The 229,912-nt window shown below is 73.5% G+C and carries 199 protein-coding genes and 1 pseudogene (1 of these 200 cut by a window edge); 95 read left to right on the forward strand and 105 right to left on the reverse strand.

Annotated elements, in window-relative coordinates; genetic code table 11:
• Positions 1–428: 428 nt before the first annotated feature.
• The gene (locus ACTEI_RS16355) at positions 429–1,262 is read left to right on the forward strand and encodes a PIG-L family deacetylase (protein WP_122978453.1); all 834 of its coding nucleotides are present in this window, start codon (positions 429–431) and stop codon (positions 1,260–1,262) included.
• A gap of 64 nt (positions 1,263–1,326) precedes the next feature.
• Here the strand turns inward: ACTEI_RS16355 and ACTEI_RS16360 are convergent, their stop codons facing one another.
• From ACTEI_RS16360 to ACTEI_RS16370, 3 genes are all read right to left on the reverse strand, one after another.
• Positions 1,327–1,632 (reverse strand): hypothetical protein, encoded by a 306-nt coding sequence (locus ACTEI_RS16360; protein WP_122978454.1) that lies wholly within the window; start codon positions 1,630–1,632, stop codon positions 1,327–1,329.
• A 215-nt stretch (positions 1,633–1,847) separates the two neighbouring features.
• Positions 1,848–3,137 carry a CE1 family esterase gene (locus ACTEI_RS16365; RefSeq protein WP_122978455.1) on the reverse strand — a complete coding sequence of 430 codons (1,290 nt, stop codon included), beginning with the start codon at positions 3,135–3,137 and terminating at the stop codon, positions 1,848–1,850.
• Between the two features lie 273 nt (positions 3,138–3,410).
• Positions 3,411–4,697: an extracellular catalytic domain type 1 short-chain-length polyhydroxyalkanoate depolymerase gene (locus tag ACTEI_RS16370; RefSeq protein ID WP_164465988.1), complete on the reverse strand. Its 1,287-nt coding sequence runs from the start codon at positions 4,695–4,697 to the stop codon at positions 3,411–3,413.
• 225 nt (positions 4,698–4,922) lie between these two features.
• On the opposite strand from ACTEI_RS16370, the gene ACTEI_RS16375 reads away from it, so the two are divergent.
• Entirely contained in the window at positions 4,923–5,876 is a 954-nt protein-coding gene (locus ACTEI_RS16375; RefSeq protein WP_122978456.1) for a PaaX family transcriptional regulator, read from the forward strand.
• Between the two features lie 127 nt (positions 5,877–6,003).
• On the opposite strand, the gene ACTEI_RS39170 is transcribed toward ACTEI_RS16375, so the two are convergent.
• The 4 genes from ACTEI_RS39170 to ACTEI_RS16395 form a co-directional block, all read right to left on the reverse strand.
• Positions 6,004–6,114: a helix-turn-helix domain-containing protein gene (locus ACTEI_RS39170; RefSeq protein WP_249040744.1), complete on the reverse strand. Its 111-nt coding sequence runs from the start codon at positions 6,112–6,114 to the stop codon at positions 6,004–6,006.
• Positions 6,115–6,183: 69 nt separating this feature from the next.
• Positions 6,184–6,645 carry an SRPBCC domain-containing protein gene (locus ACTEI_RS16385; protein ID WP_122978457.1) on the reverse strand — a complete coding sequence of 154 codons (462 nt, stop codon included), beginning with the start codon at positions 6,643–6,645 and terminating at the stop codon, positions 6,184–6,186.
• Positions 6,646–6,654: 9 nt separating this feature from the next.
• Positions 6,655–7,302: a dihydrofolate reductase family protein gene (locus tag ACTEI_RS16390; protein WP_122978458.1), complete on the reverse strand. Its 648-nt coding sequence runs from the start codon at positions 7,300–7,302 to the stop codon at positions 6,655–6,657.
• A gap of 1 nt (position 7,303) precedes the next feature.
• On the reverse strand, positions 7,304–7,642 hold the full coding sequence (locus ACTEI_RS16395) for an ArsR/SmtB family transcription factor (protein WP_122978459.1): 339 nt from the start codon (positions 7,640–7,642) through the stop codon (positions 7,304–7,306).
• A 351-nt stretch (positions 7,643–7,993) separates the two neighbouring features.
• Here ACTEI_RS16395 and ACTEI_RS37015 point away from each other — a divergent pair, with 351 nt between their 5' ends.
• Positions 7,994–8,710 carry a hypothetical protein gene (locus ACTEI_RS37015; protein ID WP_164465989.1) on the forward strand — a complete coding sequence of 239 codons (717 nt, stop codon included), beginning with the start codon at positions 7,994–7,996 and terminating at the stop codon, positions 8,708–8,710.
• A 104-nt stretch (positions 8,711–8,814) separates the two neighbouring features.
• Here ACTEI_RS37015 and ACTEI_RS16405 read toward each other — a convergent pair whose 3' ends face one another.
• Entirely contained in the window at positions 8,815–9,792 is a 978-nt protein-coding gene (locus tag ACTEI_RS16405) for a C45 family autoproteolytic acyltransferase/hydrolase (RefSeq protein ID WP_122978461.1), read from the reverse strand.
• Positions 9,793–10,025: 233 nt separating this feature from the next.
• On the reverse strand, positions 10,026–10,331 hold the full coding sequence (locus tag ACTEI_RS16410) for a transposase (RefSeq protein WP_425321055.1): 306 nt from the start codon (positions 10,329–10,331) through the stop codon (positions 10,026–10,028).
• A gap of 2 nt (positions 10,332–10,333) precedes the next feature.
• Here ACTEI_RS16410 and ACTEI_RS39340 point away from each other — a divergent pair.
• Positions 10,334–10,457: pseudogene (locus ACTEI_RS39340) on the forward strand (transposase); the annotation flags it as partial.
• 71 nt (positions 10,458–10,528) lie between these two features.
• On the opposite strand, the gene ACTEI_RS16420 reads toward ACTEI_RS39340, so the two are convergent.
• From ACTEI_RS16420 to ACTEI_RS39350, 3 genes are all read right to left on the reverse strand, one after another.
• Positions 10,529–11,020, reverse strand: a complete 492-nt coding sequence (locus ACTEI_RS16420; RefSeq protein ID WP_164465990.1) for a GNAT family N-acetyltransferase — start codon at positions 11,018–11,020, stop codon at positions 10,529–10,531.
• Between the two features lie 318 nt (positions 11,021–11,338).
• Complete coding sequence (locus ACTEI_RS39345) at positions 11,339–11,716, reverse strand: Fe-Mn family superoxide dismutase (protein WP_239082697.1); 378 nt, start codon at positions 11,714–11,716, stop codon at positions 11,339–11,341.
• A gap of 19 nt (positions 11,717–11,735) precedes the next feature.
• Positions 11,736–11,885, reverse strand: a complete 150-nt coding sequence (locus ACTEI_RS39350) for a Fe-Mn family superoxide dismutase (protein ID WP_239082698.1) — start codon at positions 11,883–11,885, stop codon at positions 11,736–11,738.
• A gap of 563 nt (positions 11,886–12,448) precedes the next feature.
• On the opposite strand from ACTEI_RS39350, the gene ACTEI_RS39355 reads away from it, so the two are divergent.
• The 4 genes from ACTEI_RS39355 to ACTEI_RS37020 all read left to right on the forward strand — a co-directional run bounded on the left by ACTEI_RS39355 (position 12,449) and on the right by ACTEI_RS37020 (position 19,775).
• Complete coding sequence (locus ACTEI_RS39355; protein ID WP_203723837.1) at positions 12,449–12,565, forward strand: BBE domain-containing protein; 117 nt, start codon at positions 12,449–12,451, stop codon at positions 12,563–12,565.
• 477 nt (positions 12,566–13,042) lie between these two features.
• Positions 13,043–16,030, forward strand: coding sequence for a hypothetical protein (locus ACTEI_RS16440; protein ID WP_145831121.1), 2,988 nt, complete (start codon positions 13,043–13,045; stop codon positions 16,028–16,030).
• A gap of 393 nt (positions 16,031–16,423) precedes the next feature.
• Positions 16,424–16,807 carry a DUF2267 domain-containing protein gene (locus tag ACTEI_RS16445; RefSeq protein WP_122982193.1) on the forward strand — a complete coding sequence of 128 codons (384 nt, stop codon included), beginning with the start codon at positions 16,424–16,426 and terminating at the stop codon, positions 16,805–16,807.
• A gap of 412 nt (positions 16,808–17,219) precedes the next feature.
• On the forward strand, positions 17,220–19,775 hold the full coding sequence (locus ACTEI_RS37020) for a winged helix-turn-helix domain-containing protein (RefSeq protein ID WP_164465991.1): 2,556 nt from the start codon (positions 17,220–17,222) through the stop codon (positions 19,773–19,775).
• A gap of 358 nt (positions 19,776–20,133) precedes the next feature.
• Here the strand turns inward: ACTEI_RS37020 and ACTEI_RS16455 are convergent, their stop codons facing one another.
• Both ACTEI_RS16455 and ACTEI_RS16460 read right to left on the reverse strand, forming a co-directional pair.
• Positions 20,134–21,201: a response regulator transcription factor gene (locus ACTEI_RS16455; RefSeq protein WP_164465992.1), complete on the reverse strand. Its 1,068-nt coding sequence runs from the start codon at positions 21,199–21,201 to the stop codon at positions 20,134–20,136.
• A 381-nt stretch (positions 21,202–21,582) separates the two neighbouring features.
• Positions 21,583–22,083, reverse strand: coding sequence for a metallophosphoesterase family protein (locus tag ACTEI_RS16460; protein WP_122978466.1), 501 nt, complete (start codon positions 22,081–22,083; stop codon positions 21,583–21,585).
• A gap of 81 nt (positions 22,084–22,164) precedes the next feature.
• Here ACTEI_RS16460 and ACTEI_RS16465 point away from each other — a divergent pair, with 81 nt between their 5' ends.
• Positions 22,165–22,800 carry a TetR/AcrR family transcriptional regulator gene (locus tag ACTEI_RS16465; RefSeq protein ID WP_122978467.1) on the forward strand — a complete coding sequence of 212 codons (636 nt, stop codon included), beginning with the start codon at positions 22,165–22,167 and terminating at the stop codon, positions 22,798–22,800.
• On the forward strand, positions 22,797–23,246 hold the full coding sequence (locus tag ACTEI_RS16470) for an acyl-CoA thioesterase (protein WP_122978468.1): 450 nt from the start codon (positions 22,797–22,799) through the stop codon (positions 23,244–23,246). Before ACTEI_RS16465 ends, ACTEI_RS16470 begins: the two co-directional genes overlap by 4 nt.
• Positions 23,247–23,417: 171 nt before the next feature.
• On the opposite strand, the gene ACTEI_RS16475 is transcribed toward ACTEI_RS16470, so the two are convergent.
• Positions 23,418–24,281, reverse strand: a complete 864-nt coding sequence (locus tag ACTEI_RS16475; protein WP_122978469.1) for an alpha/beta fold hydrolase — start codon at positions 24,279–24,281, stop codon at positions 23,418–23,420.
• A 103-nt stretch (positions 24,282–24,384) separates the two neighbouring features.
• On the opposite strand from ACTEI_RS16475, the gene ACTEI_RS16480 reads away from it, so the two are divergent.
• From ACTEI_RS16480 to ACTEI_RS16490, 3 genes are all read left to right on the forward strand, one after another.
• Entirely contained in the window at positions 24,385–26,433 is a 2,049-nt protein-coding gene (locus ACTEI_RS16480) for an AfsR/SARP family transcriptional regulator (protein ID WP_239082699.1), read from the forward strand.
• A gap of 324 nt (positions 26,434–26,757) precedes the next feature.
• Positions 26,758–27,228, forward strand: a complete 471-nt coding sequence (locus tag ACTEI_RS16485; RefSeq protein WP_122982196.1) for an Hsp20/alpha crystallin family protein — start codon at positions 26,758–26,760, stop codon at positions 27,226–27,228.
• Positions 27,229–27,662: 434 nt separating this feature from the next.
• On the forward strand, positions 27,663–28,592 hold the full coding sequence (locus ACTEI_RS16490; RefSeq protein WP_122978470.1) for a TIGR03619 family F420-dependent LLM class oxidoreductase: 930 nt from the start codon (positions 27,663–27,665) through the stop codon (positions 28,590–28,592).
• Between the two features lie 25 nt (positions 28,593–28,617).
• On the opposite strand, the gene ACTEI_RS16495 is transcribed toward ACTEI_RS16490, so the two are convergent.
• Together ACTEI_RS16495 and ACTEI_RS16500 are read right to left on the reverse strand one after the other, a co-directional pair.
• On the reverse strand, positions 28,618–29,070 hold the full coding sequence (locus tag ACTEI_RS16495) for an Hsp20/alpha crystallin family protein (RefSeq protein WP_122982197.1): 453 nt from the start codon (positions 29,068–29,070) through the stop codon (positions 28,618–28,620).
• Positions 29,071–29,348: 278 nt separating this feature from the next.
• Positions 29,349–30,116, reverse strand: a complete 768-nt coding sequence (locus ACTEI_RS16500; protein WP_122978471.1) for an aquaporin — start codon at positions 30,114–30,116, stop codon at positions 29,349–29,351.
• Positions 30,117–30,400: 284 nt separating this feature from the next.
• Between ACTEI_RS16500 and ACTEI_RS16505 the strand changes: the two genes are divergently transcribed.
• Complete coding sequence (locus tag ACTEI_RS16505; RefSeq protein WP_239082701.1) at positions 30,401–31,483, forward strand: FUSC family protein; 1,083 nt, start codon at positions 30,401–30,403, stop codon at positions 31,481–31,483.
• Positions 31,484–31,711: 228 nt separating this feature from the next.
• On the opposite strand, the gene ACTEI_RS16510 is transcribed toward ACTEI_RS16505, so the two are convergent.
• Positions 31,712–31,891: an antitoxin gene (locus tag ACTEI_RS16510; protein WP_122978472.1), complete on the reverse strand. Its 180-nt coding sequence runs from the start codon at positions 31,889–31,891 to the stop codon at positions 31,712–31,714.
• A gap of 253 nt (positions 31,892–32,144) precedes the next feature.
• On the opposite strand from ACTEI_RS16510, the gene ACTEI_RS16515 reads away from it, so the two are divergent.
• From ACTEI_RS16515 to ACTEI_RS16525, 3 genes are read left to right on the forward strand one after another with little or no spacing between them, the layout of a single operon-like run.
• Complete coding sequence (locus ACTEI_RS16515) at positions 32,145–33,116, forward strand: permease (RefSeq protein ID WP_239082702.1); 972 nt, start codon at positions 32,145–32,147, stop codon at positions 33,114–33,116.
• Between the two features lie 5 nt (positions 33,117–33,121).
• Positions 33,122–33,829, forward strand: coding sequence for a TIGR03943 family putative permease subunit (locus ACTEI_RS16520; RefSeq protein ID WP_392390163.1), 708 nt, complete (start codon positions 33,122–33,124; stop codon positions 33,827–33,829).
• Positions 33,826–34,890, forward strand: coding sequence for a hypothetical protein (locus ACTEI_RS16525; RefSeq protein WP_122978475.1), 1,065 nt, complete (start codon positions 33,826–33,828; stop codon positions 34,888–34,890). The genes ACTEI_RS16520 and ACTEI_RS16525 overlap by 4 nt, the downstream gene beginning before the upstream one ends.
• A gap of 1 nt (position 34,891) precedes the next feature.
• Here ACTEI_RS16525 and ACTEI_RS16530 read toward each other — a convergent pair whose 3' ends face one another.
• The gene (locus ACTEI_RS16530; RefSeq protein WP_122978476.1) at positions 34,892–35,965 is read right to left on the reverse strand and encodes a hypothetical protein; all 1,074 of its coding nucleotides are present in this window, start codon (positions 35,963–35,965) and stop codon (positions 34,892–34,894) included.
• A gap of 572 nt (positions 35,966–36,537) precedes the next feature.
• On the opposite strand from ACTEI_RS16530, the gene secA2 reads away from it, so the two are divergent.
• Positions 36,538–38,853 (forward strand): accessory Sec system translocase SecA2, encoded by a 2,316-nt coding sequence (gene secA2 / locus ACTEI_RS16540; protein WP_122978478.1) that lies wholly within the window; start codon positions 36,538–36,540, stop codon positions 38,851–38,853.
• Between the two features lie 117 nt (positions 38,854–38,970).
• Here secA2 and ACTEI_RS16545 read toward each other — a convergent pair whose 3' ends face one another.
• From ACTEI_RS16545 to ACTEI_RS16570, 6 genes are all read right to left on the reverse strand, one after another.
• Positions 38,971–39,864: an IS5 family transposase gene (locus ACTEI_RS16545; protein WP_122975831.1), complete on the reverse strand. Its 894-nt coding sequence runs from the start codon at positions 39,862–39,864 to the stop codon at positions 38,971–38,973.
• A 119-nt stretch (positions 39,865–39,983) separates the two neighbouring features.
• Positions 39,984–41,012 (reverse strand): branched-chain amino acid ABC transporter permease, encoded by a 1,029-nt coding sequence (locus ACTEI_RS16550; RefSeq protein ID WP_122978479.1) that lies wholly within the window; start codon positions 41,010–41,012, stop codon positions 39,984–39,986.
• Entirely contained in the window at positions 41,009–41,875 is an 867-nt protein-coding gene (locus ACTEI_RS16555; protein ID WP_122978480.1) for a branched-chain amino acid ABC transporter permease, read from the reverse strand. Before ACTEI_RS16555 ends, ACTEI_RS16550 begins: the two co-directional genes overlap by 4 nt.
• A 1-nt stretch (position 41,876) precedes the next feature.
• Positions 41,877–42,590: an ABC transporter ATP-binding protein gene (locus ACTEI_RS16560; protein WP_122978481.1), complete on the reverse strand. Its 714-nt coding sequence runs from the start codon at positions 42,588–42,590 to the stop codon at positions 41,877–41,879.
• On the reverse strand, positions 42,587–43,354 hold the full coding sequence (locus ACTEI_RS16565) for an ABC transporter ATP-binding protein (RefSeq protein WP_122978482.1): 768 nt from the start codon (positions 43,352–43,354) through the stop codon (positions 42,587–42,589). Before ACTEI_RS16565 ends, ACTEI_RS16560 begins: the two co-directional genes overlap by 4 nt.
• 6 nt (positions 43,355–43,360) lie before the next feature.
• Complete coding sequence (locus ACTEI_RS16570) at positions 43,361–44,560, reverse strand: substrate-binding domain-containing protein (RefSeq protein WP_122978483.1); 1,200 nt, start codon at positions 44,558–44,560, stop codon at positions 43,361–43,363.
• A 152-nt stretch (positions 44,561–44,712) separates the two neighbouring features.
• Here ACTEI_RS16570 and ACTEI_RS16575 point away from each other — a divergent pair, with 152 nt between their 5' ends.
• From ACTEI_RS16575 to ACTEI_RS16585, 3 genes are read left to right on the forward strand one after another with little or no spacing between them, the layout of a single operon-like run.
• The gene (locus ACTEI_RS16575) at positions 44,713–45,477 is read left to right on the forward strand and encodes a 3-hydroxybutyrate dehydrogenase (RefSeq protein ID WP_122978484.1); all 765 of its coding nucleotides are present in this window, start codon (positions 44,713–44,715) and stop codon (positions 45,475–45,477) included.
• A 4-nt stretch (positions 45,478–45,481) separates the two neighbouring features.
• Entirely contained in the window at positions 45,482–46,342 is an 861-nt protein-coding gene (locus ACTEI_RS16580) for an alpha/beta fold hydrolase (protein ID WP_122978485.1), read from the forward strand.
• A 10-nt stretch (positions 46,343–46,352) separates the two neighbouring features.
• A complete protein-coding gene (locus ACTEI_RS16585) occupies positions 46,353–47,546 on the forward strand; it encodes an extracellular catalytic domain type 1 short-chain-length polyhydroxyalkanoate depolymerase (RefSeq protein WP_122978486.1) in 1,194 nt (397 codons plus the stop codon).
• A gap of 58 nt (positions 47,547–47,604) precedes the next feature.
• Here ACTEI_RS16585 and ACTEI_RS16590 read toward each other — a convergent pair whose 3' ends face one another.
• Entirely contained in the window at positions 47,605–48,240 is a 636-nt protein-coding gene (locus ACTEI_RS16590; RefSeq protein WP_275412306.1) for a CoA transferase subunit B, read from the reverse strand.
• Entirely contained in the window at positions 48,227–48,925 is a 699-nt protein-coding gene (locus ACTEI_RS16595; RefSeq protein ID WP_122978487.1) for a CoA transferase subunit A, read from the reverse strand. The genes ACTEI_RS16590 and ACTEI_RS16595 overlap by 14 nt, the downstream gene beginning before the upstream one ends.
• Positions 48,926–49,014: 89 nt before the next feature.
• Between ACTEI_RS16595 and ACTEI_RS16600 the strand changes: the two genes are divergently transcribed.
• From ACTEI_RS16600 to ACTEI_RS16630, 8 genes are all read left to right on the forward strand, one after another.
• Entirely contained in the window at positions 49,015–49,779 is a 765-nt protein-coding gene (locus ACTEI_RS16600; RefSeq protein ID WP_122978488.1) for an IclR family transcriptional regulator, read from the forward strand.
• A gap of 395 nt (positions 49,780–50,174) precedes the next feature.
• A complete protein-coding gene (locus ACTEI_RS16605; protein WP_122978489.1) occupies positions 50,175–51,530 on the forward strand; it encodes a glycoside hydrolase family 6 protein in 1,356 nt (451 codons plus the stop codon).
• Positions 51,531–51,716: 186 nt separating this feature from the next.
• Positions 51,717–51,932, forward strand: coding sequence for a hypothetical protein (locus ACTEI_RS37025; protein ID WP_145831135.1), 216 nt, complete (start codon positions 51,717–51,719; stop codon positions 51,930–51,932).
• Between the two features lie 475 nt (positions 51,933–52,407).
• On the forward strand, positions 52,408–53,760 hold the full coding sequence (locus ACTEI_RS16610; protein ID WP_203723873.1) for a serine hydrolase domain-containing protein: 1,353 nt from the start codon (positions 52,408–52,410) through the stop codon (positions 53,758–53,760).
• 91 nt (positions 53,761–53,851) lie between these two features.
• Positions 53,852–64,036 carry a non-ribosomal peptide synthetase gene (locus ACTEI_RS16615; RefSeq protein WP_164465993.1) on the forward strand — a complete coding sequence of 3,395 codons (10,185 nt, stop codon included), beginning with the start codon at positions 53,852–53,854 and terminating at the stop codon, positions 64,034–64,036.
• Positions 64,037–64,047: 11 nt separating this feature from the next.
• Positions 64,048–84,048: a non-ribosomal peptide synthase/polyketide synthase gene (locus tag ACTEI_RS16620; RefSeq protein ID WP_122982201.1), complete on the forward strand. Its 20,001-nt coding sequence runs from the start codon at positions 64,048–64,050 to the stop codon at positions 84,046–84,048.
• Entirely contained in the window at positions 84,045–85,268 is a 1,224-nt protein-coding gene (locus tag ACTEI_RS16625; RefSeq protein ID WP_122978491.1) for an MFS transporter, read from the forward strand. The genes ACTEI_RS16620 and ACTEI_RS16625 overlap by 4 nt, the downstream gene beginning before the upstream one ends.
• Before the next feature lie 34 nt (positions 85,269–85,302).
• Complete coding sequence (locus ACTEI_RS16630) at positions 85,303–85,509, forward strand: MbtH family protein (protein ID WP_122978492.1); 207 nt, start codon at positions 85,303–85,305, stop codon at positions 85,507–85,509.
• A 115-nt stretch (positions 85,510–85,624) separates the two neighbouring features.
• On the opposite strand, the gene ACTEI_RS16635 is transcribed toward ACTEI_RS16630, so the two are convergent.
• Positions 85,625–86,791: an RtcB family protein gene (locus ACTEI_RS16635; RefSeq protein ID WP_122982202.1), complete on the reverse strand. Its 1,167-nt coding sequence runs from the start codon at positions 86,789–86,791 to the stop codon at positions 85,625–85,627.
• A gap of 109 nt (positions 86,792–86,900) precedes the next feature.
• On the opposite strand from ACTEI_RS16635, the gene ACTEI_RS16640 reads away from it, so the two are divergent.
• Entirely contained in the window at positions 86,901–88,178 is a 1,278-nt protein-coding gene (locus ACTEI_RS16640) for a cytochrome P450 (RefSeq protein ID WP_122978493.1), read from the forward strand.
• A 16-nt stretch (positions 88,179–88,194) separates the two neighbouring features.
• Here the strand turns inward: ACTEI_RS16640 and ACTEI_RS16645 are convergent, their stop codons facing one another.
• A complete protein-coding gene (locus ACTEI_RS16645; RefSeq protein ID WP_122978494.1) occupies positions 88,195–89,139 on the reverse strand; it encodes a universal stress protein in 945 nt (314 codons plus the stop codon).
• A gap of 235 nt (positions 89,140–89,374) precedes the next feature.
• Between ACTEI_RS16645 and ACTEI_RS16650 the strand changes: the two genes are divergently transcribed.
• The gene (locus ACTEI_RS16650; RefSeq protein ID WP_122978495.1) at positions 89,375–89,641 is read left to right on the forward strand and encodes a hypothetical protein; all 267 of its coding nucleotides are present in this window, start codon (positions 89,375–89,377) and stop codon (positions 89,639–89,641) included.
• Between the two features lie 115 nt (positions 89,642–89,756).
• Here the strand turns inward: ACTEI_RS16650 and ACTEI_RS16655 are convergent, their stop codons facing one another.
• Entirely contained in the window at positions 89,757–90,368 is a 612-nt protein-coding gene (locus ACTEI_RS16655; RefSeq protein WP_239082749.1) for an SRPBCC family protein, read from the reverse strand.
• Between the two features lie 26 nt (positions 90,369–90,394).
• On the reverse strand, positions 90,395–91,267 hold the full coding sequence (locus ACTEI_RS16660) for a universal stress protein (RefSeq protein ID WP_122982203.1): 873 nt from the start codon (positions 91,265–91,267) through the stop codon (positions 90,395–90,397).
• Between the two features lie 174 nt (positions 91,268–91,441).
• Here ACTEI_RS16660 and ACTEI_RS16665 point away from each other — a divergent pair, with 174 nt between their 5' ends.
• Positions 91,442–92,122: a CBS domain-containing protein gene (locus ACTEI_RS16665; RefSeq protein WP_122978497.1), complete on the forward strand. Its 681-nt coding sequence runs from the start codon at positions 91,442–91,444 to the stop codon at positions 92,120–92,122.
• Positions 92,123–92,140: 18 nt separating this feature from the next.
• Here the strand turns inward: ACTEI_RS16665 and ACTEI_RS16670 are convergent, their stop codons facing one another.
• On the reverse strand, positions 92,141–92,989 hold the full coding sequence (locus ACTEI_RS16670) for a universal stress protein (RefSeq protein WP_122978498.1): 849 nt from the start codon (positions 92,987–92,989) through the stop codon (positions 92,141–92,143).
• Positions 92,990–93,182: 193 nt separating this feature from the next.
• Between ACTEI_RS16670 and ppdK the strand changes: the two genes are divergently transcribed.
• Entirely contained in the window at positions 93,183–95,822 is a 2,640-nt protein-coding gene (gene ppdK, locus ACTEI_RS16675) for a pyruvate, phosphate dikinase (RefSeq protein WP_122978499.1), read from the forward strand.
• Positions 95,823–95,994: 172 nt separating this feature from the next.
• Here the strand turns inward: ppdK and ACTEI_RS37030 are convergent, their stop codons facing one another.
• Complete coding sequence (locus ACTEI_RS37030; RefSeq protein ID WP_164465994.1) at positions 95,995–96,144, reverse strand: hypothetical protein; 150 nt, start codon at positions 96,142–96,144, stop codon at positions 95,995–95,997.
• Between the two features lie 107 nt (positions 96,145–96,251).
• Here ACTEI_RS37030 and ACTEI_RS16680 point away from each other — a divergent pair, with 107 nt between their 5' ends.
• Entirely contained in the window at positions 96,252–96,725 is a 474-nt protein-coding gene (locus ACTEI_RS16680) for a hypothetical protein (RefSeq protein WP_122978500.1), read from the forward strand.
• 3 nt (positions 96,726–96,728) lie between these two features.
• On the opposite strand, the gene ACTEI_RS16685 is transcribed toward ACTEI_RS16680, so the two are convergent.
• Both ACTEI_RS16685 and hppD read right to left on the reverse strand, forming a co-directional pair.
• Positions 96,729–97,508, reverse strand: coding sequence for an RNA polymerase sigma factor SigF (locus tag ACTEI_RS16685; RefSeq protein ID WP_122978501.1), 780 nt, complete (start codon positions 97,506–97,508; stop codon positions 96,729–96,731).
• Positions 97,509–97,727: 219 nt separating this feature from the next.
• The gene (hppD, locus tag ACTEI_RS16690; protein ID WP_122978502.1) at positions 97,728–98,933 is read right to left on the reverse strand and encodes a 4-hydroxyphenylpyruvate dioxygenase; all 1,206 of its coding nucleotides are present in this window, start codon (positions 98,931–98,933) and stop codon (positions 97,728–97,730) included.
• 346 nt (positions 98,934–99,279) lie between these two features.
• Here hppD and ACTEI_RS37035 point away from each other — a divergent pair, with 346 nt between their 5' ends.
• Positions 99,280–99,432, forward strand: coding sequence for a hypothetical protein (locus ACTEI_RS37035; RefSeq protein WP_164465995.1), 153 nt, complete (start codon positions 99,280–99,282; stop codon positions 99,430–99,432).
• A gap of 58 nt (positions 99,433–99,490) precedes the next feature.
• Here ACTEI_RS37035 and ACTEI_RS16695 read toward each other — a convergent pair whose 3' ends face one another.
• The 6 genes from ACTEI_RS16695 to ACTEI_RS16720 all read right to left on the reverse strand — a co-directional run bounded on the left by ACTEI_RS16695 (position 99,491) and on the right by ACTEI_RS16720 (position 104,094).
• Positions 99,491–100,270 carry a hypothetical protein gene (locus tag ACTEI_RS16695; protein ID WP_122978503.1) on the reverse strand — a complete coding sequence of 260 codons (780 nt, stop codon included), beginning with the start codon at positions 100,268–100,270 and terminating at the stop codon, positions 99,491–99,493.
• 294 nt (positions 100,271–100,564) lie between these two features.
• Complete coding sequence (locus tag ACTEI_RS16700) at positions 100,565–101,734, reverse strand: zinc-dependent alcohol dehydrogenase (RefSeq protein WP_122978504.1); 1,170 nt, start codon at positions 101,732–101,734, stop codon at positions 100,565–100,567.
• Complete coding sequence (locus tag ACTEI_RS16705) at positions 101,731–102,156, reverse strand: hypothetical protein (RefSeq protein ID WP_122978505.1); 426 nt, start codon at positions 102,154–102,156, stop codon at positions 101,731–101,733. The genes ACTEI_RS16700 and ACTEI_RS16705 overlap by 4 nt, the downstream gene beginning before the upstream one ends.
• 64 nt (positions 102,157–102,220) lie before the next feature.
• Positions 102,221–102,895, reverse strand: coding sequence for a DUF6766 family protein (locus ACTEI_RS16710; protein ID WP_122978506.1), 675 nt, complete (start codon positions 102,893–102,895; stop codon positions 102,221–102,223).
• 83 nt (positions 102,896–102,978) lie between these two features.
• Entirely contained in the window at positions 102,979–103,380 is a 402-nt protein-coding gene (locus ACTEI_RS16715; protein WP_122978507.1) for a hypothetical protein, read from the reverse strand.
• Between the two features lie 30 nt (positions 103,381–103,410).
• Positions 103,411–104,094, reverse strand: coding sequence for a TetR/AcrR family transcriptional regulator (locus ACTEI_RS16720; RefSeq protein WP_122978508.1), 684 nt, complete (start codon positions 104,092–104,094; stop codon positions 103,411–103,413).
• A 150-nt stretch (positions 104,095–104,244) separates the two neighbouring features.
• Between ACTEI_RS16720 and ACTEI_RS16725 the strand changes: the two genes are divergently transcribed.
• The 5 genes from ACTEI_RS16725 to ACTEI_RS16745 all read left to right on the forward strand — a co-directional run bounded on the left by ACTEI_RS16725 (position 104,245) and on the right by ACTEI_RS16745 (position 107,709).
• Entirely contained in the window at positions 104,245–104,994 is a 750-nt protein-coding gene (locus tag ACTEI_RS16725; RefSeq protein ID WP_122978509.1) for a hypothetical protein, read from the forward strand.
• Positions 104,991–105,407, forward strand: a complete 417-nt coding sequence (locus ACTEI_RS16730; protein WP_122978510.1) for a phage holin family protein — start codon at positions 104,991–104,993, stop codon at positions 105,405–105,407. The genes ACTEI_RS16725 and ACTEI_RS16730 overlap by 4 nt, the downstream gene beginning before the upstream one ends.
• Complete coding sequence (locus tag ACTEI_RS16735; RefSeq protein WP_122978382.1) at positions 105,383–106,030, forward strand: DUF3618 domain-containing protein; 648 nt, start codon at positions 105,383–105,385, stop codon at positions 106,028–106,030. Before ACTEI_RS16730 ends, ACTEI_RS16735 begins: the two co-directional genes overlap by 25 nt.
• A gap of 78 nt (positions 106,031–106,108) precedes the next feature.
• Positions 106,109–107,173 carry a YihY/virulence factor BrkB family protein gene (locus ACTEI_RS16740; protein WP_122978511.1) on the forward strand — a complete coding sequence of 355 codons (1,065 nt, stop codon included), beginning with the start codon at positions 106,109–106,111 and terminating at the stop codon, positions 107,171–107,173.
• Between the two features lie 116 nt (positions 107,174–107,289).
• Positions 107,290–107,709, forward strand: a complete 420-nt coding sequence (locus tag ACTEI_RS16745) for a CBS domain-containing protein (protein WP_122978512.1) — start codon at positions 107,290–107,292, stop codon at positions 107,707–107,709.
• Between the two features lie 125 nt (positions 107,710–107,834).
• On the opposite strand, the gene ACTEI_RS16750 is transcribed toward ACTEI_RS16745, so the two are convergent.
• Positions 107,835–108,677: a hypothetical protein gene (locus ACTEI_RS16750; protein WP_203723851.1), complete on the reverse strand. Its 843-nt coding sequence runs from the start codon at positions 108,675–108,677 to the stop codon at positions 107,835–107,837.
• 79 nt (positions 108,678–108,756) lie between these two features.
• On the opposite strand from ACTEI_RS16750, the gene ACTEI_RS16755 reads away from it, so the two are divergent.
• Positions 108,757–109,653, forward strand: coding sequence for a metallophosphoesterase family protein (locus tag ACTEI_RS16755; protein WP_122978513.1), 897 nt, complete (start codon positions 108,757–108,759; stop codon positions 109,651–109,653).
• Positions 109,607–110,041: a response regulator gene (locus ACTEI_RS16760; protein ID WP_203723850.1), complete on the forward strand. Its 435-nt coding sequence runs from the start codon at positions 109,607–109,609 to the stop codon at positions 110,039–110,041. Before ACTEI_RS16755 ends, ACTEI_RS16760 begins: the two co-directional genes overlap by 47 nt.
• 64 nt (positions 110,042–110,105) lie before the next feature.
• On the opposite strand, the gene ACTEI_RS16765 is transcribed toward ACTEI_RS16760, so the two are convergent.
• Positions 110,106–110,432, reverse strand: coding sequence for an STAS domain-containing protein (locus ACTEI_RS16765; RefSeq protein WP_122978514.1), 327 nt, complete (start codon positions 110,430–110,432; stop codon positions 110,106–110,108).
• 300 nt (positions 110,433–110,732) lie between these two features.
• Here ACTEI_RS16765 and ACTEI_RS16770 point away from each other — a divergent pair, with 300 nt between their 5' ends.
• A complete protein-coding gene (locus tag ACTEI_RS16770; protein ID WP_122978515.1) occupies positions 110,733–111,512 on the forward strand; it encodes a SigB/SigF/SigG family RNA polymerase sigma factor in 780 nt (259 codons plus the stop codon).
• A 94-nt stretch (positions 111,513–111,606) separates the two neighbouring features.
• On the forward strand, positions 111,607–112,866 hold the full coding sequence (locus ACTEI_RS16775) for a sensor domain-containing phosphodiesterase (protein ID WP_122978516.1): 1,260 nt from the start codon (positions 111,607–111,609) through the stop codon (positions 112,864–112,866).
• Here ACTEI_RS16775 and ACTEI_RS16780 read toward each other — a convergent pair.
• Positions 112,856–113,662: an SDR family NAD(P)-dependent oxidoreductase gene (locus ACTEI_RS16780; RefSeq protein ID WP_122978517.1), complete on the reverse strand. Its 807-nt coding sequence runs from the start codon at positions 113,660–113,662 to the stop codon at positions 112,856–112,858. The genes ACTEI_RS16775 and ACTEI_RS16780 overlap by 11 nt on opposite strands.
• Positions 113,663–113,760: 98 nt before the next feature.
• Between ACTEI_RS16780 and ACTEI_RS16785 the strand changes: the two genes are divergently transcribed.
• The 3 genes from ACTEI_RS16785 (at position 113,761) to ACTEI_RS16795 (ending at position 118,880) form a co-directional block, all read left to right on the forward strand.
• On the forward strand, positions 113,761–114,945 hold the full coding sequence (locus ACTEI_RS16785; protein ID WP_122978518.1) for a zinc-dependent alcohol dehydrogenase: 1,185 nt from the start codon (positions 113,761–113,763) through the stop codon (positions 114,943–114,945).
• Positions 114,946–115,311: 366 nt separating this feature from the next.
• A complete protein-coding gene (locus tag ACTEI_RS16790) occupies positions 115,312–117,579 on the forward strand; it encodes a catalase (protein WP_122978519.1) in 2,268 nt (755 codons plus the stop codon).
• 323 nt (positions 117,580–117,902) lie between these two features.
• Positions 117,903–118,880 carry a DNA topoisomerase IB gene (locus tag ACTEI_RS16795; RefSeq protein WP_122978520.1) on the forward strand — a complete coding sequence of 326 codons (978 nt, stop codon included), beginning with the start codon at positions 117,903–117,905 and terminating at the stop codon, positions 118,878–118,880.
• Positions 118,881–119,163: 283 nt separating this feature from the next.
• On the opposite strand, the gene ACTEI_RS16800 is transcribed toward ACTEI_RS16795, so the two are convergent.
• On the reverse strand, positions 119,164–120,003 hold the full coding sequence (locus ACTEI_RS16800; RefSeq protein ID WP_122978521.1) for a LysR family transcriptional regulator: 840 nt from the start codon (positions 120,001–120,003) through the stop codon (positions 119,164–119,166).
• 91 nt (positions 120,004–120,094) lie between these two features.
• Here ACTEI_RS16800 and ACTEI_RS16805 point away from each other — a divergent pair, with 91 nt between their 5' ends.
• The 4 genes from ACTEI_RS16805 (at position 120,095) to ACTEI_RS16815 (ending at position 123,673) form a co-directional block, all read left to right on the forward strand.
• Entirely contained in the window at positions 120,095–120,820 is a 726-nt protein-coding gene (locus ACTEI_RS16805) for an SDR family oxidoreductase (RefSeq protein ID WP_122978522.1), read from the forward strand.
• A gap of 921 nt (positions 120,821–121,741) precedes the next feature.
• Positions 121,742–121,873, forward strand: coding sequence for a hypothetical protein (locus ACTEI_RS38965; RefSeq protein WP_262384896.1), 132 nt, complete (start codon positions 121,742–121,744; stop codon positions 121,871–121,873).
• Positions 121,870–122,388: a DUF2243 domain-containing protein gene (locus tag ACTEI_RS16810; RefSeq protein ID WP_122978523.1), complete on the forward strand. Its 519-nt coding sequence runs from the start codon at positions 121,870–121,872 to the stop codon at positions 122,386–122,388. Before ACTEI_RS38965 ends, ACTEI_RS16810 begins: the two co-directional genes overlap by 4 nt.
• A 523-nt stretch (positions 122,389–122,911) precedes the next feature.
• Positions 122,912–123,673: a cytochrome c oxidase assembly protein gene (locus tag ACTEI_RS16815; protein WP_122978524.1), complete on the forward strand. Its 762-nt coding sequence runs from the start codon at positions 122,912–122,914 to the stop codon at positions 123,671–123,673.
• 395 nt (positions 123,674–124,068) lie between these two features.
• Here the strand turns inward: ACTEI_RS16815 and ACTEI_RS16820 are convergent, their stop codons facing one another.
• From ACTEI_RS16820 to ACTEI_RS16830, 3 genes are all read right to left on the reverse strand, one after another.
• Positions 124,069–124,998 (reverse strand): MBL fold metallo-hydrolase, encoded by a 930-nt coding sequence (locus tag ACTEI_RS16820; RefSeq protein WP_122978525.1) that lies wholly within the window; start codon positions 124,996–124,998, stop codon positions 124,069–124,071.
• A 463-nt stretch (positions 124,999–125,461) separates the two neighbouring features.
• Entirely contained in the window at positions 125,462–127,780 is a 2,319-nt protein-coding gene (locus tag ACTEI_RS16825) for an FtsX-like permease family protein (protein ID WP_239082735.1), read from the reverse strand.
• A 77-nt stretch (positions 127,781–127,857) separates the two neighbouring features.
• Positions 127,858–128,598 carry an ABC transporter ATP-binding protein gene (locus ACTEI_RS16830; RefSeq protein ID WP_122978526.1) on the reverse strand — a complete coding sequence of 247 codons (741 nt, stop codon included), beginning with the start codon at positions 128,596–128,598 and terminating at the stop codon, positions 127,858–127,860.
• 168 nt (positions 128,599–128,766) lie between these two features.
• Between ACTEI_RS16830 and ACTEI_RS16835 the strand changes: the two genes are divergently transcribed.
• Positions 128,767–130,077 (forward strand): sensor histidine kinase, encoded by a 1,311-nt coding sequence (locus tag ACTEI_RS16835; RefSeq protein WP_239082734.1) that lies wholly within the window; start codon positions 128,767–128,769, stop codon positions 130,075–130,077.
• A 141-nt stretch (positions 130,078–130,218) separates the two neighbouring features.
• Positions 130,219–130,881, forward strand: coding sequence for a response regulator (locus tag ACTEI_RS16840; RefSeq protein WP_122978528.1), 663 nt, complete (start codon positions 130,219–130,221; stop codon positions 130,879–130,881).
• A gap of 1 nt (position 130,882) precedes the next feature.
• On the opposite strand, the gene ACTEI_RS16845 is transcribed toward ACTEI_RS16840, so the two are convergent.
• A complete protein-coding gene (locus tag ACTEI_RS16845) occupies positions 130,883–131,290 on the reverse strand; it encodes a PNPOx family protein (protein WP_122978529.1) in 408 nt (135 codons plus the stop codon).
• A gap of 223 nt (positions 131,291–131,513) precedes the next feature.
• Positions 131,514–132,347, reverse strand: coding sequence for a DUF4097 family beta strand repeat-containing protein (locus ACTEI_RS16850; protein ID WP_122978530.1), 834 nt, complete (start codon positions 132,345–132,347; stop codon positions 131,514–131,516).
• Between the two features lie 767 nt (positions 132,348–133,114).
• Here ACTEI_RS16850 and ACTEI_RS16855 point away from each other — a divergent pair.
• On the forward strand, positions 133,115–133,981 hold the full coding sequence (locus ACTEI_RS16855; RefSeq protein WP_187646017.1) for a pyridoxal-phosphate dependent enzyme: 867 nt from the start codon (positions 133,115–133,117) through the stop codon (positions 133,979–133,981).
• Between the two features lie 300 nt (positions 133,982–134,281).
• On the opposite strand, the gene ACTEI_RS16860 is transcribed toward ACTEI_RS16855, so the two are convergent.
• The 6 genes from ACTEI_RS16860 to ACTEI_RS16895 all read right to left on the reverse strand — a co-directional run bounded on the left by ACTEI_RS16860 (position 134,282) and on the right by ACTEI_RS16895 (position 142,015).
• Positions 134,282–135,013, reverse strand: a complete 732-nt coding sequence (locus ACTEI_RS16860; protein WP_122978531.1) for a dienelactone hydrolase family protein — start codon at positions 135,011–135,013, stop codon at positions 134,282–134,284.
• A gap of 436 nt (positions 135,014–135,449) precedes the next feature.
• Positions 135,450–139,382: an nSTAND1 domain-containing NTPase gene (locus tag ACTEI_RS16870; RefSeq protein WP_122978532.1), complete on the reverse strand. Its 3,933-nt coding sequence runs from the start codon at positions 139,380–139,382 to the stop codon at positions 135,450–135,452.
• Entirely contained in the window at positions 139,379–139,750 is a 372-nt protein-coding gene (locus ACTEI_RS16875) for a CU044_2847 family protein (protein WP_122978533.1), read from the reverse strand. The genes ACTEI_RS16870 and ACTEI_RS16875 overlap by 4 nt, the downstream gene beginning before the upstream one ends.
• Before the next feature lie 11 nt (positions 139,751–139,761).
• Complete coding sequence (locus ACTEI_RS16880; RefSeq protein WP_145831063.1) at positions 139,762–140,337, reverse strand: hypothetical protein; 576 nt, start codon at positions 140,335–140,337, stop codon at positions 139,762–139,764.
• Positions 140,338–140,906: 569 nt separating this feature from the next.
• Positions 140,907–141,335: a hypothetical protein gene (locus tag ACTEI_RS16885; RefSeq protein ID WP_122978535.1), complete on the reverse strand. Its 429-nt coding sequence runs from the start codon at positions 141,333–141,335 to the stop codon at positions 140,907–140,909.
• Between the two features lie 281 nt (positions 141,336–141,616).
• A complete protein-coding gene (locus ACTEI_RS16895; protein ID WP_122982208.1) occupies positions 141,617–142,015 on the reverse strand; it encodes a GNAT family N-acetyltransferase in 399 nt (132 codons plus the stop codon).
• Between the two features lie 278 nt (positions 142,016–142,293).
• Here ACTEI_RS16895 and ACTEI_RS16905 point away from each other — a divergent pair, with 278 nt between their 5' ends.
• Entirely contained in the window at positions 142,294–142,812 is a 519-nt protein-coding gene (locus tag ACTEI_RS16905) for a hypothetical protein (RefSeq protein ID WP_122978538.1), read from the forward strand.
• Between the two features lie 160 nt (positions 142,813–142,972).
• Here the strand turns inward: ACTEI_RS16905 and ACTEI_RS16910 are convergent, their stop codons facing one another.
• Positions 142,973–143,395, reverse strand: coding sequence for a VOC family protein (locus tag ACTEI_RS16910; protein WP_122982209.1), 423 nt, complete (start codon positions 143,393–143,395; stop codon positions 142,973–142,975).
• A gap of 164 nt (positions 143,396–143,559) precedes the next feature.
• The gene (locus ACTEI_RS16915; protein WP_122982210.1) at positions 143,560–144,468 is read right to left on the reverse strand and encodes a LysR family transcriptional regulator; all 909 of its coding nucleotides are present in this window, start codon (positions 144,466–144,468) and stop codon (positions 143,560–143,562) included.
• Positions 144,469–144,592: 124 nt separating this feature from the next.
• Between ACTEI_RS16915 and ACTEI_RS16920 the strand changes: the two genes are divergently transcribed.
• Positions 144,593–145,165: a LysE family translocator gene (locus ACTEI_RS16920; protein ID WP_211344353.1), complete on the forward strand. Its 573-nt coding sequence runs from the start codon at positions 144,593–144,595 to the stop codon at positions 145,163–145,165.
• A gap of 105 nt (positions 145,166–145,270) precedes the next feature.
• Here the strand turns inward: ACTEI_RS16920 and ACTEI_RS37785 are convergent, their stop codons facing one another.
• Positions 145,271–145,615 carry a hypothetical protein gene (locus ACTEI_RS37785; protein WP_203723848.1) on the reverse strand — a complete coding sequence of 115 codons (345 nt, stop codon included), beginning with the start codon at positions 145,613–145,615 and terminating at the stop codon, positions 145,271–145,273.
• A 179-nt stretch (positions 145,616–145,794) separates the two neighbouring features.
• Here ACTEI_RS37785 and ACTEI_RS37790 point away from each other — a divergent pair, with 179 nt between their 5' ends.
• Entirely contained in the window at positions 145,795–146,217 is a 423-nt protein-coding gene (locus tag ACTEI_RS37790; protein WP_211344354.1) for a hypothetical protein, read from the forward strand.
• 52 nt (positions 146,218–146,269) lie between these two features.
• Here the strand turns inward: ACTEI_RS37790 and ACTEI_RS16930 are convergent, their stop codons facing one another.
• From ACTEI_RS16930 to ACTEI_RS16945, 4 genes are all read right to left on the reverse strand, one after another.
• The gene (locus tag ACTEI_RS16930; protein ID WP_122978540.1) at positions 146,270–147,013 is read right to left on the reverse strand and encodes an SDR family NAD(P)-dependent oxidoreductase; all 744 of its coding nucleotides are present in this window, start codon (positions 147,011–147,013) and stop codon (positions 146,270–146,272) included.
• 216 nt (positions 147,014–147,229) lie between these two features.
• Positions 147,230–147,691, reverse strand: a complete 462-nt coding sequence (locus tag ACTEI_RS16935; RefSeq protein WP_122978541.1) for a hypothetical protein — start codon at positions 147,689–147,691, stop codon at positions 147,230–147,232.
• Positions 147,692–147,742: 51 nt separating this feature from the next.
• Positions 147,743–148,321 (reverse strand): RNA polymerase sigma factor, encoded by a 579-nt coding sequence (locus ACTEI_RS16940; RefSeq protein WP_122978542.1) that lies wholly within the window; start codon positions 148,319–148,321, stop codon positions 147,743–147,745.
• Between the two features lie 101 nt (positions 148,322–148,422).
• Entirely contained in the window at positions 148,423–149,694 is a 1,272-nt protein-coding gene (locus ACTEI_RS16945) for a S8 family peptidase (protein WP_122978543.1), read from the reverse strand.
• 176 nt (positions 149,695–149,870) lie between these two features.
• Here ACTEI_RS16945 and ACTEI_RS16950 point away from each other — a divergent pair, with 176 nt between their 5' ends.
• On the forward strand, positions 149,871–152,507 hold the full coding sequence (locus ACTEI_RS16950; RefSeq protein ID WP_122978544.1) for a CHAT domain-containing protein: 2,637 nt from the start codon (positions 149,871–149,873) through the stop codon (positions 152,505–152,507).
• A gap of 39 nt (positions 152,508–152,546) precedes the next feature.
• Here the strand turns inward: ACTEI_RS16950 and ACTEI_RS16955 are convergent, their stop codons facing one another.
• Positions 152,547–152,831, reverse strand: a complete 285-nt coding sequence (locus tag ACTEI_RS16955) for a hypothetical protein (protein ID WP_122978545.1) — start codon at positions 152,829–152,831, stop codon at positions 152,547–152,549.
• Between the two features lie 530 nt (positions 152,832–153,361).
• Between ACTEI_RS16955 and ACTEI_RS16960 the strand changes: the two genes are divergently transcribed.
• The gene (locus ACTEI_RS16960) at positions 153,362–154,159 is read left to right on the forward strand and encodes an AfsR/SARP family transcriptional regulator (RefSeq protein ID WP_122978546.1); all 798 of its coding nucleotides are present in this window, start codon (positions 153,362–153,364) and stop codon (positions 154,157–154,159) included.
• An 841-nt stretch (positions 154,160–155,000) separates the two neighbouring features.
• Here ACTEI_RS16960 and ACTEI_RS16970 read toward each other — a convergent pair.
• A complete protein-coding gene (locus tag ACTEI_RS16970) occupies positions 155,001–155,900 on the reverse strand; it encodes a LysR family transcriptional regulator (protein WP_122978548.1) in 900 nt (299 codons plus the stop codon).
• A gap of 117 nt (positions 155,901–156,017) precedes the next feature.
• Between ACTEI_RS16970 and ACTEI_RS16975 the strand changes: the two genes are divergently transcribed.
• Positions 156,018–156,899, forward strand: coding sequence for an NAD-dependent epimerase/dehydratase family protein (locus tag ACTEI_RS16975; protein ID WP_122982211.1), 882 nt, complete (start codon positions 156,018–156,020; stop codon positions 156,897–156,899).
• Between the two features lie 77 nt (positions 156,900–156,976).
• Complete coding sequence (locus ACTEI_RS16980; protein ID WP_122978549.1) at positions 156,977–157,567, forward strand: DinB family protein; 591 nt, start codon at positions 156,977–156,979, stop codon at positions 157,565–157,567.
• A 158-nt stretch (positions 157,568–157,725) separates the two neighbouring features.
• On the opposite strand, the gene ACTEI_RS16985 is transcribed toward ACTEI_RS16980, so the two are convergent.
• Both ACTEI_RS16985 and pdxR read right to left on the reverse strand, forming a co-directional pair.
• Positions 157,726–158,856, reverse strand: coding sequence for a hypothetical protein (locus ACTEI_RS16985; protein WP_122978550.1), 1,131 nt, complete (start codon positions 158,854–158,856; stop codon positions 157,726–157,728).
• Positions 158,857–158,976: 120 nt separating this feature from the next.
• Positions 158,977–160,332, reverse strand: coding sequence for a MocR-like pyridoxine biosynthesis transcription factor PdxR (pdxR, locus tag ACTEI_RS16990; protein WP_122978551.1), 1,356 nt, complete (start codon positions 160,330–160,332; stop codon positions 158,977–158,979).
• Between the two features lie 89 nt (positions 160,333–160,421).
• On the opposite strand from pdxR, the gene ACTEI_RS16995 reads away from it, so the two are divergent.
• The 3 genes from ACTEI_RS16995 to ACTEI_RS37040 all read left to right on the forward strand — a co-directional run bounded on the left by ACTEI_RS16995 (position 160,422) and on the right by ACTEI_RS37040 (position 162,999).
• A complete protein-coding gene (locus tag ACTEI_RS16995) occupies positions 160,422–161,261 on the forward strand; it encodes an NAD-dependent epimerase/dehydratase family protein (RefSeq protein WP_122978552.1) in 840 nt (279 codons plus the stop codon).
• Positions 161,258–161,530 (forward strand): putative antibiotic biosynthesis monooxygenase, encoded by a 273-nt coding sequence (locus ACTEI_RS17000; RefSeq protein WP_122978553.1) that lies wholly within the window; start codon positions 161,258–161,260, stop codon positions 161,528–161,530. Before ACTEI_RS16995 ends, ACTEI_RS17000 begins: the two co-directional genes overlap by 4 nt.
• 140 nt (positions 161,531–161,670) lie before the next feature.
• Positions 161,671–162,999, forward strand: a complete 1,329-nt coding sequence (locus tag ACTEI_RS37040; RefSeq protein ID WP_145831061.1) for a hypothetical protein — start codon at positions 161,671–161,673, stop codon at positions 162,997–162,999.
• Between the two features lie 68 nt (positions 163,000–163,067).
• Here ACTEI_RS37040 and ctaD read toward each other — a convergent pair whose 3' ends face one another.
• The gene (gene ctaD / locus ACTEI_RS17015; RefSeq protein WP_122978556.1) at positions 163,068–164,837 is read right to left on the reverse strand and encodes an aa3-type cytochrome oxidase subunit I; all 1,770 of its coding nucleotides are present in this window, start codon (positions 164,835–164,837) and stop codon (positions 163,068–163,070) included.
• Between the two features lie 113 nt (positions 164,838–164,950).
• Between ctaD and ACTEI_RS17020 the strand changes: the two genes are divergently transcribed.
• The gene (locus ACTEI_RS17020) at positions 164,951–165,214 is read left to right on the forward strand and encodes a DUF3040 domain-containing protein (protein ID WP_122978557.1); all 264 of its coding nucleotides are present in this window, start codon (positions 164,951–164,953) and stop codon (positions 165,212–165,214) included.
• A 152-nt stretch (positions 165,215–165,366) separates the two neighbouring features.
• Here ACTEI_RS17020 and ACTEI_RS17025 read toward each other — a convergent pair whose 3' ends face one another.
• Positions 165,367–166,689: a BTAD domain-containing putative transcriptional regulator gene (locus tag ACTEI_RS17025; protein ID WP_122978558.1), complete on the reverse strand. Its 1,323-nt coding sequence runs from the start codon at positions 166,687–166,689 to the stop codon at positions 165,367–165,369.
• Positions 166,690–166,918: 229 nt separating this feature from the next.
• Between ACTEI_RS17025 and ACTEI_RS17030 the strand changes: the two genes are divergently transcribed.
• On the forward strand, positions 166,919–167,443 hold the full coding sequence (locus ACTEI_RS17030; protein ID WP_203723662.1) for a hypothetical protein: 525 nt from the start codon (positions 166,919–166,921) through the stop codon (positions 167,441–167,443).
• A 428-nt stretch (positions 167,444–167,871) separates the two neighbouring features.
• Here ACTEI_RS17030 and ACTEI_RS17035 read toward each other — a convergent pair whose 3' ends face one another.
• The 3 genes from ACTEI_RS17035 to ACTEI_RS17045 form a co-directional block, all read right to left on the reverse strand.
• Positions 167,872–168,834, reverse strand: coding sequence for a hypothetical protein (locus tag ACTEI_RS17035; protein WP_122978560.1), 963 nt, complete (start codon positions 168,832–168,834; stop codon positions 167,872–167,874).
• Positions 168,834–169,193, reverse strand: coding sequence for a PadR family transcriptional regulator (locus ACTEI_RS17040; protein WP_122978561.1), 360 nt, complete (start codon positions 169,191–169,193; stop codon positions 168,834–168,836). Before ACTEI_RS17040 ends, ACTEI_RS17035 begins: the two co-directional genes overlap by 1 nt.
• A 261-nt stretch (positions 169,194–169,454) precedes the next feature.
• Positions 169,455–170,240 carry a DUF2249 domain-containing protein gene (locus ACTEI_RS17045; RefSeq protein WP_122978562.1) on the reverse strand — a complete coding sequence of 262 codons (786 nt, stop codon included), beginning with the start codon at positions 170,238–170,240 and terminating at the stop codon, positions 169,455–169,457.
• A 50-nt stretch (positions 170,241–170,290) separates the two neighbouring features.
• Here ACTEI_RS17045 and ACTEI_RS17050 point away from each other — a divergent pair, with 50 nt between their 5' ends.
• The 6 genes from ACTEI_RS17050 to ACTEI_RS17075 all read left to right on the forward strand — a co-directional run bounded on the left by ACTEI_RS17050 (position 170,291) and on the right by ACTEI_RS17075 (position 177,010).
• Positions 170,291–170,995 (forward strand): helix-turn-helix transcriptional regulator, encoded by a 705-nt coding sequence (locus ACTEI_RS17050; RefSeq protein ID WP_122978563.1) that lies wholly within the window; start codon positions 170,291–170,293, stop codon positions 170,993–170,995.
• A gap of 341 nt (positions 170,996–171,336) precedes the next feature.
• Complete coding sequence (locus ACTEI_RS17055) at positions 171,337–172,419, forward strand: hypothetical protein (RefSeq protein ID WP_239082398.1); 1,083 nt, start codon at positions 171,337–171,339, stop codon at positions 172,417–172,419.
• Entirely contained in the window at positions 172,416–173,738 is a 1,323-nt protein-coding gene (locus ACTEI_RS17060; protein WP_239082397.1) for a hypothetical protein, read from the forward strand. Before ACTEI_RS17055 ends, ACTEI_RS17060 begins: the two co-directional genes overlap by 4 nt.
• Positions 173,739–173,743: 5 nt before the next feature.
• Positions 173,744–175,102, forward strand: a complete 1,359-nt coding sequence (locus ACTEI_RS17065; RefSeq protein ID WP_122978565.1) for a multicopper oxidase domain-containing protein — start codon at positions 173,744–173,746, stop codon at positions 175,100–175,102.
• 70 nt (positions 175,103–175,172) lie between these two features.
• Positions 175,173–175,649: a Crp/Fnr family transcriptional regulator gene (locus ACTEI_RS17070; RefSeq protein WP_187645950.1), complete on the forward strand. Its 477-nt coding sequence runs from the start codon at positions 175,173–175,175 to the stop codon at positions 175,647–175,649.
• 1,040 nt (positions 175,650–176,689) lie between these two features.
• On the forward strand, positions 176,690–177,010 hold the full coding sequence (locus ACTEI_RS17075) for a MerR family transcriptional regulator (protein WP_122978566.1): 321 nt from the start codon (positions 176,690–176,692) through the stop codon (positions 177,008–177,010).
• Positions 177,011–177,242: 232 nt separating this feature from the next.
• Here ACTEI_RS17075 and ACTEI_RS17080 read toward each other — a convergent pair whose 3' ends face one another.
• Positions 177,243–177,812 carry a riboflavin biosynthesis intermediates N-glycosidase gene (locus ACTEI_RS17080; protein ID WP_122978567.1) on the reverse strand — a complete coding sequence of 190 codons (570 nt, stop codon included), beginning with the start codon at positions 177,810–177,812 and terminating at the stop codon, positions 177,243–177,245.
• Positions 177,813–177,980: 168 nt separating this feature from the next.
• On the opposite strand from ACTEI_RS17080, the gene ACTEI_RS17085 reads away from it, so the two are divergent.
• Positions 177,981–178,493: a hypothetical protein gene (locus tag ACTEI_RS17085; protein ID WP_145831060.1), complete on the forward strand. Its 513-nt coding sequence runs from the start codon at positions 177,981–177,983 to the stop codon at positions 178,491–178,493.
• Positions 178,494–178,745: 252 nt separating this feature from the next.
• On the forward strand, positions 178,746–179,936 hold the full coding sequence (locus ACTEI_RS17090) for a HEAT repeat domain-containing protein (protein WP_145831059.1): 1,191 nt from the start codon (positions 178,746–178,748) through the stop codon (positions 179,934–179,936).
• 126 nt (positions 179,937–180,062) lie between these two features.
• Here the strand turns inward: ACTEI_RS17090 and ACTEI_RS38970 are convergent, their stop codons facing one another.
• The 6 genes from ACTEI_RS38970 to ACTEI_RS17110 all read right to left on the reverse strand — a co-directional run bounded on the left by ACTEI_RS38970 (position 180,063) and on the right by ACTEI_RS17110 (position 185,289).
• Positions 180,063–180,188, reverse strand: a complete 126-nt coding sequence (locus ACTEI_RS38970) for a hypothetical protein (RefSeq protein WP_262384752.1) — start codon at positions 180,186–180,188, stop codon at positions 180,063–180,065.
• A 359-nt stretch (positions 180,189–180,547) separates the two neighbouring features.
• Positions 180,548–181,621 (reverse strand): hypothetical protein, encoded by a 1,074-nt coding sequence (locus ACTEI_RS37045; protein WP_145831058.1) that lies wholly within the window; start codon positions 181,619–181,621, stop codon positions 180,548–180,550.
• A gap of 74 nt (positions 181,622–181,695) precedes the next feature.
• Entirely contained in the window at positions 181,696–182,289 is a 594-nt protein-coding gene (locus ACTEI_RS37050; protein ID WP_145831057.1) for a hypothetical protein, read from the reverse strand.
• A 1,114-nt stretch (positions 182,290–183,403) separates the two neighbouring features.
• Positions 183,404–183,808, reverse strand: a complete 405-nt coding sequence (sodN, locus tag ACTEI_RS17100) for a superoxide dismutase, Ni (RefSeq protein WP_122978571.1) — start codon at positions 183,806–183,808, stop codon at positions 183,404–183,406.
• A complete protein-coding gene (locus ACTEI_RS17105; protein WP_122978572.1) occupies positions 183,808–184,317 on the reverse strand; it encodes a flavin reductase family protein in 510 nt (169 codons plus the stop codon). The genes sodN and ACTEI_RS17105 overlap by 1 nt, the downstream gene beginning before the upstream one ends.
• A gap of 120 nt (positions 184,318–184,437) precedes the next feature.
• On the reverse strand, positions 184,438–185,289 hold the full coding sequence (locus ACTEI_RS17110) for a universal stress protein (RefSeq protein ID WP_122978573.1): 852 nt from the start codon (positions 185,287–185,289) through the stop codon (positions 184,438–184,440).
• Positions 185,290–185,400: 111 nt separating this feature from the next.
• Here ACTEI_RS17110 and ACTEI_RS17115 point away from each other — a divergent pair, with 111 nt between their 5' ends.
• Positions 185,401–185,964 (forward strand): DUF309 domain-containing protein, encoded by a 564-nt coding sequence (locus tag ACTEI_RS17115; RefSeq protein WP_122978574.1) that lies wholly within the window; start codon positions 185,401–185,403, stop codon positions 185,962–185,964.
• A gap of 56 nt (positions 185,965–186,020) precedes the next feature.
• Here ACTEI_RS17115 and ACTEI_RS17120 read toward each other — a convergent pair whose 3' ends face one another.
• On the reverse strand, positions 186,021–187,331 hold the full coding sequence (locus ACTEI_RS17120) for a lactate racemase domain-containing protein (RefSeq protein WP_122978575.1): 1,311 nt from the start codon (positions 187,329–187,331) through the stop codon (positions 186,021–186,023).
• 48 nt (positions 187,332–187,379) lie between these two features.
• Entirely contained in the window at positions 187,380–187,925 is a 546-nt protein-coding gene (def, locus tag ACTEI_RS17125; protein ID WP_122978576.1) for a peptide deformylase, read from the reverse strand.
• 159 nt (positions 187,926–188,084) lie between these two features.
• On the opposite strand from def, the gene ACTEI_RS17130 reads away from it, so the two are divergent.
• Both ACTEI_RS17130 and ACTEI_RS17135 read left to right on the forward strand, forming a co-directional pair.
• Positions 188,085–189,089 carry a cation diffusion facilitator family transporter gene (locus tag ACTEI_RS17130; protein ID WP_239082396.1) on the forward strand — a complete coding sequence of 335 codons (1,005 nt, stop codon included), beginning with the start codon at positions 188,085–188,087 and terminating at the stop codon, positions 189,087–189,089.
• Between the two features lie 53 nt (positions 189,090–189,142).
• Positions 189,143–189,700 carry a DinB family protein gene (locus ACTEI_RS17135; RefSeq protein ID WP_203723661.1) on the forward strand — a complete coding sequence of 186 codons (558 nt, stop codon included), beginning with the start codon at positions 189,143–189,145 and terminating at the stop codon, positions 189,698–189,700.
• Between the two features lie 43 nt (positions 189,701–189,743).
• Here ACTEI_RS17135 and ACTEI_RS17140 read toward each other — a convergent pair whose 3' ends face one another.
• From ACTEI_RS17140 to ACTEI_RS17150, 3 genes are all read right to left on the reverse strand, one after another.
• Positions 189,744–189,932 (reverse strand): hypothetical protein, encoded by a 189-nt coding sequence (locus ACTEI_RS17140; protein ID WP_187645949.1) that lies wholly within the window; start codon positions 189,930–189,932, stop codon positions 189,744–189,746.
• Between the two features lie 58 nt (positions 189,933–189,990).
• Positions 189,991–190,467 (reverse strand): NUDIX domain-containing protein, encoded by a 477-nt coding sequence (locus ACTEI_RS17145; RefSeq protein WP_307837884.1) that lies wholly within the window; start codon positions 190,465–190,467, stop codon positions 189,991–189,993.
• Between the two features lie 249 nt (positions 190,468–190,716).
• Positions 190,717–191,370, reverse strand: a complete 654-nt coding sequence (locus tag ACTEI_RS17150; RefSeq protein WP_145831056.1) for a hypothetical protein — start codon at positions 191,368–191,370, stop codon at positions 190,717–190,719.
• Between the two features lie 69 nt (positions 191,371–191,439).
• On the opposite strand from ACTEI_RS17150, the gene ACTEI_RS17155 reads away from it, so the two are divergent.
• The gene (locus ACTEI_RS17155) at positions 191,440–192,303 is read left to right on the forward strand and encodes a glucose 1-dehydrogenase (protein WP_122982216.1); all 864 of its coding nucleotides are present in this window, start codon (positions 191,440–191,442) and stop codon (positions 192,301–192,303) included.
• Between the two features lie 449 nt (positions 192,304–192,752).
• Here the strand turns inward: ACTEI_RS17155 and ACTEI_RS17160 are convergent, their stop codons facing one another.
• Together ACTEI_RS17160 and ACTEI_RS17165 are read right to left on the reverse strand one after the other, a co-directional pair.
• On the reverse strand, positions 192,753–192,968 hold the full coding sequence (locus tag ACTEI_RS17160; protein WP_122978579.1) for a hypothetical protein: 216 nt from the start codon (positions 192,966–192,968) through the stop codon (positions 192,753–192,755).
• A 341-nt stretch (positions 192,969–193,309) separates the two neighbouring features.
• Positions 193,310–194,065 (reverse strand): DeoR/GlpR family DNA-binding transcription regulator, encoded by a 756-nt coding sequence (locus ACTEI_RS17165; RefSeq protein ID WP_122978580.1) that lies wholly within the window; start codon positions 194,063–194,065, stop codon positions 193,310–193,312.
• A gap of 57 nt (positions 194,066–194,122) precedes the next feature.
• Between ACTEI_RS17165 and ACTEI_RS17170 the strand changes: the two genes are divergently transcribed.
• From ACTEI_RS17170 to ACTEI_RS17190, 4 genes are all read left to right on the forward strand, one after another.
• On the forward strand, positions 194,123–194,788 hold the full coding sequence (locus ACTEI_RS17170) for an NUDIX domain-containing protein (protein WP_122978581.1): 666 nt from the start codon (positions 194,123–194,125) through the stop codon (positions 194,786–194,788).
• Between the two features lie 408 nt (positions 194,789–195,196).
• Positions 195,197–195,529: an STAS domain-containing protein gene (locus ACTEI_RS17180; RefSeq protein ID WP_122978583.1), complete on the forward strand. Its 333-nt coding sequence runs from the start codon at positions 195,197–195,199 to the stop codon at positions 195,527–195,529.
• Positions 195,530–195,840: 311 nt separating this feature from the next.
• Complete coding sequence (locus ACTEI_RS17185) at positions 195,841–197,595, forward strand: hypothetical protein (RefSeq protein ID WP_122978584.1); 1,755 nt, start codon at positions 195,841–195,843, stop codon at positions 197,593–197,595.
• A gap of 198 nt (positions 197,596–197,793) precedes the next feature.
• Positions 197,794–199,554 carry a GGDEF domain-containing protein gene (locus ACTEI_RS17190; protein WP_203723660.1) on the forward strand — a complete coding sequence of 587 codons (1,761 nt, stop codon included), beginning with the start codon at positions 197,794–197,796 and terminating at the stop codon, positions 199,552–199,554.
• Between the two features lie 478 nt (positions 199,555–200,032).
• Here the strand turns inward: ACTEI_RS17190 and ACTEI_RS17195 are convergent, their stop codons facing one another.
• Entirely contained in the window at positions 200,033–202,258 is a 2,226-nt protein-coding gene (locus tag ACTEI_RS17195; protein WP_122978586.1) for a putative bifunctional diguanylate cyclase/phosphodiesterase, read from the reverse strand.
• Between the two features lie 80 nt (positions 202,259–202,338).
• Between ACTEI_RS17195 and ACTEI_RS17200 the strand changes: the two genes are divergently transcribed.
• From ACTEI_RS17200 to ACTEI_RS17220, 5 genes are all read left to right on the forward strand, one after another.
• Positions 202,339–203,211: an alpha/beta hydrolase gene (locus tag ACTEI_RS17200; protein WP_122978587.1), complete on the forward strand. Its 873-nt coding sequence runs from the start codon at positions 202,339–202,341 to the stop codon at positions 203,209–203,211.
• 230 nt (positions 203,212–203,441) lie between these two features.
• Positions 203,442–203,780 (forward strand): hypothetical protein, encoded by a 339-nt coding sequence (locus tag ACTEI_RS17205; protein WP_122978588.1) that lies wholly within the window; start codon positions 203,442–203,444, stop codon positions 203,778–203,780.
• Positions 203,781–204,082: 302 nt separating this feature from the next.
• Positions 204,083–205,495 (forward strand): APC family permease, encoded by a 1,413-nt coding sequence (locus tag ACTEI_RS17210; RefSeq protein WP_122978589.1) that lies wholly within the window; start codon positions 204,083–204,085, stop codon positions 205,493–205,495.
• On the forward strand, positions 205,488–206,468 hold the full coding sequence (locus tag ACTEI_RS17215) for an acetamidase/formamidase family protein (protein ID WP_122978590.1): 981 nt from the start codon (positions 205,488–205,490) through the stop codon (positions 206,466–206,468). The genes ACTEI_RS17210 and ACTEI_RS17215 overlap by 8 nt, the downstream gene beginning before the upstream one ends.
• 7 nt (positions 206,469–206,475) lie before the next feature.
• Positions 206,476–207,162 (forward strand): GOLPH3/VPS74 family protein, encoded by a 687-nt coding sequence (locus tag ACTEI_RS17220; protein WP_145831055.1) that lies wholly within the window; start codon positions 206,476–206,478, stop codon positions 207,160–207,162.
• A 41-nt stretch (positions 207,163–207,203) separates the two neighbouring features.
• On the opposite strand, the gene uppS is transcribed toward ACTEI_RS17220, so the two are convergent.
• The 3 genes from uppS to ACTEI_RS17235 form a co-directional block, all read right to left on the reverse strand.
• Complete coding sequence (gene uppS, locus ACTEI_RS17225) at positions 207,204–207,983, reverse strand: polyprenyl diphosphate synthase (RefSeq protein WP_122982217.1); 780 nt, start codon at positions 207,981–207,983, stop codon at positions 207,204–207,206.
• A 68-nt stretch (positions 207,984–208,051) separates the two neighbouring features.
• A complete protein-coding gene (locus ACTEI_RS17230; protein ID WP_122978592.1) occupies positions 208,052–208,669 on the reverse strand; it encodes a GNAT family N-acetyltransferase in 618 nt (205 codons plus the stop codon).
• A gap of 159 nt (positions 208,670–208,828) precedes the next feature.
• On the reverse strand, positions 208,829–209,695 hold the full coding sequence (locus ACTEI_RS17235; protein ID WP_122978593.1) for an ATP-grasp domain-containing protein: 867 nt from the start codon (positions 209,693–209,695) through the stop codon (positions 208,829–208,831).
• A 404-nt stretch (positions 209,696–210,099) separates the two neighbouring features.
• On the opposite strand from ACTEI_RS17235, the gene ACTEI_RS17240 reads away from it, so the two are divergent.
• On the forward strand, positions 210,100–210,915 hold the full coding sequence (locus tag ACTEI_RS17240; RefSeq protein ID WP_122978594.1) for a hypothetical protein: 816 nt from the start codon (positions 210,100–210,102) through the stop codon (positions 210,913–210,915).
• Between the two features lie 221 nt (positions 210,916–211,136).
• Here ACTEI_RS17240 and map read toward each other — a convergent pair whose 3' ends face one another.
• Positions 211,137–211,919: a type I methionyl aminopeptidase gene (map, locus tag ACTEI_RS17245; RefSeq protein ID WP_122978595.1), complete on the reverse strand. Its 783-nt coding sequence runs from the start codon at positions 211,917–211,919 to the stop codon at positions 211,137–211,139.
• 66 nt (positions 211,920–211,985) lie between these two features.
• Here map and ACTEI_RS17250 point away from each other — a divergent pair, with 66 nt between their 5' ends.
• Positions 211,986–212,288: a helix-turn-helix domain-containing protein gene (locus ACTEI_RS17250; protein WP_122978596.1), complete on the forward strand. Its 303-nt coding sequence runs from the start codon at positions 211,986–211,988 to the stop codon at positions 212,286–212,288.
• A gap of 9 nt (positions 212,289–212,297) precedes the next feature.
• Here the strand turns inward: ACTEI_RS17250 and rox are convergent, their stop codons facing one another.
• The 8 genes from rox to ACTEI_RS17290 form a co-directional block, all read right to left on the reverse strand.
• Entirely contained in the window at positions 212,298–213,728 is a 1,431-nt protein-coding gene (rox, locus tag ACTEI_RS17255; RefSeq protein ID WP_122978597.1) for a rifampin monooxygenase, read from the reverse strand.
• Positions 213,729–214,042: 314 nt separating this feature from the next.
• Positions 214,043–214,273 (reverse strand): hypothetical protein, encoded by a 231-nt coding sequence (locus tag ACTEI_RS37055; RefSeq protein ID WP_145831054.1) that lies wholly within the window; start codon positions 214,271–214,273, stop codon positions 214,043–214,045.
• 190 nt (positions 214,274–214,463) lie between these two features.
• The gene (locus tag ACTEI_RS17265) at positions 214,464–215,318 is read right to left on the reverse strand and encodes a GNAT family N-acetyltransferase (RefSeq protein WP_122982218.1); all 855 of its coding nucleotides are present in this window, start codon (positions 215,316–215,318) and stop codon (positions 214,464–214,466) included.
• Between the two features lie 140 nt (positions 215,319–215,458).
• The gene (locus tag ACTEI_RS37795) at positions 215,459–215,935 is read right to left on the reverse strand and encodes a hypothetical protein (RefSeq protein WP_203723659.1); all 477 of its coding nucleotides are present in this window, start codon (positions 215,933–215,935) and stop codon (positions 215,459–215,461) included.
• 19 nt (positions 215,936–215,954) lie between these two features.
• Positions 215,955–216,437, reverse strand: a complete 483-nt coding sequence (locus ACTEI_RS17275) for a DUF1707 SHOCT-like domain-containing protein (RefSeq protein ID WP_164465996.1) — start codon at positions 216,435–216,437, stop codon at positions 215,955–215,957.
• Positions 216,438–216,646: 209 nt separating this feature from the next.
• Positions 216,647–217,144 carry a hypothetical protein gene (locus tag ACTEI_RS17280; RefSeq protein ID WP_203723658.1) on the reverse strand — a complete coding sequence of 166 codons (498 nt, stop codon included), beginning with the start codon at positions 217,142–217,144 and terminating at the stop codon, positions 216,647–216,649.
• 233 nt (positions 217,145–217,377) lie between these two features.
• Positions 217,378–217,887 carry a hypothetical protein gene (locus ACTEI_RS17285; protein WP_122978599.1) on the reverse strand — a complete coding sequence of 170 codons (510 nt, stop codon included), beginning with the start codon at positions 217,885–217,887 and terminating at the stop codon, positions 217,378–217,380.
• 297 nt (positions 217,888–218,184) lie between these two features.
• Positions 218,185–220,455, reverse strand: coding sequence for an alpha/beta hydrolase family protein (locus tag ACTEI_RS17290; RefSeq protein ID WP_145831053.1), 2,271 nt, complete (start codon positions 220,453–220,455; stop codon positions 218,185–218,187).
• A 230-nt stretch (positions 220,456–220,685) separates the two neighbouring features.
• Here ACTEI_RS17290 and ACTEI_RS37800 point away from each other — a divergent pair, with 230 nt between their 5' ends.
• Both ACTEI_RS37800 and ACTEI_RS17300 read left to right on the forward strand, forming a co-directional pair.
• Positions 220,686–220,958 (forward strand): hypothetical protein, encoded by a 273-nt coding sequence (locus ACTEI_RS37800; protein WP_187645948.1) that lies wholly within the window; start codon positions 220,686–220,688, stop codon positions 220,956–220,958.
• A gap of 876 nt (positions 220,959–221,834) precedes the next feature.
• The gene (locus ACTEI_RS17300; RefSeq protein WP_145831052.1) at positions 221,835–222,290 is read left to right on the forward strand and encodes a BP74-related protein; all 456 of its coding nucleotides are present in this window, start codon (positions 221,835–221,837) and stop codon (positions 222,288–222,290) included.
• Between the two features lie 348 nt (positions 222,291–222,638).
• Here ACTEI_RS17300 and ACTEI_RS17305 read toward each other — a convergent pair whose 3' ends face one another.
• Complete coding sequence (locus ACTEI_RS17305; protein WP_122978602.1) at positions 222,639–223,007, reverse strand: hypothetical protein; 369 nt, start codon at positions 223,005–223,007, stop codon at positions 222,639–222,641.
• A gap of 331 nt (positions 223,008–223,338) precedes the next feature.
• On the opposite strand from ACTEI_RS17305, the gene ACTEI_RS17310 reads away from it, so the two are divergent.
• Entirely contained in the window at positions 223,339–224,403 is a 1,065-nt protein-coding gene (locus ACTEI_RS17310) for a hypothetical protein (RefSeq protein WP_145831051.1), read from the forward strand.
• A 222-nt stretch (positions 224,404–224,625) separates the two neighbouring features.
• On the opposite strand, the gene ACTEI_RS37060 is transcribed toward ACTEI_RS17310, so the two are convergent.
• From ACTEI_RS37060 to ACTEI_RS17330, 4 genes are all read right to left on the reverse strand, one after another.
• On the reverse strand, positions 224,626–224,829 hold the full coding sequence (locus ACTEI_RS37060) for a hypothetical protein (protein WP_145831050.1): 204 nt from the start codon (positions 224,827–224,829) through the stop codon (positions 224,626–224,628).
• A 147-nt stretch (positions 224,830–224,976) separates the two neighbouring features.
• Positions 224,977–225,951: a hypothetical protein gene (locus ACTEI_RS17315; protein WP_122978604.1), complete on the reverse strand. Its 975-nt coding sequence runs from the start codon at positions 225,949–225,951 to the stop codon at positions 224,977–224,979.
• Entirely contained in the window at positions 225,948–226,430 is a 483-nt protein-coding gene (locus ACTEI_RS17320) for a SigE family RNA polymerase sigma factor (protein WP_425321053.1), read from the reverse strand. Before ACTEI_RS17320 ends, ACTEI_RS17315 begins: the two co-directional genes overlap by 4 nt.
• 985 nt (positions 226,431–227,415) lie before the next feature.
• The gene (locus ACTEI_RS17330) at positions 227,416–227,967 is read right to left on the reverse strand and encodes a TetR/AcrR family transcriptional regulator (protein ID WP_122978606.1); all 552 of its coding nucleotides are present in this window, start codon (positions 227,965–227,967) and stop codon (positions 227,416–227,418) included.
• A 23-nt stretch (positions 227,968–227,990) separates the two neighbouring features.
• Between ACTEI_RS17330 and ACTEI_RS17335 the strand changes: the two genes are divergently transcribed.
• Entirely contained in the window at positions 227,991–228,446 is a 456-nt protein-coding gene (locus ACTEI_RS17335; protein WP_122978607.1) for an SRPBCC family protein, read from the forward strand.
• Positions 228,447–228,753: 307 nt separating this feature from the next.
• Positions 228,754–228,915 (forward strand): hypothetical protein, encoded by a 162-nt coding sequence (locus tag ACTEI_RS37065; RefSeq protein ID WP_164465997.1) that lies wholly within the window; start codon positions 228,754–228,756, stop codon positions 228,913–228,915.
• A 158-nt stretch (positions 228,916–229,073) separates the two neighbouring features.
• On the opposite strand, the gene ACTEI_RS17340 is transcribed toward ACTEI_RS37065, so the two are convergent.
• Positions 229,074–229,745, reverse strand: a complete 672-nt coding sequence (locus ACTEI_RS17340; RefSeq protein WP_145831049.1) for a hypothetical protein — start codon at positions 229,743–229,745, stop codon at positions 229,074–229,076.
• A 90-nt stretch (positions 229,746–229,835) separates the two neighbouring features.
• Between ACTEI_RS17340 and ACTEI_RS17345 the strand changes: the two genes are divergently transcribed.
• Positions 229,836–229,912, forward strand: partial view of a phytanoyl-CoA dioxygenase family protein gene (locus tag ACTEI_RS17345; RefSeq protein ID WP_145831048.1) — the 5' end (the start) only. It continues 1,033 nt past the right edge of the window; only the first 77 of its 1,110 coding nucleotides appear in the window; the start codon lies at positions 229,836–229,838; its stop codon lies off the right edge, out of view.

A 229,912-nucleotide genomic window follows, 5' to 3' on the forward strand; every position in this document is an offset into this window, starting at 1 on the left:
CGAGGCCGTCAGCAGCCCGTGGTGGACCTCGGGCAGGGGCGGTGACGTGCACGAGCCCGGCCGCCGCGAACGGTGCGGACGCGGCGCGCAGAACCGCACGTTGCGTCCACACCCAGGCGGGCGACGCCGACGAGGTGGCCGGCGACCTGGGCGGCGGCCGCCACCCGCACCGCACGACGGCGGCGGGATGCTCGGGGCGCGCGGGCATCAGGCCGACGATCGCGGTCCGCGATCGCATCGTAGCCGGCCCGGCGCTCACCAGGGCACGGGCTTGTTAGACCAATGCACGGATCTGCCGATGTGCGGATGCTGTCATCCGCCTGGAACGACGCGGGATCGGGCCGCCCGCGTTGTGGCCGTGACAGCTCGGGTAGCGACCGGGGCGGCGAGCGAGTCCGGCCCGGAGCCGGAAGCCGTAGGGTGTCGGCATGGTTGATCGATCCCTGACCTTGATGGCGGTGCACGCCCATCCCGACGACGAAGCTTCGAGCACCGGCGGGGTCCTCGCCCGCTGTGCCGCGGAGGGGATCACGACAGTGCTCGTGACGTGCACCGACGGGCGTTGCGGGGACGGGCCGGGCGGGGTCAAGCCGGGTGCGCCGGGGCACGATCCGGTGGCGGTGGCCGCGATGCGTCGCGAGGAGCTCGAGGTGAGCTGCGCCGCGCTCAAGGTCACGCACCTCGAACTGCTCGGCTACGCCGACTCCGGGATGATGGGGTGGCCGAGCAACGACGCGCCCGGCTCGTTCTGGAGCGTGCCGGTCGCCGCGGCGGCAGACCGGCTCGCCGTCCTCATCCGGCGGTACCAGCCCGACGTCGTCGTCACCTACGACGAGAACGGCTTCTACGGCCATCCCGACCACATCCAGGCGCACCGCGTCACCATGGCCGCGGTCGCGCTGACCGGCGTGCCGGCCAAGGTGTACTGGACGACCGCGCCGCACTCGGGGATGGCCGCGCTCGGCGAGGCGCTGCGCGAGCTGGGGGTCGACTGGGCGGAGGCCGAGATGACCGAGGACGCCCCACCCCCGCAGATCGGCTTGCCGGATGCGGAGATCACCACCTGGGTGGACACCCGGGCGTTCGGCGCCCAGAAGTACGACGCACTCGCGGCGCACGCCAGCCAGAGCGAGAACATCGAGTTCCTGCGCATGGGCAAGGAGCGCTTCACCGACCTGATGGGGGTCGAGACGTTCCTGCGCGTGCGGGACACCACCGGCGCGCCGCTACCCGAGGACGATCTGTTCGCTGGACTGCGCTGAGCGGTCCGACCGCCGGGCGGACACCAACACGCCCGCCATCCTCATCTGCCGTCAGTAGCTCCGCTTACTGCGTCACAAGGCGCCGGCGCGGGCGGAACGCGATCAACGCGACGAGCAACAGCGTCACCGGCAGACCGAGGAGCCACAGGGCGGTCCCGCGGTCGATCCACCCCGCCGTGCGAGCGATGTCCACCAGCGCCCCGGTCAACACGGCGCCGCCGAACGTGAGGCAGAACGAGATCGCCTCCCGCTGCGTACGCCAATCCGACCTGGAGCCTTTCATCACGATAGGCGTGTCGGTCACCAGCGCCCATACGCCGCCGCCGATGAGGAACGCGGCCAACGCCAGTGCCACAACATTCATGATCACGTCAGCGAGCCTAACCGTGGCCGCAATTGATGCGGACCGGGTGTTCAGGGGAAAGGCCGCAGCCCTTCGTCCGTGATGCGCCACGCCGACGAGCCGGACCTGGCCGGTCCCCGCCGGTGGCTTCCGCCTGGCGGGGACTCCGGCCGCCGTCCCGCCGCCGGACGACCCGCGCCGGCCGTGATCGGCTTCGTTCGGGCCGGCGGCGACCGGCTTCGTCAGCCGCTGGTACAGGGGGAGCCGTTCAGCCCGTACGTGCTCGGCGCTCCGGCGTTGCCCGTGTGTGTGGCCTGGAAGCCCAGGCTGACCGACCCGCCCGGCGGCAGGCTGGCGTTGTAGCCGACGTTCGTCGCCGTGACCCGTCCCGACGTGGGCGCATAGGTGGCGTTCCAGCCGTTGGTGATGGTCTGGCCGCTGGGCAGGGTGAAGGCGAGCGTCCAGCCGGTGAGGGGCGAGCTGCCGGTGTTGGTGACCGTGATGTCGGCGGTCAGGCCGTTGTTCCAGGCGTTGACCGTGCTGGTGACACGGCACGCGGCGCCACCGGGTGCCGGGCCGCTGGACGCGGACGCTGAAGGGGAGGACGGCGAGGGGGACGCCGGGTCCGAGGGCGTGGTACCGCCGCCGAACTGGCTGAAGAACTGCCACACCTCGCCGGAGACCCACGACGACGACGCGTTGCGGTCGACCGGAAGCGGCACGTGGTCGCCGTCGAAGGCGGCCCACTGGACGGGATATCCCGCCCGGCATCCCGGGTAGGCGGTGGTGATGTGGGTTCCGCTGCCCGACGCCGGCTCCGGTGGATTGTGGGCCGTGCAGCCGTTGAGGCGCACGAAGGTGTCCCGGATCGAGCGACCCATCGAGACGTTCAGGACGCTGTCACGGATCCCGTGGATGCCGAAGTAGGCCACCGGCTGGGACGCCGGGGAGCAGCCGCTGAGGTTCGCGCCGGCGATCGGTGCGACCGCCCGGAACACGGTCGGCCGGGCGCACGCCAGGGCGTAGCTCATCGCGCCGCCGTAGCTGAAGCCCAGCGCGAATCGTCGGGAGGTGTCGACGCACAAATCGTTCTCGACCACCCGGAGGATGTCGTCGATCAGGGTGACGTCGCGGCCGCCGGTGTTGGCCCAGCCCGCATCGAGGCCCTGAGGCGCGATGAAGATGGCGCTGTTGCCGGATCGTTGCTGCAGACCGTAGAAGCCGTTGCCGACCACATCGTTGGCGCTGCCGTTGAGCCAGTGCAGTCCCACGACCAGCCGATGGGCCTGGGTGTTGGTGTAGGTGCTCGGCAGCCGCAGGATGTAGGTGCGGGCCTGGCCGCCGCTCTGGATCGTGTAGGTCCCGTCGCGCAGGGTCGGGGTCTTCCCGCATCCTGCGGTCGCTGCCGCCGAGCTGTTCACCTCGGCCGACGCCGAGCCGTCGGGCAAGATCATCATGCCCGCCGCGGCCAGCAGCGCCGCGGCGAAGGTCCCGGTCAGGACCCGTAGAGTCCGCGTCTCTCGTTCTGTCATGGTCGGTCTCCTCGATGCCGGTAGGGGAGGTCGATCGTTGGCGCCGGCCCCCGGGGTCTGCCCACGCCTGCTGTCCGGCCGCCGTGACATCCTCCGGCGGTCACCTCTGGATCAGTACGCGAGGTAGCCGCGCAATGACGATGCGGGCCGGCACGTCACCGCCCAGCCGTATTTCTCGTGCGCCTGCACCCGGGGCGCTCCCGGGCGCGCACCGGGGTGTGCGCCCGGGAACCGTCGTCCGGTCCGGCCGATCGCGGGTGAGCGCCGCCGCTGCTAACCCACCGCGCAGGCCGTGCCGTTGAACGTGAACGACGTGGGCTTCGCGGTGTTGCCGACATGGGTTGCCTGGAAGCCGATGGAGATCGAGCTGTTGGGGGCGATGACCGCGGTGTAGTCGACGTTGCGTGCCGTCACCTGTCCGGACTGCGGGGAGTAGGTGGCGCCCCACCCGGACGTGATGGTCTGCCCAGCCGGCAGGGTGAAGACCAGGGACCAGCCGTTGATGCTCCCGGCGCCGCTGTTGGTGATCGTGATCGTCGAGGTGAGGCCGTTGTTCCAGGCGTTGACGGTGTCGGTGACCCGGCACGCCCCGGTGACCGGAGGCGACGACGGCGGGGTCGACGGCGCGGTGGTGAGCCCGAAGAAGGCGATGGCCGCGGCGGCCATGCCGCTGGAGGGCAGGGTGTGCCCGGCGCCCTGGACGCTGTACGCCTCGACCTGGACGGTGCCCGCGGCGTCGGCGTAGCGGCGGCGGTTCCAGCCGGCCTGCGGGGTGTCGCTGGAGGTGGGCGTCTGGCCGAGTCCGAACACGTTGGTCCACTGCTCGATGGACTCCTGGAGCAGCTGGTACGGCACCAGCGTGTCGGCGGTGCCGTGCCAGAGCTGCACCCGCGGGCGTGGGCCGGCGTGGCCGGGGTTGACCCGGCGCACCGCGTCGCCCCACTGCTGCGGCGTGCGGTTCATCGAACCGCCGGTGCACCGGCTCGTGCCGGGCGGGTAGTCGGCGGCGCCGGCGAAGCAGTCGAACGGTACGCCCATGAAGGACGCTCCGGCCTTGAACAGGTCGGGGTAGAGCGCGAGCATGTGCTGGGTCATCATGCCGCCGGACGAGCTGCCGGTGGCGTACACCCGGTTCAGGTCGCCGCCGTACTGCCGCGCGGCGTAGGAGACCATCGACGCGATGGACACCGGGTCGCTGCCGCCGTCGCGTGTCTTCGCGGCCGTCGACCAGGTGTCGAAGCACCTGCCGAAACCGGCCTCCTGCATCGCGGACGGGTAGATCACGAGGAACCCGTACCGGTCGGCGAGCGAGGCGAACTCGCTGCTGGAGTGGAAGCCGGGACCGGAGCCGCCGCAGCCGTGCATGGCCACCACGATCGGCGGACTGGCCGGGCGGACGTCCGGCACGTAGAGGTGCATCCGCATGCCGCCGGGATTGCTGCCGAACGCGGTGACCTCGGTCAACGAGGCCGCGAACGCCGGCCGTGCCGCCGGGACCGCCAACCCGGCCATGACCAGCGCGCCGGCCACGGCCAGCAGCAACTTCCGTCTGATCCTCATGCTGGTGACTCCTCGGGGAAGAGGCGCGGGCGGCGCTCGCCGGCGCACACCGCTGTGCCCTGGCCGTTTCGCGTGACCCGGCGCCACAGGCGTCGAATGGCACTTAGCTTCCTCGGCGGTCACAAAACTGTCAATCGAAGGAAATCGATTACGCGCGTGGTGCGTCCCCATCGGCGTCTACAGTCGGGAGTCAATGCCACCAAGATCCTGCCGGAGCGCCGCCCCGTGACGAGCCCGTACGACATCGAGGAGATCTTTCCGGACGACGCCGCGGGCTCGGTGCGGCTACCGCGCCGGCAGGCCGGGACCTCGTCCCAGGAACTGACGGTGACGTTGCTGGCGGACTACACCCTGCGCACCAGAGCCTGGGTGCCGTCGGCCGCGGTCGTCGCCCTGCTCTCGGAGAGCGGCGTGAGCAGCACCGCGGCCCGGGCCGCCGTCAGCCGGCTGGCCCGCCGCGGGGTGCTTGAGAACCGCCGGCACGGGAGGCAGAGCTCCTACCGGCTGACCGCGGCCGCGGCCACGTTTCTCGCCGTCGGTGGAAGCGCCATCGTCTCGCCCGTCGACGGCGACCCGCCGTGGGACGAACATTGGACGCTGGTCGCCTTCTCGCTGCCACAGGCCCGCGGCGCGCAACGGCGGGGGCTGCGCGCGCAGCTACGGTGGATGGGCTTCGCGCCGCTGTACGACGGCCTGTGGGTTTCGCCGCGTGATCTCACCGACAAGGTCCGGGCACAACTGGCGCCCTTCGCCCCCGGCGCCATGACGGTGTTCCGTGCCCGGCATGTCGACCTCCCGGCCGCGGACGGGCGATCTCCGATCGACGCCTGGGACACCGCGGCGATCGCCGCGGAATATGAAGCGTTCGTCCGGCGCTGGAGCCCGACGCTGCTGCGGATGGAGGCCGGGGAGGTCGCCGGCGCGGAGGCGGTTCGCGTCCGCACCGACGTCATGGACACGTACCGGCGTCTACCCATCCTCGACCCGCAGCTGCCCGGCCCCCTGCTCCCGCCGGACTGGCCGCGCGGACCGGCCCGGAAGCTGTTCGTCGCCATCTATGACGGACTCGCGCGAACCGCCGAAGGTCATGTACGCGCCGTCGCCGCCCGCTTCGCCGTCGCGCCCCTGCCCGACATCCGTGCGCACACCGTGGCGGAGCTGGCGGCCGGTCTGCCGTAGGGCGGGTTCAGCCACCGTACCGGCTGCCCCTCGTCCGCTCGCTACTCATCGACGCTCCCGCCTCGCCCGCCGCTCCTGGCAGCTCGGCCACCGCCTTGCCCCAGCTCGACCGGGTGCGGGGCTCCGGTCAGCCAGCGACCGCCGCAGGGCGCAGGGAGCTGTAGACCGTCTCGCGGCTGATGCCGAACTCCCGGGCAAGGGCGGACCTCTTCTCGCCGGCGCCGGTCCGCTCGCGCAAACCGTGGTGTCGGGGTTACCTCGAAGCGACCGAGCGGAAAGCCGTGAACGGGCCGCTGGTGAAGGTGCGTCACGCGAGGTAGCTGCCCAGGGCATCGAGCAGGCCCCGGCTGCCCTTCTCGCGGTTCGGCCCGTCGGCCCAGAACTGGTCGAAGAAGACGCCATGCTCGACGTGCGTGAACCGGGTGCCCTCGTCGATCGGCTCGAACTCGAGCGACGCCACCGAGGTCGACATGTGGATCCCGTCGAGCCACATGTCGTACGTCGTGACGATGCGGACGTGTTCGACGATGTCGGTGTATGTGGCCTCGTAGCGGGAGAGCGGACCGTCGTGGAACTTGCCCTCGGCGACGTCGCGTCCGCCGACGCGGAAGTCGAACGCCCATTCGCCGGGCTCGATGGCGTCACCGGCGCCCCACCAGGCCCGCTTCTGCTGCTCCTCGGCGAACGCGTCCCAGACGCGCTGGAGGGGAATGGGGTAGTCGCGGGTCAGAGTGAACCCGGCGCGGGCGAGGCGGCGTTCGATCGTCATCGGTGGGTCCTATCGCGTGAAGGTGACGTGGATCGTGCCGCTCTCGGCCACTTCCGTTGTCACCTTGTGGGTGAGGTCGAGCCCGCGCAGGTCGTCCCACAGCCGGGTGCCCCGGCCGAGCAGGATAGGGGCGATCATGACGTGCAGGTGGTCTACCAGGCCGGCGCGCAGGAAGGCTCGGGCGGTGCTGACGCCGCCGCCGACGCGTACGTCCAGGCCGCCGGCGGCCTCGGTCGCCTCGGCGAGCACGTCCTCGACCGCGGTGTTGCGGAAGTGGAACGTCGTTCCGCCTTGCATCGGGATCGGCGGACGCGGTGCGGTGTGGGTGAGGACGTAGACCGGCGTTCCGAACGGCGGCCGGTCACCCCACCAGCCCTTCCAGTCGGGGTCGTCGGGGAACGCGTGCAGGCCGAACATGGCCGCGCCCATGATCTCGGCGCCGATGCCGTCGAAGTGCGCGGCGACGTAGGAGTCGTCGATGCCGGTGGTGCCGGTGCCGCTGGTGTCGCCGAGGACACGCTCGTGGAACGTGCGAGTCGCGGCGTAGGCCGCGGTGAGGCGTCCCCAGTCTTCTCCCATCGGATTGTCGGAGGTGCCGCCGGTCGTCGAGGCGTAGCCGTCCAGCGAGGCGAACAGGTCGATGCGAACGCGGGTCATGTCAGGTGCCCTTCGGTCTGGTCCGGGCCAGGTGGATGCCGAGCCGGTCGGCTTGGCGTTCTGCGGGGGTTCGTTGCTCGTCGAGCCACAGGTGTAGGACGTCGAAGGCGCCGGGCCGCAGGCTCACGGTGCGGACGCGTCCGTGCTTCTGCGAGGTGACCAGTCCCGCGTCCTCGAGGACGCGCAGGTGCTGCATGAGCGACGGCAAGGCCATCGAGAACGGCGCGGCGAGGTCGGACACGACGGCCGGGGATTTCGCCAGCCGTTCCACGACGGCCCTGCGCGTCGGATCCGCGAGTGCGCGGAGCACGGCGTCGATCTCGTCGTGATACTTAGGCACAGGCCTAACTATTGTCGACGGGCAGCATCTGGTCAACCGGCTCACGCGATGAACCTGGTCGCGCCAACTGGGCCTCCAGCGGCAAGCTTCACGCCCGGATCCGCTACCGGAAGACCCTCGGCGCTCTGTGCAGAGGACTTCGGCCAGCCGTGCGGACGCCTTCGGACCTCGACATCAGGGGCCACCGGCCACGGGTCGGCGGCGGGCCGGAGAACGGATGCGGTCGCGCCGTTGAAGAGCACCCGGCCGCCGGGAGAACGTCGCGCCGCCGAAAAGCACTATCATGAGCAGGGCGATGAAAAAGTCGCCGACGATTGAGATCAAGTCGTGCGCGCTGATGGGGGCGTCACCGTGACCACAGCAGTGCCCGCAGACGACAGTGCTCCGGCGCAGTGGATCGCTGCGGCCGTCCGCGAGTTCCGATATGACGTCGGATCACTCGTGACATATGACTTCCCCGCGTATGCACGGGTATTTCATCCAGCCATCCGCATGGTGAAGGTCGACGGAGAGGAGGCGAAAGAGGAGGAGCTTTCGTGGAGCTATGTCTGTACGGTCACCGGCCGGACACCGCATGCCGCAATGCAGTGGGAGTCGATCGCCGGTTCCCTCGCTGGAGGGAATTCTCCGCTGTGGAGCACTGATCCCTGGCCGGGCTCACTGACCCGGAATCAGGTGACCAGGCTGGTGGCGATACTCGGGGCGCACACCGTGACCCCGCAGCGGTGCTATTTCGCCATGTGGACCGGTGCAGACCTGCGATCGAGCGACCGGGCGGCCCCGACAGTGCAGCTCGGGATCCGGGAGATGGTGTTACTGTCCGGGCCGATAGAGGCGTCCACAGCCTCGTCCGATCCGGATCACTTCCAGTCGCCGAGCCTGTGGTGGCCGGAGGACCACGCATGGTGCGTGGCCACCGACGTGGATCTCGACAGCACCTACGTCGGCGGCAGCCGGGAATGCGTCGAAGCGCTGACCACCGATGATCATATTGAGGCCATGCCGATCTCCGCGGGCGACAGCGTCACGCGGGACAGTGATCGCCTCAATGCCGCTGAGGGTCCGTGAGGCACCTCATCTCTTCACTGGTGACCATCCGTCGTGTGGCCGTGGCGGGGCGGGCCGAGGGAGGGCCTGTCGGCGGCGGGTGACATCACGTTCTTGCCGGATCTTCATGCAGGGTGAGCAGAGGTCCGGAAAGCCTCTCCGCTGGTCCGGCCCAAGGTCACGGTGCGGGATCCGGGTGTGAAGTCACCGAAGGACTGTTGCCAGGACTCACCGGGCCAGTAGTACGTCACACGGCCCTCGGCGGGCCGGTAGTGGGCTGTGTAGAGCGTTCTCGACCCCTGCTCGTCGACGGATTGGTATAGCGGCGGCTTCAGCATCGCCGCCACGTCCACGCCCGCGGCGCGGATGGCGTGCAGCCGCTCCTGCGTCCGCATGGTCCGTTCCTGCTCGTCGGTCACCGGCAGGTGCTGGTGATTGGCGGCGCAGGCATCCGGCGCCACCGTCGGTGACATATCCGGCCCCACGAACACCGTCACCGCCTTGGTGGAATCGACAAGGGTGAGGTTCTGGGGGACGGCGACCGGTAGAAATCGCAGCCTGTCGACCGCCTCATCGACGGTGTCGCACGTCTCCAGCAGGTAGCGCACCACGATGAGAATGGCGAAGCCGCGTCCGTAGACCGAACGTCCGCCCCAGGTGAGCGAGACCGCGAGACCGGCGTCGTTCATCCCGTCCAGCAAGCCCCACAGCATGTCCTGCATCCCGATCACGGGGCGCAGGAAGCGGGAGGAGACGATGGTCCCTTCGCACTGATCGGGCCGTAGGTCATAGTTGCGCAGCAGAGTGCCGTTCCTGCCGATCTGGGTGCACGCCTGGGAGAACGGCCGCAGTGCCGCGTGGGTGAGGAAGACGTCCGCCTCGGGCCGGTCGAGTCGGCCGGCCAGGCGGTCCAGAACCGGGACCAGTTCCGGCATGTGCGCACGGAACAGCGCCCGAACACGATCCGCGCCCTCCGGAGTCCGGCCCTCCTCGGTGAGCAGGCCCTCCATCTCCTGCCACAGGCCCCGGGCGTAGGCGGCCCACCGCCCGTCGCCGCCGTCGCCGACCTCGATCGCCTGAAAGGTCTTGTGCTCTTGCCGCACGGCTGCCACTCCCCTGTGAGAATCGGCCGAGGTGAGAGCAACCTAGCTAATTGCGGGGTGAATCACCAGGTGGCCATCGTCGGTGACGGCCAAGTGCTGGATCCGGTTGAAGTCGCTGAATGCGAGCGTGGCCGATACCAAGCCGGCGACAATGTCCCGATTCGGAGGAGCTGGCAGTCACGTAGGCGAGCGGCGGGAGCAATGGTAGATCCGTGTCGTTCGGTGACGTGTGATCAGGGTGCGACGGTCTTGTCGCGCTCGACCAAGAAGCCGTTCTCGAATCTGACCCCGGGGCGGACCAGGGCGACGAGGTGGGCGCCGGTGATCGCGCGCCGGCGTTCCTGGGCGGACTCAACCAATGTGAACACCAGGGCGAGGGCGGCGGCCGGGCTGCCGGCCGCGCGGGTGACCTTGGTGCGCAGCTCGACCGTGGAGGATGTGGACTCGATGGGGTTGGTGGTCCGCACATGTACCCGGTGCTCCGCCGGGAAGCCGTAGAAGGCGAGCAGCTCGTCCCGGTCCTCGGTGATCTTCGCGATGGCACCCGGCGATGGTGCGGCTCGGGGAGAGCGCCTGGGCCGAGTACGTACCGTTCCTCGCTTTTCGACGTCGAGATCCGCACCATCGTGTGCTCCACCAACGCGGTCGAGAGCGTGAACGCGCAGACACTGCACCACTACATCGATCAGGGTGGGGCGCGGCCTGGTAGAGGGTGCTGCGGGAGCGCCCGGCTTGATCAGGCGAGAGGAGTGGGGGCTTCGGGTATGTGCGCCGCGGCGATGGGGCTGCGGACGGTCCAGCCCAAGGTGCGGTACAGCTCGCGGCCGTCGTCGGTGGCGACCAGGACGCCACGGTGCATGCCGCGTCGGACGGCGTGGTGAGCGAGGGTGCGCATGACCGCGCTTGCCAGCCCGCGACGGCGGTGCGTGGGTGCGGTCTCGACCTGGTCGATGACACCGACCCGGCCTGCCGGGGCGAGCCTGCCGCGGGCTGCGGTCCGGCCGGCAGTGTCCAGGACCGATGCGACGATGACGTCGCCTTCGACTTCGAGTTGGGTGCTGTACGGCGCCGGCACCACCGGGTCGCCGCCGGTGAAGGGAACGGTCATCAGGTAGCCGGTGTCGCTCATCGCCCAGCGGGCAGGCAGTACCCGGTGCAGGTCGCTCGGGTTCGTCGCGGCCTTGATCCAGGTGCCTGGTTCGGTGTGCCGACGGCCCAGTTCGGTCACCGTCGCGTCGTCGTAGGCGGCCAGGACGTAGCGGACGCGGTGGCCCGGTAGCCCGACCTGGATGCGCCATCCGCCGGGCAGGCTCGTCGGGCTCGGCACGGCTCGGGAGACAGCCCAGCCGTGCACCCACGACGCGACAAGGCTGGCTACGTCGCTGACCGTCGGCTCCTGCGTGCTGCGGCTACCGCCAGGTTGCATGGTGTCGTGCTCATCTCTGTTCGGGGGTGGCTGACCAGCAGGCCACCCGCAGATCGGTGACCGGGGGACCGGTCGGCCATACGGGATCGCTGGCAGTCGCCGGATGAGCGACCGGCGGGATCAGGCTGCGGGAGCGCCGGGTGGCGGTTGCATGGCGGTAGCCGCCATGTGCAGGCTCAGCTCGCGTACCAGCTCGTCCATGCTCTGTCCGATCCGGGCCCGTACCAGCGACAGGGCCGGCTCGGCGAGCAGGCAGAAGCCGCGGACCCGGGCCGGGTCGTCGGGGAACCCGGCGAGCAGGGCCTCGGCGCCGGCGAGATCGCCGCGGGGCTTGGCCGCGATGACGCGGCGGCCTGCCGGGCACGGTCGAACAGCGCAGCGGCGTCCGGATGGCCAGTCATCGCACGCCGGGCCGGCCGCCCGGGCGGCGTCGGACCGTTTGATGACGTCGGCCCAGTTCACCCGGTTCCACGGCCGGTCCACGTAGTCGGCGCGCACGTTCTTGTACGGCAGATAGTCAGGCGCCCCAGCCGGACCCCCGCACGCCCTTGGTCGCCGTCGACAGCTGCGCGGCGAACGCGTCGAAGGAGCCGAAGTGCTCGGCGATCGCCGCAGCGAGCTCGCCGCCGGGACGGTCGCCGCCGTCCGGGGACAGGTTGTTCCACAAGATCGTGCAGGGACGTGCCCGGACAGGTTGAACGCCAGCGCCTTCTCCCGCCGCTCCAGGATCTCACCCGACATCGCCGGCTCCAGCGCGCCGTAGCCGTACGGCATGTCCGGCATCGGGTACGCGCCCATCTCGGTCCTCCACCTGATGCAGGTTACTAGCTATTGCCATGCTGTTGCATCAAGGCCTACCGAGATCCGCGCAGCCGTTCCACATGCTCGGAAGGGGAGCGAGACGACGAGCCAGGGTGAGCGCGTGCAAGATCTCAGAGCATCCATCCAGTTCACGATCAGGTTTGTTCCGGAATCAGGTCCACGAACCGGGCTCGTTGCCGGGTCCTTCGTCAGTGCGGGGCTGCGGGTCACCCGGCAAAGGAGTGGGCGGCGGCTCGCGGTGGTACCGGTGCGGCAGGTGACCGTCAGCGAGCGCGCCTCTCCCCACCGGATGTCGGTCACCGAGGTGGCCGCGACCCGGCCAGGCAGACGGGCCTCCGTCGGCATACGCCCCGTCGCCACCACCGATGACCAGAACGCCAGCCGAGAAAGGTTGGACCCGGGCTGATCGTGAACGTACCTTCCGAGCGACTCCGTCACAAGGACAACTGCGCGCGGCTGCAGCGGGTCAAGGCCAGCTTCGACCCGGGTGACATGTGCCGCCACGCCGTGTCCGTCCGCCCGTGACGAACGGCCGCCGGGATCATCCGCCGCTCCCGGCCGGGCCGCCGCACAGATCCGCTGCGGCGCCCATCGCGGCCTGCCACGCGCGGGCTGCCCGTCCGGCCGCCACTTCCGGCTCCTGCCAGCGGGGTAGTCACCAGAGCTTCGTCATGCTCGCCGAGGATGACCCGCCTGGTCTACCGCAGCATTCTCCCGTTCGGGAAGAAATGGCCAGACCTGGCTTCGGGCCTGTTCCCTGAAGAATGCAGGAAACCGGCATGTCAATAATTGTCCGCGAGCTGCACAGGTGAGAATTCTGCAGTGTCGCAGGGAGAGTCGGAAGGACGGAATGTCGGTTCGAGAGAGCGCTCTCGCACGAGGATCATCTTTCGTCCCGGCACGCTCCACTGTCAAGTGGAACCGGTTTGTTGCGCGGCCGTCCAGTCGCAATCGTGCAGCGTCTGAGCAGGTCAGAGGCGGTCCTTGGGCGCCTTTTGTGTCGTGCTTCACGCCCGCCGGTCGAAGCGCTATTGGAAACTGAAAATTCACTACTTCGACATCATGGGCAGAGTCGCTCAGTGGCGCCGACGTGGGCAATCCCACTCTCCTATAGCGTTTCGTCGATACCTCGCTAAGGTCTTCCCGGATGTGGACACCCGACTGCTCGGAAAACCGCGCAGATTTTTCCGAAAAGGGTGCCCTCAACGAGGGAGGGGCGCGATGAAGACGCGCAAGAAAATAGTGGTAACGACGCTCACCGTGGGTTTGCTTCTCGGCTTCGCAGGGCCGGTCCACGCGGCGCCACCGCCGGCCGGGCCGGGCGCTGCCGCAGCGCAGCCGGCCGACCGGTTGCCGCAGCATTGGACGATCACGGGAAGCCGCGAGCAGCCCACCTTGACCTGGCGGGCGCCGGCGATGGTGCCGATGGGCGACGCCACCGTCGAGTTCTACGCCGGCGACCGGCTGCTCGGTCAGCCCAGGCAGACCACGGACCTACGCACTTTCCACCTCGACATGCCCCCGCTGGAAGCCGCGGAGCTGTCCAAGCTCGAGGTCCGCGCCGCGGGACGTCGCATCGACGCCCCCGGCGTCGCGGGGCATTCGCCGGCACCTGCCTCAGCGGCTCTGCGGGCGGCCACGGCGGCCCCCGCCGCTGCGATCGACCCCGGCGTGCCCGGCCCGTATCGGACCATCACCGGTGAGTACGCACTCGACCCGGTGCCGCTGCCCGGCCTTGCCCGGCCGGTGGAAATGCAGGCTGTCGTGGTCGCACCAGCCGACACGCCGGTGGCGCGACCGCTGGCACTGTTCCTGCACGGCCGGCACTTCACCTGCTTCGCCGGGGCCGACCCGCAACGCATCAGCGGGGACTGGCCGTGCCCGCCCACGACCGATCCCGTCCCGAGTCACCGCGGCTATCTGCAAGCGCAGCAGCTGCTGGCATCGCAGGGCTACATCACCGTGTCGATCTCCGCCAACGGCATCAACGCCCAGGACCTGCTCGCCGACGGCGGCGCCCAGGCGCGTTCGTCGCTGGTACGCCTGCACCTGGCCCACTGGGCGCAGTGGGCCGGCGCGCAACGCTCTGCGGCCCCGGAGGCGGTACGGGCGGCCCCACCCGCCGACATGTCGAAGGTCCTGCTGGTGGGGCACTCACGCGGTGGCGAGGGCGTCAACCGGGCGGCCATGGACAGCCTCACCGTGCCGCCGGCAGCGCAGGACGGCTACCGCGGCGAGGTGGGCTGGACGATCCGCGGCATGGTGCTGGTGGGCCCGACGAACCGCGGGCACAACCCGGTCCCGGACGTACCGTCGGTGACGATCCTGCCGGGCTGCGACGGTGACGTAGCCGATCTGCAGGGGCAGATGTACGTCGACGGCACGCGCGGCGTCAGCCGCGGTGCCGCACTGCACGCCGCGCTGTACGTCGTGGGAGCCAACCACAACTTCTTCAACACCGAGTGGACTCCGGGTCAGGCCACCGCACCGGCCTTCGACGACTTCGTCAGCCCGGATCGCGGCGTCTGCACACCCGGCCTGGGTGCTGGCCGGCTGACCGCCACGCAGCAGCAGAACGTCGGCGCGACCTACCTCGCCGCGGCGGCCAGGCTCTTCATCGCCGGCGACGACGGCGTGCGCCCGTTGCTGGACGGCAGCGCGGTACGTGCCCCGTCGGCCGATCCGGCCCGGGTCCTCAGTCACGCCGTGGGCGCGGCTCGTGAACCGCTCCTGCTTCCGGCGTCGTCGACGAGGGTCACCGGCGCCCGGCTCTGTGCTCACGTGACCATGGACCTGACGGCGGCATGCCAGAATCGCGGACGCTACGTCAGCCTTTCGCCGCACTTCGCATCGTTCGCCCCCGGTACGGACCCCGACCGGTACTCGGTCATGATGAACTGGTCGACCGCCGGACAGGCCGTCACGGTGCAACCGGCGACCGCGACCTCGATCAAGGGCTCCACGTCCCTGGCGATGCGTCTCATCGTGCCGGAAAATTCTATCGGCACCAGCATGGACGTGGCGGTCACCGACACCGCCGGGCACCGCGCCCGCCTCGGCACGGTCAGCGTGGACGGTCTGCCCAGTTCCGCGTTCATGACTGCCCTGTGGGGCCAGGAGGTCCGGGTGCCGCTGACCGCGGCCCACGCTGCGGGCCTCGACCTGGACCACATCGCCACGCTGGAGCTCATCCCGCGTACCCCGACCGGCCAGGCCTTTCTGATCGACGCGTGGGGCTGGCGCGCCGGCACTCCCGCCGCCCCGCCGGTCAGTCTGCCCCGGGTCGACGTGGGCGACTTGAGCGTCGATGAGGGCGGCTCCGGGACCCGAACGGTCCACGTGCCGGTTCAGGTGTCCGGCCGTGGCACCGGGACGGTGCGATTGTTCCTGACCGACCCGGACTACAGGACCACCACGACGCTGGCGGACATCACACCGAACACCCGTGGCATCGAGGTACCGATCACGGTGACCGGCAACAACCGCTACGGCATGGACCGCCGGTACCTGCTGAACATCAAGACCCTCCACGGCGCGGTCATCGGCGACTACGACGGTGATCTCCTGATCCGTGACGACGACCCGATGCCCAACGTCACCGTGACACCGGCTGCGGCCCGGGTCGCCGAGGGCTCGCACCTGCGTTGGCAGATCACCCCCGACACGATCCCCGACCGCGCCATCTACGTCGGTCTGTCGGTACAGGCACCCACCACCGGTGCCGAGTTGTCCACCACCGATGTTGATCCCACCTGGCTGCGCGACCTGACCGGCCAGGACGCGTCGCCGTCTCGTGCGCTCTCCAGCCTCGATATGCGGTTCTTCCTCCACATCCCACCCGACACGGCGAGCGTCGAACTGACCCTGCCGACGATCAAGGACGAGCAGGTCGAATCGGAGGAGAAGGTTCAACTCCAGGCGACCGTGATGTCGTCTGACTTCACCACGGTGCTCACCGGCCCGGTAGCCACCGGTGCGGTGACTGACTGACGCACCATCAGCCGGGTGATCCGCGGCGCCGGCGACTGACCTCGCCGGCGCCGCGCCTGGACGGCCCCGCGGTGGGTGGCTTCAGCTCCGCGTTCTCACGCCGCAGCCGCGCAAACTCTTCGAGCTCCGCCGTCGTCGCGCTCGGGAGACGGTGTGACTCGATTCGTTGAAGGGGCGGCTCCGGCTGGCGGTGAGGCGGCCTTCGAAGGGTGGTGCCACCACGAAGTGCCTCGGTACCGAGGGTGTCGAGCGGAATCGCGCGTACCACGTGCGGCGATCCTCGGCGGCGCCTCGTGGTCGGATTTCACCTGCGTCGGGTGAGCCGACTTCATCTCGGGGCTCCATAGCGTCGACCGTGATGCACAACGTGATGCGACGAGGGAGATGACCGTGATGGCGGAACTGGCATTCATCGACAAGGTGGCCGAGCGGACCGGGGTACCCGAGGACACTGCGAGGCTGCTCACCGAGGGCACCCTGCTCACCCTCGCGGCCCGGATCAGCGGCGGCGAGGGAATGGATCTGGCCGAACACGTACCGGACGAGCTCCGGCCCTACCTGATCAAGCCGACCGAGCCGGCCGAGGCGTTTTCCTATGACGAGTTCATGCGCCGGGTCGCCGAACGCGCCGGAGTGGACCGCCCGACCGCCGAGCGGGGCGTGGCTGCAGTGCTCTCGGCTCTGCACGAGACGGTCGGGCACCAGGAGTTCACGGACGCGATCGCTCAGCTGCCGAGAGAGTTCGGACAGCTGGTGGCCGCGCCGGCGCGGCGCTGAACAGGCTCGTGCGGGGCAGTCGCCCGACGGTCGTCGCCCGACCTGCTCGCCCCGTCCCGGTGCGGCGCGCCCGTTGACCCCCTGGTTCGCCGGCAGGTAGCCAACGATTCCGGGAGTCGAGCGCCGAGCGTCGTCCGATGCGACGACCCGGCGCTTCCCGCTGTTCGCCTGCCGCCCGCGGATCGGATCCGCCTCTGACCCTGAGCACCATATCGCCGCGGACTGCGGACCGGACGATGAATGGGTAGTCCTGCCAATCGACAGGCCGGGGCCGGGTTGGTCGGATTGATGGCGTGCAGAAAGAACAACCACGGCGCGTGCGGGGACCCGCATGAGATCCACGGGATCCGTGCCGGCTCCCCGGCCTGCCGCTCCACGGCATCAGCCGCCGCACCACGTCCCACGGCCGCGGTTGCTCGCTCGTCTGGACGACCCGCGAGCACTCGTCACCGTAGTGTCGTCGCCGGCCGGCTGGGGCAAGTCCGCGCTGCTGGAGTCCTGGGCCGCCGGCCGGCCCGACCGGGCGGCGTGGGTCGCCGGCGGTGATCGGGACGGGTTCTGGCACCGGGTTCTGTCGGCGGTCGCCACCACCGGCGTGGATGCGCCGTTCGCCGACGTGACCGCAGCGACGGGTCCGCAGCGCCTGATCGAGGCATTGCAGAGGTCATCCGCCGCGCCCACGATCCTGGTCGACGACTGCAACGACACGGCCGAACCCGGCGAACTCGCCGGACTCGCCCAAGCCGCACGGAGCAGCGGCACCGCGACCCGGCTGATCCTGGCGTGCCGGGGGAGCCCGAACCTCCCGCTGCACCGATGGCGTGTGGAGGGCCGGCTCGCCGAGATCTCCCAGGCGGAGCTGGCCTTCACCGTCGACGAGACGGCCGACCTCCTCGCCGGGCATGAGCTGATTCTGCCGTGGTTGGCGATCGCCGAGCTGCACGCGCAGACCGAGGGCTGGCCGGCCGGTCTGCGGCTGACCGCTGTGGCGCTGCAACACCATGCGGACCCGGCGCAGATCCTCGCCGGATCGGCCGCGATCGATTCTGTCGCGGACTATCTCGCGGCCGAGGTGCTGGGCGGCCTGGAGCCCGGCGAGCGCTGGGCGCTGGCGGAGATTTCCGTCGCGGAGCGGCTGACGGCGGACTTCGTCAACGCGATGACCGGCCGGGTCGACGGCGCCGCCCTGCTCGCCGGCCTCGAGCATGGCGGCGCGTTCATCACCCGGTGCGCCGCAACCGAGGACACGTACCGCCTGCATCCGATGCTCGGCCGAACGCTGTATCGCGAACTCGGCCGCCACGACCGGAACCGGACGGCGCAGGCGCACCGCCGCGCCGCGGACTGGCACGCGGCTCAGGGACCGCCGGCCGACGTGCTCAGGCATCTACTGGCAGCCGGCGACGGGAAGTCGGCGATCCACGTCGCGGAGCGTCATTGGGCCGAGATAGTGGTCGGCGGCCGGTGCCTCGATCAGCCCGTCACAACGATCCCGGCCCCAGACGGCGAGCCTCCCCGGCATCTGTGGTTCGCGATGGCGGCGGAGCGCCTGGATGCGGGCGACATCATGGGAACGCGCCATCTTCTGCGACTGGCGTACGCCGACGAGAAGACCTACGCAGACGGCCAAGGCGCAGAATCGCTGCCGTTCGCGGCCCTGGAGCTGACGGCGGCGCGGCTGGAAGCGGACCTGGACGGCGGCTGCGCGCTCGCCTCCCAGGTGCTGGCGACGCCGGCATCAGGCGAGGGACCGGCCGCCGGCACCGCGGCAATGCTGCATCCGCTCGCGCTGCTCTCGCGCGGCGCCGCGGAGCTGCAACGCGGGGAGCTGCCGGCGGCGGAACGCGACCTGTGCGACGCACTGACGCTGGCGCGACGGCGCGACATGGAACGCGCCGCGATCAGCGCCGCCAGCCATCTCGCCGCCTGCCACGCCGCCCGCGGGCATCTGCGGCAGGCGGCACGGTGTGCCACGGAGACCCTCGACCGCGCCAACCGGCTCCGCCTGGTGCAGCTCGTGGACCTGGGCTGGAGCCGGCTGGCGCTGGCCGAGACGTATTTCGAATGGGACCGGCTCGACGACGCCGAGCGTTGCGCAGCCGCCGCCGTGGACGGTTCGCGCGGCGATCGATTGATCCAGCTGTGGGGCACTGTCCTGCAGGCGCGGATCCGGACCGCCACCGGCCGGCCAGGCGACGCGCACCGCATGGTGCGGGCAGTCGCGCGCGAGATGGTCACCGCTGATCTGCCGGCAGCGATCCGGTGCGCGCTGGCGCTGGTGGAGGGGGAACTCCGGCTCGCCTGTGGTGACCTCAACAGAGCGCACGAACTCGTACAGGCATGCCGGGACGTCGGCGCGTTGCCGGTTCCGGCGGCCGTACTCGAAGGGTCGGTTCTGCTCGCTGAGGGCCGGCCGGCCCGGGCAGCCACGGCCGTCGAGCCGTACGTGGCGGCGCACGACGAGCTCACCTCCCGGACTTACCGGGCCTGGGCGGGTCTGGTCAGTGCGCTGGCCGGCCAGCGCCTCGGCCATCCAGCCCAGACGACACGAGGCCTCGAAACCGCCCTGCAGATGGCGGAGGAGGAGGATCTCCGCCGGGGTTTCGCCGCCGGCGGCCACCGGCTGCGCGCACTCCTCGAGTCGGTGGCGCCGACGATGCCGGTGTTTTCGCAGGTGGCGGCGACGCTGACGGTGACGCTCGACGCGACGATGCGGGATTCCCCGCCATACGGGAGCCGGAACGGCCCGGACGCCGTCCCCGCCGGATCGGCCGTCCCCCCGCTCACCGACCGCGAGCTGACCGTGCTGCGTCATCTGCAGGGCAGCCTCTCGCACGCCGAGATCGCCGAGTTGCTCCACATCTCCGTGAACACCGTGAAGACGCACGTCAAGAACATCTACTCGAAGCTCGGCGCGACCCGGCGCAAGGACGCGATCCGGCGGGGTCACGAGCTCCGGTTTCTGTGACCGTACGCGGATCGCCGGTCTCATGAGCTCTCTCGGGGCCGCAGTGCGGTAGCGCGCCACGTCGGTCGGGTGCATCGTCATGGGACCCAGGTGTCGGCCGTCTCGTGCGATCAGCGGCACGCCGAGCCGCTCCCGGTATCCGGCCGGCCACCAGTGCCCAGCTCAGGAGGGTATCTCCGCGGCCGGGACCGGGACGTCGCGCCGGCACGGCGGACGGTTGCCCCTGAACACCCCGAACGCCTCGACCCGCTGATGGAACCCGCTGGACTCGGGTGAGGCGCGGTTCGCCGGGTCAGGCGGGTCGCCCGCTGCCTCCCCATCGTGAACCGGCCCGGCATGTCCAACCGATCACCGGGGATCACCGGCCGGCGCTGACCGTCACCGCACGCGACGTGCCAGTCCGCACATCGATGAGCCGGTACGGAATGTACAGGCCACGGCGCATCGCCAGCATCGCGGCGGCGGTACGCGTAGATGCGCCCAGCTTCGTCCTGATGTGTTCGAGGTGAGCCGCGGCGGTCCGCGCGGTGATGAACAAGCGGGCGGCGATGCCTTGGTTGGCGTGCCCTTCGATCACCAGGCCGAGAACGACCAGTTCCCGGAGCGTCAGAGCGCAGAGGTCATCAGCGGGCGAGATCACCACGAGCCCTACGAGGTCGTCCGACGTGCCCGGCGGACAGGCGAGGCCGGTGACCCGGACGTAGCGTTCCCGGCCGTCGTCCGCCCGGACCGGGCAGAGGAACGCCGTGTATCGGACCCGGTCGGTCAAACCGTCGACCGCTGTGGGCACGACGTCGGGACATCGGGTGAGCACGGGATCGGTCGCCATCCCGGGCAGCGGGGTGACGGCGCCTCGGCAGTCGACGACGACGGCGGCGGTCGCGCCGTGGATCAACCGCGCCAGCCCGGCCAACGAGTTCATCGGGTCCAGAGCGGCGGTGACCGTGTGCGCGATCGCACCCACCGCGTCCCGGGCCTCGGCGGTCGGCTGGCTGGCCGTGTCCGTGTGCAGCCCGAGTACGCCCAGGGGGCGGCCGTCCGGAGCGACGAGCGGGACGGCCAGGCCTTCGCGGAATCCAGCCGGCCACCAGTGTTCGGACCAGCACGGCAGCTCTACGGTGCGCGGCGGAGCGTCCTGCAGGCGCAAGGGCCGGCGTCGCTGCAGCAGGCCCACCTTCTTCCGCAGCTCCGTCAGCTCCTCCGATTCCATGTACGCACGGCTCACCCGATCGTGGCCGACGGATGTGACCGTGGTGTAGCGGCGCTGATCCCCGTCGAGCGTGCCGAGCCACCCGGCTGCGAACGGAACGAGCCGTTTCATCGGACCCCACATGAATGCCAGGTCCTCTGCCGGATCGGCGCTGGCCAATGTCACCCGGTTGATCTCCGCCGCGAGCTCCAACGCCACCGCCAGCAACTCGGTCACGGCGCTCGCCTCCTCACGCCGGGACGGGTGCGCCGAAAAAGGCGTACCCCTCCATGACAGCGGCCAACCGTCGCAGCCGAAGCCGATTGGTAGATCTGCCGATCGGCATCCGTCGGACTGTTGGAAGGAGGGGAACGGATGCCCGTTCTGCTCCGAGCCGACCGTCATTCCTGCGCCAGCGATAGCCGGCCCGCGCCGAGGCCATCCTCAACCCGGAAAACGCCGTCTTCCCGTCCGGGTCACCTCGCCGCGACGTGAGCGTGCGGCCGTGGGGCCACGCCGCCTCGAAGGGTCACGCCGGGCCGGCGTCCACCTGCGCGATCGCTTCGTCGACCCGAGCTGCGAGATCGACGCCGGGTGGGAAGGCTGGGCTTCCGGGTCTCAGCGGGGCGGCAGGCGATGCAGGGTGAGATCGGTCAGGCGGCCGTCCGCCGCGGTGGCGGTGAGGTACGTGCAGTGCGGCTGGCGGCGGCGGTCGGTCGGCGAGCCGGGATTGAGCAGTCGCAGACCGCCGGGCGCCGTGCTGTCCCACGGGATGTGGGAGTGGCCGAAGACCAGCACGTCGGTGTCCGGGAAGCGGTCGGCGCAGCGGCTCTCGCGGCCGGCGGACGGGCCGGTCTCGTGCACCACCGCCAGGCGCAGGCCGGCGATCTCGGCGCGTGCCACCTCGGGCAGGCGGGCGCGCAGCGCGGCGGAGTCGTTGTTGCCGTAGCAGGCGATCAGCCGGGCGGCGCGGGCCTGCAGCGCGTCCAGCAGCGACTCGTCGACCCAGTCGCCGGCGTGCACCACCACGTCCGCCTCGTCGACCGCCGTCCACAGCGGCTGCGGCAGGTCGCGGGCGCGTTTCGGCACGTGGGTGTCGGACATCAGCAGCAGGCGCACCCGTCGAGCCTAGCGACGCCGTCGGTCGGATGTGGCGGCGGTTATATTTACGACCGGTCGTTCTGTTTGTAGGGTCGGGGCATGACCCAGGACGGCCGGCTGATCCGCGGCGAGCGGACCCGCGCCGCGGTGCTCGACCAGGCACTGCGGCTGGCCACCGTGTCCGGTCTCGACGGGCTCTCGCTGAGCCAGGTCGCCGACGCGCTCGGCGTCAGCAAGTCCGGACTGTTCGCGCACTGGCGCTCCAAGGAGGCGCTGCAGCTCGCGGTCATCGACCACGCCCGGGCGCAGTGGACCGACCAGGTCGTCCGCCCCGCGCTCGCCGAGCCCGCCGGGCTACGCCGGCTGTGGGCCGTGCACGAGCGGCGGCTCGGCTTCTACGAGGCCGGGGCGCTGCCCGGCGGCTGCTTCTTCAGCAACGCGCACTTCGAGTTCAACGCCCGGCCCGGGGTGATCCGCGACCGGCTCGCCGCCGAGCAGAGCGCCTGGATGGACTTCCTGACCCGGGTCGCCACCGAGGCGGTCGAGCTCGGCGACCTGCGGGCCGGGACCGATCCGGCGCAGCTGGCCTACCTGATCGAGGCGCTCGGTGTCTGCGCCGTCATGCAGGCCGCGGTGCTCGGCGCCGCCCCCACCTTCCGGCACGCCCGCCGGGCGTTGCACGACCACCTTCGTACCGTCGCTCACCATCCTGAAGATCTCCCGGAGCTGATATGACCACCGTGACCGCAAGCCCCGCCGTCGCCTACGGCGACGTCGTGCACATGCCGGTGCACTTCGACGACCTGGACGCCATGGGCGTGCTGCACAATTCGCGGTACGCGGTGCTCGTCGAGCGGGCGACCGTGCTGTGGTGGACCGAGCGGGGCGTCTCGTTCTCCGGTGGCCGCCCCACCACGCCGGACGCCTTCAACGTGGTCCGGGAGTATGCGATCACGTTCCACCGGCCGGTCCGCGGCACCGGCGAGATCAGCGTGCACTTCTGGATCGACCACCTCGGCACCACCAGCGTGGCGTACGGATTCCGGGTCACCTCGCTGGACGGCGACACCGTCTTCGCCGAGGGGCGCCGGGTCAACGTCCGGCTGGATCCGGCCACCATGCGCCCGGTCCCGTGGACCGACCACGGCCGCGGGATCGCCGCCACCCTGCTGCGCGGCTGACGCGGGTCCGCGTCCGCGGCGCCGGCGGGTGGCATCCGCCCTCCGGCGCCGCTGAGCGGCGTCCCCACCCGCCCCCCGGCGCCGCCGCCGGCCCCGCTCGCCGGCGGTGGCCCTGACCGGCGGCCCCGCCCGCCCCCGGCGCCCCTGAGTGGCGCCCCGCCCACCGGCCGGTCAGCGGTCGAGCAGCTTCCGCAGCTCCTCGACGACCAGTCCGGGCGCCTCCTCGGCGATGAAGTGCCCGCAGTTCACCGGCACGTGCCGCAGGTCCGGCGCCCACGCCCGCCACCGGGCGGCGGCATCGAAGCCCAGCATCGCGCCCCAGTCCTGTTGCAGCACGGTGACCGGCATGGCCAGCGTCCGCCCGGCCGCCCGGTCGGCCCGGTCGTGCTCGACGTCGATGCCGGCCGAGGCGCGGTAGTCGGCGACGATCGACGGCACCGCGTTCCGGCTCGCCCGCAGGTACGCGTCCCGCACCGGCGCCGGGATCGTCGCCGGGTCGCCGGCCCACAGGTCGAGGAAGTGGCCGAAGAACTCGTCGGCGCACGCCGCGATCATCCGCTCCGGCAGGCCCGCCGGCTGCGCCATCAGGTACAGGTGGAAGCCGACCTTCGCGCTCGCGCCGTGCATCACCTCCCACATGTCCAGGGTGGGCAGCACGTCCAGGCAGGCCAGGTGGGTGACCGTGCCGGGGTGGTCGAGCCCGGCCCGGATCGCCACCAGGGCGCCACGATCGTGACCGGCCAGCGCGAACCGGTCGTGGCCGAGCTCCCGGGCCAGCGTGACGATGTCCGCGGCCATCGTCCGTTTGGCGTACGTGTCCGGGCCGTCCTCGGCGGGTTTGTCGCTGGCCCCGTACCCGCGCAGGTCCGGGCAGATCACCGTGTGGTCGGCGGCCAGGCCGGCGATCACGTGCCGCCACATCAGATGGGTCTGCGGGAAGCCGTGCAGCAGCACGACCGGGCGGCCCGACCCGGCCACCGCGGCGTGCAGCGCCACCCCGTCCGCCACCGGGACCCGTACGTACTCGACGTTCATGGTGTGCACCTCTCGGTTCGTCGTCGGGCGCAACTGTCGCGGATCCGGATGAGCAGACGATGAGCGTCGCCGGTAGCGTGGCGGGACGAAGGGCGGGGTGACGGTGCGTGACGAGACTCAGCCGGCGCCGGGCGCGGGGCTCCGGTTCCACGAGTGCGGTCCGGCGCGTGACGACGTCCCGCTGCCGGACGGACGGGTCCGGTTCGGTGTGCTCGGGCCGGTGACCGCCGAGGACGAGAACGGCGCGCCGGTCGCCCTGCGGGGCCCGATGCACCGGGCGGTGCTGGCCCGGCTGCTGCTGGCGCGGGGCCGGGTGGTGCCGGTCACCGACCTGGTCGACGACCTCTGGGTGTCGCCGCCGGCCGGCGCGGTCGCCGCGATCCGGACCTTCGTCGCGGCGTTGCGCCGCTCGCTCGAACCCGGGCGCCCGCCCCGGACCCCGGCCCGCCTGCTGGTCACCCGGGGCGCCGGCTACCTGCTGCAGGCGGGCCCGGACGACGTGGACGCCTGGCGGTTCGAGCGGGCGGTCACGGCGGCCGCCACGATGCAGCCGCCGGCCGCGCTGGCCGCGCTCGACGAGGCGTTGAGCTGGTGGCGCGGCCCGGCGTACGCGGATTTCAGGGACGCGGCCTGGACCCGCGCCGACCGGGCCCGGCTCGCCGAGCTGCGGCTGCAGGCCGCCGAACGGCGCGCACAGGCCCGCCTCGACCTGGGCCGCGCCGCCGACGCCGTGCCGGACCTGGACGAGCACGTCACCGCGCACCCGTGGCGGGAGGAGGGCTGGCGGCTGCTGGCCCTGGCGCTCTACCGCACCGGGCGGCAGGGCGACGCGCTGGCCGTCCTGCGCCGGGCCCGCGCCCTGCTCGCCGGCCGGCTCGGCCTCGACCCGGGAGCGGCCCTGCGCGCCCTGGAGTCGGACATCCTGCGCCAGGCGCCGCACCTGGACCGGCGCGACGCGGCCGAGGAGGTCTGGGCCCGCGCCACCCTGGCCTACGACCGGCTGGCGCCGGGCCGCTCGCGGGTCCGGCTGGAGTCCGCCGTCGGCCTGCTGCGCAACCTCGCGGTGACCGGGCCGGGCGGCCTGCAGGAGGCCCGGGAGCAGCGCGCGGCGGCCGTCGCCGCGGCCGAGCGGCTCGGCGATCCGGAGCTGACCGCCCGGGTGATCGGCGCCTACGACGTGCCGGCGATCTGGACCCGCGCCGACGACCCGGGGCAGGCCGCGGCCGTCGTCACCGCCGCCGAACACGCGCTGTCCGCGTTGCCCGCGGCCGGCCACGATCCGGTACGGGCCCGCCTGCTGGCCACGATCGCGCTGGAGTCACGCGGCGCCCGCCACCGCCGGCCGCGTGCGTGCGCCGAGCAGGCCGAGGCGCTGGCCCGCGCGCTCGACGACCCGGCCCTGTTGGCGTTCGCCCTCAACGGGGTGTTCATGCAGAGCTGCCGGCGCACCGGGCAGGCGCGGGCCCGCGACGCGATCGGCGCCGAACTGGTCACGCTCGCCACCCGGCACGCCATGCCGACCGTGCGGGTGCTCGGGCACCTGATCCGGCTGCAGTCCGGGGCCGCGGTCGCCGATTTCCCCGCCGCCGACCGGCACGCCGCCGCCGCCGACGAGCTCGCCCGGCGTCACGACCTGCCGCTGGCCACGGTCTTCACCGACTGGTACCGGGCGTTGCGCGCCGACGTGGCCGCTCGCGCCCCGGTGGCGCGGGCCGAACGCGCGTACCGGGCGGCGGCGGCGCGTTCGGACCGGGCCGGTATGCCCGGGCTCAGCGTCGGGCTGCTGCCGCTGGCGCTGCTCGGGCTGCGGCTGCGGCACGGCCTGCCGCCGGTCGACGAGGGCGGGTGGGGGCCGTACGAGCCGTGGGTGCGCCCGGTGCTCGAGCCCGGCCGGGCGGCCCTGGGCGACGTGCCGGAACCGCCGGCCGACCTGTTGGCCGAGGCGATGTGGACGCTGCTCGCCCGGGCCGCACTCACGGCCGGTGACCGTGCCGCCATGGCCCGGGCCCGGGACGCGCTGGCCCCGGCGGCGGGGGAGTGGGCCGGGGCGGCCAGCGGGGTGCTCACCTTCGGGCCGGTCACCGAGCACCTGCGGCAGCTCGACGCCGGGCTGTCGCCCGACGCGCCGGGTACGCGCCTCCTGACGTTCTGAGCCCGGGACCGGCGGTCTCCGGCGCCGGTGATGTGCCACGGCGCGGCCTCGCGCCCCGGCCCCGGTGGGCACCCCGCACGTCGGTGCCGTGCGCCTGGCCGGGACGTGGTCATCGCCGGTTGCCGCCGGCGGATCACCCGTCCGGAAAATCCTCCGGAAGGTGTTGGCACTCGGGGCGGAGGAGTGCTAAATAGTTACTTGTCGCTGCTGGTCCGGCGCGGTGGTGCACCGCGAGGGATCGGGCAGCAACTCGGCAGATTCGATCTTTAGCCGAGCGCCACGTGCCCGCCGGACGGTCCGGCGGACATTCTCGAGGAGGTGTTCGTGGTGCTGACTTTCGATCCTTTCCGCGAGTTCGACCGCCTCGCCGGGCAGATGTTCGGCACCGGTTCCGCTGTCAGCGGCGCCGCCGGCCTGGCGATGCCGATGGACCTGTATCGATCCGGTGACCATTTCGTGCTGCACTGCGACCTGGCCGGCGTCGACCCGGGATCGGTGCAGATCGACGTGGACCGGCGGGTTCTGACCATCCGTGCCGAGCGTTCCGCCCGCACCGACGACGACGTGCAGTGGCTGCGCCGGGAGCGCCCGACCGGCACCTTCGAGCGGCGCCTCACCCTGGGTGACGGGCTGGATCTCGACAAGATCTCCGCGACCTGGCAGGACGGCGTGCTCACCCTGACCATCCCGGTCGCCGAGGCCGCCAAGCCGCGCCGCATCGAGATCACCACCGGTAAGCAGCACGAGGTCGTCGAGGGCTCCACCACGCAGGCGCCGGCGCTCACCGAGTCCTGACACCTCGGGCCCGCGCTGGGCGGGAGGTTGCTGCCGCCCAGCCGGGAACTCCCATCCTGGTGACTGCGCGCCGACGGGCCGGGGCCGGAAGGTTTCTTCCGCCCCGGCCCGTCGGCGCCCGGCCCCGGGCGCGCCGAGCGCCGTGTCCACACCGAACACCCTGGCCGAGGAGTACCTGGACCTGCAACGCCGCGCGCACCTGCAGCGCATGCGCGAGCTCACCGCGGTCCAGCGGACCGGCGGTCTCGTCGACCTGCTGCGACGGCCGGGTCACCGCGCTGGACAGGATCCCGTCGTGATCGGACCGGGCCTGCGTCTGGCCGTGGCGGGCGGCCGGGAGGCCCGCACCCGCTTCGGCGGCCTCCGGCCGGGCGGGCCGAGGGCCGGTGGGATCGCCGGTCCGCAATGGATCACGCACCGGCTAGGCTGCGCGCATGCGGCTCGGCGTCAATCTTCCCCAGACCCAGCGGTACGACCTGGCCCGCGACGTCACCGAGTTCGCCCGGGCGGCCGAGGAGATCGGCTTCGACAGCCTGTGGGTCTACGAGCGGCTCCTGGCCCCGCAGGACACCAGCGGCGCGCACGGACTGTACGGCGTGCCCGGCCTGCCCTGGCCACAGAGTTACGCGCACACCACCGACGCGCTGGTCACGCTCACCCTGGCGGCGGCCGTGACCAGCCGCGTCGAGCTCGGCACCGGGGTGCTGGTGCCCGGCCTGCACCTGCCGCTGCGGCTGGCCCGCAGCCTGGCGGCGCTGGACGCGGCGGCCGGCGGGCGGCTCATCGCCGGTCTGGGCAGCGGCTGGTCGATCGACGAGTTCGAGGCCACCGCGCCGCGGCCGATCGCCGAGCGCGGGGCGGCGCTGGACGAGTTCCTGGACATCGCGGCCGCCGTCTGGGGGCCGGACCCGGTGTCGTACGCGAACGACCGGTACCGCCTCGCGCCGAGCCGGATCAACCCGAAGCCGGCCCGCCGCGTCCCGGTCTACCTGGCCGGCGGCAACCGGGCGGCGCTGGACCGCATCGTCCGGCGCGCCGACGGGTGGCTGCCGACCGGCATCCCGCCGCAGCGGGTCGCCCGGGTGCTGGCGCGTTTGCGCGCGCAGGCCACCGCGGCCGGGCGGGACCCGGCCGGGATCGGGTGCGTGTTCCAGCTGGGTGTGCGCAGCCTCGACGCGGTGCCCGCGGCCGGGCGTGCGCCGTACACCGGCAGCCCGGCGCAGCTCGCCGAGGACGTCGCCGCGCTGGCCGCGGCCGGCGTCGATCATGTGTACGTGACGCTGTCCTCGGCGGCGCGCGACCTCCAGGAGCTGATCGCGGCGGCCCGGGCGCTGCACGCCGCGGTCCGGGCCACCGGACTCTGAGCGGGCCCGCGGCGGGCGGCCGCGCTCACCCGGTGGTGATCTCGATGCGGCGGGGTCCGGCCGTGTCCCGCTTGGCGACACGGATGGTGAGGACGCCGTCGGCCAGCTCGGCGGTGATCCGGTCCGGGTCGGCGTCGGCCGGCAGGCTGATGCGGTACGCGAAGCGGCCGATCCGGCGGGTGCGGCCCCGCGACCAGCCTCCGCGCGGGCGTCCGGCCGTCCCGCCGCGCACGCGAAGCTCGGCGCCGCTCGACTCGATGGTGAGGTCGTCCGCCCGCAGACCGGGAACGTCCAGCTCGATCACGTACGCCTCGAAGGTCTCGGTGAGGTCGGCCGGTGACCGCCACCCGCCGCCGCCGAGTGCGCCGAACGCGCCGTCGAACAGCTCGTCGAAGCGGCTCTGCAGATCCTGCACCTGCCGCCACGGGTCCCACGGACCGGCCGGGGCGCCGTCGGCGGGAATCATCGACTCGGCCATGCCGCACCCCTCCGGGCAGGTCTCGGTGGCACCCGGTAGAAAACGTTCTGACCAGCATATCCGCTTCCGGATCGAGCGCGCGCCGGCCCGGTCGCGCCGGCCGAACCGGTTCCGGCGCCGCGCCGGTTCGACCGCCGGTTCCGGCGCCGCGCCGGTTCGACCGCCGGTTCCGGCGCCGCGCCGGTTCGACCGCCGGTTCCGGCGCCGCGCCGGTTCGACCGGCTGCACCGGCCGGCCGGATCAACCGTGCCGGTCCGGCCGCGCCGTGCCGGTCCGGGTCAGCGGTGGCGGAGCTCGGTGCACCGGGCCACCGCGGCGGCCAGGACGGCGCCGGCCACCGGGGCGAGCAGGTACACGCCCAGCAGGTGCGTCTGGCCGGACAGCAGCGCCGGGCCGAACTGCCGGGCGGGGTTCGCCGAACCCCCGGTCAGCTGGCCGAGCAGCGCGCCCTGCAGCCCGAACATCAGGCCCATCAGCCACGGCAGCGGCACCCGCGGGGCCCGCCGCAGCGCCCGGCACAGCACCGCGATGATGACGGCCAGCACGGCCGCCTCCACGACGGCGACCACCGTGCCGCCGATCCCGGCCGCCGGGCGGATCACCGTCCACCGCACCGGTGCGTCCGACAGCGCCGGCCCCCAGACCGCCCGGGCGAGCACCGTCGCGGCGACCGAGGCGGCCATCTGCGCGACGACGTAGGGCAGGACCCGGCGGGCCGGCATCCGTCCGAAAACGAGCAGTGCCAGAGTGATCGCCGGGTTCATCTGGGCGCCCGTCCAGCGGCCCGGCCGGGACAGCACGAACCCGACGATCGTCAGGCCCACCAGCGTCGACACCACGAGGCCGCGCAGCCAGGACCCGGCCGTCGGGCCGCCCGGGTGCGCCGGGCCCGCGCCCCACCGCACCAGGGTGCTGACGGTGAACATGAAAGCCGTGGTCAGGCCGCACTCGCCGAGCGCCATCCGGAGATCGGCCGGGGTGGGCCGCAGAACGCGGGTGAGGGTGCGCGCCGGGGCGCGGCGGGGACGTACGGCTGTCACCATCATGGATCAAGACTCGACCCGCGCCGGTCCTGATGATCAGTGCCGATGGGCCCGGGCGCCGGTGCGCGACGGCCCGGTGCGAGCGGGCGGGTGTCCGGCACCGGTCGATGCGGTCCACATCGGGGACCCGGGTTCGATCCGCCGGACCGCGGCCGCGCGCGACCGGGTGATGCCGGGCACAGTGCGCCGGTGGACCGCCCCGGGCGGTTACCGCGCGGCGACCCCGGGTAGATCGAGCGGCCGTGCCGATCAAACTGCGCCACCGTGTCCGATTACGACCGCGGTCCGTGGGACGCCGCCTGCGCCGCGCGGCGCTGCCGGCGGCCGAGGCGACCGCCGCCGCCGTGCTGGCCTGGGTGGTCGCGGGCCGGGTGCTGGGCCACGCCGCCCCGGTCTTCGCGCCGTCCGCCGCGCTGATCGTCCTGGGTGAGTCGCGGGGACGCCGGATGCGGCAGAGCGTCGAGATCATGCTGGGCGTCGCCGCCGGGGTGCTGGTCGCGGAACTGGCCGTCACGATCCTCGGCGGTGGCACCGGCGCCATCGTCGCCGTCCTGGTGCTGGCGACCGCTCCGATGATGGCGGCCGGCGCGAGCAGCACCCTGGTCGTGCAGGCCGCGGCGTCCGCTCTGTACCTGGTCGCGGTCGCCGCGCCGCACGGCGACCCGATGCCGTTCCGGTTCGCCGAGGCGCTGATCGGCGGTCTGGTGGCGCTGGCCACCAGCCAGTTCGTCGCCGCCCGCAACCCGCTGGCCCCGCTGGTCGCCGAGGCCCGGCGGACCTTCGCCGGCCTGGCCGGGCTGCTCGAGGACATCGGCGCCGCGCTCCAGCGGGGCGACGAGCCGGCCGCCGAGGCGGCACTGGACCGGGCGCACCGGATGCACGACTGCGCCGAACGGATGCGTGCCACGGTGCGCGCCGCCGGCGAGACCCTGCGGTTGCGCGTGCGGCGGCGCCGGCGACTCGGGCAGATCCGTGAGGTCGAGGCGACCACCCACCAGCTGGATCACGTGGTCGGCAACGTCGGGGTGCTGGCCCGCAACGCGGTGACCGTGACCCGGCTGCACGCCGCCGTGCCGGCGCAGCTCAGCCAGGCCGTGCAGGCGCTGGCGGCCGCGGTCCGCGCCGCGGGGGAGGCCCTGGCCAACGATCTGAGCGGGCACGACGACCCGGCCCGGCACGCCGGTGCGGCGGAGGACAGCGCGCTGACCGCCGTCCGGATCGCCGCGGAGCTGCTCGCGTCAGGGCCGCCCCTGCCGCTCGCCATGATCATCGGGCAGATCCGGCTGACCGCCGTCGACCTGCTCCGCGGGATCGGCCACGACCACGACGCCGTCCGGGGGCGGGTGGACGAGGCCCTCGGCCTGAGCTGAGCCGGCCGGATAGCGGACCCGGCCCGGCGGCGCGACGGTCCGTACGATCCGGTCGCCGGGCTCGGCCTGCGGGAAGCTCAAGCTCGTGAAGCGGGACATGCCTCGCTCATCGGCACCGGCGTCCCGTTTCCAAGAATCCCGGGACGAGCGCGGGTCACGCCGGCCGCGGCACAGCGAAACGGCTCCCCCGTCCGGGGGGAGCCGTTTCGTCGTGCGCCGCGGCCGGCGTCACTGCTGGGTGTCGCCGGCCCCGGTGCGCTGCTGGGCCATGTCCACACCCTTGTCCACCTGCTCGGAGTACTTGTTGCCGGTGCGGTTGTCGACCTGGTCGCCGGCCTTGTCGATGCCCTTGTCGACCTGCTCGTCGTGCTTGTCGGCGAAGTCCTTCGCCTTGTCAAGGAAGCTCATGCTCAATCTCCTTCGGCGTTGTGCCTTTCGCCATGCCCGGTCGGCGGGCGGGCAAACACCGGCCCGCCGGTGAACTGCCGGGCCGGTCGGTGACCGTGGGGACGATCACCGCCGGTCCCGCGAGCGGTCACCACACACGCGCATGCGCTCACGGGGGTCACCCGGTCGGTGCGATACGCGGGTCCGGCCGGACCGAGACGGTAGTTTCTAACGCGGCCCGAGGACGATGGGGGAGCCGCTGGTGACTGCGTCGATGACGACGAACACGGAGAAGGACAGCCGGATCGGCTCGCTGGAAGCGCTGGCCGTGCTGCTGGTGCTGCTGGTGCTGCTGCGCGGGCGGCTGGCCGGGCTGCTCTCCGGGGCCGGCTTGCAGACCTGGGCCACGGTTTTCGTGTCCGTGCTGGTGCAGGCCGCGCCGTTCCTGGTGTTCGGCGTGGTGCTGTCCGCGGTCATCGCGGTGTTCGTACCCCGGGGTTTCTGGGCCCGGGCGCTGCCCGGCCATCCCGCGCTGGCCGTGCCGGCCGCCGGTGTCGCCGGCGTCGTGCTGCCCGGCTGCGAGTGCGGCAGCGTCCCGATCGCCGGGTCCCTGATCCGGCGCGGCGTCACCCCGGCCGCCGCGCTCGCCTTCCTGCTCGCCGCCCCGGCGATCAATCCGATCGTGCTGACCGCCACCGTCGTCGCGTTCCCCGGCCAGCCGCAGGTGGCCGTCGCCCGCGGCCTGGCCAGCCTGGTGGTCGCGGTCACGATGGGGTGGTTGTGGCTGCGCCTGGGCCGCGCCGAGTGGATCAGGCTGCCGCACCGCCCGGATCTCGACGACACGTCCCGGGCGCGGGCGTTCTGGGCGGCCTGCCGGCACGACGTCATGCACGCCGGCGGGTTCCTGGTGCTCGGCGCGGCCGCCGCGGCCACCATCAACGTGCTCGTCCCGGCCCGGTGGCTGCAGAGCCTGGCCGCCGACCCGGTGATCTCGGTGCTCGCGCTGGCCACCCTGGCCGTGCTGCTGTCGATCTGCAGCGAGGCGGACGCGTTCGTCGCCGCCTCGCTGTCGCAGTTCTCGCTGACCGCACGGCTGGTCTTCCTGGTGGTCGGCCCGATGGTCGACCTCAAGCTGATCTCGATGCAGGCGGGCGTGTTCGGCCGCCGGTTCGCGATGCGCTTCGCCCCCGCGACGTTCGTCGCCGCCGTCCTGGTCGGCACCGGCTTCGGGCTGGCCCTGCGGTGAGCCGGATGACCCAGGCGGTGATCATGCTGCTGTTCGGCGGCGCGATCGTCAAGGCCACGCTCACCGACGTCTACCTGCGATACGTCAAGGAGGGCCTGCGGCCGTTCCTGCTGCTGGCCGGGATCCTGCTGGTCGCGGCCGCGGTCATGACCATCTGGTACGACCTGCGCCCGACCCGGCACGCCGAGCCCGAGGACGGGCACGGGCACGGGCACGGGCACCACGAGCCTCGCGTCGGCTGGCTGCTCCTGCTGCCGGTGCTCGGGCTGCTGCTGATCTCGCCGCCGGCGCTCGGGTCGTACGCGGCGAACCAGTCCGGCAGCGTCGGACCGGCCGCCGCCTCCGACTATCCGCCGCTGCCCGACGGCGACCCGGTCGAGGTGAGTCTGCTCGACTACGCCTCCCGGGCCGTCTTCGACAGCGGTCGTAGCCTCGCCGGGCGCACCGTGCGGCTCACCGGCTTCATCACCGCCGGTGCGGACGGCCGGCCGATGCTCGCCCGCATGGTCCTGACCTGCTGCGCGGCCGACGGGCGACCGATCAAGATCGGACTGGCGGGCGCGCCGATCGACGCGCCCGCGGACGCCTGGGTCGAGCTGGTCGGCGTCTACACCAGCCAGGTCGGCACCGACCCGGTCAACCGGGCCCCGATCGCGTACCTCGACGTCCGCTCCTGGCAGGAGGTCGACCAGCCGAAACAGCCGTACGCATGACGGCCCGGACGATCGGTGTCCTGCTGGTCGCCCTCGCCGCCGGCGGCGCGCTGCTCGCCGGCCGGGCGGACCGGCCGGCGCCCGCGCCGGCCCGGAGCACCGACCCGGTCACCGTGGCGGGCGCATGGCCCCACGCCCAGCGGGCCGACCTGCCCGCCGCTCTGCCCGACGGGTCGCTGTTCACGCCGAAGCTGTATCTCGACGCGGGCACCGCGATCGGCACCGCGCGCACGCCCGGTGAGCGCTCCACCCGCCTGCTGCTGCGCACCGCCGGCACCCTCCGCGAACTGCGCCGGGCGCACGCCGAGTTCGACAACCTCGCCGCCGCCGGGGACGACGTCGCCTGGACCGAGACGGGGGAGCGGGCCGCGACGCGGATCTGGGCGGTGAACCGTGCCGACGGCCGGGCGCCGCGCCGGCTCACCGCGGACACCGGCAACGCCGTCTTCTTCGGCAACCAGCACGACCTGGTGCTCGCCGGCGGCCGGGTGCACTGGGCCGCGGCACCGCGGCGCGCCGGCTCCACCGAGATCCGGTCGGTGGCGCTCACCGGTGGCCCGGTCGCCGTGCGGCGCTTCACCGGCGAGTGGGCGCTGACCGCCTGGCCGTGGCTGACCAGTGCCGCGGGCGGCCCGTCCGGCCGCACGCGACTGAAGGACATGACCACCGGCCGCACCGTCGAGGTGCCCGTCTCCGCCGGTGAGCAGAGCGAGTGCAACCCCGCCTGGTGCCGCGTACTCGTCTCGGACGGCACCGGCCTGGTCCGGATCGACGTGATGCGCCCGGACGGCTCGGCGCGCCGCCGCGTCGCCGGTGCGACCTCCGGCGCCGCCGTCAGCGACGTGGCGATCCTGGACCGCTTCGAGATCCTGTCCGAGACCGGCCCGCAGTCCGACCTCACCGGCACCGCGGGCCTGTCCGTCCACGACCTCGCCAGCGCCCGCACCGTGACCGTCACTCCCGCCGCGACCAGCGCCTCCGCCCGGGGCGGCATGCTGTGGTGGTCCACCGGCAGCGGCGGCGCCACCGCCTGGCACAGTCTGGACCTGCGGACCGTCTGACTCAGACGGTCCGCAGGTCCAGACTGTTGCGTACGAACGACGACTGGTCCCCGGTCGACCACCACAGCACCCCGCCGCGGTACCCGACGTTCCCCGCGTCCGGGCTGACCAGCACCGTCCGCCGGGTCCTGAGGTCGTGGACCAGCAACTCCTGGTTGCCGCTCAGCTCCGACTGCGGCCCCACCCGGCCGAACACCTCGAAACGGTCCAGCACCGCGACGTCCTCGATCGCCGTCGCCACGGCACCCTCGGCCACCTTGCGGCGGGCCGAACCGTCCGGGTGGGCGAGCTCGATCCGCGCGTAGCCGTCGGCGTTGAGCGACACCATCCGGCACCACGACGGGCTGCACGCGGTGATCGCCCGCGCGGCCGACGGGGTCGCGGCGGTCCGGCCGGTGGTGAGGTCGCGCAGCGCCGTGACACCGCGCGCGGAGGTCTGCCCGTCGACCGCCCAGGGCCACGCCGACAGCGACCAGGAGCCGGCCGCCCGTTCCACCGTGACCCGGCCACCGGTCAGCGGCACCGACCGGAACTCGGTCCGCTCGCCCGGGCCGGCCGCCACCCAGTGCACCATCGCGTCGGCGATCACCAGGTCGTACTGCGAGTCGCGCAACCGCATCGCCCCGACCTCCGCGGTGATCATCCGGGCCGGGGCGTTCCCGCGCAGGCCGGCACGCCACAACTGCTGCCGCCCGTCGACACTCTCCACCCAGACGAGCGTGTCGCCGGATCCGGTCAGGGCCGCGAACGGCGCCCGCTGCTCGGACGGCACCTTCCGCAGCTGCCGGATGCTGCCGTCGGACTGCCGCAGGATGAGGCGCAGGGTCCGGCCGTCGACGCTCTGCACCGTGCCGGCCGAGGTCCGCGCGTCCAGGAACAGGGCGGGGGAGTACTCGCTGCCGTCCGGCAGCCTCGACGGGACGCTGCCGCGCTGCGCGTCCGGCCAGGCCGTGGCGAGGGCGAGCGGTTGCGGCGCGCCGGACCGGGCGGGCGCCCCGAACAGCAGCGCCGCGCCGGCGGCCAGCGCCACACCGAGGGCGATCAGCGTACGGGGCAGACGTCCACGCTCCGGCATGGCGCGATGGTAGCCCCGGGCCGCCGGCCGGACCCGGCGCGCCGGCCTGGTGGTGACGTCCGCTCGAAGTCGGGAGGATGCCCCCATGAGCGTGACCACGAGCTACGGCCGGCCCGGGACCGGCGGACCAGGCGTAACACCGCAGCGGTATGACCAGCTGGTGGCGCAGTCCCGGGACTTGGTGCGTGAACACGGCCGCATCCGGTTCACGTCGAGGGACGACGTTTCGGATCCCTGCACCGACCGCCGGAGCCGGGGAACCGAAGCGGTGGGGACAGCCGTCGTGGTCCGGCTGGGTGGTCCTCAGGACGAGAGCGGGCGGCAGACGGGACCGATGGCCCCGCGCCTGACATTCGTCAGCTACGCGACGTGACGGTGGGCGGGTCCGCCGACATCCGGCTCTGCCGATGTGAGAATGCCGGGGAACGTCCGTTTACGGCATCATGAGCGGGGTGACCGGGCAGGATCTCCAGTTCCACCCTGATGGTCCCGACGCCATGACCTGGCCGCAGGGTGGCACGCCACCCAGTGCGCGGGGCAGCCGTCCTCCGGAGAGCGAGTGAGGGGTTTCCTTGGCACTTCCCGCGTGGTGGGAGTCCTGTCGCCGGTGGGTCCTGCGACCACCCGGCACCACCGTCCGGCTCCGCCCCCTGCAGGAGAGGGTGCAGCGGGCCGCGCAGCGCGAGGGCCAGCTGGAGCGGCTCGACGACGTCGCGCTGAGCGCACTCTGCCGGCAGAGCCGCGCCGATCGCGACGGGGTGGAGTTCGCCGCGGCCGCCCGGGAATCAGCCCGCCGGGCACTCGGTCTGCGGCCCTACGACGAGCAGCTGACCGGCGCCCTGGCGCTCGCCCAGGGGCGCATCGTGCAGATGGCCACCGGCGAGGGCAAGACGTTGACGGCCGCGATCGCCGCCGCCGCGCTCAGCGCTGACGGGCCGGTCCACGTGCTGACCGTGAACGACTACCTGGCCGGTCGGGACGCCCAGTGGATGCGCCCGCTGTACGAGCGGCTCGGCGTCTCCGTGGGATGGATCACCGAACTGTCGACACAGGAGGCCCGCCGGGAAGCGTACGCCTGCGACGTCACCTACGTGTCGGTCACCGAGGCCGGTTTCGACTTCCTCCGCGACGGGCTCTGCACCGACCTGGCGGAACGGGTCCAGCAACCGCTGGGCGCCGTGATCGTCGACGAGGCCGACTCCATCCTGGTCGACGAAGCGCGTGTCCCGCTGGTCCTCGCCGGCTCCACCCTCACCGGCCAGGACCTGGCGCAGAGCATGGCCGAGCTGGTCCGCCGGCTCCGCCGCGACGAACACTACGTGCTGGCCGACGAGGGCCGGGCAGCTCACCTGACGCCCGAGGGCACCGCCCTGATCGAGCGAGCACGCGGCGGCATCCACCTCTACGCGGCGGAGAACATCGACGTACTCACCGCGGTGAACCTGGCGCTGCACGCCAAGGCGCTACTGACGCGTGACGTGGATTACATCGTCAGAGACGGTGGTGTCCAGCTGGTCGACAGCTTCCGCGGCCGGGTGGCCCAGCGCCGCCGGTGGCCGGACGGCCTGCAAGCGGCGGTCGAGGCCAAGGAGAGCCTGAAGCGCACCGGCGGCGGCGCCATCCTCGCGACCATCACCCTGCAGGCCTTCATCAACCAGTACTCCCGAGTGGCCGGCATGACCGGGACCGCGCTGCCGGTGGGCGACCAGCTGCTCGAGTTCTACGGCCTGGAGATCGTCGTCCTGCCGCCGCACCGGCCCTGCATCCGCGAGGACGAGCCGGACCGGGTGTACGCAACCTCGGAGCAGCGCGACGCCGCAGTGGTCGCCCAGGTGGCCACCACACACGCGACCGGCCGGCCGGTGCTACTGGCCACACCCAGCGTCGCCGAGTCGGAAGCGCTGGGCACCCGGCTGCGCGACGCCGGCATCGACTGCACGGTTCTCAACGCCAAGAACGACGCGATGGAGGCAGCCGTCGTCGCCGAAGCCGGCACCCTCGGCGCGGTCATCGTCTCCACGCAGATGACCGGCCGCGGCGTGGACATCCGGCTCGGCGGCAGCGACCAGCACGACCACGCCAGGATCACCGCGACCGGCGGGCTGTACGTGATCGGCGTCGGACGCCACGACAGCGGCCGGGTCGACGATCAGATCAGGGGCCGCTCCGGCAGGCAGGGCGACCCCGGTGGCTCGGTGTTCTTCGTCAGCATGCAGGACGACCTGATCACCCGGTTCGCGCCGGAGAAACTGCCGCGCCTGCAGCCGGCGCCCGACGGCCGCCTCGCTCAGCCGGCCGCGCTGCGGGTCGTCGCGGACGCCCAGCGCATCGCCGAGCAGGTCAACCTGGAGATCCACCGCAACACCTGGCGTTACCACCACCTGCTGGAGCAGCACCGGACGACCGTGGCGCAGCTGCGCGAGGACCTGCTGACCAGCGACCGAGCCGACCGGATGACGGCGCGGCACCGCCCGGCCGACCATGCCCGGCTGGTGCAGGCGCACGGCCGGGACCGTGTCGCCCGGGCGGCGCAGGCCATCGTCCTCCACCACCTCGACATGGCCTGGGCCGACCACCTGCGCGACATGGGAGAGCTCCGCGAGAGCATCCACCTGCACGCCTTCGCGAACCTCGATCCGCTGGACGAGTACCACCGGGCGGCGATCCCGGCCTTCCGGCAGCTGATCCCCGCCGTGGAGCAGCGCTCGGCGGAGACCCTCGCCGGCCTCGACCTGTCCGACCCGGACTGGGCACCCTCGGACCTGGGCCTTGAGCGCCCCAGCGCGACATGGACCTACGTCGTCGACGACAGCCCGTTCGGGGTCGACATGGAACGCTTCTTCGCCGGCGTGATCGGATTGCTCCGAGCGGGATGGCAGGCGGTGTGAAGTCGGCTCACGCCGCGATCCGGACGTCGACCCGTTCTCCTGGTGACCGGGAGTAGGTGGAGGAGCGGAATCACGGCGGTTCCTGCCGGGGTCCTAGGCCGCGTTTCGTAAAGGTCATCAGAGCCATTGGTTGATGACGGCGATGGTGACGGTGGCTTCGAAGCGGACGGCAAGCTTGTCGTACCGGGTGGCCATCGCCCGGTTCTGTTTGAGCTGGTTGATGCCGCATTCCACGGCGTGACGCTGCCGGTACACGACCGGGTCGAACGCCGGAGGACGCCCGCCCTTGGAGCCTTTGGCCTTGCGGTAGGCGTCCTGGTCGGCCTTGCTCGGGATGCACACCCTGATCCTGCGGCGGCGGGCGTACCCGCGATTGCCCCGGCTGGTGTACGCCTTGTCCGCCAGGACCAGATCCGGCCGGGTACGGGGCCGGCCACCACCGACCCGATAGACCTTGATGCGTTCCAGGACCTTGATGAACTGCGGACTGTCACCCCGCTGACCAGCGGTGATCACCGTCGACAGCGTCTTACGACCCTGCTCACAGGCCAGATGGGTCTTGGTGGTGAACCCGCCCCGGGACCTGCCCAGAGCATGATCGCCGGGTTCGGCGAACACCCCACCCGGCGGTTCCTTCTGCAGGTCACCATCACGACGGGCACCCGCGGCATGCTGATGGGCACGGCTGATCGTGGAATCGACGCTCACCGCCCACTCGATGTCACCGGCGGCGTCGGCCCGGGTCTGGAGCCGGGCCAGGATCTTCGCCCACGTCCCGTCGCGCTGCCAGCGCCGGAACCAGCGATACAACGTCTGCCAGGGTGCGTACACCTCGGGCACGTCCCGCCACGGTGTTCCCGCCCGGACCCGCCACCGGATCCCATCGATGATCTGCCGTTTCGTCCATCGCGGCGGACGGCCTCGCCGTGGCTCCGCAGGCAGCGCAGGTTCCAGCACCGCCCACTGAACGTCGGTGAGATCGTGTCGCCTCGCTGCCGCTACCCTGGGCACGAGGTCTCCGGTGGTTCAGGTTTGCTTGGTCGCTAACCCGTTTACCGGAGACCTCACTTCGTATCGACAACCGCCACGCCGGGACACGTCACACCTCGCCCGCACTTACGAAACGCGGCCTAGCCGGAGGTCGGAGCCGGCCGTCTGCCGGTCAGGCTGCGGCGCAGCGGCTGCCGGCGGGCACCGGTCAGGCCGCCCGGCGCGAAGTAGACGACCACGATGAACAGGGTGCCGAGGACGAACAGCGGCTCGCCGAACGGGCCGGGCAGGCTGCCGCCGAGACGGGCCAGCCGCTGGTCGAGATAGGCGTAGAGGATGCCGCCGAGCACCGCGCCCCACCGGGTGCCGGCCCCACCGAGCACCGCCATCACGATCAGCGACAGGGTCAGCTCGGAGGACGCCACGTGCGGCGACACCCCGCCGACCACCAGGGCGTAGGCGACCCCGCCGAGCGCGGCCAGGGCGCCGGCGACGACGAAGGCCAGCAACTTCAGCCGGTACGGCGACAGGCCGAGCACGGCGATGCGGCGCTCGTCGTCGCGCAGGCCGATCAGGGTACGCCCCAGCGGCGCCCGGTCGATGGTGTGCACGACCAGGGCGACCACGGTGAGGAAGGCCAGCGCCAGCCAGTACAGGTTCACCGTGTTCAGCACACCGACCAGCGCGTCCGGCAGCCCCGCCGTCCGCATCGGCAGGCCCTCCTCCCCACCGGTGAGCCCACCCGGATCCCGGTTGACCGCGATGTGACCGACCTGCGCGAAGGCGAGGGTGACCATGGAGAAGGCGATGCCCGAGGTACGCAGGGCGACCGAGCCGAGCAGCGCGGCCAGCACCGCCGAGGCGAGCACGGTGATCAGCGCGGCGCTCCACAGTGCCCAGCCGTAGTGACTGACCAGGATGTCGACGCCGTACGCGCCGGCCGCGATGTGCAGCGCGTGGCCGAAGGAGAGCAGCCCGGCCCGGCCGAACAGCAGGTCGTAGCTGAGGGCCAGGCCACCGAAGACCAGGCAGACGGCCAGCATCTGCAGGGTGCCCGGCGAGTTCAGCGGGCCCTCGAACAGCCCCGGCACCGCGATCGTCGACCAGGGCAGCGCCACGGCCACGATCAGCGCCAGGACCGGCGCGAGCTGCCCCGTCCGTACCCTCATGCGGTTGCCACCTTCCCGGCGATGCCGGTGGGGCGCAGCAGCAGCACGACGGCGAGCAACGCCACCACGCTGACGTCGCCGGCCCCGGCCGCGCCGTAGTAGTTCACGAACTGCTGGAGCAGGCCGACCGCGACCGCGGCGACGGCCGACCCGGTCACCGAGCCGAGGCCGCCGATCACCACGACGATGAAGGCGAAGATCAGCAGGGAGGCGCCCTGACCGGGCGAGATCGAGCTGAAGTACATGCCGCCGAGGATTCCGGCGAGCCCGGCGAGCGCCCCGCCGATCGCGAAGACCAGCGTGAACGCGTTGCGTACGTCGATGCCGAGCGCGCTGACCATGGCCCGGTTCTCCACCCCGGCCCGGATCACCAGGCCGTACCGGGTGAAGCGCAGGAAGGCCAGCAGCGCCACCAGCACCAGGGCCGCCGCGCCGATCAGCAGGTAGCGGTCGATCGGCACCTGGGCGCCGAGCACGTCGGTGACCTCGGTGGCCCAGTCCGGCCGGGGGAACACCCGGGCGTCGGCGCCCCAGATCGACTGGAGCAGCGCGACACCGGCCAGCGACAGCCCGACGGTGACCAGCACCTGCTCGGTGTGCCGGGTGTAGAGCGGCCGGATCAGCGCCACCTCGACCAGCGCGCCGGTCGCGGCGGCCGCGGCCACCCCGAGCAGGACGGCCGTCGCCAGGCCGGTCCGCGGCGCGGCCCACCAGGTGAGGTACGCGCCGACGGCCAGGAACAGGCCGTGCGCGAAGTTGAGCACCCCGGCCAGGCCGAACACGAGTGACAGGCCGGAGGCGATGAGGAAGTACAGCGCCGCCAGGCCGAGCCCGGTCAGCGTCAGCAGGACCACGGTGGACACGTCAGCGCCTCCCGGCGGTGGTTCCGACGCCGAGCAACGACCGGGTGGCCTCGGCGTCGCCGAGCAGGTCGCCGGCGTGGCCCTGCCACGCGACCCGGCCGGCTTCGATCACCACGGCGTCGCTGGCGAGCCTGCGGACGACTGCCAGGTTCTGTTCGACCAACAGCACCGGTACGCGCTCCGCGACCCGAGCCAGCACGGCGGCGACCGCGGTCACCACGGCCGGCGCGAGTCCCTTGGTGGGTTCGTCGACCAGCAGCAGCCGGTTGGGGTTGAGCAGCACCCGGGCGACGGCGACCATCTGCTGCTGTCCGCCGGAGAGCGTGCCCGCGCGCTGGCCGGCCCGGGTCTTCAGCTCCGGGAACAGTTCGTGCACGAGCGCGTAGTCCGGGTTCGGCACGCGTTCGGCCAGGCGCAGGTTCTCCGCCACGGTCAGGCCGGCGAAGACACACCGGTCCTCCGGCACGTACGCCAGCCCGGCGCGGACCAGCCGATGGGTGGGGCGGCCGAGTACCGGCTCGCCACCGAACTCGACGGTTCCGCGGGCCGGCACCTCACCGAGGACGGCGCGCAGTGTCGTGGTCTTGCCGACCCCGTTGCGCCCGAGAAGCGCGGTGACGCCCGCGCCCGGCACGTCGAAGGTGACGCCCTGCAGGATGTGCGATCCGCCGAGGCGCACCGACAGCCCGGCGACGCGCAGGATCGGGTCGCTCACCGGTCCTCCCCCAGATAGGCCTGCTGGACGAACGGGTCGGCCATCACCGCGTCCGGGGTGTCGCAGGCCAGGAGGGCGCCGTGGTGCAGCACGGCGATCCGGTCGGCGAGGTCGAGCACCACCTCCATGTGGTGCTCGACCATCAGCACGCTGCGCCCGGTGCCGGCGGTCAGCCCGCGGATCACCTCGACCAGCGCGGGCACGTCCTCGAGGCTGACGCCGGCCATCGGCTCGTCGAGCAGCAGGACCCGCGGTTCGCCGGCGAGCAGCAGCGCGATCTCCAGCTTGCGTTTCTCGCCGTGGGCCAGCGAACCGGCGGTACGGGTGGCGTGGCGCTCCAGGCGTACCTCGGTGAGGATCTCCTCGGCGCGGGCGGCGACCTCGCGGTCGCCGCGCCGGCGCCATCCGCGCATCGCGCCGCCGCGCCGGGCCTGCAGCGCGAGCGCCACGTTCTCGGCGATGGTGAGCGAGCCGAAGACCGCGGAGGTCTGGAAGGTGCGGCCCAGCCCGCGGCGGGCCCGGCCGTGGGGGGCGAGCGTGGTGATGTCGTCGCCGCCCAGCCGGATCCGCCCGGCGGTGGGCCGGGTCAGGCCGCTGATCAGGTTGAACAGGGAGGTCTTGCCGGCGCCGTTGGGCCCGATCAGGGCGACGAACTCGTCCGCGGCCAGGTCCAGGGTGACGTCGTCGACGATCGGCACCGCGCCGATGCGCCAGGTCACGCCGTCGACCGCGAGCGCCGCGGCGGTGACGGTGCTGGTCGGCATCGCCGGTCAGCCCTTCATCGTGGTCGCGGGCGGGGCGGCGTCCTGGGCGCTGACCGTGCCGGTGACCGTCGCGGTCAGCGCGTCGCCGGAGCCGGAGATCCTGGCCTGGAACATCGGCTGCAGCAGCGCGTGGTCCTCGGCCCGCACGACGAGCGTGCCCTTCACCGACTCGAAGGTGTGACCCTCCAGCGCCTCGACCATCGCGTCGGTGTCGTCCGGCGCGGCCTCCAACGCGTGCACGATCATCTGCGCGGCGGCGAAGCCGTCGGGGTGGAACAGGTCGGTGCGCCCGCCCGGCACCGCCGCCTTCAGCGCCTGGTAGGCGGCGTTGTCGGTGGCGCCGTCGAAGTAGTGGGCGAGCAGGTGGAGCTCGGCGGCGCCGCTGCCGAAGCCGGCCCAGGACGCGCGCATGTCGAGGCCGGTGACGACCTTCGTGCTGGTGAGCACGCCCTGCTGGTCGAGGGCCTGCCACATGGCGGCCGCGGTGGTGCCGGCCCAGGCGACGAAGACCAGGTCGGGGCGGGCGGCCTTGACCTGGTTGGCGAACGGGGTGAAGTCGGTGGCGGTGGCCGGCACGGCGATGTCGCTGACGGTCGCGCCGGCGCCGCCGAGCACGCTCCGCACCGCTGCGACGTTGGACTTGCCGAACGCCGAGTCGGGGGCGAAGACCAGCACCTTCCTGCCGTCGCCGAGGAACGCCCGGGCGGTGCGTACGTCCTGGTACGACTGCCGGCCGGACCGGAAGGTGTAGCGGTTGGCGCCGGTGACCGCGTCGGTGGCGGCCGGGCCGGAGACGAACAGCACCTTGTTCTCCAGCGCCAGCGGCGCCACCTGCAGGGCCACGCCGGAGCTGGTGGAGCCGGCGAGGACCCGGTACCCCTTGCCGATCAGATCCTTGGCCGCGGAGACCGCCTTCACCGGGTCGCCGGCGTCGTCGGTCCAGGTGACGTTGACCGGCCGCCCACCGACCTGATTGGTGTTGCCGGTCGCGTACGCCAGGCCGGCCTTGAACCCCTCGGCGTACTGCTGACCGTAGCCGGCGAGCGGGCCGGACTCGGCGTAGACGACGCCCACGTTCAGCGGCGCCGTGTCGCCGGAGCCGCCGCCGGCCGACTCCTGCGGGCTGCCGCACGCGGCCGCCGTGACCGCGACGGCTGCCAGCACGGCGCCGAGCACCGTGCGCCGGGATGTCGCCGAACCACTCATCGGGCACCTTCCGTCCAGAAGCTGTTGGGTGTCGTCACACGCTAGAAACAGTGGTGTGACCCGGACCACCGCGATGGGCCACATAGGATGGCCGCTGCTTCTGTCTGCCGGCCACATGTCGGTGGTCGCCGGCGGTCCGTACGGTCTCGGCCATGACGACGGCACGAGTGGTCGATCTGAACCTGACGGGGCGTACCGCGCTGGTCACCGGCGCCGGCAGCGGCATCGGCCGGGCCTGCGCCGAGCGGCTGGCCGCGGCCGGCGCCGAGGTGGTGGTGCTGGACATCGACGAGCGGGCGGCCAAGGAGGTGGCGGCCGCGATCGGCGGCCGGGCGGTCGCCGCCGACCTGTCCGATCTGGACGGCATCGACGTGTTCACCGGCGCTGACGTGCTGGTCAACAACGCCGGGCTGCAGGTGGTGGCGCCGCTGCCGGACTTCCCGGCCGACAAGTTCGCGCTGCTCCAACGGGTCATGGTGGAGGCGCCGTTCCGGCTGATCAAGGCGGTGCTGCCACACATGTACGAGCGCGGCTGGGGCCGGATCGTGAACATCTCCTCGGTGCACGGGTTGATCGCCTCGCCGTACAAGGCGGCCTACGTGACCGCCAAGCACGCCCTGGAGGGGCTGTCCAAGGTGACCGCGCTGGAGGGCGCCAAGCACGGGGTGACCTCCAACTGCGTCAACCCGGCCTTCGTCCGTACCTCCCTGGTCGAGCGGCAGATCGACGACCAGGCCGCGGTCAACGGCATCGACCGGGCCGAGGTGGTGGACAGGATCCTGCTCGACCGGGCGGCGATCCGTCAGCTGATCGAGCCGGAGCAGGTGGCCGAGATCGTGGCGTACCTGTGCAGTCCACCGGCCTCGCTGATCACCGGATCGTCGCTCGTGATCGACGGCGGCTGGACGGCACACTGATCCGATGACCGAACCCGATGAGATCGACGTACCGGTGGCCGGCGGGACGCTGCGCGTGCTGAGCTGGCCCGCCGACGGACCGCTGGTGATCGCCGCGCACGGCATCACCGCGAACGCCCTGTCCTGGGCGGCGGTCGCCCGCGCCCTGGCCGGCCGGGCCCATCTGGTCGCGCCCGACCTGCGCGGCCGGGCCGGCAGCGCGGGACTGCCCGGGCCGTACGGGATGGCCGCGCACGCCGGCGACCTGCTCGCCGTCGCCGACCGGTTCGCCGCGCCGGCACCCGCGCTGGTCGGGCACTCGATGGGCGCGTTCGTAGCGGCGGCCACCGCGGCCCGGCATCCCGGCCGGTTCGGCCCGGTGCTGATGGTCGACGGCGGGGTCGCGCTGGGGGTGCCGGCGGACGTCGACGTGGACGCCGCGCTGGAGGCGGTGATCGGCCCGGCCATGCGCCGGCTGTCGATGACGTTCGCGTCGGCGGAGGACTACCTCGGCTATTTCCGGGCCAACCCGGCGCTGGGCCGCTACTGGGACGCGGACCTGGAGGGGTACGTGCTGCGCGACTTCACCGGGTCCGGCTCGTCCTGCCGCATCGAGGCGATCCGCGCGGACGCCGCGGACATGCTGCGCGACCCGCCGCCGGCGCCGTTCCCCCTGCTGTGGGCCCCGCGAGGGTTGATGGACGAGGACACCGGCCTGTACCGCGCCGAGCAGCTCGCCGGCCGGGACGCCGAGCCGGTGCCGGACGTCAACCACTACACGATCCTGACCGGGTCGGGCGCGCGGCGGGTGGCGGACCGGATCCACACCATGGTGACCGCCGATGTGGCTGGCGGGCACATGGGATTTCCGGAAACCTCTCCGTAACGTCCGCGACATGAATCTCCGCCGATGCCTCCCCCTGCTGGCAGCGGTCCTGCTCACCGTCGCCGGTCTCACCGTCTCCCCGCTGTCCTCGGCGAACGCGGCCGCGACCCTCACCGAGGTCACCTCGTTCGGCTCCAATCCCGGCGCGCTGCGTATGCGCGCCTACGTCCCGGACGGCCTGCCCACCGGCCGCCCGCTGGTGGTGGCGCTGCACGGCTGCACGCAGACCGCCACCGACTACTACAGCCGGTCCGGCTGGCCGAAGTACGCCGACCGGTACCGGGCGGCGCTGGTCTTCCCGGAGCAGACCTCGGCCAACAACGCGCTGTCCTGCTTCAACTGGTTCACCGCCGGCGACATCCGCCGTGGCCGGGGCGAGGCGCTCTCGATCAAGCAGATGGTCGATCACGCGATCCGGGCCTACGGTTCCGACCCGCGCCGGGTCTACGTGACCGGGCTGTCGGCGGGCGGCGCGATGACCGCGGTCATGCTGGCGGCCTATCCGGACGTGTTCGCCGCCGGTGCGGTGATCGCCGGGCTGCCGTACGACTGCGGGACCGTCTGCCAGTACCAGGCGCAGAACCGCGCCCCGGCGCATTGGGGCGCCCTGGTCCGGGCCGCCAACCCGGGCTACGGCGGGCCGTGGCCGCGGGTCGGCATCTGGCACGGCGCCGCCGACACCACCGTCGTGCCGGCGAACGCGACCGAGCTGCGCGACCAGTGGACGAACGTCTGGGGGATCTCGCAGCAGCCGTCGGCGACCGCGTCGCTGCCCGGGCCCACCATCGTCGAGCACCACCACGACGGCGCGGGCGTGCCGGCCGTCTCGCTGTACCGGGTGCAGGGGATGGGCCACGGCACCCCGGTCGCGCCCGGCAGCGCGGAGGAGCAGTGCGGGACGACCGGGCCGTACTTTCTGAACACGGTCTGCTCGTCGTACCACATTGCCGTGGCCTGGGGTCTGGCCGGCGACGCACCCGCGACGCCCCCGCCGAGCTCGCCGTCGGCTCCCCCGCCGGGTCCGCAGCCCTGCTTCACGGCGAGCAACTACGCTCACACCACCGCCGGCCGGGCGACCCAGTCCGGCGGCCAGACGTACGCCAACGGCTCCGGGCAGGTGATGGGGCTGTGGAACACCTTCACCACGCGCACGCTGCGCCAGACCGGCCCGGACCACTACGTCGTCGCCGACGGGACGTGCTGATCGCCGGATCCGGCGACAGCGATCAGAATGGCGCCGGCCTGCCGGAGCCCGACGCCGCTCATGCCGTACCCACCGTGAACGGCGCTGCGGTCAGCGCGCGCAGGCCCTCGACGCTCTGCCCGTCGGCGAGCCGGCGCAGCACCAGGCCGTCGGCGGTGACATCGAAGACCGCCCGGTCGGAGATGATGCGGTCGACGACGCCGGCGCCGGTCAGCGGCAGCGTGCACCGTTCGACGATCTTCGGGGTGCCGTCCTTGGCGACGTGCTCGGTGACCACCACCACCCGCGGGGCGCCGGCCACCAGGTCCATCGCGCCGCCCATGCCCTTGACCAGGCGCCCGGGGACGGTCCAGTTCGCCAGGTCGCCGTTCGCGGCCACCTGCAGCGCGCCGAGGATCGCGGTCTGCACATGCCCGCCGCGGATCATGCCGAACGAGGTGGCCGAGTCGAAGACGGACGCCCCGGGGAGCAGGGTGACGGTCTGCTTGCCCGCGTTGATCAGGTCGGGGTCCTCGTCGCCGTCGTACGGGAACGGGCCGGTGCCGAGGATGCCGTTCTCGCTCTGCAGGGTCACCCGCACGCCGGCGGGCAGGTGGTTGGCGACCAGGGTGGGTATGCCGATGCCGAGGTTGACGTACTGGCCGTCGGTCAGCTCGGACGCGGCGATCGCCGCCATCTCGTCACGCGTCCACACGGGGCCGCACCGTCCTCTGCTCGATGTGCTTCTCCGTCGTCTCGGTCCGGACCAGGTGCTGCACGTAGATGCCGGAGGTGTGCACGTCGTCCGGGTCGAGCGCGCCGATCGTCTCGGTCTCGGCGATCGTGATCCGGCCCGCGGTGGCGACCAGGGGGTTGAAGTTGCGGGCCGCGAGCCGGTAGCGCAGGTTGCCGTCGAGGTCGGCCCGATGGGCGCGCACCAGGGCGAGGTCGGCCACGATGCCGCGCTCCAGGATCGTACGGACGCCGTCGAAGTGCTCTTCGGGTTTGCCGGCGCCGACCGTCGTGCCGGCGCCGGTCGGGGTGAAGAAGGCGGGGATGCCGGCGCCGCCGGCGCGCAGGCGCTCGGCCAGCGTCCCCTGCGGCACGAACTCGACGTCGAGCTGGCCGGTCAGATACTGCTCGGCGAAGAGCTTGTTCTCACCGACGTAGGACGCGAGCACCTTGCTGACCTGCCGATTCTCCAGCAGCAGGCCGAGGCCCTTGCCGTCGACGCCCATGTTGTTGCTGACGATGGTGAGTCCGGTGACGCCGGTGTCACGCAGGGCCGTGATCAAAGAGGTGGGGATGCCGGACAGGCCGAAGCCACCGACCGCGATCGTCATGCCGTCGCGGGCGACGGCGGCCACGGCCCGCGCCGCGCTGTCGACGAGTTTGCTCATGGCGCGGCAGGTTAGGCGCACGGCGGACCGGCGCGTCGCCGCTGACCGCCTGATGGTTCGGGTGGGCAGTCGGTGCTCATAATGTGGTCATGCAGGGCTCACAGCTGGTCTGCCGGGTGGCCGCGGTGCTGCGCCGGGTCGGGTCGGGCGCCGCCGAGGGGGTCACCACCGCCGAGGTGGCCGCCGCGACCGGCCTGCCCCGGTCGACCGCGCAGCGTCTGCTCGCCGCGCTCGCCGAGGAGGGCTTCGTCGACCGCGACACCGGCCGGGGGCGCTGGTGCCTCGGGCCGGAGATGTTCCTGCTCGGCTCGGTGGCGGCGGAACGCTACGACGTCACCTCCACCGCCCGCGACATCCTGCGGTCGCTGGCCGAGCGGACCGGGGAGAGCGCCTTCTTCTCCGCCCGGCGCGGCACCGAGACGGTGTGCCTGGCCGGGGTGGAGGGCAGCTTCCCGCTGCGCTCGCACGTGCTGCACGAGGGCATCCGGTTCCCGCTCGGCGTCGCGTCGGCCGGGCTCGCCCTGCTCGCCTATCTGCCGGTGCCGGACGCGCAGGCCTACCTCGCCGGGCGCGGCGCCGAACTCGCCGCCGCATACGGCGCCCCGCACGAGGGCGCGCCGTTGGCGCGGCGGCTGAAGGCCACCCGCCGGCGGGGCTACGCGGTGAACCCGGGCCTGATCGTGCCGGGCAGCTGGGGCGTCGGCGCGGTCGTGTTCGACCGCACCGGCTCGCCCGCCTGGGCGCTCAGCCTGACCGGGGTGGAGTCCCGCTTCAACGGCGAGCGCACCGCCTGGCTGGGCGCGCTGCTGCTGGAGGCCGCCCACGCCCTGACCCGGCGGCTCGCCCGCCGGTGAGGGCGAGCGCCGTCGGCACGAACCCTCGGCACGAACCCTCGACGCGCCCCCGCCCGTACCCGGGGTGTACAGGGCCTTGCGGTCGTTGCTGAGTTGCAGGTTGGCCGGTCCCTCCCGCCCGTCGATCGTGCCGGCCGCGTCGGTCACGGCGTGATCGCGGCGCCGGTGGACCCGGCAGGAGCGCGGTGACGAACAGGACGAACTGCTTCACCACCGCTGTCCGGCCCGTCGGGGGCGAACGGCAGCACGCGGGCATCGGCCGAAGCGAGAGCCGCCCCCGTGGTCTGCTCCGGAAGCGTCCGATCCGGGTCGGCGGCCGTGCCGTCCGTGCTGAGGTGTGGATTCCCGGGCGCCGTACCGCCTAGGATCGAAGCGAATCGATCGAGGGAGGCGGGATGGCCTGGCGTACCCGGATTGCCTCGATGGTGGTCGCGGCCGCGCTGGTCGCCGCCGGTGGCGCCGGCACGGCGCCGGCCGGCGCCGCCACCGGCGCCCGGGTGCCGGTGACGGGCAACCCGTTCCTGGGCGCGCACGGCTACGTCGACCCGGACTGGTCGGCGGCGGCGCGGGCCGCGGCCACGGGGGGCGGCGACCTGGCGCCGGCGATGACGGCCGTGTCCCGGCGGCCCACCGCCGTGTGGCTGGACTCGATCGCCTCGATCAGTGGCACGGACGGTCGTCGCGGACTGCGCGCCCATCTCGACGGCGCGCTCGCCCAGCAGCGCAGAGAGGGCCGGCCCGTGGTGGTCACGCTGGTGCTCTACAACCTGCCGAACCGCAGTTGTTCGCGGGCGCCGTCCGGGGAGCTGACGGTCGCCGGCGGCGGCCCGGCGGCGTACCGTACGCGGTTCGTCGACCCGATCGCGGCGATCCTGGCCGAACCCGCGTACCGCCGGCTGCGCGTCGCCGTGGTGGTCGAGCCGGACGCGCTGGGCAACGAGGTCTACCCGGCGACCCGATCGTACGAGTGCGAGCAGGCCAGGCAGGCCGGGGTCTACCTCGACGCGATCCCGCACGCGCTGAGCCGCCTGCACGAGTTGCCGAACGTGTTCGCCTACCTGGACGTCACGCAGTCCAACCAGGTCGGCTGGGCGGACAGCCTCCGGGCGGCGGTCGGCGTGATCCGGGAGGCGGCGGACCGCACCCCCGCCGGGGTGGCCAGCATCGACGGCTTCGCCGTCAACGTCGCCGAGTACGATCCGGTGGACGAGCCGTTCCTCGACATCGGCATGACCCGCGCCGGCACGCCGATCACGCTCTCCCGGTGGGTGGACTGGAACGACCACCTGGAGGAGTCCACCTTCATCGACGCCATGCACGCCGCGCTGGTCGCCGCCGGCTTCCCGGAACGGGTGGGCGCGCTCGTGGACACGTCCCGCAACGGCTGGGGCGGCCCGGCCCGGCCCACCGCGCCGAGCACCTCCACCGATGTCAACACGTTCGTCGACCAGAGCCGCGTCGACCGGCGGCCGATGCGTTTCACCTGGTGCAACCAGGTCGGCGCGGGCCTGGGTGAGCCGCCGCGCGCGGCGCCGCGGGCACACGTGCACGCGTACGCCTGGGTCAAGCCGCCCGGTGTGTCGGACGGCAGCGCCGCCGATGACGTACGGTGCGACCCGACCGGGGAGATGCCGCCGATCGGGGGCGCCCGCCGGCCCACCAACGCGATGGCCGGAGCGCCGGCGCGCGGCGAGTGGTTCCCGGGCGCCTTCACCGAACTGGTGCGCAACGCGTACCCGCCGATCTCCTGACGCACGTCCCGGGCGAGATGCGGCCGCCCCGCCGGTCTCGTCCGGTACGAGCGCAAGCCTCGTTCATGGCTGCCTTCTTCCGGGACGGTGCCGGATCCCGGTTCGGGGCGGCTCCTGCGGCGTGTGATTCCCGGTAACCGACAGCGAGACGGTCCACGGCTTCGTCGCCCGCTGGGCCGAAGCGGCGTGCCCAAGCACAGCCGCGCCCAGCTGCGCTGCCGTATCCGCGCCCAGCTGCGCCGTCGCGTCCGCGCCCAGCTGCGCCGGATCCGTGCCCAGCTGCGCCGCCGCGTCCGCGCCCAGCTGCGCCGCCGGATCCGTGCCCAGCTGCGTCGCCGCATCCGTGGCGGCGCCGGCCGGTGCCCCGTCCGATCGATGCCGTCATGGACTCCCCGGGCGTGAAGGCGGCTGTTCCGCAGGCGTCGTCCAGCGTGACGCGGGTCGGTGGTTGTCGTCATGGGCAGTGCCGTGCCGAAGCTGGTGCGGCGCGAGATGCGCCGCGCGGCCGCTCGATCGGCGGCGCCGGCGCGCACCTGACGGTTCCGGCCCACGGCGTCCCGCACGCCACGCCGCCGGCTGCGCGGGGCATTAACACATGCAAATCCAGACCGGCGGACATGGTGTGCGACGTGCTTCTGTCATTTATGCGACTCTATTCAAAAGTGGTTTTCTCGTGTTCATTGGGCACGTGCCCAAGGGTGGCCGGCGCAGACGGCCATTGTTTTGTCGGGGAGTGCCCGCGAAACGTCACGCGGGAATGTGTACCTTCCCGATGCAAAACGGTTGCCGAGGAAAGGGAAGCTGACTTGTTGTGTAACGCCCTCAGGCATTTTCGGACATTTCCCCGAAAGGTGATGCGCTCCGCGGGTGAGGCGGCGTGAGCGCGGCGATGGTGGAGGCCCCCGCGGCCCTGGAGCCGCGGACGCTGGCCGGTGTGCTGGCCCGCTGCGCCCGGCGGCACGGTGTCCCCGGCGCCCAGCTGGCGGTCCACCAGGACGGCCGGACGGTGACCGCCGAGTTCGGCGAGGTGGAGCACGGAACCGGCCGGCCGGTCACCGCGGACACCGCCTTCCCGGTCGGGTCGGTCACCAAGGCGTTCACCGCCGCCGTCGTGCTGGCCCTGGCCGCGGAGGGCGATCTGGAGCTGGACGAGCCGGTGGGCGTGCACGTGCCGGGACTGCCCGCCGCGGCCGCCGCCGTCACCATCGGCCAGCTGCTCAGCCACACCGGTGGCCTGCCGTGCGGGCCGGCGCCCGAGCAGGTGGCCGGCCTCTCCGTGCGGGGATACCTGCGCCAGGCGGTACGCCCCGACGTCATGGTGCTGCCGCCGGGCGGCGGCTTCTCCTACTCCAACGTGGGCTACGTGCTGCTCGGCGAGGTGGTCTCCGGGATCACCGGGATGAGCTGGGCGGAGGCCGTGACCGCGGTGCTGCTGCGGCCGTTGGGCACCTCCACCGACCTGATCGGCGCAGGGTTCGCCGGCTCCGGCCGGCCGATCGCCAGCGGCCACTCCCGCCACCGGAGCACCGGGCGCGTCCGGCCGGTCCGGCAGTGCCTGGTCACGGCCGAGGCGGCGGCCGGCGCACTGGCCCTGAGCGCCGCCGACCTGGTGACGTTCGGGCGGTTGCACATCGGTGACGGGATCCCGGACGTGCTGCCCGCCGGGCACGCCGCCCGGATGCGCGAGGTGGTGCCCGGGGCGGTGCCGTTCGGCCTGGCCCGGGGCTGGGGGCTCGGGCTCGCCGCGTTCGGCGAGACGCCGTACCGGTGGTTCGGGCACGACGGCAACGCCGACGGCACCGACTGCCATCTGCGGATCGAACCGGCGGCCGGCCGGGTGGTGGCGCTGACCGCGGGCATCGGCGCCGGGTCCGGGATGTGGGCCGAGCTCACCGCCGAGCTGCGCGGACTCGGCATCCCCCTGGACGACGGCCTGCCGCAGGGCGACGCCTGGCCGGCCGCCGCGACCGACTGCGTGGGCACCTACCGCAACGGGGACCTCACCTACGAGGTGCTCCCGGGCGGTCCGTACGGGCTGCGCTTCCGCGTCGACGGCGAGGACGCCGAGCCGCTCGTGCTCGGCGCCGATCTCACTTTCTATCTGCGCGACGATTCATCCGACCGGTGGACCGTCGGCGGACGCTTTGTGCGAGAGAATTGCCGCGGCCCGGTGAACGCTGTGCAAGTCGGCGGTCGCATCGGGCGCCGTTGTGCCGAGGCGTTGATCTAGCCGCAGGCGCCATTCACGCAATTCACGACCGGTAGCACGGGGATGCACGCACCGGATTTTTTAGTTGCCGTGTCCGAAAGGTTTGAGCGACTTGACGAAACATCGGTTGGTGCCGGCCGCCATCCCCCAGCAGAAGCGGGTGCGACAGGAGCCGGGGCGCCCCCCGGCCGACCCGCGGGAGCAGACCGACTACTGGAGGGCGTGGAGCGCCGGGGTCGTGCCGCCCCCGCTGCCGGGCCACGTGCCCGGGCCACCCGGCCCGGGCACCTGGCAGCGCGTCCGTTGCGCCCTGCCACCCGAGGTGGTCGAGCGCCTGCGCCGGCTCGCCACCGACCGCGGCGCCGGCCCGCTGCACGTCTGCGCCGCCGCCCTGCACCTGGTGCTCACCCGCTACGCCGCCGGTCAGGACATCGCCGTGGTGACCCCGGCCGCCGCCCGCGGCGCCGATCTGGTCCCGCTGCGCCCGGAGGCGGGCGCCACCACGCTCGCCGATCTGGTCGGCGCGGTCCGTGCCGGGCACGCCGCGGCCGCGCCGCACACCGAGCGGCCGTTCGCCGTCCTGACCCAGCGGCTCGGGCTGTCCCCGGACCTGGCCCGGGTCGTGGTCGCCGACCGCGGCCGGCCGCCGCGCACCCCGCACACCGCGCTGGTCGTGCACACCGCGGCCGCCGGCTCCGCCGGCCAGCCGGTCCTGGAGTACCGCACCGACCGGCTCGGCGACGCGGCCGTCCAGCGCCTCGCCGGGCACCTGGCCCGGGTGCTCACGGTGGCCGCCACCGATCCGGGGCGGCCGGTGGCCGAGGTGGACATCCTGACCGACGCGGAGCGGCGCGACGCCCTGGCCGCGGCCCGCGGACCGGACCGGCCGGTCACCGCGGCCACCTGGCCGCAACTCGTCGAGGCGCAGGCGCGCCGCACGCCGGACCGGCCCGCGGTGGTGGCCGGCGACACCACGCTCGACTACGCCACCCTGGACGAGCGGGCGAACCGGCTGGCCCGGCTGCTGGTGGCCCGCGGCGCCGCCCCGGAGACCGTGGTCGCGCTGGCGCTGCCCCGGTCGGCCGACATCACCGTGGCGCAGCTGGCCGTGGGCAAGGCGGGCGCGGCGTTCCTGCCGGTGGACCCGGCGTACCCGGCGCGGCGCATCGCGCTGATGCTCGACGACGCGCGGCCGGTGGTCACCGTGGCCCGCGGTGACACCGCCGCCGCCGTGGCCGGGCGCGACCCGCTGATCCTGGACGACCCGGACGTGCTGGCGGCGCTCGCCGCGACGCCCGGCCGGCCGCTGACCGACGCCGACCGCCGGGGCCCGCTGTGCCCGGCCCACCCGGCGTACGTGATCTTCACGTCCGGATCGACCGGCGTACCGAAAGGGGTGGTGATCTCCCATGCCGCGTTCGCCGACTTCGCCGCGGCCGAGGCGGAGCACCTGCGGGCCGGGCCGGGGGATCGGGTGCTGCAGTTCGCCTCGCCCAGCTTCGACGCCTCCGTGCTGGAACTCGGCCTGGCCCTGCCGGGCGGCGCCACGCTGGTGGCGCCGCCGCCCGGCGCGTCGGTGGGGGAGCCGCTCGCCGAGGTCCTGGCCGCCGAGCGGATCACCCACGCGCTGATCCCGCCGGCCGCGCTGGCCACCGTGCCCGACCCGGCCGCCGTCCCGGCGCTGAGCACCCTGCTGGTCGGCGGCGAGGCCTGCGACGCCGGCCTGGTCGAGCGGTGGGCCGGCGGCCGCCGCATGATCAACGCGTACGGGCCCACCGAGACGACCGTGGTGGCCACCTGGACCGGTCCGCTGAGCCCGGGCGGGACGCCGCCGATCGGCCGGCCGCTGCCGAACACCGCCGCCTACGTGCTGGACGCCCGGCTGCGCCCGGTGCCCGACGGGGTGCCCGGCGAGCTGTACGTCGCGGGCCACGGCCTGGCCCGCGGGTACCTGCGCCGTCCGGGGCTGACCGCGCAGCGGTTCGTGGCCGACCCGTACGGCCCGCCCGGCGCCCGGATGTACCGCACCGGCGACCTGGTGCGCCGGGCCGCCGACGGGCAGCTGGAGTACCTCGGGCGCGCCGACGACCAGGTGAAGATCCGCGGCTTCCGGATCGAGCCCGGCGAGATCGCCGGCGTGCTGGCCGGCCACGACGGCGTCGCCCGGGCGGCCGTGGTGGTCCGGGAGGACCGCCCCGGCGTCAAACAGCTGATCGCGTACGTGGTGCCCACGCGCCCGGACGGCGCCGACCCGGCCGGGCTGCGCGCGTACGCGGCCGACGTCCTGCCCGCGCACATGGTGCCCGCCGGGTTCGTCGCCGTACCGGAACTGCCGGTCGGCCCGAACGGCAAGCTCGACCAGCGGGCCCTGCCCGCACCCACCTTCGCCACCGCCGACGACGAGTACGTCGCCCCGCGCCCCGGCGCCGAGCAGACCGTCGCCGGGCTCTGGGCCGAGGTCCTCGGCGTCGCGCGGGTCGGCCGCGACGACGACTTCTTCGCGCTCGGCGGCGACTCCATCCTGGCCGTGCGCGCCCTGTCCCGGCTGCAGGCGGTCACCGGTGTGCGGCTGCCCACCCGCGCCGCGTTCGACGCCCGCACCGTGGCCGCCCTCGCCGCCCGGCTCGCCGACGCGGCCGGCGACGCCCCGGCGGCCCCGATCCGGCGCGCCGACCGGACCGGGCCGCTGCCGCTGTCGTCCCACCAGCGGCGGCTGTGGCTGCACGAACAGCTGCACAGCGGGAGCACCGAGTACGTCACCGGGGTCGGCCTGCGGCTGCGCGGCCCGCTCGACCCGGCCGCCTTGCGTACCGCCCTGAGCGCCCTCGCCGCCCGGCACGAGTCGCTGCGCACCACCTTCGTCGCCGGTGACGACGGGGCCGGCCGGCAGGTGATCGCCGAGCGCGGTGACCTTCCGCTGCACGTCGCCGACCTCGGCGACGTCCCCGCCGACGAGCGCGACGCCGCCCTCGACCGGCTGCTGGCCGAGCAGCTCAGCCGCCCCTTCGACCTGTGCCGGGGCCCGCTGGGCCGGGCGACGCTGATCGCGCTGGCCGAGCACGAGCACGTGCTGCTGCTGGCCCAGCACCACATCGTCACCGACGGCTGGTCGGTGCGGGTGCTGTGCAGTGAGTTCGCGCAGCTCTACGACGCCGCGGTGCGCGGGGTCCCGGCCGGGCTCGGCGAGCCGGGCCTGGACTACGCCGACTTCGCCCAGTGGGAGCGCGAACAGCTGACCGAGCCGCTGCTCGAGAGCCGGCTGGAGTACTGGCGGACCCGCCTGGCCGGCGCGCAACAGCTGCAACTTCCCACCGACCGCCCCGCCACGGCCGGGCCGGGCACCGCGGGCGGCGTGCACCGCGTGCCGCTGCCGGACGAACTGGTGGCCCGGCTGGCGGCCGTGGCCCGGCGGCACGGCGCGACGCCGTTCATGGTCCTGGTCGCCGCGGTGCAGGCGCTGCTGGCGCGGTACAGCAACCAGCGCGACATCGTGCTCGGCACGGTCACCTCCGGGCGCGAGCGCGCCGAGCTCGACCGGGTCGTCGGCTTCTTCGTCAACACCCTGGTGCTGCGCGGCACGGTCGATCCCGAGCAGGGGTTCGACACGCTCGTCGCGGCCGCCCGCGAGACGGTGCTCGACGCCTTCACCCACGACGTGCCGTTCGACCGGCTGGTGGCCAGCCTGCCGGCCGGCCGCGACGGCGGCGCCCCGCCGGTGCGCGCCGTCGTGGTGCTGCAACAGGACCTGGCCGCCACCCGCCGCGCCGGACCGCTGCGGATCACCGAGCAGGACCTGCCGCGCCCGCACGCGCGCTTCGACCTGGTCTTCGAGTTCCTGCCGCGCGGCGCCGGACTGACCCTCGCGCTGGAGTACCACAGCGCCCGGTTCACCGCCGGCGCCGCCGCCCGGCTCGCCGGCCACCTGATCCGCCTGCTCGACGTGGTCACCGCCGACCCGGCGGCCGCCGTCGGCGCCGCCGACCTGCTGACCGCGGCCGAGCGCGCCGACCTGCTGATCACCCGCAACGACACCGCCCGGCCGGTGGTCGCCGAGACCCTGCCGCGGCTGTTCACCCGGCAGGCCGACCGCACCCCGCACCGGACCGCTCTGGTGGCCGGCGCGGCGACCCTCGACTACGCCACCCTGCGCGCACGGGTCAACCGGCTGGCCCGCCTCCTGGCCGCCCGGGGCGCCGGGCCGGAACGGCTGGTCGCGCTGCTGCTGCCGCGCTCGGTGCCGATCGTGGTCGCTCAGCTGGCCGTCGTCCAGGCCGGCGCGGCGTTCCTGCCGGTCGACCCGGCCTACCCACGGTCCCGGATCGAGCTGATGCTGCGGGACGCGGCGCCGGCGCTGGTGCTGACTCTGACCGGGCTCACCGACCGGCTGCCCGGCACGGACGCGGCGCCCACGCTGCTGCTCGACGACCCGGCGACCGCCGCCGCGCTGGACCGGCTGTCCGGCGCCGACCTGGACGACCGGGACCGGACCGCGCCGCTGCGGCCGGACCATCCGGCCTACGTCATCTACACCTCCGGCTCGACCGGCCGGCCCAAGGGCGTCGTGGTCTCCCACCGCGGGCTGGCCAATTTCTCGGCCGCCGAGATCGCCCACCTGCGGGTACGCCCCGGCGACCGGGTGCTGCAGTTCGCCTCGCCCAGCTTCGACGCGTCCGTGCTGGAGCTGTGCATGTCCCTGCCGGCCGGGGCCGCCCTGGTCGTGCCCCCGGAGGGGCCGCTGCTCGGCGACCGGCTGGCCCGGGTGCTCGCCGACAACCGGATCACCCACGCGCTGGTCCCGCCGGCCGCGCTGGCCACCGTGCCCGATGACGCGCGCCTGCCCGACTTCCGCTGCGTCGTGGTCGGCGGCGACGCCTGCGGCCCCGACCTGGTCGCCCGCTGGGCGCCGGGCCGCCGCATGATCAACGCGTACGGGCCGACCGAGTGCACCGTGGTGTCCACCTGGAGCGGGCCGCTGAGCCCGGGCGGCGTGCCGCCGATCGGCACGCCGCTGCCGAACACCCGGGTGTACGTGCTCGACCCCCGGCTGCGGCCGGTGCCGGTCGGCGTGCCGGGCGAGCTGTACGTGTCCGGCGCCGGACTGGCCCGCGGCTACCTGCGCCGCCCCGGCCTGACCGCGCAGCGCTTCGTGGCCGACCCGTTCGGCGCGCCCGGCGACCGGATGTACCGCACCGGCGACGTCGTCCGCTGGACCGGCGGGCACCTGGAGTTCCTCGGCCGCGCCGACGAGCAGGTGAAGATCCGCGGCTTCCGGATCGAGCCGGGCGAGATCGCCGCCGCGCTCACCCGGCAGGCCGGGATCCGGCGCGCCGCCGTCGTCGCCCGCGACGACCCGTCCGGCGCTCGCCGCCTGGTCGCCTACGTGGTGCCGGCCGCCGGGCAGCCCCGCGACGCCGGCCGGCTGCGCGAGCGGCTGGCCGCCGAACTGCCCGACTACATGATCCCGGCGGCGTTCGTGTTCCTCGACGCGCTGCCGGTCGGCCCGAACGGCAAACTCGACCGCGCCGCCCTGCCCGCGCCCGACCCGGGCGCCGCCGCGGCGCCGTACCTGGCCCCGCGCACCGACGCCGAGACCGTGCTCGCCAGGATCTGGGCGGACGTGCTCGGCGTGCCCCGGGTCGGCGTCGAGGACAACTTCTTCGAGCTCGGCGGCGACTCCATCCTCAGCATCCAGGTCGTCTCCCGGGCCCGGGCCGCCGGGCTCACCCTGACCGCCCGCGACCTGTTCGAGCACCAGAGCATCGCGGCGCTGGCCGGCGCGCTGGACCTGCGCCCGGCCGCCGCGGCCCGGCCGGTCGCGCCGGCCGGCGGCGACACCCCGCTCACCCCGATTCAGCGGTGGCTGTTCGACACCCGCCCGGCCGACCCCGGCCACTTCGACCAGTGCCTGGCCCTGCAGCTGGCGCCGGACGCCGACGAGCAGGCGCTGCGGGCGGCCCTGGACGCCCTGCCGCGCCACCACGAGGCGCTGCGCGCCCGGTTCAGCCGCACCGCCGCCGGGTGGCGGCAGGAGACCGGGCCGATCGAGGCGGTCCGGCTGGCGCGCTGCCCGGCGCCGCCCGCGCCGGGGATGCCGGCGCTGCTGCACGCGGCCCGGCGCGCGCACGGCGCGCTCGACCCGGCGCGCGGGCCGCTGCTGCGCGCCACCCTGTTCACCGGCGCAGCCGGCCCGCCGGTCCTGCTGCTGGCCGTCCATCACCTGGTGGTGGACGCGGTCTCCTGGCGGTTGCTGGTCGCCGACCTGCAGCAGGCGTACCGGCAGGCGGCCGCCGGCGAACCGGTCCGGTTGCCCGAGCCGACCACGCCGTTCACCCACTGGGCCCGGCTCCTGGCCGAGCACGGCCGGGCCGGCGGCTTCGACGACGAACGGGCGCACTGGGCGGCCACCGCCACGGCGGAGACCGCGCTGCCGGTCGACGCCGACGGGCCGGACACGGTCGCCGACACCGCGACGGTCACCGTACGGCTCACCCCGGCCGAGACCACGGCGCTGCTGCGGCAGGTGCCCCGGGCGTACCGGACGCAGGTCAACGACGTGCTGCTGACCGCGCTGGCGGCGACCCTGCACGAGTGGACCGGGCGCCGCCGCACCGCCGTCGACCTGGAGGGCCACGGCCGGGAGGAGATCCTCGACGGGGTGGACCTGTCGCGCACCGTCGGCTGGTTCACCACCATCTACCCGGTCGCCCTGGAATGGCCGGGCGCACCGGGCTGGGCGGCGGCGCTGAAATCGGTCAAGGAGCAGCTGCGCGCGGTACCCCGGCGCGGGATCGGGCACGGCGCCCGGCACCGCGCGACCGGCGCCGGCAACCGGCCCCGGATCAGCTTCAACTACCTGGGCCGGATGCAGCTGCCGCTCGGCGACGGCGTGTGCCGGGCCGCCCCGTACGGGCTGGAGCTGGACGACGACCCGGCCGCGCCGCGCACCCACCTGCTCCAGGTCGTCGGCCAGGTCACCGCCGGGCAGCTGGAGCTGACCTGGTCGTACGGCCGCAACCGGCACCGCCGGGAGACCGTGGCCGGCCTCGCCGAGCGGATGTGCGCGGCGCTGCGCGCGATCGTCACGCACTGCGCCGGCGCCGGTGGCCGTACCCCGTCGGACTTCCCGCTCGCCCGGCTCGACCAGGCGGCCGTCGACCGGCTCGCCGGGACCGGCGCGGAGGTGGCCGACATCTACCCGCTCACCCCGATGCAGGCGGGGATGCTCTTCCACGGCCTCGACCCGGCCGCCGACGGGGTCTACCTGCAACAGACCACGTTCGTGCTGGACGGCGTCGACGACCCCGGGTGGCTGGCCGAGGCCTGGCAGCACGTGGTGGACCGCACCCCGGTGCTGCGCAGCGCGGTCGCCTGGGACCAGCTCGCCGAACCGGTCCAGCTGGTGCACCACCGCGCCCGGCTGCCGGTCACCCATAGGGACTGGACCGGCGTGCCGGCGCCGGAGCGCCCGGACCGGCTGCGGCGGCTGCTCGACGAGGACCGCGCCGCCGGGCTGGACCTGACCCGGCCGCCGCTGCAACGGCTGACGCTGGCCCGGCTCTCGGCCACCGAGGTGCAGGTGGTGTGGACCTTCCATCACCTGCTGCTGGACGGCTGGAGCGCCTTCCAGGTGCTGTCCGACGTGTTCGCCTGCCACGCGTCGCTGCGCGCCGGGCAACCGGTCGCGCTGCCGGTCCGGCGGCCGTTCCGCGACTACGTCGCCTGGCTCGCCGGGCAGGACGACGGCCCGGCCGACGAGCACTGGCGCCGGGTGCTGGCCGGGTTCGCCGCGCCCACGCCGCTGCCGTACGACCGGGCGCCGGCGCACGCCCACCGCGGCCGGTCGGCGCGGCGCTGCGCCGTGGAGCTGGACGCCGCCGCCGCACAGCGGCTGCACCAGGTCGCCCGCACCCACCGGCTCACCATGAACACCCTGGTCCAGGGTGCCTGGGCGATCCTGCTGGCCCGCTACAGCGGCCACCGCGACGTCTGCTTCGGCGCCACCGTGTCCGGCCGGCCGGCCACGCTGCCCGGGGCCGAGACGAGCACCGGCCTGTTCATCAACACCCTGCCGGTGCGCGCCGCCGTCGACGGCGCCGCCGGCACGGCCGGATGGCTGCGGGCCCTGCAGACCGCCCAGACCGAGGCCCGGCAGCACGAGCACGTGCCGCTGGCCCGGCTGCGGTCGTTCAGCGACCTGCCCGCCGACGCCGCGCTGTTCGACAGCATCGTGGTGTTCGAGAACTACCCGATCGACGACGACATCGCCCGCGCGCACCGGCTGCGGCTGCGCGAGCTGGCCGCCGTGGAGACCACCAGCTTCCCGCTGAGCCTGATGGCGTACCCGGGCGAGCGGCTCACCCTGACGCTCTGCTACGACCCGGACTGCTTCGACCGGGCGACCGCCCACCGGCTCGCCACCCACCTGCGCCAGCTGCTGATCGCGATCGCCGACGACCCGGACCGCCCGATCGGGCGGCTGCCGATGCTCACCCCCGGCGAGCGGGACGCGGTGCTGCGCGCCGGGAACGACACCGATCGCCCGCAGTCCCCGGCCACCCTGGTCGACCTGCTGGCCGAACAGGCCCGGCGCACCCCGGCCGCCCCGGCGGTCACCTTCGGCGCGGACACCGTGTCGTACGCCGAACTCGACCGCTGGTCCAACCGCCTGGCCCGGGACCTGGTGGCGGCCGGCGCCGGACCGGAACGGTGCGTCGCGGTGTCCCTGCCGCGCTCGCTGGAGCTGGTCGTCGCGCTGGTCGCGGTGCTCAAGACCGGCGCCGCGTACCTGCCGGTGGACCCGGGGCTGCCCGCCGCGCGGATCCGGTTCATGCTGGACGACGCCCGCCCGGTGCTGGTGCTCGACCGGCCGGAGCCGGTACGCGACGCGCGCGGCGCCGAGCACGCTGTCACCGACGCCGACCGGCGTGCGGCGCTGCGCCCGGCCCATCCGGCGTACGTCATCTACACCTCCGGCTCCACCGGCCGCCCCAAGGGCGTGGCCGTGCCGCACCACGGCATCGTCAACCGGCTGCGCTGGATGCAGCACGAGTACCGGCTCGACCGGCACGACGTGGTGCTGCAGAAGACCCCGGCCACCTTCGACGTGTCGGTGTGGGAGTTCTTCTGGCCGCTGCTGACCGGCGCCCGCCTGGTCGTGGCCCGCCCGGACGGGCACCGCGATCCCGCGTACCTGGCCCGGCTGATCCGCGACGAGGGCGTCACCACCGTGCACTTCGTGCCGTCCATGCTGCGGGCGTTCCTGGCCGACGCGGCCGCGGCCGGCTGCACCGGGCTGCGCCGGGTGATCTGCAGCGGCGAGGCGCTGCCCGGCGACCTCGCCACCGCGTTCGCCGCCCTGCTCCCGGCCGAGCTGCACAACCTGTACGGCCCCACCGAGGCCGCCGTCGACGTCACCCACCACCGGTGCGACCCGGCCGGCCGGGCCGCCGGCGTGCCGATCGGGCGGCCGGTGTGGAACACCCGCGCGTACGTGCTGGACGCCGCCCTGCAGCCGGCGCCGCCCGGAGTCCCCGGCGAGCTGTACCTGGCCGGGATCCAGCTGGCCCGCGGCTACCTGCACCGCCCGGGGCTGACCGCGCAACGGTTCGTCGCCGACCCGTACGGGCCGCCGGGGCAGCGGATGTACCGCACCGGCGATCTGGCCCGGTGGACCGCGGACGGGGTGCTGGAGTTCCTCGGCCGCACCGACGACCAGGTCAAGGTCCGGGGCGTGCGGATCGAGCTGGGTGAGATCGAGGCGGTGCTGCGCCGGCACCCCGGCGTGGCGCAGGCGGCGGTGCTGGCCCGCGAGGACCGCCTGGTCGCCTACGTGGTGCCGGCCGGCGGCGCCGGGCCGCAGACCGCCGCCTGGCGCGACCATCTCGCCGCCGAACTGCCCGCCGCGCTGGTCCCGGCGATGTTCGTACCGCTCGAACAGCTCCCGCTGAGCCCGAACGGCAAGCTGGACCGCGCCGCCCTGCCGGCGCCGCGGTGGGCGGGCGCGCCCACCGTCGAGCACGTGCCTCCGCGCACCGACGCCGAGGCGGCGATCGCCGACATCTACCGCGCCGTGCTCGGCGCCGAGAGCGTCGGTGTGCTCGACGACTTCCTCGATCTGGGCGGCGACTCGATCGCCGGGATGCTCGTCGCCTCCCGCGCCGCCGCCGCCTTCGGCGTCCCGATCAGCCCGCACGACGTTCTGACCGCCCGCACCGTCGCTGCCCTCGCCGAACTCGTGGAGGACCACGTCCTGCGCGAGCTCGAGCAGCTGGCCGCCGGCGAGAGCGACCCTCGATGAAGGAGCACCGGATGTCCTCCGACCAGCGGAGTCGCGTCGCCGCCCTGCCCGAGCACCTGCAGCGTGCGCTGCGCCGGCGGCTGTCCGGCGCGGCGGGCACGACCGGGGCCGCCGACCGGATCCCCGCCGCCCCCCGGGATCAGCGCCTGCCGCTGTCCTTCGCCCAGCAGCGGCTGTGGTTCCTGGACCGGTTCGCGCCCGGCGACTCCGAGTACAACAGCGCCCTGGCGCTGCGCCTGACCGGCGAGCTCGACGTGGCCGCGCTCACCACGGCGATCCGCGAGCTGGTGGCCCGGCACGAGTCGTTGCGCACCACGTTCGACGACGTGGACGGCCGCGCCGTGCAGGTGGTGCACCCGCCGTCGCCGTTGCCGGTGCCGGTGGTCGAGGTGGCCGGCCCGCGCCCGGACGGCGCCGCGCTCGACGAGCTGCTGTTCACCGCCTACGCGGCCCCCTTCGACCTGCGGACCGGGCCGCTGGTGCGCGCGACGGTGTTCCGCCTCGCGCCGCACGAGCACGTCCTGCTGCTGGCCGCCCACCACATCGTCACCGACGGCTGGTCGATGGGCGTGCTGGTGGACGACCTGGGCACGCTCTACGGGCAGGCCCGCGACGGCGGCCCGGCCACCCTGGCGCCGCTGCCGGTGCAGTACGCCGACTTCGCGGTCTGGCAGCGCGCCCGGGCGTCCGGGGAGGTGGCGCGCCGGCATGCCGACTACTGGGCCCGGCAACTGGCCGGCCTGCCCGTGCTGGACCTGCCCACCGACCGGCCCCGGCCGGCGGTGCGCACCTCGCACGGCGCGGTGCACCCGTTCGCCGTGCCGGCCGCCGTCACCGGCCGGCTCGCCGCGCTGGCCCGCGCCCACGAGACCACCCTCTTCACCACCCTGACCGCCGCCTGCGCGCTGCTGTTCGCCCGCTACGCCGGGCAGGACGACGTGGCCCTCGGCACGGTGGTGTCCGGCCGGGACCGCCCGGAACTGGAACGGCTGGTCGGCTTCTTCGTCAACACCGTGGTGCTGCGCTCCCGGGTGGACCCGGGCTGCACGGTCGCCGAGTTCCTCGGCCGGATGCGCGCCACCACGCTGGACGCCGTCGCGCACGGCGACGTGGCCTTCGAGCGGCTGATCGAGGCGGCCGGCGCGGCCCGCGACGTCAGCCGCAACCCGCTGTTCGACGTCATGGTGCTGCTGCACGGCGACCGCCGGTCCACCCCGCGGATGGGCGACCTGCGGGTCGAGGAGGTGCCGCTCACCCGGCGCGCCGCGACCTTCGACGTGTCGGTGGAGTTCGAGGAGCGCGACGGGACCCTCACCGGCTTCGTCGAGTACAACACCGACCTGTTCGACGCGAGCACCGTGGAGCGGATGACCGGTCACCTGCTGACCCTGCTGGACGACCTCGGCGGGGATCCGGGGCGCCGGATCGGGCAGCTGCGGCTGCTCGGCGCCGACGAGCGACGGCAGGTGCTGGCGTGGGGGCGCGGCGCCCGCGCCGAGCACCCCGCGGCCACCTTCGGCGAGCTGTTCGAGGCGCAGGCGCGGCGCACGCCGGACGTCACCGCGCTGGTCTGCCGGGACGGGACGCTGACCTACCGGCAGCTGGACGCGCGGGCCAACCGGCTGGCCCGGCTGCTGCTGCGGCACGGCGCCGGCCCGGAGCGCGCGGTGGCGGTGGCGCTGCCGCGCACGGCCGACGCGGTGGTGGCGTTGCTGGCCGTCGCCAAGGCCGGCGGCGTGTACCTGCCGCTGGACGCGGACCTGCCGGCCGAGCGGATCGGGTTCGTGCTGGACGACGCGGCGCCGGTGCTGCTGCTGACCGCCGGGCCGCTGGACGTCGCGCACGGCGTGGCCCGGATCGACCTGACCGCCCCGGACACCGCCGGTGAGCTGGCCGCGCTCGACGACCGGGCGCCCACCGACGCCGACCGGCCGGCCCGGCTCACCCCGGCCCACGCGGCCTACGTCATCTACACCTCCGGCTCGACCGGCCGGCCCAAGGGCGTCACGGTCGAGCACCGCCAGCTGGCGAACCTGTTCCACCAGCACCGGCACGGCCTGAGCGCCGCGGCCGGGCGCCGGCTGCGGGTGGCGCTGACCGCGGCGTTGTCGTTCGACACCTCGTGGGAGGGGCCGCTGCTGCTGGCCGACGGGCACGAGCTGCACGTCATCGACGAGAGCACCCGCCTGGACCCGGCCGCGCTGGTCGGCTACGTCCGCGAGCAGCGCATCGACTTCCTCGACGTGACCCCGTCCTACCTGCAGCAGCTGCTGCCGGCCGGGCTGTTCGGCGACGGCGCGCATCACCCGGGCGTGCTGATGCTCGGCGGTGAGGCGCTGACCGCGGCGCTCTGGCGGCAGCTGGGCGCGGCGCCGGCGACCACGGCGTACAACTTCTACGGCCCGACCGAGTGCACGGTCGACGCGGTGTCGTGCCGGGTCGCCGGCGCCCGGCCGCTGGTCGGCCGGCCGCTGGGCAACCTGCGCGCGTACGTGCTCGACGAGCGGCTGGCGCCGGTCCCGGCCGGGGTTGCGGGGGAGTTGTACCTGGCCGGGGCTCAGGTGGCCCGCGGCTACCTGGGCCGCCCCGGGCTGACCGCGCAGCGGTTCCTGGCCGACCCGTACGGCGGGCCGGGGGAGCGGATGTACCGCACCGGCGACCGGGTGCGGTGGACCGCCGACGGGATGCTGGACTATCGCGGTCGTACCGACGAGCAGGTCAAGATCCGTGGGTTCCGGATCGAACCCGGCGAGATCGAGTCCGCGCTGCTGGGCGTGCCCGGGGTGGCCGAGGCCGCCGTGGTGGCCCGCCCGGACCGGGCCGGGCACCAGCGGCTGGTCGCCTACCTGGTGGCCGCCGGCGACCGGCCGGACCCGGGCGCGCTGCGGGACCGGCTGCGCGGCCGGCTGCCGGAGTACATGGTGCCGTCCGCGTTCGTCGTGCTCGACCGGCTGCCCACCACCCACACCGGCAAACTGGACCGCCGGGCGCTGCCTGAGCCGCCCGTGCCCACCGGTGACGAGACGGCGTACGTGGCGCCGCGTACCGACGTGGAGCGGCGGCTCGCCGAGATCTGGGCGGACGTGCTCGGCGCCGAGCGGGTCGGCGTGACCGACAACTTCTTCGCGCTCGGCGGCGACTCGATCCTGAGCATCCAGGTGGTGTCCCGGGCCCGGGCGGCCGGGCTGCGGATCACCTCCCGGGACGTCTTCCTGCACCAGCGCATCGCCGACCTGGCGCCGCTGGCCACCGCCGCCGGGACGCCCGCCGCCGCGCCGGTGGCCGCCGGCCCGGCCCCGCTCACGCCGATCCAGCGCTGGCTGCTCGACACGTACGGGCTGCCGCGCCACTTCACCATGTCGATGACCCTCGACCTGGCGCCGGACGTGGACGTGCCGGCGCTTCAGCGGGCGCTGCACGCGGTCGCCGGGCACCACGAGGCGCTGCGCCTGGCGTTCACCGCGGACCCCGGCGACCCGGTCCAGCACCCCGCCGACGCCGCCCCGGCGCCGCTGCGGATCTGTGAGCTGACCGGTGACCGGCCCGGCCCGCAACGGCTCGCGGCAGCCGCCGCGCTGCGCGCCGACCTGGACCCGGCCACCGGCCGGATGTTCGGCGCGGTCCTGTTCCGCGGCCCGGACCAGCCCCCGCGGCTGCTGCTGATCGCCCACCACCTGGTCGTCGACGGGGTGTCCTGGCGGATCCTGCTGGACGACCTGGAGACCGCCTACCGGCAGCTCGTGGCCGGGCAGCCGGTGTCGCTGCCGCCGGCCGGCACGCCGTTCACGCACTGGGCGCGCCGGCTGGCCGGGCACGTCGCGGCCGGTGGCCTCGACGACGCGCTGCCGCACTGGGCCGCCTGCCCCGAGCCGCTGCCGGTGCCGGTGGACCGGGACGGCGCGGGCGTCGCGGCGTCGGTGCGGACCGTGTCGGTCCGGCTGGGCCGCGCGGACACCGACGCGCTGCTGCGCCAGGTGCCCCCGGTGTACCGCACCCAGATCAACGACGTGCTGCTCAGCGCGCTGGGCCGGGTGCTGGCCGACTGGACCGGCCGGGACCGGGTGGCGATCGCGCTGGAGGGACACGGCCGCGAGGAGCTGTTCGACGGCGTCGACCTGGGCCGGACCGTCGGCTGGTTCACCACCCAGTTCCCGGTCACCCTGGACCTGCCGGCCGGTCGGGACTGGGGCCGGACCCTGCTCGCGGTCAAGGAGCGGCTGCGGGCGGTGCCGCACCGCGGGCTCAGCTACGAGGCGCTGCGCTACCTGGCACCGTCGGCCACCGCGCTGCACGGGCGGGCCCTGCCGCAGGTGTGCTTCAACTACCACGGGCAGTGGGAGGGATCGGACGGGGCCGGGCTGTTCCGCGACCGCCACGACGGGATCGGTCCCGACCTCGCCCCGGACCTGCGGCCGGCCTACCTGCTGGAGGTCACCGGGCTGGTACAGGCCGGCGAGCTGCACCTGACCTGGCAGTACAGCGACGAGGTGCACGACGGGCGGACCGTGCGCGGCCTGGCCGGCGCGATGGTCGAGGCGCTGCGCGCGATCGTCGCGCACTGCCGTGCGCCGCACGCCGGCGGGCGCTCGCCCGGCGACTTCCCGCTGGCCGGGCTGGACCAGGCCGGGGTGGACCGGGTGGCCGGCGACGGGCGCGCCGTCGAGGACGTGTACCCGCTGACCCCGCTGCAGGCCGGCATGGTGTTCCACAGCCTCGTCGACGCCGGCTCCACCGTGTACGCCGACCGGACGACGATCCGGCTGGCCGGCGTCACCGACCCGGACGCGCTGGCCGCCGCGTGGCAGCGGGTCGCCGACCGGACCCCGGCGCTGCGTACCCGCGTGGTGTGGGAGGGCGTCGACCGGCCGCTGCAGGTGGTGCACCGCCACGTCGACCTGCCGGTCACCCACCACGACTGGCGGGGCCTGTCCGCGCCCGGCCGGCGGGCCGCCCTCGACGACCTGCTGGCCGCCGACCGGGCCGTGCCGCTTGCGCTGACCCGCGCGCCGCTGATGCGCCTGGCCGTCGCGCGCACCGCCGACGACGAGGTGCTGCTGCTGTGGACCGCACACCACGTGCTGCTCGACGGCTGGAGCGTCGGACAGGTGTTCGCCGAGGTCGCGCAGGAGTACACGGCCGCGGTCCGGGGCCGGGCGCACGCCGGCGCCCACCGTCGCCCGTTCCGCGACTACCTGGCCTGGCTGGCCGGGCAGGACGAGGGCGAGGCGCACCGGTACTGGCGTACCGTGCTGGCCGGCGTGACCGCGCCGACCCCGCTGCCGTACGACCGCCAGCCGGTCGAGGCGCACCGCGCCGAATCCGCCGAGACGGTCCGGATCCGGCTCACCGGCGCCGAGTCCACCGCGCTGCGCGACGCCGCCCGGCAGCACGGCCTCACCGTCAACACCGTGGTGCAGGGCGCCTGGGCGCTGCTGCTGTCGCGGTACAGCGGCGAACCGGACGTGGTGTTCGGCACCACCGTGTCCGGCCGCCCCGCCGACCTGCCCGGCGTCGAGTCGATGATCGGCATGTTCATCAACACCGTGCCGACCCGGGTCGTCGTGGCCGACCGGGAGCCGGCCGCCGCCTGGCTGCGGCGGCTGCAGGAGGCGCAGAGCGAGGCCCGTCGCTACGACTGGGTGGCCCTGGCGCAGCTGCGCGGCTGCACCGGCCTGCCACCGGGCACGAACCTGTTCGACAGCGTCGTGGTCTTCGAGAACTACCCGTACGACGCCGACGCCGTGGCCGCCGGCGAACTGCGGCTGATCGAGGCGCGCAGCACCGACACCACCAACTTCCCGCTGGCGCTGAGCGCGCACCTGGCCGACGGGCTGGGGCTGGAGCTGGCGTACGACCCGCAGCTGTTCGACGCCGGCACCGCCCGGACCCTGACCGACCGGCTGCGGCGGCTGCTGCTGGCCGTCGCCGCCGACCCGTGGCGCCCGCTGGCCGACCTGGACTGGATGAGCGCCGCGGAGCGCGACCGGGTGCTCGGCGCGTGGGCCGGCGCCACCTGTCCGATGCCGGCCACCCTGTTCCCGGACGTCTTCGCCGAGCAGGCCCGGCGCACCCCGGACCGCACCGCCCTGGTGTTCCGCGACGTGCGGCTCACCTTCGCCGAGGTGGAGGCGCGCGCCAACCGGCTCGCCCACCTGCTCATCCGGGCCGGTGCCGGCCCGGAACAGGTCGTCGCGGTCACCCTGCCCCGCGGCGCCGACACCGTCGTCGCGATCCTGGCCGTGCTCAAGGCCGGCGGCGTCCACCTGCCCGTCGACCCGGCGCTGCCCGCCGACCGCATCGCGCTGCTGTGCCGCGACGCCGGCGCCGCCGTGATCCTCGGCGCCACGCCCCCGGACACCGGCGACCGGCCCGTGCTGCGGCCCGGCGACCCGGCGACCGAGGCGGCGCTGCGGGACTGCCCGGACACCGCGCCCACCGACGCCGACCGGCGGGCCCCGCTGCGGCCCGGCAACGCCGCCTACCTGATCTACACCTCCGGCTCCACCGGCCGGCCCAAGGGCGTCGTGGTCGAGCACCGGCAGCTGAGCACCCTCTACTTCGACCACCTCACCGACCTGATCGAGCCGGAGCACCGCGCCGCCGGCCGCCGCCTGACCGTGGCGCTGACCGCGGCGTTCTCGTTCGACACCTCCTGGGAGGGCCTGCTGTTCCTGGCCGCCGGGCACCGCCTGCACGTCATCGACGACGACGTGCGGCTCGACCCGGACGCCATGGTCGGCTACATCACCGAGCACCACGTCGACCTGCTCGACCTGACCCCGTCGTACGCCCGGCAGCTGGTCACCGCCGGCCTGCTCGACGCGGGTCACGGATACCCGCGCGTGGTCATGCTGGGCGGGGAGGCCGCCGAGCCGGCCCTGTGGCGCGAGCTCGCCGGCAGCCACGTCACCGGCTACAACTACTACGGCCCGACCGAGTGCGCGGTGGACGCGGTGTGGTGCCGGGTCGCCGACGCCGACCGGCCGGTCATCGGGCGGCCCGGCCGCAACCAGCGGGCGTACGTGCTGGACCGCGGCCTGCGCCCGGTGCCGCCCGGGGTGACCGGCGAGCTGTACCTCGGCGGCGACCAGGTGGCCCGCGGCTACCTGGACCGGCCCGGCCTGACCGCGCAGCGCTTCGTCGCCGACCCGTTCGGCGCGGGCGGGCAGCGCCTGTACCGCACCGGCGACCTGGTCCGCTGGACCGGCGACGGCCGGCTGGAGTACCTCGGCCGCGCGGACCAGCAGATCAAGATCCGGGGCTTCCGGATCGAGCCCGGTGAGATCGAGGCGGCCCTGCTCGCGCACCCGGACCTCAGCGCCGCCGCGGTGGTGGCGCACGAGAGCGGCCCGGCGCTGCGGCGGCTGGTCGGATACCTGGTCCCGGCCGCCGGCGCCACCCTGCCGGCCGCCGGTGAGCTGCGGGCGTGGCTCGGCCGGTCGCTGCCGGACTACCTGATCCCGGCGGCGTTCGTCGGCGTCGACCGGCTGCCCACGACCACCAGCGGCAAGCTGGACCGGCGGGCGCTGCCGGAGCCGGACTTCGGCGGCGCCGGCGGCAGCGCGTCGGTGGCGCCGCGCACCGCCGCCGAGCGGCTGACCGCCCGGATCTGGGCGGAGGTGCTGGGCGTGGCCGGGGTCGGGGTCACCGACAACTTCTTCGACCTCGGCGGCGACTCCATCCTGAGCATGCGGGTGACCTCCCGGCTGCGGGAGGAGTCCGGCGTACGGGTGTCCCCGCGCGCGGTGTTCGACGCCCCGGACCTGGCCGCCCTGGCCGCCCTGCTCGACGAGGCGGCCGGTCGGCCGCGGGTCGCGCCGGTGACCCCGGCGCCGCGTACCGGCCCGCTGCCGCTGTCCTTCGCCCAGCAGCGGCTGTGGTTCCTGGACCGGTTCGACCCCGGCGGCGCCGAGTACCTGAGCCCGCTGGCGCTGCGCCTGCGGGGGCCGCTGGACCGCGACGCCCTGGCCGCGGCGCTGACCGGGCTGGTCGCCCGGCACGAGTCGCTGCGGACCACCTTCGACACCGTCGACGGCCGGGGCGTGCAGGTCATCGGCGACCCGTACCCGGTGGCGCCGGAGCTGCACGACCTGACCGGCCGCTCGCAGGCGCTGCCCGGCCTGCTCGCCGCCGCGGCCGGGCGCCCGTTCGACCTGCGTACCGGCCCGCTGCTGCGCGCCGTGCTGGCGGTCACCGGAGCGGACGAGCACGTGCTGCTGCTGGTGCTGCACCACATCGTCACCGACGGCTGGTCCGGCGGGGTGCTCGCCGACGAGCTCGGCGAACTGTACGACGCCGCCCGGCACGCCCGCCCCGCCCAGCTGCCCGCCCTGCCGGTGCAGTACGCCGACTTCGCGGTGTGGCAGCGCGACCGGCTCACCGGTCCCGGGCTGGACGAGCAGATCGGCTACTGGCGGCGGCAGCTGGCCGGGCTGGTCCCGCTGGAGCTGCCGACCGACCGGCCCCGGCCGCCGGTGCGGACCTCGGCCGGCGCGTCGCACGAGTTCCGGCTGCCCGCCGCGCTCACCGCGGGGCTGCGGCGGCTGGGCCGCGACCACGACTGCACCCTGTTCACCACCCTGGTGGCCGCCTGCCAGGTGCTGCTGAGCCGCTGGTCCGGGCAGGACGACATCACGCTGGGCACGGTCACCTCCGGCCGGGAGCACCCCGGCCTGGAGCGGATCGTCGGTTTCTTCGTCAACACCGTGGTGCTGCGCTCGCCGGTCGCCGCCGAGGAGTCGTTCGCCGATTTCCTGGGCCGGGTCCGCGGCACCGTGCGCGACGCCTTCGCCCGTCAGGACGTGCCGTTCGAACGGCTCGTCGACGAGCTGCGGCCGCCCCGCGACACCAGCCGCAACCCGCTGTTCGACGTGCTGGTGACGCTGCAGAACCTGCCGTCCGAGGCGCCCCGCCTGACCGGCCTGGAGGTCACCGAGCTGCCCCCGCCGCTGGTCACCGCCAGTCACGACCTGACCTTCGAGTTCGAGGAGCGTGACGGCACGCTGGCCGCGGCGGTGGAGTACAACACCGACCTGTTCGACGCGGCGACCGTGGCGCGGCTGGCCGGGCACCTGGGCGTCCTGCTGGAGGCGGTGGTCGCCGACCCGGACCGGCCGGTGGGCCGGCTGCCGCTGCTGACCGCCGCCGAGCGGGCGCAGCTGCCGGCGTACCAGAACGGCCCGGCCGAGACGGCGCCGCCGGCCTGCTTCCCGGAGCTGGTGGCCGCCCAGGCGGCCCGCACGCCGGGGGCCACCGCCCTGGTCTGCGGCTCGCAGACCCTGACCTATGCGGAACTCGACGAGCGGGCCAACCGGCTGGCCCGGCTGCTGCTGCGGCACGGGTGCGGCCCGGAGCGGATCGTGGCGCTGCTGCTGCCGCGCGGCGCCGACCTGGTCGTCGCGATGCTCGCGGCCGCCCGCACCGGGGCCGCGCATCTGTGCGTCGACCCGGACCAGCCCGCCGACCGGATCGACCTGGTCCTGCGCGACGCCGCGCCGGTGCTGGTGGTCACCACGGCCGGCGCCGGGCGGGCGCGGCGCGCGCTGGCCCTGGACGACCCGGCGGTCGGCGAGCGGCTGCGGCGCGCTTCCGCGGCCCCGCTCACCGGCGCGGACCGCCGCCCGCCGCGCCCGGGGAACACCGCGTACGTCATCTACACCTCCGGCTCGACCGGCCGGCCCAAGGGCGTCGCGGTCGAGCACCGGCAGCTGGTCAATCTGCTTGCCCACCAGCGCACCGGCCCGCTCGCCGACTTCGCGGCCCGGCACGGCGACCGGCCGGTACGCGCCGCCCTGTCCGCGACGTTCGCCTTCGACTCGTCCTGGGAGGAGCTGCTGCTGCTCGCCGGCGGCCACGAGGTCCACGTGCTCGGCGACGAGGTGCGCGCGGACGCCGGCGCGTTCGTGCGCTACGTCGTCGAGCACCGGATCGATCTCGTCGACGTCACCCCGTCGCTGGCCCGGCAGCTGCTCGCCGCGGGGCTGCTCACCGACCCCCGGCACCGCCCGGACCTGCTGCTGGTCGGCGGGGAGGCGATGGACGAGTCGCTGTGGCGCGACCTGGCGACGGCCGGGGTGATCGCCTACAACATGTACGGCCCCACCGAGTGCGCGGTGGACGCGGTCGCCGGCCGGGTCGGGCCGGGCCGCCCGGCGCTGGGCCGGCCGCTGCCGAACCTGCGCGCGTACGTGCTCGACGAGCGGCTGGCGCCGGTCCCGGCCGGGGTTGCGGGGGAGTTGTACCTGGCCGGGGCTCAGGTGGCCCGCGGCTACCTGGGCCGCCCCGGGCTGACCGCGCAGCGGTTCCTGGCCGACCCGTACGGCGGGCCGGGGGAGCGGATGTACCGCACCGGCGACCGTGCCCGCTGGACCGCGGCCGGCGCGCTGGAGTTCCTCGGCCGCGCCGACGAGCAGGTGAAGATCCGCGGGTTCCGGGTGGAGCCGGGCGAGGTGGAGGCCGCGCTGACCGCCCACCCGGACGTCACCGAGGCGGTGGTGGTGGCGCACGCCACCGCCGACGGCGGGCATCAGCGGCTGGTCGCCTACCTGGTCACCACCGGCGGGCGTGATCCCGGCGCCGAGCGGCTGCGGTCCTGGCTCAAGCGGTCCCTGCCGGACTACCTGGTGCCGGCGGTGTTCGTGGTGCTCGACCGGCTGCCCACCACCCACACCGGCAAACTGGACCGCCGGGCGCTGCCTGAGCCGCCCGTGCCCACCGGTGACGAGACGGCGTACGTGGCGCCGCGTACCGCCGTGGAGCGGCGGCTCGCCGAGATCTGGGCGGACGTGCTCGGCGCCGAGCGGGTCGGCGTGACCGACAACTTCTTCGCGCTCGGCGGCGACTCGATCCTGAGCATCCAGGTGGTGTCCCGGGCCCGGGCGGCCGGGTTGCGGATCACCTCCAAGGACATCTTCGCTCACCAGAGCGTGGCCGAGCTGGCCCTGGTCGCCACCGCGGAGCTGCCGCCGGGCGCGGCCGGCGAACCGGTCACCGGCCCGGCCCCGCTCACCCCGATCCAGCGCTGGTTCGTCGGTCACCAGCCGGACCGGCTCGGCCACTTCGCCATGTCGATGCTGGTCGACCTGCCCGCCGACGTGGACCCGCAGGTGCTCGGCGCGGCCCTGGACGCGCTCGTCGCCCACCACGACGCGCTGCGGATGCGGCTGCGGCACGGCCCGGACGGCTGGACCCAGGAGCCGGCGCCGTCCGCCGCGGCGCCGCTGACCCGGGTGGACCTGTCCGGCGCCGGCGACCACGAGCGGCCCGCCGCGCTGCACCGGCACGCGCTCGACGCGCAGCGCGGCCTCGACCCGGTCACCGGTCCGATGCTGCGGGCGGTCCTGTTCGACCACGGCCGCGCGCTGCCGCCGCAGCTGTTCCTGGCCGTGCACCACCTGGTCGTCGACGGGGTGTCCTGGCGGATCCTGCTGGACGACCTGCAACGGGCGTACCACGACCTGGCGGCCGGTCGGCCGGTCGCGCTGCCGGCGGTCGGCGCCGGGTACACCGCGTGGGCGCACCGGCTGGCCGCGCACGTGGCCGCCGGCGCCCTGGACGACGCGCTGCCGTACTGGGTGGCGGCCGGCGCGGCGAGCGCGGACCTGCCGGTGGACCGGCCCGGCGGCAACACCACCGGGTCCGCACGGACCTGCACCGTACGGCTGCCCCGCGCGCAGACCGACGCGCTGCTGCGCCAGGTGCCCCCGGTGTACCGCACCCAGGCCAACGACGTGCTGCTCAGCGCGCTGGGCCGGGTGCTGGCCGACTGGACCGGCCGGGACCGGGTGGCGATCGCGCTGGAGGGACACGGGCGGCAGGAGCTGTTCGACGGCGTCGACCTGAGCCGGACCGTCGGCTGGTTCACCGCCGAGTTCCCGGTCGCGCTGACCGTGCCGTCCGGCGACTGGGGCGCGGTGCTGACCGCGGTCAAGGAGCAGCTGCGCGCGGTGCCGCACCGCGGGCTCAGCTACGGCGCCCTGCGCTACCTGAGCGCGCCCGGCTCCCCGGCCGAGGTGCTGCGCGCGCAGGCGATGCCGCGGATCTGCGTCAACTACCACGGCCAGTGGGAGCTCGGCGGGGACGATCCCACCGGCCTGTACCGCGGCTGGCATCCCGGCATCGGCGCGGACGTCGCCCCGGACACCGACCGCGGCTATCTGATCGAGGTGACCGCGGCGGTCACCGGCGGGCGGCTGCACCTGGACTGGACGTACGCCGGCGAGATGTTCGACGAGGCCACGGTGCGGCGGCTGGCCGAGGACACGCTGCGGGCGCTGACCGGGATCGTGGCGTACTGCGCCCGCCCGGAGGCCGGTGGGCGCAGCCCGTCCGACTTCCCGCTGGCCCGCCTGGACCAGGCCGCCGTGGACCGGCTGGCCGGCGACGGCCGGGGTGTCGAGGACGTGTACCCGCTGACCCCGCTGCAGGCCGGCATGCTGTTCCACAGCCTGGTCGACCGCGACTCGGGCGCCTACTCGGACCAGACCCGGGCCCGGCTGGCCGGGGTGCGCGACCCGCGGGAGCTCGCCGCGGCCTGGCAGCGGGTCGCCGACCGCACGCCGGTGCTGCGCACCGCCGTGGCCTGGGAGGGCCTGGCCCAGCCGGTGCAGATCGTGCACGCCGGAGTCCGCGTCCCGGTCACCCACCGGGACCTGCGCTCGCACGGCGCCGCCGAGCAGGACGCGGAACTGGACCGGCTGTGCGCGGCCGACCGGGCGGCCGGCCTGGACCTGACCCGCGCGCCGCTGCTGCGCCTGACGATCGCCCGGCTCACCGACGACGAGGTGCTGCTGGTGTGGACCTCGCACCACATCATCCTGGACGGCTGGAGCACCGCCGCCATCGTCGGCGAGGTCCTCGAGGAGTACGCCGCCGCGGTGACCGGCCGCGCGCCCCGGCTCACCCCGCGCCGGCCGTTCCGCGACTACCTGTCCTGGCTCGACGCGCAGGACCGGGCCGAGGCGCGCCGCTACTGGGCCGGGGTGCTCGCCGGGTTGCGCGCGGCCACCCCGCTGCCGTACGACCGGCCGCCGGCCGGCACCCACCGCACCGAGACCTCGCAGGCGGTACGGATGCGGCTGGACCCGGCCGAGTCCGCCCGGCTGCACGACACCGCCCGGCGCAACGGCCTCACGCTGAACACCGTGGTGCAGGGCGCGTGGGCGCTGCTGCTGTCGCACCACAGCGGCGAGCGCGACGTGGTCTTCGGCACCACCGTCTCCGGCCGCCCGGCCGAGCTGGCCGGGGTGGAGTCGATGATCGGCATGTTCATCAACACGCTGCCGACCCGGGTGACCGTCGACGACGGTGTGGACGCCGTCTCCTGGCTGCGCCGCCTGCAACTGCAGCAGAGCGAGGCCCGCCGCCACGACCACGCGTCGCTGGCCGAGCTGCGCGGCGCCGGTGAGCTGCCGCCGGGCGCGGAGCTGTTCACCAGCATGGTGGCGTTCGAGAACTATCCGGTCGACGGCGCCGCGACCGGGGACGGTCCCCGGGTGCTCGCGGCCGACGGCGTGGACACCACCACCTTCGCGCTCAGCCTCACCGCGTACCTCGACGACACGATGCGCTTCGAGCTGGCCTACGACCCGCGGCTGTTCGACCGGGACACGGTGACCGCGCTGGCCGGGCGGCTGCGTACCGTGCTCGGCGAGATCGCCGCCGACCCGGGCCGCGCCCCCGGGCGGCTGCCCTGGTGCACCGGCGCGGAGCTGGAGCCGGTCCTGACCGGCTTCAACGACACCGCGCGGCCGGTACCGGCCGGCACCCTGACCGATCTGCTCGCCGAGCAGGCGGCGCGCACCCCGGGCGCCCGCGCGGTGGTCTTCGAGGACCGCGAGCTGAGCTACGCCGAGCTGGACGCGTGGGCGGCGCGGCTGGCCGCCCGGCTGGTCGCCGCGGGCGCCGGTCCCGGCCGGTTCGTCGCCGTCGCGCTGCCCCGCTCGCTGGAGCTGGTGGTCGCGCTGCTGGCGGTGCTCCGCTCCGGGGCCGCCTACCTGCCGATCGAGACGGATCTGCCGCGGCAGCGGGTGGCGTTCATGCGCGACGACGTCCGGCCGGTGCTCGTGCTCGACCGGCCGGAGAGCGTAGGCGACGGCGCTGGCCTGCCCGCGCCGGCCGCGGGCGCGCTGCCGGCGGCCCGGCCGGGCGACCCGGCGTACGTCATCTACACCTCCGGGTCCACCGGCCGCCCGAAGGGCGTGGTGGTGCCGCACGAGGGCATCGTCAACCGGCTGCGGTGGATGCAGCACGAGTACCGGCTCGGCCCCGACGACGTGGTGCTGCAGAAGACGCCCGCCGGCTTCGACGTGTCGGTGTGGGAGTTCTTCTGGCCGCTGATCACCGGCGCCACCCTGGTGGTGGCCCGCCCGGACGGGCACCGGGACCCGGCCTACCTGGCCCGGCTGATCCAGGACGCGGCGGTCACCACGGTCCACTTCGTGCCGTCCATGCTGCGCGCCTTCGTCGCCGAACCGGCCGCGGCCGGCTGCACCGGCCTGCGCCGGGTGCTGTGCAGCGGCGAGGCGCTGCCCGGCGACCTGGTCACCGCCTGGCAGCGGTTGCTCGACGTGCCGCTGCACAACCTGTACGGGCCCACCGAGGCGTCGGTCGACGTCACCTCGTTCGCGTGCCCGCCGGGCTGGGCCGGCGCGCCGGTGCCGATCGGCCGGCCGGTGTGGAACACCCGGGCGTACGTGCTCGACCGGTTCCTGCGCCCGGTCCCGCCCGGCGTGCCCGGCGAGCTGTACCTGGCCGGCGTCCAGCTGGCGCGCGGCTACCTGCGCCGGCCCGGGCTGACCGCGCAGCGGTTCCTGGCCGACCCGTACGGCCCGGCCGGCACCCGGATGTACCGCACCGGTGACGTGGCCCGGTGGACCCCGGACGGCCTGCTGGAATACCTGGGCCGCGTCGACCACCAGGTGAAGATCCGTGGGCTGCGGGTGGAGCTCGGCGAGATCGAGGCCGCGCTCGCCGCCCATCCGCGGGTCCGCGCCGCCGCGGTGCTGGCCCGCACCGACCGGCCGGGCAGCCCCCGGCTGGTCGGCTACGTCGTGGCCGACGGCGACCCCGCGCCCGGCGCCGGCCGGCTGCGCGAGCATCTGCGGCGCTCGCTGCCCGAGCACATGGTCCCGGCGGTCTTCGTCACCCTCGACCGGCTGCCGCTGACCGGCAGCGGCAAGCTGGACCGCCGGGCGCTGCCGGCGCCGCAGCCCGACGACCCGGCCGGACCGGCGTACGTCGCGCCGCGCACCGACGCGCAGCGGCGGGTCGCCGCCGCCTTCGCCGAGGTGCTGGGCCGATCGCGGGTCGGCGCCGAGGACGACTTCTTCGCGCTCGGCGGCGACTCCATCGCCAGCATCGGCGTCACCTCCCGGCTGCGCGCGGCGTTCGGCGTGCAGCTGTCGCCGCGGGCGCTGTTCGACCATCCCACGGTGGCCCGGCTCGCCGCGGCGCTGCAGGAACCCGACCGCGCCCCGGCCGCCGCCATCGCCGTGCGGCGACCCGACGGGCCGGCCCCGCTCTCGTTCGCCCAGCAGCGGCTCTGGTTCCTGCACCAGCTGGACCCGGCCGGCGGCGAGTACCACACCGCGACGGCGCTGCGCCTGCGCGGCGAGCTGCACACCGGCGCGCTCGGCGACGCGCTGTCCGCGCTGGTGGCCCGGCAGGAGTCGCTGCGCACCACCTTCCACACCACCGCGGACGGCCACGCCCGGCAGGTGGTCGGGCCGCCGTACCGGGTGACGCCGGAGCCGGTCGATCTGGGGGAGCTGCCGGAGCGGGAGCGCGACGAGCGGCTGGCGCGGGTGCTGGCGCAGCAGGAGCGGCGCCCGTTCGACCTGGCCACCGGGCCGCTGCTGCGTCCGGTGCTGATCCGCCTGGCCGGCGACGACCACGTCCTGCTGCTGGTGCTGCACCACATCGTCACCGACGGGTGGTCCACCGGCGTCCTGCTGGACGAGCTGGCCGAGTGCTACGCCGCCGCGCTCGCCGGCCGCGCCCCGAACCTGCCCGACCTGCCGGTGCGGTACGCCGATTTCGCCGCCTGGCAGCGCGAACGGCTCACCGGCGAGGTCCTCGCCGAGCAGCTGGCGTACTGGCGGGAGACGCTGGACGGGGTGGCCCGCCTGGACCTGCCCACCGACCGGCCCCGCCCACCGGTGCACACCCGCAGCGGCGCGGTCCACGAGGCGCGACTGCCGGAGCCGGTCGCCACCCGGTTGCGGGCGCTCGGCCGGCGGCACGGCGGCACCCTGTTCACCACCCTGGTGGCCGCCTGCCAGGTGCTGCTCAGCCGCTGGTCCGGCCAGAGCGACGTGGCGGTCGGCACGGTGACCGCCGGCCGTGACCGCGCCGAGCTGGAGCACCTGGTCGGCTTCTTCGTCAACACCGTGGTGCTGCGCGGCACGGTGCGCCCCGACCGCCCCTTCACCGACCTGCTGGACCGGGTACGGCACACCGTGCACGACGCCTTCGCCCACCAGGACGTGCCGTTCGAGCGGCTGGTCGAGGAGCTGCAACCGGTCCGGGACCCGAGCCGGACCCCGCTGTTCGAGGTGATGGTGGTGCTGCAGAACCTGCCCGGCACCAGGGCGCAGCTGCCCGGCCTGCGCGCCGAGCCGGTCGAGCTGCCGACCACCACGGCCCCGGTGGACCTGACGATGGAGTTCCAGGAGACGGCCGACGGCCTGGAGATGGCGCTGACCTACAACACCGACCTGTTCGACGCCGCCACCGTCGAACGGATGGCGGCCCACCTGGCCGAGCTGCTCACCGGCATCGCCGCGGACCCGGACCGCCCGGTGGCGCACCTGCCGATGCTGCCCGCCGCGGAACGGCGCCGCCTGCTGGTCGAGCTCAACGACACCGGCGCGGCGGTGCCGCCGGCGACCCTGGACGAGCTGTTCGCCGCGCAGGCGCGGGACACCCCGCACGCGACGGCGATCCTGCACGACGACGACGCCGTCGACTACGCCGGCCTGGACGACCGGGTGAACCGCCTGGCCCGCCTCCTGATCGAGCGCGGCGCCGGCCCGGAGTCGATCGTGGCGCTGCTGCTGCCCCGGTCCGTGGAGATCATCGTGGCGCAGCTGGCCGCCGGCCGCGCCGGGGCGGCCTACCTGCCGGTCGACCCGGACTACCCGGCCGAGCGGATCGCGTTCATGCTCGACGACGCCCGGCCGGCGCTCATCCTCACCCGGTCCGATCTGGCCGGCCGGGTGAGCGCCACGGCCGGCCCGCTGATCCTCGACGACCCGGCCGTCACCGCCGCCCTGGCGGCGCAGCCGGGGAAGCGGGTCACCGCTGCGGACCGGCGCGCGCCGCTGCGGCCGGAGCATCCCGCGTACGTCATCTACACCTCCGGGTCCACCGGGCGCCCCAAGGCGGTGACCGTCACCCACGCCGGCATCGCCGGGTTCTGCGCCGCCGAGATCGCACATTGCGCGGTCCGGCCGGGCGACCGGGTGCTGCAGTTCGCCTCGCCCAGCTTCGACGCGTCCGTGCTGGAGCTGTGCATGGCCCTGCCGGCCGGGGCCGCCCTGGTGGTCCCGCCGCCCGGCCCGCTGGTCGGCGAACCGCTGCGGCAGGTGCTGGCCGACCGGCGGGTGACCCACGCGCTGATCCCGCCGGCGGCGCTGGCCACGCTGCCCGAGGGCGGGCTGCCCGACCTGGCCACCCTGATCGCCGGTGGCGACGCCTGCACCGCCGAGCTGGTGAGCCGCTGGGCCCCCGGCCGCCGCATGATCAACGCGTACGGCCCGACCGAGGCGACCGTGGTGGCCACCTGGACCGGCCCGCTGGAGCCCGGCCCGGTGCCGCCGCCGATCGGCCGGCCGCTGCCGGACACCCGGGTGTACGTGCTGGACGCCTGCCTGCAACCGGTGCCGACCGGGGTGGCCGGGGAGCTGTACGTCGCCGGGCCCGGTCTGGCCCGTGGCTACCTGCGCCGGCCCGGGCTGACCGCGCAGCGGTTCGTGGCCGACCCGTTCGACGGCCGCGGAACCCGGATGTACCGCACCGGCGATCTGGTCCGCTGGACCGCCGCCGGTCAGCTGGAGTTCCTCGGCCGCGCCGACGAGCAGGTCAAGATCCGCGGGTTCCGGATCGAACTGGGCGAGGTGCAGGCCGCGCTGGCCGCCCACCCCGGCCTGGCCCAGGCCGTGGTCGCCGCCCGCGAGGACCGCCCGGGGGTCAAACGCCTGGTGGGCTATGTCGTGCCGCAGCCCGGCACGACGGCGCCGGACACCGGGGCGTTGCGCGCCTTCCTCGCCCGCGCCCTGCCGGAGCACCTGATCCCGGCCGCGTTCGTGACCCTGCCGCGGCTGCCGGTCACGGCCAACGGCAAGGTGGACCGGCGCGCCCTGCCCGCCCCCGACCCGGCGGCGCTGGACAGCGCCGGACACGTCGCCCCGCGCACCGACGTCGAGCGCACCCTGGCCGGGATCTGGAGCGACGTGCTCGGCCTCGACCGCGTCGGCGTGCACGACAACTTCTTCGACTCCGGCGGCGACTCCATCCTGAGCATCCAGGTGGTCTCCCGAGCCCGGCAGGCGGGCCTGCACCTGAGCGCCAAGGACCTGTTCGCCCGGCAGAGCATCGCGGCGCTCGCCGAGGTGGCCGCCCCGGTGGCCGGCGGCGCCGCGGACCGCGGCCCGGTCGTCGGCGAGGTGCCGCTCACCCCGATCCAGCGCTGGTTCTTCGAGACCCACACCGCCAACCCGCACCACTTCAACCAGGCCGTGCTGCTGGAGCTCACCGGCGGCGTGGACGAGGACGCGCTCGACGCCGCGCTGGCGGCGCTGGTCGCCCGGCACGACGCCCTGCGCGCGGTGTTCCACCCGGAAGGCGCCGGCTGGCGTCAGGAGCTGGCGCCGGTCGAGGCCGGGCCGGTGCTGCGCCGGCACCGGCTGGCCGCCGGCGACGACGAGCAGCAGCGGGCCGAGATGGAGAAGGTCGCCGACGGCCTGCACGCCGCCTTCGACCTGCGCCGCGGCGGGCTGTTCGGGGCGACGCTGTTCGACCGGGGCGGCGCTCGGCGGCCCTACCTGTTCCTGCTGGCCCACCACCTGGTGGTCGACGGCGTCTCCTGGCGCATCCTGCTCGACGACCTGGACACCGTCTACCGGCAGCTGTCCCGCGGCGAGCCGGCCGACCTCGGCGCCCGCACCACGTCGGTGCGGGACTGGGCCCGGCGCCTGGCCGAGCACGTGGCCGGCGGCGCCCTCGACGGCGAGGTGGCGTACTGGGCCGCCGCGGCCGGGCCGGACACGTCACCGGCCGGGCCGGACACGGCTGCCGGGCCGGCGCCCGCGGAGGCGCCGGCCGCGACCCGCAGCGTCTCGGTGGCCCTCACCGCCGACGAGACCGACGTGCTGCTGCGCGCCGCGCCGGGGGTCTACCGGACCCGGGTCAACGACGTGCTGCTGGCCGCGCTCGCCTCGGCGCTGTCCGGCTGGACCGGCAGCGAGCGGGTCCGCATCCAGCTGGAGGGCCACGGGCGGGAGGAGATCCTGCCCGACGTCGACCTGTCCCGGACCGTCGGCTGGTTCACCACCATGTACCCGGTCACCCTGCACGTGCCGGCCGGCGCCGGATCGCCGTGGCGGGCCTTGGTCAAGTCGGTGCGCCGGCAGCTACGGGCGATCCCCGGCAACGGCTTCGGGTACGGCGCGCTGCGCTACCTGGGCGCGCCCGAGGTGCGGGACCGGCTCGCGGCCGGTGCGCAGGCGCCCGCGACGGTCTTCAACTATCTGGGTCAGTGGGACGCCCGGGCGCAGGAGGCCGGGGCGACGCTCTACCACGACGCCCACCCGGCGCCCGGCCAGGACCATGACCCGCGCAACCGGCGGGCGCAGGGGCTGGAGGTGGTCGGGTCGGTGCACGGCGGCGAGCTGGAGTTCACCTGGTACTACCCGGCCGGGCGGTACGAAGAGCCGGCGGTGACGGCGGTGGCCGGGTCCTTCGCCGCCGCGTTGCGCGGCATCGTCGACGACTGCCGGCGGGGGGACGGGTGACGGCGCCGCTGTCGCGTAACCGGGACTACCGGCTGCTCTGGCTGAGCCAGGCCGGCGCCGAGTTCGGGCACAACGCCACCACGATCGCGTTTCCGCTGCTGGTGCTCGCGGTCAGCGGTTCCACGGCCGCGTCCGGCCTGGTGCTGAGCGCCATCGCGGCCGCCCAGCTGGTGGCGGGGCTGCCGGCCGGCGCGGTCGCGGACCGCTGGAACCGCAAGCGGGTGATGCTGGCCTGCGAGGCGGCACAGGCGCTGGCGCTGGCCGGTCTGGTCGCCGCGGTGCTCGCCGGGGTGGCGACGGTGCCGCACATGGTCGCCGTCGCGGCGGTGCTCGGCGTCTGCACCGCGCTGTTCGAGCCGGCCGAGGACGCCACCCTGGCCGCGCTGGTGCCCGAGGAGCAGCTCGGCGCCGCGGTCGCCGCCAACGCGGCGCGTACCTCCCTGGGGCAGGTGGCCGGCACGGCGGCCGGCGGCGTGCTGTTCGCCGCCGGGCGGTTCCTGCCGTTCGCCGTGGACGTGCTGACCCACGTGGCCGCGTTCGCCGCGCTGGCCTTCCTGCGGGTGCCGCCGCGCCGGCCGGCGCCGGAGCCGGTGCGCCGGCTGGGTCCGGAGATGCTGGCCGGGCTGCGCTGGATGTGGCGGCACCCGGTGATCCGCTCCACCACCGGGTACGCGGTCGTGCTGAACCTGTTCTTCAGCGCCTTCTACCTGGTGGTGATCGTGCTGGCGCAGCGGCGGGGCGCCACCGCGGCCGAGATCGGGCTGATGGCCGCGATGCTCGGCGCGGGCGGGGTGGCCGGCGCCCTGCTGGCGCCGCCGCTGCACCGGCTGCTCGGCCCGTACGTCTCGGTCACCGCGGTGTTCTGGGTGCTGTCCGTCCTGGTCCCGCTGACCGCGCCGGCCCGCGACGGCTACCTGATCGGCGCCCTGTTCGCCCTGATGGCCCTGCTCGCGCCGACCGCGAACACCACCATCGTCACCCAGCAGATGCTGCTCACCCCGGACGGGCTGCGCGGCCGGCTCAGCGGCGCGCTGGGACTGCTGACCGGCGCCGCCGGGGCGCTCGGCCCGGTGCTCGGCGGGCTGCTCACCGAGCTGCTCCCGGGCACGGGCGCGGTGCTGGTCTGCGCCGCCGGCATGGCCGTGGTGACGGTCCTCGCCACCGCCAGCCCGGTGCTGCGCGCGCTGCCCCGGCGTCAACCGGCGCCGGTACCCGAGTGACCGACCGATCCGCCCGACACCGAAGGAGACCACGATGGACGACGACGCCCGCTACGAGGTGCTGCGCAACGACGAGGACCAGTATTCGCTGTGGCTGCTGGGGCACGACGTGCCGGCCGGATGGCACCGGGTCGGCAAGGAGGGCACCCGCGACGAGTGCTCCGCCTACGTCGACGAGGTGTGGACCGACATGCGGCCGCGCAGCCTGCGTGAGCAGATGGACGGGGCCGCGACGGCCTGACCGTCCGGCCGTGCCCGCCACCGTGGCGGGCACGGCCGCTCGCCGCCGTGGCAGGCGCCCCAGGTCGGGCCGGCCGCTGGACGCGCCCCGCGTCATCGGGACGTCGCCCGGCCGGTCAATCGCCCTTGACGTTGACGAGCTGCCGCAGGGTGTGCCGGATCTCGACCAGGTCGGCGGCGTCGCGCATGACCACGTCGATCGGCTTGTACGCCTGCGGGATCTCGTCGAGGAACGCGTCGGTGTCGCGGAACTCGATGCCCTTCATCGCCTCCCGCAGCTGCGCCCGGGTGAACGTCCGGCGCGCCCTGGACCGCGAGTACGCCCGCCCCGCCCCGTGCGGCGACGAGTGCAGCGCCATCGCGTTGCCCCGCCCGACCACCACGTACGACGCGTCGCCCATCGAGCCGGGGATCAGTCCCGGCACCCCGGCGCCGGCGTTGATCGCGCCCTTGCGTGACAGCCACACCCGCTCGCCGAAGTGGGTCTCCTGCTCGGTGTAGTTGTGGTGGCACTGCACCCGTTCGCGCTGCTCGACCGGGGCGCCGGTGAACTCGGCGAAGCAGGCCAGCACCCGGTCCATCATCTCGTCCCGGTTGGCCAGCGCGAAGTCCTGCGCCCAGCGCAGCTCCCGCAGGTACGCCGCGAACTCCTCGGTGCCCTCGGACAGGTACGCCAGGTCCCGGTCCGGCACGCTGATCCCGCGCCGGGCCATGACCTGCTGCGCGACCCGGATGTGGTGGCTGGCGATCCTGTTGCCGACCCCGCGGGAGCCGGAGTGCAGGAACAGCCACACCGCCCCGGACTCGTCACGGCACACCTCGATGAAGTGGTTGCCGCTGCCCAGCGTGCCCAGCTGCAGCTGCCAGTTCTTCGCGTACTCGCCGGGGTCGAAGCCGAGGCCGGCCGCCGCCGCGGCCAGCCGGTCCGCCCGCGCCCGCGCCGAGTCGGTCAGCCGGGTGTTGTAACCGCCGGCCGAGAGCGGGACCGCCCGCTCGATCGAGGTCCGCAACCGGCTCAGGTCCGGGGGCAGGTCGTCGCGGTGGTGCTGGGTGCGCACCGCGGCCATGCCGCAGCCGATGTCGACGCCGACCGCGGCCGGGATCAGCGCGCCGCGGGTGGGGATGACCGACCCGACGGTGGCGCCCTTGCCCAGGTGCGCGTCCGGCATCAGGGCGATGTGCGGGTGGATGAACGGTAGCCGGGACGCCTTCTCGGCCTGCCGCAGGGTCTCGTCCTCGACGAGGCTGGCCCAGTTGAGCAGACGTTCGTTGATCTTCTGCACACCCCGGTGCATCCCCCGGACCGGCGCGAGTCAATCATGGCCGGCGCCCGGCCGCCGAGTGTCACACCGGCGTACGTTTTCGGTCGCGGCGCCGGGGCATAGCAGCCCCATGGCGAAGCAACGGCGTTGGTATCCCGATGACAGCGTGGGCCTGGCGGTGCAGGGTTACGCCTGGCTGCCCGACGAGTGGCGCCGGGCCGGCGCCTGGAGCGCCGTGCACACCCGGCTGCTGGGCCGCCGCGCGGTGGCGCTGCGCGGCCCGCAGGCGGTGCGGTTCTTCTACGACGAGTCGCACGTGCGCCGGCACGGCGCCATCCCGGAGCCGGTGCGGGGCACCCTGTTCGGCCACGGGGCGGTGCACACCCTCGACGGCGAGGACCACCGGCGGCGCAAGGCGATCTTCCAGGGCCTGCTCAAGGACCCGCGCCGGGTCGGTGACCTGGCCCGGCGGGTCGGGCAGGCGTGGGACGAGGCGGTCGCCGGATGGGCCGGGCGCCCGCGGGTGGTGCTCTTCGACGAGGCCAGCCGGGTGATCACCCGGGCGGTCCACGACTGGGCCGGGGTGCCGCTGGCCGCCGGCGAGGTGGCCGCGACCGCCGCCGACCTCACCGCGATGGTGGACGGCTTCGCCACCCTGGGCCCGCGCCACTGGCGCGCCCGCCGGGCCCGCGGCCGCCAGGAACGCCGGCTCGCCGCGCTGGTCGAGCAGGTCCGATCCGGTACGGCCGAGGCCGCGCCGGACTCGGTCCTCGCGACCGTCGCCGGGCACGACGAGCTGGAGCCGGAGCTGGCCGCGGTCGAGCTGCTCAACATCCTGCGCCCGACCGTCGCGGTGGCGTGGTTCGTGGCGTTCACCGGGCACGCCCTGCACCGCTGGCCACAGCAGCGCGACCGGCTGCGCGAGGGCGACCTGGGGTATGCGGTGGCCTTCGCCCACGAGGTGCGCCGGTTCTACCCGTTCGCACCGTTCGTCGGCGGCCTGGCCGTGCGGGACCTGACCTTCCAGGAGCACCGGATCCCGAAGGGCGCGATGGTGCTGCTCGACATCTACGGGCAGAACCACGACGCGGCCCTGTGGCCGGACCCGTACCGCTTCGACCCGGACCGCTTCGTGGGCCGCGAGCCGGGCCGTGACGAGCTCATCCCGCAGGGTGGTGGCGACCCGGCCGGCAACCACCGGTGCCCGGGCGAGGACGTCACCGTCGCGCTGCTGACCACCATCGCCACCCGCCTGGCCCGGCTCGACTACACCGTGCCGGAGCAGGACCTGACCATCTCCCTGCGGCGGATCCCGACGCTGCCGGCCAGCCGTTTCGTGCTGATCCCGGGCGGCCGGGCCGGCGCGGGCGCCGCCGCCGGGCCGCGAGCCGACCTGGCGCGGCGCTGACGGGCGGCCGCGCCGGTCACCGCGGGTCGGCGGCCCGGTCGCGCGGGGCCCGCCGTTCCCGGTGCGCCGGCGCGTGGCCGCGCTGCTGGTCGCCGCTGCGCCGGACGATCTGGACCGGACACTCGGCGTGCTGCAGCAGCTGCAGGCCGGTCGACCCGAGCAGTGATCCGGCGAGCACGCCGTGACCGCGGCTGCCGACCACGACCAGCTGGGCGCCGCGGGACACGCCGACCAGCAGCCCGGCCGCGCCGCCGTGCGAGAGCAGCGTCTCGACCGGCACGTCCGGATACCGCTCCCGCCACGGCGCCAGCTGCTCGTGCAGCCGGATGCGCTCGGCGGCGTCCTGCTCCGGGGTCTCCACCAGCTCCGGCGCGGCGTCGCGCAGGTAGTACAGCGGCACGGCGGGCAGGTAGGACCGGACCACCACGAGGCGGGCGCCGCGGGACGCCGCGGCGGCGAAGGCCGCGGCCAGGACGTGCTCGGCGGCCGGTGAGTCGTCGATCCCGGCGGCGACCGGGCCCTCGGTGGCGCCGGCGTGCCCGCGCACCACGACCACCGGGCACGCCGCGTGGGTGGCGAGGCGCTGGCTGACCGAGCCGAGCAGCAGCCCGGTGAACCCGCCGCGGCCGCGGGTGCCGAGCACCAGCAGCTGCGCCCCCTCGGCGGCGTCCAGCAGCCGGGTGACCGGGTCGCCGACCGGCGTGCTCGCCACGATGTCCAGCTCCGGGACGGCGGCCCGGGCCTGCGCGACAGCTCCGGCGGTCACCTCCTCGGCGAGCCGGCGGGCGGCCTCGAACTGGGCGCCCTGGATGTCGTAGCGGGCCATGGTCCAGTCCCAGTCCAGGACGTGCACCACGGACAGCCGGCAGTGCCGGCGTCCGGCCTCGGCGGCCGCCCAGCGGATCGTCGCCTCGCCGGTGGCGGCGCCGTCGGTGGCGACCATGATGGTGGGAGTCTGCATGATTCCTCCTCATCCCTCCCCTTCAGCGTGGTTCGCGGCGATCCGCCGGGGCAGGGGGAGAGGTCCCGCACCGCCGGGCCGTCCGCCCCGGGCGGGTCGTCGGGCCGGCGCGGCGCCGCGTTCTCCGGGGTCCGGGCCGCGCGCGGCGGCCGGTGCGCCGTCGCGTTTGCCGCGGCCGGAGCCGGGGTATGGCCGTGCGACGTCATCCTCCCGCACACCACCGGACGGAGTGGCGATGACCGCCCTGCTCGTGATGGGTTCCGCCCTGCTGCTCGTGCGCCTGGCCGGCCTCGCGGTCCTGCTGCTGTCCGGCCGGTCGTCGACGCCCGGCGATCCGTGCCCGACGGCGGCGCGGACGCGGCCCGCCCCGGACCCGGCCGAGGTGGAGGGTGCGCTGCTGGACCGGCTGTGCCGCGGTGAGCTGGGCCGCGACGACTACCGGGAGGCGATGGCCGCGCTCGCCGCGCGGCACGGCCCGCGGATCCCGGCCGGCGAACGCTGACCGATGTCCGTCCCGGTTCTCCGGCGCGGCCGGGCTGACCAGCACCGCCCCGGTGCGGGCCGGACGGCCGTGACCGCGCGGGCGCTGCGGCGCGGTGAGGCCCGCGCCGCGACGGTCAGCCGGCGACCCGTTCCGCCCGGGACTTGATGCCGAGCAGCATCCGGCGTTCCATGACCAGGCTGCCCGGGGACATCACCGCGTCGTAGAGCAGCCGCCGGAGCCGGCTCGCGCCCGGCGGGTCGATCCGGTTGCGGCTGACCAGGCGGGTGCCGCCCGGGTCGGCCCGCAGATCGAAGATCCACACCCAGGCGCCGTCGTCCGAGCGGAACGCCAGGGTGCGCCCCGGCCGACAGATCTCCACCCGCATCCCCGGTCCGCCCGGCCCCAGGGGCAGCAGGTCACCGGCCTTCAGGTCCTGCAGGTGCGGCAGGATGGTGTCCGCGCTGTGCATGTCCAGGCCGAAGAGGTTCTCGATCCCGTCGTAGGTGTACGCGCCGCCACGGCCGCTGCCCATCTGCACCAGCCACGGCCAGACCGCGCCCGGCGCCGCGCCGATGGTGACGGCGCGGGTGGAGACCAGGGCCGCGTCCGGCAGCAGGTCGTCGCCCGGCACCGGGCCGGTGGCCTCGTCGGCCGTGGCGCCCCAGGTCAGGCACCAGCGGCGGGCCGGGGGCGACAGCGCCGCGGCGGCCAGTGCCGCGACACCGAGCAGCAGAGCGGTTCTCATCCCGGCCGACATGGCGTCTCCTGCCGTCAGCGGCCGGCGCCCGGGCGCACGATCAGGACCGGGCACCCGGCGTGGTGCAGCAGCTGCAGGCCGGTGGAGCCGAGCAGGGTTCCGGCGATCACCCCGTGGCCACGGCTGCCGACGATGATCAGCTGGGCGCCGTGCGAGACGCCGACCAGCACGGAGGCGGCGCCGCTGTGCGACAGGAGCAACTCCACCGGTACGTCCGGGAACTTGTCCTGCCACGGGCCCACCTGCTCGGCGAACCGGGCCCGTTCGGCGGCGTCCTGCTGCGGGGTGTGCAGCTCGGCCGGCGGGAGGCTGCCCCGGTAGCGGGGGAACGGCGGCAGGTACGAACGGATCAGCACCAGGCGGGCGCCGCGCTGCTGGGCCGCGGTGAACGCCGCCTCGAGCACCCGGTCGGCGGCGGCCGAGTCGTCGACCCCGGCCGCGACCGGCCGGTCCACCGCCGGCTCGGCGCGGATCACGGCGACCGGGCAGTGCGCGTGCGTGGCGACCCGCTGGCTGACCGAGCCGAGTCGCAGCCCGGCGAAGCCGCCGTGGCCGCGCCGCCCGAGGACCATCAGGTCCGCCGACTCCGAGTCGATGATCAGTTGTGCGGCCGGGTCGCCGATCAGCACGTCCGTCTCGACGTCGAGGTCCGGGGCGACGCCGCGCGCCTGCCGGGCCGCCGCGGCCACCAGGGCCTCCGCCTGGCCGCGCTCGGCCTCGAACAGGTCCCCGGCGAACTCGTAGCGGGCGGCCGACCAGTCCCAGTCCAGCACGTGGACGACGCGCAGCGGGTCTCCCCGGCGCTGGGCCTCGCCGGCGGCCCAGACGAGCGCGCTGCGGCTGGCATCGGTGCCGTCGGCCGCGACGACGACGGTCGGTGTCCGCATGGCGTCCTCCCTCTCCCGCATCTTCCTTCCCGCATCGTCATCCCGGTCGATGCGCTCCGGCAGAGCCACAGGTCCCGCCGGTGGTCGTGCCGAAGTGGGGCCGTTGGTCCCTGTGGGCCGGGTGCCCGCCGGCCGAACTGATGACCGGAACGCAGGGTGAGGGAGGGATCCGCGGTGCGAAGCTGCAAGGTCGGCGATGTGATGACCCGGGACGTGGTGGCGGTCGACGAGGACACCTTGTACCGCGACGTGGTGGATCTGCTGGTCGCCAGGCGGATCAGCGCGGTCCCGGTGGTCGATGACCGGGGCCGGGTCACCGGGATGGTCTCCGAGGCCGACCTGCTCCGCAAGATCGAGTATGCCGGCGCCGGACAGCCGCGGATCTTCGAGCGGCCGGCGCGCCGCGGCGGGCGGGCCAAGGCCTCGGCGCGCACCGCGTCCGGGCTGATGAGCACCCCGGCGGTGGTGGTGGGGGCGGACACGCCGATCGCGGCCGCCGCCCGGCTGATGGACACCCGCAAGGTCAAGCGGCTGCCGGTGACCGACGAGCACGGCCGGCTGGTCGGGATCGCGTCGCGCAGCGACCTGTTGCGCGCCTACCTGCGCTCGGACGAGCAGATCCGGGCCGAGGTGTGCACCGGCGTGCTGCGGCCGCTGCTGGCCGACGAGGCCCTCGGCGTCACGGTCGAGGTGGCCGGTGGGGTGGTCACCCTCTCCGGCCACCTCGAGCGCTGGTCGTCCGCCGACCTGGCGGAACGGCTCACCCACCGGGTCACCGGCGTGGTGCAGGTGAGCTCGCGGCTGTCCTACCGGTTCGACGACCGGTCGGCCCAGCGTCCGTCCGGGACGCGCTGACCCCGCCGGTACGCCGGATCAGACGCCCGCCACCAGAGGCGCCCGGCGCGCCCGCGGCACGGGACCGGACCGGCCCGCGTCGTGCACGATCGCGACCGGGCAGCCGGCGTGCCGCAGCAGGTGCCGGCTCACCGTGCCGAGCAGCAGCCCGCGCACCGCGCCGTGCCCGCGGGCGCCGACGACCAGCAGCTGGGCGGTGTCCCCGGCGGTCACCAGCGCGCCGGCCGGGTCGTCGCGGACGGTCTCCGCCTCGATGTCCAGGCCCGGGAACCCGGCCCGGACCGCGGCCACCAGCTCGCCGAACGGGGCGGCGTGCGCGCGCCGGCCGTCCGGCGTCCCGATCCGCAGCACCCGCAGCCCGACCCCGCGTCCGGCCGCCTGCCGGGCGGCGAACCGCAGCACCGCCGCCGCCGACGGGGAGTCGTCCACCCCGGCGACGACCGGCGCGGTGGCCCGCACGTCGCCGTGGACCACCACGACCGGGCAGTGCGCGTGCGCGCCGACCGCGGCGCCGACCGAGCCGACCAGCCCGGCCAGGGCGCTGTGCCCACGGGTGCCGAGCACGATCATCCCGGCCCGGTCGGAGCGGTCGGCCAGCGCGGTGCACGCGAGCGCCGGTACCGTCGTGGCGGTGACGCCGACCCCCGGATGGGTCCGCCGGGCCGCGGCGACCGCCCGCCGGAGCATGTCGCCGGCGGCCGGGTCGACGTGCTCGCCCGCCGTCGCCGGGCCCCAGGCGGACCACTCGTCGGCGTAGACCAGCTCGGCGCGCGCGCCGGTACGGTTCGCCTCGTCCAGCGCCCACGCCAGGGCGGCGTCGGCGGACGGCGACCCGTCGAACCCGATGACGATCTTCCTCTGGTACATCTGCTGGCTCCTTCCCCGGCAGCCGGCGTCCGCGCGTCCCGGCGTCTCCCCCTCATCGCACGCCCCGGCGGCACCACCCGACAGGGCGGCAGGGCCCGCCGGACCCGGGACCACGGCCCTACCCGGCCGGGCCTGGGGCAAGCTAGCAACGAGAGAGAGGCAACAACACCGAAGGAGCGAGGGTGGGATTCACGTGTCTGGATTCGTGTACGACTTCGTCGACGGCCACAAGGACCTCAAGGACCTGCTCGGCGGCAAGGGGGCCAACCTCGCCGAGATGACCCGGATGGGGCTGCCGGTGCCGCCCGGGTTCACGATCACCACCGAGGCGTGCCGGGCGTACCTGCGCACCGGGGCGATGCCGCCCGGGTTGCTGGCCGAGGTCGAGGAGCACCTGCGGGCGATGCAGGTCGCGGTCGGCAAGACGTTCGGCGATCCGGCGGACCCGCTGCTGCTGTCGGTGCGTTCCGGGGCGAAGTTCTCCATGCCCGGGATGATGGAGACGATCCTGGACATCGGCCTCAACGACATGACCGTGGCGGGGCTGGCCCGGCGCAGCGGCGACGAGCGGTTCGCCTGGGACTCCTACCGGCGGCTGGTGCAGATGTTCGGCCGTACCGTGTTCGACGTGCCGGCCGAGGCGTTCCAGGCCGAGCTGGGCGACCGGCACGAGTCCGAGCTGAGCGCGGGGCAGCTCGGTGACCTGGTGCACGCGTACCAGAAGGTCTTCGAGGGCCACACCGGCCGGCCGTTCCCGCAGGCGCCGCACGAGCAGCTGTTCCTGGCCATCGGGGCGGTGTTCCGTTCCTGGAACGCCGAGCGGGCCGTGCTCTACCGCCGGCAGGAGCGCATCCCGCAGGACCTGGGGACCGCGGTCAACGTGATGGCGATGGTCTTCGGCAACCGGGGCGAGGACTCGGGCACCGGGGTGGCCTTCACCCGGGACCCGGCGACCGGCCGGCGCGGCAGCTACGGCGACTACCTGCGCAACGCCCAGGGTGAGGACGTGGTCGCCGGGATCCGCAACACGATGCCGCTGAGCGAGCTGGCCACCGTCGACCCGGCCAGCCACGCCCAGCTGGAGTCGATCATGCAGCGGCTGGAGGAACGCTACCGCGACCTGTGCGACATCGAGTTCACCATCGAGAACGGCCGGCTGTGGATGCTGCAGACCCGGGTCGGCAAGCGCACCCCGGCGGCCGCGTTCGTGATCGCCGCGCAGCTGGTCGACGAGGGCGTCATCACCCTCGACGAGGCGTTGCAGCGGGTCAGCGGGGAGCAGCTGGCCCAGCTGATGTTCCCCAGTTTCGACGACGAGTCCGCGCCGCCGCCGCTGACCACCGGCGTGCCGGCCGCCCCGGGCGCCGCGGTCGGCGCGGTGGTCTTCGACTCGGCGGCCGCGGTGGCCGCGACCGGGCCGGTCATCCTGGTGCGCCGGGAGACCAATCCCGACGACCTGCCCGGCATGATCGCCGCGCAGGGCGTCCTGACCGCCCGCGGCGGCAAGACCTCGCACGCCGCGGTGGTCGCGCGGGGCATGGGCAAGACCTGCGTCTGCGGCGCCGAGGAGATCCGGATCGGCCCGGACTCGTTCACCGTGGGCGGCACGACCGTGCACGCCGGTGAGGTGATCTCGATCGACGGCACCAGCGGGCGGGTCTACGCCGAACCGGTGCCGGTGCACCCGTCCCGGGTGGTGCGTTTCTTCGAGGGTGAGCTCAGCGCCGGCGCCGACCCGCTGCTGTGCGCGGTGCAGCGCCTGATGGAGCACGCCGGCCGGGTCGCCCGGCTGGAGGTGCACGCCAACGCCGACACCGGCCCGGACGCGCTCCGGGCCCGCCGGTTCGGCGCCACCGGGGTGGGCCTGTGCCGTACCGAGCACATGTTCCTCGGCGAGCGCCGGGTCCTGGTGGAACGGCTGATCCTGGCCGAGACCGACGCCGAGCGCGACGAGGCGCTCGCCGCGCTGCTGCCGTTGCAGCGGGCCGACTTCCAGCAGCTGTTCGCCGCGATGGACGGGCTGCCGGTGACGGTGCGGCTGATCGACCCGCCGTTGCACGAGTTCCTGCCCCCGCTGGAGGAGCTGACCGCCCGGGTGGCCCGCGCCGACGCGCTGGGCGAGGATGCCGGGCACGCCGGGGTGCTGCTCAACGCGGTACGCCGGATGCACGAGTCCAACCCGATGCTGGGGCTGCGCGGCGTCCGGCTGGGCCTGGTCGTCCCCGGCCTGTTCGGCATGCAGGTCCGCGCGGTCGCGCAGGCCGCCGCGGCGTGCGCCGCCGCCGGCGGCGACCCCCGGCCGGAGATCATGGTGCCGCTGGTCGCCACGGCGCAGGAGTTGGAGATCGTACGGGCGGAGGCCGAGGCGGTGCTGGCGTCGGTGCCCGGCGTCCCACCGGTCCGGATCGGCACGATGATCGAGGTGCCCCGGGCGGCGCTGACCGCCGCCCAGATCGCCGAGACCGCCGAGTTCTTCTCCTTCGGCACCAACGACATGACCCAGATGACCTGGGGTTTCTCCCGTGACGACGTGGAGGGCGCGTTCTTCGGCCGCTACCTGGAGCTGGGCGTGTTCGCCACCTCGCCGTTCGAGAGCCTCGATGCGGACGGTGTCGGCGAGCTGGTGCGTCTCGCGGTCGAGCGCGGCCGGGCCACCCGTCCCGCTCTGACCGTGGGGGTGTGCGGGGAGCACGGCGGTGACCCCGCCTCGGTGCGCTTCTTCCACACCGCCGGCCTGGACTACGTGTCGTGTTCACCGTTCCGCGTGCCGATCGCCCGGCTGGAGGCGGGCCGGGCCGCGGTGGCCGGCGCGACCGGCTCCGACAGCCGCTAGCCCACGGCAGGCGCGGCCACCGGCCGGGACCGGACGTCCGGCCCCGGCCGGGACCGTGCGGCGCGTGGCGGCCCGCGGGTGCGGCCACGCCGCGCGGGAGCACCGCGGGGCGTGGCCGCGAGGCCCGCGGGCGGGGCCACACCGGCCGTACCGGGAAAGGGTCCGGCCCGGGTCAGGGCGGTCCGTCGCGGTCCAGGCCGCCGGTGAAGCGGTCCGGGCTCTCCGGCTCGCCGTCGCCGGTCTCCTCCGTGTCGGTCTCGGTCAGCTCGTGCTCCTCGGCGAAATCGCCGGTGTCGTCGTCGGGGTCACCGATGGGTTCCATGCGGGCCGGATACCCGTCCGGCGGGCATCGAACACGACCGGGCGGGTACGCGTGGATCCGCCGTGCGTGGGTAGAGGCACCACCGACGACCGAGGAGGCCGGACACGATGATCAAGACGGTGGGCGCCGCCGCGGCCGGGCCGGCCGTCACCCGCGACAACCTGGGCGCGTGGCTGCTCAAGGGCAACGCCGACCGGGCCGACCTGCTCGGCCGGTTCGCCCGGGACCCGCGGATCGACCGCTGGTGCGTGCAGCCCAGCTACCGGCTGGACCTGATGGCCGCCGGCCAGCCGGTGGTGTTCTGGGGCAGCGGCAGCCGCCGCCGCGACGTGCCCTACGGCATCTGGGGGTGGGGCCGGCTGCGCGGCCCGGCCCGCCGTGAGCCCGGAGCGGGCCCGTGGGTGCCGCTGGACGTGACCATCGCCGACCCCGGCGCGTGGATCGCCCGCGACACGTTGCGCGCCCACCCCGAGCTCTGCGACCTCGAGGTGCTGCGGCAGCCGCAGGCGGCGAACCCGTCGTTCGTGACGGACCGGCAGTGGCGGCTGCTGCGCCACGAGTTCGGTGTGGCGTCCCGGTGAAACTCAGCCGGCGTCGGCGAGCTCGCGTTTCAGGGTGGCGAGCGCCCGGGTCAGCAGCCGGGACACGTGCATCTGGGAGACGCCGACCTGCTCGGCGATCTGCGACTGGGTGAGGTTGCCGTAGAAGCGCAACGTCACGATCCGCTGCTCCCGCTCGTTGAGCGCGGCCATGGCGGGGGCCAGCGCGATCCGGGCCTCCGCGGCGTCGAAACCGCGGTCCGCGCCGCCGAGCGTGTCCCCGAGCGTGGTGCCGGCGCCCTCCTGGCCGATCGGCGTGGACAGGCTGGTGCTGTGGTAGGCGCGGGCGCCCTCCAGCCCTTCCAGCACATCCTCCTCGCTGACCCGCAGGTGGGCCGCGATGTCGGCGACCGTCGGCGCGCGGCCCAGCGTGTGGGTGAGCGTGTTGTTCGCGGCGGTGATCGCCAGGCGCATCTCCTGCAGCCGCCGCGGCACCCGCACCGACCAGGTCGTGTCGCGGAAGTGCCGCTTGAGCTCGCCGATGATGGTCGGGATGGCGAACGCGGTGAACTCGACGCCGTGGCCGGGCTCGAACCGGTCGATCGCCTTGATCAGGCCCAGGAACGCGACCTGGGACAGGTCGTCGGTGGGCTCGCCGCGCCCGGCGTACCGGTGGGCCAGGTGCCGGGCCAGCGGCAGCCACGCCTCGACGGCCCGCTCGCGCAGCGCCCGCCGCTCCGGATGCCCGGCCGGCAGCGCGGCCATCTCGCCGACCAGCTCAGCGGCCCGGTCGGTGCTGCGTGCGGTGGTGACGGTGCTTGTCATCGTCGGGCCCTCCTCCTCCGCCCGCCGCGACGCGGCGGGGCCGCGTCGTAACGGCTCGGCTCTGGAGTACGACCGAGTTGTTGCCCGTCATGTCCGACCTGCACGCTGTATACCCCGGCGCGGTGTGGCGGTAAACGTGGCGCCGGTGGGCGGTCACCCGTGCGGTCCGCCGTGTCCGCGGGCGGCCGCCCGGGGCCGCCCGCACGGGCGGCCGGTGGATCAGAAGTTGCCGCGCTTCTCCTGCTCGCGCTCGATCGCCTCGAACAGCGCCTTGAAGTTGCCCTTGCCGAACCCGAGCGAGCCGTGCCGTTCGATCAGCTCGAAGAAGACCGTCGGCCGGTCGCCGACCGGCTTGGTGAAGATCTGCAGCAGGTAGCCGTCCTCGTCCCGGTCGACCAGGATGCCGCGCTTCTGCAGCTCCTCGATCGGCACCCGCACCTCGCCGATGCGCGCGCGCAGCTGCGGGTCCTCGTAGTAGGAGTCCGGCGTGGCCAGGAACTCGACGCCCTCGTCGCGCAGCGCGTCGACCGAGGCCAGGATGTCGTTGGTGGCCAGCGCCAGGTGCTGGGCCCCCGGGCCGCGGTAGAACTCCAGGTACTCGTCGATCTGCGACTTCTTCTTGCCCAGCGCCGGCTCGTTGAGCGGGAACTTGACCCGGTGGTTGCCGGAGGCGACCACCTTCGACATCAGCGCGGAGTAGTCGGTGGCGATGTCGTCACCGATGAACTCGGCCATGTTGGTGAAGCCCATGACCCGGTTGTAGAAGGCCACCCACTCGTCCATGTTGCCCAGCTCGACGTTGCCGACGACGTGGTCCAGGGCCTGGAAGATCCGCTTCGGGGCGCCGGGACGCCGGCGCAGGGTGGAGGTCCGCGCGACGTAGCCGGGCAGGTACGGGCCGTTGTAGTGGTCGCGGTTGATCAAGGTGTGCCGGGTCTCGCCGTACGCCGCGATCGTCGCGAGCCGGACCGTGCCCTGCTCGTCGGACTCGTCGTGCGGCTCCACCAGCACGGTCGCGCCGTGCGCACGGGCGTGCTCGACGCACTTGTCGACGTCGGGCACCTCCAGGGCGATGTCGGTGATGCCGTCACCGTGCCGGGCGTGGTGGGCGATGACCGGGCTGTCCGGGTGCACCCCGCCCTGCACCACGAACCGGATCGCGCCGCTCTTGAGCACGTATGACATGTGGTCGCGGTTGCCGGTCTCCGGACCCGAGTACGCGATCAGCTCCATCCCGTACGCCGACTGGAAGTAGTGCGCGGTCTGGGTGGCGTTGCCGACCGCCCAGACGATCGCGTCCCAGCCGGTGACCGGGAACGGGTCGCTTCCGGAGTCGTACTCGACCAGACCCACGAGCTGCTTGAGGGTGTCGAGGTCGAGTTCGGCGAGCCGCTCCTCGTTGGTGAGCGTGTCGTGCACGGACATGGTTCTGCCGCTCCCTTCGTGGCTGCTGACTCTCCGAGCATTGGCGAGTCACTGCCGGTGCACAACAAAGGGCTCCGCGGCCGGGCAGATTGCGCAGTCTGTGGCCCACGTCACGGGTTGGCCTGGGCAATCTGCCCAGGCCACGGGCGCGGCGGGTGATCATGCACATCCGCGGCGTGGCGTACCGGGCCGTCCGCTCCTGACGGCCGGGCCGAGCGGCCCGGGCCGCGTGCCGCTCGCCGGGACGGCCGCCGTCGTCCGTCCCGGCGCGCCACCGCGTGTGCCGTGGGTAAGCCGGCCCGCGGGCGGGTAAGGCAGGATCGTGTCGTCGAGCGAAGGAGAGCGGATGAACACCGTCGTGAGGACCGCGCTGCCGGTGGTGTCCAGCGCGGCCACCGCGTGGATCATGAAGAAGACCCGGCTGCCGGGGATCGCCACCCCGGTGGTCAGCCTGGTCGTCGGCGGCGCCGTCGCCAAGCTGGCCCAGCGCATCCGCTAGCGTCCCGCGCGCGGACAGCGTGGATCCGGGCGGCCCGGCCGCCCGGATCCCGGTGTGGTCATGCCTCGGCGAGCTTGTCGAAGGCGTTCTCGGCGATCTCCTCGAACTCGGTGTCGTGCATCGTCTTCGGCGAACCGAGCAGCACGATCTTCTCGAACACGTCCTCGTGGGCCAGCACGACCACGGTGCCGTGCACGGTGAGGTCGACGTCGGCCTCCTCGTCCTCGACGCTGAGGGTCATCGCCATGGCGACCGACGCGTCGCCCAGCTGCGGCATCCTCGGCAGCTCGGACAGCGTGATCCGCATGTCGTCGGAGGTGACGACCGGGCAGCAGTCGAGCATCATCTCGGCGCCGTCCACCAGGTGACGGGCGAGGTCCTCACCGGTGGCGACGATCTCCTGCACCAGCACCGGCCCCTCGTCGCCGCGCATGAAGGCGGCCATCTGCAGCGGGGTCTCGCCCACGTCGGCGGTCCCCGTGCCGAGCCACCTGTCGACGGCCGCGGGGCCCCGGCCCGCCGGCTGCGCGGTTGCCGTCCCGGTCGTCCGGCCGGCCGCCCACCGCGTCCCGCTCATGCCGTTCGGGTCGAACAGCGCGGCGAGCATCGTGGCGGGGGATTCCAGCTGCCGGTATCCGACCGGCAGGTCGTCCTCGGTCAGGACGGCGTCCTCCAGCTGCCGCGGGCCGAGGTGCCGGGAGCTCGCCGAGGCCTCCGCGGCGGCAGCCGGGCCCGCGGCGCCGGCGACGTCGACCGCCGTGGCCGACAGGCCGATTCCCAGGGAAAGGGCGAGCGCGGCCGGAATACCGGCGGTGAATGCTTTCCTGTGATTTCTCATGGCCTCACCATAAGCGGATCGGCATCCCGGCCAGGACGGAATCGGCATAACCGTGAAAAGGCTCGGACGGGGCCGTTGTAATTGCCCGTTGTCAGGCATTTACGGCTGCTGGAAAGGCGTTACCCTACCGTTGTCGAGTTGCCGCGCGTCACCATTTCGCGGTTTGTTCACGGGAGCATTCGACGGTTACCGCGACGGCCGGACCGCCGCCGGATGCCGGGCCGGCGCCACCGCGGCACCGGCACCGGCGCCGCGCCCGGCGGCCACCCTCGGGCGGCCGCCGGGCGCGCCGGGCTACGGGAGGAAGACCGCGCGCACGCAGTCGTCCTCCTTCTCCTTGAACAGCCGGTAACCCTCGGGCGCCCGGTCCAGCGGCAGCACGTGCGTGGCCAGGTGCTCGGTGACCAGCTCACCCCGGGCCATCCGGTCCAGCAGCATCGGGATGTAGCGCTGGCCGTGCATCTGCGCGCCCCGCACGGTGAGGCCCTTGTTCATCAGCGCGCCCAGCGGGAACTTGTCGACCACGCCGGCGTAGACGCCGAGCACGAAGACCGAGCCGCCCTTGCGGCAGGCGTGGATGGCCTCACGGACCGCGATCGGCCGGTCGGTCTGCAGCCGCAGCTGCTGCTTGACCTGGTCGTACGCGAAATGCCCACCGGGGGAGTGGGCCTCCATGCCGACCGCCTCGATGCAGACGTCCGGTCCCCGCCCGCCGCTGCGCTCGCGCAGCTCGGCGGCCACGTCGGTGCGCTCGTAGTTCAGCGTCTCCGCGCCGATGTGCTGCTCCACCTGCCGCAGCCGGTTGTCCAGACGGTCGATGACGATGACCCGGTCGGCGCCGAGCAGCACCGCGGCGCGGGCGGCCATCTGGCCCACCGCGCCGGCGCCCCACACCGCGACGACGTCGCCGGGCTTGACGCCGCCCAGGTCGGCGCCCATCCAGCCGGTCGAGGCGGAGTCCGAGGCGAACAGCGCACGCTCGTCGCTGACCGCGTCCGGGACGGTGAACGCGCCGACGTCGGCGAACGGCACCCGGATGTACTCGGCGTGGCTGCCGGCGTTGCCGCCCATCGCGTGCGAGTACCCGAAGCAGCCGCTGGGCGCGTGTCCCCAGAGCGTCTCGGTGATCGCCGGGTTGGTGTTGCCGTTGTCGCACAGCGAGTACAGCTTCTGGTCGCAGTACCAGCAGTTGCCGCAGGAGATGAACGACGACACCACCACCCGGTCGCCGACCCGGTGGTTGCGCACGTCCGGGCCGATCTCGACGACCTCACCGAGGAACTCGTGCCCGAGCACGTCGCCCTTCTGCATGAACGGGATGTACCCGCCGAGCAGGTGCAGGTCCGAGCCGCAGGTCACGGTCCGGGTCACCTTGACGATCATGTCGCCGGGGTTGCGCAGCTGCGGGTCCGGCACGGTGCCGACGGCGAGCTTGTTGACGCCCTGCCACTGCAGTGCCTTCACAGCAGACCTCCCTCGCGCCCGTTGCGGGTGGCCGCCTGCAGCGGCCGGTTGCGCCACGTCGGCGTGGTGGTGGCCGGGCCGGACGGCAGCAGCACGTCGCCGGCCTCCAGCAGCGACCGCGTCTCGCGCAGCGCCCGGCGCACCTCGCCGTCGGTGACGGCGGAGCCCTCCGGGATGCGCACCGCGATCTCCGTTCCTCGCCCGCCCGGCGCGGCCCGCAGCGTGATCTGCACGCCGTCGGCGATCTCCCGGAGCGAACCGGGCAGCTGCGTCGCCTCCAACTCGGCCAGCGGCCGGAACACGGTCAGCACATGGCTGCGGCGTGACGCCGGCGTCGCGCCGCGGCGGCGCCGGGCCGCCGCCACCGCGGCGCCGGCTGCGAGCGGCGCCGCGAACAGAAGAGCCTTTCCGGTACGACCCATCAGTGCCTCCTCAGTCGGGTTCGCAGCACCTCATACCGCCGGTGTGCCGGACTAAACGGCCGGCTCAGCCTTCCACCCCGGTGGCGGTGTGCGCACTGCCGACCGGCTTGGACTGCGAGGACCCGCGTTGGCGCAGGTAGATGGCGAGGACGGCCATCGACGCGACGGCCAGCAGCTCGGACTGCCAGTTCTGCAGGGTGCGGTTCCAGAAGTCCGGTTCGGTCAGGTATCCGGCCCAGGAGACCGGGTCCTGCCGGTTGGCCAGCTGCTCCTCGTTGAAGGCGGCCATCCCGGCGATCGACTGGGCCAGCCAGGACAGCCCGAAGAGCAGCCCCATCACCAGGCCCAGCGAGTTGGCGAACAGCCACAGCCGCAGGCCGCGGGCGTGGGCCCAGGCCGGGGAGTCGGCCCCGGCGTACGCGCCGACGCGCTGCTCCCGGTCGGACTCGCGGCCGACCCGGTCCAGCTGCTTGGACTCCGGCGAGCCCTTCTGCACCAGCCACACCGTGCCGAAGATGTAGAGGAAGAACTGCAGGTACTCCGACTGCCAGTTCTCGGCCACGTCGGCGCCGAAGCTGGCCGACGTGACGTACCGCCAGAACGAGACCGGCACCAGGCCCTCGGTCAGCTGCCGCTGGTTGAAATCGGCCTGCCCGGCGAACGCCTCGCCCACCAGCACGAGCACGAACAGCAGCCCGAAGGTCAGACCCAGGGAGTTCTCCCGGACGAACCGCCTCACCGGTGCGTCACCCCCAGCACCGTGATGCCGATCAGCCCGGCCAGGACGACCAGCAGCAGGAACACGAACGAGAAACGCATCGCTCACGCCCCCTGCACCGTGCAGTCGTACGGCCGCCCGTCGCGCGGGACGCAGCCGGCGGCGACCACGCGCCAGCCGCCCGGGAAGGCGCCCAGGAACACCGTGTCGCCGGTGAGGCGCACCTGCGCGCGCTGGCCGTACACCTGGGTCGCGGTGACCGCGGCCGGCCGGGGCAGGTCCTCGTCGAGGATCGCCTCGGGGCACGGCTTGCCGGCCGAGCGCTCGATCGCGGCGACCGTGTCCGGGGCCAGCAGCGCACAGGCGGTGCTCCCGTCGCCGGTCTGGGCCGCCCGCAGCATCCGTACCGCGACGTCCGCCGCCGCCGCGCCCCGGTCACCGACCGAGGCGCATCCCGCGGCGGCCGCCACGGCCGCCGCCGCCACTACGATCAGAATCCGTCTCACCCGCGGCAACTTCCCCGGGCGCCGGGCGTTTCAACCCCGGCTGCCGGGGCCCTGGGGCGGCAGCATCCGGGCGATGCGGTCGAGCTGCGCCTGCAGCGCCTCCTCGAAGTCGCGCACCCCGAGCCCGGCCGACAGCTGCGGCCGCAGGCGCCGCAGCAGCGGGTAGCCGGCCAGATCCGCGGCGGGCGGCCCGGCCCGCCGGTCACCCCGCACCGAGACCTCCAGCAGCAGGTGACCGAGCAGGAAGCCGCTGAACCCGCGGTAGACCACGGCCGCGTCCGCGCCGGAGAGCCCGGCGCCGGTCATCACCTCGAGCAGCGACTCGATCCAGCGCAGGCTGCGCAGCGGCGGCCGGACCCACGGGGCGGCCGGCGGCCGGGTCGCGATCAGCGGGAAGATCTCCGGATGGGCGAGCGCCGTGCGGCGCACCCCGTGCGCGAGACGGCGCAGGTAGTCGGCCCATCCGGCGTGGGCCCGCAGGTGTACCTCCGGATCGCGGAACAGCTCGTCGACGACCGCGTCCACCACGCCGTCGAGCAGCGCCTCGCGGCCGGGCACGTACCGGTACAGGGCCATCGCCTCGACGCCGAGGTGGGCGCCGAGCCGTTGCATGGTCAGCCGATGCAGGCCGTGCTCGTCGATGAACGCGACCGCGGCGGAGATGATCCGCGCCGCGTCGAGAGTGCCTCGGGGCGAGGCGGGCCGGTCCCGCACCGCCCCAGTCTGTCATGGACGGTCGGCCGGTGAGATGAAAGGTCTTTGCGTTCCGGTGCTGCCGGTTTATGCGATAAACGGTTTCCGGGGTTGGAACCGATTCGGCCGGGGAATGGGAGTCGGCGTATGACCAGCTGATGAGGAGGCAACGTGAGCGAGCTATCGACTGGCGGCTACTCGCCGGGCGGCGTCTCCGGTGACGGTGCGTCGAAGGCCCGGCAGGTGGCGGAGCAGGGTAAGCAGGCTGCTGTTCAGGCGGCTTCGGAGGTCAAGGGGGTGGCGGCCGAGCAGGCGCACCGGGTGGGTGCGCAGGCGCGGACGCAGGCTCGTGACCTGGCCGGTGAGGTGCGCGACAAGCTGGGCGAGCAGGCTCGGTCGCAGCATGAGCGGTTGGTCGGTGGGATCCGGCAGACCGCGGATTCTCTGGATGAGATGCGGGGGGATCGGCCGGACAGTCCGGCGGCGCTGGTGGTGTCGCGGGTGGCTGACGGTGGCCGGCAGTTGGCGGATTATCTGGATCGTCATGGTCCGGAGGGTGTGCTGGCGGAGGTGCAGGATTTCGCGCGGCGGCGGCCGGGCGCGTTCCTGGCGACCGCGTTGGCGGCGGGTTTCGTGGTGGGGCGTCTCGGCAAGAGCGTCGCCAAGGCGGAGCCGTCCGCGGAGGATCGCAAGCCGTCCACGGACACCTTCGCCTCCGATTACACCCTGCCCGTCACCCCCCAGCCGGCCTACACCCCACCGGCCGGCGCGCAGGGCACCGACTACGCCACCACCACCGGTGCGGGCGCCGGTTACACGCCCACCGAGGCGGCCGGCACCGAGTACGCCTCGACCGGCACCGGCACCCCGCTCGTGGTGCAGGAGGAGTACCCGCTCGGTACGCGGGAGCCGCGGCCGTGACCAGCCCCTACTCTCCGGACCGATCCGGGCAGGTCGAGCAGACCTCGATCGGTGAGTTGATCGGCAATATCAGTGATGATCTGTCGCAGTTGTTCCGCCAGGAGGTGGAGCTGGCCAAGGCGGAGATCAAGCAGGAGGCGGCCAAGGCCGGCAAGGCCGCCGGGATGCTCGGCGGGGCCGGGTTCGCCGGCTACCTGGCCGTGGTGCTGCTCAGCTTCGCCGTGGTCTTCGGCCTGGACGCGATCATGCCGCTGGGTTGGGCCGCGTTGATCGTCGCGGTCGTGTGGGCGGTCATCGGCGCGGTGTTGTACGCCAGCGGCAGGAAGAAGTTGAAGACCGTGGACCCGATGCCGCGGCGGACCGTCGACACGCTCAAGGAGGATGCGCGATGGCTGAAGAACCCGACCAGCTGAGGCGGCGGATCGAGCAGACCCGGGCGTCGCTGACCCGGGATGTGGATCTGCTCGCTGAGAAGACGAGCCCGGGCAGGGTGGCGAAGCGGCGGTGGACGGCGGTGAAGGAGAAGGTCATGGGCAGCACCGAGCATGCGCGGTACGTCGCGGCGGACACCACCTCCTCGGCGGTGAGCGCCGTGCAGGACAGGGCCTCCTCGGCCGCGGGCACCGTGCAGGAGAAGGCGGGCCGGTTCGGCGACGCGGCGAGCGCGAAGGCCCACGACGCGGTCGGGGCGGTGCGCGGTGCGCCGCAGGCGGTGGCCACGCAGACGCAGGGCAACCCGCTCGCGGCCGGCATCATCGCGTTCGGCGTGGGGCTGCTGGCCTCCTCGCTGCTGCCGGTCACCGAGGCCGAGCGGCGGGCCGGGGCGCAGCTCAAGGAGCACAGCGGTGACCTGGTCGACGGGGTCAAGGACGTCGCCGGTGAGCTCAAGGACGAGCTGTCCGGCAGCGTCGAGCACGCCGTCACGCAGGTCAAGGAGACCGCCCGGGACGCCGCGCAGACCGCCAAGGACCAGGCGAAGACCTCCGCGCACGAGGCCACCGACCAGACCCGCAACGCCGCGCACCACGCGTCCTGACCCCGCACACCTCTCCGCCGGCGCCGGCCCGCGCCCCCAGGGCCGGCGCCGGCGGGTCCCCCCGCTAGGAGATCCGTGATGAGGTTCGGCCGCTCCCACGACGACGAGCACGCCCTCGACATCGACGCCGCGGCGACCACCCGTACCGGTGACGACACCCCCACCAGCCTGCACACCGTGTCACCCGAGGCCGGCCCGGACAGCCCGGCCGCGCTGCGCGGCCGGGGCCTGTTCGCGGCGCTGCGGCGTACGGTCACGCAGTTCTCGACCGATAACCTCACCGACTGGGCCGCCGCGCTGACCTACTACGGCGTGCTGTCGATCTTCCCGGGCCTGCTGGTCATCGTGTCCCTGCTCGGCCTGCTCAGCGACAACGCGCAGCAGACTGTCCAGGACACCGTGCACGAGCTGGCCCCGAACCAGCAGCTGCGCGAGCTGGTCGACACCGTGCTCGGCCAGGTGCAGGCCTCCGGGACGGCCGGCACGGCCGCGCTGCTCGGTCTGGCCGGCGCGTTCTGGTCGGCGTCCGGCTACGTCGCCGCGTTCATGCGCGCCTCGAACGCCGTCTACGACGTGCCGGAGGGCCGCCCGATCTGGAAGACCCTGCCGATCCGCATCGCGGTCACCGCGGTCGTCGGCGTGATGCTGATCCTGTCGGCCGCCATCGTGGTGTTCACCGGCAGCCTCGCCGAGATCGTCGGCGAGGCGGTCGGGATGGGTGGCGCCGCGGTCACCACCTGGAACATCGTCAAGTGGCCGGTGCTGCTGGTGCTGATCAGCCTGATGTTCGCGCTGCTCTACTGGGCGTCGCCGAACGCGAGAACCGGCGGCTTCCGCTGGGTCAGCCCCGGCGGCCTGTGCGCCGTGCTGCTCTGGGTCATCGCCTCGGTGGCGTTCGCGATCTACCTGGCGAACTTCGCCAACTACAACAAGACGTACGGGACTCTCGGCGGTGTGATCGCTTTCCTGGTCTGGATGTGGATCAGCAACATCGCGATCCTGCTCGGCGCCGAGCTCGACGCCGAGCTCGAACGGGGCCGCGCCATCGCCGCCGGTCACGACCCGTCCGACGAACCATTCCTGGAACTGCGCGACGACCGCAGAATCAAAAAGGGCAGCGCCCGGGGGCTCAGTTCCGATTGACATTTTCCTCATGTGCCGATCCGGGTGGCGTGAGGGCCCGCGGAACGGGTACGTGTGTCGGTAGGCGGCAATCGCCGCGAACGACATCCCGTTGCTATTACCAGGTCGAGGAGGACATGGTGACGACCGCACGAGAGATCATGACCCGTGATGTCACGTGTGTCGGTGAGCGCGAGACCCTCGCCGACGCCGCACGCAAGATGGCCGACCTCGGAGTCGGCGCCCTCCCCATCTGCGGCCAGGACAACCGGCTCAAGGGCATCGTGACCGACCGGGACATCGTCGTGAAGACGATCGCCGCCGGCCGGAGCCCGTCGGATGTCACCGCCGCGGACGTGGCGCAGGGCAAGCCGGTGACCATCGGCGCCGACGACGACGCCGGCGAGATCCTGCGGACCATGGGTCAGCACCAGGTCCGCCGGCTGCCGGTGATCGACGGTCACGACCTGGTCGGCATCGTCGCGCTCGCCGACGTGGCGCGCGCGCTGCCGGACCGCCCGGTCGGCGAGCTGCTCGACGCGATTTCCGTCCCGTAGCCCGGCCCCGCTGACACACCCGCCCTCCCGGCAGCCGCCGGGAGGGCGTTTCCGGTGTTCCGGATCGACGGCGCCGGGCGCTCGGCACGGCGGCTGCGCGCGCCCGCGGAAGCGTCGAACGGGCGTCACCAGCCGCCGGCGAGGAAGGCGGCCAGCGCCGGCGCCGGGTCGGCGGCCGTGCCGGTGTTCGCCACCACGAGCACGACGGCGGCCAGCGACGACAGCGCCGCCGCCGCGCCCAGCGACGCCCAGACGTGCCGAGCCCGCCGGTCCGAGCGGTCGGTGCGCGCGAACCGCCGCCCGAACCGCACGCCGAGCACGGCCAGCCCGGCCGCCGCCAGCGCGGCGAGCACGGCCAGCGCCACGTGGTACCGGGCGAAATCGTCGACCAGGACCTGCAGGGCGGGTGGCGTCCAGCCGCCGGCATCCGGGGCGCCGGCCAGCCGCTGAGCGATCTGCTCGCGCAGCGCGGCGGAGCGCGCGCCGGTGGGGCCGTCCACCAGGATCGGCATCAGCGAGGACAGCGGGGCCACCGCGCCCTGGACGTTGGCCATCACCAGCGCGCCGGAGAACAGCGCGAGCACCGCGACGGCGGCGCCGCCGAGCGCGAGGGCTCCGCGGCGCGCCGCGCCGGTCCCGCCGGCACGCAGGACCGCCCGCCAGACCAGCACGCCGAGCGCGACCAGGGCGGTCAGCAGCAGCGCGGCGATCACCGCCTTGGCCACGTGGTAGCGGAACCAGTAGTCGGTGACCCGGTGCAGGCCGGGGGACAGGTCCGGCCCACCGGCGCGCCAGTACTCCGCGACGGACCCGTGGACGGCGTCGGCGAGGCGGCGTTCAAAGCGCAGGTCCCCGGTCTGCCGGCCGGCCGCCAGCGGGCCCGGGGCCAGCACGAACGCGACGGCGAGCAGACCGGCCAGCACGGTGAGCAGGCGGCTGCGGGTTCCCGTGGAGAGGCTGCGGCGCAAGGCGGATCCCTTCGTGGTCGACGACCCGGCACGGTAGCCGATCCGGGCATCCGGGCAGCGGTGACCGTAGGATCACGGGGTGTCCACGGTCTACGATCGCATCGCCCTGATCTCGGACGTCCACGGCAACCTGACCGCGCTGCAGGCGGTGCTGGCCGACATCGACGCGCGCGGCATCGAACAGATCTTCAACCTGGGCGACTACGTCGGGAAGGGACCGCGCGGCCGGGAGGTGGTCGACATCTGCCGGCAGCGGTGCGCGGTCAACATCCTCGGCAACTGGGACGATTTCCTGCCCGACCCGGCCCGCACCTTCGACAGCGAGGCGATGGCCTGGTGGCTGGCGCAGCTCGGCGACGGTCACGGGCGGTGGCTGCGCGGGCTGCCGTTCTGCCACGACTTCTGGTTCAGCGGGCGGCGGGTGCGGCTGTTCCACGCCTCGGCGACCGGGGTGCACCACCGGGTCCGGTTCGATCACGGTGCACAGGAGTTTCTCGGCATGTTCGCCAACACCGCGGCGACCGGCCCGGGCCCCGAGCCGACGGTGGTCGGATACGGTGACACCCACGACCCGTTCTACGAGGTCGGTCCCCAGGGCCGCACCCTGTTCAACACCGGCAGCGTGGGCAACTCCATGGACGACGCGACCCCGGTGTACGTGATTCTCGAAGGCGTGTCCGGGTCCGAGCGGGTCGCCCCGTTCTCCGTCCAGTTCGTGCGGGTGCCCTACGACGTCGAGGCGGAGCTGGCCGTAGCCGCGCGGCTGGGCATGCCCGAGCTGGAGGGGTACGTGTCCGAGCTGCGCCACGGCGTCTACCGCGCAGTGATGCACGATCCGGCCGGCCCGGCCTATCACCGGGCCGCGCCGTTGTCCGATCGGGAGAGCGCCCCTACGCTTGCCGGACTGCAACAATCGGAAGGATCATCCTGTGCCCACCGCACCGCAGCGCCCGCTCACCATTCTGGTCGTCGATGACGACGACGCCGACGTGCTGATGATCGAGGAGGCGCTGAGCACCGGCGACCAGCCGCCGACCATCGAGCGGGCGGCCGACGGTCAGGAGGCCCTGGAGCACCTGCGGCGCAGCGTGGCCGGGCAGGCCAACCGGCCGGACCTGATCCTGCTGGACCTCAACATGCCGCGGATGGGTGGCCTGGAGACGCTGGCCGAGATCAAGAACGACGAGCACCTGCGGATGATCCCGGTGGTCGTGCTGACCACCTCGGACGCGGCCGCCGACGTGAACTCCAGCTACCGCAGCCGGGCCAGCGCCTTCGTCACCAAGCCGATCGACCTGGAGTCGTTCGAGACCGCGGTCCAGAAGATCAACACGTTCTACCGGGACGTCGCCCGGCTACCGTGACCGGCCGCGGTGGCCGGTCACGGCAGCCGGTCCACGGCCGTCGCGACCGCGGCGGGAAAGCCCGTCAGGCCTTGCTGGCGGGCTCGCCGGTCAGCGTCTCCTCCAGGTTGGTGACCTGCAGCAGCATCCGCACCATCGGGCCGAAATCGGTCAGCCGGAACGTGATGCCGCGCGCCTCGGCGGCCCGGCGGGCGGCGACGAACACGCCCAGGCCGGTCGAGTCGAGGAACGACACCCGGTGCAGGTTCACGTCCAGGTGGGTGAAGTCGGCGGTCTCGACGGCCTGGCGCAGGACCTGGCGCAGTGCGGCGGCGGTGTCCGCGTCGATGTCGCCCTCGGGCACGATGACGACCCGGTCGTCGCGCCGTTCGATCGTGCAGTCGAACTCCATGTCTCACATCTCCCTACCGCGGTGTGTCTGGCCCGCGCCGGTTCCCAGAATGCCCGGCCCCGAAACGTGCCGGGGGTGGCACCCGTGTCACTCGAAGCGGTGGAACGTAGCCGCCAACTGCGACACTTCATACTTTCGGTTGGCAAGAACCAGCCGGTACGGCTAGGGTTCGGACATCGGTCAAACAGTGTGCCGAGAAACCATCTGTGATGTTGCTGTATTACCGGGACATCGAGGTGCGCATCTCGCCGCTGTGGCTGGACGGGTGCGCCGCCCCGCTGTCCCCTCGAGGGGAGCCCCATGCTTTCGTTGGCCGACACCGACCTGGCCGAGGACCTTGCCGCCACCGCCGCGATCAACGCTCTGGCGGACCTGCCGGTGGGTGACCCGTCCCGGCCGTCGGCGCGGGAGAGGGCGATCGCCGCCTGGCTTCCGATGGCCCGGCGCCTGGCGCGCCGCTACGCCAGCCGTGGCGAGGACCTGGACGACCTGACCCAGATCGCCACCGTCGGCCTGATCAAGGCGATCGACGGTTTCGAGCCGAGCCGTGGCGAGTTCATCGGGTACGCCGTCCCGACCGTCCTGGGCGAGCTCAAGCGGCACTTCCGGGACCGGATGTGGAACATCCGGGTGCCGCGCAAGCTGCAGGAGCTGAACATGGCGATCAACCGGGCGCGCGGCGAGCTGGTCCAGTCGCTGGGCCGCCAGCCCACCGTCGCCGACGTCGCCGCCCACCTGGGGATCGGCGAGGAGCAGGTCATCGAGGGCCTGGAGGGCTCGTACGCCTACCGCGCGGCCTCGCTGTCCACCCCGATCGGCACGGAGGGTGACGCCGAGCTCGGCGACACGCTCGGCGGCCGGGATCCCGAGTTCGAGCGCGCCGAGCTGCACCTGGCGCTGGGCCCGGCGCTGGCCACGCTGTCCGAGCGGGAGCGGCACATCATCACGCTGCGTTTCTACGGCAACCTGACGCAGAGCCAGATCGGCGAGCGGGTCGGGGTGTCCCAGATGCACGTGTCCCGGCTGCTGGTGCAGGCGCTGGCCAAGCTGCGCGACAGCCTCGGGCCGGACGCGCGGTGACGATCCCGGGCATCCCGCCGCGGCGGGGTGCCCGGCGCCGGCACGGTACGGGCGCGGCCCTAACGTCCGGCTGCTCGCGGCCGATGAGCGGCTCGTGTTCGACATCCACGCAGTGCTCGACCAGCGCGCGGTCACCCCGGTCTTCCAGCCGCTGGTCGATCTCAGGTCCGGCCGGACCATCGGCTACGAGGCGCTCAGCCGGGGACCGGCCGGCACCCCGTGGGAGGCGCCGATGGCGCTGTTCGCGGCGGCCCGCTCGGTCGGCCGCGAGGGCGAACTCGACTGGATCTGCCGGGCCGGCGCGTACCGGGAGGCGCTGCGGGCCGGATTCGGGCCGGGGCTGAACCTGTTCGTCAACATGGAGCCGACCGCCTGGCGCACCGCCTGCCCGCCCGACCTGGCCCCGGTCGTCGAGCTGGCCCGGCAGCGGCTGCGGGTGGTCACCGAGATGACCGAGCGGGTCATCGCCGACGACCCGGCGGCCCTGCTCGCCGCGACCACGAACTGCCGGGCCAGTGAGTGGAGCGTCGCCCTCGACGACGTCGGCGCCGACCCGATGTCGCTGGCGCTCATGCCGTTCGTGCACCCGGACGTGGTCAAGCTCGACATGCAGCTGCTGCGGGCGCCGGACGACCCGTTCACCGCCCGCGTGGTGGCCGCCGTCGCCGCCTACGCCGAGACCAGCGGCGCCGTCGTGCTGGCCGAGGGGGTGGAGACCGCCGAACAGGTCGAGGTCGCGCGGACCATGGGCGCGACCGTCGGGCAGGGCTGGCACTTCGGCCGGCCCGGCCCGCTGCCCGCCCGGCTGCCGGCCGGCGGCGGGCTGCCGTGGGTGCCCCCGGCGCCCGGGGACACCCGCACCCCGTTCGAGATCGTCGCGTCGCGGCGACCGGTCACCCGTACGACGAAAGCGCAGCTCATGCCGATGAGCCGGCACCTGGAAGCGCTCGCCGGCACCGGGCCGGAGCCGCCGGTCCTGCTCGCCTGCTTCCAGGAGGGCCGGCATTTCACCGCGGCGACCGCCGCGCGGTTCGCCCGCATCGCGGCGCACAGCCCGCTGGTCGCCGCGGTCGGCGCCGGGTTGGGCGACGAGCCGGTGCCCGGGGTGCGCGGCGCGCATCTGGACCCGGCCGACGAGCTGCGCGGGGAGTGGGACGTGATCGTGGTCGGCCCGCACCGGACGGCCGCCCTGGTGGCCCGGGACCTCGGCGACACCGGCCCGGACCGGCAGCGGCGCTTCGACTTCGCGCTCACCCACGATCGCGAGCTGGTGGTCGCCGCGGCCCGGGCGCTGCTCGCCCGGCTGGCGCCGGTGACCGTGGCGCCGGCCCTGGTCGGCGCGGTCAGTCCGTAGCGGAGCCCGGCTCGGCCATCCGGGCGTGCATCGCGGCCTTGACCCGGTCCGGCATCACCTTGCTGGCGACCGCCTGCGCCCTGGTCCGGGCCGAGCCGGCGAGGACCTTCTCCTCGCCCGCCAGCAGCGCCTTCACACCCTGCTCGGCGACGAGCGCGGGGTCGTCCTTGGAGCCGGCGCCGACCCGGGTGTCGTCCATCTCGGCGCGGTGGAAGAAATCGGTGTCGGTCGGGCCGGGCATCAGCGCGGTCACCGTCACCCCGGTGTCCTTCAGCTCGGCCCGCAGCGCCTCGGCGAACGACTGGGTGAACGACTTGGACGCGTTGTAGACCGCCTGGTAGGTGCCCGGCATCATGGCCGCGATGGAGGACGTGACCAGCACCCGGCCGCCGCCGCGCCGGACCATCCCGGGCAGCGCCCGCTTGGCCAGGTGGACCGTCGACTTGATGTTCACGTCGATGACGTTGAGCTCGTCGGCCAGATCCGTGCCGCCGACGAAGGTGCCGCCGATGCCGCGGCCGGCGTTGAGTGCCAGGGCGTCGATGCCCCGGCCGGTCGACTCGACGGCGGCCCAGGCCCTCTCCACTCCGTCGTAGGTGGCCAGATCCGCGCGGACCGCGGTGACCTGGTTGCGGCCGTCGCGGCGCAGGTTGGCGGCGGCCTCCTCGATGGCTTCGTCCTCGGCGACCAGCAGCAGGTCGTAACCGTGCTCGGCGAGCTGGCGGGCCAGCTCGAAGCCGATGCCGCTGGAGGCGCCGGTGATCACGGCGAAGGGGTTCTCAGTCGGTGTCGTCATGCCTCTCCGGTGCCCCGCCGGACGCCGGACTAACATGATCCTCAGCGCGGTCCACAAGCGCCGTGGTTAACCGCGACCCAGTCGGGCACAAGCGGCGTATGCGAGCGTTGACATGGCAGGGCACCGGCAAGGTGTCCGTGGAAACCGTTCCCGACCCGAAGATCGAGGAGCCGACGGACGCCGTCGTGCGGATCACCTCGACCGCCATCTGCGGGTCCGACCTGCACCTGTACGACGTCCTGGGGATGTACCTGGACCGGGGCGACGTGCTCGGTCACGAGCCGATGGGCATCGTGGAGGAGGTCGGCTCCGAGGTCACCCACATCAAGCCCGGCGACCGGGTGGTGATCCCGTTCAACATCTCCTGTGGCCACTGCTGGATGTGCCGGCGCGGGTTCTTCGCCCAGTGCGAGACCACCCAGGTCACCGAGCAGGGCAAGGGCGCCGCGCTGTTCGGGTACACCAAACTGTACGGTCAGGTGCCCGGCGGCCAGGCCGAGTACCTGCGGGTGCCGCAGGCGCACTTCGGCCCGATCAAGGTGCCGGACGGGCACCCGGACGAGCGCTACCTGTTCCTGTCCGACGTGCTCACCACCTCCTGGCAGGCGGTGCGCTACGCCGACGTCACGCCGGGCGACACCGTGCTGGTCACCGGGCTGGGCCCGATCGGGCAGATGTCCGCGCGGATCGCCCGTCACCTCGGCGCGGAACGGGTGATCGCGGTCGACGACGTGCCGGAGCGGCTGGCGATGGCCCAGCGGCACGGCATCGAGGTGCTCGACCACAGCCGCGTCGACGACGTCCCGGCGGCCGTGTTGGAGCTGACCCACGGGCGCGGCGCCGACGGGGTGATCGAGTCGGTCGGCATGGAGGCGCACGGTTCACCGCTGCAGTCGGCGGCGATGAAGGCGGCCGGGATGCTGCCCGACCCGCTGGCCCGCAAGGCCACCGAGACGATGGGGGTGGACCGGATGGCCGCGCTGCGCACCGCGTTCGCCGCGGTCCGCCGGGCCGGCACGGTGTCGATCATCGGCGTGTACGGCGGCAACGCCGACCCGATCCCGATGATGGACCTCTTCGACAAGGGTGTGACGCTGCGCATGGGGCAGGCCCACGTCAAGCGCTGGGTGGACGAGATCATGCCGCTGCTGACCGGGGACGCCGACCCGCTCGGGGTGGACGACCTGGTCACCCACCGGCTGCCGCTGGAGCAGGCCCCGCACGCCTACGAGATCTTCAAGAAGAAGCAGGACGGCTGCATCAAGGTGGTGCTCAAGCCCTGAGGCCGCGCGTGCCCTGCCGGCTGTGCGCGCGTGCGCGCGTGCGCGCGGATGGCAGGGCGCCGGCGCCGCCGGGCGCCTGACCGCGAGGGCTTGCACCGCGGCTGGTCCCATCGCGGTTGGTTGGAGCGTGTCCGGTTCGCGTGCGGCCGGTTTGGCCGTGGCCGGTTCGGGCGTGCCGGGTTCGAGCGTGCCGGTTCGCGTGCGACCGGTTTGACCGCGGCCGGTTGGCCGTGCCGGGTTCGAGCGTGGCCGGTGGCGCCGGGGCCGGCCGGCAGCCAGGGCAATATCTGGGATGAATCCAGTTTGGCGCGGGGGGATGCGGGTATGGGGACTGCGCCGCACACCCGAATGAGGAGTTTTGTCCGGATGGAATCCCGTAGTCCCGCTGAAGTGATCAAGGATGCCGCCGAGGCCGCAGTCGAGGCGGTGACCGGCAGCGCCAAGCCCGACGTGCCCGGCAAGCCGGGCAGCGCGAAACCGACCGTGGAGGAGCCCACCACCCCCAAGGGCCCGCTGCCGCCGAGCCCGGAGCAGGGACAGCCGGACACCCGCACGCCGACCGGCGCCGAGACCGGCGCGCCGCCCACCGCGTTCGGCCAGCAGGGCGCCTTCCTGACCACCGCGCAGGGCGCCCGGCTGCGCGACACCGACCACTCGCTGAAGGCCGGCCCGCGCGGCCCGGTCCTGCTGCAGGACCACCACTTCCGCGAGAAGATCACTCACTTCGACCACGAGCGCATCCCGGAGCGCGTGGTGCACGCCCGCGGGGCCGGCGCGCACGGCGTGTTCACCAGTTACGGCACGGCGGCCAACCTGACCCGCGCCGGCTTCCTCAAGGAGAAGGGCAAGCAGACCGAGGTCTTCGTCCGCTTCTCCACCGTGCTCGGCTCGCGCGGCTCGGCCGACACGGTCCGCGACACCCGCGGCTTCGCCACCAAGTTCTACACCGACGAGGGCACCTTCGACCTGGTCGGCAACAACATGCCGGTGTTCTTCATCCAGGACGCGATCAAGTTCCCGGACATCGTGCACGCCGCCAAGTGGCACCCGGACCGGGAGATTCCCCAGGCGCAGAGCGCGCACGACACCTTCTGGGACTTCGTCTCGCTGCACACCGAGGCGCAGCACCACACCATGTGGAACATGTCCGACCGGGGGATCGCGCGGTCGTACCGCATGATGGAGGGCTTCGGCGTGCACACCTTCCGGCTGATCAACGACGCCGGGGAGACCGTGCTGGTCAAGTTCCACTGGAAGCCGAAGCTCGGCGTGCACTCGCTGGTCTGGGAGGAGGCCCAGCTCGCCGCGGGCGTGGACCCCGACTACCACCGCCGGGACCTGTACGACGCGATCGAGGCCGGCGCGTACCCCGAATGGGAGCTGGGCCTGCAGGTCTTCCCGGACACCCCGGAGGAGACCTTCGCCGGGATCGACCTGCTGGACGCGACGAAGATCGTGCCGGAGGAACTCGCCCCGGTGCAGCCGGTCGGCAAACTGGTGCTCAACCGTACGCCGACCAACTTCCACGCCGAGGTCGAGCAGGTCGCCTTCCACCTCGGCAACCTGGTGCCCGGCATCGACGTCACCAACGACCCGCTGCTGCAGGGCCGGCTCTTCTCGTACCTGGACACCCAGCTGACCCGGCTGGCCGGGCCGAACTTCCACCAGATCCCGATCAACCGGCCGCACGCCCCGGTCAACGACATGCTCCGCGACGGCTTCCACCAGCACGCGGTGCACGCGGGCGTGGCGCCGTACAAACCGAACTCGCTCGACGGCGGCAACCCGTTCCCGGCCGGGGACGCCGAGAACGCCTTCGTCGAGGTGCCGGTCACCGTCACCGAGGCGCCCAAGGTGCGCGCCAACCCGGTCTCCTTCGACGACCACTTCAGCCAGGTGCGGTTGTTCTGGCTGAGCATGTCGCCGATCGAGAAGGAGCACATCATCCGGGCGTACACCTTCGAGCTGGGCAAGTGCTACCACCAGGAGATCCGGGAACGGCAGCTGCGCTGCCTGGCCAACATCGACCCGGTGCTGTGCGAGCAGGTCGCCAAGGGTCTCGGCCTGCCCGCCCCGGAGCCCACCATCGAGCTGCCCCAAGCGGAGCCGAGCCCGGCGCTGTCGCAGGTCGGGCAGCAGTGGCCGGCCGACGGACGGCTCGTCGGCATCGTCGTCGACGACACCGCCACCGACCTCAAAGGCGTCGAGGAGGTCCGCGAGACGATCGCCGCCGCCGGCATGGTCCCGCTGATCATCGCCCCGCACGGCGGCAAGGTCGGCGGGCTGACCGTGCAGCGTACGTTCGCCACCGCCCGCTCGATCGAGTTCGACGCGCTGCTGCTGGCCGCCTCGCCGGTCCCGGCGCCGGACGCGGTGCCGGCCCGCGACGAGAAGGCCGGCGCCCCGCGTACGGCCGCCGTCGACCCGCGGGTCAACATGCTGGTCGACGAGTGCTGGCGGCACGCCAAGGCGATCGGTGGCTGGGGCCCGGGCGCCGAGCTGCTGCGGCAGACCGGCCTGGCCGACACGCCCGGCGTCGTCGTGCAGGACACCGCGGCCGGCACCCTGGCCGCCGTCCAGCAGCTGATGGCCTCGCACCGGGTCTGGGAACGGTTCCCGGCCACGGTCGCCTGACCTTTCGGCCGAGCAACCCGGGACGCCGCCGCCGGTGGCGTCCCGGGTTTTTCGTGTGCGGCGTCCCGGGCGTTCTGCGTGCGGTGTCCCGGGTTTTTCGTGTGCGGTGTCCCGGGCGTTCTGCGTGCGGCGATCCGGGTCTTTCGCGTGCGGCCGTCCGGGGCTTCTGTGCGGCGCGCCGAGCTTTCTGTGCGGCGTCCCGGGCTTTTTGTGCGGCCATCCGGGGCGGTGCCCGCGGCGGCGTGGCGCGATCCGCGGCGAAGTTCGTTTGCCGGGCCCGGATCGGGGCATCTGTCGGGCCGGCACCAGGGGAGGGGCAGGCCATGGCGGAGCGGTTGCGGCGCAGCAGGTTGACCAAGCCGGGATACACCCGGCGGCGGTGCGGGCGCGGCTTCCACTACCTCGACCCCGACGGCGGCACGATCCGCGACCGCGAGACCCTGGACCGCATCCGCGGCCTGGTCATCCCGCCCGCCTGGACCGACGTGTGGATCTGCCCGAACCCGCGCGGGCACATCCAGGCCACCGGGACCGACGCGGCCGGGCGCAAGCAGTACCGCTACCACCCGGACTGGCGGACCGCCCGGGACGAGGAGAAGTTCGATCGGGTACGGGAGATCGCCGGCCGCCTGCCGAGGATGCGCGACCGGCTGTGCGACGACCTGACCACCGGCCGGGGCCTGACCCGCGACCGGGTGCTCGCCGCCATCGTCCGGCTGCTCGACCTGGGCATGTTCCGCCTCGGCGGCGACCAGTACGCCAACCGGGAGGAGGACCCGTCGTTCGGCCTGTCCACGCTGCGCCCCGAGCACGTGTGCTCGCGCAACGGCGAGCTGCTGCTGGAGTTCCCCGGCAAGGCGGGCGTGGAGCACTCCCGGGTCGTCGAGGACGGCGAGGTCGCGGCGGTGCTGACCGCGCTGAAGCGGCGCCGCCGCGGGGCGGACCGGCTGTTCGCGTACTGGAACGGATTTCGACGCTGCTGGCAGGAGATCCATGCCGACACGATCAACGACTATCTGCGCGAGATCAGCGGCACCCGGATGACCGCCAAGGACTTCCGCACCTGGCACGGCACGGTCACCGCGGCGGCCGAGCTCGCCGACGCGGGCCCGCAGCCGACCCCGACCAAGCGCCGCAAGGTGGTCGCGAAGGCGATGCGCACGGTCGCCGACCGGCTCGGCAACACCCCGGCGGTGGCCCGCGCCTCGTACGTCGACCCCCGGCTGCTGCAACGCTACGAGAACGGGCAGGCGCCCCGGCGCGGCGACGAGCGCGAGGTGCGGCAGCTGCTCAAGGAGTGACCCGTGACGGCGGCGGTGCGGCTCGGCGCGGCCGGCGCCCGGGCGAGGTGCGGCAGCTGCTCAAGGAGTGACCGGTCACGGCGGCGGTGCGGCTCGGCGCGGCCGGCGCCCGGGCGAGGTGCGGCAGCTGCTCAAGGAGTGACCGGTCACGGCGGCGGTGCGGCTCGGCGCGGCCGGCGCCCGGGCGAGGTGCGCCAGCTGCTCAAGGAGTGACCGGTCACGGCGGCGGTGCGGCTCGGCGGGCCCCCGGGCGAGGTGCGCCGGCTGCTCGAGCAGCGATTCGTCACAGCCGCGTCGCGGTGCGGATCAGCGCGGCCAGCGCCCGGGACCGGCTGTGCGCCGGCCAGGCGATCAGCGTGATCACCTGCGGCGCGTCCAGCACCGGGACCGCCGCCAGGTCGCCGCGCAGGTCGGCCCGGGCCGACTCGGGCAGCACCGTGCAGGCGCGGCCCAGCGAGATCAGCTGCAGCAGTTGCGTCGCGTCGCGGACGGCCGGGCCCGGCCCGTCCGGGTAGCTGCCGTCCGGGCGGGGCCAGCGCGGCATCGGCAGCCCGGGCAGGCCGGTGAGGTCGGCCATCCGGACGTGGTCCCGGCCGGCCAGCGGGTGCCCGGCCGGCAGGACCGCCACCTGGCTCTCCCGGCCCAGCTCCTCGGTGTCGAACCCGGCCGTCGAATCGAACGGCAGGTGCAGCAGGGCCACGTCGGCGCGCCCGTCGCGCAGCAGCCGTTCCTGCTCGGCGATCCCGCACAGCATCACCTCGACGGTGGTCGCGTCCGGCTCGTTCGCGTACGCGTCGAGCAGCTTCGCCAGCAGCTCCCGGGAGGCGCCCGCCTTCGCCGCCAGCACCAGCCCGGGGCCGCCCGAGGCGACCCGGCGGGTGCGCCGCTCGGCCGCCGCCACCGCGTCCAGCACCGCCCGGGCCTCCCGGTGCAGCACCGACCCGGCCTCGGTCAGCGTCGCGCCGCGGTTGGTGCGGGTCAGCAGCTGCACCCCGAGCCGGCGTTCCAGCTGAGCGATCGCCCGCGACAGTGGCGGCTGCGCGATGCCCAGCCGCTGGGCGGCCCGGCCGAAGTTCAGCTCCTCGGCGACCGCGACGAAATACCGCAGCTCCCGCGTCTCCATGGCGGCAACCGTACCGTCGATACCCGCAGGGTATGGCGACCGACCCGATCGGTGTTGGCGGCGCGCAGCGGGCGCCGACAGGATCGGATGCATGAGCGAACGAACGATTGCGCTGGTCACCGGCGCGAACAAGGGGATCGGTCACGAGATCGCGGCCGGTCTGGGCGCGCTGGGCTGGAGCGTGGGTGTCGGCGCCCGCGACCCCGGACGCCTCGACGAGGCCGTCGCCGCACTGCGCGCGGCCGGCGTGGACGCGTTCGGTGTGCCGCTCGACGTCACCGACGACGCGAGCGTCGCGGCCGCCGCCGAGCTGGTCGAGCGGCGCGGCGGCCGTCTCGACGTCCTGGTCAACAACGCCGGCATCACCGGCGGCGTCCCGCAGGAGCCGACCCGCGTCGACCCGCAGATCATCCGTACGGTCGTGGAGACCAACGTCATCGGCGTCGTACGGGTCACCAACGCCATGCTGCCGCTGCTGCGCCGCTCGGCCGCGCCCCGGATCGTGAACATGTCCAGCAGCGTCGGCTCACTGGTCCGCCAGCAGACCCCGGGCGCCGAGACCGGCCCGATCGCCGCCGCCTACAGCCCTTCGAAGACCTTCCTGAACGCCGTCACCGTGCAGTACGCCAAGGAGCTCGCCGGCACCGGCATCCTGATCAACGCGGCCTGCCCGGGCTACTGCGCGACCGACCTGAACGGTTTCCGCGGCCATCGCACCGCGCAACAGGGCGCACAGACCGCGATCCGGCTCGCCACGCTTCCCGACGACGGCCCGACCGGCGGCTTCTTCGACGACGACGGCAGCATCCCCTGGTGAGTCGCGGGTCGCGGTACGCGCACGGCTCGGCGGTCGGGCCCGGGCGTGCGGGGGCCGCGGCAGCGACCTGTCCCGCAAGACCGTCCTCGGGTCGAGCCCCGGGTGAGGTGGGCGCCGGGTGTGGTGACCACCGCGGCAGCGGCGGCGGGTCCGGTGCCGGATGACCTCGGCTCCCGCGGGCGCGGCGGGGGGGGGGCCGTTCACCGCGGCCGCTTCGTCGGCGCGCCCGCCGGTGCCGGTCCGCTTGCGGCGCTTGCGCGTGCGGTGCCGGTCCGCTTGCGGCGCTTGCGCGTGCGGTGCCGGTCCGCTTGCGGCGGTAGCGCCTGCGGTGTGTCCGGCCTTCGTGGCGCGGGTCTTCCGCTGTGTTGCGTCATTCGGGGGGCGGTCGTCCGGCGCGTCGGTCCTTTCGGGGTGCCGGCTTGTCCGCCGGGTCGGCCCTCGCGGCTTCCGCGGGGTCGACTCGTCCGTGGCGCCGCGTTCTCCGCGGTGTTGCTTTCCGCGGCTGTCCGCCGGGTTGGTTCTTCTGCGGCGGGGTCTTCTGTGGGTTCGGGTCGTTCCGTGGTGTGGGGTTGTCGGCTGCGTTGACCTCTGCGCGGCGGAGTCTTCTGCGGGTTCGGCGGTCCGTGGTGTGGGGTTGTCGGCTGCGTTGACCTCTGCGCGGCGGGGTCCTCTGTCGGTTTGGCGGTCCGTGGCGCTGCGTTGTCGGCCGCGTCGGTCTTTGCCGGCGTCTTCTGTGGGTTGAATCGTCCGTGGTGCTGCGCTGCCGGCCATGTTCACCTTCGCGCCGCGCGGCTTTCCGCGGGGCGTGCGCTCTGCGCGCCGGCCCGCAACCGAGCGGTCGGGTGCGGCGGTCGAGGAATACGCGGACGGAAGAAGGGTAGTCGGCGCGGAAGACAGGCCCATTGACGTACGGGAGTCCGCATGACCACCACGGAGAGCCGGCCGGGCATCGCCGCCCTGCCGCTCGGCCAGCTCGAGCAGCGCCGTCCGTTGTCTGCCGAGATCCGCAGCCTGACCGCCGGGCAGCCGCGGCGGCGGGGGGCCCGCGCATGAGCACGCGGCGGACAGCCCCGGTCACCACCGCCGGCCGGGGCATCGCCCTGCCCGGCATCGTGCTGGGCATCGGCATGGGCGGTTTCGCCGACGGCATCCTGCTGCACCAACTGCTGCAGTGGCACCACATGCTGACCAGCACCAACACCGACCGGATCGGACTGAAATACTACCCGCCCGACACGGTCGACGGGCTGCGCATGAACACGGTGTGGGACGGCGCCTTCCACACCGTCACCTGGCTGTCGGTGCTGATCGGTCTCGGCCTGCTGTACTCACGGGTCACCACCGACCGTCGCCGGATGTTCCGGTCCCGGGCGCTGTGGGGTTGGATGCTGGTCGGCTGGGGCCTGTTCAACCTGGTCGAGGGCATCGTCGACCACCAGGTCCTGAGCATCCACCACGTCCACGGGGGCCCGCACCAACTGTGGTGGGACCTGGGCTTCCTCGCCTTGGGCGCGGCCCTGATCGCCGCGGGCTGGCGCCTGCAGCGCGGCGCTGAGGAACCCCGATGAGCCCTTGCCGGCTGCGGAGGCGCCCGTCCCGCGCGCAGGACGTGACTGGGGCACCGACCGTCCACCGAGCGAGTGGCGTGTCCGGCTCGCCCTCCGGGCGCCCCCACACTCTGGAGGACCGCCGTTTCCGGAAGCGTGCCAGCCCGTCCCCCTCCCGACCTGATGATCGCCTGGCTTCCGCACGTTCCGAACGCGTTGCCATCCCGGGCGGCTCCCGGTCTGCGCGGTGTGGTGTGAGCTCGGGTTCCTGCCGGGCTCCAAGGTGTGGTGCCATCCCGGGTGTCTCCCGGGCTCCAGGGCGTGGTGCCATCCCGGGTCTCTCCCGGGTTCCAGGGCGTGGTGCGAGCTCGGGTTCTCGCCGGGCTCCATGGCCTGGTGCGAGCTCGGGCGTCTGCCGATCCCCGCGGCGTGGTGCGAGCCCGCGCACCGTCGACTGTCTGCACAGTCGTGAGACCTGCTCGCGCCTCCTTCCTCGCTCCGATGACCGCTCGCGGCGTCCCCACCATGCTGCCCGGGACCTCCAGTGAACCACTCTCACCAGCCGGACGGCGGCCTGATACTGCTGGGCGTCGTCGTCGCGGTCGTCGGATACGACTATCTGACTACACGCACCCGGCACTGGCCCTGGTGGCGAACGATCCTGTTCCTCACCGGCGGCACCCTCCTGGTGGTCGGCCTGACCCTGCGATCGGCTGACGACTTCCGCACCCACATGCTGCAGCACCTGCTGATCGGCATGCTGGCGCCGCTCGGTCTGGTCCTCGGCGCACCCGTCACCCTGCTCCTGCGCACCATGCCCCGCCAGGCAGGCCGAGCCGTCGGACGGGTGCTGCGCAGCCGCTTCGTCCACGTCGTCGCCCAGCCGGCGGTCGCGTTGACTCTCAACCTCGGCGGCCTGCTCCTGCTCTATCTCACCCCGCTGTACACCTGGACCACCCGGCACCCGGCGACGCACCTGCTGGTCCACCTCCATTTCCTGTTGGCCGGCTATCTGTTCGCCTGGGTCATCGCCGGCCCCGACCCGGCGCCCCGCCGTCCCCGAGTGCCGGCACGGCTGGTCGTGCTCGGCCTGGCCGTCGCCTTCCACGCCACTTTCTCCCAACTCATGTACGCCGGCGCGTTCGTCCACCTACCGGTGCCCGAAGAGCAGCGCCGGGGCGCAGCCACCCTGATGTACTACGGCGGTGACATCGCCGAGCTGCTCCTAGCCGCCGCCCTCGTCACGAACTGGCGTCCACGCCGATCGGCTCCTGTCGCGCGGAGCGCGCTGGCGTCCGCGCCGTGAATGGTTGGGGGCGCGCTGGCGTGTGCCCCGTGGCTGGTCGGGTGTGCTCGTGTGCGCCTCCTGGGTCGTGGGGTGTGCTGGCGTGCGCCTTTTGGTTGAGCGTGCTGGCGTCCGTCTCGTGCGGGATCAGGGTGTGCTGGCGTCGGTCTCCGTGTGGGGTCCGGGTGTGCTGGCGTCCGCCCCGTGCGGGTTCAGCGTGCTGGTACCCGTTTCGTGCGGGGTCGGCGCGCTGGCGTCCACGTCGCGGGAGGTCCGCTGCGCCGACGTCAACGCCGGTGAGCCCCGCGTTCAAGCGGCTGGCCGTCGGCCAGGCCCGCACAGACAAGCCGGGGTGCCGGCCAGTCTCTGCGGGCTTGGGGCCACCAACAACCAGTCGGACCCGGAGATGCACCGTGTCAGACGCGCGTGGGCAGCGGGCCGCCGTTGTAGGCCACCGCATCCATGAAGGCGGCGATCAGATCCATGTCGCTGCCGTCATGATCGACGTAGTACCGGTGCAGGTTCAGCACGATCCGTTCGCGGTCCGCCCAGTCGGCGAATTCGCCCAGATCCACCCCACGAGCCGCGTCCAGCGGGGACAGGCCACGCTCGACACCGTCCGCTCCGGCTCGCAGGACCAGATGGTAGTACCGACGGTGTTCGTCCAGCACCCGGGTGATGTCGTCGCCGGTCAGCACCGGACCGTGTCCGGGCACCAGCACCTCCGGTTCGAAGGCGGCCAGCCAGTCGAGCACCGCGAGCGCACCGGTCACCGAGCCCATGAAGACGAGCGGAGTGAGCCCGGCGAACACCAGATCGCCGGTGAACAGCACGCGTGCGTCCGGCACCCATGCCACCAGGTCTCCGGTGGTGTGGGCCGGGCCGCCCGGATGCCGCAGCTCGACCCGCCGGTCACCGACGTGGACGGTGAGCGCGTCCGTGACGGTGATGTCGGGCAGGCGGCGCTCGACATCGCCCCAGTCCGGCACCGGGCTCCAGAACGGCGGGCACCCGTCGATGAGCGGATCGGTCCGCAGACCCTCCCGCATCTGTTCCTGCCCGATCAGCACGGTCGTGGCCGGAAGAACACTGTTTCCGTACGTGTGGTCGCCGTGCTGATGCGTGTTGACCGCAAGCTTCGGCGTCTGCCCGGTAGCCGCGCCCAAGGCGTCCAGGAAGTGTCGCGCCCGGGTCGCCGTGGCGCAGGTGTCGACCACCAGTTGGGTGGTGCCCGCGGTGACCGCGCCCGCGTTGTTCAGCCACCAGGATCCGTCCGGCTGCACCCAGACATGAATGCCCGGCCGGACTTCGACCAGCCCCGCCTGATTCTCCACCGATGCGTTCATGCCGTGAGGCTACCGGCCACCGCCGGTGGCCCCTGACATGCGCCATCGGTGGGTGAGCCGCGATGGTGAGCTGTCTGTCAGCGGTTATCGAGAGCATGATCTCCCATCCGGCCGGTGAAGTGTTCGGCGTCACCACCGATTTCAGCCAGACGATTCGTCCGAGCAGTGTGGTCTCGTCGTGTCGGCCGGGAGCAGGAAGTCGCACGCCGGAAACCGTTCCGCACACCCCGGGACGGTTGCGTCTCGTGCGGGAATCGACCCGTTGCCGACATGCCGGGGGCGGCCGTGCGCGGCCGGGCGACGCAACCGTCTTGGTCCGCCCTCTCCGCGAGGCCGGTCGGTGCGATGTCGCGAGCCGTCCCCGGTGTTGAGTACCTGATAGAGCAGTGGGTGTGGTCGCAACCTCGGTTGATCCTCACGTACCGCGGCCATATCCTGGGGCCGTCTCGCCTGCTGTCACTGCTCATTGGTCCACCTGCGGGAGGCGCAGAGCCGGGGCGTGCAGCATCCGCCGGGTGGGCAAGACCCCGGCGAGGAGCGCGAGGAGCAGGCACAGGCTGATCACTCCGCCGATGACCGGCCAGGGGACGACGAGGGGGACGGGTGCCCCTATCTGTTCGCTCAGGCCGGCTCGGATGGCCAGCAGCGCGCCGAACGCCACGAGCCCGCCGAGCACTGTGCCGACCAACACGACCAGCGCCGACTCCGCTGCGACGAAACCGGCCACCTGACGGCGCGTCGCCCCGGCCAGCCGTACGACCCGTAGATCGGGCGCCCGCCCTCGGGCCGCCATGAGCAGCGTGTTGGCCACGGCGATCGCCCCGTAGCCGGCCGACACGGCGATGAGCATCAGCGTGAAGAGCCACACCAGCCGGTCCTCCGCGCTGTCGGCCTCGTCCGCCCAGACCGCCACGTCGATCACCCGGGCCCCGACACCTGCCGAGACCCCGCTCGTTCCGGCACCGGACAGGTGCACCGCCGCGGTCAGCGCGGACGGATCGTGTTCCCGGACGGTCGTGCGGGACAGCAGAACGTCGCCGCGGATCGAACCGTCGGCGACCACGCCGACGACCCGCAACCCGACTCGCTGCCCGTCCGCAAACGTCACCGGCCACAACGAACCCACACCAGCACGCGCCGACTCGGTGACGACCACGGTGTCCGCACCGCGGAGGCCGGCGAGAGCGCCGACGTTCACCCGCACGGCCCGATCGGTCCGGGTGAAGGCATCCGGGTCAACCCCCAGCCCGCTCCACGCCCGCCGATCGGTCGTGAACACCGTGGTCGGAAGGACCGCGGACCCGGCGACGGCGGACACGGCGGCATCCGACAACCCCGGCGTCCGATCCGGAACCATGACCCGGCCGGCGGCGACGTCAGCCTGCCGCCCCACCGCGTACGCCGCTGTCGAGGTGCGGACCATGCCGGAGACGAGTACCGCGAATGCGACCGTCAGCAGCACCGGCGCCGCGGTGGACGCGGTTCGCCGTGCCGACGTCCGTGCCCCCTGGCGGACCAGCAGGCCCACCGCGCCGCTGCCACGCCGTAGCGGGAGGCGCCACAGCCGAACGATCGGTGGGATCACCGCGGGCGCAACGGCCACCATGCCGGTCACCAGGGCCATCGCGCTGTACAACGCGAAGCTCGCTCCGTCCGATGCGTCCCGCGACGTCGCCGCGCCGACGGCGAGCGCAACCCCGACCGTGATCAGCGAGCCACCGGTGATCCAGCGCAGCCGCCCCATCGGGCGTTGCTCGACGGACGCCTCGCGAAGCGCCTCCAGCGGACGTACCCGAGCCGCCCGCCGGGCCGCCGACCAGGCCCCGGCCAGTGCGACCAGCGGGCCGGACAGCAATCCGGCGAGCATCGGCAGCGCGGTGTACCGCACCTCGTACGTCGCCGGCTCGAACCCGGCATCGACCAGACTGCGACCCACCGCCGGAGCCACGGCCGCGCCCGTGACCACCCCGAGAATCGCGCCGACCCCGCCGACCAGCAGCGCCTCGCCATACACCATCCGCCGCACCTGCCGGGGCGTCGCGCCGACGGCACGCAGCAGACCGAGCTCGCGGCGGCGCTGCGCCACCGTGAACGCGAACGTCGACGCGACCACGAACACCGTGACAAACCCGGCGAGCGCCGCGACCCCGGTGAGCACCTGCATGCCGATCCAGCGGGTACGGGCGTCGTCTCGCGGTTCCAGGGCACCGCGCGCATCACCGGTCAAAACCGTCGCCCCGGCGCCGACGATGCGGCTGGCCGCCGACGCCACGGCGCGAGCGTCCGCGCCGGGCTGCAGAACCAGGCCGATCGCCTGCACCCCAGGTGCCAGCCGTGCAGCCACCGAATCCGCGACCAGGTAGCCAGGGCTGTCGGTCAGACCGGTTACCGTGTACGTCACCGGCCCCACCGCCGTCAGCAACGTCACCGCCCCGCCCGGCCGCACGTCGAGTGCCCGGTCCACCACGACCTCACCGGAACGCTGGGGCGGCTCACCGGCCACCAGGCGCACCCCGCCGAGGCGGGCCGAGGACCAGCCGTGTCCCTCAACGGAGCTCTTCGACGGCCGCCCGTCGATGACCGCCTGCGCGTAGAACGACCGATCGGCAATCGCGGCCGCCACCCCGGAAAGCCCGGCGAGGCGCCTGCTCAGGTCCTCGGCCGCGGCCCCCGGCCAGGGCACCGTCGGCGGGAACGGGTCGCCGGGACTGTGGCTCTGCGGCGCCTGGACGACGACGGCCGCGGCGGACAGCCGATCCGGAACCTCCGGCCGTCCTGCCACGAGCAGTAACAGAGAAACGGTTACCAGCGCGATTCCAGCCACCACGGCCACCAGTGCGCCGGCCGCCCGGCGCAGCCTCAGCACGTGCCCTCCACCAGATGCGCGGTGCGTGCCGCGATTTCCTCCGCGCCCAGCGGCGCCCGGACGTCGTCCGCGATCCGTCCATCGGCGAGGAAGACGATCCGGTCGGCACGAGCGGCGGCCACCGGATCGTGGGTCACCATCACCACTGTCTGCTGATGATCGTCGACCAGCGCGCGCAACAGATCGAGTATGTGCCGCGACGTCACGCTGTCGAGCGCGCCGGTCGGCTCGTCGGCGAACACCACCGCGGGCCGGCTGATCAGGGCCCGGGCCACGGCCACGCGCTGCTGCTCGCCACCGGACAGCTCGCTCGGACGATGCCGGAGACGATCGGCCAGCCCCACCGCGGACAACGCGGCGGTGACATCCGCCGCCGCCGGGCGACGGCCGGCCAGCCGGGCGGGCAGAGCCACATTCTGCTCGGCGGTCAGCGACGAGACCAGGTTGAACGCCTGGAAGACGAACCCGATCCGGTCGCGTCGCAGCCGTGTGAGCTCGTCCTCGGTCAGATCGTCGAGCACGGTCCCATCGATGGTGACCGAGCCGGCGGTCGGGCGGTCGAGCCCTGCCGCGCAGTGCAACAGCGTCGACTTGCCCGAGCCGGAGGGGCCCATCACCGCCGAGAACGTGCCACGTTCGAATGTCACCGAAATCCCGTCGAGGGCGACCGACCGCCGGTCGCCGGTGCCGTAGGCGGCCCGGACCTTGTCCAGCACAACCGCGTGAGTCGTCATGGCGGCAACGATGCCGTTGTGGGCCGGGGTCGCGCATCGGACCTGAATCGACATTTCGCGTTCCGCCCGCCGTGGTACGCCGCGCCGTGATCGGCTCTCCTGTCATCCCTGAGGATGACGACCTGTGAGCCGACGCGCCGTCGGAAGCGATCCATTACGGTTTCGCGCATGGATGCCGCCCAGCTGATCAGGCGCCTTCGCCCGACCGAGCTCTATCTGCTCGACACGGTCGCGGCGGTGGCTGTTTCTTTCGTGTGCCTGCTGGCGGCGCTGGCGGCGCCGGTCGATGGCCGGCCGGCTGAGCCGGGCTGGCTGTCGCTCATCGCCGCCCTGGTCATCGCGCTTCCGATCGCTGCCCGCCGGCGGTGGCCCTACCCGGTCGCAATCACCGTCACCGTGGCGACCGCGCTGGCGCTGGCCATCGAGGTGATCCCCTCCTTCGCGGCGCCCGGGCCCGCATGCGCGCTGGCGTTGGCCTTCTACACCTTCGGCGCTGCGGCGCGGGATCGGCGGGCGTTCGCCGTCGAGGCGGCCTGCTCCTTCCTGATCGGGCTCGGCATGGTCGTGCCGATGCTCCTGGCAGGGCACAGCGATCCTGCGCCGGACAGTCCCTCCGCCATCCTCGCGGTCCTGTTCGGTGGCCTGGTGATCGGACCATCCGCCATTCTCGGTTTCGCCATCGGTGAGCGACGCGCGCAGAACGCCCAGCGCAGCGAACAGCTGCGGCGGGAAGCCACCATCCAGGAACGACTGCGGCTGGCCCGCGAGCTGCACGACATCATCGCCCACACCATGACGCTCATCGTGGTGAAGGCGTCGGTCGGCAACCACGTCGCGGAGGCCGATCCGGCCGAGGCCCGCGACGCGCTTCGGGTCATCGAGAAAACCGGGCGGGCCGCGATGCTGGAGGTGCGCAAGATGCTGGACACGCTGCGCGAGGAGACCTCTTTCGCTCCGACGCCGGGTCTCGACGATCTGCCGGAGCTCGTCGAGCTCGCGTCGCTGGGCGATGCCCGGGTGACGCTCACCGTCGAGCGCCCGGAGGGGGCGGCCGCCGCTGAGATGCCCGACTCGGTGCAGCTGGCGGTCTACCGGATCGTCCAGGAGGCGGTCACCAATGTGGTCAAGCACGCGGCGCCGGCGCATTGCCAGGTGACAGTCATGGTCGGGTGTTCCGACGTGCGTGTCGAGGTGACCGACGACGGTAAGCGGGAACCGACCATGAACCGGACCGGCCACGGGCTGATCGGGATGCGCGAGCGCGTGGCTCTGCACGGCGGAACCTTCGACGCGGGGCCGCGCGCAGGAGGCGGCTTCTCGGTGACGGCACTGCTCCCGCTCGGCGGGCCGGCGGTAGGTAACGACTCTGCGTCCGCCCCGCGGCCGACGGCAGGTGACGCCTTTGCGTCCGCCGCGCGGTCAACGCCGGGTAAGGGCTCTGCGTCCGCTCGGCGGGCGGCGGCAGGCGACGGCGGATGATGACGGGTGATGGCAGGTGACCAGGACGGTGCGCAGAGTGGGCGCGGACAGCTCGAAACCGGATTGCGCAATGTGGCCGGGCGGAAGCTCCGGCGCCAGGGTTTTCCGGACGAGGTCGGCGCGGCGATGGGTGGGTGAGGCGTGATCCAGGTGTTGATCGCGGACGACCAGGCGCTACTGCGCGGAAGCTTCCGGGTGCTCGTCGACTCCAGCGGCGACTGCCGTACGGTGGCGGAGGCGGCGACGGGCGTCGAGGCGATCCGGCTGGCTGCCGAGTGCCGGCCGGACGTGGTGCTCATGGACGTGCGCATGCCGGAGATGGACGGGATCGAGGCGACTCGCCGCATCTGCGCGGATCCCGAGCTTGCCGGCGTCCGCGTGCTGATTCTGACCACATTCGGTCTGGACGAGTACGTCTACGGGGCGTTGCGGGCCGGCGCGAGCGGCTTCCTGCTCAAAGACACCCCGCCGGCCGACCTTCTGACCGGCATCCGGGTCGTTGCGGGCGGTGACGCCCTGCTGTCGCCCTCGGTGACGCACCGGTTGATCGCGGAGTTCGCCCGGCTGCCGCAGCCCGACCGGCCGGTGCCCCGCCGCCTGGACGGAGTGACCGAGCGCGAGAGAGAAGTGCTCACCCTGGTCGGCCGCGGGATGTCGAACACGGAGATCGCCACCCATCTCGGGGTCAGCCTGGCCACGGTGAAGACGCACGTGGGGCGAATCCTCGCCAAACTCGACGCCCGCGACCGAGCTCAGTTGGTGATCGTCGCCTATGAGACGGGGCTGGTCACCGTGGGCACATGAGTCAGCGAACCCGGTGCAGCAGGAGCCAGGCGTCCGCCGGGAACAACCTCTGGACCAAAGCCCAGGCGAGCGCAGAGTAGTACGGGTGAGCGGCCGCCGCATCCAAGATCTCCGGATGGTCCACGCGATGGTCGGCGCCCTTCCACCGGAGCGTGCATCCGCCCGCGGCGATGACATTGCGGACCCAGTTCGTGCGGGCACCCCACGGCAGGTTGATGACGAAACCGTCCGGAGTGGCAACCACCGCGACCGGTACGGACAGGCCCCGGCCGGACACCCGGCCGCGGTGGTGCACCACCGCCCAGAGCGGAAACCAGCGCCGCCCGGCCAGCACCCGGACCGCCGGCGCGGTGGCTCGGGCGAGGCGCCAGGACGTGTTCTCCGGGGCAGCAGGAGAGGAAGCCGTCATATGTCAGATATTGCCCTCGTGGCAGCCGCCGGCGCGTCCCGGCGATCCATTGATTGCCAGGATGGGGGTGATGCGGTCCGCGTCCCTACGGCTACGCGGTGCCATGGACGCCCTTGTGGCGCACCGGCCGGTGGACGGAGAGCTGCCCACAGACCGGTGGACAAGCAGGCGGACCACGGCTGGCTCGGCGTGATGCCGGGACAGGTGGTGTTCGACCGGGTGCTCAGTGGCGGTTCCCCGGCGGCGCGGTGCGGGGTCGCTGCTCCGGGGAAGTCCCGGTCACGGTCAGGTCGCCGTCGTTGGCGCTCAGCGAGATCACGTACGGTGATTGCGGGTCGTTCTCGATGCCGCTCACCCGTACGTCGTCGCCCTCGATACGGTAACGGCCGGATGGGACGGTGACGCTGATGTCGCCCTGATTGACTCCCACCGTGACCGACGCCGGCTCAGCCAGGCCGACGTTGATGTCCCCGACGGTGGCGGACGCCTCGACCGGACCCGCGACGTCGAGCACGGTGATGTTGCCGCTGGTGGCGGACGCCTCGACCGGACCCGCGACGCCGAACGCGGTGATCTCTCCGCCGGTGATCCGCAGGGTCGCCGCGCCACGGGCTCCTCGTACGAACAGTCTGCCGTCCGTGGCGTGGAGGGAGACCGGGCCGGTGGCCTCGTAGACCTCGATGTCGCCGCTGGTCATGGTGAGGTCCGTGGCGCCGACGTCAGTGAGGGTGATGTCGGCATCCGTGATACGGCCGCGGACCGCCAACCCTGCGGGTGCGGTGATGTCGTAGGTGATGGCGTCGCAGTTGCTGCCGCATTTGTCGTCGAGGGTGAGGGTGGATCCGGAAAGCCGCCCGGCGCTGGGCGCCGGGGCGGTGCCGCTGACCTCTTGCCGGATCCTGGTTCGGTCGCCGGCCGCGGTCCGGATCGTCACGTCGGCGGAGGTGCCGGTCAGGACGATCTCGGTGATCTTGGCGGGTGTGGCGGCGGTGGCCACGGCGTTGTCGGTGAGAAGGAGCGCCGCGGCCATGAGAAGGACGCCCGATCGCTGTTTCATGATCTGACGATAGCCCTTTTGGCCGTTTTCCACGGGAAAGTCGGATACGGTGCGATCGCGGTCCGGGCCACGGCCTCCCACTGCGCGTCTACCGGAGCTCCTCGTGAACGAGCGTCGCGCCGGTGGATCTGCGAGCGGCGGTGTCCGGTGGGCGGATCTCCTGTGGCCGATGCGGCTCCCTGCGGATATCGCGTGGCAGCGTCCGGTGGGCGCAATCACTCGTGCTCGATGCGGCTTCCTGCGGCCATTGTCTGGCGGCGTCCGATGGGGGCAATCTCCTGCGGACCGACCCGGTTTCCTGCACGATCGCGGTTTCTTGCGCCGGAGGCGGCTCCCCGCCGCCCGGTGGTGCGGGCGAGGACCCGTGGTGTGGGTGGGAGGCCGGTGGTGCGCGTGGTGCGGGCGGAGGGCGGGTGGTGCCGGTGGACGGCGGGTGGTGCGGACGGCGGGTGGTGCGGACGGACGGCGGGTGGTGTGGGGGAGTGCGGGTGGTGCGGGTGGACGGCCGGTGGTGCAGGTAGAAGGTCGGTGATGCGGCTGAGCGGCGGTGGAGGGCCGACGGTGTGGGCGGAGGGCGGGTGGTGCGGGTGGACGGCGGGTGGTGCGGACGGCGGGTGGTGCGGACGGACGGCGGGTGGTGCGGACGGACGGCGGGTGGTGCAGGTAGAAGGTCGGTGATGCGGCTGAGCGGCGGTGGAGGGCGGACGGCGGGTGGTGCGGGTGGACGGCGGCTGGTGCCGGTGAACGGCCGGTGGTTGACTACTCGGATGATCACCCTTGGCAGCTGGCCGACCCCGGTCGAGGAAGCGCCACGGCTGGCGGCCCGGATCGGGGCTGCCCGGCTGTGGCTCAAGAGGGACGACCTGACCGGGCTCGGTGGCGGCGGCAACAAGGTGCGCAAGCTGCAGTACACCTGCGCCGAGGCGGTGGCCGCCGGGGCGCGCGTGCTGATCACATCGGGTGCCGCGCAGAGCAACCACGCGCGGTTGACCGCCGCGGCGGCTCGGCGGCTCGGCATGGAATGCGTACTCGTACTGAAAGGGCCGGCGCCGGCGGCGGCGCGCGGCAACCTCCTGCTCGACGCCCTTGCCGCCGCCGAGATCATCTGGGCTGGTCCCGAGTCGCTGGACGAGACGGTTGCCGCCGAAGCGGCCCGGCGGGACGGCGCGTATGTCATCCCGTTCGGCGGAACGTCGCCGGCCTCCGTCCAGGGCTACGCCGACTGCGGCCGGGAACTGCTCGACCAGGTGCCCGATCTGGACGTCGTGGTGGTCGCGCTCGGCTCCGGAGGCACGATGGCCGGGCTGGTACGGGCGCTCGGCGCGGAACGGGTGCTGGGCGTCGACACCGGTGCGCTGCCCGACCCGGCCGGCGCCGTCACGGATCTGCTCGGCGGAGTCACCGGCCTGCGCGTCGAGCGTTCCCAGGTCGGCGGCGGGTATGCGGAACTGACCGGCCCGGTCCGCGAGGCGCTCCAGGTGGCCGCCCGTGACGAGGGCGTCTTCCTGGATCCGACCTACACCGGCCGGGCCATGGCGGCCCTGCTGGCCGGCGACTTCCGCGGCCGGAACGTGGTGTTCCTGCACACCGGCGGCCTCCCCGGACTCTTCGGCCACCCCCCATCGGTCTGGTGAGCGCCGCCGCGGCCGTCGACGTCTCGCCGGCGCGCCGCCGGTCGACCGGGGCATGACCGAGACGAACACCGTCCACATCGACCGCCCCGAGATCACCGATTCCCGGCACGGGCCACGGCCGGCGGCGATGGCGCGCGTCTGCGAGCCGCCGCTCATCGACAAGGGCGGGTTGCCGCTCGTCGGGAAGGGCGGGCCGCCGCTCATCGAGAAAGGTCGACACCTTCTCGATGAGCGGCATCCGGGCCGACCGCTCCTATCGCCCGGCCCGACGGCCCGGTCTCAGCTCCTGACGACCCGGTCTCACCTCAGGTGCCGGACGAAGAACCGGTTCGCGTCGTCCCCTTCGAACCACGGGACGCCGGTGTGCCCGCCCATGTTGGCGTGCAGCGTCTTCTCCTCGGAGCCGAGGGCGTCGAACAGCTCCAGGGCCGACTGCCGGTCGTTCGTCTCGTCGTCCCATTGCAGCAGCACCAGCAGCGGAACGGTGACCCGCCGGGCGTCCTCGAACAGGGCGCGGGGCACGAAAGTCCCGGCGTACAGCACGGCGGCCGCGATGCGTGGCTCGACCGCCGCCAGCCGGACGCCGATGGCGATCACCCCGCCGGAGTATCCCACCGGACCGCCGATCTCGGGCAGCGGGAGGAGCGCGTCCAGAGCGGCGCGCCATTCCGGGACCGCCCTGTCGACCAGCGGGAGGACGAGCCGGTCGACGATCTCGCCGGTGACCGGCTCACCGGCCGCCAGAGCCCGGCGCAGGTCGGCGCGGGCCGCCTCGGCGGCGGCGGAGCGGGGCCGGTCACCGCTCCCGGGCAGTTCGATGGTGGCCGCGGCGAAGCCCTCCGCCGCGCAGTGCCGCGCCCGGGCGGCCAGCCGGGGGTACATCGTGTGCAGTCCGCCGGGGTGGCCGAGCAGGATCAGCGGGGCCGGTGCGGAGACGGATCCGGGCGTCCACAGGATGCCGGGGATCTCGCCGAGCGTGAACGCGCGTTCCAGGACGCCGTCGTCGAGACGCTGTTCAGCGGTGAATCGCATGGTCGTGCCTTTCGGGAGTGCTGGTGAACGGCGCTCCCGGACGACCTATCGCCCGACCGTGACCCCGCAGGGGAGCACCCATGTCACATCGTTCACGGGTACCACCTCCTCGGTCTCTCGCACGGCCGGGTGGAAACTAGCAGCGGTCCCGGTGCCCGGCCAAACCATTTTCGACCGCCAGACTCCGTGCCGGGCCCGCTGATGCCGGGCCCGCTGATGCCGGGCCCGCTGATGCCGGGCCCGCTGATGCCGGGCCCGCTGATGCCGGGCCCGCTGATGCCGGGCCCGCTGATGCCGGGCCCGCTGATGCCGGGCCCGCTGATGCCGGGCCCGCTGATGCCGGGCCCGCTGATGCCCGGCTCGCCGATGCCCGGCTCGCCGATGCCCGGCTCGCCGATGCCCGGTCGGGGCAGGGCCCCGTGGCGCGCGGACGACCCTACCGCTGGCAGCGGGGCGGACCGGGCTCGCCCGGGGCGTACTGCTGCCATTCGGCCGGCGTCGGCGGGCCGTACCGGTCGCAGAACTCGGTGCTCGCGATGTCCGGCAGCGGCACGAACCAGTCGCGGATCTGGCCGGTGTCGTCCACCGACTCGAAGAACGCGCGGTCCGCGCTGGGGACCACACCGGTGATCGCGCCCGGATGTCCGACACGGGCGCCGAGCAGGCGGGACGCCGCGACATCCCAGAGACGTACCGTACCGTCCTCGTCGCCGACGGCCAGGATGCTGCCGTCGACGTTGAAGGTCAGCGCGGACGTGTCCGCGGCCTCGTCGGCGCGCAACCGGGTGACCAGCGCGCCGGTGGCCGTCTCGCGGATCTCGATCGGCGCGTCGCTGCTGGCGGTCGCGAACAGGTCGCCGGACGCGGTGAACGCGAGCGCGTCGATGGCGTACCGGTAATCGGTGCCGACGTCGCGGATCAGGTCCCCGGTGCCGGGATCCCAGAACCGGACCCCGGTGTCGGCGCCGACCGTGACCACGGATGCGCCGTCCGGGCTGAAGGCGACCGTGTGCACGAAGGTGTCGTCACCGGTCTCGATGACGCGGATCAGCCGCCCGGTGGCGATCTCCCAGATCCACACCCGGTTGTCGTCTCCCGAGGCGACCAGCCGGGTGCCGGCCGGGTCGATCGACAGGCTGGCGATGTAGTCGCCGCCGGTGCTCAGCGGGGCTCCGACCAGCCGGCCGGAGCGTAGGTCCCACACCCGGATCGGACCGTCCTGCGTGGTCGCGGCCGCTGTCCGCCGGTCCCGGTCGACCGCGACATCACCCGGGGTCCGGGCCGCGCCGGGCAGGCCTACTCCGTACGGCATCCCGGTCGTGGCCTCCCGCAGCTGTACGCCGTCGCGCCCGGCGGTGGCGATCAACGTGGTCCCGGGCACCGCGACCGGCCACAGGCCGTCATGTCGCCGCGCCACGCTCGCCGGCCGTCCGGTCGTGGAGTCCCACAGCCGGATCGTCCCGTCCGCGCCCCCGGTGGCCAGCACGCGGCCGTCGGCGCTGAACGCGACCGACCACACCGTCGCGTTGTGGCCCGCGATCGGCGAGCCGACCGCACGGCCCGCGCCCGGATCCCAGAGCTGGGCCGTGCGGTCGACGCCACCGGAGGCCACCCGGGTGCCACCAGGGCTGAATGCCACCGCCAGTACGGGCTCCTCGCCGGCCTTCATCCCGACACTGCGCCGGCTCCGCAGATCGCGGACCGTGACGCCGCCGCCCTCCCCGCCGATGGCCAGTCTCGCCCCGTCGCCGCTGAAGGCCAGCGCGCGCATCGACCGGTCGAGCGTGATCGGCGGCTGCGCCGGCCGGCCGGTGCCGGGATCGCGCAGCTCGACGGTGCGCTGGTCGGCGGCGACGGCGAGGAGGCGGTCGTCGGGGCTGAACGCCACCGCGTTCACCCGTACCGGGTACCGGATCGGGGCCCGCACGTCCGCGCCGGTCCTGCGGTCCCGGATCCGGACGGTCCCGTCCCAGCCCGCCGAGGCCAGGCGGCTGCCGTCATGCGCGAACGACACCGAGCTGACCCGGTCGAGGTGCCCGGTCAGCGCGGCGCCGACCGGCTGCCCGGTGCCGGTGTCCCACAGCTGCACGCTGCCGTCCGCCGACGCCGCGGCCAGCACGGCGCCGCTCGGGTCGTAGGCGATGGCGGTGACCGCCGCGCGCGGCCCGGGCGGCGGGGGCAGGGCGGGCCGTCCGGTGGCCGCGTGCCAGAAGCGCACCGAGCCGTCCTGTCCGCCGGAGGCCAGGTGGACGCCGTCTGGGGAGAACGCGACGGCGGTGACCGGGCCGTCGTGCCCGGCGAGCACCGACTGCTGCTCGGTGAGCAGGGTGGTCAGCGCGTTCGCGGCTTCGCCGGTCTGCCGGCGCTGCCAGGCCGCGGCCGCCAGCCGGCGGGCGGTCATCGGCCGGGTGCTGTCGATGGTGCTGCTCTGCGCGGCGAGCTGCCGGGACAGCGCGATGACGTGCTGCTCGTTCGCTCGGCCCGCGTAGCGCAGCGCGGCTGCCGCCGCGACGACCGCGAGAACGGTCAGGGTGGCGAGACTGGCCTGCACGGTACGGCGCAGCCAGGTCGCCCGGCTGGCGGCGCGGAGGCTGGCGGTCAGGAAGACGGCCACGTCGCCGGGCAGGCGCCGGTCGGCCGACCAGTGCCGGCCGTCGGCCAGGTCCCGGCCGCGCAGCAGTTCACCGGTCTCGTGCCGGTCGGCCCAGCGCCGTTGCCGTTCCTCGGCGTGTTGCAGCCACCGCTGGAACTCCTCCTCCTCGCGTACCCAGCGGCGCAGCTGCGGCCAGTCGCGGATCAGCACGTCGTGCGCCAGCTCGGCCACCGGCTCGCCGCCGCGGTCGGGGACGCTGGTCACCACCAGGCGGCGGTCGGTGAGCACGCCGAGCACCGCGGTCGTACCGCCGGCGACCTGGTGCAGGTCGGACACCTCGCGCTGGCGGCGGACGGCGGGGATGCCCCGGGCCGGGTCGGCGGGCCGCACCAGCATGGTCAGCAGCGTGCGGACGACCGCCGGCGGCTGACCGGTGATCGCCTGGTCGCACCAGTTCGTGATGCTGCCGCGCAGGCCGCCGATCCGTTCGTACGCCTGATGCGTCAGCACCCCGTCGGACGAGCTGGTCCAGAGCTCCTTGAGGGCCACGCCGAGCAGCGGCAGCGCCGCCGTGCCGGCCCGCGGGTCGGCGGTCAGCACGTCGTCGATGATGCGTTCCGGCAGGCCGGGCTGCCAGCACGCACCGGCCGACTCGGCCGGCTTGGTGACGATGTCGTGCAGTTCGTCGCGGGTGAGGGTGGCCGGGATGTTGACCAGTCCGCTTCCGGCGACGTCGAGCAGCGCGGGCACCTCGGCGGCCAGCCGCGGGTAGAAGTCGTCGCGCAGCACCAGCAGCACCGTCCGGCCCGGCCGGCCGATCGCCGCCGTCAGGTCGTCGAGCGCCGTGCCGGCGCCGGGTTCGGCGAGCATCTCCTCGAACTGGTCGACGATCAGCAGTCCGTACCCGGCGGCGTCCGGGATCGGATCGCCGGGGCGGATGACCAGCGTCGGCCAGCGCCCGCTCGCCGGTAGCCGCCCGGCGGCCAGCGCGGGCCGGACACCCGCGGAGACCAGCGACGACTTCCCGGCGCCGGACGGGCCGAGCAGCAACAGCAGCGGGGGCCGGTCGGCCAGCGCGGCGAGCACCTTGCCGACGGCACGGTCGCGGCCGTGGAAGGCCGCGGCGTCCTCGGTCCGGAACGGTTGCAGGCCCCGGTACGGGCACGGCGTCGAGGCGGCCGGCGCCGGCCAGGCGGCACGCAGGGCGGCGGTCGAGCTCGCGTAGCCGATCCCGGTGCCCCGGTCCAGGGCGTCCGGGCGGGTCACCGCGGAGACCATGCCGATCACCGCCTCGGCCCGGTCGTCCCAGACCGGTCCGCCGCTGAATCCCTGCGTCAGGTCGTTGGCGTCGGTGAGCTGCAGCAGCCCGGGTCGCAGCAGGTCACCGGCCCGGCCGTAGCCGAAGTGGCCGCCCGCGCCGGCCTGGGCCGGGAAGCCGAACGACCGCACCGGGTGGCCGCGGCGCCCGTCGGAGCCGGCCAGCGGCAGCGGTCGCAGGCCGGCCGGCACGGCGTCCAGCCGGACGACGGCGATGTCCTCACCCTCGGGCGGCTCCCAGCCGTCGGCCAGCACCCGCCCGGACGCCGAGGGACTGCCGGTGAGCTGCGGGAACCGCAGCCGCACCGGCTCGCCGATCCGGGCGCCCGCCGCCTCGACCACGTGCGCGCAGGTGATCAGGACGTCGTCGGCGATCAGGAAGCCGGCGCCGGCCGCCGTGTCCCTGCCGTCGAGGATCTGCGCGACGGCGCAGGTCCAGGGCGGGATGGCGGCGCTCATGGGCAATCGGGGGTGTCTTGCTCCGCCTGCTCCTCCCGCACCTGCTCGTCGAGCCCGTCGCGGCGCCACCTCATCTTGACCTTGATGTTGCTGTTCAACGCGGTCTGCGTGATTATCGCGCCGGCCTGGGCGGAGAGCGCGACGCCGAACTCCACCTCCAGTTCGGCGGGTCTGGCGCGGCTGAGCTGGTCGAGCAGGATCTGCGCGGTGTCGGTGACCGGCTGCAGCAGGTCCTGCAGGGTGGTCGACACGTCACGGACCCGGTCGCCGAGGCGGCCGGCCTTGACCGGTCCGTCGTCTTCCGGGCCGGCGCATTCGACCAGGACCGCACCGCCGCCGGCCAGCGGTATCCGAGCCAATTCGACCATGAGGGCGCCTTTCACCGTTGCGGGGAATCGAGGACATACCATGGTTTCGGGAAATACGCCCAATGGCCGTTGACATACGCCAAGCCGTTGAAGGTCGTCCCGTAGTCGTCGCCGGGAGCCACCATCTCAGCGGAGTAGATGGTGAATCCGGGCCGGAGAAAATCTTTGATCTTCCGGTACCCGCCCGGGAAGTTGTTGCGTGCCGCCGGTTTCCAGGCCCGCAACTCCTCGGTGGTGGCGCCCCAGACGCGTACCTCCGTCCGGTCGGGCTCCACCCACGGCTGTGCGGTCGCCGGCATCGAGGCCCAGAACCGGGCCTCGTAGAAGCTCTGCGCCCGCGCGGCGAAGTCCGGCTCGAACAGCGCCTGGTAGTCGGACGCCGTCGGCCGCAGGGAGGCGATCAGATCGGGGTCCCCGTGCAGGCCCAGTCGTTCCAGCAGCGCCCGGGCCCCCTGCGGGGTGGGCGGATAGGCGGCCTGCGGCGCGGGGCTCGGCTGCGGGGCGGGCGGAAGAGCGTCCGATCCCGAACAGCCGCCGATAGCCGGCAGCAGCAGCACCGCGGCGGCCAGCCACAGCATTCTCCGCATCGGCCGGCGACCGTATGGCATGGCGCCCTCCCGTATCGATGTGAGGCGCCATTGTGGCACGATGAAAAGATCGAATTGTCGCTCGATACGGTCGTTTCATGTCGGCATCCGGACAGTGTGCATAGGACAGCGGCACATTCGTGCGAATCCGGCGACACGATCCCGGCCCGGCCCGGCCCGGTTGATCGGTGTGGGCAATTCCGCGACACCGGAACGCGCGCCGGCTTCGAGCGCGGGTCACGGGTTCCGGCGCAACGTCGCCACGTGCGTCACCGGCTGGTGCACGACCTACTCGATCGAGGCGCCGGCACATCGCCCGGCATCCGGGCCGGGGGCGGCACACCGTCCAGCGCTGTGCCCGTGCCCCCACCCGGCACGAGATGATGGCCGGACAGAAACGCGTCCGAGCAGTCTCGACCTGTTCACCATGAGGGCGCCTGCGCCGCGCACGTCGGCGGCCGGGACGCCGCCCTTGCGGCAGAGCATCGGGTGTCGATGTAGGCGGTGGACACCCGGCAGGCACGGGCGGTACTGGTGGTCTGCGGCTTTCCGCACCTCGGGGAGATTCGCTATGGGCTGCGCAGGACCACCACGCGCACCGAGTACGACGGGCTGTCGGCTGGCTCGACGTCGTACCTCACCTGGGTGATCTGCCGATCGTCGAGATAGAGCGCGACCTCCTGAAGCGGCCCGAGGTGTGAGAGATCAAGATTGACGGGGTTGCTCTTGTCCTGCAGGACGTCGCCGATGCCGCCGAGATAGTTGGTCGCGTCGCCGGCAGGGCGACCGAGCGGCGCTCGAACGGTTACGTCAAGGCCGACGACGCGATCGGTCACCGTCCAGGCCACCGCCTGCGAGGCAATCGCTGCTGCCTCCAACAGCGTTCGAACTCGATCATGCTGCTGGTGGTTAGCCGATAGCAACGACAACGCCTCGTTCTTGATCGGCGGCCATCCCGGCACGTCAAATGCGATCTCCACGACATCGTTCACACTCATCAGCTCAGTGTCGATCGATGAGTGTCATGACGCGAGGACCTGCCGCAGACGACGTGCGCCTCACCGCGGGCAACGTCACCGTGCGGGAGCGGCGCACTGACCGGCGACAGGCGCATCCCGTCCGCCGGTGCGCGGTGCCCAGACTCGCGAAGATCGAGGTCGGCGAGATCCTGCCGGTGCCGAAACTCAGCGACATCCGGTGCCGTGACTCGGTTCCGCCGCGAATCTCGTGAGGGGCCTTCGTCGTCTTCCCACGGTGAGGCCGGTGGCGTGGCTTGCTTCTATGCCAGGTGGATGAGCCCGGCATGCGTCGTCCGGAAGCCGCATTTGTCGAGGTAGAAGTGCTGCAGGTGGGCTTCGAAGTCGACGTGCAGCCATTCGCATCCAGCGGCGCGGACCTCGTCGGCTGCGGCGTGGACGAGACGGGTGCCGACGCCGTGGTGCTGGTGGTCGGGGTCCACCACGGTGTCGAGGAGGAATGCGTGGCTGCCGCCGTCCCAGCAGACCTGAACGAACCCTATGAGTTCACGAGCGTCGAAGGCGCCGATCCAGGTGAGCGCGTGTCTCTCCAGCCGCTGAGCCCACGACCGGACCTCGGCGGGGTCGCCGCCGAACGCTCGGGCATGCAGCGCGCTGAGTTGCAGGTCATCGACTGGAAAGCGGGGCACAAGCCGGATCATCACTCGATCACGTTACGTTCATCCCGTGCCGACCCGTGATCAGGCGGTCCGGAGCTGAAGGGCGGGCACGGCCCAGCGGTGACCGTGGCGAGGTCGGCGTTCAGTCCGGTGGCGAAGCGGCTGATGCCGGGCCGCGGCCTGCTCGGGGTCATCCACGCGGTGAGACGTTCGCCGTGCAGATGAGTCATCTGCCGGACAACGAGTCATCGTCCGCCGTCCATCACACGCTTTGCGCCGGAGCCCGGAACCCACGAAGAAGATCAGCGTACGGTGTCGCGATGCGGACGTATCATGGTCAGGCCCTGCCGTACTACGGGCGGTTGATCGTCGCCGATCCGGCGGTGTCCGGCTCCGAGGAGGGGGACCTGGGCCGGTGCGTGGCCGACTCGGAGCAGGCGATCATCGGCGGCAGCCGCTGGCGGGTGGCCGTCAAGGCCGGTCAGGACACCGTGGCGATCGCGATCAACCTGGAGCTGTGGGACACCGCTCCGGACACCGAGGTCGACGGTGACTGGCAGAGGTGCCGGGAGCTGACCGTGCAGTTCCCGGACGGGCGGCTCGGCGTGGAGAACATCTCCGCCGGGCCGATTCCGCTCTCACCCGGCGACGTCGAGGGGGTGACACTGCCGGGCGGCGCGGGCGCGTACCACGTGACGGCATGGCATCGCGGACGCGACCGGGCTGCCGCGGCCGTCCAGCAGCTGGGGGACGCCGACGAGGCGGAGAAGGACATCGAGTCCGAGTACGCCCGGCTGGCGGGCCTGGAGGAGTATCTCCTCCGGATCTGGCCCGCCTGAGCAGGATCCCGGTCCCGGCGGCTGCGCACGGCCGTGGACCGTGCCCACCGAAAGGGCCTGCGCGAACGCTCGGTGCTCGACGGCTGTGCGCAGGGCCGACCGCCCCGCGCGGTTGCGCACCCCGCGGCGCTGCCGGCCTGGCGCCCACGAACGCCGCTGCTCAGCCCGCGGGAGCCGACAGCTCCAGCGCGATGCCGTCGGGGTCGCGGAATTCCAGGATGAACCCGTGGCCGATGTCCTTCACGTCGCCGTGGGCGACGCCGTGGGCCTGCAGTGTCCGGCAGGCCGCGTCGAGCTCGGCCCGGGTCGCCACCGCGAAACTCAGATGATCGAGACCAACCCGGTCCTCGTCGAAGCGATCGTCGTGCGGTGCCACCGGCCGCAGACCCAGCAGGGCGTTCCCGACCCGGTAGATCACACCGCCGAAGAGGAATCCCAGGGCCTGACGGGTCGCCGCGTCGGCGTCAGGCGGTAGCTGCAGCACGGGCGTGAACCCCAGCACCTGCTCGTAGAAGGCCCGTGACCGGGCGATGTCGGTGACGGTGAGCCGGACATGCGCCACGCCGAGTACCGGGATCGTCATGACCATCCATCCTAGACAGGCCGCTGAGCCCGCGTCCGGCAGCGTGCCCACCCCGCCGACGCAGATCGAGAACCGCCCGGGCGGTGAGCGTGCCCGGGCGGTCACGTTACTGCGGTGCCCGGTGAGCCGCCGTGGGCGAGGAGGCGGCGACACCACGCCCACGGCTACCTCGAGGTGGTCCTGGCCAGGGCGTCGTTGATGCAACGGAAGAGCGCCCGCACCGCGGGGGACCGGTCGGTGTGCCTGGTGGTGGCGTAGATCTGCCGGATCAGGCCGGTGGGTCTGCGGATCGCCAGGTAGGTCACGCCGCGCTGTGGGACGGCAGCGAGCCGGGGCACCAGTGCCACCCCGAAGCCGGCGCCGACCATCGACAGGACCATCGGATAGCTGTGCACCCGGATGTCGACGCTCGGGTCGAATCCGGCTGCCCGGCAGGCCATCTCGGTGGCGGCCTGGAAGCCGGTGCTGGTGAGCGCGGCGATCCACGGGCTGGTGGCGAAGTCGGCGAGGTCTGCGGGGCCGGGGTCGGCAGGCGACAGATTCCGGGGTACGGCCAGCATCATCGGTTCCCGGTAGAGCGGCCGCTGGTGGAGTCCGCGCAGGTCGGGACGGGACAGGGGAATGTATTCGTGGGTGACCGCCAGGTCGACGGTCCCCGCCCGTACCTCGGGCAGTGCCTCGGCCGACTCCAGCTCGGTGAACCGCAGCTCGATCTCCGGGTGCCGGCGCCGGAAGGCGGTCAGCGCGGGAACGACGAAGCTGGTCCCGGCGGTGGCGAACGCCGCCACCCGGATCGTCCCGCCGCGCAGGCCGGCCACGTCGCGGACGGCGCGTTCGGCCTCGTCGAGCGAGGTGAGCAGCCGCCCGGCGTGGTCGGCGAGGACCCGGCCGGCCTCGGTGAGCCGGACGCTGCGCGCGGACCGTTCGAGCAGTGCGGCGCCGAGGTCGCGTTCCAGGGCGGCGAGTTGCTGGGAGGCGGCCGCAGCCGTGCATCCGGCACGTTCGGCGGCGGCGGCGATCGTGCCGGTGGCCGCCACGTCACGCAGCAGGCTGAGTCGGCGAGGGTCGAGCATCAGCACAGCTTATGCTCGGCCCTCGCTGCCGGGTATGGATCTTATGCTCGGTGAACGGCACGCTCGGGCCATGCCGCTGGATCCGCACCTACTCGCCGCGTTCACCGTCGCCACGATCATCGCCATGATCGCGCCGGGCCCGGACATGCTGTTCGTGCTCGGTTGCGGGATGCGCGGTGGCGCGCGGGCCGGACTGCTGGCCACCGCGGGGCTGGCCACGGGTGAGGCGGTCCACGTCCTGCTGGCGGCGGGCGGTCTGACCGCCCTGTTCACCGCGGTGCCGCAGGCCTTCGTGGTGCTGCGTATCGTCGGTGCGGGGTATCTGGCATATCTCGGGATCCGGATGATCCGGCAGCGCGGTGATCTGGTTTCCGGTACGGATACCGTCGAGGTGTCGGGACGTCGCGTCTACCTCAGTGGTCTGCTGACCAACCTGTCCAATCCCAAGATGATCGCTTTCTCGATGGCTTTCCTGCCGCAGTTCGTCGATCCGGCGCTCGGCGGCGTCTGGGTACAGTTCGCGGTTCTGGGGCTGATCTTCATCGTGCTGGAGTTCATGGTGGACGGCACGGTCGGGGTGTTCGCCGGCCGGATCGGGACGTGGCTGCGGCATCGCCGCGCGCTGAGCCGCCGCATCGACACGGCCACCGGAGGCATTCTCATCATCCTCGGCCTCCGGTTGGCCGCCGAACGGTAGCGCAGGACGGGCGCAAGCACGTCCAGGGTCGTTCTCCCATGCCGCCGGCGGGCCCGACCCCGCCGGCGCCGTGATCCCCCCGGTGCCCGCCGGTCGCCGTCGCGGTCAGGGCCGCCAGGTGCCGAGCGCCCGGGCGAGCGTGTCGTTCTGTTCGCGCGTGATGCCGCGGGCCAGCCTGATTCCGCACCGGGGACTGCGGTCGGCGTCGCACACCAGGATCCCGTCGAACACCTCGTCGCCGCCCTCCACCGTCTCCGGCGCCGGCATGACCCATCGGGCCGCCCCGAACATCGGTCGATCCAGCATCTGCCCTGCCAGACGCCGCGCTTCGACGGGCGGGACGGCCGCCCACAGCAGGGCGTCGGCGACCACGTCGACGGCGTCGGCCGGGGTATCCTGATCGCCCAGAGCCGGCAGCAGGAGCAGCAGCCGGGCGTGCGGATTGCGCACCCCGGGCGCCCCCGGGTCAGGGGTGCGGGCGATGTGGACGAGCTCCCGCCACGCCAGCCCGGGGCCGGCGCCGTGGCCGTCCAGCGTGGCCAGGTACCCATGACGCCCCCACCCGGCGTGGGCCAGGAAGTAGTCGACGCTGGGATCCTCGGGATATTGGCATACACCACGATCGCGGTGTGACCGTCGGCGAACGGTACCCGGAAGACGGGCCAGGCCTCCTCGTTCCACAGCGCCTCGGCCGCCGCGTCGGCATCGCCGCCGTCCACGCCGAACCGCTCGGGCGATGGCGCGCCGTGCGCGTCGTCCGACTCGCACATCCCCGTCAGGTGAGCCGCCCAGAAACCGGGCAGGGCGATCAGTTCTTCGCCCGCCACAACCGGGTCCTCGTCGTATCCGTCGATCAGCACCCGGCAATGGAACCAGACGCCTGCGCCATCCGGATCCGCAGGTGGGGCGGCGACGAACGGCTCGGTGGCGCATCCGGGCCGCCGAGCCCGTCCGCACCCGCCCGGCCAGAGGCGGTGTCCACCCGTGTCGCGGTCGCGTGGAGCGCCGGCGGACACCGGCGTCCCAGCCCCGACGGCTGTCGTGCGGGGTGACGCGCCGGTCGCGGCCGGCGTGGCCGCGACCGTACGCATGAGGGCCCGGGCGTCAGACCGAGAAACCGCCGTCGACGTTGATCACCGCTCCGGTGACGTACCGGGCGCCGTCACCGGCGAGGAAGGCCACCGCCGTCGCGATCTCGGCCGGACTGCCGTACCGGCCCAGCGCGGTGAAGTCGCGGATCGTGGCCGCGGCCGGGCCGTCGGCCGGGTTCATGTCGGTGTCGATCGGGCCGGGGTTGACCAGGTTGACGGTGACCCCGCGCGGGCCGAGGTCCCGGCTGAGTCCCTTGGTCAGCCCTACCAGCGCGGTCTTGCTCATCGAGTACAGCGAGAACCCCGGGAACACGGTGCGTTCCACCATGTTGCTCCCGATGGTGATGATCCGTCCGCCGTCGCCCAGGTGCCGGGCCGCGGCCTTCGAGGCGAGGAACGGCGCCCGCACGTTGACCGCGATCATGCGGTCGAAGTCCTCCCGCCCGAGCTCGTCGACCGGCCCGACGAAGAACACCGCCGCGTTGTTGACCAGGATGTCCAGCCGCCCGAACTCGGCGGCCGCCCGGTCCACCACGGTGGTCACCGCCTCCGGGTCGGCGCTGTCCACCCGCACCGCCAGAGCCCGGCGGCCGAAACCCTCGATCTGCTTCACCACGGCCGCGGCCTGGTCGTCGCGGTGCTGGTAGGTCAGTACCACGTCAGCGCCGTCCTCGGCCAGCCGCGCCGCCACGCCGGCGCCGATGCCGCGGCTCCCGCCGATGACCAATGCCACCTTGCCGTCAAGATCCGTTGTCATGTCATCACCCTGGCCTGTCCGCCGGCGCCGGTCTGGCGGCAATCGGACCTGGCGTTCCACCCGGCATCGTCCCGGTCGAGCCGGACCGGAACGCCGGGATCGCAGCGTCGGGCGGGCGCCGCCCGGCGGCGGTGATGCGCGTCAGCGGCACGACAATCCTGATCAGCGGTCCGCGCCTGTCGCGCGCTCGGCCGGCGGTTCGCGGAGCCGGCGGGCTCACAGGCGGATGGCGCTGGTGACCACCCGGCGGCCGTCGGCGGTCTCACAGGTCAGGGTGAACAGGCCGGCCGGTTGCGGGGCGATGCGGAAACAGCCGTCGGCGTCGACCGGGACCACGACGGTCGTCCGGTCCTCGTAGCGCAGGGTCAGCGTGGCCGGTTCGGGCGGCACGAGCTGGCCGAGCAGGGCGGCCGGTGAGACGCCCAGCTCGATGAGGAGTCCGGGCGCCTCGAAGCTCAACGTCCGCAGCTCGGCCTCCTCCTCCCGCATACCCGCGAGGGCTGGCGCTGCGGCGGCGGAGTCGTGCACGAGAGCGGCGAGATCGGCGTCGACGGTCCGCCAGGTGTAGACGGCGCGGGCGGCGTCGAGCACGTCGGGGGGAGTCGGGTCCGGGCTCGCCCCCGCCTCGGTCAGCGCTCGCAGCAGCCGGTCATCATCCTGCATCCAGTCGTTGCTCATGACGGTGGTCGTCTCCCTTCAAGGCGCGTCGGCCTTGATCGTGGCCTGCGGTCAGTCGGCGTCGGTGAGCAGCGCCCGCAGGGCCGGACTGCGGCGTAACCGTTCCAGGCAGCGGGCCCGGTTCGGCCCGATCGCGCCGCACGGCATGCCGAGCCGTGCGCTGATGTCGGCGTACGGGATGGGCTGCGGCCGCATCAGCAGGCCGAGCAGCTGCCTGCAGTGCTCCGGGAGCTCGGCGAACGCGGCCCGCAGGGCGGCATCGCGCTCGTGCCGGAGCAGGTCGCCGTCGACCGCGTCGCCGCCGGCGCCGTCGTCCGGCGCCCGGTCCAGATGTACGGCCGGATCGTCCGGGCGTTCGCGCTGCTGCGCGCGGTACTGCCGGGTGCACTCCCGGGTCGCCGTGGTCATCAACCAGCCGGGCAGGGCCTGCGGCTCGCGGAGCCGATCGAGGTTCTCCACCAGCCGCAGCCACACCGTCTGGCTCACGTCGGCGGCGTCCGCGTCGTTCAGGCGCCAACGGCGGCAGGTCGCGTGGACCAGCGGACCGTACCGCGACACCAGGGTGTTCCACGCTTCGGTGTCGCCGGCCGCCGCGGCGGCGACGAGCGTGGCGAGATCACCTTCGGGCATCGTCAACTCCTCATCGGGGCGGTGCGGGCGGGGCAGCGGCCGTGGCCTCCCGCCGGACCGGGACAACGTCCTGGTGGCGGCGGAAGGTCCATCGGCGGTGGTCACGCGGACCACTTCGGGATCAGGGCGGAGGTGGTCCCGGCCCGGGCGTCCTGCAGCAGCTGGCGCAGCGCGGCCGGCGGGTCCACCTCGCCGCGCCGGATCCGTGCGGCGAGCAGGCCGGAGACCCACGCCGCGGCGAACGAGGTGCCGCTCCAGGACGCCGCGCCGTCGTACCGGCCGGTGCTGCCGGGCGTGGCCGGGTCGACGACCGTGACCGCGCCGTCGAAGTAGTTGCTCACCACGTTGACGCCGGGGGCCAGCACGTTCACCCAGGGCGCGTCCGGGCTGAACGACGCGGGCGTGCCCTGCGGGGTCAGCGCGCCGACCGCCACCACCTCGTCGTAGGCCGCCGGCCACAGCGGGCGGCGGCATCGCGGCCCCGGCTCGCCGTGATTGCCGGCCGCGGCCACCACGACCGTGCGTGGCCCGATCAGGCGCAGCGCGGCGGTCATCGCCAGGGCCGGCTGGTCGTCACCGGTGAAGAACCCGGCCGAGACGTTGACCACGTCGGCCCCCCGCCGGGCGAGCGCGACCAGGTCGTTGGCCAGTCGCCACGAGGTGCTGCGGGCCGCGTCGTCCAGGGTGGGATGGATGGTCACCGCGGCGCCCGGCGCGTTGCGCAGCACGATGCCGGTGACGAAGGTGGCGTGCCCGGCGGTGAACGGCAGCCCACCCGGGCCGGGGGCGGGCAGCAGGGCACCGGGCGGGGCGAGATACGCCCCGGCGAGCGGGCCGTGGTCCCAGAGCCGGGTGTCGCAGACCGCGACGGTCGCGCCGGTTCCGCGTTCCCCGGCGGGGCGCGGCAGACCGTTGCGTACGCTGCGGTGGCTGCCCGGGGCGCCCTCGACCTCCGGCAGCACGTGTGCGTCGGGAGCGAAGACCCGGCCCTCCCAGCCGCCGGCCAGGACGTCCGCCTCGGTCGCCGGAGCCGGCAGCCGGCGACCCCCGCCGCTGATCACGTGAGCGCCGCCCACGGTCTCCACCTCACGGTTCTTGCCCAGCAGGGGGGTCCAGCCGTCGTATTCGCGGCGGAAGTAGGCGCGCAGGTCGGCGAGGAGCGCGTCGGTCGGTGAGCCGGAGCCGTCGGCCGCGCTGCCGCCGTCGCGCGCCGGCCCGGTCAGGTGCAGCAGGGCGAGGCCCAGCGCCGGGCTGCGCTGCGGCTCGCCGGCCGGGTGCAGGCCGAGCGTGCCGAGACGGTCCAGGATCAGGCCCAGGTGCGGCAGAGCCACGATCAGTTCGTTGACCCGGTGCGTCGCATTCGTCGTGCCCATGGTTCTCCTCGTGCGGGTGTGAGCTTCGGGCGTTCACCCGGCTCGTCAAGAGGACCAACGAGTGGCCGATTTGATACAAATGTCGCTGACAACTGTTCCCGCCGCGGTGCTCCCGTGGGGGCCGACCCGGGAAAACCCGCGCCGGGGCAGGGAGGTGCGCCGGAGGGAGAGGACGCATGGCGCGGGACGCCGCCGCTCGCGTGCTCTGCGACGAGGCACTGCGGCTCGTCGACGCGCAGCCGCAGCGCGCCTGGAGCCTCGCCGCCCAGGCCCGTGACCTCGCCGGGCGGGCCCACGATCCGGAGTCCGCCGCGGTCGCCGAGCGCGCCCGGGGACTGGCCGCCCTGCACCTGGCCGACCTGGACACCGCGCTGCGGTGCGAGCGCGGCGCCGTCCGGCTCGCCCGCCGCGCCGGCAATCCCACCCTCGCCGCCGAGGCCCGGATGAGCCTGGCGTACGTGCTCAGCTGCCGCGGCCAACCCCGCCGGGCGCTCGGCGTGATCGACCGCGCCCGTGCCGACCTGAACGGCGTCCAGCGCCTGCGGGCCACCGCCCAGCGCGGCGCCATCCTGCAGCAGCTCGGCTGCCTCGGCGAGGCGCTGGAGACGTACCGGGAAGTGCTGCCCCGGCTGCGCGCCTGCGGTGACCCGGTCTGGACCTGGCGGGTCCTCAACAACCGGGGTGTGCTGTTCGTCTACCGCTACCGGTTCGCCGAGGCGCTCGCCGACCTGCACGAGGCCGAACGGCTCAGCGAGGCCGAGGACCGGCGCCTGCTCGCCGCGCACGTGCAGGAGAACCTGGGCTTCGCGCACAGCCGGCAGGGTGAGGTCCCGGCCGCCCTGCGGTACTTCGAGGAGGCCGAACGGCGGTACCGGGCGCTCGGCGTGAGCGTCAGCTCGCTGCTGCTGGACCGTGCCGAGCTGCTGCTCGCCGTGCGGCTGGCCCGGGAGGCCCGGGAGGCGGCCGAGCAGGCGGTCGCCGAGCTGACCCGGGCCCGCAGCGGGTTCAAGCTGCCCGAGGGCGTGCTGATGGTGGCCGCCGCCGCGCTGCTCGCCGGGGACTGCACGGCGGCGCTGCCCGCGGCGCGCCAGGCGGCCGCCGCCTTCGCCCGTCAGCACCGCGACGACTGGAGCGCCGTGGCCCGGCTGATGGCGCTGCGCTGTCGCCTGGGACTCGGGCAGCGCGTCGCCGTACCGGAGCTGGTTCGCGTCGCCGACGCGCTGCAGGCGGCCGGCTGGCGGATGCCCGCGCTGGACGCCCGGGTCACCGCGGCCCGGCTCACGCTGGAACGCGGCCGCCCCGCCGAGGCCCAGGCGCTGCTGGCCGCGGCCGGTGCGGCCCGCCGCACGGACCCGGCCGAGCTGCGCATCCGCGCCTGCCAGTGTGCCGCCCTGCGCCACCTGAGCGCGGGCCGCCGCCGGGCGGCGGCCGCCACCATCTCCGCGGGTCTGCGCATCGCCGAGGAGTACCGGGCCACCCTGGGCGCGGACGACCTGCTCGCGTACTGCTCCGGACATCGCACCGAACTCGTCCACATGGGTCTGCGGATGGCGATCGAGGCGCGGTCGGCACGTCGCGTCCTGCGCTGGGCCGAGCGTGGCCGGGCCAGCCACCTGCTCCTCGCCCGGGCCCGCCCACCCGGCGACCCGGTGCTGGCCGCGGCGCTCAGCGAGGTCCGCGGTGTCGTCGCCGAGCTGGCGGCGGCGCGGCGGGCCGGGGAGTCGGTCGCCCACCTGGAACGGCGACAGGCGGCGCTGGAGAACCGGATCCGCGACCACCTGCGGCGGCGCGACGGCGACTACGCCGGCACCGCCGCGCCCGCCTCGCCCGAACAGCTCACGGCGGTGCTCGACGGTGCGGCGGTGCTCGAGTACGTGGAGAGCGACGGCGCACTGTTCGCCGTGCTCCTCGCGGACGGCCGGACCGTGCTGCGCCCGCTCGGACCGGCCGCCGAGATCGCCGGATCGCTGGAGCACCTGCCGTTCGCGATGCGCCGCGCGGCCGCCGGCAACGACCGCAGCGCCGAGGCGGCCGACCGGCTGCTGGCCAGCCTGGGACGCCGGCTCGACGAATTCCTCGTCGGGCCGGTGCGCGACGCCCTCGGCGACCGGCCGCTGGTGGTGGTCCCGACCGGGGCGCTCCAGTCGATGCCGTGGGGGCTGCTGCCCTCGTGCGCCGGGCGTTCGGTCACGGTCTCGCCCTCGGCCACCTCCTGGTATCAGGCCGCCCGCCGGCCACGCCGGTACGGCACGACGCTCGCGGTGGCCGGGCCCGACCTGCCGGGCTCGGCGGCCGAGATCGCGGCGCTGCACCGGCTGTATCCCGCGGCACAGACGCTGACCGGCGCCTCGGCCACGGCCGGCGCGGTGCTCGCCGCCCTGCCGTACGCGAGCATCGCCCACGTCGCCGCGCACGGCAATTTCCGGCGGGACAACCCGCTGTTCTCCTCGCTGCGGCTCGCCGACGGACCGCTCACCGTCCACGACCTGCAAACCCTGCCCGACGTGCCGGAACTGGTGATCCTCGCCGCCTGCGACAGCGGCCTGTCGCTGGTCTGTCCGGGCGACGAGTTGCTCGGCTTCTCCGCCGCCCTGCTGACCATGGGCACCCGGTCGCTGGTCGCGGCCATGCTGCCGGTGCCGGACGAGGTGGCCACGGTGCTGATGACCGCGATGCACCACCGGCTCGCGGCCGGGGCCGCACCGGCGTCGGCGCTGGCCGAGGCGGGCCGCGATCTGGCCCGCAGCGGCGGCCCCGCCGAGCGGATGACCGCCGCCGGGTTCGTCTGTCTCGGCGCCGGACTCGGCGCCTGAGCCGGTCCCGGCCACCGGGACCGGCGTCAGGCGAGTGGGTCACGCGGCCAGGTCGTGCGTCACCGTGGCCGGACGGTCGGCCCGGTGCGCCGGGTACAGCATGTGGACGGTGTCGAGAGCCCACCGCATACGCGGCTGCGCGACCTCCGGGTACTCGCCGTACCGGGCCGCGACCTCGGCGGCGCAGCCGCGGGTCCCGTGGTGGGCCCGCACGGCCGTACGGATCAGTTCGGTGACCTCCGGTCTCGTCAGGTGGTCCGTGACCGAGGCGGTGCTGACGAACAGGGCTTCGGCCCGAGCGGCGGCGAGCATCTCGGCCCCCATGGCGACTCCCTCTGCTGAGTGCGTGCAGGTTTCACAGCAGGGGAGCCGCCGGTCCGGCCCGGTGATACACCACCTGTGACGGCGATCCGGATGTATCACCCGTGCCGCCGCCCGCTCCTCTCCTATGCCCGGGCGGCACGGCGCCGCCCGCGGACCACGAGCCGGGCCGGCTGCCACCGGCTCGACCGGGCGATCAGCGCGGGTACGGCCCCAGCGGGGTGCTGCCGCACCGGTTGACCGCCCACGGAGAGGAGGTGACACACCATGACGAGCACTCCGGTCTCCCGCGAGGCCGGCGCGGGCTGATCCTCGCTCGTCCCCCCGCTGCTGGTGAGCTGCCCCCGCTCACCAGCAGCACCCCGCGCCCCGCCGCCGATGCCCGCACCGGGGGAGAGCCCGCAAGGCACCGCCGGTCCGGCGATCGAGCGCATGGCCGCGGTCCACGGCGGCTCGGCTCGGTGGGACGACCGAAATCTGAGAACAGTCCGGAGATAGTCATGTCGGTGGATCGAAGTCATGGGGGTTGCGCCGTGAACATCTGGATGATGGGCCAGATGCTGATCGAGTCCGGACATCGCAGTACGCGATTCCGGGGTGGTATGCAGGGGGCCCTGCTGGCCGTGCTGATCAGCGCGCAGGGGCAGGTCATGCCGTTCGGCACGCTGTCGGAGGAGCTGTGGGGTGGTCGGCAGCCGGACGGTATGGAGAACGCGTTGCAGGCGCATGCCAGCCGGTTGCGGCGCAAGTTGCGGGCGCTGGAGCCGGAGCGGGCTGAGGCGCGGCTGGTGGCGCGGGCCGGTGGGTACCGTCTGGATCTGGACGGGGCGGCCACCGACGCGATCACGTTCGCCAGTGAGGTGGCCGCGGTGCAGGCGGATCCGGGTCTGCCGCCCGCGGTGGTCAGTCAGCGGTTGCGTGCGGTGCTGTCGCTGTGGCGTGGTCAGGTGTTCGGGGGTGCTCCGGTCGGCATGATCGCGCAGGCGTGGGCGGCCCGGTTGAGCGCGGTGCGGATCGCGGCGTTGGAGATGTTGTTCGACAACGAGTTGAAGCTGGGGTTGCACAGCGCGATCGTGCCGGAGTTGTCGGCGTTGGTGCGTTCCGAGGCGCTCAACGAGCGGTGGTGCGAGCAGTTGATGGTGGCGTTGTACCGGTCCGGGCGGCAGGCCGAGGCGCTCGGGGTGTATCAGCGGATGCGGCAGCAGATGATCGAGGAGCTCGGGGTGGACCCGTCGCCGATGCTGCGCAATCACGAGCGGGCGATCCTCGCGCACGACGATGGCCTGCTCATCCACGGTGACCACCGCCTGCTGCGCGCCGTGGCCCGCTGACCGCACGCCGGTCGGCGTGATGTCCGCGGTGATCCGCGTCCGGGCGGGCGCCGGTGAACGGCCGGCGGCGTGGGCTGCGCGGACCCGGCTGCCGTGCGGGCCCGCGCCGGCCGGCGGTGATCGGCGTCGGGTGCGCCGAGCCGGTACCCGCCGGTGCGCGACCGTGGACCGCGGCGGCCTTCGATCACGGTGTGGCCGGGTCTGCCGGCGGCTGTCGTACTAGCCGTAGTAGACGATGAGATCCCACCTGCCGCCCCCGGCGTCGACGCATCGGGCGTTGTCGGCGTCCGTTTCCAGGAGCGCGAGGGGATGGCGCCGACGCACACGTACGGGGAGGGATACCGTGCGTAGAAGAACCAGGCCGGCACCGAAGCGGCGGACGGCGAAGCGGCGACCGCTGGCGACGCCGACCCGACCGCCCCGATTCCCGCCGCGACGAATGCCAGGGCCACGGCAGACGCAGTGCGTCGGAGAATGGCGCGTGCGCTCATTTCGGACCCTCCTCAGAATATGAGTCTCATGGCCCGGGGCCGAGCTAAACATTGTCGTGCATCTATGGATAGGAAGCTTGAGAGGCGATGCGTGCCGAGCCGAACAATCGGCCGGAAAATCAAATGACCGGGGAAATGACGTGCGGGTTGTCACGCCGGGAGCGTCCAGCCGGCGAGCCGCGGCACCGGCGGCTACCAGGGCGGCCAGGTCCGCGGACCACTCGTCGAGCTGCCGTTCCCACTGCCGTTCCCAGGCCCGTCCCTGCGCGGTGAGAGCTTCTGCCCGCACGCCGGCGGGTCGCCCGGCGGCCCGGGCGGCAGCCGGTTCCCGCTGATCGACCGGCCGGGCTTCAGTAGCGGTCCCGGCGCACGACGTGCGCGTCGACCAGGTCGAGGAACGCCCGTACGGCCGGGCTCGGCGCGCAGCCGTCGAGGCTGGCCGCGGCCAGGGTCCATGACGCGGCCGGCGGGTCGAGCTCGACGGGTACGACCCGGTGGCCGTCCTCGGCGGCCAACGGCGGCACGAGGGCCACGCCGATGCCGGACTCGACGTAGCCGGGGATGGTCGTGATGTCGCTGACCTCGACGGCGATGGTGCGGGTGATGCCGGCCCGGCGGAAGTCGTTGTCGGTGCGGACGCGGTTGCAGAAGCCGGGCGGAAGGTCGATGAACGGCTCGTCGGCCAACGCGGCCGGGCTCACCGTGGCGCGCTCGGCCAGCGGATGGCCGGCCGGGACGAGCAGGCGCGGCTGGAAGTCAGCGATCGGGTTCAGGAGCAGGTCGGGCACGCTCGCGGTCTGCACGGCGACGAACGCGACGTCGAGCTCGCGGGCGCGCAGGGCGGCCAGGAGCCCGTCGGTGCCCCCGGCGGCCATGCTGAGGCTCAGCCGTACGCCGGGGTGGCGGTCACGGAAGTCGTTCACCAGCCCCGGCAGGTCGACGGCGGTGAGGCCGGAGAGCGTGCCGACGCGCAGGCTGCCGGTCAGTCCCCCGCGCAGACCGGCGACCGCGGCACGGGCCTGGTCGAGGGCGTCGAGCGCCCGGCGCGCCTCGGGTAGCAGCGCCTTGCCGGCCTCGGTGAGCGCGACCCTGCTGGTGCTGCGCTCGAACAGGGGTGCGCCGAGGTGCCGTTCCAGCGCCCGGATGCTCGCCGAGACCGTCGACTGCACGGCATGGGTGCGCCGGGCGGCGCGAGTGAAGTTGAGTTCCTCGGCGACGGCCACGAAGTACTGCAGTTGACGCTGCTCCACGCGGCGATGTTAATCGGCCCAGGCGATGACGCCGATCGCAACTATTCGTTGGTGGCGAACACCCGGGCGCGGCAGTCTGGGGCCAGACATCCGATCCTGAGCGAGGAGCTCGTCACCATGAACGTCTTCCTGACCGGCGCCACCGGCCACATCGGCTCGGCGGTCCTGTCCGCCCTGATCGGCGCGGGGCACTCCGTCACGGCGCTGGTGCGCTCGGAGCCGAAGGCGGCCGCCGCACGCGCGGCCGGCGCCGCGGCCGTCGTCGGCGACATGCGGGACCTCGACCTCGTACGGAGCCTGGCCACCGGCGCCGACGCCGTGATCGCCACAGCGTCGCCGGGCGACGCGACCAGCAGCTCGGTCGAGACCGCGTTCACCGAGGCCGCCCTCGACGGCTTGCGGCCCGGCGCCACGTTCCTGCGCACCGGCGGTGTCTGGGTGCACGGCTCGGCCCCGGACATCACCGAGGACACCCCGCGCAACGCGCCGGCGCTGGTCGCGTGGCGCGAGGAGCTGGACTCGCGCGTCCTGACCGCGGCCGGGATCCGGTCGATCATCATCGAGCCGGGCACCGTCTACGGCAACGGCATCGGCATCCCCGCCCTGGTGTTCGCGGGGGAGCGGGTCGGCGATCCGGCCGCGCTGCGCCTGGTCGGCCCCGGCACCCAGCACTGGACCACCGTGCACGTCGACGACCTGGCGCAGCTGTACGTGGCGGCGCTCGAGCAGGCGCGGAGCGGCTCGGTGTATCTCGGGGTCAGCGGCGACAACCCCACGGTCCGCGAGCTGGGTGAGGCCGCGTCCCGCCGGCTGGGCCTCGACGGCCGCGTGGTGGCCGAGGACGCCGCCGCGACGGTCGAGCGGCTCGGCGGGTTCGGCGAGGCCCTGCTGCTCGATCAGCAGGCCACCGGCGAGAAGGCGCGCCGCGAGCTGGGCTGGAAGCCGTCGCGCCGGTCACTGGTCGAGGAGTTCGCGGCCGGCGCCTACGACCCGGCCTGACGCCGATCTTGCCGGCGGCGGCTCGTACGACGCCGGGGAGTCTCGTACGACGCCCGTGGTGAGGAAGACTGGCGGGCATGGCTGATCTGGGCGACCCGAAGACGGCGCTGCACCACTACCTGAAGACGACCCGCGATGACCTGATCTGGAAGCTTGACGGGCTGAGCGAACGTGAGGTCAGGCTGCCCCGCACCGCGACCGGCAACAACCTGTTGGGAGTCCTCAAGCACTGCCTCAACGTCGAGGCCGGCTACTTCGGACCGACCTTCGGGCGCGAGTTCCCGGCCGCCGGGGAACTGGTCCCCATGTCGGCATACGACGAGGACCCGCAGGCGGACTGGTACGCGCGGGCGGACGAGACGAAGGACGGGCTGATCGACCTGTACCGCCGTGTCGGGGCGTTCGCGGACCAGACGATCGAACAGCTGCCGCTCGACGCGCCGGGGCGGGTGCCGTGGTGGCGGCCGGGCAGCGATGTGGTGACGCTGCAACGGATCATCATCCACGTGACCTGCGACCTCGCTCGGCACGCCGGTCACGCCGACATCATGCGCGAGCAGCACGACAGCGCGATCGGCCTGCGCCGGGAGAACACCAACGTTCCCGACGACTACGACTGGCCGGGGTACGTCACCAAGCTGGCGAAGCTCGCCGACCGGTTCGGATAGCCAGCCGGCCGTTGAGGCCGGTACCCGTTCATCGGCAAGGCCGCCGCCATGTTCCGGAGGCCGGCAGGGCGGCGAGGATGGGTGCATCCCGGTGCTCGCCGGCCGACCGGCGGAGATCGCGACGGGCGCCACGCCCCGCCGGACTGCTCAACGGCGGGCTAGACGCCGAAACCCCCGTAGAAGCCGCCGCCGCTGCCGGTCGGTGGCAGGCTGATCGTGCTGGAGACGCCGTACGTGCGCGGGAACGGGTTCGAGGACGGCCGGCGGGGCGGGGTGGGATCCCTGCCGGTCGCCTGCCACCGTTCGACCCGTTCGATCTGCGCGGCGGCGAACTCGTTGCCGCGGTCCCGTTCGCCGCGGGCGACGGCGAGCGCCTCCTCGTACCGGCGTCGCCGGGCCAGCCACTGCACCAGTTCGACCAGCAGCGCGGGGTCGTTGCTCCAGCCGACGTGGGTGTCGCGTTCCCACCGCTGCGGGTCGAGGGTGTGCAGGAAGCCTCCACTCACCGGTAGCCCCGTGTCGATGGCCTCCTGCCACATCCGCCCGGTCATCGCCGCCAGGGTGGTCAGGGCGGCGAGCAGATCGATGGAGCGTTCCCCCGCGGCCCACCGGGCCTGCAGGTACTCGCTCGCCTGCGGCCAGAGGGGCGCGGCGCGGGCCAGCCGCGCCGCGCCGAACTCGGCGACGAAAGCGTCCAGGTACACCGCGGGGCGTTCGGCCTGGCCGGCATCTGTCCGTGCGCCGATCGTCGCGGCGGTGGCCAGATCGTGCAGCACGGCGCGGTAGGCCTGCAGCCGGGCCCGGCCCTTCGGGTACGACAGGTCGTCCGCCTCGGGGCCCCGGGCATCGATGAGCAACCGGTGGGCAGCGCGGAGGAATTCGCGGGCCGGCTCGACGGCCGCTGCCTGGCGCACGTCACGCCGGGTCCGCGACCGGTACCCGGGCTGTGCGAGACGCTGCTGCTCCCTGTCGATGTCCTCGCTCAGCCGGCTGAGCAGCGCCGCGTAGTGCGTCCAGGCCGGCGACGCGGCGTCCCATCCGTGCCGGCGCACCGCCCGGGCCATCGCCCACCGGCGCCGCAGCAGCCCGCGCGGAAAGACCCGCGACACCGGCCAGGCCGTGGCCGCGGCGACCGCCGCCGCGAACGTCATCGCCGCCGCGGGCCGGCCGGGAACCAGCCACAGGTACGCGCCCATCCCGGCCAGCGCGCCCAGCACCAGACACAGCAGCAACCGAACGGCGGGCACGATGACGTGGGCGCCGGTTTCCCGTTCACTCGGCAGATACATCGACCCATTTTCCGGTACGGATGGGGTCGGGTCCACCGCTCGCGTCCGCCACGATGCGCCTCGCCGCCGCGGCGAGGGGCCGGCCCGGCACACCGGTGGCCGCGCCGGTCGAGCGGCCGCTCAGTCGCCGCTGGTCCGCAGGGTGCCGGCGAGGGCGTCGAGGGCCGGTCGGAACTGTGCGCGCGACGGTGTGGCGAATCCGGCGACGATCGCGGCGCGGTGCTGGTGGCTTCGGGTGTAGCGGGCCAGTTCGTGGACGGCGACGCCACGCTCGGCGAGCCGGTCGCGCAGCGCGCCCGCCCCGGTGTCGAGGCCGTCGACGGCGATCAGGGTGTGCAGCCCGGCGGGGATGCCGCAGGTCCGGAGCCCGAGGGCGCCGAGGGTGTGCTGCAGCAGGGTGCGACGGCGGGCGTATTCGCGGCGTTGTCGCCGGATGTGGCGCTCGTACTCGCCGCTGGCGATGAGGTCGGCCAGGGCGAGCTGATTGAGCAGCGGCGCTCCGCCGCAGAGCGTCTCGGACGACTCCACGACCGGGCCGATCAGCTCGTGCGGCAGGGCGAGCCAGCCCAGCCGCAGGGCCGGGTCGAGGGTCTTGCTGGTGCTCCCGGCGTAGACGACGTGTTCCGGCGCCGAGCGTTGCAGGGCCGGGACCGGGCGGCGGTCGAAGCGGAACTCGCCGTCGTAGTCGTCCTCGACGATGTAGGCGCCGGTGGCCCGCGCCCAGTCGCTGACGAGCCGGCGCCGTCGCGGGCTGAGCGCGCCGCCGAGGGGGAACTGGTGCGAGGGGGTCAGCACCACGGCATCGGTGCCGGAGGTCAGCCGGTGCACCTCGGCGCCGGCGTCGTCCACGGGCAGGTCGGTCACCGTGAAGCCGGCCGTCCACCAGGGACCACAGATGCCGAACAGCGACGGATCCTCGATCGCTACCGACCGTGCTCCGTGCCGGGCCAGTGCGGTGGCGAGCAGGGTGGACGCGGTGCGGAAGCCGGCGCAGATCACGATCGATTCCGCGGTGGCCGTGACTCCCCGGGCGCGGGAGAGGTAGGCGGCCAACTGCGCGCGCAATTCCCGGCAGCCGGCGCCACTGGTGGGCGCGTGGCCGGCACGCGCGGCCGCGCGGCGGGTCGCGGCGACCCAGCGGCTGGCCGGGAACGATCCGTGTTCGGGCTGCCCGGGCCGCAGGTCGAACGCGGGCGGCGGCTCGACCACCGCGGCACCGGTGCGCGGGACGGGGTCGACGCCGCGGGAGACGAACACGCCGGAGCGCGGGCGGGCCTCGAGGACGCCTTCGGCGATCAGGTCGTCCAGAGCCGCGATCACGGTGTTGCGGGCGATGCCGAGCTCGGCGGCCAGTTCCCTGCTCGACGGCAGCCGGGCTCCCGGCGCCAGGACGCCGCCGGTGATGGCCGTGCGGATCGCGCTCTCGATCGCCCGCCGCCGGGGCAGGGCCGGGTCGAGACGGAACACCACATCCACTGGACCACAATACTGCCCCGTGTCTGGACCTTCTTGACGGTCCAGAGCCGGCCTAGCGTCCTGGCTGTTCCCGGTGAAAGGCGGTTGTCGTGCATGTTTTCCTCGCCGGTGGTTCCGGCGTTCTCGGGGCAGCGGTCATCCCGTTGCTGACGGCGGCGGGACACCGGGTGACCGCGACCACGCGTACCCCGTCGAAGACCGCGGCGCTGGGCCGGCTCGGCGCGAAGCCGGTGCTTCTCGACGCCCTGGACGGCGAGGCCGTGTCGGCGGCGGTGGGCGCGGCCCGGCCGGACGCGGTGCTGCACCTGCTGACCGATCTGGGCGCCGGGAACTCCGCCAGCAACGCGCGGCTGCGTACCGTCGGAACGCGCCATCTGGTCGATGCCGCCGACCGCCACGGGGTACGAAGGATGGTCGCCGAGAGCATCTCCTGGGTCTACCGGCCCGGCCCCACACCGGCCGGGGAGAGCGAGCCGCTCGATGTGGACGCCGCGGAGCCACGCCGCACCACCGTCGTCGCCGTGCAGGCGCTGGAGACCGCGGTGCGGGAACTCCCGGAGGGAGTCGTGCTGCGCTTCGGGCAGCTGTACGGCCCCGGCACCTGGTACGCGCCGCAGGGCCGCTTCGCGCACGACGCCCGAGCGGGCCGGCTGCCCGCCACCGAGACCGTGGCCTCGTTCATCCATGTCGCCGACGCCGCGCGCGCCGCGGTCCTGGCGCTGGCGTGGCCGGCCGGCGTGTGGAACATCGTGGACGACGAACCGGCGCCGGGCCGGGAGTGGGCGCCGGTCTTCGCCGCCGCGGTCGGCGCCCCGCGTCCGGCGGTCACGTCCACCGGCGACCTCGGCCGCCCGGTGTCCAACTCGCGCGCCCGGCGCCACGGTCTCGACCTGGAACACCCCAGCTGGCGCAGCGGATTCGCCCGATGAGCCGCCCGTGGCGCGCCGGCACCTGGCGGCAGGCGGTCATCACCTATTCCGCCGTTCTTCCGGTCAGTCTCGTCCTGCACCTGGTTCTCGGCCCGCTCACCGCGCCGTGGCCCCGGCTGAGCGTCATCGTCGTCAACGCCGCCGTCCTGGTCGCGTCGCTGAACTGGGTGCTGCTGCCGGCGTTGCACCGGGTGACCCGCGGCTGGGCGGTCCGCTCAGCGCAGAAGGGCGCGGAAGAAGCGGTTGACCTGTCGCGGGGCTCGACGTAGCGGTGAGTCATACAGACGGCGGCACGGCCGGGCCGACCCGCCCGAGTCGCGGACCGCGTCGGCGGATCCGCCGTGTATCGTGCCGCACGGACATCGATAATCATCCACGGAACTCGGGAGCGGGTGTGGGGTCGGACGCGATGCGACGGGGTCGGGCCGCCGGGGAGGGCGCGGGGTTCGCCGACGAGCGGGCCACGGCACTGCGCCGGATGTTCCCGCACCGGCTGCCCGCGGTGCCCGCCGCTTCCCCGCAGGCGGCTTCCCCGCAGGCCGCTTCCCGGCAGGCCGCTTCCCGGCAGGCCGCTTCCCCGCAGGCCGCTTCCCCGAACGTGGCTTCCCCGCGCGGGGCGGCGCCGCCCACAGCGGCGTCGCCGACCGTGCCCGGGGCCCGGCTGCCCACAGCGGCGTCGCCGACCGTGCCCGGGGCCCGGCTGCCCACAGCGGCGTCGCCGACCGTGCCCGGGGCCCGGCCGCCCACAGCGGCGTCGCCGACCGTGCCCGGGAACCGGCTGCCCGCAACTCGCGCGGCGGCGTCACCGAGCGTGCCCGGGAACCGGCGACCCGGCGCCGAGTTGTCGCCGGGCGCGCCGGGGAGCCGGTCACCCGGCTCCCGCGCCGCGGCGTCGCCCGCCGGCTCCCGCGCCGCGGCGTCGCCCGCCGGCTCCCGCGCCGCGGCGTCGCCCGCCGGGCCCGGCAGCCGGCCGCCCGGACCGGCGGCCGATGCGGCGGCGGGCGGGCCGTGGTCCGGCAGCCGGACGGCCGGCGCGGCCGACGGCCCGGTCCGGATCCGGCGGCGCTGGGGTCTGATCGTCGCCGGGGGAGTGCTCGCGCTCATCGGGGCCGGGGCCGTCGCGATCGTCCGCCTGGTCGACGTGGACGCCGTTCCGTCATCGACAGTGACCGGTCCGCCCCCGCAGGGCTTTCCCGCGGTTCTCCCGCCCGGCCAGCCCTCCGGCGCTCCCGCCTCGGCGGTTTCCGCCGCGCCGGTGGCCGGCGCGGCGGACCGGTCGCCGTCCGGCCGGCGCGGGCGTCTCCCGGCGGGCAGCCGCCCGGCTGCCCACGGGACGGACGGCGCCGCCACGGCGGAAGACGGCCCGCCCATCACCGGGTACTCCGCCTGTACGACCCGGAGCGCGGCGACGTTCACCGCGAGGTTCACCCGGGCGTACGCGCACCGGCGCGTCCTCATCGACACGGACGCCGACGCCGGCACCGGCTACCGGCTCCCCGGCCGCGCCGGCGGCGGTCTCGGCGCGGAGTATCTGGTCGAGGACGACGTCCTCTACCGGTCCACCGGCTCGACGTGGTCGTGGCAGGAGATTCCCGGCGCGCAGCCGCTGCTCTCGCGCTCCGGCGACACCTACCGCTGGCAGGTGAAACGACCGTACGGCGGGGTGCGGGTGGTGTTCGGCGCGACCGGCGCCGGGGCCGAGGCGTCCACCCCGGTCGTGGCCGTCACGCAGTGCTGATCCGTTGCCGGTGGAGGCCGCGCCGCCCGCCCACGTGCGCGGGCGGGCGGGCGGTCCGGGCGTAGCGGTCAGCGTTTCCTCTTGGGCTCACGGTCCGAGGCGATGTCCTCCGGGTAGGTGGCGCCGCCGTCGGACTCCTTGGTCAGCGGGCGGGCGCCGCCCTCCGGCGGCCCGGCCACCGACTGCTCGCCGGCCGCCAGTTCGGGGAACTTCAGGTCGAAGGCGGGCCGCTCGGAGCGGATCCGCGGCATCTTGTTGAAGTTGCGCAGCGGCGGCGGGCTGGTGGTGGCCCACTCCAGCGAGTTCCCGTGGCCCCACGGGTCGTCGGCTGTCGCGACGGTGCCCACCTTGTACGACTTCCACACGTTGTAGAGGAACGGCAGGGTTGCCAGCCCGAGGATGAACGACCCGATCGTCGAGATCGTGTTCAGCGTGGTGAATTCGTCGGTGGGCAGATAGTCGGCGTACCGCCGGGGCATGCCTTCGTTGCCGACCCAGTGCTGCACCAGGAAGGTCGCGTGGAACCCGATGAAGGTGAGCCAGAAGTGCACCTTGCCGAGGCGGTCGTCGAGCATCCGGCCGAACATCTTCGGGAACCAGAAGTAGACGCCGGCGAAGACCGCGAAGACGATGGTGCCGAACAGCACGTAGTGGAAGTGCGCGACGACGAAGTAGCTGTCGTGCACGTGGAAGTCCACCGGCGGGGACGCCAGCAGCACCCCGGTCAGCCCGCCGAGCAGGAACGTGAGCAGGAACCCGATCGCGAACAGCATCGGTGACTCCAGGCTGACCTGCCCGCGCCACATGGTTCCGATCCAGGTGAAGAACTTCATCCCGGTCGGGACCGCGATCAGATAGGTCAGGAAGCTGAAGAAGGGCAGCAGGATCTGACCGGTGGCGAACATGTGGTGCGCCCAGACGCTCATCGACAGCCCGGCGATCAGCATGGTCGCGGCCACCAGTCCCTTGTAGCCGAACAGCGGCTTGCGGCTGAAGACCGGGATCACCTCGGTCACGATCCCGAAGAAGGGCAGGGCGATGACGTACACCTCGGGGTGGCCGAAGAACCAGAACAGGTGCTGCCACAGCATCGGCCCGCCGGTACCCGGGTCGTAGACGTGGGCGTAGAGCACACGGTCGGCGGCCAGGGCGAACAGCGCGGCGGCGAGGAACGGGAAGATCAGGACAACCAGCAGGCTGGTGACCAGGATGTTCCAGGTGAAGATCGGCATCCGGAACATGGTCAGGCCCGGTGCGCGCAGGCAGAGGATCGTGGTGATGATGTTGACCGCGCCGAGAATCGTGCCGACGCCGGAGATCGCCAGCCCGACGACCCACGCGTTGCCGCCGACACCCGGGGTGTGCAACGAGTCGCTGAGCGGGGTGTAGGCGGTCCAGCCGAAGTCGGCCCCGCCGCCGGGGGTGAGGAAGCCACCGATGACGATGAGGCCGCCGAAGAAGTACAGCCAGTAGGCGAACGCGTTGAGCCGCGGGAACGCGACGTCGGGCGCGCCGATCTGGATGGGGACGATGTAGTTCGCGAACGCGAACACGATCGGGGTCGCGAAGAACAGCAGCATGATCGTGCCGTGCATGGTGAACAGCTGGTTGTACTGCTCCGGCGAGAGCATCTGCATGCCCGGCCGGGCCAGCTCCGCCCGCATGATCAGGGCAAGGAAGCCGCCCACCACGAACCAGACGAACGACGTGACCATGTACATGATGCCGATCTGCTTGGCATCGGTCGTGCGCAGGATCCGGGCCAGCGCGGACCCTCTCACCTGTCGTCGGATCGGCTGGGGCCGGATGGGGGTGGGCCTCGCGGCGACGGTGGTCATCCAGCCTCCTCGGCTGCACATATGGGGAACGCCTGGTCACCCTCTGTTATAGGCTTCTAACGCTTCAATTCGTGCCAGATCCGCTATTCCTCTTTTGTACGAAAGGGGGTCGCATGCTGGAGGAGAAGGATCGCCGGGCGCTCGCCGACATCGAGCTGCACCTGTGCGCGGATGATCCGGAGTTCGCACGCCGGATGCGTGCCGACGACCGGCGGTTCCCGACCGTGTCGGTGCTGTGTGTGCTGGTCTTCCTCACGCTCCCGTTCGTCGGCCTGTTCAGCGGTCCGGGCGCGGTCCTGGTCACCGTCAACGTGGCGGCGGTGGTGGTGACGACCATCCTGCTCATCCGCGGCCGGCGCCGCCGCCGGGAACTGTGACCGGCAGCCCCACCAAGTCACCGGGTGATCGCCGCGCGACGGGCGCGGTTGATCACCCGGCTCCGCGCGGTACCGTCGCCGGCGCTGCGCGGCGGATCGGTGATGTCGCGGTCCACGGCCGCGAGCGGGCACCGGCGGCGGTGGCGCCGAGTTCAGTGGGCGCAGGTGGCGATGCTGCAGAAGCGGCGGCGACGGCTCGGGTCCAGGAACAGCCAGCCACACTGCGGTCCCGGGCAGGCGCAGACCGTGAAGCGGCGTGGGTCGGCCAGCAACTGCGCGGCGCTGTTGGCGGCCGCGTGCAGGGGGATCTCCAGGCCGGCCGCACCGGGTAGCACCCAGCGGCCGAGCCCGCTGCCGTCGCGGACGAAGACCGACGCGCCGGCGGCGTCCCGCGCGAACCCCGCCACCACGGCGAAGGAGCGGTCGTCGGCGGGGTCGGTCAGGCAGGCGTACAGATGCGTCCGCAATCGTCGGGCCCGGCACAGCACCGCGGCGGCCTCGGCCGGCGCGCGGCGCGCGGCTCGCAACAGCCGGGTCACCGTGGCCTGGTCGGCCAGGTCCATGTGCTCGGCCCAGGCCGCGAGCGCGGCATAGCCGCGCAGCCATTCACCGCCGGCCGGGTGTGGGTTCTGCCAGCCCGCGTACGTGTTGCAGAACTCCAGCGCCGGATGGCCGCCGACGTTCCACGGCAGCAGCTGGTCGCGCACCCGCACCGCGTACGCGGGCGCGGCCGGCCGGTCGAGCCCCGGATCCCGCCGCAGGATCCGTTCCCGCAGCTCGCGCAGCTTGTCATTCGGCTCGACGTCCAGCTCGGCGCGGAGCATCTTGACGGTCACGTCGTAGCGGTGCAGTGCCTCGCCCGGGCGCCCGTCCCGGTACAGGGCGGTCATCAGCAGGGCGGCCGGCCGCTCCCGGACCGTTGTGCGCTCGACGATCGGCGTCAGGTCGGCGACCACCCGGTCGTGACGGCCCAGGGCGAGCAGGTCCTCGGCGCGGCGGCACACGGCGGCCCACCACAACTCCCGCAACTGCGGCGCGAGCCGCTCTCGCAGGCGTTCCCCCGCGACGTCGGCGAGCACCGGCCCCCGCCACAGGGCGAGCGCCGCGTCGTGGAGGCGAACCCGCTCAGCGGCGTCCGGCGCCTCCGCCGCCTGCCGGACGAGCTCGACGAACTCGTCGGTGTCGAGGTGGTGGCCGGCCGGGTCGACCAGGTAGCCGTCGTGCCGGGTGACGATGGTCAGGCCGTGCGGGTCGAGCGCCTGCCGCAGCCGGCCCACGTAGGTGTGCACGACCCCGCGCGCCGTGGCCGGCGGGCAGTCGTCCCACAGCAACGAGACCAGCCGCTCGGTGGGCACCGCCCGCCCGGCCCGCAGCAGCAGGATGCCCAGCAGGCAGCGCTCCTGACGGCGGGTCGCGGCCGTGATCACCCGCCCGTCGTGGCGGACCTCGAAGGGGCCGAGCAGCCGGACGTCCATCGCATCGAAGGTTATCTGTTCTGGTCAGGATGTGGTGAGCGGCGCGGCGCAGGATGGCCCGGTCGGACCACTCCCGCGGAGGTATGCCATGCGTTGTTTCACCGCCGTCACCGTCGCCGTGCTCGCGTTGCTGTCCGGCACGGCGGCGCCCGCCGCAGCGTCGGGCTCGGGCGGGATGTCCGCTCCGTTGCCCGCCGCAGCGTCGGGCTCGGGCGGGACGTCCGCTCCGTTGCCCGCCGCAGCCTCCGGCTGGACGCCCGTGTTCGTCCAGCGGCCGGTCGCGGCCACCGGCTCCGGTGGGGTGTCGACCCTGTCGCCCGCCGCACCCAACGGCTGGGTGCCCGCGCCCACCCCGCCGTTCACCCAGGAGGCCGGCGTCAACTGCGACTTCCCCCTGCACGCCGAGCCCGTCGTGGACGAGGTCGTCACCAGGGTCCTGGAGCGTTTCCCGGACGGCTCGATCCGCCGGGACGCCTACCGCGGGGATCTGGTCGTCCGGGTCACCAACGACGAGACCGGCGGCCACTACGACGCGGATGTCAGCGGCAGCGCGCTGGTCGACCACGCCACCGACGGCTCGCAGACGTGGTACGTGGCCGGTCCGGTCCTGCTGCGCGTCCGCGAGGGCCAGGGCAACATCCCGCGCGGGCTGTGGATCGTCGACGGTCTCTACCGCCTGGCGATCTCCGCAACCGGGCACCGCACCCTCACGATGGTCAGAGGCAGCCTGGACAACGTCTGCGATCACCTGTGACCTGTACGGATGATGCTCCGCGCCGAGCGCGGTGCGGCCGGGACGGCTGTCCGCGCCCGTCCCGGGCCGCATCGCAAGGTGGGATCGGTGCTGCCGGGCCACGGGGCGGTCCCCGGCGCTGCCCCGCCGCAGGGCAGGGCCGGTACTGTCTGGTCCCCTCGCGGTTCTGGTGTTGCCCGGGTGCGTGGCGTCCCGGGCTCCTCGGCCGCCCAGCGGTACTTTGCTGCCCGGCCGCCCGGCGGTCCTTGTGCTGCCCGGCGGCGCTGGTGTTGCCCCGCTGCCTGGCGGTCCTGGTGCTGCCTGGCGGCGCTGGTGTGTTGCCCGGCTTCCCGGCGGTCCTGGTGCTGCCCGGCCGCCTGGTGTTGCCCGGATGCGTGGCGGTCCCGGCGCTGCCCGGGCCGCGGGGTGGACCCAGCCCGTCCGCATCTCTATCTCCGCAGTTCTAGAGCCTGCAGCAGCGCCACCGAGGCGCCGGTGACAGTGACCCACCAGTCGCCGTCCACAAGCGCCTGGGCGGCGGCGAGTATCAGGAGCGCGATCGTGACGATCCTGGCGGTCCGCACCACAGTCGGGCGACGCCACCATGCCGGCTGCCGCCCCGGCTCCTGCTCGGCGAGGTCCCGTGCGTATTCCGCGAGGGACGGGAACTCCTCCCGCGGGGTGGTGCCGGCCGCCGCCACGTGCGCCCGGGCCTGCTCGACCAGGGCGCCGGCCCGATCGGGTGGCACGTCGAAGCGGCCGGCCAGCACGCCGCGCAGCCGGGCGAACCAGTCCTCCGGGTCGGCCGGGTCCGCCGCGCCGGCCGGTCCCCGCCCCCGGGTGGGGCGGGTGAGCACCCAGCACAGTCCGAGACAGACCACGAGCAGCCCCAGGGCCGGGGTCTCGCCGATGCGCTCGCGCGGCAGCGCCGTGAAGGCCACCGCCGCCGCGACGGCCAGCACGGCGCCCGCGACGAACCCCCAGGGCGCGAGGCGGGGACGCCCGGACGCGCGGAGGGCGCCGGGCGCGGCGAGGAAGGCCAGCAGGCTCGACGAGGCCAGCACGGTGCCCAGCGAACCGGCCGCGGTGAGCGGAACGGTCAGGCCGCGGTTGGCCCAGATGGCGGACAGCGACGCCAGCACGCCGACGAACGCTACGGCGAACATGCCGTCGCTCAGATAGTCGCGTGAGGTCTTGCCCTGCGTGTCGACCCGGGCGCCGGCGGCCGGCCGTGCGGCGGCGACATCCGCGGCGAACCGCTCCGGCGGGCCGAGCGCCTGCCAGGGATCGACGCCGCTCTGCTCATGATGCGAGCGAGCGTCCTCGATCAGGGGAGTGGCCTCGTGGTAGCCGATGCCGTGGTCGCTGAGAGCGGTGCGGGCGATCAGCTCCCACCGGTCGAACGTGGTCATCATCGCTCTCCAGCCGTCTGCCGTAGGAGCTTGTCGAACGTGCTGGTGAATCTGTGCCAGGAGGCGCGCTGGCCGTGGAGCCGGCGCCGGCCGTCGTCGGTGATGGCATAGACCTTGCGGCCCGGACCGCCGTCGCCGGCCTGCCAGCTGGAGCTGACGGCCGCCTCGGTCTCCAGCCGGTTGAGCACCGGATAGAGCACGCCGCCGCGGACCGGGCCGAGGCCCCGCTCGCCGAGGCGCTGAGCCAGGGCGTAACCGTGCCGGTCGCCCTCGGTCAGCACGGCGAGGACCGCCAGCTCCAGCGTGGCCCGCACCCAGCCCGGCTCCGGATCAGGCTGCTCAGTCGTCGCCTTCGCCATGTTCCCTCCCGCGACCGGTTACCGCTCGGTGCGGCCGGTCCGTGCCCAGAGTAGACCAGAAATGCCACTAGTCGAAATCTAGACTAGTGGCGTTCGCGTCGATAGGCTGCCGGCATGAACGAACCACGCGGGCGGGTGCTTGAGCGCCGCCGGATGATCGGGCCGTGCGGCCCCGGCCGGCCGTCGGGCGTGCAGCCGGCCGGCCCTTCCGGCGAACCGCTCCGCTGCGGCCGCCGGGGAGAGGGAGGCGAGAGGCCGGGGTCAGGCGGGCACCGCGACGCGGTGCAGGCGCAGCTGCCACACATCCGGGCCGCTCTGCAGCCACTCGGTGGTGAACTGCCCGGCGTACCGTTCGTCGATCTGCGACAGCAGCGGCAGCGGGGCGTGCGGCGCGACCAGCACCAGCGCGGAGTCCGGCGCCAGATCGCCCAGCGCGGCCATCACCCGGGCGTGACGCTCGGCGTGCGGCAGATCGCGGACGTCGATCCGCGGGTCGATGCTCAGCGTCGCCGCCGGTGCGGCGGCCTGCGGCGCGTCACCGCCGCAGCCGCACCCGCCGCAGCCGCACCCGTCGGCCGGCTCGACGCCGAGCAGGTCGTGCATGCCGTCCAGCAGCGCCGCGAGATCCACGTCCGGGGCGCCCACCAGCACCGGCACCACCAGGTCGTTCTCCTTTGCCAGGTGCACCTCGAAGAGCGCCTGCAGGGCCCGGGCCGCGGCTGCCGCCTGCACCGGGGACGCGGTCTCGGTGAGCTCGGTGACCAGCGTGCCGATCGCGCGGTGCTCGGCCAGCATCCCGGTGATCAGCAGGCCCGCGCCGGGCTGCCCGCTCGCGGCCGGGTAGAGCGCGGCCTCCTCGGCGTTGGCGTGCGGCAGCAGCTCCCCGGTCAACCAGCCGACCAGCGCCTCCCTGGCCTGCCAGATCTGCCGCAGGCCGCCGATCTCGGCGGTCCGGATCAGGTCCCGGACCAGGCGGTCCAGTTCCGTGGCCATCTGCGCGTGATGGCGCACCACGGCCGCCGCGGCGACCTCGTCGGACGGTGACATGACGCCCTCCTCTAGTTTTGACGTCAACTGACGTTATAACGTCTAACACCGTGGAAACCTCAGGGAAAGGGCCGTCCGGCGAGACGATCGACACGCCGCAGCACCGCGCGCTCGGTTCGTCGAGCCGGGTGGCGATCATGCGACTGGTCCGGACGTCCGCGGCCGGGCTGACCGCCGCCGATGTGGCCGCCCAGACCGGCCAACACCTCTCCACCACCCGCGCGCACCTCGATCTGCTGGTCGAGGCCGGGTTGCTGGTGAAAGCCCGGGCCAGCGGCGGTCTACCGGGCCGTCCGGCCTGGCGATACCGCGCGGTCGCCGACGATCCGGCGCCGGCGCCCTATCGGGCGCTCGCCGCCGCGCTGCTCGAACATCTCCCGGCCAACGAATCCGGGGTACGAGACACCGCCGTCCGCGTCGGGCGCGACTGGGGTCGCCAGCTGGCCGCGAACGTACGGGACACCGCGAACCCGGTGGAAGCCGTCACGACGGTGCTGGAGACCCTGGGCTTCAGTCCCCGAGCGCACGCCCCGGAGGGCGGGACGGTCGACGTGCACCTGCGCACCTGCCCGTTCCTCGACCTGGTCAGCCAGAACCCGGACGCCATGTGCGGCCTGCACGCCGGGGTGGTCCGCGGCGTCCTGGAACAGCGTGGCGCCCAGGGCGCGGGCACCGTGCTGGAGCCGTTCGGCGCCCCGGACGCCTGTGTCGTCCACCTGCCACTGCCGTCGCTGTCCGACGAGGACCCGGCATGAACGCCGGCCCGGCGCCGGGCGCGGCTCGCCGGCGGCCGAGCGCCCCCCATCCCGATGAACAGACAGTGGTCGGCGGCCCTCACCCCGACGAGCGGACAGCGGCTGGCGACGCGCGCCCCGGTGCGCGGACGGCGGCTGGCAACCCCCGTTCCGACGAGCGGGCAGCGGCCGGCGGCCCCCACCCCGACGAGCGGACAGCGGCTGGCGACGCGCGCCCCGACGAGCGGACAGCGGCCGGCGAGTCCCGCCCCGATGAGCGGACAGCGGGCCGCGAACCCGACGCCGCGCCCGGACGTGCCCCGCACGCCGGGCCCCGGCCGGCGCTTCCGGTGGCCTGGCGCTTGCCCGTCCTCGCCGGCGCCGCGCTCGCGCTGCTCGGCGGCCTCTACGCCGCCCTGCTGCTGCTCGGCACCCCGGTCCCGGTCCCGGCCGCCCCGGTCGAGGAGGTACACGGCCCGGTCATGGTGTTCGGCTTCGTCGGCACGTTGATCGCGCTGGAACGTGCCGTCGCTCTGGGCCGCCGGTGGGCGCTGATCGGCCCGTTCTGCTCCGCGGCCGGCGCGCTTCACCTGCTCGCCGCCGGGCCGGCTCTCCCGGGAAAGCTGCTGGTCACGGCCGGGGCGGTGGTACTGCTCGGGGTCTACCGGGCGATCTGGCGACGGCAGCCGTCGGTGGCGCTGCTGGCGCAGGCCGCGGGCGCCTTCGGCTGGTACGCGGCCGCGCTGCTCTGGACCGCCGGCTTCGCGGTGGCCGAGGTGGTGCCGTGGATGACGGTCTTCGTGGTCGCCACGATCGCCGGGGAACGACTCGAACTCGCCCACGTCGCCCTGTTCTCGGCGTACGCCGAACGCCTTTTCCTCTCCGCGCTCGCCGCGCTGGTCGCCGGCGCGGCCACGGCCACGGTGTGGCCGCGGACCGGCACCTTCCTGTACGGCCTGAGCCTGCTCGCGGTCACCGCCTGGCTCGCCGTCTTCGACGTCGCCCGCCGCACCGTACGCGCCACGGCCCTGCCTCGTTACGTCGCCGCCGGCCTGCTCGCCGGCTACGCCTGGCTGGCCCTGGCCGGCCTGCTCTGGGCCGGCGCCGGGCCGGTCACCGACGGCGCCCGCTACGACGCCACCCTGCACGCCGTCTTCCTCGGCTTCGTGCTGTCCATGATCTTCGTGCACGCGCCGGTGATCCTGCCCGCGGTGCTGCGCCGGCCGCTGCCGTACCACCGGGTGCTCTACCTGCCGCTGGCCCTGCTGCACCTCACCCTGCTGGCCCGGATCGCGGCCGGGGACGCCGCCGGCCTGGAATCGGTCTGGCGCTGGTCCGGGACCGGCAACGTGGCCTCGGTACTGCTGTTCCTCGCCTGCGCCGTGACCCTGTCGGCCACCGCCGCCCGCCACCCCTCCCAGCCGAAGGCCCGATCCGCATCATGACCCCCCTCGTCACACCCCCGGAACCCGCCCCACCGGCCGCCCCCGCCCCGGCGCCCGGCACCACGCCGCAGCCTGGGCGGCCGGCGCCGGACCGGGAATCCGCCGGGATCGCGAACACCGTGCCGGACCGGCCGACCGGCCGCGCCACCTGGCATCGGCGCGCCGGCCTGCTGCCGCTGGGCTACCTGCTGGCGCTCGTCGCGCTCGCGTTCGCGCACCCGTTCCTGCCCGCCTGGCGCTGGCTGGCCATCCACCTGCTGCTGCTCGGCGCGGCCAGCAACGCGATCCTGGTGTGGAGCGCCCATTTCACCGCCGCGGTGCTGCGCGTGCCGCCGCCGGCGTCGCGGCGCGCCGAGGCGGCCCGGCTGGCGCTGCTCAACGCCGGCGTGGTGCTGGTGCTCGCCGGCGGCGGCACGGACCGGCCGTGGCTGGGCGTCGGGGGAGCGGCGGCCGTCTTCGCGGCCATCGCCGCGCACCTGGTGTGGCTGGCCGCCCGGCTGCGCTCCGCGCTGCCCGCACGGTTCGCGGTGACCGTGCACTACTACCTGGCGGCGGCCGGCGCGCTGCTGGTCGGGGTGCCGGTCGGCGCGTGGATGCTGGTGGTCGACGACGCGGCCCGGCCGCGGCTGATCCTGTTCCACGCACACGTCAACCTGCTCGGCTGGATCATGCTGACCGTCCTCGGCACGGTCGTGACGCTCTGGCCGACCGTGCTGCGGACCCGGATGGCCGACGGGGCGGTGGCGGCCGCCCGGACCGGCCTGCCCACGGCGCTCACCGGCCTGTCCGGGCTGGCGCTCGGGGCGCTCGCCTGGTGGCCGGTCGTCGCGGCGGCGGGCCTGGCCGTCTTCGCGACGGCGGTGGTCGCGACCGTCGTCCCGGCGGCTCGCGCGGCCCGCGTCAAACCGCCGGAGTCGTTCGCCGCCTGGTCGATCGCGGCCGGCGCGGGCTGGCTGCTGATCTCCCTCGCCGTGGACGGCTACCGGCTGCTGACCGCGAATGATCCGGCCGCCGCGGCCGACGGGCTGAGCGCGGTGCTGGTGCCGCTGCTCGCCGGATCGGTCGCTCAGGTGCTGCTCGGCGCGCTCGCCTACCTGCTGCCGATGGCGCTGGGCAGCGGTCCGGCCCGGGTCCGGGAGCGGACCGCGGCGCTGGACCGGCACTGGCCGCAGCGACTCGCGATGACCAATGCCGCGCTGCTGGTGTTCCAGCTGCCGGTGGGTCCGTACGTCCGGATCACCACGTCGTTGTTGCTGCTGGCCGCGCTGGTGCAGTTCCTGCTGCCGGCGGCGCGCCTTCTCCTGCTCGACCGGAGGTAACCCCCGTGTCCACCCCTCCCGCGCCGACCGTCCGACCGCTCGGCGGGATCGCCGCCGGCCTGGCCCTGGTCCTGCTCGCCGTCCTGCTCGGGGTGGCCGCCCAGCGCCTCACCGCCGGACCGGCCACCGCGAGCACCGCCGGGCCGGTCACCCCGACCGGCCACACCACGACGGTCGCCGTGACCGCGAAAGACATGCGGTTCCACCCCGACCGGATCACCGTTCCGGCGGGTGACCGGCTGATCGTCGAGCTCACCAACGGCGACCAGCGCCGCCACGACCTGGTGCTGGCCGGCGGCGCGAAGACCGGGACGGTCGCCGCCGGCCGTACCGTCACGCTGGACGCCGGGCTGATCTCCGGAACGGTCGCCGGCTGGTGCTCGCTGCCCGGGCACCGCCAGGCCGGCATGACGCTGACCGTCGTCGCCACCGGCGCGACCGACACCGCCGCGACGCATGCCGGGCACGCCCCGGCTGCGCCGGGCGACACCCCGCCGGTGGACACGATGGCCGATCCGGGTGCGGGGTTCCAGGCGTACGACGCCGCCGCGCCGGTGTCGCCGCCGGGCCGCACGCATCGGCTGGACCTGCACGTACGCGAGGTGGAGCGGGAGGTGGCTCCCGGCGTGCGCCAGAAGATGTGGACCTACAACGGCACCGTGCCCGGCCCGGTCCTGCGCGGCCGCGTCGGCGACACCTTCGAGATCACCCTCCATAACGACGGCACCGTCGACCACGGCGTCGACTTCCACGCCGGCGCCCTCGCCCCGGACCGGCCGATGCGCCCGATCGAACCCGGCGAGCAGCTCACCTACCGGTTCACCGCCACCCGCGCCGGCATCTGGATGTACCACTGCTCCACCATGCCGATGCTGCTCCACATCGGCAACGGCATGTACGGGGCCGTCATCATCGACCCGCCCGACCTGGCCGCGGTCGCCCACGAGTACGTCCTGGTCCAGTCGGAGCTCTACCTCGGCGCCCAAGGCGCGATCGGCGACCTGTCCAAGATGCAGCGCGAGCAGCCGGACGCGGTGGTGTTCAACGGCTACCCGGCGCAGTACGTCCACCGTCCGCTGACCGCGCGCGCCGGCGACCGGGTGCGCTTCTGGGTGCTCGATGCCGGCCCGAGCCGGGCCGGATCGTTCCACGTGGTCGGCGCCCAGTTCGACACCGTCTACACCGAAGGCCGCTACCAGCTGCGCCCCGGCGATCCGGGCGGCGCCCAGGTGCTGTCGCTCGGCCCGGCCGCCGGTGGCTTCGTCGAGACGGTGCTGCCCGAGGCCGGACACTACCCGTTCGTCAGCCACGCCATGGCCGACGCCGACCGCGGCGCCCGGGGCCAGGTCGAAGTGGCGCCGTGAACCGGGACTTTCGCTTCTGCCGCCCGGGCCATGCCGCTCCTAGCGTCGACAGCGACCCGAAGGAGGCGTCATGACCGCGTTGAGCGTCTTCGACCAGTTGGCCATGCATCCGTTCGCCGCTGATCTGCCGTCCGAGTGGCTGCACCGCTGGTCCGTCCACGGCCGGCCGGTGTTCCGCCCGACGCGGTACCGGCTGTTCGCGGCCGGTGACCCGGCGAACCGGTTCTGGCTGCTGAACTCCGGCTCGGTGGTGCTGGACATGGCGGTGCCCGGCCGCGGCGACATCGTGCTCGAACAGCTGCGCCCCGGCGCGGTCGTCGGCTGGTCCTGGCTGATGGCGCCGTACCGGTGGCGGTTCGGGGCGGTCGCCGCGGAGGACGTGCACGCCATCGAGTTCGACGCGGTCCGGATCCGCGACATGATCGCCGGGGAGCCGGCGCTCGGCCGCGACCTGAACGCCCGGTTCATGACCGTGCTCGCGGACCGTCTGGAGGCGTCCCGGCGGCGGCTCGCCGAGCTCTACGCCTACCCGGTCCCCGAGGACTGACGCCCCGACAACGGGGCGCCGGCCGCCCACGGTCCGGGCCTGCGGCCTCGCCCGCGGCCCCGGCTGCCAGCCGTCCGTGATCCGGGCTGTGAGGCGTCTCCGGTCCGGGCTGTGGGCTTGCGTGCGGTTTCGGCTGGGGCCGGTTCGGACCGTGGGCTTGCCTGCGGTTTCGGCTGGGGCCGGTTCGGACCGTGGGCTTGCCTGCGGTTTCGGCTGGGGCCGGTTCGGACCGTGGATTTGCCTGCGGTTTCGGCTGGGGCCGGTTCGGACCGTGGATTTGCCTGCGGTTTCCGCCGGGGCCGGTCCGGGCTGTGGACCTGCCTGCGGTCCCGGCGGGGCCGGCCCGGTGGTGCGGGAGGCGCCGGACGCCCGGTCGCCGTGCCGGGACCGCAGGCCCACCGCCGGGCCACGATGCCCACCGCTGATCAACCGGAATCCTCGGGTCAGGGGAACAAAAAATCTACGACTCTCGTACTAGACATTCTGGTAGGTGGTGGCTAGTGTTTCCGGTGTTGAGGGAAGAGGTCCGCGAACGACGCAGACGAACAGGCTGAGCGTCAAACCGGCCCCGGGTTCGAGCCCGTGGCTCGCTCGGCCCCCGCGGTGCGGCACTTGCATCACCGCGCCCAGCAGGGTGAGCAGTAGCAAGGCAAGACCCCGACGCAAGCACAGGTCGGGGCAGGCCGGGCGGGCCGGTGCAGGTTTCAGGGCCCGCCCGGCACCACCACCCGCCGCACGTGTCCGGGCCATGAAAGCCACGGGGCTCCGGGACCGCACTGCAGGCCAGCGAAGGGAAAGGGCCTCGGACACCGTTGGATCGTCCGCGCCGGGACGTGCTGTCAGCCCCGGAACGGACGCCGTAGCGTCCATCGAGTGCGGTGATCTCCGGTCACGTTCGTGCGATCCCTTCGTCCTGCGCCGTCACCCGGCGGCAGGTGCGCCCTTCGCGACCGGCGAATCCCTCGAAGAGTGGTGTTCGGACCCGTTGACCCTGGGCCCCGGCGTGAAAGCGCCGGGGCCCACATCATGGAGAGGTTTGTATGGCCCCACCCGACGACATGTTCGGTGACGACGACTACCCCGCCTACACGATGGGCCGCGCCGCGGAGATCACCGGCGCCTCGCAGGACTTCCTGCGCCGGCTCGACGAGGCGAAACTGTTCACCCCGTTCCGGTCCGCCGGCGGCCACCGCCGCTACTCCCGACACCAGTTGAGGCTGGCCGCGCGGGCTCGCGAGATGGTCGACCAGGGCACCGCCCTGGAAGCCGCCTGCCGGATCATCACCCTGGAGGACCAGCTCCAAGAGGCGCTCCGGGAGAACGACAGGCTCCAGCGCCGCCAGCAGTCCGAGACCAGCTGACAAGACCGCCTGACGGTCCCTTCCCGGGAAGGGGCCGTTTGTCGTACCCGGCTGCGGTGTCCCGGGCCGGCAGGTCGCGCGCGAACGTCCAGCCGCCGGGTGGCGCCGCGGCCGGCGGGTCCTGTTCGCACCCCGGTGATCGGGCAAGCCTGTGCACGCGCCGCGCCGCGTGACCGGCCTCTGCGGCTGCCGCGCACGCCCGGCGGCGCATCCGGTGTTCGCCGTCCTGCCGCTACTGTTCCGGCGAGTCGTGGAGGACGTCGCGTACTTGCATGAGTGCGAACCCGAGCAGGTTGAGGCCCTGCCATCGAGCTGGATCGGCGGCGGCGGGCTCGTCGCGCATCAGGCCGATGCCCCAGATGCGATCCACCGGGCTGGCCTCAACGAGAACCCGTTGTCCGGTACCGAGCAGGAACGCGCGCAGGTCGGCATGCTCTCCGAACTTGGCCAGATTGCCGGCCACGACGGTGGCGAAGCGGTGCTCGTCCCAAATCTGTTGATCGAATCCGGCAACCCGGCCGCCGAGAGCCTTGGCCGCGTGCGGGTGCGGCGCGGCCAGAATCCGCTCGGCCATCGCGTCGTCACCGAACAGGACGGCCTTGCGCCACATCATGTAATGCTCCGCGGTGGCGAACACGCGCCCGTCGGCGGTGAACGGGGCCGGCCACCACTGACTCAAGCATCCGGCGCCGACGCGGCCGTCGCGCTCCGACTGGTGTCCCCAGAAGAACAGGAACTTGATCCGTTCTCCCCGCGCCTCCGCGGCGGCCAGATCAGCGACGCTACGACAGGAACCCACCATGATCGCAAGTGTGCTGCACCAGGACCGCAGCGTGCCACCACTTTTGACCGGAGCGGAGGGTGCGACAAGCGGATCGCCTCTCACCGGTGACAACGGTTGCTCAACACCTTGGCGCACGCTCCGCGCATGAGAGTACGGCTCTCCGGCTTCGGCCGATACGCTCGCCTCATGGCCGGAAATCTGCAGGCGCTGCTCCTGAAATCGACCGCACCAAGCCTGCGTGAAGCGGTATTGCCGACCGTGCCGTTGGCCGCCGGCAGCGGATTGGTGCTTCTGCCGCTGACGGACGAGATCGTGGCGAGCATGGTGCCGACCGCGGTCGATGGAGCGCCCGTGGAGGGCTTCTACGAGTTGACGAGAGAGCTCGCGGAATGGGCTTGTCGCCACTCGATGCACGGCGATGTGGCCTACCTGCATACCGAGTTCTTCGGTGGCGGTGGATTCCATGCGGCGGTGGCATGGCGTGGTGGAACAGTCGCGTGGGGGCCGATGTTCACGGCAACCTCTGCCGGCGAAGCTGAAGACCACTACTCGGTCGTAGCGGACCACGAGGACTTGGCGGTCAACGCGATGCTGCGCTGGTGGGGCGTGCAGCGGGGTGATCAGGTCGACGAGTTCGCTGCCGCGGGTCTCAGTCGTCACCGGTGGACCGAGGAGTGGGCGGCGCTGGCAGCCCGGTGACCGCGGCCCGCTGTGGTGCGGTCGACCGGTGGCTCGCGCGGCGCCCGCTCAGCGGCAGACCGACTGCGGTCCGCCGGACACGCGGATCGCGGCTACAGAAGCCGGAACCGGCTGTCGTGCCGCGGCCGCGCGAGGTACTCGCTGATGGGACGGCCGGACATGGATGCCATGACGAGGTGGCCGGTATGGCTTTCGAGTTGTGGATCCGGTGCTTGTTCGCCGTCGAAGCCCAGCCCATGAAGGATGGCGGTAGTGAACGATCGTTTGGTGTATCCGGCTGGTGCGGCGGCAGGGGAGGGTAGTGCCCTGTTGCGGGCAGCGGCAGCCGCCGGGTACGGCTTGCGTGTCCGCGAGCTCCTCGACGACGGCTGGTCCGACTCGGCCCGCAACGACGTCGAGCTGATGTTGTGGGCGGCGGACTACGGGGCCTACCAACTGATCCGCCATCGGGTGGACGAGCACACGACGAGGTCCATGTGGCGAATCGCCCGGGCCTGGGTCGGTGTCGATCCGGTGGCCGAGTTGCGGCGCCGGCTCGGCGATGCCACCGCCGAGGTGCAACGCCACAGCGTTCCGGTCGACCACGACGACCACACCCAGTGCATCCGGGCGACCGCGGCTGACGGCCGGTGGGCCCAGGTGCAGACGGCTCACCTGGCGATCCTCACCTGCATCGAGGAGCGCCTCGGTATCGGTCCTTCGCGCGACGAGCTGATGGCGCGTGCCCTGGCAGATCGGGATCCGACGTCCATCAACTGGAGCCAGTCCCAGCTTTCGGTGAACGCCAGGACGGATGCCGAGGCGACTCTGCGCTGGGCCACCAGGGTCCTCACCGATCCGGATCCTGATGCTCGGCGGTTCGCCGCGGAGGTGGTGCACTCCCTTTCGATCGACCAGGCGCCGTGCCGGCAGGACGCGCTGGCCGCTCTGCGAGCCGGGCTGGCCGCGGAACCGGATGCCGATGTCCTCGTGAGCCTGATCGGGGCAGCCGCTGAGTACCACGGCCCCGGCTTTCTGCCCGAGGTGGTGATGCATGCCGAGCATCCCGACCCGTCGGTCCGCAGCCGGGTGGCGGGCGAGCTCTGTTTCACGCTGATGGAGCCGGGATCGAGGCGGGCAGGCGTGGACGTACTGGCGGCACTGGCCCGAGACCCCGACGGGCGAGTACGCGCGGCTGCTCTGCATGTGTTGCGTGACTACGCCTTCGACCACCCGGTGACCGGGCAGGTCATCGCCGCCAACCGCGATGACCCCGACGCCCGCGTAAGAGTGGAGGCGCTGGCTGGACTGGCCCGAGGTGGCGACACCGCGGCCTACGGAGAATTGCGGCGACTCGGAGACGAAGCCGGGAAGGACAGCCCTCTCGCCCTGCTGGCCGACGCTGCCGAGGGCTGGCTACGCAATGCCGAAAAGGTCCAGGCTTCGTCTCCCGACGCCAGGTAGGGATTCATTCCGGGTTACCACCGTCGGGACACCGCGACCGTACGCCACGCACCGCTGGCATCCCGTAGCGAACGCCCTGTCGTCGGCAGATCCGGACGCCGCTGGATCCGGGCACATGTCACGTGCTCAGTCGGCAGCGTCCGGACGCGACAGTGGTTCGTACGCGAAGCGCCACACCCAGTCGTCGATGCCGATGACCGGCCGGTGCGAGTTGGCGTACGCGGCTCTGCACAGGGCGCTCACGAATGACATGAGCAGATTCCGTTCGTGCTGCCCCCGCTCGTCGCCGCCCACGGCGCGCCTGTCGACGAGGTCCCCGGCCGGCAGCGTGGCAGACCTCCCGGTCGCCCGTCGGCGAGACATCGGGGCCAGCAGCCCGACCGCGGGACAGGTCGCACCGCACCGAGCCGGCGGCATGACACGTAAGGCCTACTACCTGACCAGCGACGCCGCCTCGGCTCTGGACCAGACGCAGACATGATCGTGCAATAGCCCGGAGGACCGTCAGCAAGCACACCGCGCTGAGTGCGATCACCGAGGTCGGCGTCGCGCCGGTGGATGCGATCGCTCAGGAACCGCGTTAGCGGATGGCCGCCGCGGGCGACCCGTGATCAAGCGTTCTCACCAGGACCGAGGGCCGACTCCGAAGCGGCTGCCCACGCAGCCCATGCCTTCCGCCAGGAGTTCTTTGCGGCCGCCAGCGCAACCGCTCCTTCGGGAGTGATCGACAACGGCTCCTCGATCTTCTGCCAAGCACGGTGAGCCCGGTGGCTGGGAACATCCGCGCGGAGCTCAGTGCCGAATATGAGCGTTTCGGAGATAGCTCTGCGACGCAAATCCGCACGGTTCCTGAACCAGGCGGCGCTGGCTCGAAGGTTCAGCATGTGATTGACGATGCTCGTAACCGCGCGCTTGGAATCCGACTCGTCGTGGCCTGTGAGCGCCATGTGCCGCCGCGCCGCGGCCTGCCACAGTGCGGTCAGGTCAGCTACCTGAGGGGGAGGAGCGCCGCCTACCTCCATCCAGGTGACGGTTGCCTCGCTCGCGCTGAGGGTCACCTCGACCAGGGCACGAATCGGGTCCTGTCCCGGACAGCCCGGCTCAGCCCATCCGGTTGGCGGTTCGGCAACTGGTACGCCTTGCCGTTCCAACGGGGGAAGATCTTGCGCCTGTCGAGTGAGAAACGATCCGCGATCCGCGAACGTGTTCACCGCTACTCGTTCCGGTCGCCACCCGTGGGAGACGATGGTGATCTCGATACCACCAGTTTCGCATCTGGCTGCCCAAAGATCGCCGCTCGCGTTTATCCGATATCCCTGGACGGGCCCGGATTCGAGGAAGAAATCAATCTCCTCGCTACCGGAGAAAGTGGTAGGGATCAGCATTCCTCGCTGGCGCGCCTGCTCTGCCAGTACCGTTTCGAGTGACGCTGATCTCGTTGCCGTTCCTGCCCACCGTGCCGTGGTCACCGCAATCCACATCTCACTGTTCGCCAGGCTGTCATAGGCAACAGTGGCGGTATTCACTGCAGCATTCACTCCGCCCCACCCCATGAGCCGCGGGAAGCAAGGTTGGAAATCCTCGGAAACGGCGAATATTGGCAGATCGGAAGCCTGTAGTGCCGAATTGTAGTTATTTCTTGCTCGCTTCACGGCTGCATCATCAAGAGGGCCCTGCGGATACATGAGCGCATCATGCCACAAATCGAGTGTCGCTGCCCCTTGGTCGCAGAGATGCAGCGACACTCGACTACTGGTTCTTAGTAGATAAGGTCAGTGGTCTTGGGCTGGTTGGAGTAGCAGATCCAGCCGGAGGTGGTGATGGCGAAGCTGGCGACCGTGACCTTGGCGGTGGCCAGGCCGGACGAGAGGCCGAGCGACCGGATGCCGCCCAACCACGACTTGCCGGCGAACTTGCCCTGGCCTTCGTTGTAGTCCTGCCGCGACGTACCGCCGTTGTCCGAGATCGTTACGCTCCAGTGGACGTCCCACGGGGTTCCGGCATCGACGTTGTCGACGTGCAGCCCGGTGTCGAGCTCCGCGCGGCGGTTGCCCTGGGCCCAGAGGCTCACGTACGAGCGACCACATTCGCCATCGACCTCCGCATAGTCGAAGGTGGTGGCTCCGCCGCTTGTTTTCTTCTTCAATACACCGGACGTGGGAACGTATTTACCGCTGGAAGCGGCGGCTGCCTGGTCCGTAGGAACCGAGGCCTGCGAACCGTTGGGAAGGGTCACCACCTCGTAGCCGTGAGCCCGTGCGACCTCGGCGTCGAATCCGACGAGGGAAAGACCTCCTTCCGCTTTCGTTGAGCCGGCGGCACTCGGCGCAGCATTCGCGGTGGATGGGGGCAAGGCGGACACGGAAAGTGCGACGACGGCGTCCGATTCCTCGGAAATGCGCGTTTCGGAAACGGCCGGTCCGGGACATCTCGAAGATCAATGATAGTTCGTATTTGTCATTCTCCGAAGTCGTCTGCGCGGCGGTCCCTGGTAGGCGATCCCATGCGCAGGCGAATTCGAACATTGAGTTGTTTCGAAGCGTGTGCGCTACCTGTCGTCTGACCCGTACCTGTGTGCCCGGCGCTGGCTCCGCTCTCGTCTCAGGCGCCCAGGGCGCATCCGATGACCGGTCGCTGCAGCATCCCGGCGACCCGAGCAACGCCGCATCCGGACCACCCTCGCCGTGATGACCGGCGTCCGTGCCGGAGCCACCCGCGTTCTGACCGGCCGGCTCCTCAACCACGTGACCGCCGGCTACTGACCGGCCCCGGCCGGGATTGCGGGTTGTACCGGCGGAGATCCTGCGCCCCTCCACCGCTACGTGCAGAGATGCTCACGCTCGTGCGCGACGGCGACACCGTCATCGTTCACTCGATGCATGGATCGGCTCGCCTGCCACCTCGGCCACCTGCGCCACCTCGTGGGCCCCGGACCGGCGAAGGTGTACGCACCGAGTTCGCCCACCGGCGCGCCGCCGCCGGCGAAAATCAGCCCGCCCTCGGCCCGGCTGGAGAGATTCGCCGAGTCCGGCGTCGCGTGCCCGAGCGACCAGCGTGGCTCGGTCGCTCACCTGACGCGTCGTGAGGACGAGGTGACGTGGTCGCGGACGTCTGCTCCACAGCCGCCGGATCAGCGTGCCCGCCGGCGAGCCGCTGTCCGGGATATCACGACAGCGGGTGCAGTTCGAGGCTCATGCCGGCCGGCGACGGTCCGATGCCGTCGTTGCAGGTCCGTCAGCGAGCCGTCCGCCTGGTCGGCTCAGCTCCGCGGAGCGCACCCCCTCGCTGATGGCCCGCTCGCCCAGGAGCCGGGATGCCGGCGGCCCTCGACCGCGAAACCACCCGGGTCAGCTGCCGCGAAACCGGCGACCCGCCGTCAGCGCGACGCGCGGGCGGGTGCGACCCGGCTCGGGCGAGAGGGCGTACCGCGCAAGGGCGGTGCCCGGCACGCGGCCGGGCACCAGGGATCAACCCTGCTTCGTCTCCCGGAAGATCTTCGAGATCTCCTCGATCCTGGCGAGGAGCTGGTCGGCGACCGCCGGGTCGGCGGAGCCCTTCGCGCCGCCGGCGCCGGCCAGCTTGGTGGCCTCGTTGAAGAGGGTGTGCAGCTGAGGGTACCTCTCGAAGTGCGGGGCCTTGAAGTAGTCGGTCCACAGCACCCACAGGTGGTGCTTGACCAGCTCGGCCCGTTGCTCCTTGATGATCAGCGAGCGGGTCCGGAACTCCGGATCCTGGTTGGCCTGGTACTTCTCGCAGATCGCCTTGATCGACTCGGCCTCGATACGGGCCTGGGCCGGATCGTAGACGCCGCAGGGCAGGTCACAGTGGGCGCTCACGACGGTACGCGGGCGCAGCAGACGCGGCAGTCGCATCAGAATCCTTCGGTCGGGGTCGAGGTGACGAACTTTCTGGCGTGATGGATCAGCGGCCGGTCGTCCGGGCCGTGGAACACCTCCAGCACGGAGGCGATCACCAGGGTCGACTCGCCCACCGGCACCCGGTGCAGGGGAGCGGCCCGCAGGGCGGCGACGGCGCCGGGCAGCACCGGCTCCCCCGAGGGCAGCGTGCTCCAGCCCTGCTCCGGGGTGAAACGGTCGCCGCCGGAATGGGCGAATTCGCGCGCCACGCCCAGGTGCCGGACGCCCAGCAGATGGACGACGAGGCTCGGCGCGTCCAGCAGGACGCGCGCCGAGCGGGTGCCCATCACCGAGAACGACACCGCCGGCGGGTCGACCGATACCGACGCGACACTGGACGCGGTCAACCCGACCGGCCCGTCCGGGCCGAGCGCGGTGATCACCGCGACGCCGGTCGGGTATCGGCGGAAGGCGCCCCTGAGGCGCTCGCCGACACCCGACTCCTGCACTGTTCCTAGATCCACGTCAAGACGCTAAAACCTCAACTCCGGTTCATGTCAAAGCGTTGTTGCTCACTTGGTCCTTGCCGGCCAGGACGTTGGTCCCGGGCGGGACGCGGTTGTGCCGGACCGCCCGGGGTGGGCTCACTGCGGGAGCGGGCGCACGATGTAGACCGGGCAGGCCGCGTGGTGCAGCAGCTGCAGGCTGGTCGAACCCACCAGCGTGCCGGTGACCAGCCCGTGCCCGTGGCTGCCGACGATGATCAGCCGGGCCTTGCCGGACGCGGCCACCAGCGCGGCCGGCGGGGTGTCGTGGGTCAGCACCACCTCGACCCGGACGTCCGGGAACTTCGACCGCCACGGCGCCAGCTGCTCGTCCAGGCGGGCGAGTTCGGCGGCCTCGACGTTCGGCGGGTCGGCGGTGACCCACGCCGGGACGACCGGCGGGCAGGCCCGGATCACGGTGACCGGGCAGTTCTGGTCGGCCGCTGCGTTGAACACCGTCTCCAGGACCAGGTCGGCGTTCGGGGAGTCGTCGATGCCGGCGGCGATCGGCGCGTCCGCGGCCGGGCTGCCGCCCACCACGACGACCGGGCAGGGGGCGTGGGTGGCGACCCGCTGGCTGGTCGAGCCGAGCAGCATCCCGGCGAAGCCACCGCGCCCGCGCCGGCCCAGCACCAGCAGCTGGGCGCCGCGGGCCGACTCCAGCAGCCGCGGAACGGCGTGCCCGATCAGGGTGAACGTCTGCGGGGTGAGCTCCGGCGCGATGTTGCGGACCCGCTCCACCGCCGCCGCGATGATGCCCTCGGCCTGCGCCCGGGCGGTGTCGACGTGCTCGTTGCCGATCTCGAAGCGCGACTCGCGCCAGTCCCAGTCGAAGGCGTGCACGATGCGCAGGGTCAGGCCGCGCTGGTGTGCTTCCCGAGCCGCCCAGTCGATGGCGGCGTCGCTCGTTTCCGTGCCGTCGGTGCCGACGACGATGCCAGTGGTCCGCATGGCAGGTTCCCTTCGTCTCTGCTGCCATCTTCGCCAACGCTCGATCTTGCCGGGCAGGGCTGGTAGAACCCGCGCCGGCGGGCCGAAGGTCCCGGCGGCAGTATGGAAGGCATGGATTCCGGTACGACGCCCGCAGACCGCCCGTACAACCAGGTTTCCGGCATCGCGCCCGGCGACCGGCCGGGCCCGGACACGCGGCCCGGCCGGGTCGCCCGGGACCGGGACCCGGCCGGTCGCGCCCGCAACGCCCGGCCCCGCGACGGCCTGGGCCGGCCCCTGCCGCACGGGATGACCGGGGTGCCCACCACGCCCGACGACCTGGCGCTGCCGCCGGAGGAGGCGCTGCGCGAGGCGGAGCGGCTGCTGGCCGCGGGCCGGCCGTTCCACGCGCACGAGGTGCTGGAGGGGGCGTGGAAGGCGTGTGACGACGACACCCGGGAGCTGTGGAAGGGTCTGGCGCAGCTCGCGGTGGGCGTCACCCACCTGCGGCGGGGAAACCAGGTCGGCGCGGTCCGGTTGCTGACCCGGGCGGCGGACCGGATCGCGCCGTACGCGGCCGGCGCCCCGCACGGGATCGCCGTCGCCGCGCTGACCGCCTGGGCCCGGACCCTGATCGCGCGGATCGGCAGCGGCCCGGTGCCGCCGGAGATGCTGGCGCCCCGCCTGGTCGACTAACCGTGCCGGGGCGGCGGTGCGGTGCCGCCGGAGATGCTGGCGCCCCGCCTGGTCGACTAACCGTGCCGGGGCGGCGGCCCGGCCGGGGTGGCGGCGGAGCCGGACGCGGCGGTCACCGGCGCCGGTGGGTCAGCGGCCGGCCGCAGCCGGTACAGGACCTCGCCGGCGTCGGGCACCACGAACGTCCCCGGGTCGACGGCCAGCGCGGCCAGGTCGAGGCGGGCCGGGTCCAGGTGGTCGAGGTTCGCGCCGCGGACCACGTGCTCCGGGATCCCGGTGGCCAGGGTGACCGTGACCCGGGGCCGCTCGCCCCCGACCGGGTCCCAGACGCCGGCGCCGCGCAGGTGGGTGGAGTGCGCCAGGACACCCCAGTGCTGGTCACGGAACCGGTCCCACTGTTTCACGAAGTAGTCGCGGCAGTGGTAGCCGATCCGCTCGATCTCCGGATGCATCGCGGAGATCCGGGTGATGTGCGGCGCGTAGACGATCACCTGGCCGCCGTCGGCGACGATCGGCTCGACCTTGTAGAAACCCTTCGCGCCGGTCCACATGTCGGCGTACTTCTCCGGGATGATCGACAGCACCCGCCGGACCGGGGCGTCGAGGTACCGCACGTGCGTCTGCGCGGAGATGTCGGCGCACGCCGCCCACGCCTGCTCGGGAGTGCCGAACGACGCCGCGTGCAGCGCGCCGGTGCCGGACTGCACCACCAGGCACAGCGCCCGCCGGCGCGCCGGGATCATCGCCGCCGCCTCGTCGATCAGCGCCCGGACCGGGGTCGTCCCGCGGGTTCCGATGATCTCGGCGCTGCTGATCAGCGCGCCCAGCCAGTGCGAGAAGTCGATGATCTCCTGGCCGGCGATGCCCGGGAAGAAGTACTTGTTGCCGCCGGAGAAGCCGACCACCTCGTGCGGGAAGACCGGGCCGATCACCAGGCACACGTCGTGCTCGACGACGGCGCGGTTGAGGGTGACGTCGATCGCCTGCCGCATCCGGCCCTCGGACAGCCGCGCCACCCGCTCGGCGCCGATGCGGCCGAGCGAGACCAGCGTGTCCGGCAGCCACCACTCGTGGTTGCGCACCTCGAAGCCCGGGTACGGCCCGCCGAGGTGCCCGCTCAGCTGCGCGTCGGACATCGGGGCGTGGGTGCCCAGCGCGATCAGCACGGTGACCGCGGCGGCCCGGCCGTGCAGCGCCTCGTGCACGGCGCCCAGCAGCAGCGGCAGCGGGCAGCTGCGGGTGCCGTCCGGGACGATCACGCAGACCCGGCGGCCGTCGAGATCCTCCGCGGCCAGCCGGGCCAGCACGAACGCTCGTACGTCGCAGTCGCTGAGCGTGCGCCCGGCGGCGCCGATGGTTTCCGCCATCCCTGCACCATGCGACGCGGCCGGACCGGCCGCAAGCAGGATGACCCGTCAGTGGGGGCTGACCCGCACCCGGGCGGCCGGCAGGCCCTCGAACCACGCGGCCTCGCGGAGGGTGTCCAGCAGCCGCTGCCGGGCCCGCGCGTCCTGCCGGTCGATGAACAGAATCCCGTCCAGGTGGTCGGTCTCGTGCTGCAGGCACCGCGCCAGCAGGCCCTCGCCGACCACCTGCACCGGGTCGCCGTGCCGGGTGTAGCCCTTGGCGACGGTGTTCAGCCGGCGCTTGGTGTCCAGGTAGATGCCGGGAATCGACAGGCAGCCCTCCGGACCGGACTGCTCCTGCTCGTCCGGGAACTCCAGGACCGGGTTGACCAGGTGGTCCAGGCGGCGGTCGTTGCCCGGCAGGTCCGGGTTGATCGCGAAGACGCGCAGGCCGACCCCGATCTGCGGGGCGGCCAGGCCGGCGCCGCGCGACTCGGCCAGGGTCTGGGTCAGATCCCGGACCAGCACGGCCAGCTCGGCATCGAAGTCGGTCACCGGCTCGGCGACGCGGCGCAGCACCGGGTCACCGACCTGCCGGATGGGGAGCACGGTCACGGCGGACCTCCAGGATCGCGGGACAGGCGCCGTCCGCACCGGCCGGCGCGGCCTCCGGCCGTACGCTACCGCGCCGCCGGGCGGCCCGGGACCGTCGCCGGTCGCCCGGCGTGCCTCGCGTGGGTGTGCGCGGTCGCGAAGGCGGGTACCGCGGGATCCGTGGACGACACCGCCATGGACAAGATCGCCGTCGCCGACCGGGCCGCCGCGCCGGCCGCCTCCGGTGACGAGGAACGCAACACCGGCCGCAACGCGGGGGAGAGCACCTGGACCGTGCTCGTCGCGGTGGCCGCCAACGGGGCGATCGCCGTCGCGAAGATCGTCGCCGGGCTGCTCACCGGGTCCGCGTCGATGTGGGCCGAGGCGGCCCACTCGATCGCCGACACCGGCAACGAGGTCCTGCTGCTGATCGGCCTGAAACGCTCCCGGCGCGAGCCCGACGAGCGGCACCCCTTCGGGTACGGACAGGAGCGTTATTTCTGGACGTTCCTCGCCGCGCTGGGCATCTTCCTGGTCGGCGGGGTGCTGTCAATCGGTGAGGGCGTACGCGGCATGCTGATGCCGGAGCCGGTGGAGTCGCTCGGGGTCGGCATCGGGGTGCTGGTGGTGGCCGCCGGATTCGAGAGTTACTCCTGGTACACCGCGCACAAGCAGCTGCGCGCCGAGTCCCGGCAGCGCAACCGTTCCCTGCGGCACCACCTGCGGCACGCCTCCGACCCGAGCGCGACCACGGTCTTCCTCGAGGACACCGCCGCGCTGGCCGGGCTGGGCATCGCGCTCGTGGCGCTGATCCTGCACGCGGTGACCGGGTGGGCCGGCTGGGACGCGGTCGGCAGCATGTCGATCGGGCTGCTGCTGATCCTGGTCGCCTGGCTGCTGGCCCGCCGCTCGAAGGGGCTGCTGCTGGACGAGTCGGCGCCGGCCGACGTGCTCGACCCGATCCGCGAGCAGGTGCGCGGCGAGGCGTGGGTGGGCCGGATCCGGGACCTGCACGCCGTCTGGGTCGGACCGTCGCAGCTGCTGGTCAACGTCTGGGTGACGCCGGCCGCGGCGGTCCGCGACGCGCCCGCCGCCCAGCTGCTCGCGCACTCCGACGACCTGCGCCGCCGGCTGATGGCCGACGACGCGATCGCCCGGGTCACCGTCACGCTGGAGCGCGACTGACCGCCGCCGGAAACCGGTTTGTCCGGTCGGCCGGACCGGTCCAGGATCGGCTCATGACGAGTCAGCGGGTGGTGGGTCATGGCGGCATGTGGGCGCGTCCGGAGCAGGACCCCCGGACGAACGGGACGCCGGTGGGCGAGCTGGAGACGATCCGGGAGTACCTGAGCAACTACCGGCGCACGCTCGCCATGAAGTGCGAGGATCTCTCGCCGGAGCAGCTGGCGGCGCGCTCGGTGCCACCGTCCACGATGAGCCTGCTGGGCCTGGTCCGGCACATGGCGAAGGTGGAACACCTCTGGTTCCAGGCGACCCTGCGCGGCAGCGACATGCCGGCGCCGTTCTGGTCCGCCGACCGGCGCGACGTGGACTTCGACGGCGCGACGCCGGACGCGGCGGTGGTGCGGGAGGCGTTCGTGACCTGGGAGGCGCAGGTGGCCGGCGCCGACCGGGTGCTGGACGGGCTGACCGACCTGGGGGCGATGGTGGCGTTGCCCAAGGGCGGCGAGTCCAGCGTCCGGGACATCCTGATCCACCTGATCGAGGAGTACGCCCGGCACTGCGGGCACGCCGACCTGTTGCGCGAGTGCATCGACGGGCGTACCGGGCAGTGACCGGGGCGCCGGCGGCGTGGCACTCCACGCCGCCGGCCGCGGGTCACGCGGCGTAGGTCTCGAATTCGGCCACCCGCGGCGTACCGGAGGCGGCGGTGATCCGGAAGGTCAGCTCGGTCAGCGCGGTCGCGGGGAAGGGGACGACCCCGGCTCCGCTGCCGGCCAGGACCGCGCCGGTGCCGCCGTCGAGGACCTGGTACGAGCGGATGACGCCGGTGGCGCCGGTGTGCAACGCGACTCACCCTCGGCGGTCGGCCCCGGGTCGCGGCGCCCGCGCGCGTCACGGCCGCTCAAGCCACGAGGAAACCGTTCTCCAGGTAGACCGCCCTGTGCTCGGCCCGGGCCCGGACCGCCGCGGCGATCCTGCGGGCCAGCAACCCGGAGAGCCGCTCGCCGGCCTCCGGCTCGGTGCACCAGGCCCAGCCGCGCAACTCCTCGGCGGGCAACCGGATCCGCGCCGTCTGCCGTGGCGTGAGGATCCCGCCGTCGAACACCAGCATCAGGCCCTCGGTCCGGCCGGGGCGCGGCGGCACCCAGTCGGTCACCAGCAGCCGGCCCGGCCGCACCGGCAGGCCCAGCTCCTCGTCGAGCTCGCGCACCGCCGCCGCGTACGGCGACTCGTCGGCCTCCACCGCGCCGCCCGGGATCTCCCAGTGGTCCTTGTACGTCGGCTCGACCAGCAGCACCCGGCCTCGATCGTCGGACAGCAGGACCGCGGATCCCATCCGCTTGCGCGGCAACGTGGCGGTGAAGTCGGCGTCGGTCACCGGGTCAGGCTAACCACCAGCCGCTCGCCGTGGGTGTCACACCGCATCACCGAGGGCCCGGGCGTCCGCCCCCGCCCGGAACCCGCACGGTCCGCAGTGGAGCCGGCGGATCCGCCTCACGGGATGACCGGCCGGCGGGTGAGCCGCCGGTAGAGGTCGGCGGGTGGGCCGACGGCCTCGACGGCGTCCGGCCGGGCCGGCGCACACCGATGGCTGGGCGGCCGGCGTGCGGAAGCGCCGCCACCGGCGCTACGTCGCGGTGAGGGCGCCGGGCGGCGGTACGGTCGGCGACGGCGCGAGGTCGAGCGCCGGTGGGTGCGGCGCCGGTGTGCGCGGGCAGTGCCGGCGGGCGAGCCGGCCCAGCGGCTCGGCGGGCTCGTCGGCCTGCGCGCAGGCCACCGTGCCGAGGCCGGTGGTCGTCCAGGACGTGAAGGTGCCGGTGACCGGCGGCGCGCAGTCCACCGTGAAGTCCGCCGTGATGGTCTCCACGCCCTGGTAGAGCAGGCTCTCCGGAATGCTGGGATCGTCCTGGGCGCCGCCGAGCATGCTGTAGCCGCCGTCCGGCAGCCGCACCGGCCCGGTCCGCACCGTGCTGCCGGTCGCGGTGCTCAGCGACGCGGCCAGCGCGGCGACCCAGCCGTCCGGTGCGGTCACGCCGGCCACGGAGGCGGTGATCGGCTCGTCCAGCACCACCGTGCCGGTGCCGCCGGCGTCCGAGGCGAACAGGTCGACCCGGGTCAGGCGGGGCTGCCGCACCGGTGTCGACCAGTGGACGGTCGCGCCGGACGGGTCGCAGCCGGCCGGCACGGCCGCAGCCCCCGCCGTGCCGGCGGCGGCGCAGCCCGCCGCGGCCACCGCCGCCAGGGTGGCCAGAGTCGCGCCCACGGCCCGATGGTCGATCATGAGCAGATCATCGCCGCCGCCCGCGCGGGCGGCGGGTTTGGGGTGGCCCTGCCGGGGAAAGCCGCGCTCATGACCACGACCAAGGAAGACCGGCAGGCGCAGGAGCGGCAGCAGCGGCCGCCCGGTCACACCACCCAGATGGACCGCAAACCCGACCACGGCGAGGACAGCTACCGCGGGTCCGGACGGCTCACCGGCAAGAAGGCGGTGATCACCGGCGGCGACAGCGGCATCGGCCGGGCCGTGGCGCTCGCCTTCGCCCGCGAGGGCGCCGACGTGCTGATCAACTACCTGCCGCAGGAACAGGACGACGCGCGGGAGACCGCGGCGCTGGTGGAGGCGGCCGGGCGCAAGGTCGCGCTGGCGCCGGGCGACCTGACCGACCCGGACCGGAGCCGCACGATCGTCGAGCAGGCGGTCCGCGAGCTCGGCGGCATCGACGTGCTGGTGAACAACGCGGCCTACCAGATGACCCACGAAACCGTCGAGGAGGTCTCCGACCAGGAATGGCAGCACACCCTCGACGTGAACATCACCGCGATGTTCCGGCTGGTCAAGGCCGCCCTGCCGCACCTGAAGGAGGGCGCGTCCATCATCAACACCAGCTCGGTCAACTATGACCAGCCGAAGCCGACACTGCTGCCGTACGCGACCACGAAGGGCGCGATCGCCAACTTCACCGCGGGGCTGGCGCAGCTGCTCGGCGACCGGGGGATCCGCGTCAACGCGGTCGCTCCCGGGCCGATCTGGACGCCGCTGATCCCGTCGACCATGCCGCCCGAGCAGGTCGCGGAGTTCGGCAAGAACACGCCGCTCGGCCGCGCCGGGGAGCCCCGGGAGGTCGCTCCGGCGTACGTCCTGCTCGCCTCCGACGAGGCCAGTTACATCTCCGGGGCGGTCATCCCGGTCACCGGAGGCAAGCCGATCCTGTGACCGCCGCGTACCGAAGAGAAGGCCGCCGTGACCACCGGCGGCCTTTCTGCCGCCCGGCGTGCCCCGCGCCGGCTGCGGGCGGGCGCGCCGGCGCAGCGGTGGGCGCGACCGGCGATCCCGGGCAGGATCTTCGGCATGGTTCGATACCTGGTGGCCGCGGTCGGCGCTCGGTTGGCCGACGAGGGCGCCCGGGTGGCGATCGTGCTGCTGGCCCTGGAACGGCCCGGCGATGCCGGGCTGGGCGGGCTGCTGGTGGCCGCGCTGATGGTGCCGCACGTGCTGGCCGCGCCGCTGGTCGGCGCGGCCGCCGGTGACCACGGCCGCGGCCGGAGGGCTGCTCGCGGCGTACCCGCCCGCGGTCGTGCTGACCGCCGTCGCCGGCTGCCAGCTGCTCGGCGTGGCCGCCGGCGGTGCGCTGCTGTCCGTGGACCGTGGTCGGCGGCCGGGCGTCAGACCCGCTGCGTCTCGGTCGTCGAGGGGTGCAGCTCGGCGGTCGTCTTCTTGACGAACCGGCCGGTGCTGGTGCTGCGGTGCACCTCGCGGTCGCCGTGGTCGCCGCCCACGTGCTCGGTGGTCGTGGTCCGCGGCTCCTTCCTGGCGGTGCTCTCCTTGACGAAACGTCCGGTGCGCGCGCTGCGGTTCACGTCGTGCTCGTTGCTGGCCATGTCGGGGGGTCCTCCTGCCGTGTCGGGTTACCGGTGGCTGTCTCTGTGCCCACTCGCCGCGATCGGAAACGCCGCGGCCCCTACGCGGGGTGACGGCCGCGGGCCGCCGCGAGGCTTCGCGGTGGTCCGGGCGGGTTCCTTTTCGGTACGACCCGAGCCGTCCCGCCCGCGGTCACGCGCCGGAGTCCGTGCCCGTGCCGCCCGGCGGTCCGATCCGGACCCGGCGCCCCGCCACGGCGCGCCTCGACCGCACGATCGCGTCCATCGTGGCCCGGGCCCCGCGGCCGGCGATCCGGTGACGTGCCGCGCCGGCGCACGGCTGGCGGCCCCGCGGCCGGCGCTCACGCCGGTACGATCGTGACGCCGGCGTCGCGCAGCGACCGTACCGTCGGGTGGTCCGGCGCGGCATCGGTCACGATGCCGCTCACCTCGCCCGGAGCGAGCACCGTGAACGGTGCGGCGGCGCCGATCTTCTCGCTGCTGGCCAGCACGTAGGTGTCGGCGGCGCGGGTGGCCAGGACGCGTTTCATCGCGGCCTCCTCGACGTCACCGGTGGTGAGCCCGGCCTCCGGGTGGACGCCGGTCACGCCGAGCAGGAACAGGTCCGCCGAGATGCCGCGGGCCGCCTCCGCGGTGGCCGCCCCGCAGGTCACCACGGAGTGCTTGAAGAGGCGGCCGCCGAGCACGTAGACGTCGACCGCCGGGTGCGCCACCAGCGCGGCGGCGACCGTCGGACTGTGCGTGACGATGGTCGCGGACAGCTCCGGCGGCAGGGCGGCGGTGACCGCCAGCGCGGTGGTGCCGCCGTCGAGCAGCACGGTGCTGCCGGGCCGGATCAGCGTGGCGGCCGCGGCGGCGACCCGCGCCTTGCTGTCGGCCGCGACGGTGGCGCGGGTGGCGTGGTCGGCGGTCGCCGCGGAGACCGGCAGCGCCCCGCCGTAGACCCGCCGGCACAGGCCGGCCGCGGCGAGCTCGCGCAGGTCCCGGCGGATCATGTCCTCGGTGACGCCCAGTCGCGCCGCGACGTCCTTGGCCACCACCTTGCCCGTGGTCTGCAGGTGGGACAGCAGGACCGCACGTCGCTCCGCGGCCAGCATCCGTGTTTCTCCCCGATGTTGTCGACTGTTGCGCGTTGTCCCGGGTAGGTTACCGGCATGACCGCACAACCCGGCATCGACATCCCGGACGCTCGTGGCCGCACCGGCCTGGACCGGGCGGGGCGCGACCTCACCGGCAACCCGGACGTGATCGTGCGCGATGTGGAGCTGCTCGCCACGGCCTGGCACGTGCTGCGCCGCACGACGTACGACTACCGCCGCCGCGACGGCAGCTGGAGCCGTGAGCGGCGGGAGACCTATGACCGCGGCGACGGCGCCACCGTGCTGCTCTACCACCCCGAGCAGGAGACCGTGCTGCTCACCCGTCAGTTCCGCTACCCGGTCTACGTCAACGGGCACCCCGACGGCATGTTCCTGGAGACCGCCGCCGGCCTGCTCGACGGCGAGGACCCGGCCGCCGCGATCCGGCGTGAGGCGAGCGAGGAACTGGGTGTGGTGATCGGCGAGCTGGAGCCGGTCTTCGCGGTGTGGACCAGCCCCGGGTCGGTCACCGAGCGGGTGCACTGCTTCGCGGCGCCGTACAGCGCGCAGTCGCGGGTCGGTCCGGGCGGCGGTCTGGCCGACGACGGCGAGGACATCGCGGCCGTGGAGATGCCGTTCACGCAGGCGCTCAAGGGCATCGAGACCGGGGAGATCGCCGACGCGAAGACCATCATGCTGCTGCAGTGGGCGGCGCTGCGCGGCCCGTTCCGGTCGCGCTGACCGGTGGCGTCGCCGGCCTCGGACCGCACCGACCGCAAGCCCGCGCGCTCGGGGTCCGCCCGTTCCCGGTCCGCGCGTTCCCGGTCCGCGCGTTCCCGGTCCGCGCGTTCCCGGTCCGCGCGCTCCCGGTCCGCGCGCTCCCGGACTGCCTGCTGCGGCCTCGCGCGCTCCCGGACCCGCGCGCTCCCGGACCCGCGCGCTCCCGGACCCGCGCGCTCCCGGACCCGCGCGCTCCCGGACCCGCGCGCTCCCGGACCCGCGGGCTCCCGCCCCGCCGGGGCGACCCGAACGGCTGAATCCCGTGCGGTCGGCACCCGGCCCGCCCGAGCCGTCCCCCGCGGCCACCGCAGGTGGGCGGCTCGCCCCGCGCGCACCGGCCGGAATTGCGGCTGATAGGCGGATATCGTGATGGACGACCATTTCAAGATCGCTACGAGCCTGAGCGTGGCCGGCGACGGGGTGACGACGTTCAGCGTCACCCTGGCCGGCTCGCTCGACCTCGGCAGCCGCGACGAGCTGCGCGCGGCACTGCTCGGCATCGTCCAGGCCGGGGGCGGCGGCCGCATCGTGGTGGACCTGAGCCGGGTCCGGTTCATCGACTCGGAGGCGATCAGCGCCCTGATCCAGAGCTACCTGGCCGCCGAACGGGCCGGGTACTCGTTCCGGCTGATCCGGGCCGTGGGGATCGTCGAGCGGGTGCTCACCGTCGTCGGCCTCGGCTACCTGCTGGAGCGGCCCTGACCGGGGACCGCGCGGCGGCCGCCGCCGTCGCGGTACGCGCGGTGCCCCGCCACCCGGTCCACCGGCTCGAACCGCTGTCCCCGCACCCGGCCGACCGCTGTCCCGGCCGGACCGGACAGGGCGGGGTCACCGGGCCGCCCTCCCGGGGCAGCACGATCGCGTCGTCGATCAGGTGCCCGCGCGGGCGGCCGGCCGTGCCGGACGCCAGGCTGCCCCGCGGGTGAGGTGCCGCGACCGAGCGTCGGCACCCCGGACCGGGGAGGATAACCTCGGCACGCGGCACGGCGGGTGAGCGGAAGGGGCGGACGGGCTTGACGACCGAGGACGACCTGCTCCTGCTGCGCGCCTACGAGCCGGTGCTCAGGTTCACCGCGGGCGAGTGGTTCCACCCGGTCTCGGTGGACCGCTACGTCAGCCGGGCCAGTCTGTGGCGTGCCGAACCCGGCGCCGGCCCGGTCCGGGTGGCCGCGGCCGGCACGCTCAGCCTGGACACCCTGGCCGCGGCCGGGGGCGCCGAGCAGGGCCTGCGCTACTCGCTGTCCGGGATCGGCGGCACCGAGAAGCACCTCGCGCACGTCCCGCTGCGGGAGCGGCCCCCGCACCTGGCCCGGGCCAGCCGCCTGGCGCAGGTCGGCCTCACCGCCCGGCTGGTCGACGCGATGAACCGCTTCTCGCTGCTGTTCCGTGGCAGCGTGCCCGGCGGCAGCGCCGCGCAATCGTTCCTGCTGCAGCGCGACCACCTGGAACCGCACCGGCCCACCTACTACGGGCGGGTGCTGCGCGACGACCCGTGGATCGTCTGCCAGTACTGGTTCTTCTACAGCTTCAACAACTGGCGGTCGGCGTTCGGCGGGGTCAACGAGCACGAGGCCGACTGGGAGCAGGTCACCGTCTACCTCGACGGGACCGGGGTATGCGACCAGGACGGGCTGCCGCCGCCGCGGTGGGTGGTGTTCTCCGCGCACGAGGAGGTCGGCGACGACCTGCGGCGGCGCTGGGACGACCCGGACCTGACCGTCGCCGGGCACCGGCATCCGGTGGTCTTCGTCGGGGCCGGCTCGCACTCCGGCGCCTACCTGCCCGGCGACTACCTGATCACGGTACGGCCGCCGAAGCTGCGCGGCCTGGTCACCGCGCTGCGCTGGTCGGCCCGGCTGCTGGCGCCCTGGTCGGCCGAGGACCGGCGGATGCTCGGCATCCCGTACGTCGACTACGCCCGCGGCGACGGCCGGGCCATCGGACCCGGGCAGCCCCAGGGCTGGCATCCGGTGCTGATCGGCGACGACACGCCGTGGGTGCGCGACTTCCGCGGGCTGTGGGGCCGCGACACCCGCGACCGGCTCGGCGGCGAGCGCGGTCCGGCCGGTCCCCGGTACTCCCGCGACGGCGTGGTGCGGCAGTCCTGGGCGGACCCGGTCGGGTGGGCCGGGCTGGCGAAGGTGGTCCCCAACCAGGTGGCCGAGCGGCGGCTCGCCGAGATCCGTACCCGCCGCAACGAGGAGCGGCTGGCCGGGTTGGACCGCGAGATCGACGCCCTGCGCCACGACCTGGCGGTGGCGGCGGCCGGCCTGCCCGCCGCCGCGCCGGAGGTCCGCGCCCTCGCCGGCGGTGAGCAGCGGCTGCTCGACCTGCGGATGGAACGCACCCGCCTGGCCGACGAGCAGCGGCGGATGGCCACGGTCTGGCCGGTCGCCCACGACCCGCACGCGCACCTGCTGCACCGGCGGCTGCCGATGGAGCCGGCGACCGGTTTCCTCGGCCGGGCCCGTTCCTGGTGGGCGGTGCTGAGCACCCCGCTGATCCTGTGGGCGGTCGGCGCGGTGGTGTCCCCGCTGCCCATCGCCGGCAAGCAGACCGCGCTGGTCCTGCTGCTGGTGCTGCTGATCGTGGAGGGCCTGGTCCGCGGGAAACTGCTGGCCGTGCTGCTGCGCCTGCTGCTGGCCGGGGCGGTGGCCGCGTCGCTGGTGGTGCTCTGGTTCGACGGCCGCTACGTGGTGAACTTCGCGTTCTTCACCGCGGCCGTGCTGGTGCTGCTGGTCAACATCCGGGAGGCCTGGCGCCGCTGAGGGCGCGGCCGACCGCCGCAACGCTGAGCGCTGTCGCGAGCAGTCCTGCACCCCTACGGCAACCCCGGGGAAACCGACCGCCAACGGTGCCGGTGCTGAGATGGCGTGGTGACACGTTCGAGCAGGCGACCCGAGCCCTCCACGGCGCGAGCGAGCGCGCGTGTGCCCCGCTCGCCGGCCTGGATGCTGTGGTGCGGGATGGCGGCAGTGCCCGCTGTCTGCCACTTCATCGTCCCGGCGTCGAACGCCGTCGCGCAGTCGGTGCTCTACTGCCTGGTGACCGCAGGCACGGCGGTCGCGTTGGTGGTGGGCATCCGGCTGCATCGGCCGGCGGCCGGAGCCGTCTGGTGGCTCTTCGCCGGTGGCCAGACGATGTACCTCGCCGGCGACGTCGCCTACTTCGCTGCCACCGCCGGGGGCGACACCGGTTACCCCCTGTTCGCCAACGTCCTTTACCTCGCGCAGTACGTGTTCGCCGCCGCGGGGCTGGTGCTGCTGGGCGCGCGGCGCTTGCCTCGGCGCAATACCAGCGCGCTGATCGACACCGCGATACTCGCGGTGGCCGCGGCGGTCATCTGGTGGGTGTTCCTCATCCACCCCGCCGTCGCCGCGCCCGGCTTCTCCGCGCTGGACCGCGTGTGGGCCACCATCTATCCGGTCATGGACCTGTGCGTGCTCACGGTGGCGATCCGGCTGCTGCTCGGCAGTGGCGCCCGTCAGAGGTCATACCTTCTGTTGCTGGCGTACCTCGGCCTGACCCTGGCCGCCGACACCGCGTACGGCCTGTTGTCGTTGCACGGGGTGTACGTGACCGGTGGCTGGTCGGATGCGGTGTATCTGGCCAGCTACCTGGCGCTCGGCTCGGCTGCCCTGCACCCGTCGATGCGGCAGGTCGCCGATCCGGTGGAGGGCCGGTCGGGCGCGACGATGTACCGCGTGGTGCTGCTGGCGATCGCCACCCTGATCGCTCCCGCGGTCCTGCTGGTGCAGGCGCTGCGCCACGTCTCGAGCTCGGACCTGGTCGTGGTGGCCGCCTCGGCGGTGCTGTTCCTGCTGGTCCTCACTCGCATGGCCGGCCTCATCTCGGCGCAGCGCCGGATCGCCACGACCGACGGACTCACCGGCGTCTACACCCGCCGCTTCCTCTCCGAGGCGCTGGACGTCCACGGCGAGCGGGCCGCCCGGCACGGCACCTCGCTCGCCATGCTGCTGCTGGACGTGGACCACTTCAAACGCATCAACGACACGTACGGCCACCCGGCGGGCGACCAGGTCCTCGTGGAGGTGGCGCGCCGGCTGCAGGACGCCTGCCGCAGCACCGACATCGTCGCCCGATTCGGCGGCGAGGAGTTCGCGGTGCTGGTGACACCGGATCCCGACGGCCTGGCCACGCTGGCGGAGCGCCTGCGGGAACGGGTCGCCGGGACGCCGGTGCTCGTCGACGGCCGCGCGGCGGTCGCGGTGACCATCTCGATCGGCGCGGCCGAACTGCCCGGTGGCGCCTCCACCGACGACCTTCTCAACGCGGCGGACGCCGCGCTGTACGCGGCGAAGCGCGGCGGCCGCAACCGAGTCGTCATGAGCGATCCGGAGCACGCCGCGATCGCCCCGGACACGGCGAAGCCGGCCGCCGGCGGGTCGGCCGACGTCGAGGAGCAGATCCGGCAGTGGACCGCGGCGGTGGCCGAGGCCGTACGCCGCCGCGCGGACGACCCGGGCGTGCCGACCAGCCTGGTGGCCGGCGTTTGCACCGCGTGGGCGGTCATGCGCGCCGCCGGGCATCCGGGCCTGTCGGCGGAGCAGGCCCGCGCCGAGCTGCGGCGCTGCCGGGGGCTGGTGTTCCACCCGCACGCGGTCGACGCGTTCCTCGCGCTGGAGGCGGCCGGGCTGGTCGGTACGCCGGAACCCCGTGGCGGCGCCACGGCTGCCGGCGACGCGCGGATAGCGGTGTCCGCCTGACCGCTCACCCGCGGCTTCGATCATCGGCCGGCGCCGGCCGCGCCCGACCCGTGTGCTGCGGTGCGGCGCCGCCGTGCGGCCGGACGCGGGAGAGTCGTCGGTCCGCACGCCGACGCCGCCCGACGCATGGATGCGGCATACATCATTCCCGCGTCCGGTCGTGGTGTCCGGATCGCTGAGACTCGATCTGTTTCCTGTTTCCTGCCCGGCCTTGCCACCTCGGCGATGCGGGCCGCCGTCGGCGCCCGATCGAGCGTCTCCACGCTTCGGCACGTGTCCACGCTCTCCGCCCGCCGGGCCTGGCGGAGCCGATGAAGCCCATCATCGTGGTCCTGTCGCGGACCGGAATGGCGACCGGGTCCCCCCAGCAATCGCAGGCTCTCCTGGGTGGCGACGCGGTGCGGGGTCGTGTGCCTGAAGCAGCTGCACGACGTTCGCGGGGTGGCTGAACCGGGGAGCCCCCGCCCCGGACCGGTGATCAGAACGTGCGGTGACCGGCGTACGACGGGTCGGCGTCGCTGCCCGGCGGCCGGGCGGCGCCGAAGTCCGGGGCGGCGCTGGGGCGGCCGTAGAGGTAGCCCTGCAGCAGGCGGTAGCCGAGGTCGTACAGCGCCTCGGCCTGCTCGGCGGTCTCCACGCCCTCGGCGACGGCGGTCAGCCCCAGCCCGTCGCTGACCTGGATGAGCGCCCGGGCGATCACGGCGTGCCGGCCGGCCTCGGTGACCCGGTCGACGAACGACTTGTCGACCTTGAGCACGTCCACCGGCACGGTCTGCAGCAGCCCGAGCGAGGAGTGCCCGGTGCCGAAGTCGTCCAGCGCGATCCGGACCCCGAGCGCGCGCAGCTGGTGCAGCGCCTGCACGGCCTGGCCGCCGCCGAAGACCGCGGTCTCGGTGACCTCCACGGTCAGGCACCGCGGCGGCAGGCCGGTGTCGCGCAGGATGTCGGCGACGGCGCCGGGGAACTGCGGCCGGGCGAGCTGGCGTGCCGACACGTTGACGCTGACCCGGTCCGGCGCGGCCGGGCCGAGCTCGGCGCGCCAGCCGGCCATCTGCTCGCAGGCGGTCCGCAGGATCCATGCGCCCAGCTCGACGATCAGGCCGCTCTGCTCGGCCACCGGGATGAACTGCGCCGGGCTGATCAGGCCGCGCTGCGGGTGCCGCCAGCGGACCAGCGCCTCGACCGCGGCGACCCGGCCGCCGGGCAGCGCCACGATCGGCTGGTAGACCACCACGAAATGGCCGGCCTGCAGCGCCGCCTGCAATTCGGCGCCCAGCCGGGCGTGCTCGCCGGCCCGCTCGTCCAGCGCCGGCGACCAGTGCCGGTACGGTTCCCCGGTCTCCTTGGCCGCGTGCATCGCGGCCTCGGCCCGGCGCAGCGCCTCCACCGGTCCGGCGGCCTGCGCCAGTCCCAGACTGGCCCGGGCCAGCAGCTCGTGCCCGCCGGCCTCGACCGGCGCGCTGAGCGCCGCGGCGACCCGCCGGGCGATCTGCTCGTCGGTCACGGCCGCGGGCAGCAGCAGCCCGAACTCGTCGCCGCCGAGCCGGGCCACCAGGACCCCGTCCGAGGCCGCCTGACCGATCCGGCGGGCCAGCACGATCAGCACCCGGTCGCCGACCGGCCGGCCCAGCTCATCGTTGATGCTCTTGAAACCGCCGAGCCCCAGGAAGGCGACCCGCAGCGGACCGGCGCCGGCCGCCTCGGCCAGTGCCTGCTCGAAGTGCCGGCGGTTGGGCAGCCCGGTCAGGTCGTCGTGCGCGGCGATCTCCTGCAGCGCCGCGGCCTGCCCCTGCACCTGCCGCATCAGCCCGACCATCCGCGCGGCGACCAGCAGGAACAGCGCGGCCGAGCTGGCGCCGATGGCGAACCGGTCGACGGCACTGTCGCCGGCGCCGGGCAGGAACAGCATCGCCGGCGACAGCAGCGCGCAGCCGGCGAGCAGGGCCAGCTGCGCCCGGCCGACCCGGGCCGCGCGGGGTGCCGCCGGCTGCGCCGGCCGCGCCATGGACGGATGCAGCGCCGCGGCGGCCCACAGCACGTAGGAGAGCAGCCACCCGAAGTTGAACTGGTGGCCGTCGGTGTCGCTGTGCAGGCTCACCACGGAGTAACCGACGTCCGCGACCAGCAGCAGCAGGGCGGCGGCGCCGAGCAGCCGGGTGCTGACGGTCGGGCCCCGGGTGGTGAACAGGCGGGCGAGCAGGGCCAGCAGCAGCGCGTCGGCGGCCGGATAGGCGGTCGCGACGATCCGCAGCAGCGGGGGACTGCCGGACTCCGCGGCGACCGGGTGCAGCACGAAGATCCAGAACACCAGGCCCAGGCCGATGCCGGCCATGGCGGCGTCCGCGAGACCCTCCTTGCGGCTGCGCACCAGCAGCCACAGACCGGTCGCCAGCAGCGGATAGCTGCCCAGGTAGAACACGTCGGCGACGGAGGCGTCCGGATCCTGGTGGGCCACGTAGCTCAGGTACTCCCAGAGCAGGTCGCCGATCGCCGAGGCCGCCTGACCCGCGCTGAAGAGGTACCACGCGGCCGGACGGCGCGGGCGGTGCAGCCGGATCCCGACGAGGATCGCCACCGCGGACAGCAGGCCGATCGCGTTGTAGTACAGGTTGGCGGCGAGGCTCCCGTTGGGCAGCGTCAGCTGGCCGGCGGTGGCGGTCACGCCCACCGCCACCCACCAGCCCCAGACCGTCGATCGCCGCATGGACTGTCCATCGTCCGGCGTCGCTCCTGCTTGAGCCTCGACTCTTGATCATTTCCGGGCGGGGTGGCACGGTGGGTGCCGTGTCCAGTTGGCAGATGCACGGCGTGGCCGCTTTCACCCGGCTGGTCTACCGGCGCCGGTTCACCGCGGAGGCCGCCGGCCGGCGCGCCCTCGACCGGCCCAAGGGGCCGTCCGCGCCGCCGCGGGCGCTGACCGGCCGCTTCGACGTCACGGTCTCGGCCACCCAGGGCTTCCCGGTGTACCGGATCAGCCACCGGGCCGGCGACGACCGCCCGGTCCTGGTCTACCTGCACGGCGGCGCCTACACCAGCGAGATCGTCCGGCAGCACTGGTCGCTCGTCGGCTACCTGGCCGACCGGACCGGGTGCGACGTCCACGTGCCGATCTATGGACTGGCGCCGGCGCATCAGGGCCTGGCCGCCCGGGAGTTCGTCACCCGGGTCGTCGCGGGTCTCGGGCGGCCCTGCTACCTGGCCGGCGACTCGGCCGGCGGCGGGCTGGCGCTGCTGGCCGCGCAGGCGTGCCCCGGACAGGTCGCCGGGGTGACGATGCTCGCGCCGTGGCTGGACCTGTCGATGTGCAATCCGGCGATCGCGGCCCTGGAGCCGTACGATCCCTGGCTGGCCCGGCCGGGCCTGCGCCCGATCGCCGACGCCTGGGCCGGCGGGCTGGATCTGAAGGATCCGCGCCTGAGCCCGATCTACGGCGAGCTGTCCGGCCTGCCGCCGCTGCAGATCCTGGTCGGCACCCGGGACATCACCCTCGCCGACTGCCGTGCCCTGCGCGACGCGCTGCCGGCCACGGTGCCGCTGACCTACCACGAGCAGCCCGGGGCCCTGCACGTCTACCCGCTGCTGCCGGTGCCGGAGGCGCGCGCCGGGCGGGAGGCGATCGTCGCGCACCTGACCGCCTCGCTGCGCGGCGCGCCCTGACCCACGCCCCGGGCGGTGCATGTCCCGGCGCGGCGGCTGCGGCGCCGCCGTGACCGAGTGCCTGCCGATACCGCGGTGGAATGCGCTTTTCCGCCGCCGCGGCACCCGGGCGCCGCGCTCGTATTCCGCGCGCGGCGGGCATTCCCCGCCCGGCCCGTTCCGCGCATTGCGCCGGGCTGCGACCCGCCGCGCCGGAACGCCATTTCCCGGGGCGCGGATATGATGCGCGGATGGCAGAAGCGGACGTCCAGAACTCGTTGGCGCAGGTCAGCAAGGCCGCCGAGAGTTATGGCGTCACCGAACAGGACGTGCAGCGGTGGCGTTCCGGCATCGCCGACCGCCCGGCCTGGGCGCAGCGCGCCCACGTCTCCGGCATGCTCGCCCAGCGGCTGGTGATGACCGCGCTGGAGCACCGCCAGGAGTGTTCCGTCCAGGACTGCCGAACCTGCGCGGGCCTGCGGGAGATGCTGACGATCGCGCTGGCCGGGGTGCGCACCGTGGTCGACGACCGGCTGGGGGAGCTGTACCGCCGGCCGGCCCGCTGGCCGTGGCGCCGGCGCAGTCTCTGACCCGTCGTCGCGCCGTTCGGCGGGTATCGGTCGGCGGGAAATCCGGCCGGTGGGGGCTCGCCCGCGAATGACGGCGCTGTGCGCGGCCGGCTGTTTCACATTCGTGAAATCAGCCGGTGACCGCCGGCTGACCTTGCGTGGCCAGCAATCACGGTATTTACTGACGTCGCTTCCACGAATGCCTTGACGTCGATTCCTGGCCGTCGCTACGCCCCGCTCCGGGCCGCCCCGGGCGGTCATTTGTCGTGCCCGCAGCCGGCGCCGCTGCGCTGCCGAATCCCTGGAAGAGGTGTAACTGCCGCATGTCCCTCAACCGTTTCGGATACCAGCAGCAACTGCGGCGTGAACTGCGTATCCGGGACCTGACCGCCTACGGCCTGGTCTTCATGGTGGTGATCGCGCCGTTCGGCATCTTCGGCAGCGTCTTCCAGGCCAGCGGCGGCATGATCGCGCTGGCCTACGTCGTCGGCGCCGCCGCGATGATCGTCACCGCGTCCTCCTACGGCGTCATGGTCGGCAAGTACCCGGTCGCCGGCTCGGTGTACGGCTACGCCGGGCGCGCCGTCTCGCCGGCCGTCGGCTTCCTCACCGGCTGGGCCGTCCTGCTCGACTACGTGTGCATCCCGCTGCTGCTGTCGCTGGTCGCCGGCGCCAGCATGACCTCGATCGTGCCGAGCGTGCCGGTCTGGGCCTGGGTGATCATCTTCGTGGTGGCCAACACCGGGATGAACGTGTTCGGCATCAAGACCACCAAGCTGCTCAACTGGATTTTCCTGGCCGCCGAGCTGGTGGTGCTGCTGATCTTCCTGGGGTACGGCCTGACGGCGCTGGCGCAGGGCAAGGGCCACGGATTCGACCTGGACCCGTTCTACAACGGCACCAGCTTCACCTGGTCGCTGGTGCTCGGCGGGGTCTCCATCGGCATGCTGTCCTACCTCGGCTTCGACGCGCTCGGCCTGCTCGCCGAGGACGCCGCCGACGGCGCCCGCACGGTGCGCCGGGCGATGTACCTGTCGCTGCTCGTGGTGGCCGCCCTCTTCGTCGCCCAGACCTGGGTCGCGGCGTTGCTCGTACCCGACCCGGACGCGCTGATCGCCGACGGCGACCCGGCCGGCTCGGCCTTCTACGACGCCGCCGAGGTCGCCGGCGGGCCCTGGCTGGCCACGCTGACCGCGCTGGCGACCGCGCTGGCCTGGGGCGTGGCCAACAACATGGTCGCCCAGGTCGCCACCAGCCGCCTGCTGATGGCGATGTCGCGCGACCGGCAGCTGCCGGCCTTCCTCTCCCGGGTCTCGCCGGCCCGCTCGGTGCCGACCAACGCGGTGCTCACCACCGCCGCGATCTCCCTCGGCGTCGGCGTGTGGATGGCCAGCCGGGAGGACGGCATCACCCTGATGAGCGCCATGGTCAACTTCGGCGCCATGATCGCGTTCATCGTGCTGCACCTCTGCGTGATCTGGGACTGGGCCCGCACCGGCCGCACCGGCGGCGTCGGCCGCAACGTCGTCGTCCCGGTCCTGGGCGTCGCCATCCTGCTCGCGGTGATCTGGCACGCCAACCTGCTGGCGCAGCGCGTCGGCCTGATCTGGCTGGGTCTCGGCGTGCTGGTGCTGATCCTGCTCACCGCCACCGGCCGCGGACCGGCCCTGCCCGAGGCGCCGGCGCCGGCCGGCGACACCACGACGAGCCGCAAGGCGGTGACCGAGAATGTCTGAGATCCTGGCCGACCCGGGCAACTACGGCTACACGTTCGGCGGCCGCGAGCCGGTCGCCGAGGTCAAACCCGGCATCCCGATCCGGCTGCGCACCCTGGACTGCTTCGGCGGCCGGGTCCGCACCGTCGACGATCTGCCCAGCCGGGTGTGCGAGTTCCCGTACCTCAATCCGGTCACCGGGCCGCTCTTCGTGTCCGGCGCGCGGCCCGGCGACACCCTGGCCGTGCACATCGTGTCGCTGACCCCGGCCGCGCCGGTCGGGATCTCGTCCACCTTCCCGCACTTCGGGGCGCTCACGTCCACCGGCCACACCCGTACCCTGCAGGCCCCGCTCGAGGAGCGGGTCTGGCTCTACGACATCGACCCGGCCGCCGGGACCGTGCGTTACCAGGCCCGGCGCAGCGACTTCGCCGTCGACCTGCCGCTCGCGCCGATGCTCGGCACGGTCGGCGTCGCGCCGGCCGCCGGCGAGGTCCGCCAGAGCATCGTCCCGGACGTGCACGGCGGCAACCTCGACACGCCGCTGCTCGGCCCCGGCGCCACCCTCTACCTCGGCGTCAACGTGCCCGGGGCGCTGCTCGCGCTCGGCGACGGGCACGCCCGCCAGGGCGACGGGGAGGTGTGCGGGGTGGCCGTCGAGGTCGCCATGGACGTCACCGTCGTCGTCGACGTCGTCCCCGGCGTGCCGACCGGCACCCCGCGGCTGGAGACCGACACGCAGCTGATCTCGCTGGGCGCCGCGCGGCCGCTGGAGGACGCGTTCCGGATCAGCCAGGAGGACCTGGTCCGGCACGTCGCCGAGCTGACCGGGCTGGACCTGCTGGACGCCTACCAGCTGGTCTCGCAGACGACGCACGCCCGCGCCGGCAACGTCGTCGACCCGCAGTACGTGATGAGCGCCGGCATCGACAAGCGCTACCTGCCCGGCACGGCCGCCTACGGTGGCGTCCACGACCGGCTGCGGGCCGGCTGAGGCGGTCATGCGACGCCCCGGATACGACCCCACCCTCGTACGGGAGCAGTTCTTCCTCCTCGCCCACGACGAGACCCGGCACATGCGGCCCCGCCTGCACCTGCCGGCCCTGGCCGCCGGCCTGGCCGGCGCGACCGTGATGGATCTGCTCATCGCCGGGCGGGTGGCGGTCGCGTCCGGGGCCGTGCATCCGGACCGGTTCCAGCGCGACCTGACCGGCGACCCGGTCACCGACGACGCCCTGGCCCTGATCCTGCAGGTGGTGCCGGCCCCACCGCTGCCGGAGCTGATCCGCACCGTCGCCCCCGGCGTGTACGAACGCACCGCCGCCGCCCTGATCCACAAAGGCGTGCTCGTGCAGGGGCCGCCGCGGCGCTGGCGGCGCGGCCGCGGCTACGAGATCGCCGACGAGGGCATCGTGGTGCGGATCCGCGCCAAGGCCGGCTACCGCATCGCCGGGCGTGACGCGCCCTCACCCGGCGCCGACTGCCTGTGCGCGCTGGTGGCCGCCCTCGGCCTGCACCGCGCGCTGATGCGCGGCGAACGCGCCGAGGTGGACCCGCTGCTGCAGCGGGTGGTCCGCGAGATGGCCGAGAGTGGCCGGCGCGCCCGCCACCCGGTCGGCGGGGCGCCGGCGGTCGCGGCGGCCGTCCTCGGCGTCGTCCAGGACCTGGCCACCTCGGCGATGACCTGACCCCGGTCACCGCCGCGGCGCCGGAGCGCGCCGCGCCGCGGCTACGCGCCGAAGCGGCGGTGCCGGGCGGCGTACGACCGCAGCGCCCGCAGGAAGTCCACCTTGCGGAAGCCGGGCCAGTACACGTCGCAGAAGTGCAGCTCCGAGTACGCCGCCTGCCACAGCAGGAAGCCCGACATGCGCTGCTCGCCGCTGGTCCGGATCACCAGGTCCGGGTCCGGCTGCCCGTGGGTGTAGAGGTGCTCGGCGATCCGGTCGGCGGTCAGCCGCTGCGCGACGTCGTCCAGGCTGTGCCCGGCCCGCGCCTCGCTCTCCAGCAGCGAGCGCACCGCCTCGACGATCTCGTCCCGGCCGTCGTAGCCGATCGCGATGGTGACGTGGAACTGCGCGCCGTTGTCCCGGGTGGCCTCCTCGGCCAGCTTCAGGGCGTGCCGGGTCGAGTCCGGCAGGACGTCCGGGCGCCCGGCCAGGTGCACCTGCCAGCGGCACGGCGGGCGGCTCAGGCGTGCCGCCACCACCTGCTCGATCATCCGCAGCAGGTTGTCCACCTCGTCGGCGTCCCGCTTGGCCAGGTTGTCCACCGACGCCACGAACACCGTCACGTGCCGGATCCCGGCCTCCAGGCACCAGCCGAGCACCTCCTCCAGGTGCTCGGCGCCGTAGCGGTGACCGATCCGCGGATCGTCGAACCCCATCTGCCGCGCCCAGCGGCGGTTGCCGTCCATCACCATCGCGACGTGCCGGGGCAGGGTGGCGCCGGCCAGACGGGCGCGCAGGCGGCGGGCGTAGAGCGCGTAGGCGGCGGCCTTGACGGACCTCATCATGGCTTCCGATCACACCACCGCCGGCGGCGTCACGTCCCGGCCATCACGAGATCTCCACGAAACCGTCACCACGTGCCGCGCCGGGCCTCCCACATCGCGCGGGTCATCTCGTACTCCACCTCGCCGGCCTGCGACCCCGGCAGCGGATAGTCCCAGAACTGGTGGAAGGTTCGTACGTACCGCATCCCGATCCGTTCCATCACGCCGCGCGACGCGATGTTCACCGCCATGGCCTGCGCGATCACCCGGCTCTGCCCGACCGTGTCGAACGCGTGCCGCAGCAGCATCCGCGACGCCTCCGCGGCCAGTCCCTGCCGCCAGTAGCGGCGGTGCAGCCGGTAGCCCAGCTCGGCGACCGTGGGATCGTCGGGCAGGTGCTCGCCGTGCGCCGGCGGCAGCATCATCAGCCCGACGAACTCGCCCTCGGCCTCGGTGTCCGGCCCCGACGACCCGGGCCGGCCGCCGTGCGAGCCGAACGCCATCCAGTACCCCAGCCCGTCCACCTTGGCGGCCAGCGCCATCCGCTCGGCGTGCGAGGACACCACCTCGTCGCGGGTCCGGGCCCGGCCCCAGATGTACTTGAGCACCTCGGCGTCGGCATCCAGCTCGACCTCGAGTTCGAAGTGCCGGTCGGCCAGCGGCACCAGCAGGAGCCGCTCGGTGCGCAGCGTCGGTTGCCCCATGTCGCCACCCAAACACAGGCCCCGTCCCGGCGCGATCACATTTCCCGGCGCCGGTCCGGCCGCCGTGATGCGGTGACCCGCCATCCGGACCGGCCCGGGCGGGCCGTACCGGCCGACGGGACGTGCTCGCGATCGGGGAGTGACCGCCCGGGCGCTGCGCTAGACCGCGGACTCCTCGCCGGGGCCGGTGCCCAACGCCGTGATCAACTGCTCCGGCCCGGTGCTCCGCGGACGGTCGCTGACCTGGCCGTCGCCGATCTCGACCAGGCGCCAGCGGCCGTCGTCGCGGCGGGCCAGGTCGGCGGTGGCGAACGGCAGGTCCAGCGCGTGCAGCACCGGCGCCAGGAAACCGGGGTCGAGGTCGGCGGGCGGCAGCTGCGCCGGGGTGTCCGGGTGCGCGGTCACCAGCCGGCAGACGCCGCCGACCCACCACGTCCGCGCCTCGGCGCCGGTGAACCGCTCGAACCGGCGCAGCACGAACCCGCCGGTGAACTCGTCGTCACGCAACTGGCGGAACCGGCTCGCCACCCGCCAGGCGTGCTCGTGGTCCGCGACGTCGGGCAGGTACGCCGCCTCGTGCCAGTGGTGCTTCATCGACTTGGTGTAGTCGCGCAGCACCGCGGCGCCGTCGCCGAGCCGGGCGCACGCCGCGAGGAAGTCGTCACGGCCGTCGCCGGTGGTCCACACCGACGCCGGGGTGTGGGCCTCGGCCGCCGCGTACCAGCCGGGCAGCTCGTGCGCCCGCCGGTATCGGGCGGCGTCGGTGCGCAGGGTCACCCCGCGGCGGGCGAGCGCCTGTGCCAGCGCCTCGTACCGCTCGGCGCGCACCATCCAGCCGCGGTAGACCGCGTCGTCGCCGGCCGGCACCCGGGCCACCGCCGCATCGCCCGGCCCGCCGCGGACCAGCGCGTCGTGGTCGATCACCGCGACGTCGATGCCGGCCGCGCGGGCCGCCTGCACCTCGCCGGCGAAGTGCTCGTCGGGCCGGCGTGGCCGTACCACGTCCCCGGGAACCAGCACCATCATGCGTCGATGATCGCCCACCGCCCGGGGCCCGCCGCGACCGGGTGGTCGCGCCGGGCGGGCCCGCGCACCCGGTGGCTGACTCTGCGTGACGTCGCCCGTCACGCGTGCGGTCGGCCCGCCGCGGTTCGACCGGCGCGGCCCGTGCTGCCGGGCGATGCCGCTGGCCGCGCCCTACCGCGGGACGCGGTGTAACGCTGTGTGACTTAGCTCGTCTTGACGCAGCGTAGTTTCTGACCCATGCTCTGAAGGTCCGATTCGCGCGTTAAGCCTGATCAGTACCATCCAGCTTCGCTGGAGTGGGTCACCGCGCGTGATGACGGCGTAGCCATTTCCGCCACTGCGTGGTGTGGCCCGTCACCAACGGCGACCCCGGCCAGGCCGGCACCAGGCGAAGGAGTGCCCCCATGACCTACGCTCTCGACGACGACACCCTGCGCGTACGCTGCGCGACCGCGCTGGGCGAGCACCCGTCGGCGAACCGGTTCGTCGCGATGGCCGTCGGCCCGGACGACCCGATGGCCGACGTGGCGCGCACCGTCGAGCGCGTGGTGTTCGAGGCGTCCTTCGGGCTGGACGAGACGGTGATGAACGCCGAGTACGGCCCGTACGAGCAGCAGAGCATCTTCTTCCTGGTGCTGGACCGCGAGACCGGCCTGCCCGCCGGCGCCGGCCGGGCGATCGACGGCGGCGGCAAGACGCTGGACGACGCGCCGGAGCTGATCGGGCGCGAGCTGTCCGAGATCGTGCGGGTGCACGGGATGCACGAGGGGCGGATCTGGGACTACGCGACGCTGGCGGTGCTGCCCGAGTACCGCGCGCACCGGTCCAGCCTGACCGTCAGCGGGATGCTCTACCGTACGTTCATCAACGCGGGTCGCCGGGCCGGCGTCCGCCACGTCGTCTGCATGCTGGACCAGGGCGCCTACCGGAACCTGACCATGCTGGGCTGCCGGTTCGTCCCGATGGCCGGGTCCGAGCCGTTCGAGTACCTGGGGTCCGCCGCCAACCGTGCGCTCTACATCGCCCTCGACGACATCGCGCGCTCGATGGCCGACGAGGCGCACCGGCTGAGCCTGCCGGAGGTCCCGGACGCCAGCGGCCGCCGCCGCCCGGCCCTGCGCCGGATCACCGCCCGGCTGGCCGCCCAGGTCTCCTCCGGCGACGACCTCGACCCGCACATCGTCCTGCCCGGACTGGAGCGCCGTCGTCGTCCCCGCTGACCGCCCGTCCCCGGTGCCGGCTCCCCGGCGCCGCGCCCGGGCCGGTGGGCCCGGCGCCGCGCCCGGGCCGGTGGGCCCGGCGCCGTGGCTCGGGCCGGCGGGCCGGGCTCCGCTGCCTCAGGCGCGGGTCGCGGCGACGCGCCGGGCTGCGGCGAGCGCGCCCGGTCGCGGTCTCACGGGCGCGCCCGGTCGCGGTCTCGCGAGCGCGCCCGGCCGGGCTTTCACTGGCGCGCCGGGGCCGGCAGGGTGAGGATCTCGGCCCCGTCGTCGGTGATGGCGATGGTGTGCTCGCTGTGCGCGGTCCGGCAGCCGGTGGCGCTGCGCAGCGTCCACCCGTCGGCGTCGGTGACCAGCTCGGCGGTGTCGGCCATGATCCACGGCTCCAGTGCCAGCAGCAGGCCGGGGCGCAGGCGGTATCCGCGGCCGGGCCGTCCGGCGTTGGCCACGTGCGGGTCCTGGTGCATCGTCGACCCGACCCCGTGGCCGCCGAACTGGGTGTTGATCGAATATCCGGCCGCGCTGAGCACCGAGCCGATGGCGTGCGAGATGTCGCCGACCCGGACGCCCGGTCCGGCGGCGGCGATCCCGGCCTGCAGCGCGCGTTCGGTGGCGTCGATCAGCGCGAGGCTCTCCGGCTGCGCCGAGTCGCCGACGACGAAGCTGATCGCCGAGTCGGCGACGACCCCGGCCAGGCAGACGGCGAGGTCGAGGGAGAGCAGATCACCGTCGGCGAGCGCGTAGTCGTACGGCCGCCCGTGCAGCACGGCGTCGTTGACCGACGTGCAGATGTAGTGGCCGAACGGCCCGCGCCCGAAGGACGGCTCGTAGTCGACGTAGCAGGACTCCGCGCCGGCCTCGAGGATCATGGCCTTGGCCCACCGGTCGATGTCCAGCAGGTTCGTGCCGACCGTGCTGCGGCTCTTCAGGGTCTGCAGGATGTCGGCGACCAGGGCGCCGGTGTCCCGGGCGCGGGGCAGGTCGGTGGGGTCCAGGATCTCGATCATGTGGCGCCTTCCTCGCGCGACCCAATAACTATCCCGGCCATACTATCCCGGTATTAGAATCGGGTCATGGTCAGGTTGCCGCTCACCCCCGAGGACGTCGAGCGCGGGCAGCGCCTCGGCGCCCTGCTGCGCCGCGCCCGGGGGGACCGCTCGATGCTCGACACCGCGCTGGACGCCGGCGTCTCGCCGGAGACCCTGCGGAAGATCGAGTCCGGCCGGGTGGCCACCCCGGCCTTCCCGACCATCGCGGCGATCGCCGACGTGCTGGGCCTGTCCCTCGACGCGGTGTGGGCGGAGATCAACCAGCCGGACCGTGGCGCGGTGCCGGCCGGCTTCGGTCGCGCGGCACGCGCGCGGCTCGCCTCGTAGCGCGGTCGGTCAGCGCGAGGTCACCGGCGCGCCGAACCAGCGGGGCAGGTGGTCGAGCAGCTCCCGCTGGTCGTCGCCGACCCAGGCGACGTGGCCGTCCGGCCGCAGCAGGGCCGCCGGCACGTCCGGCCCCGCCCCGCCGGCGGCGACGTGGTCCACCCGGTCCGCCCAGCCGGCCACCGACAGCCGGCCGGTGCGGTCCAGCAGCAGGCCGCGGCCGCCGCGCATCAGCTCGTACAGCCGGCCGCGGCCCAGCGGCACGTCCGCCATCCGGCGGCCGAGCAGCTCGTGGCCATCGCCGAGCTCGTAGCGCACCGCGATCGCCGTGATCTTCTCCATCAGGTGGCGGTTGACCTCCTCGAAGTCCATCAGCTCGGACAGCAGGCGGCGCATCGCCCGCGCCCCCGGCTCCGGGGACATCAGCGTGGCCTGGGCCCGGGTGGTGTCCAGCACGTCGGCCGCCACCGGACGCCGCTCGGCCTGGTAGCTGTCCAGCAGCCCGTCCGGCGCCCAGCCGGCGATCTCGGCGGCCAGCTTCCAGCCCAGGTTGAACGCGTCCTGGATGCCGAGATTGAGCCCCTGCCCGCCCATCGGCGGGTGCACGTGCGCGGCGTCGCCGGCCAGCAGCACCCGGCCGACCCGGTAGCGCTCGGCCAGCCGGGTCGCGTCGCCGAACCGGGACAGCCAGCGCGGCGAGTGCGCGCCGAAGTCGGTACCGGCGGTCGCCCGCATCTGCCGGGTGAACTCGGCCAGCGTCGGCGGGGTGCGGTCCCCGGTCACCCCGGCCGCCGGCGTGATCACCCGGTACAGCCCGTCCCCGATCGGTCCGGCGCCGAACAGCAGCTGGGTCCGGCGCACCTCGGCGGTCACCGCGGCCACCTCCTCCGGCGGCGCGGTCAGCCGCATCTCGCCCAGCAGCGTCTCCCATCGGGCCGGCTCGCCGGGGAAGCCGACGCCGAGCAGCTTGCGGACCGTGCTGCGGCCGCCGTCGCAACCGACCAGATGACGTGCGCGCAGCCGGGTGCCGTCGGCCAGCTCCGCGCTCACCCCGTCCGCGTCCTGGCTCAGCCCGGTCAGCTCACAGCCGCGCCGCAGCTCGGCGCCGGCCCGCACGGCGTGCTCGGCCAGCAGCCGCTCGGTGACCGGTTGCGGGATGCCCAGGATGTAGCCGTGCGCGGTGTCCATCCCGGCCGGCCACGGCTTGGTGATCCCGGCGAAGTACCCGCCGATCATGTGCCGCGTGCCGAGCGCCAGGAACCGGTCCAGCAGGCCCCGCTGATCCATCACCTCGATGCTGCGCACGTGCAGGCCCAGCGCCCGCACGTGCGGCGCCGGCTCGGCCTCCCTCTCCAGCACCACCACGTGCACACCGTGCAGCCGCAGCTCACCGGCCAGCATCAACCCGGCCGGCCCACCGCCGACCACGATCACATCGATCATGAGGCCCCCTCCCTCGCGTCCTGTTCCCGCGGGTGGCAGCGATTCTTCGCCTCGACCGGGGCCTTGCCGCAAGCCCCCGGCCCGGCGATATGGTGAGGGTGGCGGGGGCGCCCTGCGCTCGCCCCCGCGCTGCCGTCCGGGCCGGCCGCCCGCGCCGAGCAAGTCGAATGCCGCGCGGGACGCCGCCGGCAAGGCACGACGCCGGGTCGCCGCCGAGCTGATCGCCGACCTCGAGAGGATCTACCAACGCTCCGAACAGGCCGATAAGGAGCTCAAGGACCTGGTCGCCGCTACCGGCACCACGCTGATGGCATTCAGGTGAGGGAAGTTGTTCGGCGGTGCGAAGATCGCTTGGTGTAGATCCTGGCCGACCTTGCCCGCGGACATGGCGAAGGCCGCACAAAGTCGATATCGCCAACGCCCGGTCCGTTCACCTCAGGCTGATGAACGCCAACCAAGCTGCCGGTGCTGCGGTGGAAGTTGATTCCGTGCACCAGCGCTGAGGTGTTGTTGCCGACGCCGACGACCCTCGCCTTTTCGATCACTGCACGAGGTTACCGGCGTACGCCTGTCAGCGGGTATGCCGCCGCGGGCAAGCAGCCGGGGGCAGGCGCATTGCTTTCGGCACGAGAGTGGCCGACAATCGCGGATCCGTACGCTGCGGGACGGCCGCCCGGAGCGCCGCGCACGACCGGCGGCATGTGGGTGGGTTTCCCACGAATCACCCACAAAAACTCAACCCAGTTCCAGTGTCGTGACGGCGTAGATCCCATGCTGATCAATCTGCGGGGCACCGCCGGTGTACATCCGGGCCGTGTCCCAGCCGGCTTCAAGCCCGACCCGCTCCGCGAGCTCGACCGCCGCGGTGTTGTGCGCCGGTACGTCAATCATCACCGGCGGCGCCTCCCCAGGACGACCGACCGTGCTCAGGGCCGCCAGCAGCGACTCGGCGACCTCGGGTGAGTCAGCGAACACCGGGCCGATCCGGTCCACATTCCCGGCCGGGCGCCGCACCGCGAACCCCACCACGCTCCCGTTCCGCCGGGCTGCCACCGCTTGCCGCCCCGGCGTCGTGATCCAGAGCGCGAGAAACGCATCCCGCTCCGCCGGGAAGAACCGTCGGTCGAAGGCGGCCAGCTCGGCGAACCCGATGCTGCGGGCATCCACCGTCTCAACTCCGGCCGCGCGGCGCGCACCAACCAACAGGCCCTGATAGCGGGTCGTCCTCCAGGCTGGGCGAAAGCCCGATTTACGGTAGTTGGCCTGCTGCGCCACGACCCCGTCGAGGCCGATGTTGCGCCCGGCCAGTCGTTCCATCCCGGCCTGCCAGGTACGCAGTCCGTATCCCTGTCCCCGATGGCCCGGCACCGTGATGTACAGCCCGATGAATCCGTGGCCCCTCCCGTAGCGAACCGCCGAGATCGAGCTGATCGGCTGGCCATTCAGCTGCCCGATCAGGAAGCCGTGGGGATCGGTGGGGAAGAAAACCTCGTCGTCGCCCGCGCCCGGCTGCCATCCCTCGGCAGCCGCCCATTTCGCGATCAATCGCATCTCCTCGACGCTGGCCACCGAGATACTGAATCCTGCCATCTCCACATCTTATCGACGGTATGTCGGATTTATCCATGACTGCTTCAGGGCTGCGAGACCTGGGCGCAGGGATGTTGCACTGGCATCACGGGGATAGCTCTTGACGCACTCTCGTCGGCACGACCGCGTGTTGATGCCGGCTACCTTCCGGAGGCCATGAAGGCGGCGAGGATGTAGTTGGGGTGGCGGTCGAGGTTCTTGCGGGCGCGGTCGTAGCGGATGGTGGTGCGGGGGCCGGCGTCACGTTCGTCGACGGCGCGGTCGATCGTTCGGGCCACCGCTGGCGGTAGTGGCACGAGGGCGACCGTGCCACCTTTGCCGCGGACCTTGAGTACGCGGTGGCCGTGTTCCTCGCCGAGGTCGGCGATGTTGGCGCCGCAAGCTTGCCGCGCGTGACGGCGCCTAGTATCCGGGTGGCGGGCGGCAGTGCCCTGTCGTGAGGTTCTCCCCGAGCGATGACTTCTGCCCGGCACCTCGTCGTCTCCTACTGCCGCCGCCCATCGCACTCGCGGCGGCAGATGCGGACGTTCTCGTCGGAAGGTCGTGCCCCAATCCCGCCCATGCCCGAGATCGCCACCGCGGCGCTGGTTCGTGAAGGTCGAGTCCTGCTCGTCCACTGGACTGCATACGAGTACTTCATTGCGAGGTTGGCGGATCGCTCTCAGGCCCGCGCCGGATCGGTCGGGCGCGCAGCTGCTCGACGTACGCCATCACCACAGGGACTGCTACCGGCACCGCGAGCACCCACCACGATTCATAGACGTAGCCCAGAACGATGGCCACCGGCAGACCGAGCCCCAATGTCAAGCATCCGGCCAACACGGTCGGCGGCATTGGTGGCGCGCTATCGCTGTCTGCTGGGTTGACCGCCTGGACGACCGGTGGCGGAAGTTGTGGGTGCGGGGCAGGCAGATCCGCGAAGATCCGTAGCAGCTCGGACTGGGTACGGGCCCGATCGCAGGCCTCCGCGCGACGTTCGTACTCGCTGGTGTTCAGTCGTCGGGCCGTCATGTGCGTTTCCAGCGCTTCCAGCGCCCTCTGCCGCTCGGGTGTACCGATGAGCAGCTCGAAAGCGCCGTCCGAGTCGCTGTTCCGGCCGTCCCTGTCGTCGCTGCTCATAGCTGGCAGCGTAGTGACCGCTTCTCGCGACGCCGAAGCGACTGATCCTCGAGACCAGGCGCTTGTCGGAGCTCCCACGCGTGCGGGAGCGAATGCGGATGCGCACGGATCGACAAAGCGCGGCATCCGCTCATCGGCACGAGCGGGCGTCAGCCGGCCCTCGCCAGCCGTAACGCCGTGTAGTGAGCAGATCGTGGCACGAGAGTGCGTCAGGCGACGTCTTCGAAGGCATATTCTCCCGGACGCCAGCACATCCAGCTCCCGTCCTTGAAGCCGGTTAACAGAGCGATCTCAGGTCCGGTCAAATGGTCGATGTCGGGGTGCAATCGGACCGCACCTCCCTCGAACTCGATCCGGATGCCTTGGCCAGTTCTTTCTGTTGTCGCGACAACATGGCCTGAGATGAGTTCCCGTAACGCGTCGGCCCAGCCGACCTGCCCAGGAGCTATCGAACCCGTCGGCAGTTCCACGACGGGTAGCACATCGCAATTGAGAACAGGCATGTCCGCTGTTGGCCCATCGAAACGCAGTTGGACGTAGTCCATGACGAACTCGATTGAGTAGAGGCGGAAGCCGACGAGACGACTCAACAGCTCATTGGGCACATATGAAGTTCGTTCTGGCGACACACGGCCATAGTGCCAGAAGAAACTACCAACGAACGACCTCGATTCGGCAGATCCGGACGCCGCCGGGTCGATCAACATGACCGACTGTAGTCGACCGTTGCTGCGCCGGCTCGGCCGTCAGCTCGCGGCTCCACCGCAGATGTCGATAGCTGCTGTGCACTCGGAGCCGTACGCCGACACGGGGTGTCGAACCGGCGGCGGTTCAGCGGGCGACGCTCGGCCGGCCGGAAGCGTGCGGCCGGCCGAGCGGGTCAGCGGTCAGGCCGTGAACGCCAGGCGACCTCCGCGCGCCTCGGCGGCCGGCGCGCCGGTCAGCAGTAGCCGGACGGGCACTCGCCGCTGGCCAGCAGCTCGTACTGCTTGCAGCGCGGGCAGATGGGCCGGTCCGGGCGGGCCGCGGGCCGGGTGCTCCTCGTGGTCGCCTTGGGCGCCGCCGCGGCGCGCGGGGCCCGCGGGGCCTTGGCCGGTCCGCCCGACTTGCGCAGCTCGACGGCCTGCACGGCGGCCGCCAGCACCGCGTCGTAGCTGGCGTCGATCAGGTGCCCCTCGACCGACACGAACGGCACCGGGTCGTCCGGATCCTTCACCGTCGCGCCGACGATCGAGGCCGCCACCTCGTCGGCCTGGTTACGCGCCACGGCGATGTCGACGCCACCGGGATGGATGTGCACCGCGACGGTGCGCCCGCCCTGCGGCCGCACCTGCAGGCTGCGCCCGGCCGGCTTCACGTCGACGGAGGCACGACCCCGGAGCTCCAACAGCAGCCTCGCCACCGACGGCGCCGCGCCGACCCCGTCGGACTCCGTACCGTGCACGTCCATTCGACCCTCCGTTCCCCTGACGGCCCGGCGCCCCGGCGCCGGGGCGCCGGCCGCGCGATTCAGCCGTCGATGGGAGCCTACTCGGCCTCTATATCGCGGGGGCGGGGGCTGGCCTGTCTCGGCCGTCGGCCTCGGTGCCAGTCGTTCCCGGCGCGCTGTCCAGGGCCTTTCCCGGTCCGTGCGCCGGGCGGCCCGGCCGGGCACTGCTCAACGAGAGCAAGCACCTCCGGCGTACGCCGTCCGGCTGCCGGGGGCGGGCACGGCCGCGTTCGGGTGTCGCCGCCGGCACTCACGAGGTCATGCCGGAGAGCGAGCCGGTCCCCGGATGAAGGGCTCCGGCACATCGACGGGACGGGTGGCGAGCGCCTCGTCGATGCGGGTCCACATGGCCTCGTCGGACCAGTAGCCGGTGTGGCGGCGCATCGGTGGCATCGGCTCCCCCGCGATGTACCAGGAGGTCGCCGGATCCGGCAGCACGACGTCAGCCCCCGGGCAGCCGACCGGCCCGCCGATGTAGTCGGTCCGGTAGGAGAAGTTGAGCCACGGGTTGCGTACCCGGTCACACAGGGTCCGGTTGATGTAGGCGGGGAACCCCCAGCCGTAGAGGGTGGTCAGCGGGGAGCCGAAGGTGACCAGCACGGTGTCCGGGTCGGGCTGCTGGGCCAGCGTCGCCGCCGCCAGCACGCTGCCCTGGCTGTGCCCGACGAGCACCACCCGTGCGCCGGTGTCGCGCAGGAACCGGATGCGGCGCTGCAGGTCGGGGACGGCTCGCTCGGCATAGCAGGGCGGGGCGAACGGGTGATAGGCCCGCGGCCAGAACGTGCCGACGTCCCACAGCACACCCAGCCACCGGCGGGCGCCGGGACGCCGCCAGCCCCACCGCAGCAGGAGCACCCCGGCGCACGGGATCACCACGGCGAACGAGACGGCGAGATCGTCGGCGAACGTCGCGACACCCCGGCCCCGGCTCAGCAAGCCCAGCCGGTAGAGGGCGGGCAGCAGCAGGACGACCACCACGATGCCGGCCGCCAGGTAGCGGGCATCGGCGGGGAAGGTGGCCAGCTTCCGGGCCTGGGCGATGGAGCGGACCCAGCGCAGCGCCCGTCGTCGGAAGTGCGCGGACATGCCCGGTTGTGGGAGGGCGCTGCGGCGCCACACGTCCCAGGGAGGCTGTGGCGGTGGGTCGGCGCCGGCCCGCCCGGCGTACTCGGCCACGATCGGCGCCGTGTTCCCGCCGCGACCGGCGGCCACCCATCGCATCGACTCGACCAGCAGGAACACGATCGTCACCGCGGCGGGGGCCAGGGTGAGCCACGGGGTCACCGCCAGCAGGAAAGGAAACATGGCCAGTTCGCCGGCGCGCACGGAGCCCTCGATCTCCCACCGCACCGAGCCGAGCGCCTTGCCGACGGCGATCACGCAGCCCAGCCCGACGACGTTGATGCTCACGATGCTCAGGACCGCGACCATGAACGGTGCCGCCAGCCACTTCCGGTCCACCGGGGCACCGGTGTCCACGCCGCGCCGCAGGCCGAGCAACCGCAGCAGCGCGATCAGCGGCACCAGCAGCACCCACGCGACGGCCAGCACGAGGATCAGGGCGAAGGTGGCCTTCACGGCGAGCAACATGCCGTCCAGGTGACCCGTCACCGGGTCGATCCGCGCCCCGGTCCACACGCGGAACGCGACCCAGCCGGCCGTCAGGCCCGCCGCTACGGTCAAGGGGAGGAGCAGCCAGTCACCGGCCGCCTCCACGGCGGTCAGCCCGATCGCGATGGCCAGCACCGCGGCGGGCGGCCCGGCCGTGACCGGGTCGAACCGTCCGCCCGCGCCGACGTGGGCCAGCAGCAGACCGAGCCACGCCACGCCGGCGCCCAGGTGCAGCCGGGCGAGCCGCCGGACCGTGGCCTGACTGTCGTAGAACCGCGGATGGGTGACTCCGTCCGGCAGCGCGGCCGCGCTGCGCCGCATCGGTGTCCGGGCCGGCGCACCGACCGGCGTGACGTCCTCGTAGCGGCTGCGCGTCCGCCGGGTCAGCAGGGCGATCACCAGCAGGTCGGCCAGCACCAGGCCGGCGCCGACGACGACCCGGCGGCCGTCACCCAGACCGTCGAGCGGCGCATGGAGCATCCGCTTGATCCACGGTGACCCGTCGGGCAGGTCACGGCCGCAGAACTGGTACGCCCAGACGTCCATGGCGACCATCGCGGCGGTCAGGAGCAGGTTGAGGGTGACCGCCAGCGCGGCCAGCCGGCCGCATGCCCGGTGCACCGCGAACATCCACCGGTCCCGGCGGATCCGGGCCGAGCAGGTCCAGCCCGCGACGTTGGCCAGCATGAACGGGAAGAGCAGCAGCCACAGGACGCGGGAGCTGCTGCGTGAGGTCATGCCGCCCCAGCAGTACGCTTCCACGCTGCGGCCCCGGCGTGGGGCGTCGGCGGCGTAGAAGCCCGCGATCCGGTCGCCCCACACCTGCCGGTGATCCGTGGTGCCCAGCAGCGCGCTCGGAGACGTGCCACCCACGCCGTGTACACGCAGTTCGACCGTCGGGCGACGGATCTCAGCCACAAATAACACTTTATGCGGACATGCTGCCGCACAGGCAGCCGCGCCCGCGTTTTCGCGATCATGGGGAGTTCTGGGACGGTGTGCCGGACGGATCCGCGAGTGCTGGGCGTCGATGACTTCGCGCTGCGGCGCGGGCATGTCTACGCCACCAGGACGTTGCCGGATTCCGCCGCTTCCTGCGCGAGCACGCCACCAGCGGCCCCGACGAGGAGCTGCTCGCGGCGAAGGTGATGGGCCGGTGGCGCAGCGGCGCCGCCCTCGCGCTGGCCCCCGAGCGTGATGACCCGGCACTGGGCGCCGACCGCGGCCGCAACAACGCGTTCGGATTCGGCGACGACCCGAACGGGTTCACCACCCCGGGCGGCTGCCACATCCGCCGTGCCAACCCCCGGGGCTCCGCCGTGGCCGGTGAGCCCCGGCTGCACCGCATGATCCGCCGTGGCACCGCGTACGGGCCGCTGCTGGCCGATGGTGTGCTCGACGACGCGCCGACCGCGGGTTGATGTTCGCGTTCGTCGGCGCCCACCTGGGCCGGCAGTTGGAGTGCGCGCAGACGCAGTGGCGCAACGACGGCGTGTTCTTCGGCGCCCGGGCCCACCCGCGATCCGATCGCCGCCACCGGCGAAGGCCCCCACGACTACACCATTCCCCGCCGGCGGGTCCGCCGGAAGCTGTCGAGCGTGCGCGGTTCGTCACCACCCGCGGCGGCGAGTACGCGTTCCTGCCCAGCCTCAGCGCCCCGCGCTGGCCGTCACTATGCGTGACGAGTCCACCGAAACGGAGCCAGAGCCCATCCTGGCTCTGGCTCCCTTGTGGTGGACTCGTGACGTGGCGTGTCGATCCAACTGGCGCGCGGTGGTCAGGTGAGAAGCCGATGCGCCCAGTAGACCTGGCTGTCGGGGCCTGCGCTGATCAGTACGATCATCAGATCGCTGACTGCGGCGGGGCGGTGGCAACCGCAGCGCGGGGTGGGGTTTCCGGGCGTGCTTGATGCAGCACGGTTCGGAATGTGACCGGTGACGCGTCCAGCGACGACGTGATGAACGTGCCGGCACCCCCATACGATCGGTCGGGCTGGCGGGTGTCGGAGCCGTGTCCGCCGCAGACAGATGGCGCGCGGTCGACGGAGGACGCCGGTCCGGCCGGGCGGTGCCACCGATGATGCGGACCGGGGCGCCGCAGGTTTCTGGTGTCGTGGGTTGCGGCGCGGCGCTCGGCGGACCGGGTGCAGTCCCGAACAATCCAAGGTCATCAACCTTACCAACCTTCGAAGGTACTGCCCCCCAGGGGGTATCGCATCCACAATCGACGGTGCCTGGTTGGGTGGAACGCGGGTCACAAGCCCGTTTCATGTCTCGACCACACGAAGGATGAGGACCATGCGTACCACTGTCAGGGCCGTTCTGGCGGCAATGGCCATCACCGCGGGGCTGGCCGCTTCCGCCACGCCTGCCGCCGCCGCGCCGGTCGAACCGCGGGAGGGCTACGTCGCCACCATCGAAGTCCTCCGGGGCCCGCCCGAGCCCGGCGAAGAGGTCATTCCCAACGAGAAGTTCCGTGTTCAGCTCATCGAGCGCCAGGACATCAAGGACGCGTTCGAAGTCCTGCGCAGTGCGAACTTCACGAAGCACATCAACGGCGAGATCGTGCGTACCCCGTCGCGGTACAACCCCGGCTACACCTGGCACCTCAACCCGTACAACGTCGCGTTCTACGAGAGGAGCATGGAGGTGTGCGACGGCCAGCCCTCCTTCGTCACCGCGGACTGGTGGAACGAACCGCGCTTCTGCCCCTGGCACGGCAAGGTCGTGAAGATGGAGCGCGTGAGCCGCTGACGCGACGCCGATAGCACCCTGCTCCGGTGGGCCGAATCCCGGTGGGGGCTCGGCCCACCGTCGTATGCCAGCCGGTACGAAGGCCGACAGCCCTTCGAGCCGATGGCCGGCCGGGGTGCGGCCGTCGGCCAGTGCCGGGACAGTTGCCCGTAGCCGGTCGGGCTGCCGTGCGGGCGGACCCGTGACGGGCCCGAACTGGTCGACCGCGAGCACCCGCTGCGGGACATGGCTGCTCATGTGGTCGATACGAGCCAGCTTGGCGTCCTCGGCGTGTCCGCTGACCGGATCCGCATGGCGGCGGGGAAGGCCGGACCGGCCTTCCCCGCCGCCCTTGCCCGCCGGGCGCCGCTACGGTGCCAGGACGACCGAGTTGTACGGGGTGTAGTTGTAGTCGCCGTACGTGCCGGCGGGCTGGATCCCCTGGCAGCCGGTGCCGTTGTATCCGGTGCAGTTGCGCGCGATCGCGCCGCCGGTCTGGTTGTTGAAGAACCGCTTGACGCCGAACTGGCCGCTCAGGTTGTGCGCGCCGTAGGTGTAGAACTTCAGTGACGGCTGGCCGTTGTTCCAGCCGGCATTCGGGTAGATGCACACGTAGCCGGACGGGCACCCCTGATAGGCGGCCGCGGCGTGCGCCGCCGTGGCGCCCGGCAGCAGTGCTCCCGCCGCGGCCACGGCCGCGACCGTCAGCGTGCCGGCGGTCCTCCTGATGATGTGCATGTCAGCCTCCGGGTGTCGGTGGACGCGCCGCGCGCAGCCGCGCGGCGCGTCGGGTGGGATGGCCGGATGTCGCGCCGCCGGTGAAGGGGCGTCGCCCCGTCCCGGCGGCGGCCATGTCGATGCTGTGCCCGGTAGCGGGATCGCGACAACCGTCATCTGTCCCCCGGGGCCGGTCAGCTGTCTGTCGCCGACAGCAGGAGCGGCGCCCCGACACGTCGGAGGGGGCCGTCATGCGGGTGCTGTCTCCCCGCCGGTTGCCGGGGCATCACGCAGGTCGGATCCGGTAAGAGCTGCCCTTTATAGTGGAGTTAGTCGATGTATGGGGGATGCGTTGAACGAGCCGCTAGACCCGTGGTGGCGGGACGTGCACCATGCGGCACAGCTGCTCGCCTCGGCGCTCGGCGCCGCGGTGACCCGTGCCGGCCGGGACGGCGTCTACACGCCGCCACCGGGTTCCCCGCCGGGGCGCCGCCGCCGGCGGCCGGCATCGCTGCGGCACCTCGCCGAGATCATCCACACCCACCGGATGGCCCCCGGCCTCTCCGTCGACAAGGACATCGTCGCCGCTGTGCTGGCCGGTAACCTGCGCTACATCACCGATCCGACGGCCGTGGTCGCGGTGGCCCGGGCGGCACACCACATCGGCGGGATGCCCTTCGGCCCCGACGACGCGCGGCGTCTGACGGTCGCGTGCGAACACATCGCCACGCTCGTCGCCGCAGCGCAGGATGCCGACCGCCGGGCGTTCGGCCGAGTGCCGGCCGTCCCGCCCGGCGAGCCCCTCGTCACGCAGACTCCGCACGCCGAGCCGGACGCGGCGGCGCCGGTCCTGGACGCCTACTTCACCACCCGCCGTCCCGTCCGCCGCTGGTCCATGATCGCCGCCATCGCCGCGCTGGTCCTGCTCGCTGGGGGGACGGCGGTCGTGGCGGCGTACCACACCGGCGCCGCCGATTCCGCCGGCCCGGCGGCGAACCCGAGCTCCAGGGCGATCGTCGACAACGACTGCCGGCTCGGCGCCGCCAGCAACGACATCATCATGGATGCCATGACGGTGTTCGAGGACAACGCCGCCACCCGGCTCGACCCCACCCTCGACTTCGACGAGATGAACGGCTCGGCCCGCTACGCCCGCCACGACGGCCGCACCTACTACTGGGGCCGCGCCGGCTCCGACGACGAGAACCCGCGGTCCGGCGGCGCCCGGATCCGGTGGAAGACCTCGGACGGCCCGTGGCGCAGCTGCGCCACCCCGCTCGCCGTCACCGAACGCGGCTACGTGCACACCCCTGCCGTCGCCACCACGATCGGTGGCCGGGCCGTCACCATCCAGGTCTGCCTCTGGCGTGACACCCCGCCCCGGGAGAACTGCCTGGACGAGATCTCCACCGGCTGACCGGGTCGGACGGAGGCGGTGCCGGCCCGCCGCTGCCGCCACCCCGTCCGGCATCCCCTCGCGCGGCGCCCACCCGGTCCGCCCGGTTCGGCGGACGCGGAGAACGCCGGCGCCGACGCGGCGCCGCGGGCTCCGGGGGCCACCGGCGCCCGCGGGTGTGACCGGCCCCCTCGCCACGGACGACACACCGGCGTAGCGGCCGGACCCCGCCCGGGACGTTCGTCAGGAGGCCGGCGGATAGGCGTTGCGCACCAGCTCGGTGAAGGCCCCCGGGAACCACTCGCCACGCCAGGCCATCTGGCCTCCCGGCCCTGCGGGCTGCCCCGGATCTCCCGGATCACCCGGTGGCAGGGCGCCCCGCCGCCACCGGACCTCGGCGGCGACCCGGAGGGCCGGCTCACCCTGCGCTTCATGGACGGTTCGCACCTGTCCGTGATCGCTCCCGCGATGCAGGCCGTCCCGTTCGCGCAGGCGGCACGCCACCGGTGAGGGGCGCCGGGCCGGACCCGCGACCTGGCGTCGACCGGCACGCCGGGAGTCGGCCCGCGGCCCCGACGACCCCGCACCGGCGGGCTACCGGCGGGCCGGGCGGATGCCCGCCGCCAGCCGGACCACCTCGTCGTGGCGCAGCCGGATCTGCCGCGGATCCCAGTTGACGGTGATCTGGCTGTCGCCACCCCACTCGACGACGAGGCCGGCCGCGTCCGGCTCGTAGGCAACCCGGCGGCCGTCGACGGTCCACGACTCTGTGGCGGAGGCCGGATCGAACCCGGCGTCGTCGGTGAGGTCGAAGCACAGCCCGTCGGGTCGCCGCTCGGCCGCGGCGATCCGTGGCGGGGCCAGACACAGCACGGTGTCCGACCAGGTCTGCGGGACCAGCCCGGCGGGGACGAACGGCAGCGTGTACGGCACCGGCTCGCGGGCGGCGATGTGGCCGCCGGCCAGGCCGCGGGCGAAGCGCAGCACGTCCGCGTCGGAGCGTTCGCCCCAGCTGAGCACCGACACCCAGCGGCCGTCGGCGAGCCTCCACCGTACGCCGGCGAAGCGCTCGCCCGCGTCCGCGCCGTCGTAGGTCTGCGCCACGTGCACCTCGGCGTCGCGGCCGTGGACCCGGGCGGTGTAGACGCGTTCCGCCTCGGTCTCCCAGTCGGCCTGCAGCGGCCCGACCTCGGTGGCGAGCACGGAGCCGTCGGCGTTGCGGTACTCCAGGCGCCGGTTCGGGCCCATCTGCGCCACGAAGGGATAGGTGTCGAGGCCGGGCGGCATCCAGGTCGGGCGCAGCGGGAAGACCGGCGTGGGCCAGCCGGGTGCCGCGGATGTGGTGGTCGTGGCCGGCACGGCGGGCCGCGGGTCCGTACGCTGGTGCCGCAGCACCGGAGCCGCGGCGCCGGCCGCGATCACGGCGACCACCGCGCCGACCGCCACGACCCGGCGTCGCCGCCGGTCGCGGTGCACTGCGGCGGCGACGGTGGCCCACAGCTCGGGCTGCGGCGCCGGCACGGCGGCCCGATCCCGCAACGTGGTACGCAGTTCCTCTTCCAGGGTCATCGCCGGGCTCCCGTGACGGTCGCGGACAGGGTGGAGGTCATGTCGTCGCGCAGCCGGGCCAGCCCACGGGTGGCGTGCACCCGTACGGTGCTCGGCGCGCACCGCAGGACCTCCGCGATCTGCCGGTCGTCGAGGTCCTCGTAGTAGCGCAGCACCAGCACCGCGCGCTGGGCCCGGGTCAGCCCGGCCAGCCGCGACCACAGCTCGTCGCGGTCGGCCTGCCGGTCGGCGAAGTCGGCGCCGGCCGGACGGTCGTCACCGACCGTGGCGGGGCGTTCGGTGTTGGAGCGCCGGCGCAGCCAGGACACGTGCGAGCGCACCAGTGCGGTGCGCAGGTACCGGTCGGGGTGCTCGGTCTCGATCTTCGACCATCTGCGGTACGCCTTGACCAGCACCTCCTGGACCAGGTCCTCGCCCAGATGCCGGTCGCCGCAGAGCACGTACGCGAAGCGGCGCAGGGCGTCGCCGCGCGCTCGCACGTATTCCTCGAATCCGCCGTGCACTCATGTCCCCCCGCCGTCGGTGTGCCGCTCACCCCCAAGGACGCGGTTCGCGCCCCGATCTGCTTACCGCCCGGGCCGTGCAGCGCCGGCGCGAGGCCGGCCGCCGCGGGGTCACCGCTGATCGTGGTGCCGGTGACCTCGACGAACCGCCGCCACGGGGCGCCGAGCCGGTCCACCCTCGTGCGCCGGATCGTCACGGCATTTCTCACGAAGTCGTCAGCGGCGCCGCACGGCAGCGTCGCCGGGTCCGGCCGCAGCTCGTCGCGGGTGACGCGGAGGCCGTCGAGAAACGGCTCGCGGCCCTGCCGCCGCCGCAGCTGCCCGTGAACGGCGCGCACCTGGCGAGGGTCCGGAAGCGCGCTGGTGACCGCGACGAAGTCGATGTCACTGACACCGGCCCCGGTGGTCGCCAACGCGATCGACCCTTGCAGGTACAAGCCCTACACCCTCCGTGACACAGCGATACACCAGCTCGGCCGACCGGGGATGAGGGCAGTGGACCGAGGCGTGGGTTGGCTGACCCCACGCCTGACACACGTGGAGCATCCTGTACGCAGCGTGATGGCGCATCGGGCACCGGCACGCGCGTCGCGGATGCGGATGCGGTTCTCGCTCGATCTTGTCAGCCTCGGCTCGGAGCCGTTCTGCGTGCTTGTCCCAGTCCGGTCGAAGGAGTGGAGATCTGCCGCAGCTTCCCGCCGCAGATCAGCGTCGTTCGGCCGTTGATCTCGCGGGCCAGCGCCAGCGCCGCCTCGAACTGCGGCCTGACCCGCATCCGGTCGGAGACCTTCTCGGAGAAGATCTTGTCGCGGGGGATGCCGTGCGCGGCGAGCGCGTCCGGCTGTGACTGGAGTTCCTGGGATCAGGGTGCTGCACCGGGCGTACCCGATCCGGATGTCGGCGGCCCTGCCGGACCGCTGGCTCGGCCGCCCGGAGGTGCGGACCGGGATCGAGCCGCCGGTCAGGCGCCGGGTGCCTCCTGGCCGGTCATGAGCTCGACGAACAGATGGTGGGCCGCGTCCACCTCGGCCGGATCCTCGCCCGCGAGCAGGTCGACCAGCAGCCCTCGGGTGACCGCGACGCCGAGCCGCAACGCTGCCCGGTCCGTCGCGATGCCGAGCCGCTCGCCCGCCCGCTCGGCGTCGTCGAGCCAGCTCGCGGTAAGCCCGGCCGGCAGCGGGGCCACCCCGCGTGCCGCGAGCGCGAACACCTCGAAGAACAGTCGCACGAACGGCCGGATCCCGGGATCCGAGACGGCCCGCCAGATGCCGGTCATCAGCTCGGCCGGGTCGGCCGCGGTCTCGGCCAGCGCGGTCATCATCGCCCGCTGCCGCTGCTCCATCGCGCTGACCACAGCGGTGAGCAGGCCCTCCCGGGAGCCGAAGTGGAACAGCAGCATCCGGTGGCTGGTCCCGGCGGCGGCCGCGATCTCCCGCAAGCTGCGGTCGGCGAGCCCGTCGCGGGCGGCGACATCGAGGATCCGGTTGAGCAGCGCGGCACGCGCATCAGACATGTACCAGATGGTACAGTCGCGGTATGGGCTACGCGGAGAGCACCCTGATCGACGCGCCGGTCGAGCTGATCTGGCGGCTGACCACCCACATCGACGACTGGCCGGTCTTCCTGCCGACCGTGCAGCGGCTGGAACGGCTCGACGCGGGCGAGCTGCGGGTCGGCAGCGCCGCCCGGATCAAGCAGCCCGGTCAGCTCAGCGCGGTCTGGACGGTGACCCGCCTCGACCCGGAGCGCGAGTTCACCTGGGAGACGCTCCGGCCGGGCCTGCGGCTCACCGGCCGCCACCTGCTGGAGGCGGCCGGGGCGGGCACCCGGATGACGCTCGTCCTGGAGACGTCCGGCCGGGCAGCCGGCGTGATCTCCGCCCTGCTCGGCGGCATGATGCGTTCGTCGCTGCGCCAGGAGGCGGCCGGTTTCGCGCGCCGGGCCGCCACCGTCCGCCAGTCCGGAGCGCAGGACGCGCGGGACCATCCGTAGGGTGGCCGGGCGGCCCTTTCGTTCGTCGCGGGGCGCCTGCCATCGCGCCTGGGGTTCGCTGTCGGCCCGCTGGCGTTCGTGACCGCCGCGTTCGAGCGCGGCCCGCCAGCGTCGTTCCTGGGCTCGGGCGTCCGAGGTGCCCGGCGCGTCGACGGCGGTGGCCAAGGCAGCCCGGACCTGAGCGCCGGCCTGCCTGAACCTCCTCGCCCCGGGCGACAGTGTCGTGACCTGCACCGTTTCCGTCTAAATCAGCGGCCTGACCTGCGACGATGCAAGCTTCGAAGAGTGACGGCGAAAGGAGCGGGTCATGACCACGCAGGAGCGGACCTCGGACGAGGACGACGACGATGGCCAGCGAGTCGGCGAGTCGGCGGCGCCGCAGGCCACCGGGGAGTGGGGCAGCACCCTCGACGACGACCTTCCGCCGGTTGTGCCGGACGCGGAAGTCGAGGTGCCGGAGACGCCATGACCCCGCCCGGCGGGCCGGGCGGTCACGCCATGTGGGGGCCCACCGCGTGCTGCGGTTCAAGGTCAGTAATGTTCCGGTGACTCGGGCATCCCCATACGCGGCCGGGTCGCGGTCCGCAGTCGGACCACGCCGCGGCGCGGCCCGCTGCCGCCCCCGGTTCAGCGGATCCTTGCCAGCCTGCCCACCCCGGTGGTGACCAGCTTGAGGAACCGGTCCCGGCTCTGCTCGCTGCCGCGCATCTCGGTGAAGATCGCGGTGACCTGGCCGCTGGCCACGACCACGTGGTAGTAGCGGCTCCACTCGCCCACATAGTCCTGGAACATCTCGTCCAGCCCGGCCGCCGGGGCGCCCAGCTCCGGCAGCGGCAGCCGGGAGAACTTCTTGGTGGTGTAGTTGCCCTCGACGAGCGGGCAGCGGGTGGGTACCGCCGCCGTGGCCCGGACGATGTCGCGGGCCGCCCGCGACCCGGTGGCGACGATCTCGATATCGATCATGCTGCCGCCGGAGTGCTGGAACACCCGGTGCGCCCGCGCCCTGGGCACGCCGCGGTCGAACGTCCCTTCGCGGCACCAGCCGGAGCCGGGGACCTCGGTGGTGCTCGCCGAGTCCTCGTCGAACAGCGTGTAGCCGGCCGGCAGGTCGGCGAGACCGAGCAGTCCCTTCCGCAACTGCGCAGCGGTGGGCAGCCCCGCGCCGGTGACCACCGACACGACCCGCGCGGGCACGGCCGGGTCCACGGCCACGCCGGCGGACGGGCCGGCCCGGTTCGCCGCCAGTGCACCGGCGAGCAGGACCGGCACGACACCGGCCAGTGCGATCGATCGTCTCACCAGCTCAGCGTATGCGTCAGGCGGCCGGCGATCCCCGGGTTCCGGTACGCCCGGCGCGGTCGGCGCTCGGTCACGACGCGGAACTCGGCGGTGGACACGATCGCACCGGCGTACCCGGCGGCCAGGTCGGCCGTCGCGGTTGTCGGCGGCGAGCTCGCGGCGCAGGG

Origin of the sequence: Actinoplanes teichomyceticus ATCC 31121 (assembly GCF_003711105.1) — a bacterium.
In the GTDB taxonomy this organism is placed as follows: domain Bacteria; phylum Actinomycetota; class Actinomycetes; order Mycobacteriales; family Micromonosporaceae; genus Actinoplanes; species Actinoplanes teichomyceticus.

Coding starts and splice junctions, on each gene's coding strand:
- ACTEI_RS16355 (WP_122978453.1), top strand. CDS start 429: ATGGTTGATCGATCCCTGACCTTGATGGCGGTGCACGCCCATCCCGAC.
- ACTEI_RS16365 (WP_122978455.1), bottom strand. CDS start 3,137: ATGACAGAACGAGAGACGCGGACTCTACGGGTCCTGACCGGGACCTTC.
- ACTEI_RS16370 (WP_164465988.1), bottom strand. CDS start 4,697: ATGAGGATCAGACGGAAGTTGCTGCTGGCCGTGGCCGGCGCGCTGGTC.
- ACTEI_RS16385 (WP_122978457.1), bottom strand. CDS start 6,645: ATGACGATCGAACGCCGCCTCGCCCGCGCCGGGTTCACTCTGACCCGC.
- ACTEI_RS16390 (WP_122978458.1), bottom strand. CDS start 7,302: ATGACCCGCGTTCGCATCGACCTGTTCGCCTCGCTGGACGGCTACGCC.
- ACTEI_RS16445 (WP_122982193.1), top strand. CDS start 16,424: ATGGCGGAACTGGCATTCATCGACAAGGTGGCCGAGCGGACCGGGGTA.
- ACTEI_RS16465 (WP_122978467.1), top strand. CDS start 22,165: ATGACCCAGGACGGCCGGCTGATCCGCGGCGAGCGGACCCGCGCCGCG.
- ACTEI_RS16470 (WP_122978468.1), top strand. CDS start 22,797: ATGACCACCGTGACCGCAAGCCCCGCCGTCGCCTACGGCGACGTCGTG.
- ACTEI_RS16475 (WP_122978469.1), bottom strand. CDS start 24,281: ATGAACGTCGAGTACGTACGGGTCCCGGTGGCGGACGGGGTGGCGCTG.
- ACTEI_RS16490 (WP_122978470.1), top strand. CDS start 27,663: ATGCGGCTCGGCGTCAATCTTCCCCAGACCCAGCGGTACGACCTGGCC.
- ACTEI_RS16495 (WP_122982197.1), bottom strand. CDS start 29,070: ATGGCCGAGTCGATGATTCCCGCCGACGGCGCCCCGGCCGGTCCGTGG.
- ACTEI_RS16500 (WP_122978471.1), bottom strand. CDS start 30,116: ATGATGGTGACAGCCGTACGTCCCCGCCGCGCCCCGGCGCGCACCCTC.
- ACTEI_RS16510 (WP_122978472.1), bottom strand. CDS start 31,891: ATGAGCTTCCTTGACAAGGCGAAGGACTTCGCCGACAAGCACGACGAG.
- ACTEI_RS16515 (WP_239082702.1), top strand. CDS start 32,145: ATGACGACGAACACGGAGAAGGACAGCCGGATCGGCTCGCTGGAAGCG.
- ACTEI_RS16520 (WP_392390163.1), top strand. CDS start 33,122: ATGACCCAGGCGGTGATCATGCTGCTGTTCGGCGGCGCGATCGTCAAG.
- ACTEI_RS16525 (WP_122978475.1), top strand. CDS start 33,826: ATGACGGCCCGGACGATCGGTGTCCTGCTGGTCGCCCTCGCCGCCGGC.
- ACTEI_RS16530 (WP_122978476.1), bottom strand. CDS start 35,965: ATGCCGGAGCGTGGACGTCTGCCCCGTACGCTGATCGCCCTCGGTGTG.
- ACTEI_RS16550 (WP_122978479.1), bottom strand. CDS start 41,012: ATGAGGGTACGGACGGGGCAGCTCGCGCCGGTCCTGGCGCTGATCGTG.
- ACTEI_RS16565 (WP_122978482.1), bottom strand. CDS start 43,354: ATGCCGACCAGCACCGTCACCGCCGCGGCGCTCGCGGTCGACGGCGTG.
- ACTEI_RS16570 (WP_122978483.1), bottom strand. CDS start 44,560: ATGAGTGGTTCGGCGACATCCCGGCGCACGGTGCTCGGCGCCGTGCTG.
- ACTEI_RS16575 (WP_122978484.1), top strand. CDS start 44,713: ATGACGACGGCACGAGTGGTCGATCTGAACCTGACGGGGCGTACCGCG.
- ACTEI_RS16580 (WP_122978485.1), top strand. CDS start 45,482: ATGACCGAACCCGATGAGATCGACGTACCGGTGGCCGGCGGGACGCTG.
- ACTEI_RS16585 (WP_122978486.1), top strand. CDS start 46,353: ATGAATCTCCGCCGATGCCTCCCCCTGCTGGCAGCGGTCCTGCTCACC.
- ACTEI_RS16595 (WP_122978487.1), bottom strand. CDS start 48,925: ATGAGCAAACTCGTCGACAGCGCGGCGCGGGCCGTGGCCGCCGTCGCC.
- ACTEI_RS16600 (WP_122978488.1), top strand. CDS start 49,015: ATGCAGGGCTCACAGCTGGTCTGCCGGGTGGCCGCGGTGCTGCGCCGG.
- ACTEI_RS16605 (WP_122978489.1), top strand. CDS start 50,175: ATGGCCTGGCGTACCCGGATTGCCTCGATGGTGGTCGCGGCCGCGCTG.
- ACTEI_RS16620 (WP_122982201.1), top strand. CDS start 64,048: ATGTCCTCCGACCAGCGGAGTCGCGTCGCCGCCCTGCCCGAGCACCTG.
- ACTEI_RS16630 (WP_122978492.1), top strand. CDS start 85,303: ATGGACGACGACGCCCGCTACGAGGTGCTGCGCAACGACGAGGACCAG.
- ACTEI_RS16640 (WP_122978493.1), top strand. CDS start 86,901: ATGGCGAAGCAACGGCGTTGGTATCCCGATGACAGCGTGGGCCTGGCG.
- ACTEI_RS16645 (WP_122978494.1), bottom strand. CDS start 89,139: ATGCAGACTCCCACCATCATGGTCGCCACCGACGGCGCCGCCACCGGC.
- ACTEI_RS16650 (WP_122978495.1), top strand. CDS start 89,375: ATGACCGCCCTGCTCGTGATGGGTTCCGCCCTGCTGCTCGTGCGCCTG.
- ACTEI_RS16655 (WP_239082749.1), bottom strand. CDS start 90,368: ATGAGAACCGCTCTGCTGCTCGGTGTCGCGGCACTGGCCGCCGCGGCG.
- ACTEI_RS16660 (WP_122982203.1), bottom strand. CDS start 91,267: ATGCGGACACCGACCGTCGTCGTCGCGGCCGACGGCACCGATGCCAGC.
- ACTEI_RS16670 (WP_122978498.1), bottom strand. CDS start 92,989: ATGTACCAGAGGAAGATCGTCATCGGGTTCGACGGGTCGCCGTCCGCC.
- ACTEI_RS37030 (WP_164465994.1), bottom strand. CDS start 96,144: ATGGAACCCATCGGTGACCCCGACGACGACACCGGCGATTTCGCCGAG.
- ACTEI_RS16680 (WP_122978500.1), top strand. CDS start 96,252: ATGATCAAGACGGTGGGCGCCGCCGCGGCCGGGCCGGCCGTCACCCGC.
- ACTEI_RS16685 (WP_122978501.1), bottom strand. CDS start 97,508: ATGACAAGCACCGTCACCACCGCACGCAGCACCGACCGGGCCGCTGAG.
- hppD (WP_122978502.1), bottom strand. CDS start 98,933: ATGTCCGTGCACGACACGCTCACCAACGAGGAGCGGCTCGCCGAACTC.
- ACTEI_RS37035 (WP_164465995.1), top strand. CDS start 99,280: ATGAACACCGTCGTGAGGACCGCGCTGCCGGTGGTGTCCAGCGCGGCC.
- ACTEI_RS16695 (WP_122978503.1), bottom strand. CDS start 100,270: ATGAGAAATCACAGGAAAGCATTCACCGCCGGTATTCCGGCCGCGCTC.
- ACTEI_RS16705 (WP_122978505.1), bottom strand. CDS start 102,156: ATGGGTCGTACCGGAAAGGCTCTTCTGTTCGCGGCGCCGCTCGCAGCC.
- ACTEI_RS16735 (WP_122978382.1), top strand. CDS start 105,383: ATGGCTGAAGAACCCGACCAGCTGAGGCGGCGGATCGAGCAGACCCGG.
- ACTEI_RS16740 (WP_122978511.1), top strand. CDS start 106,109: ATGAGGTTCGGCCGCTCCCACGACGACGAGCACGCCCTCGACATCGAC.
- ACTEI_RS16745 (WP_122978512.1), top strand. CDS start 107,290: ATGGTGACGACCGCACGAGAGATCATGACCCGTGATGTCACGTGTGTC.
- ACTEI_RS16765 (WP_122978514.1), bottom strand. CDS start 110,432: ATGGAGTTCGACTGCACGATCGAACGGCGCGACGACCGGGTCGTCATC.
- ACTEI_RS16770 (WP_122978515.1), top strand. CDS start 110,733: ATGCTTTCGTTGGCCGACACCGACCTGGCCGAGGACCTTGCCGCCACC.
- ACTEI_RS16780 (WP_122978517.1), bottom strand. CDS start 113,662: ATGACGACACCGACTGAGAACCCCTTCGCCGTGATCACCGGCGCCTCC.
- ACTEI_RS16785 (WP_122978518.1), top strand. CDS start 113,761: ATGCGAGCGTTGACATGGCAGGGCACCGGCAAGGTGTCCGTGGAAACC.
- ACTEI_RS16790 (WP_122978519.1), top strand. CDS start 115,312: ATGGAATCCCGTAGTCCCGCTGAAGTGATCAAGGATGCCGCCGAGGCC.
- ACTEI_RS16795 (WP_122978520.1), top strand. CDS start 117,903: ATGGCGGAGCGGTTGCGGCGCAGCAGGTTGACCAAGCCGGGATACACC.
- ACTEI_RS16800 (WP_122978521.1), bottom strand. CDS start 120,003: ATGGAGACGCGGGAGCTGCGGTATTTCGTCGCGGTCGCCGAGGAGCTG.
- ACTEI_RS16805 (WP_122978522.1), top strand. CDS start 120,095: ATGAGCGAACGAACGATTGCGCTGGTCACCGGCGCGAACAAGGGGATC.
- ACTEI_RS38965 (WP_262384896.1), top strand. CDS start 121,742: ATGACCACCACGGAGAGCCGGCCGGGCATCGCCGCCCTGCCGCTCGGC.
- ACTEI_RS16810 (WP_122978523.1), top strand. CDS start 121,870: ATGAGCACGCGGCGGACAGCCCCGGTCACCACCGCCGGCCGGGGCATC.
- ACTEI_RS16820 (WP_122978525.1), bottom strand. CDS start 124,998: ATGAACGCATCGGTGGAGAATCAGGCGGGGCTGGTCGAAGTCCGGCCG.
- ACTEI_RS16830 (WP_122978526.1), bottom strand. CDS start 128,598: ATGACGACTCACGCGGTTGTGCTGGACAAGGTCCGGGCCGCCTACGGC.
- ACTEI_RS16835 (WP_239082734.1), top strand. CDS start 128,767: ATGGATGCCGCCCAGCTGATCAGGCGCCTTCGCCCGACCGAGCTCTAT.
- ACTEI_RS16845 (WP_122978529.1), bottom strand. CDS start 131,290: ATGACGGCTTCCTCTCCTGCTGCCCCGGAGAACACGTCCTGGCGCCTC.
- ACTEI_RS16850 (WP_122978530.1), bottom strand. CDS start 132,347: ATGAAACAGCGATCGGGCGTCCTTCTCATGGCCGCGGCGCTCCTTCTC.
- ACTEI_RS16855 (WP_187646017.1), top strand. CDS start 133,115: ATGATCACCCTTGGCAGCTGGCCGACCCCGGTCGAGGAAGCGCCACGG.
- ACTEI_RS16860 (WP_122978531.1), bottom strand. CDS start 135,013: ATGCGATTCACCGCTGAACAGCGTCTCGACGACGGCGTCCTGGAACGC.
- ACTEI_RS16870 (WP_122978532.1), bottom strand. CDS start 139,382: ATGAGCGCCGCCATCCCGCCCTGGACCTGCGCCGTCGCGCAGATCCTC.
- ACTEI_RS16875 (WP_122978533.1), bottom strand. CDS start 139,750: ATGGTCGAATTGGCTCGGATACCGCTGGCCGGCGGCGGTGCGGTCCTG.
- ACTEI_RS16880 (WP_145831063.1), bottom strand. CDS start 140,337: ATGCGGAGAATGCTGTGGCTGGCCGCCGCGGTGCTGCTGCTGCCGGCT.
- ACTEI_RS16885 (WP_122978535.1), bottom strand. CDS start 141,335: ATGAGTGTGAACGATGTCGTGGAGATCGCATTTGACGTGCCGGGATGG.
- ACTEI_RS16895 (WP_122982208.1), bottom strand. CDS start 142,015: ATGATCCGGCTTGTGCCCCGCTTTCCAGTCGATGACCTGCAACTCAGC.
- ACTEI_RS16905 (WP_122978538.1), top strand. CDS start 142,294: ATGCGGACGTATCATGGTCAGGCCCTGCCGTACTACGGGCGGTTGATC.
- ACTEI_RS16910 (WP_122982209.1), bottom strand. CDS start 143,395: ATGACGATCCCGGTACTCGGCGTGGCGCATGTCCGGCTCACCGTCACC.
- ACTEI_RS16915 (WP_122982210.1), bottom strand. CDS start 144,468: ATGCTCGACCCTCGCCGACTCAGCCTGCTGCGTGACGTGGCGGCCACC.
- ACTEI_RS16920 (WP_211344353.1), top strand. CDS start 144,593: ATGATCGCGCCGGGCCCGGACATGCTGTTCGTGCTCGGTTGCGGGATG.
- ACTEI_RS16930 (WP_122978540.1), bottom strand. CDS start 147,013: ATGACAACGGATCTTGACGGCAAGGTGGCATTGGTCATCGGCGGGAGC.
- ACTEI_RS16935 (WP_122978541.1), bottom strand. CDS start 147,691: ATGAGCAACGACTGGATGCAGGATGATGACCGGCTGCTGCGAGCGCTG.
- ACTEI_RS16940 (WP_122978542.1), bottom strand. CDS start 148,321: ATGCCCGAAGGTGATCTCGCCACGCTCGTCGCCGCCGCGGCGGCCGGC.
- ACTEI_RS16945 (WP_122978543.1), bottom strand. CDS start 149,694: ATGGGCACGACGAATGCGACGCACCGGGTCAACGAACTGATCGTGGCT.
- ACTEI_RS16950 (WP_122978544.1), top strand. CDS start 149,871: ATGGCGCGGGACGCCGCCGCTCGCGTGCTCTGCGACGAGGCACTGCGG.
- ACTEI_RS16955 (WP_122978545.1), bottom strand. CDS start 152,831: ATGGGGGCCGAGATGCTCGCCGCCGCTCGGGCCGAAGCCCTGTTCGTC.
- ACTEI_RS16975 (WP_122982211.1), top strand. CDS start 156,018: ATGAACGTCTTCCTGACCGGCGCCACCGGCCACATCGGCTCGGCGGTC.
- ACTEI_RS16980 (WP_122978549.1), top strand. CDS start 156,977: ATGGCTGATCTGGGCGACCCGAAGACGGCGCTGCACCACTACCTGAAG.
- ACTEI_RS16985 (WP_122978550.1), bottom strand. CDS start 158,856: ATGTATCTGCCGAGTGAACGGGAAACCGGCGCCCACGTCATCGTGCCC.
- ACTEI_RS17000 (WP_122978553.1), top strand. CDS start 161,258: ATGAGCCGCCCGTGGCGCGCCGGCACCTGGCGGCAGGCGGTCATCACC.
- ACTEI_RS37040 (WP_145831061.1), top strand. CDS start 161,671: ATGCGACGGGGTCGGGCCGCCGGGGAGGGCGCGGGGTTCGCCGACGAG.
- ctaD (WP_122978556.1), bottom strand. CDS start 164,837: ATGACCACCGTCGCCGCGAGGCCCACCCCCATCCGGCCCCAGCCGATC.
- ACTEI_RS17020 (WP_122978557.1), top strand. CDS start 164,951: ATGCTGGAGGAGAAGGATCGCCGGGCGCTCGCCGACATCGAGCTGCAC.
- ACTEI_RS17025 (WP_122978558.1), bottom strand. CDS start 166,689: ATGGACGTCCGGCTGCTCGGCCCCTTCGAGGTCCGCCACGACGGGCGG.
- ACTEI_RS17035 (WP_122978560.1), bottom strand. CDS start 168,834: ATGACCACGTTCGACCGGTGGGAGCTGATCGCCCGCACCGCTCTCAGC.
- ACTEI_RS17040 (WP_122978561.1), bottom strand. CDS start 169,193: ATGGCGAAGGCGACGACTGAGCAGCCTGATCCGGAGCCGGGCTGGGTG.
- ACTEI_RS17045 (WP_122978562.1), bottom strand. CDS start 170,240: ATGTCACCGTCCGACGAGGTCGCCGCGGCGGCCGTGGTGCGCCATCAC.
- ACTEI_RS17060 (WP_239082397.1), top strand. CDS start 172,416: ATGACCCCCCTCGTCACACCCCCGGAACCCGCCCCACCGGCCGCCCCC.
- ACTEI_RS17070 (WP_187645950.1), top strand. CDS start 175,173: ATGACCGCGTTGAGCGTCTTCGACCAGTTGGCCATGCATCCGTTCGCC.
- ACTEI_RS17075 (WP_122978566.1), top strand. CDS start 176,690: ATGGCCCCACCCGACGACATGTTCGGTGACGACGACTACCCCGCCTAC.
- ACTEI_RS17080 (WP_122978567.1), bottom strand. CDS start 177,812: ATGGTGGGTTCCTGTCGTAGCGTCGCTGATCTGGCCGCCGCGGAGGCG.
- ACTEI_RS17085 (WP_145831060.1), top strand. CDS start 177,981: ATGGCCGGAAATCTGCAGGCGCTGCTCCTGAAATCGACCGCACCAAGC.
- ACTEI_RS38970 (WP_262384752.1), bottom strand. CDS start 180,188: ATGTCATTCGTGAGCGCCCTGTGCAGAGCCGCGTACGCCAACTCGCAC.
- ACTEI_RS37045 (WP_145831058.1), bottom strand. CDS start 181,621: ATGTATCCGCAGGGCCCTCTTGATGATGCAGCCGTGAAGCGAGCAAGA.
- sodN (WP_122978571.1), bottom strand. CDS start 183,808: ATGCGACTGCCGCGTCTGCTGCGCCCGCGTACCGTCGTGAGCGCCCAC.
- ACTEI_RS17110 (WP_122978573.1), bottom strand. CDS start 185,289: ATGCGGACCACTGGCATCGTCGTCGGCACCGACGGCACGGAAACGAGC.
- ACTEI_RS17115 (WP_122978574.1), top strand. CDS start 185,401: ATGGATTCCGGTACGACGCCCGCAGACCGCCCGTACAACCAGGTTTCC.
- ACTEI_RS17120 (WP_122978575.1), bottom strand. CDS start 187,331: ATGGCGGAAACCATCGGCGCCGCCGGGCGCACGCTCAGCGACTGCGAC.
- ACTEI_RS17135 (WP_203723661.1), top strand. CDS start 189,143: ATGACGAGTCAGCGGGTGGTGGGTCATGGCGGCATGTGGGCGCGTCCG.
- ACTEI_RS17150 (WP_145831056.1), bottom strand. CDS start 191,370: ATGATCGACCATCGGGCCGTGGGCGCGACTCTGGCCACCCTGGCGGCG.
- ACTEI_RS17155 (WP_122982216.1), top strand. CDS start 191,440: ATGACCACGACCAAGGAAGACCGGCAGGCGCAGGAGCGGCAGCAGCGG.
- ACTEI_RS17160 (WP_122978579.1), bottom strand. CDS start 192,968: ATGGCCAGCAACGAGCACGACGTGAACCGCAGCGCGCGCACCGGACGT.
- ACTEI_RS17165 (WP_122978580.1), bottom strand. CDS start 194,065: ATGCTGGCCGCGGAGCGACGTGCGGTCCTGCTGTCCCACCTGCAGACC.
- ACTEI_RS17170 (WP_122978581.1), top strand. CDS start 194,123: ATGACCGCACAACCCGGCATCGACATCCCGGACGCTCGTGGCCGCACC.
- ACTEI_RS17180 (WP_122978583.1), top strand. CDS start 195,197: ATGGACGACCATTTCAAGATCGCTACGAGCCTGAGCGTGGCCGGCGAC.
- ACTEI_RS17190 (WP_203723660.1), top strand. CDS start 197,794: ATGGCGGCAGTGCCCGCTGTCTGCCACTTCATCGTCCCGGCGTCGAAC.
- ACTEI_RS17195 (WP_122978586.1), bottom strand. CDS start 202,258: ATGCGGCGATCGACGGTCTGGGGCTGGTGGGTGGCGGTGGGCGTGACC.
- ACTEI_RS17205 (WP_122978588.1), top strand. CDS start 203,442: ATGGCAGAAGCGGACGTCCAGAACTCGTTGGCGCAGGTCAGCAAGGCC.
- ACTEI_RS17210 (WP_122978589.1), top strand. CDS start 204,083: ATGTCCCTCAACCGTTTCGGATACCAGCAGCAACTGCGGCGTGAACTG.
- ACTEI_RS17215 (WP_122978590.1), top strand. CDS start 205,488: ATGTCTGAGATCCTGGCCGACCCGGGCAACTACGGCTACACGTTCGGC.
- ACTEI_RS17220 (WP_145831055.1), top strand. CDS start 206,476: ATGCGACGCCCCGGATACGACCCCACCCTCGTACGGGAGCAGTTCTTC.
- uppS (WP_122982217.1), bottom strand. CDS start 207,983: ATGAGGTCCGTCAAGGCCGCCGCCTACGCGCTCTACGCCCGCCGCCTG.
- ACTEI_RS17230 (WP_122978592.1), bottom strand. CDS start 208,669: ATGGGGCAACCGACGCTGCGCACCGAGCGGCTCCTGCTGGTGCCGCTG.
- ACTEI_RS17235 (WP_122978593.1), bottom strand. CDS start 209,695: ATGATGGTGCTGGTTCCCGGGGACGTGGTACGGCCACGCCGGCCCGAC.
- ACTEI_RS17240 (WP_122978594.1), top strand. CDS start 210,100: ATGACCTACGCTCTCGACGACGACACCCTGCGCGTACGCTGCGCGACC.
- map (WP_122978595.1), bottom strand. CDS start 211,919: ATGATCGAGATCCTGGACCCCACCGACCTGCCCCGCGCCCGGGACACC.
- ACTEI_RS17250 (WP_122978596.1), top strand. CDS start 211,986: ATGGTCAGGTTGCCGCTCACCCCCGAGGACGTCGAGCGCGGGCAGCGC.
- rox (WP_122978597.1), bottom strand. CDS start 213,728: ATGATCGATGTGATCGTGGTCGGCGGTGGGCCGGCCGGGTTGATGCTG.
- ACTEI_RS17265 (WP_122982218.1), bottom strand. CDS start 215,318: ATGGCAGGATTCAGTATCTCGGTGGCCAGCGTCGAGGAGATGCGATTG.
- ACTEI_RS17275 (WP_164465996.1), bottom strand. CDS start 216,437: ATGAGCAGCGACGACAGGGACGGCCGGAACAGCGACTCGGACGGCGCT.
- ACTEI_RS17280 (WP_203723658.1), bottom strand. CDS start 217,144: ATGTTGATCGACCCGGCGGCGTCCGGATCTGCCGAATCGAGGTCGTTC.
- ACTEI_RS17285 (WP_122978599.1), bottom strand. CDS start 217,887: ATGGACGTGCACGGTACGGAGTCCGACGGGGTCGGCGCGGCGCCGTCG.
- ACTEI_RS37800 (WP_187645948.1), top strand. CDS start 220,686: ATGGGCCGGTGGCGCAGCGGCGCCGCCCTCGCGCTGGCCCCCGAGCGT.
- ACTEI_RS17300 (WP_145831052.1), top strand. CDS start 221,835: ATGCGTACCACTGTCAGGGCCGTTCTGGCGGCAATGGCCATCACCGCG.
- ACTEI_RS17305 (WP_122978602.1), bottom strand. CDS start 223,007: ATGCACATCATCAGGAGGACCGCCGGCACGCTGACGGTCGCGGCCGTG.
- ACTEI_RS17315 (WP_122978604.1), bottom strand. CDS start 225,951: ATGACCCTGGAAGAGGAACTGCGTACCACGTTGCGGGATCGGGCCGCC.
- ACTEI_RS17330 (WP_122978606.1), bottom strand. CDS start 227,967: ATGTCTGATGCGCGTGCCGCGCTGCTCAACCGGATCCTCGATGTCGCC.
- ACTEI_RS17335 (WP_122978607.1), top strand. CDS start 227,991: ATGGGCTACGCGGAGAGCACCCTGATCGACGCGCCGGTCGAGCTGATC.
- ACTEI_RS37065 (WP_164465997.1), top strand. CDS start 228,754: ATGACCACGCAGGAGCGGACCTCGGACGAGGACGACGACGATGGCCAG.